Here is a 170,261-nt window from a genome sequence, read left to right on the forward strand (position 1 = left end):
ATCCGCGCAGCACACGGACTCGAAGCCCTCGGCGCCGCCGTCATGGCCCTAATGTTCGCCACCATGACAACATGAACCCCGACGAGACCGGCCGCATCCCGACAATCATGAGGACCGCTGCCCCGCATGGCTCACTTCTCCTTACGTAGGATGCTCACCGAGTGTTCAATCGGCGACGAGAACTCGCGATTCGACTGACGACCTGCTGTAGAAGAACCGCCAGCTCCCAGCGACCTCACATCAGCAGGGGTTGGGTATCGCCCGGTTGGTCCTCAGGAAGTTGGGGATGTCGGGTTGGCACGCGGAACCTCCCGGAGCCCTCTCCACCGTGGTTACGGCGTGATCTTCGGCGCAGTCTTATATGCACCAAAAGATGAACAGTTCTGAGAAATCCTTCATAACACTATGCATAGGAGAAACCATGGAAACCCTCACAGGAACACTGAGCAAGGCCGGATCCATCCACAAGGTCGAAAACGGCTATCTCGGACTGCCTTCGATGAACGAGCCTGGAGTTGAAGCCGCCATCGGTGACTCCCTCCACAACCCGCAGGGCTCGGTCATGAGCGCCGGATTCTTCGAGCTCAAAGCCTCCAATCCCCTGGTGTACACCTACACCTACGACGAAATGAAAGTCGTCATCCAAGGCGAATTCATCCTCACCGACCAGACAACAGGAGAGGTCACGCACGCCAAGGAACGCGATGTCCTGTTCTTCCCCAAGGGAACAACAGTGAAATTCGAAACCCCCGACTACGCACTCGGGTTCTTCACCGGCCACCGCTCCTTCGCACCCTAAATGGCTGGACAGACTGAAAGGAAAAGCTCATGTTTCTTAGGGAAATTATGTTCGAACGGTTCATTTTTACTTGCACAGGTTGTGACCACGCCTGGGTGGCCGACTATGACGTCCAGCATGTTGAGGACGGTCACGGGCACGAACGGGACTATTTCTTTCGCGCCCGGCTGCACTGCCCAGATCCCACCGGTCTAGGCGAAACGACATGCCCGCGCTGCGGTCGCGCGTCCATCCTTGCCCACCGCAGCGCCCCACCGACCAATCCAGCGGTCACGGACAAGGCAGCGGAGGGGCCGATCGGAATACCTGCCCCTGCCCAGGCCCAGGCACCACTGCTCTCGGGCGCACGATAGGCCCCTCGCAAGAGCCTTGGCACTGCCCCCTTTCTGGACATTCGACGCCACCTTGGCACCTCGGTGCCGGGGTGGGGTGTTACCGAGCGAGCTATTTGACGATGGCGGCGTCGCCTTTGGTGGCGATAGGATTGGGGGCGTCGTCATCGTGACATGGTGGTCGGCGCGCTGCCGGGCCGTAAGAGATAGCTATTCGCCTGGTCGTCATGGTGACGCTTTTTCCGGGCATAGCAGGGAAGAGTGTTCTCACATTTTCAGGTGCGCAGCGGCGGGCTCAGCAGGTTACCGCGTGTGAAGAGCCCAACCAGGGTCCAAGGCGGCAGACCGGGGCCAACCCGTTGCCGATAGGCCAGTGCGGCACCGGTCAAAATATTCAAGCTCCAGCCGAGCATGCTCGGCCAGGGTTCAGGAATCTGGATATAGTGATTTATTCTTGGTGTCGGTTGCCCCGTTTTATCATGGCGTATTTGAGGATCAGACCGGTGCCGGGTTGCGGGTTTCGGTGGCGGTGAGGAGGGCGCAGGGTTCAGCGACAGCCTTGGCCTTGGTCGGCAGCAGGCCGAGGGTGATGGTCAGGTAGCCGGCGGGGTGGGGTCAACATCCCCGGACTGGTTGATTACCTGGCGCATCAGGGCGGGGGCTTCCTGCTGGGCGCGCCGGTAGCCGGTGTAAGTGCGGATCTCGCGGGCGATGGTCATCGCGATGTTGTAGGCGACCATGCGGATGCCAGTGCGGATCAGTTTGAGCTCGGTGTCAAGGACCTGCTGGCCCGGGGCCAGGTCCCCGAGGCGGAGCTTGGAGGGGACTTTTTTGTGGGCTTTCTCCGCCGCGCGATCAGGGCGTTTCCTACCTCCCAGAGTGGTGCCATGGCCTGGTTGGGCATGGCACTGGTAGCGGTGACGGTCAGTGCCTCAGTGCCTTCTGGTGGGATTGTCAGCGCCATCAGGTTCATGTCAGTTAAGGCTGCGGCCTCGGTGTGCCGGGTTCTGGCGGCGGCGATTTTTTGGTAGGACTTGGCTTTGGCCGGGCTCGGCACCATCCGGTCCTGGTCTTCATCGACGCTGGCTTAGGAGTCACGGGAGTCTAGTTCGAAGTGCATGCAGGCGTAGCGGAACTGGTTTTCCTGACGTGATGGACACCAGTAACGACAAGGGCGGCCCCGCCATCGCGCCCCACCTCGCCGACATTTTCCTCATCCAAGCCCGTAACAGTCGCGACCGGACGCCGGCCCCGGTCCGAAGCGCGGCAGCGCGCGAGGTACTTTTCGGCGGACGCTTGACGACGTCGTCGGCCCGGCTGGTTACGGAGAGACCACCACCCGGGCAGCCATCCGGGTCGGAAATGGATTTCGCCACCAGGATCGGCCAGTATTGGCGCAACTAGACATGACCGCTCAGGCGACAGATAGAGGGCGGTCACCCCCTACGCTCAGAGATTATCTGGCAGAGTCAGTTTGGAATCTCCACTGATCAGGGCTTAACCTAGAAAAGCTGACGGTGTTAGAGCCGTCACGGGGCTATGGCGCAGTTGGTAGCGCGCCTCGTTCGCATCGAGGAGGTCAGGAGTTCGAATCTCCTTAGCTCCACCCCGGACGGCCCTATGGGCTGCGGTAATCCGCAGCCCATAGGGCCTTTTGTTTGCCCGAAAAGGGGGTGTACCCAACTCTTACTCGATGTCTTGGAAACAAATCAGGGGAAGTTTTGACATCCTGCGTTTTCTTTGGGTGTTGGGCTCGAGTATGGAAGTGTCAAGCCGGGATTGAGCAGTGGGGCGGTTGTGACCTGTTATGTGGATCCTGCGCTCGTGGCGTCTGGAGACGCGTTCGCCGCGGCACCGTGGAAATTTCGATGCCGACTACGTTGCCCGCCTCGGATAACGCGCCACGCCGGTGACCACCAAACACGTCACGCCGAGCTAAATGTTCTCCTCCATGGTTACCGGGCAATCATGCGAACCAGTTCGCTCCTGGCGGCAAACAGTTCGGGGTGGGACGATGCAAGCATGCCCATCAATACCAATTCCATTAACCACATCCGTTTGACCGTGACAAACATCGAACGGTCACGGGCCTTCTACGAAGGCATCTTTGCGTGGCCCGTCGCGATGGAAATACCAGCGGACACTCCGTCCAAGGATCAAGCGCGCTACGCATTCCTGTATGGCGGCGTCATATACGATCTGGGCCAATCCCTGCTGGGGCTCCGGCCCGTCTCCACGGATGGCTTCGACGAGAACCGGACCGGGTTGGACCACCTCAGCCTTGCCGTAACGTCCCACGCCGACCTTGACGCGGCCATCGAACTTCTAGACGGGTTCGGCATTGGCCATGGAGGCATCAAGGACATCGGCAGCGGATTCATCCTGGAGTTCCGCGACCCTGACAATATTGCGCTGGAACTGTTTGCGCCGAAGGCCCCGTAGCTATCTCCGCCCTCGCAGACAGCTACGTGTGCCGCGACTGGAGCCATTCGCTGAATTCAACACGTCCGACGGCGGCTTCCGGGACCAAGTTCCGCCCGGCCCGTAAGTACGTGCCAAAGGCACCCGGCAGCGGCATGGACGTCACCACACCATGCCGTCCCATCGCCGACTTCCACTGCTCCGCCATGGCCTTCATGGGCCACACGGATGGTCCACCTGCAAGTACGGAACGGTGTCGCGCAACGTTTGGGTCCAGGCCGGCAACCGCCTCGTCGACCAGCAACCGCGCCACGTCCGCCGTCGCAATCGGCTGGAACGACACACCTGAGAATGCCGGGATGATGCCGACCTTGGCACCCGTGGAGAAAAGTCCGGCCACGAGATTATGGAACTGCGTGGCATAGACCACCGTGGCAGGCACCCCGGACGACTCGTAGCTGCGCGCCCGCGAAGCCTGGACCTGGTAATAGCCCATGGAGCACTCTGCCGCGTTGACGATGGTCAACAGCACGCACCGGGAAACGCCTGCACGCTGCGCGGCCGCAAGCACGGCAACGGTGGTTGCGGAGAGCGCCTTCAGCAAAGGTCCCGTGCGGGCGTCCAGCGTCTCCACCAGGGCATCGACGCCGGCCAGGGCCTGCGCCACGCCGCCGCCTGTCCGGAAGTCGGCGGCCAGGTAGTCGGCGCCGGCCACGCGCTTTGGATCAGCAGCCGCGGGCACGTGCCTGCTCAGTGCCCGGACGCTGAAGCCCCGGCCGACGGCATCGGCCACCACCGCACATCCTGCGGTACCTGTCCCACCGGCAACAGCAATAAGCACCATGGATTGACACTACCCCGGCCAGTGCAGAACAGAATAGTCGGATCAAGTCCAGGTCTCGGCAATCTGCGTCTCGCTCCCATCCGCTCCCGGTACTCGCAAGTCCCCACCCGCTCCCGGTACTCGCAAGCTCGCAGCGGGCCACTCGCAGGTGTGGGCCCACGCAGCGGGCCCCTCGCAGGTGTGGGCCCATGGGCCCGCGCCCGCGGGGGGCCCGGCCGAGGTACGAGGCTGGGGAGCGGGTGGGGATCGACCGCCGGAGGGTAATTAAGCGCGGCGGCGCTGAAGCACGACGTCGAGGTTGTTCAGTCCGTGGGCGGCGTCCGCCGGCTTGACGGCAGCCGAAGGGGCCGGAGCAGCGGCCGGGGCTTCCTCGGCAGACTTGCCTTCAACGATCACGGGCACGGGTGCGCTGTCGCCCGTTGCGGGAACGCCGATTCCGGCCTGGTCGGCCTTGATGGATGTTCCAGTGGACTTCGGCACTTCGGGAACCGCCAGCGGGGCAACCTGGGCGGCAGCTGCACGCGCGGCCGTCACATAGCCGGGCTTAGGCACCTCCACGGGCTCCCAGGTCTCGGCGTCCAGCTCACCCTCGGCCAGGGTCTGTGTGTGTGCCAGCTTGGCGTCCTCAGTGCCTTTGGCGGCCACCCGCAGGGCGGCGTTGCGCAGTTCATCAGCCGTGAGCGGCTTCTGCACCGGCCCGGGTTCCGCGCCCTCGGCACCGTCGAACAGGACCGTCTCACGCTGTTCCACGGCGGGACCGGACCAGGCCGCGGACGCAGCGTCCGCCGTCGAACGTTCAGCAGCCGCATGTGCGGCCGAACGGCGGGCATTTTGATCCCGAATGGCCAAGGCACGCAGCCCCGCCAACACTGCCAGGAAAATGACCAGCCCAGCCACGGAAAGTGATGCCGAGCCGATGTTGAACACGTTCAACGCGCCGGAAATGCCGGCGGTGAGCAGGGCCAGCAGACCCACTGCCGCCATGGCCGTGCGGCGCCAGCGAATATTCAAGGGTGCAGGGCCGGCAACGGGCGCGACGGATGACGGTTCCGGCTCCACGTGGGCGTGGGCGTCGGAAATGATGCGTTCCATTGACGTCTCCTGCTATTGCTGGTCTGGCGTGCCGGCTGCGGCGTGGCAGTCGTGACAACCACCAAATAGGGGAAGCCCGGCGGGGGCGCTTCCACATTTCAACCCTAGAGGTGAAATATGTCGCAAGTTGCATTACTGCCGGTGTGTCGCGAGGCGGTCCCAGATTTCCTGACCGGCGCCCCTGACAGGTGCGGCCGGTTTGCCCCGCCTGCCGGGCCCTCCAGTCAGGCGCGGCCGGCCAGCCACCGGTTGAGCAGGCCGCCGGGCACTTCCTCGGCGGTCAGCGCAAAGCTGCGGTGGTCCGCCCAATCGCCGTTGATGTGCAGGTACCGCGGACGCAGGCCCTCGTCACGGAAGCCCAGCTTTTCCACCACGCGCAGGCTGGGGCCGTTTTCCGGGCGGATGTTGATTTCCATCCGGTGCAGGCCCAGCGCCCGGAAACAGTGGTCCGTCACCATGGCCACTGCGGTGGGGGCTATGCCGCGGCCCGCCCGGTCCTGGTCCACCCAGTAGCCCAGCGTCGCCATCATCGCCGAGCCCCACATGATCGAGGACACCGTCAACTGCCCGACAATCACGGGCTTGCCCTGCCCGGGCACCCGCTCCGTGATGACAAACGGCAGCGCCGCCGCCGCCCGGGCCTGCTCGTTGAGCGCCCGGACCATCTGGCCGAAACTGGGCAGTTCGCCCTGGCTCGCCGGGTTGCTGGCCTCCCAAGGCTGCAGCCAGTCCGCATTGCGGGCACGCACGCGCGTCCACTCGACCCTGTCCCGCAGCCTGATGGGGCGCAGGACCAGGTCTCCGGATTCCAGCGTCACCGGCCACGTGGCCTGGCCCCACACGTGGGCTACTTGTGCAGCTCGGCTGCGAACTCGCCCAGCCACTCGCGCAGGTCCGGGCCCAGGTCGTCGCTCTCGCAGGCCAGGGTCACCACTGCCTTCAGGTAGCTGAGTTTGTCGCCCGTGTCATAGCGGCGGCCGCGGAACACGACGCCGTACACGCCACCGCCGTCGCCCTCGCGTGTGGCGAGGGTCTGCAATGCGTCGGTGAGCTGGATTTCATCGCCACGCCCCGGAGGGGTGTTTTCCAGCACCCCAAAGACGGCCGGGTGCAGAACGTAGCGGCCAATGACGGCCAGGTTCGACGGCGCGTCCTCCACCGCAGGCTTCTCCACCAGGTGGTTGACGCGCACGTAGTCCTCCCCCTCAATGACGGTCATGTCGGCGCAGCCGTATGCGGAAATCTTGTCCCTGGGCACCTCGATCAGCGCAATGACTGATCCGCCGGTGCGTGCCTGGACGTCGATCATGGTGGTCAGCAGTTCGTCGCGCTCATCAATCAAATCATCGCCGAGCAGCACCGCGAAGGGCTCGTTGCCCACGTGGGTCTTGGCACGCAGCACTGCGTGTCCCAGGCCCTTGGGGTCGCCCTGGCGGACGTAGTGGATCTCGCCCAGGTCGGTGGCGTGCTGGATGGCGGCCAACTTCTCGAAGTCGCCCTTGGCCTCCAGCAGCTGCTCGGTGACGGGCACGCGGTCAAAGTGGTCTTCCAGGGCCCGCTTGTTGCGTCCCGTAATCATCAGCACGTCCACCAGGCCGGCACTGACGGCCTCCTGCACCACATACTGGATGGCGGGCTTGTCGACCACGGGCAGCATTTCCTTCGGCATCGCCTTTGTTGCCGGCAGGAAGCGGGTCCCCAAACCGGCCGCAGGAATGACGGCTTTACGTACGCGCGAAACTTCAGTCATGCTCCTAGGCTAACTGACGTTCCCGCCATTTCCGCGCCGCGCCCTGCTAGCTTGGGCATGTGACCGCCAACGAACAGGAAAGTCCGTGACCCCCGCCACCAAAATCCAATGGCGTTCCCGCCTGCGCTCCGCCCGCCTTTCCATGGACGACGCCGTCCGTCACCGCGCCGCTGCCGGCCTGGCTTCAGCCGGGGTGGGGTGGGTCAGCGAACTGCGCGGCTCCGGGTCCCCGGGAATCGTTTGCGCCTATGTCTCCTCCGGCAGCGAGCCGGGCACCGGCGCGCTGCTGGAGGCCCTGGGCGATGCCGGGCACCTCATCTTTGTTCCCGTGTGCGAACCCGGGCATCAACTGTCCTGGGCACAGTGGAGCCCGGGGGTCACCATGGCACGGAGCACGCTGGCGCCCGTCCTGGAACCAACGGGGCCGCGCCTGCCCTTCGCGGCGCTCGGCGCCGTTGACGGCATCCTGCTGCCGGCGCTGGCGGTGGACACATCCGGCGTGCGGCTGGGCCAGGGCGGCGGCTACTACGACCGTTTCCTCGCCACCCTGGCGTCCCCGGCGGAAGGCGGGGTTCGCGCTGTACCGACGGCCGCCGTCGTCCATGAACGGGAAGTCTTCCCGCCCGGGGTCCTGCCCCACGATGACCTGGACCGCCCGGTGGACTGGGTGTTGACGCCCAGTGGCTGGAACCGGGCCGGCTCCCCGGATTTGTGAAATAAATAACGTGCCCGGGGCGTTGTCGAGAGCGGTGATAGAATTAGCACTCGGGACCCTGGACTGCCAGAGCGTGCAAAGGTCATTGCAACTGCAGCCGCGGTCCTGACGCATGTATCCAGGAGGAAAACCAGTGCCCACTTACGCCTACGCCTGCAAAGACTGCGGCCACGCATTCGACATCCAGCAGTCGTTCAGTGACGATTCCCTGACCGTCTGTCCCGAATGCCGTGGAAATCTGCGCAAGAAGTTCAACTCCGTGGGCGTCGTATTCAAGGGCTCGGGCTTTTACCGCACCGATTCGCGCGCCGGCTCCAGCACCGTCCCGGCCGCCAGCGGCACATCCGGTTCCGCGAGCGACTCCGGCGCCTCCAGCACCGACTCCGGTGCCAAGACACCCGCACCGGCCGGGGTATCCAGTTCCGGCCCGGCTTCGTCCGCTTCCGGCTCTTCGCGGCCTGCTTCAAAGGCCGGCGCCGGCAAGGCCGCCGCCCCCGTCGCAAGCTAGAACCCGACAGTGCTCCCCGGCAGCTTACCCCTGTCCGGGACCTCTCCGGCGTGGCCGCTGCCAGGTTCCGTCCGTTCCCTTGTCTTGACCCGCCGGCGTCTTGACCCGCCGGCGTCTTGACCCGCCGGCGGCCCAGCCATTCACGGTGCCCAAGCCGACGCCCCACGGGCTGTTTATGCCGCCTTCCTCCCTGCACAGGCTTTGCGGCGTACTCCACTGCACACATTGTGAAGCCTGACCCGGATCCAAAGCCCCGACAGATCTAGCGTGGCCTTATGAGGTCTTCCACCAGCAATGCAATGCGCGGGCAAGCCGTGCACCACCTTTCGAACGGTCCGTCCTGGGCTCCCGGGGCACGCCCGGCCACTCCGGCCGAAAGATTCCGGCGCTGGGTTCGCCGCCGCCGCCGGCTGGTGGCGGCATTGTTGCTTTGCGCGGCGGCCGCCGTGGCGGTCCAGCAGCTCACTCCCGCCAGCCCGGACACCACCACGGTGATGGTCGCTGCCCACGACCTCCCGGCCGGCCACACATTGGGTCCGGCCGACCTCACCGCCGCCGCCGTCAGCCCGTCCATGGTTCCCGCTGGCAGCCGTCCGGCCGCGGCAATGGAGGCCGCCCCGGACCAGACGGACAGCGGAAAGCCCGGCAGCGACAGTCAGGATGGCCGTCCGGATGCCCGGCCCGGTGCCACCCTAACCTGGGTGGGCAGGCGCGTTTCGGGACCGGTGCGCCGTGGGGAAGTCATGACAGACGCTGCCCTTCTCAGCGACGGACTCCTCGTCGGCGCTCCGGCAGGCAGCCAAGCTGTCCCGCTGCGGCTCACCGACCCCACCACGGCGCAATTACTGCGCCAAGGCCAATTGGTCGATGTGGTGCTCAGCGCCAGCCAGGGCCTGGATGGACCGCTGCGCAACGAGGTTCTGGCACGCGCAGTGCCCGTGTTGTGGACCCCGGCACTGGCCGCGCCGACTGGCGGGCTGCTGCCGGCCCAGGACACGGAGGGCCTGGTGGTCGTGGCTGCCACTGGCGAGTCGGCGGTATTGCTCGCGGGGGCCTCCGCCAGGGGAAAGGTCTTCCTGGTCCTGGTGAAATGAGGCCATGGCGAATTGAGGCCTGGTCGCAGGGCAGCTTCCTCCGGTTTTGAACGAAAAATGCCGCCTGTCCCGCGGATGCGCCACCGGTAAGCCGGGTGCAGGGAGCGGGATCGGCGGCATTGGGATACGCCGTACTTGGGGGGTCCGGTTCCGGTGCCGTTAGCTCCAGTGCGGCGGCTTGTTTTCGCGCAGCCACTCGTCATGGCCATGGTCACCGAGGTCATCGCCCCAGGTGTGGGCTGCGTCGTGCGGCGCCACCTTGGGCAGCACTTCGGCGTCGTCCGACGTGGCGCCGGGAGCATCAGGCGTGTCAGTACCGTTCCCCGGGGCGGCAACGCCATTCGTGTTCTTGTCCGGCTCGTTCACCGTGGTCACGCTTCCTTCACTTGCAGTTGCCGTCTTACCGGGCGTCGGTTCCGCTGGCGATCCGCCCTCGGCGCCACCGCCCTTTTCACCCGCTTCTTTCGCACCGGTTGCGGAGTTCACGCCGTCCGCTTCTCCGCCATGTTCGGTCGGAGCTGTGGCGTTTTGTTCCGCTTTCGCGGTTTCCGGCCCCGTAGCGCCGGGCCGGTGCACATTGGGGGCCGCGTGCTCCCCCGCAGCCGTGCGGCGTCTTGACCGCGGTGAATCGATGACGGCCGTCATTGAGGTGTCCAGGGCCGTCCCCATCAGGGAGGGCAGCTCCTCTTCACCCGCGGAGGAGACCAGTCCCAGATACCGTCCGATCTGGTCGGCACAGCTGGAGGGGTCGGTGAAGACCTCAATGGTCCACAACGGCACATAGCGCCAGCCGAGCTGCTCCAGCATTTGCGGGCGGAGGCGGCTGCGTTCGCGCACGCTCATGCTTCGGTATTTGGCTGTGCCGTCTGATTCCACCGCCACCGGGACAGGGATCTCATGGTCCTCGCGGCCCAGCAGCGTCACTGGATCCGGGGCCGCAACAATGTCCAAGGCACCGTCATAGTGGTGCCAGACCCTGGCTCCCCGGGCCCGCAGCCGGTCGGCAAGGTCGGCCACCAGCGGGTCCTCGCCGGTTTGCCGTTCGCTGTCCTGTGCCCGTGAAGCGGGTGTCCCCAGCAGGGAGTTTCCGCCCAGTTCGCGGTCCAGGAGTTCAAAAAAGTCGACGGCGCCATGGCTGAGCCGCTTCTCGTCCAGGTCTTCCGGGCGGAAGCAGCTGATGATGTGGTTGTGGTGCCGCGCCCGGGTCATGGCCAGCGCAAACTTGGCGCGGCCGTCGGGTTCGGACAGGGGCCCGAAACCGTGCAGCGCCCTGCCGTGGGGTGTGCGCCCGTAGCCAAGCGAGAAGATCACCCGGTCCCGGACCAGGCCGGCGGCACGGTCCACCGTAACGACGCGGAAGGACTCCGGACCGGATTCAAAGAAGGCGGCCAGCAGCGGGTGGTTGGCCATCTGCAGGCGGATGGCCTGCGCCACGCGGACGGCATGCCGGTCGCTGGCCGTGATGACGGCCAGCGATTCGCGCGGGCGGACCCTGGCGTGTTCAAACACCATATCCACCACCCGGTTGACCTCGGCCACCACTGATTCCACGCCGCTGTCACCCGCCCCGGGCAGGCCCTTGCCATCCGGCAGGTAGTCAACTGTCAGCGAGCGTTCCAGCCCGGTCACGGCCCGGCCGTCGGGAAGGCGCTGCAATTGTGAGTCGTAAAAGCCGCGGCTCAGCTGCAATACCAGGTCCTCGTCAACGGCCCGGTAGGAGACCGTCAGCCGGTGCCGGGCCAAAACCCGGGACAGGGCTCCGAACACGCTTTCCAGCGGGTGCTGGTCCTGCGCCCGGTTTTCCGGATCCCCCACGGCAACGCTGAAGCTGCGGGGACACGCTGTTTGTTCGTCACCAAAGGCAACCACTTGTTCGGCCCGCGCCAACGCCGGCAGGGCGGACTGCAGTGACGTGGATTCAGCATCCAGGATGACTACGGTGTCGAAGCGCAACCCCGCGGGAATCACCGAGGGCACTACCAAGGGGCTTGCGGTGAAGACAGGGACAAGGTTCTTCAGAAGGTCCGGAGCCTGGACTCCCAGTGCTTCCAAGGACACCCGGCCGTCCTTGAGCACATTGCGCAGCATCTCGCCCTGGCGGTTGCGCCCGGCAACCACCTCACGCCACTGCTGTGCCAGTTTCCAACGGATCCGTGCCGGTCCGGCCGCCACGTGGGCCTGGTCGGCCAGGCGGAACTCGGCTTCGAGCCTGCGCAGCTTGTCGCCGTCGGACATGGCCAGGTAGCCGTCGCCGCTGATCATAGCTTCCAGGGCGGACTGCCACCAGGCGAGTTCCAGTTCTGCGCGGGTTTCAGAGGCTGCCACCTCACGGCGGGCAAGGTCGTCAAGAAGCTCCCCCAACCCTTGTTCGCGCATGCTCTCCAACAGCAGGGTGCGCTCCGGCAGTGTCTCCAGCGACTCCCTGTCCTGGACCAGCGCATCCAGCCGGCCCACCAGCTCGCCGGCGTTGGAGTTGGCCAGGTCACCGCCGTCAACGGTGCGTTCCAGCGTCGTGCCCAACGTTTGCAGCTTTTCGCTCAGCTCCCGGTAGCTGCTGTTCAGCTCGGCCAGCCCGGCGGGGACCGTCGGGTGCCGCTTGCTGGTGGCCGCCTCCGACCACAGGGAACTTTGCTCGTTGACCAGCACCAGCGAATCGTGCAGGTCCGCGATGTGCACGCCCGGACGGACAAAATCCTTGGCATTGCGGCGGTACCGCGCGCGTTGCAGCGCGGGCATGTCAATGCCCCGGTCACGGCGCCATGCCGCGGTGGCCGTGGCCGCAATCATCTCGTCGATGGGCCAGTCAAAAACGTCGGATTTGAACTTGTCCAGGCTTTCGCGGATGGCCACCAGCATGTCCAGCTGGCGTCCCCACTCGGCAAAGGTGTTGCCGTGGCGGATTTGTCCGAAATCGGCAACCTCGCGCATTTTCCCGGCAAATGCGGGGACCTGCCTGAACAATGTTTCGGCCAGGGCGTAGGCCGTTTCGGTTTCCTTCCGAGTCACCAGCCGTGCCCCATGCCAGGCGCTGCCCACAGCCACCTTGCTGAACGAGCCAAGTTCGGCCGCCCGGCGGAGGCGCCCGCTCAGTTCACCCCGGTCCTTGATGCTGTCAAGGACGCTGCGCTTGAGCCGGACCGTCGTCGCGGGGGCCGGGTGGATTGACGTCAGTTCCGCCAGCGACTGCATGGCCTGGTACGGCGAGCAGCCCCAGCGTTCGCGCACATTGTGAAGGCTGGACACATGGTCCACCAGCTGGTGGCGGTGGTCCACCAGCGTCTGGAACACGCTGTCCAGCTGGGGTTCGGACGCCTTTTCGTTGCGTGTGATCGAACGGATCAGCTGCGACTTGATTTGCTGCGGACCCGTCTGGGCGCTGAGCTGGAGCAGCAGCGAGTCCAGGTCCATGCTGCGCAGTATTTGTGCCAGCTCGTTCAACGTGCTGCGGCGCTCCCCCACCACCAGCACGCTCTTGCCGTCGTGTACCAGCTGGGCAATGGCGTTGATCGCCGTCTGCGTCTGGCCGGTGCCAGGCGGCGTCGAGACCAGGACGGATTCGCCCTGGCCGATCAGGTCAAGCACATACTGCTGCTGGGGATCGGCATCCCGGACCAGGATTTCATCCTCGGGAAGCCGATCATCCAAGGGTGTAAACCGGGAAAAGTCAGGTTCCAGCTCGACAGGAAGAATGTCGCCCCCGCTGTTGCGCTGCAGCCGGTCCAGCAGTTCCGTTCCGGCAAGCAGTGCGGGGTCGCGGAGGTTGTCGGCCAGGAAGGCAAACGTTGAAACGAGCAGGTCGTTTTCCACGGTGGCGCCGGCAATGGGCGCCAGAAGGGTGCGCAGCTTGTCCAGCACCGGTGCCGGGTCAAAGCGGGCGGTGCTGTAGGCCAGCCGTCCCAGGGCGGGCGCGTCCACCCTGATGTTGGCGTTCTGGGCCAGGTGGGCCACGAGGGCGGGGTTGACCTTCGCCTGTTCCATGAGCTGGAGTTCGTAGTCGTCCTGCCCTGCTCGCACGGTCAGTGCGACGGCGGCCAGCAGAACGGGTGCGCAGACCGCACCGCTGTTTTGGCCGCCCACAACGGACCAGCGGGCCAGCCCGGCGGCGAGGTATCCGACGTCGATCCCGCGGTCGGTGCTCAGTTCAAAGACCTTGGCGCGAAGGGATCCGGCGGCACGTTTGGCGGACGTGTAGTGCTCGGGTTCGCGGATCAGGGTGGACAGGCGCGTTTTCCGGCCCGCCAACAGCTGGGCGAGCCCGGACGGGTGTGCATGGGTGAGGTCGATGCAGCCGGCCGCCGTCTTGGCGAAAGCCAGTGCGGTGTCGGGCCCCGCGTAGCTGTCCAATCCCGCAAGCCATGTTTGGAGCTCGACGGAGCTCCCCTCGGGACTTGCAACTTCGGACACGGGTGCCTTCTTCTCTGCGCTTGCGCGGAACGGTCTTGACCATACTGACATGCAATTCAGGCTATCGCCCCAACCCTGCCAATGCCTGCTCGGCACACTGGAGGGCAGCAAATTAAGCCCTAAGCGGGGCTCAGGGCCGCCCTCCAGTGCCCCGTTGGGGCATTACTCCCACTCGATGGTTCCCGGCGGCTTGGACGTGACGTCCAGGACAACGCGGTTAACGCCGTCCACCTCGTTGGTGATTCGATTGGAGATCCTCGCCAGCAGATCGTACGGCAGGCGCGACCAGTCCGCCGTCATGGCATCTTCGGAGGAGACCGGACGCAGCACGATCGGGTGTCCGTAGGTGCGCCCGTCGCCCATGACACCCACGCTGCGGACATCAGCCAGCAGCACCACGGGCATCTGCCACACTTCGTTGTCCAGGCCGGCCGCGGTCAGCTCGGCACGGGCAATGGCGTCGGCCTTGCGCAACAGCTCAAGGCGTTCGCCAGTGATTTCACCGACGATCCGGATGCCGAGGCCGGGTCCGGGGAACGGCTGGCGGCCAACGATCTCCGCGGGCAGGCCCAGCTGGGCGCCGACGGCACGGACCTCGTCCTTGAACAGCGCGCGCAGCGGCTCCACAAGCTCGAAGCGCAGGTCCTCGGGAAGGCCGCCCACGTTGTGGTGGCTCTTGATGTTGGCCGCACCTTCGCCGCCGCCGGATTCGACGACGTCGGGGTACAGGGTGCCTTGCACCAGGAACTTGATCTCTTCGCCTTCGGAGGCGGCCTCGGCCATGATGGCGCGTTCGGCTTCCTCGAAGGCGCGGATGAATTCGCGGCCAATGATCTTGCGCTTGGTTTCTGGATCGGACACCCCGGACAGGGCGTTCAGGAAGCGGTCCTGCTCGTTGGCGACGTAAAGCTTGGCGCCAGTGGAAGCCACGAAGTCGAGCTCAACCTGCTCGGCCTCACCCTCCCGCAGAAGTCCGTGGTTGACAAAGACGCAGGTCAGCTGGTCGCCAACTGCGCGCTGCACCAGGGCCGCGGCAACGGCCGAGTCGACGCCGCCGGAAAGGCCGCAAATGACCTGGGCGTCGCCAATCTGTTCGCGGATGCGGTCAACCTGCTCGTCCAGGATGTTCCCGGTGGTCCAGTTGCGTTCCAGCTTGGCGCCGTTGAAGAGGAAGTTTTCCAGCACCTTCTGGCCGAACTCGGAGTGCTTGACCTCGGGGTGCCACTGCACCCCGAAGAGGCACTTTTCTTCGTTGGCGAACGCGGCAACGGGGGCCCCGGCGGAGGAGGCCAGCACATCGAAGCCCGCGGGGGCCTCCAGCACGCTGTCGCCGTGGCTCATCCACGTGTTCTGCGATGCCGGGGTGGCGGCGAGGATGGACCGGCTTTCACCCGTCAGGGTCACATGGGTGGCGCCATATTCACGCGCACCTGTTTTGGCTACGGTGCCGCCCAGTGCCGCCGCCATGGCCTGGAAGCCATAGCAGATGCCCAGGACCGGGATGCCGGCTTCAAAAAGGTCTGCACCCACGTTGGGCGCACCCTCTGCGTAGACACTGGACGGTCCGCCGGAGAGGATGATGGCAGCTGGGTTCTTGGCCAGCAACTGCGCAGTTGTATGGGTATGCGGCACGATTTCCGAGTACACATTGGCCTCACGCACACGGCGCGCAATCAACTGGGCGTACTGGGCACCGTAGTCCACAACCAGGACGGGCTTCTGGGAAGTCTGGGCCGTAGCGGGATTAGTCACGGTTCAATCTTAACCCACTCCATCCCCCGGCCAGCCCGTCAGGGCCGTCAAGTGACGGCCGCCTCACACGGAGTCCGCCTCACACGACTGCGGTTAGTACCGCTTGCCGGCTTTGGGGTTGGCTGCCACTTCGGCCAGGACTTCCTTGTGGATGCGGCCCTCGACAATGAAGGACAGAAAAGGGACCACCCCACCGAGGGCAATGAGGACCAGGCGGCCAAACTGCCAGCGCATCAGTGACCACAGGCGGAAGTCGGCGATCAGGTACACCACATACATCCAGCCGTGCACAATGAGCACCAGCATGGAGATGTTCACCCCGCCGGCGATCACGCCGTCGGAACCAACAAAGCCCAAGCCATGGGATTCGCCCGTGATGGAGTTGGTTCCACCTGCCATCAGGACGCTGTTGAAGCCATACCGCACCACGAGTTCGATGCAGAGCAGCAGCAGCATGGTGCCGGTGGAATATGCCAGTACCTTGTAGAACTTCAGGGCGCCGAGGATCTGGGCGGGGGTGCCGCCAAAGCGGCGCTTCGGTGCGGGCTTCGGTACGGCATTTCCGGCCGTCGCCCCTTGGGGCTCGGCCGGGTTGGTGTCAGTCACTTTGTTGACTCTCCTAAGTCTGGTTCCAATGCCTCGTCGTCGTGGTGGACGTCGAAGAGTTCGTCTTGTTCGCGCCGGTAGTCGTCCGCCACCAGGCGCCACCACATGAACACGGCAAAGCCGGCAAACAGCACCCACTCAATGGCGTAAAAGATGTTCAGCCAATTGACCTTGCCGTTTTGGTCGGTGGCCGTCACGGTAATGCGGACCAGGTCCCCCTGGCCGGCCGCAGCGCCGACGGCGGTCCCGCCCACGAGTTCCCGGTAGGACACCACAAATGCCGCGTAAGTGGTGGTCTTCCAAAGGTTTGTCAGTTCCGCCGAGGACAGCGCGCTGACCTGCCCCGCCGGCAGGTTCTTGGACAGGATGGGGCCCTCGGAGTTGAGCAGGCGGCCCTCAAGGGTGACCGTGCCGGCGGGCGGGGCCCGCGCCGCGGACGCTTCGGGAATCCAGCCCCGGGCCACGGGGATCACGGCTCCATCTGTGGCGGCCTTGCCGGTGAGCTTGGCCGCACCGTCGACGACGAAGGCGGTGACCACCCAGAAGCCGACCTTGCCGTCCTGCATGCGGGACTGCACCACCACCTGCTTGGAGGCGTCGAAGTGCCCGGTCGCGGTGACCAGCTGGCCTTCTTCGGTGCCAAGCATCGGCTGGCCGGGTTGCAGGGTTTCCAGCAGCGGCTGGACCTTCTCCGTCACCGAGGGCGGGGCAACGTCCTTTTGCGTGGATCGGGAAAACTGCCACTGGCTCAGCAGGACAAACACGGCAGCGACGGCCAAGGCAAAGACCAGCGCTGCGATCCATTTGGGCTTTACGGCAGTTTTTAACACACTACAACGGTACTTCGTAACCATGTAGAACAACGAATGCGGCCCGGCGTGACGGGGCACCCCGGCGGGCCGGCTGCGGAAGGGAACGTCCCGGCGTCGTACGTCCTAGTGGTCGAAGAAGACCAGCGTGGAGTTGATGAGCTCGGCGATGACCTCTTTGTCGTGGGCCCGGCGCAGGGATTCGCGGAAGTTCTCCTTGAACAGCGAGCGGGCCAGCGTCGCCAGGACCTCCAAATGCGCGGAGAACGAGCTCGCCGGGGTGGCAATGAGCAGGATGACCGTGGCGGGGCCGTCCATGGCACCAAAGTCCAGGCTGTGGCCGAACTTGGTGATGCCGACGGCGATGGAGGTCTGCGTGACGTAGTCGCTGCGCGCATGGGGGACGCCGATTCCGCCGGGGAGACCGGTGGCCATCTGGTGCTCGCGGGCGTTGACATGGCGCAGGAAGCCGGCCAGGTCGCTGACCCTGCCCTGTTCAAAGAGCTTGGCGGCCAGTTGGGCGGCGGCGTCCTCCTTGGAACCGGCCTCCATCTCCAAAATCACAAGGTCGGCGTTCGTCAGCTCGGTCTCATAGCGCTCAAGTGAACCGGTTGTCATCAGTGCCTTTCGTCTCTGTCCTACATCAGCGGCACGATTCCGGGTGCCCCGAGCCTTGCCGCATCCGCGGTGACGTCATCCGGCTGCTGCTGGCTGAGCCGTTCGGCTTCAACCCGGGCCAGGTAGTTGGCCACTTCGTTGTCCGTCTGGGTCTGGCTCCACCCCAAAACTTCCCCCATCAGTCTAGCTGCGACCGGCGCGGCCGACACCCCGCGGTCCCAGGCCTCGATGGAGATGCGGGTGCGGCGCGTCAGCACGTCGTTCAGGTGCAGGGCGCCTTCATGCGTTGTGGCGTACACCACCTCGGCGCCAAGGTAGTCATCGGCGCCCGGCAGCGGTTCGGCCAGTTCGGGGGTCTCCGTCATCAGGTCCAGGACATCCTGCGCCATGGAGCCGTAGCGATTGAGCAGGTGCTCCACCCGGGCCACGTGGACCCCGGATTCCTCGGCCATGAGGTTCCGGCGGTTCCAGGCGGCCTTGTACCCGTTGGCGCCGAGCAGCGGAATGGTTTCCGTGCAGCTCTCCGGCACCTTTTCATCCAGCGCGCGGGCGGCCTCGTCCACGGCATCCTTGCCCATGACCCGGTAGGTGGTGAACTTTCCGCCGGCCACCACCACCAGCCCCGGCACGGGATGGGCGACGACGTGTTCCCGGGACAGCTTGGCCGTCGAGTCGTTCTCGCCCGCCAGCAGGGGACGAAGTCCGGCGTAGACGCCTTCCACGTCCTCCCGGGTCAGGGGGCGCTTGAGGACCTTGTTGACGTGGCCCAGCAGGTAGTCGATGTCCGCGCTGGTGGCGGCCGGGTGGGCCTTGTCGAGCTTCCAGTCGGTGTCCGTGGTGCCAATGATCCAGTGCCGCCCCCACGGAATGACGAACAGCACGGACTTTTCGGTGCGCAGGATCAGGCCCACGGTGGATTGGAACCTGTCGCGGGGAACCACCAGGTGGACGCCCTTGGAGGCACGGACCTTCAACTGCCCGCGGTCCGTGACCATGGCCTGGGTTTCATCCGTCCAGACACCGGTGGCATTGATGACCTGTTTGGCCCGAATCTCAAATTCCTCGCCGTTTTCCCGGTTCTTGACCTTCGCCCCCACCACCCGCTCGCCTTCGCGCAGGAAGTCAATCACCTCGGTCTGGTTCACGGTGTGTGCCCCATAACTGGCAGCCGTGCGGATGACGTTGGCCACCAGCCTCGCGTCGTCGACCTGGGCGTCGTAATAGCGGATGGAGCCGATCATGGCGTCATCCTTCAGGCTCGGGGCCGCCCGGAGCGTGCCGCGCCGGCTCAGGTGCTTGTGCATGGGAACGCCGCGGCTGTTGCCGCTGGTCAGGCCCAGGGTGTCGTAAAGGAGTATGCCGGCACCAATGTAGGGGCGCTCAACAAAGCGTTTGGTCAGCGGGTAAAGGAACGGCACCGGCCGCACCAGGTGCGGGGCGATCCGCTGGATCAGGAGACCGCGCTCCTGCAGGGCCTCCTGCACGAGGGCGAAGTCCAGCATTTCCAGGTAGCGCAGGCCGCCGTGAATAAGTTTTGACGACCTCGACGACGTACCCGCCGCCCAGTCGTTGGCCTCCACCAGCCCCACCGTGAGCCCGCGGGTGACAGCATCCAAGGCCGCCCCTGCACCCACAACCCCGCCACCCACTATGAGGATGTCCAGGTCCTTCCCGGGTTCCGAGGTGTCCTTCAATACCTGGAGATTTGACTCTCGCGTGGCTGGGCCCAAATTACCGTTGGGGTGGGGTGAAACAGGCATTTCGGACCTCCCGGAGATACGACTAGCTGACACCAAAAACCATACGCGGTTGGCGGCAAGAAAGGCAGAGGCACCGATTGCTGTGTCCGCCGGACCGGGTTTCGGCATGGCTGGGCTGTGGATAACATGTGGTCGGGGTCACGTATTTGGGGTAGCTTGTTGTCTAGCTGAAGTGGGGTTCCCTCAGGACGGGTCCCGCCGAAAATATTCCCGCGGGGGCCCGCATGATTACCATCAGTTTGCACTCACAGCCACATCGCACCCCAACGCGTCGGCACCGTCGACGGCGGCAGCACTTGGCCGCGGCCTTCCTCACCCTGGCCCTCGCCACGGCACTGTCCCTGACCGGCTGCACTTCCAAGGGCGCTCCGCCCAGCGCCGGAACCGCCCCGGCCACGGCGACAGCAACGGTACCGGCCACCAGTTCCGCACCAACAACGCCGCCACCCGCACCGGTATACAAACCCGCGACCGCCAACGGGCCCGCCCAAAACGTACCGGTACCCGTCCTGCCCCCCAAAGCCAAGGAATTCTCCAAAACCGGCCTCGAAGAATTCGCCCGCTACTGGTACTCAACGCTCGGCTACGCCTATGAAACCGGTGACACCGATCCGATGATGGCTATCACGGATGCAGGATGCACCACCTGCGCCAACGTGAAGAAGACGGTCGTGCCATGGAACGAAGAAGGAAGGTGGATCGTCGGCGGACAAATGAAAGTGATTTCCTCGGACAGTAAATTCGTCAAGACGCCTGACGACACCTACCAAGCGATCGTAATCATCCAACAAATGCAAGTTTCATTTCATAAGAATCCGGGCACTGCGTTTAAAACTCTGCCCGCTACGATCGCACGCCCCGACATAGTCGTAGCCCGGTATTCCGGGGGCATTTGGACAGCCGACACTGCCGAGCATCTCACCAGCGAATAGCTATGAACTTTCCGAATAGGAGAACGGTCGCCGTTTTTTTGGCGCCGATCCTCATCTCATATACGTTATTGGCGGCAGCCCCAACGCCTGCTGAACCAACGGGCAACGTCGACGAAGTTACCAACAACTGGAATCCCAACGGGCTTACGACCGACGCCTGGAACCCAATGGGTAACGAAAGCGGGTATTGGACCAAGGCGAACTTGCCGTCAGCTGACGGCCCATTCGTATACAAATACGTACTCGCGTGTTCCGAAATTAGCGCAGCCAATGTAAAAAGTTGCACCGTGGGCGAGCATCAATGCACTGCCGCCAAGGGAGGACAGTCTGTCGACTGGTATCGGTCCCTCAAGCCACCAAATCCCCAGGTTTGGACGCTTGCGGCCCGTGCAACCTGCATTTACGCCGAAAAGCCCCGCGACATCCTGGCCGAAATCGCAGCCCAAATCGCCCACGAATTCCAAAAATCACCGATCCAACCAGCCACCGTCGGCAGCCAACCCGGCCCCCACACCCTCCGCGGCCAGGAAACCAACTTCTACGCCGACGCCACAGTACAGGAATTCAACATCACCCTCCTGGGCCAAAAAGTCCACATTACCGCCACCCCCGCCACCTACACCTGGAACTACGGCGACGGCACCCTCTGGGGCCCCACCATCAGCGCCGGCGCACCCCTCCCCGACGAACGAATCGGCGAACAAACCAAAACCAGCCACATCTACACCGCCACCGGCAAATACGCCATCAACCTCACCACCCACTTCAACGGCACCTACACGGTCAACGGCGGACCCAACCTCCCCATCCCCGGCCAAGGCAACATCGCCTCCAACCCCCTGGGCCTGACCGTCTGGCGCGCCGTCACCCACAACTACGCCGACAACTGCAACGAAAACCCCAACGGCGTCGGCTGCTGACAGCTCGGCCGCCATCAGGCACCACGCCGGGCATTAACGGGCCGAGACACTGCAAACTCCACTGCGGGCAGAGTGCGCACTAGGCTTGCACCGTTCGGCGCCTGCCGCCCCGGGCGAATATTGTTCAAGTGGCAGCTCGCGTGACTAGAAGCGCCAAGAGCCGGTCCCGGGAGTACACGTAGGGCGGTTTAGGAAGCTGAATCTCGCCGGAACTGCCCCCAGAGTACGGAAAAGGTCGTTCCCACCCTCGCCAGGGCACCGTATATGTGCCATCAGTTGCCCGCCTCAGCAAGGACGCCATAGCTTTACTACCGGGCCTCTCCGGACCCCTTACGCACGCCAATATCAGTCTCATCCGCACCGTGGCTGCCGTGATCGGTCCAGCAGGACGGGCCGGTAGCCTCGAACAACCCGGACCTCGTGTATCCAGGTCCACAAGCTGAGCTAACCGGATACGCACCATAAGCAAAAAGCACCCCGGTCCGCAGGGAACCGGGGTGCCAACGCCAAACAAGGCTGGGTGAAAAATCTACGGCGAAACCAGCACCTCGACGCGCTGGAACTCCTTCAAATCCGAGTAGCCTGTCGTGGCCATCGAGCGGCGCAGGGCGCCAATCAGGTTGGACGAACCGTCGGCCGTGTGGGCCGGTCCGTGCAGCACCTCGGCCAGGGTCCCCACGGTGCCCATCTTGACGCGGTGGCCGCGCGGCAGTTCCTGGTGGTGCGCCTCAGCACCCCAGTGCCATCCCTGGCCGGGCGCCTCGGCTGCACGGGACAAGGCGGCGCCGAGCATGACGGCGTCGGCACCCATGGCGATCGCCTTGACGATGTCGCCGCTGGAGCCCATGCCGCCGTCGGCAATCACATGCACGTAGCGTCCGCCGGACTCGTCCATATAGTCACGGCGGGCCGCCGCGACATCGGAGATGGCGCTGGCCATGGGGGAACGGATGCCCAAGGCGCGGCGGGTGGTGGTCGACGCGCCGCCCCCGAAGCCGACCAGCACGCCGGCGGCACCGGTGCGCATCAGATGGAGGGCAGGTGTGTAGCCGGCGGCGCCGCCCACAATGACGGGCACGTCAAGTTCGTAGATGAACTGCTTGAGGTTCAGCGGCTCGGTCGATTTCGAGACGTGTTCGGCGGACACCGTGGTTCCGCGGATGACAAAGATGTCCACACCTGCGGCCACCACGGTCTTGTAGAATTCCTGCGTACGTCCGGGCGTCAGCGACCCGGCAACGGTCACGCCCGCGGCACGGATTTCGGCCAGGCGCTGGGTGATTAACCCGGGCTGGATCGGCGCGTTGTACAGCTGCTGCATGCGCAGTGTTGATTCGGGGTCGATGACCGAGCCTTCAAGCTGGGCTATCTCGTCCAGAACCGGCTGCGGGTCCTCATAACGGGTCCACAGGCCCTCGAGGTCCAGGACACCCAGGCCGCCGAGCTTGCCAAGGGCGATGGCAGTTTCCGGCGACATGACCGAGTCCATGGGCGCGCCGATGACGGGCGTCTCAAACTGGTACGCGTCGATCTGCCACTTTACGGAAACGTCCTTGGGGTCACGGGTCCTTCGGGAGGGAACGATCGCAATGTCATCCAGGGAGTAGGCTCGGCGCCCACGCTTGCCACGGCCAATTTCAATCTCATAAGTCACGCCCCCTACCTTATCCCAGCCGGGCCCGCACCCCTTAAATGCCCAGACACCGGGTAGCCTGCCAAGCCTCGACCTCCCGTCCTGCCGTCGGCCGATAGCGCCTGTCAGCCTCCCCCACCTCGCTTCGTCCCCAGCGGCTCCCACCGCTCGCAAGCTCGCCGCGGGGCCCTCGCCGCCGTGGGCCCCCGGTCGGGGCCCCTCGGCCGATAGGCTTAGGACCATGACTGAGACCGAACTGCGCATGACCGACCATGAACTGCTGGCCCTGCTGTCCATGACGCCCACGGAATCAGCGGCCACCACGTTGGCTTTGTTCCGGCTTGGCCAGCATGGGGATAATGAGCTGTTAAAAAACGCGGGCATCACCACGTTGATGGTTCGCGGACTGGCCGAGCTGCAAGGGGACAGAATTGTTCCCGTTGACCGCTGCGCCGTGGTGGGCAAAGTACTGTCGCAGGCACAGGAATGGCTGGAGATCTCCCTCACCACCCCGTCCACCAAGCACGTGCTGTTCACCGCCGGCTCCAATGCGGGCGCCGTGCTGCTGAGCCTGAGCCCCGTCGGCGTGCACGACATCCAACCCATCGAGTCCGGCTCGGCCATGCTCGCACTGGGCCTGCACCTGTGCAGTGAATATCTGGCGGGCGCCGCCGAAGGACTGCCTGCCACCGCCGTCGTCAAGCGCCTTCGCGTAGACCAGGAACCAGTCGTTGCCCAGCTGACGGCCGTCGAATCCGGCGACTGGACCCTGCGGTCCGGGGACGAATCCGAATTCGCCGAAGAGACCGTTTCGCCGGACGTCGCCCTGGACCGCTTCGAGGCCGTACTTAGCGCCTGATTCCTTCGTTGAGGTTCGAGATAACCACCTCAATGAGGTGGTTATCTCGAACCTCAACGAAGCAGGACGTCATCATGTCGAACCTCACCGGGGCTGGCCGACTACTTGTTGAGGTAGTTCGGGGCCTCCACCGTCATCTGGATGTCATGCGGGTGGGATTCCTTCAGGCCGGCGGCTGTGATGCGCACAAACTTGCCACGCGCCTTCAGCTCGGGAATGGTGGGGGCACCGACGTAGAACATGGTCTGGCGCAGGCCGCCCACCAGCTGGTAGGCGACCGAAGACAGCGGCCCGCGGTAGGCCACGCGGCCCTCGATGCCCTCGGGAATGAGCTTGTCGTCGCCGGCGACGTCCGCCTGGAAGTAGCGGTCCTTGGAGTAGGACGTGTTGTTGCCTCGTGACTGCATGGCGCCCAGGGATCCCATGCCGCGATAAGTCTTGTACTGCTTGCCGTTGACGAAGACCAGCTCGCCCGGGGATTCCTCCGTGCCTGCGAGCAGAGAGCCGAGCATGACGGTGTCGGCGCCGGCCACCAGGGCCTTGCCGATGTCGCCGGAATACTGCAGGCCGCCGTCGGCAATCAACGGCACGCCTGCCGGGATGGCGGCCTTGGCGGACTCGTAGATGGCGGTGATCTGCGGCACGCCGACGCCGGCGACAACACGGGTGGTGCAGATGGAGCCTGGACCGACGCCAACCTTGATGCCGTCGGCACCGGAGTCTATCAGTGCCTGCGCGCCTTCGCGGGTGGCGGCCTGACCGCCAATGATGTCCACGTGGGCAGCTGCCGGGTCAGCCTTCAGCTTCGAGATCAGGTCCAGCACCCCTTGGCTGTGGCCGTTGGCCGTGTCAACAAACAGGGCGTCCACACCGGCCTCAACCATGGTCATGGCCCGCTCAAATCCGTCGCCAAAGAAGCCGATGGCCGCACCGACGCGCAGGCGTCCGCCGTCGTCCTTGGTGGCCAGCGGGTACTGCTCGGCCTTGGCAAAGTCCTTGACGGTAATGAGACCGCGAAGGTACCCGGATCCGTCGACGAGGGGAAGCTTTTCGATCTTGTTCTTGCCCAGCAGCTTGGACGCATCCTCTCGGCTGATGCCAACGTGGCCGGTGACCAATGGCATCGGGGTCATGACCTCGCGGACGTGGCGGTGCGGGTAGTCGCTGTCCGGGATGAACACGGTGTCGCGGTTGGTGACGATGCCCATGAGGCGGCCGTCGGGGTCGACCACCGGCAGGCCGGAGACACGGAAGCGGGCGCACAGTTCGTCCAGTTCGGCGAGGGTGGCGTCCGGTCCCACCGTGACGGGGTCGGTGATCATGCCCGATTCGCTGCGCTTGACCAGATCAACTTCCTCGGCCTGGCGTTCGATGGACAGGTTGCGGTGCACCACACCAAGACCGCCCTGCCGGGCCATGGCGATCGCCATGCGGGACTCCGTCACGGTGTCCATGGCCGCTGACAGGAGCGGCGTTGCCACGGTGATCCGCTTGGAAACGTGCGAGCTTGTGTCGGCCTCGGACGGGATCACGTTCGTGTGGCCGGGAAGGAGCAGGACGTCGTCGTACGTGAGGCCAACAAAGGCAAAGGGATCATGGATTTCAGGCTGGGACACGAAGGCTCCTTGGCGGGGGTAGAACCGGTGGGGTGTGCATCCGATGGCCTGCCCCGTGATTACGGGGCTGGTCTGTGCGTTGTTTACAGTCTAAAACGAAACGGCCGGTTGCCCTATTCCCTGCCAGTTGGACGGCTGGGCCACATCTGGGAGGCATTTTGGCGTCCCTCACGAGACTGCCCAGCCCTTTTGCGAGGACAGCCTCTTGGCGAACTCGGCGGCCATCGTGTTCCAATATGTTTGGCTGATGTGGTTCTTGTCGATGTACACATGGACGTTTCCAATGACGGCCTTGCAGACGCCCCGGGGGCACAGCATGTCCGTCATGTCCACGGGGAAAAACTTCGGGTTGCCCTCGGCGAACCCCTTGAGCGGTGACACCGCGGGCATCACCTGGCCAACCGTAAACTCGCATTCGGCGGCATCCGCTCCATTGTTGTTGACGCACCACGGCATATTGATCTTGAAGCGGGGATTGTCGCGAACCCCGACAACGCCGATGCCGGCATCCGTGAACTGCTTGACAGTCTTGTCGAAGCCGGGAACGAGTGCCTCCCCCGGTGTCGACTCAGTGGTGCGCGACGCGATGGTGAAGATCCGCTGAGGCTTGGTTGCCAGGATGTAGTCCGTGGCTTCCTGGTTGAACGTCTTGCAGCGTTCTTCCTGGCCCGAGGCATCAGCGCCAAATACACATCCCAGGCCCAAAATCTTAACGACCTTCCAATTGTTGGCCACAGCCATGCTGCGGACCGCCCCGGAGAGGTGGTCCGCGTGGGAGTTGCCCACAACCACCACCGTCTGCGTTTGCGTTCCGTCCAAGACGCCGTCCTGGGTGCAGTTTTTGGCCAGCGCCTCCGCGGCGGGACGGGATTCCCCTTCGCAGCTTCCGGCAAATGTGGGAAAGTCCTTGATGATGTTGTCCAGGGCCGGCAGGACAACGGCCCCGCTCGAAATCCTGTCAACATATCCGGGCAGCAGCGTCAGTGCGCCGGGGTTGTCGGTGGGCACCTGCCGGCCGGCCGCAGCGGTTTCGGCCTTGACGTGCGCCTGCCAGCCCACCAGCGGCCCGGCCACCAGGGCGATGCAGATGGCCATTGCGGTGACTGCCCGGCGTCGTTTTTGTTCAATCCACTTGTTCCGGCGCAGCGGGGCATCAATCCACTTGGTGGCCAGGATGGCGGCCATGATCGACACTACGACGATGGCCAGACCGGCTTTGGGCCCGGCATGGTCCCGTCCCGTGACCACCAGGAAGATCACCAATGCCGGCCAGTGGAACAGATAGAGGGCGTAGGAGCTATCGCCGAGCTTGACCAGCGGCTTCCAGCTCAGGAAGCGGTCCGCACCGATCCGGCTGTCAGTAAAGCCGGCGACAGTGATACACGCGGTGGCAAGGGTGGGCCACAGCGCCACATAGCCGGGAAACTGCTGCCCGACCTGCAGGATGAGCCCGCAGGAGAGCATGGCGACAACGCCCAGCCAGCCCAGGACAATGCGGGTGGTGCGCGTGAATTTCAGGGCGGGAAGGATCAACGCCAGCAGCGACCCAAGCGCGAATTCCCAGAGCCGGGTGCGGGTGTCAAAGTAGGCAAACGATTGGTTGGTGCGCGTGGTGACCACGGAGAAGATGAAGGAGACTGTGAAGACGGCGCCAAACAAGTAGATCAGCAACGGGCGGATCTTCAGCCGGCCCCTGCGTGCCACCAGGGCAGCCGCCGCAAAAATCAACGGCCACAGTATAAAGATCTGGCCTTGGATGGACAGCGACCAAAAATGCTGCAGTGGACTGGCCATGCTGTGGTCCGAGGCGTAGTAGTCCACGGATTCGGCCGCAAGGAACCAGTTTTGGTAGTACAGCATCGACGCCCAGGTCTGGTCGAAAATGCCCTTCCAGGCGAGGCTAGGCAGGAACAGGTATGTGGCCGCCAAGGTGGCGAGCAAGGTGACCGTGATCAGCGGCAGCAGCCGTTTGAACAGGTGCGCCCAGTACTTTGGAAGTTCCAGGGCCCGGCCGGCCTCCAACTTGCGGGTGAACTGTCCCGTCAACAGGAAGGCGGAGATCAGCAGGAAGATATCGACCCCGCCGGAGATGCGGCCAAACCAGATGTGGTACGCCACCACCATCAGGACGGCCACCGCCCGCAGGCCCTGGACCTCCGGGAGGAACTTGCGCTGCCCGCCGGACGCCGCACCGGTTTGCACCTCGGCTGCGCGCCGTCCCCTCGTCGTGGACGGATCCAGCATTTCAATCGACATACAAAAATAGAACTTTCAGGTGGCGGGCGCCGTCGCGGACGGCCGGAAATTCCTATCCACGCTACCAACCATGGGCCAGCCAGCCCCCTTTGGTGAGCCCGGACACTTAAATATGGCGCGGCTCTCGTAGAATCTATCCAACACCGGCCAGCCAGCAAAAGGATCCCGATGGCCCTGCAAATCCGCATTGTTGTCCCCTCCAGCTTGACCGTGCCAGTCTTGTCGATTGCCCGGGGCCACTCCGGCGTATCGGAAATCTCTCTCATGTTGGGCGCGTCGGTGGTCCCGGACGGCGACGTCATCGTCCTGCAGGCCGTGCGCGAAAGCGTGGAGGAGCTTCTGCAAAAGCTGCACGCTCTCAACATCGCCCATGTCGGCTCCGTCAGCATTACCGCGCCGGAACTCATCGTCTCCGAACGGCTGGACAAGGCCGATGAGCAGGTGGCCGGCGACGGTGCCGATGCCATTATTTGGGACGAGGTGGAGAAGGACACCTCCGACGATTCCAAGCTCACCTGGAGCTATTTGGCGTTTCTTTTCATTGCCGTCCAACTGGCCGGAATTGGGATCGTCACGGATTCCACGATTGCCATCGTCGGGGCCATGGTGGTGGGCCCGGAGTTTGGTCCCCTGGCCGGGCTTGCCCTGGCCGTGGTGGACCGCCGGTGGAAACTGGCGCGGCGTGCCTCAACGGCCCTGTGGGTGGGCTTTCCGTTGGCCATGGTTCTCACGGCACTTGCCACCGCGGCCTCCCTCTGGCTTGGGCTGTTCACGCGTGCGGACGTTCTGGGTGAGAACCGGGCCACGGAGTTCATTTACCACCCCGGCCCGTATTCCTTCATCGTGGCCATCCTGGCCGGGGCAGCGGGCATGTTGTCCCTGATCGGCAAGAAGTCCGCGGCCCTGGTGGGTGTTTTCATCTCGGTCACCACGGTTCCTGCAGCGGGCTACGTTGCCGTGGCCCTGGTGCTGGGAGAGCCGGGACGGGCCGCGGGGTCCGCCCTTCAACTGTTGCTGAACATGGCCGGCATCGTCATCTCTGCGGCGGTGGTGCTGCTGGTCTACCGGAGGGTTCGACGGCGGCGCCCGGTCCCCACGCGCTACTCTGCGGAGCACGCGAAGGTGGCCATCGGCGGCGTGGAGGTCCGCAGCGCGTTCCGGCGCTGACCTGGGCAGAGTTGCCTGGGCAGAACTGACCTGGGCGGATGTATCAGACGGGCCATCATGCGGATGCACTACGCCCGGCGAGCATCGTAGGGCAGAGTATGGGACATGAACTACACCGGACAATCCAGCATGGACATCACCGTGGAACCGCAAGAAGGCCCCCAGCTGGCGCCCACCTCGCCGTGGCGCTCCGTCCGCCCGGCACTTCGCCGGTACCCGGTTCTCGCCGTGACGATCGTCGTCGGCACTGTCGTGACGGTGCTGGTGCTGGCCGGCCAGGGCGCCACGGCCCGCTGGGTGGCCAGCGTTTTCGCCCTTGCGGTGGCGGCCTTCCAATCCGTGGGAATGGTCCGCGACATCATCAAGGGACGTTGGGGAATTGATGTTCTGGCCGTCACAGCCATTGTGTCCACCGTGCTCGTGGGCGAATACATCGCCTCGTTGATCATTGTCCTGATGCTTTCCGGTGGCGCTGCCCTGGAAGATTTTGCGGCTGGCCGGGCCACCAGGGAATTGACGTCGCTGCTGGCCAGGGCGCCAAGGACGGCGCATCGCGAAGATGATGCCGGGACCAGCTCCGATATCGCCATTGCAGCGGTTGAAGTGGGAGACGTCCTGCTGGTACGGCCTTCGGAAGTGGTACCTGTTGATGCGGTGCTGCTCACCGGCCCGGCCATGTTTGACGAGTCTGCGCTCACGGGGGAAAGCCTGCCGGTGGAGCGTGCGACAGGCGATTCTGTGCCCAGCGGCGTCCTCAACGGTCCGGCCGCAGTGCGTGTCCGGGCAACAGCACGCGAAGAGGACTCCCAGTACAGCCGCATCATTGCCCTGGTGCGCGAAGCTGCAGGGAGCCGTGCCCCAGTGGTGAGGCTGGCGGACAGGTATGCCGTGCCCTTCACCGCGGCCGCCCTGGTGCTGGCTGGGGTTGCCTGGTATCTCAGCGGGGACGCTGCCCGCTTCGCCGAAGTTCTTGTTGTCGCAACGCCCTGCCCCCTGCTGATTGCGGCGCCCGTGGCATTCCTGGGCGGCATGAGCCGCGCCGCCAAGACGGGGATCATCGTCAAGGGCGGCGGCATCCTTGAACAACTTTCCCGGGTCAGGACGGCGGCCTTTGACAAGACCGGGACGCTGACCGGGGGGAAACCCACCCTTGAGGCCATCCGCAGCACTTTCCTGGAACCTCAGGAAATGTTGGCATTGGCGGCCTCCGCGGAACAGTATTCCTCCCATGTGTTGGCCGCCGCCGTTGTGGCCGAAGCGCAGGCGCGCGGCCTGGAACTGGACACCACGGACACCGCCACGGAGCATGCCACCAACGGCGTCAGCGCGGTGTTCACCGGACGGCGGGTGTTGGTCGGGAAGGAAGCGTTCGTGGCGGGGAAGGCCGCTGGGGTCGAAACGGCGGTTTTGGCAGCCGGTCAGATGGGCATCTACGTGGCCGTTGACGGAAAATTTGCCGGCACGCTCATCATGCGCGACCCGCTGCGTCCGGAGGCGAAGGAAACCCTCTTGGCGCTACGTGGCCTCGGTGTTGCCGAAACCGTGATGCTCACCGGAGATGCCGGCGCCACGGCGCAGTTCATCGCCACCGAGGCCGGTATCACCGAGGTACAGGCAGGCCTTTTGCCCGAAGACAAGGTGCGCCTGCTGCAGGCCCTGCCCCGGCGCCTGGTCATGATGGTGGGCGACGGCGTCAATGACGCCCCTGTTCTGGCCGCCGCGGACGTGGGCATTGCCATGGGGGCCAGAGGGTCCACCGCCGCCAGTGAGTCCGCCGACATCGTCATCATGGTCGATGATCTTGGCAAGGTCGCCGAGTCGGTCCGGATCGGCCAACGCACGGTGCGGATCGCCGTCGAGAGCATCTGGATCGGCATCACCCTCAGCGTTGCACTCATGGCATTGGCAGCCGCGGGGCACATTCCGGCCGTTGCCGGGGCACTGGCGCAGGAAGCCGTCGACCTGGCGACGATCCTTAACGCCTTGCGGGCCCTCACTCCCGGCCGAAAACGCCGGTAAACGCAAAATGCCGCCGTTTCCGCAAAATGCCGCCGGTATATCGGTGGCATTTTGCGGGAACGGCGGCAATTCTCCAGCCGGTCCCGTCTGAGAGTCGACTAGTGGCTGTGGCCAGCTTCTTCGTCCTCGGCCGGCTTCTCCGTCACGAGCACCTCGGTGGTGAGCACCAGGGCTGCGATGGAGGCCGCGTTGCGCAGTGCCGAGCGGGTGACCTTGACCGGGTCGATGACGCCGGCGCCGACCAGGTTCTCGTACACGCCGGTGGCCGCGTTGAAGCCGAAGCCGTCCTCAAGCTCGCCCACCTTGTGCACCACAACGTAGCCGTCGTGGCCTGCGTTCTGGGCAATCCAGCGCAGCGGCTGGGCCACGGCCTTGCGGACCAGGTCGATGGCGGTCGCGGCGTCGCCGTCCAGGGCGGTAACCGATGCGTCGTCGTCCAGGGCCTTGGCGGCCTGTACCAGTGCGGAACCGCCACCGGCAACAATGCCTTCTTCCAAAGCGGCACGCGTTGCGGACACTGCGTCCTCAATGCGGTGCTTCTTTTCCTTGAGCTCAACCTCGGTGGCTGCGCCAACCTTGATCACGCCGATGCCACCGGCCAGCTTGGCCAGGCGTTCCTGCAGCTTTTCCTTGTCCCAGTCGGAGTCGGTGCGCGTGAGCTCAGCGTGCAGCTGGGCCACGCGGTCGGCAACGTCCTGGGACGTGCCGGCACCGTCAACGATGGTGGTGTTGTCCTTGGTGACCGTGATGCGGCGGGCGGTGCCCAGCACTTCCAGGCCAACCTGGTCCAGGGACAGGCCGATCTCCGGGGAGACAACCTGGGCGCCGGTCAGGATTGCAATGTCCTGCAGCATGGCCTTGCGGCGGTCGCCGAAGCCCGGGGCCTTGACGGCAACCACGTTCAGCGTGCCGCGCAGGCGGTTGACGATCAGCGTGGAGAGTGCCTCGCCGTCAACGTCCTCGGCGATGATGAACAGCGGCTTGCCGGCGGCCAGTGCCTTCTCCAGCAGCGGCAGGAATTCCTGCAGGTTGGAGATCTTGCCCTGGTGGATGAGGATCTGTGCATCTTCCATGACGGCTTCCTGGCGTTCCGCGTCAGTGACGAAGTACGGGGACAGGTAGCCCTTGTCGAACTGCATGCCCTCGGTGAGGACCAGTTCGGTGGTCGTGGTGGAGGACTCCTCGATGGTGATCACACCATCCTTGCCAACCTTCTCGAAGGCCTCGGCGAGCAGGTCGCCGATTTCCTGGCTCTGCGCGGAGATGGCGGCAACTTCTGCCACCTGACCGCCCTCAACCGGGCGGGCATTCTCCAGCAGGCGCTTGGCAATGGCTTCAACGGAAACCTGGATGCCGCGCTTGAGCTCGCCGGGAGCCGCACCTGCGGCAACGTTGCGCAGGCCTTCCTTGACCAGTGCCTGTGCCAAAACGGTGGCAGTGGTGGTGCCGTCGCCGGCAACATCGTTGGTCTTCGTGGCAACTTCCTTGGCCAGCTGTGCGCCAAGGTTCTCGTAAGGGTCTTCCAGCTCCACCTCGCGGGCGATCGTGACGCCGTCGTTGGTGATGGTGGGAGCGCCCCACTTCTTGTCGAGCACCACGTTGCGCCCGCGCGGGCCAAGTGTCACCTTGACGGTGTCGGCCAGCTTGTCGATGCCGGCCTCAAGGGCCTTCCGTGCGCTGTCATTAAATGCAAGCTGCTTTGCCATGCGTTTTGTCCTTTCACGCAAAGGCCCCGCACCCGCATCCCAGGGTTCTCGAGCGTCTCGATGGCCGGGATGGGCAGGCGCGGGGCTTTACTAAAGTGGTTACTTTACGACGATGGCCAGTACGTCGCGGGCCGAAAGCACCAGCAGCTCTTCGCCGCCGGTCTTTACTTCGGTTCCACCGTATTTGGAGTAGATAACAACGTCGCCAACGGCAACATCGATCGGGACGCGGTTGCCGTTGTCATCAACGCGGCCGGGGCCCACTGCCACAACTTCGCCCTCCTGGGGCTTTTCCTTGGCGGTGTCCGGGATAACCAAACCGGAAGCGGTGGTGAGCTCTGCTTCGAGCTGGCGGACAACAATACGATCCTCAAGAGGCTTAATAGAGACCGACACTCGGACCTCCCCTTCACATGCGTAAATTTTATGAATGGCCCAAGGACGCTGGGCCACTGCGGGATCCCAACCGTCGTCGCGGTGCCGGTGATGATCCCATGGCCAAGAGTCCAAGGAGTTGGCACCCTCGGGGTGAGAGTGCTAACCCTGACTCTATTGAATTGGTTAGCACTCGGTCAAGGCGAGTGCCAGCATAAGGCCCAAAAAGTACGACGCCGGAGGGCCGGGTTTCGCTCTGGGCGCACCTGTTGCGGCTCCCCGCGCAGTCGCCCTATTGCCCGCGCGGCCCTGCGATGCAAGCATGGCACCATGACAACCGGTGAGCCGCCCGTGAAAGTCCGTGGGCTGACGAAATCCTATGGCGGTGCCAATGCGGTTGACGGCATCAGCTTTGACATCAACGACGGCGAAACATTTGCGCTGCTGGGACCCAATGGTGCCGGGAAAAGCACCACCATTGAGATCCTGGAGGGCTACCGCGACCGCAGCGGCGGGGAAGTCAGCGTCCTTGGCACCGACCCGCAGCACGGCGGCCTGGCGTGGAAGGCACAGCTGGGGATCGTCCTGCAGTCCAGCGGGGAAAGCGGCAACGTCAGCGTCCTGGAGCAGCTCACCCACTTTGCCGGTTACTACCCCAACCCGCGCAACGTCGGTGAAGTGATTGAAGCCGTGGGCCTGGCCACCAAGGCCAGGACCCGGATCAGCAAGCTGTCCGGCGGGCAGCGGCGCCGCGTCGACGTGGCCCTTGGCATCATCGGCCGGCCCAGGCTGCTGTTCCTGGACGAACCCACCACCGGCTTTGACCCGGAGGCCCGCCACCAGTTTTGGGGACTCATCAACCGGCTCAAGGACGAAGGTGCAACCATCCTGCTCACCACCCACTACCTCGACGAGGCAGCCACCCTGGCGGACCGCGCCGGCGTGATTGTCGGCGGAAAGCTGGTGGACATCGGGCACATTGACGAGATAGGCGGGGCCGCTGCCAAGGTGCCGCTCGTGCGGTGGCAGCGGGACGGCGTCGTGCATTCGGAGCGCACCAGCGAACCGGCGGCACTGGCCGCAAGGCTGTACGCCGAAGCCGGCGGCGAAGTGGCGGCGCTGGAAATCACCCGGCCCAGCCTGGAAGACATTTATCTGGGGCTGGTGGGAAGCCACGCCAACGCGGGGCCCGGCGAGGACGTGGCATGAGAACGCTGGCCCTGGGCACCTCGCGCATCGGCTACGAGCTTCGCCTGTACTTCCGTCAGGGCGACTCGGTGTTCTTCACGTTCCTGTTCCCCATTTTGATGCTGGCCGTTTTCGCCGTGGCCTTCAGCACCAGCCCGAACATTGGCGCAGCTCCGGACGGCAGTGGCGGAATCACGTGGGCCGCATTTTACGTGCCCGGCATGGTGGCCGCCGGCATGCTGCTCAGCGGCGTGCAGAACCTGGGCGTGGACATTGCCGGGGAAAAGGGCGACGGCACGCTCAAGCGGCTGGGCGGCACTCCCCTGCCGGTGTTTTCCTATTTCATGGGCAAGATCGGCATGGTGCTGGTCAGCTCCGTCTTCCAGGTGGTCCTGCTGCTGCTCGTGGCGCGCTTTGCGTTCAACGTGGCCTTGCCGGCCGATCCCGGCAAGTGGTTCACGTTTGCGTGGGTGTTCCTGTTCGGCGTGGTCACCAGCTGCGTGCTGGGCATAGCGCTGTCCGCGCTCCCCCGGACGGGCAAGTCGGCCACGGCGGTGGTCATCCCGATTGTGCTGCTGCTGCAGTTCATCTCCGGCGTGTACCTGAACTTCTCCCAGCTGCCCGGCTGGCTCCAAAACGTTGCCAGCATCTTCCCGCTGAAGTGGATGGCGCAGGGCATGCGGAGCGTGTTCCTGCCGCAGTCGTTTGAGGTGATGGAGCCGAGCGGAGTCTGGGATCTGGGCCTGGTGGCGCTGGTCCTGGGGCTGTGGCTGGTGGTGGGGCTCGTCCTGTGCCGGCTCACGTTCCGCTGGATCCGCAAGGGCACCTGATCCGCCAGGCGGTGCCCGTCACGCCTGCCGCGACCAGTAGGCTGGTTCCATGGCCACCGATGCAATTTCCCCCCTCCTGACGGTTGAAGGCTGGGAACTTTTGTCCTCCCTTGGCCCGTACTCCGAAGCCGGCTCCCTCAAGCTCAACGAGTCACTGCGCAGGGCCGGGCATTCCCCCGAACTCGTTGCCGCGGCCCTCACGCAATCCCGGCTTCGGGCCAAGGCAGAGACGAAGTTTGGCGAATTTGCCCGCCAGATGCTGTTCACCCCGGCAGGCCTGGAACAGGCCACCCGGCTGGGCATCGCGGCCCTCCATGCCCAACGTTTTACGACGGCGGGGATCACCAAGGTGGCCGACCTTGGCTGCGGCATCGGGGCGGACTCCCTGGCCATGGCCAGCCTGGACATCCACGTCACGGCCGTGGAAATGGACGAGCTCACCGCCGCCTGCACCACCGTGAACCTCATGCCGTTCCCGCACGCCACGGTGCTCCATGCCAAGGCCGAGGACGTTGACCTCACCGGCATTGACGGTGTCTGGCTGGATCCGGCCCGCCGCACCACCAGCACCTCCGGCACCACCCGGCTCTTTGACCCGGAGGCCTTTTCCCCGCCGCTGTCCTTTGTGGAAAAGCTGGCCGATTCCGGCAAAGCGGTGGGCGTCAAGATGGGTCCGGGCATTCCTCATGAGGCCGTGCCGGGCCCTGCCGAGGCCCAGTGGGTTTCCGTCAACGGCGATGTCGTGGAGGCGGGCCTGTACTTTAACGCCCTGGCCCGCCCCGGGGTGCGGCGCGCCGCACTGGTCATCGGCGCGCACGGCACCTCGGAGCTGACCAGTCCCGTGCCTTTTGACGCCGCCCGGCAGGATGTGGCGACCGGCCCGGTGGCAGGCTACCTGTACGAACCGGACGGCGCAGTGATCCGTGCGGGGCTGGTGGCCGACCTCGCACGCAGCCTGGGCGCGCACCTGCTGGACGAACACATCGCGTACATGTGCGCCGACGAACTTGTCGAGACCCCCTTTGCCCGCGCGTACAAGGTGCTGGAGGTCAAGCCGTTCAACGTCAAGGCGCTCAAGAGCTGGGTGAAGGCCAACCGGATCGGCGTGCTGGACATCAAGAAACGCGGCGTGTCCACCACCCCGGAAGAGCTGCGCCGGCAGCTGCTGACCGGTTCAGGCAAGGGGCCCAACAAGGCCACGCTGGTCCTGACGCGGATCGGGGACGAGAGGATCGCCATCGTGGTTGAACCATTTGGGCCGGTGGACGGGCCCCGCGCGCTCTAGCCGGTTCCTGCCACGGCTCACGCGTCGTCTGGGGACTGCTCCCGGGAGAACGCCGACGCCGCGCGCACCAGCTCGGGGCTGGGCCGCGCGCCCGTATAGAGCACAAACTGCTCCTCGGCCTGGATGGCAATGACCTCGGCTCCGGTGATCACATCCCTTCCCGCGGTCCGCGCCGCCTTGACGAGGGGCGTCTCGGAGGGAAGCGCGACGACGTCAAACACCACCTGCGCGGCCCGCACCTGGGCGTCGCTGAAGGGCTGGACGTTTTCATCGGCGCCGGCCATGCCCAGGGGCGTGACATTGACCAGCAGCTGCGCCGTTTCAGACTCCGCCTCCGGCAGCCAGTCAAAGCCGTACAGCCCGGCCAGCGTACGCCCCGCCGCTTCGTTCCGGGCCACAATCGTCACCCTTGTCAGGCCGGCGTCGCGCAGGGCGGCTGCCACGGCCTTGGCCATGCCGCCGGAGCCGCGCAGCAGGACCGTGGTGGCCGGCGGGATCTTGTTGGCGGCCAGCAGGCGCGCGATGGCCAGGTAGTCGGTGTTGTACGCGGTGAGGATGCCGCCGTCGTTCACTATGGTGTTGACCGAATCAATGGCGGCGGCGGAGGCATCCATGACGTCGACCAGGGCAATGACGTCTTCCTTGTACGGCATGGACACGGCGGCGCCGCGAATCCCCAGCCCGCGGATGCCGGCAACGGCCTGGCCCAGGTCCGTCGGCGCGAACGCCTTGTACACGAAGTTCAGGCCCAGGGCGTCGTAGAGATAGTTGTGGAAGCGCGTGCCAATGTTGCTGGGCCGGGCCGCGAGTGAAATGCACAACGTCATGTCTTTGTTCAAAATAGGCACACAACCATTGTGCCGCACGCCTGTCCACTAGAATCAAACTGCCTCTGGCGCATTATTCCAGGTGCCATCACAGATGACCCATCAACAAAGGGGGGACCCCCGGTGAAAATTGACTTCGCCAAATCTGAGCAGTCGACCCTTGGCCTGGAGTGGGAAATCGCCCTGGTAGACGGCGAAACAGGGGAATTGGCGGCCCGCGCCAACGAGGTTTTTGACAACATCTCCGCGGCCCATCCCGAGATCATGGCCGACGGCGAACACCCCCACATCAAGGGCGAGATGCTCCAAAACACCGTGGAGTTGGTCACAGGGGTCTGCCGGACCGTGGCCGACGGCACCGAGGACCTGCGCCGCAACCTGAACCTTCTCCGTGATGCTGCCCACCCCCTGGGCCTGGAACTGCTCAGCTCCGGCACCCACCCCTTCAGCAACCCGCGCACCCAGGCAGTCACCGACAAGGAACGCTACGCCAAGCTCGTTGACCGCACCCAGTGGTGGGGCAGCCAGATGCTCATCTACGGCGTCCACGTCCACGTCGGCCTGGACCACGTCGGCAAGGCCATGCCGGTCCTGGACGGGCTGGTCAACCATTTCCCGCACTTCCAGGCGCTGTCCGCCTCCTCCCCGTTCTGGAACGGCGAGGACACCGGTTACGCCTCGCAGCGTGCACTGATGTTCCAGCAGCTGCCCACGGCGGGCCTGCCGTTCCAGTTCCCGGACTGGTCAGCGTACGAATCCTATGTGCAGGACATGTTCACCACCGGGGTCATTGACGCCACCAATGAAATCCGTTGGGACATCCGGCCCGTGGCGAACCTGGGCACCATTGAGATGCGCATCTGCGACGGAATGTCCACCCTGGCGGAGATTGGCTCCATCGCCGCACTCACCCAGTGCCTTGTGGAGGACTTCTCCACCACGCTGGACGACGGCGGCACCATCCCCACCATGCCCCCCTGGCACGTGCAGGAGAACAAGTGGCGCGCCGCCCGCTACGGCATGGACGCCATCATCATCCTCGACGCCGCCGGCAAGGAACAGCTCGTCACCGAACACACCGTCGAACTGCTGAACAAGCTTGAACCCGTGGCCGCCCGCCTGGGGTGCGCCAAGGAACTGGCCGGTGTCGAGGACATCATTGCCAAGGGGGCCAGCTACCAGCGCCAGCGCCGCGTGGCGCAGGCCCACCAGGGTGACCTGCGCGCCGTCGTGCGTGAACTGGTGTCCGAGATGGCCGGTAACTGACGCCACGACGCCGTATCACCCTTGGCGGCAGAATTCACGACGCCGTATCACCGTTGACGGCAGAATCCAACGCCTACTCCGGCAGGACCACCAGCTCGAGGTAGTCGCGCAGGCACCCGGCCATGTCGACGAGCTCCGGCGCCATGAGCCACTGGGTCTGGATGCCGTCCCACAAAGCAACCAGGGTGGCCGCGGCGCGTTCCGGGTCGACACCCGGGCGCAGGCGCCCCTCGTCCGCGAGCGCGGCGAACGCCCGCAGGTAGCTGCTGCGCAGAGCCTCATAACGCTCGGTAAAATAGTCCAGGCCGGGGTGGTTGTCCGTCAGGGATTCGGCGCACAGCACCGTGTAAAGCTCTATGACGCCGGGCACCGTTTCGTTGAAGCTGGCCTGGCGCATTACCGACTCCACCAGCGTCTCCGACAGGTCCCGGGGGCTGCCGTCGGCGGTAATCGAGTCGCGCAGGTGCAGCACGGCCAACAGCAGATCGCTCTTGGCCGGGAAATAGTGCAGCAGGCTTGTCTGGCTCATCCCGACCTTGTCCGCCACATCCTGCAGTGAACCGCCGCGGTAGCCCCGGGCAGCAAACACCTCGTGGGCTGCCGCCACAATGCTTTCGCGGCGCCGCCTTGATTTCGCATAGGGCCCGCGCCTTGCCGGCGGACGGGCTGGATCGGTCGTCATGACAAGCCAGCCTAGTGCACGCTTGGGATCTGGCGGCGTCAAAATCGAGTGCATGCTCGAATTTTGTGGTAGCTTCGTGTCCAATCCACCATCGGCGGGGTGCCTTCATCGATCTCCGGCCCGCATCGCCACCGCCGCACTCCGGCGCATCACCGCAATAGAAGGACGAATCAAGCAATGGCACCACACACCGCCACCTCCGCCGACGTCTCCTACGTGGCCAACCGCGGCCCCGGCTCCGGCCGGCGCGTCCCCGCGCGGTCCTGGCTCCACACCGATGCACCGTCCCTGTCGCTCAACGGGGACTGGCGCTTCCGCCTCCTGGCCGGCGTCCCCGGCACTCCGGGCGGCCCCGTGCTGCCCGGCGGCGAGTCGGCGGAAGGGGTTGCGGCCGAGTCCTTCGACGACGTCGGGTGGGACACCCTTGCCGTGCCGTCGCACTGGGCGCTCCAGGGCGGCGGCGCCTACGGCCGGCCCATCTACACCAATGTGCAGTACCCGTTCCCGGTCGACCCGCCACACGTGCCGGACGAAAACCCCACGGGTGACTACCGACGTCATTTCGACGTCCCCGCCGCATGGCTTCACGGCGCGACGGCGGCGGTCGCCCTGCGCTTTGACGGCGTCGAGTCACGCTACAAGGTGTGGGTGAACGGCACCGAGATCGGCGTGGGCTCCGGCAGCCGTCTCGCCCAGGAGTTTGATGTCACCGACGCCCTCCGCGCGGGGTCAAACCTGGTGGTGGTGCGGGTGCACCAGTGGTCCGCGGGCAGCTACCTGGAGGACCAGGACCAATGGTGGCTGCCCGGCATCTTCCGCGACGTGACCCTGCAGGCCCGCCCGGCCGGCGGCCTTGACGACGTCTGGCTGCGCACCGGCTGGACAGCCAACACGACCGACGCCGGTACGGACACCGGGACCGGGACCATCGCCCCGGAAATCTCGGCTTCCGAGGCCGCCTACCCCGTGACGCTGTCCGTGCCGGAACTGGGCGTCAACGTCACCTGGACCTCACCAGCAGACGTGGCACCCGTGGCCATTGAGCACGTGGCACCGTGGTCCGCGGAAGTCCCGCGGCTGTACGAAGCCACGGTGGCCAGCGCCGCAGAGACCATTTCCCTGCGTCTCGGCTTCCGCACCGTGGAGATCGTGGGTGACCGCTTCCTGGTCAACGGCCGCCGCGTCGTCTTCCACGGCGTGAACCGGCACGAGACCCATCCGGACCGCGGCCGCGTCTTTGACGAGATCGATGCCCGGGCGGACCTGGCCCTGATGAAGCGGTTTAACGTCAACGCCATCCGCACCAGCCACTATCCGCCGCACCCGCGGCTGCTGGACCTCGCCGACGAGCTGGGATTCTGGGTGATCCTGGAGTGCGACCTCGAGACCCACGGCTTCGAATCCGGCGGATGGTTGAACAATCCCAGCGACGATCCCGCCTGGCGTGACGCGTACCTGGACCGGATGGAGCGGACCGTGGAGCGGGACAAGAACCACCCGTCCATCGTCATGTGGTCGCTGGGCAATGAATCCGGCACCGGCGCCAACCTGGCCGCGATGACCGCCTGGACGCACGCCCGGGACGCCTCCCGGCCCGTCCACTACGAAGGCGACTATACGGGCGCGTACACGGACGTCTACTCCCGCATGTACTCCTCCATTCCGGAAACCGACGCCATTGGCCGCGACGATTCCCGCTCGCTGCTGCTCGGCTGCTCCGCCGCGGAATCCGCCCGCCAGCGCAGCAAGCCCTTCATCCTGTGTGAATACGTCCACGCCATGGGCAACGGCCCCGGCGCGATCGACCAGTACGAGGACCTCGTCGACAAATACCCCCGGCTGCATGGCGGCTTCGTCTGGGAGTGGCGGGACCACGGCCTCCGCACGAACACCGCGGACGGCACGGAGTTCTTCGCCTACGGCGGCGACTTTGGTGAGGTGGTCCACGACTCCAACTTCGTCATGGACGGCATGATCCTCGCCGATTCCACCCCAACGCCGGGCCTGTACGAATACAAGCAGATCGTCTCCCCGATCCGCCTCTCACTCACCACGAACGACGGCGGCACCCCCTCCTTGGGCGTCGCCAACCTGCGGCACACGGCCGACGCGTCCGACGTCGTCCTGCGCTGGCGGGTGGAAAACGACGGCCAGCTGACGGCCTCCGGCGAGGTAAACGCCGTCGCTGCCGATGGCGGTCCGCTGCCTGCGGGCGCATCCGCGAACATCGGGCTCCCGCCGGTGGAGGCTGCCCAGCACGGCGAAACGTGGCTGACCGTGGAGGCCGTGCTGCGCGACGCCACCGCTTGGGCTTCCGCAGGGCACGTGCTGTCCGCGGCGCAGCTGGACCGCTCGGCCCCGCGCACGCCGACCCGAACGCCCCGTCCCGCTGTGAAGACGTCCGGCACCGCGGTCGGTCCCCTCACGCTCGGACCGGCCGCGTTCGACGCCGGACGCCTCGTTTCGCTGGCAGGCTCACCCGTGTCCGGTCCCCGGCTGGAGCTGTGGCGGGCGCCCACCGACAACGACAAGGGTGCAGGCTTCGGCTCCTATGACCTGGCCGACCCCTGGCTGAACAGCGGCAGGGGCGTGCCGGCGCCGTCGTCCGCGGCCACCTGGCGCACGGCGGGGCTGGACCGGCTGACAAGGCGGGTTGAGGACGTTGCCACGCTGGATGGCGGCCTCCGCGTGCGCACCCGCTATGCCGCGGCCAACAGCCGGAACACGGTGGCCGTGGAGGAAAACTGGCAGCTGGCCGACGGCGAGCTGTGGCTCCGCGTCGACATGACGCCCAGCTCCGGCTGGGACACGGTGTGGCCGCGCATCGGCGTCCGCCTGGACCTGCCCGACTCCGTGGACGGCGCGTCCTGGTTTGGTTCCGGGCCGGGGGAATCCTATCCGGACAGCATGCACGCTGCGCTGGTGGGGCGTTATGCCGAGTCCCTGGACGGGCTGACGTTCCCCTACGCGCGGCCCCAGGAGAGTGGGCACCGCAGCGGCGTGCGCTCCCTGGAGCTGGGCAGGGACGGGGCTCCGTGGCTGCGCATCGACGCGGAACCGGATGCGGCCGGCAGGCGGCCCGGCTTCACGCTGGCCCGCCACACGGCCCAGGAAGTTGCCGAAGCCGGGCATCCGCACGAGCTCCCGGCGCCCAGCCACAGCTACCTGTACCTGGATGCGGCCCAGCACGGCCTGGGCTCGCGCGCGTGCGGGCCGGACGTCTGGCCGGACTTCGCGCTCCGCCCGGAGGCCAGGACGCTCGTGCTGAGAATCACAGCCGCCTGAGGGCCCATCACCCCCTTTCGGGGGCAAATCTTAGCGAATTCTTAGACCGTGTGCGGAACAGTGGAAGAAAGGCCTTCGGGCCGCTTTCGAAGTCCACGCACGAATCGGAGAATGAATTGTCCCGCTCCCTTCCAGCCCACAAGCACGACGCCGGCCGCCCGGACCGCGCCAACCTTGCGCTGCGCCGTCAAACCCGCCTCGCCATGCTGCCACAGCCGCGGCTTTGGGGGTTGTGGGTGGTACTGCTGTCCGCGGCCGTGCTCTCGCTGGGGTTTATCGCCACCGACACACAAGGTTTCAGCGCCAACGAATTCACCGTTGACCAGGAACTAAGCCGCGGCCACGACGGCATCCTGACGGCCCTGTCCATGACGTTGAACTACCTGTTTTCGCCAGCCGGCGGCATCGCCATCATTGCCCTGTGCTGCCTGTTCCTGCTGATCGTGCGCAAGTCCCCCGTGAACGCCATCGCGTTTGGCGGCACGGCCGCCGCCGGTTACCTCTCCAGCCAGTTCTTCAAGGTCATCGTCGAACGCCAGCGCCCCAACCCGGCCCTGCTCTTTGACCCCCTGGCCCCGGAGACCGGTTCCAACAGCTTCCCCAGCGGGCACGTTGCCCTCGCCGTGGGACTGGCCTGGGCCTTCTGGTTCCTGGCCAGGAACACGCGCTGGTCTCGGCTCGCCGTCATCCTGGGCGTCCTGGTGCCCGTGGTCCTGGCATGGTCACGCCTCTACATCGGCGTGCACTATCCCAGCGACGTCATTGCCTCCTTCCTGGCTTCCACCGCCGCCGTGCTCCTGTTCGCCGGCGTGTGGAACAGGTACCAGGGACGCCTTCTCCCCCGCGTTCCCCTGCTGGACCGCTTTGGCCCCGTTGACTCCGCAGCTGCCGCCGCGGCCCACTCCTGATTGAGGCCGCACCATGCACCTGCTTCCCACCGCGCTTCCCGGCATTCTGTCCGGGGGCGTTCCCACCGGCCTGACCTCGGTACTTGACCCGTCCGCCCTCCTGCAGGGCCTCGGGCCGGCCACGCTCGCTGTCGTCGCACTGCTCGTCTTTATTGAATCCGGGGTGCTGTTCCCGTTCCTGCCCGGCGATTCCCTGCTGTTCACCGCCGGACTGCTGCACCAGCAGCTGAACCTCGCCCTTCCCGTGCTGATCGGCGTCGTGGCGCTCGCTGCGATCGCCGGCGACCAGGTCGGGTACCTGCTGGGACGCAGGTTTGGCCGGCGCTGGTTCAAGGACGATGCCCGCATCCTCAAGACCAAGTACCTGGTGGAAACGGAAGAGTTCTTTGCCAAGCGCGGCGGCTGGGCCATCGTGCTGGCCCGGTTTGTTCCGATCGTGCGGACCTATGCGCCGCTGGTGGCGGGGATCGCCAACTACAACCACAAAAAGTTCACCCTGTGGAACGTGAGCGGGGCTCTCGGCTGGGCCACCGCCGTCGTACTTCTGGGCACCTGGCTGGGGCACTTTGACGTGATTGCCAAGAACATCGACCTGATCGCCGTTGCCATGGTCCTGGTGTCCATCATCCCAGGCATCATCAGCGTGCTGCGCTCGCGGCGCACATCCCGGCGTGACCCCGTGCCCGAGGCATCCGACGCCGCGGCGGGCGAGGCATCGAGGCCCGCGGCGGGCGACAATGGAAGGCATGCACACCAATGAGCGCCCCCGCCTCCTGCTCGTGGAGGACGATCCCGCCCTGGGACCGTTGACCGCTGAACTCCTGGCCGGTGACTACGACGTCGAGCTGGCCACGGACGGGCAAACGGGACTGCACCTGGGCCTGACCGGGAATTGGGCCGTCATGGTGGTGGACCGCGGGCTGCCCGTCATGGACGGCGCGGACATGATCCGCGCCCTGCGCCGGTCCGGAATTTCCACCCCTGCCCTCATCCTGACCGCCTTGGGCAGCACGCCGGAGAAAATTGAAGGGCTCGACGCCGGCGCCAACGACTACATGACCAAGCCGTTCGACGCCGGCGAGCTGCTTGCGCGGCTGCGCGCCATCACCCGGCGTTTTGACTCTGCCCCGGCACAGCTGGCCATTGGCGAGTGGATGCTGGAGCCGGCGGGCCGGATGATGCGCTCAGTTTACGGGGACCACGTTGAGCTCACGGCCAAGGAAACGGAACTGCTGGCCATGCTCGCCAGCGAGCCGGGGCGCATCTTTACCCGGCCCGAGCTCATGGCCGCGCTGTTCCACCCGGACGATTCGCCCGGCGTCATCGACACCTACGTGCACTACCTGCGCAAGAAAGTCTCCAAGTCCGTCATCCGCACCGTGCACGGCGCCGGCTACCAGATTGGGGATGCGTCATGAAAACCGGCCGGGACAACACGGGCGGGACAACCCTGGATGCCGTCCAGCTGCGGCGCGCCGCACTCACGGTGGGCCTGCGCATCGCCGTGGCGTGTGCCGTCATGGTGCTGGCCGTGATTGTCGCGGCGGCCATTTACATGCTGTATCTCTCCCACCACCCGGACCTTTCCGCGCAGGATCCCGGCTCGGCCCGCGTCTACGTCGAATCAAATGACATGCTCAAGGCCATGGCCGTTGCCGGACTGGCCGGCATCCTGGCCGCGGGAGCCATCGGCTGGCTCAGCGCCCGCAGTGCCATCCGGCCGCTGGGCCGTGCACTGGAACTGCAGCGCCGGTTCGTCCAGGACGCCAGCCACGAACTGCGCACGCCGCTGGCCATCCTGGACGCACGGGTCCAGCTGGCCCAGCACAAGGTGGCCGACGGCACCGAGGCGTCCAGTCTGCTGGCCCAGGTCCGCCGCGACACCGCCGGCCTGACCGCCACGGTCCAGGAGCTGCTGCTGGCCGCCACCGGCGATCCCGACTCCCCCGCAGCGGAAGCCGTGGACGTTTCCGCCGTTACCCAAGCCGTCACGGACGATCTCCAGGACATGGCCGCCGCCCGCGGTGTCCGTCTCGAGTTTGTGCATTCGGGCAGCCCCCGGGTGCGCATCCAGCCGAACAGCCTGCGCCGCGCAGTTTTGGGGCTGGTGGACAATGCCCTGACCCACACCCCCGAAGGCGGACTCATCACAGTTACGGCCGCTGCGGACGGCAGGGAGTCGGTGGTTTCCGTGGCTGACACCGGCACCGGCATTTCCGGGATCGACCAGGACCGCGTCTTCGAAAGGTTTGCCCGCACCACCGAGCCCTCCCCCGGCGGCCGGCGCAGCTACGGCTTGGGCCTGGCCCTGGTCCGCGAAATCGCCGCTGCCGCCGGGGGCCGTGTGGAAATCAGCAGCACCGGACCCCGGGGCACCACCATGGAGCTGGCCTTCCCCGCTGCAGGGTAGCCCCTCGTTCAGGCGTTATTCACCTGGAACGGCTAGTCTCACTGGGAGCACGTCCACCCGCCTGCGAAAGGTCGCCCGGCAATGAATAGCCTTCCGCCGCTGGCCCGCCGCCTGGGCGCGGGCGACGCCGTGGTCATCGGCCTCGGATCCATGATCGGAGCCGGCGTATTTGCCGCGTTTACCCCCGCAGCCCAGGCAGCAGGCTCCGGGCTGCTCATCGGGCTGGCGGTTGCCGCCGCGGTGGCCTATTGCAACGCCACGTCCTCGGCGCAGCTGGCCGCGGCCTACCCCGAATCCGGGGGCACCTACGTTTACGGGCGGAAGCAGCTGGGCGAATGGCCGGGATTCCTGGCGGGCTGGGGATTCGTGGTGGGCAAGACGGCCAGCAGCGCCGCCATGGCCAGACATTCGCCGCCTACGCCGCGCCTCCGGGGTGGGAGCGCCCGGTGGCGATTGCCGCCGTCGTGCTTCTGGTCGCCGTCAACTACCGGGGCGTGACACGCACGGCCGGGCTGGCCCGGTTGATTGTCTCGGCCGTCCTCGCAGCGCTGGCCGTGGCTGTGGCTGCGGTGTGGGCGGGCGGGCCGGCCGGAGGGGCGGCGGGAATGTGGGGCGCGGGGGTCCTCTCGCACGGCTGGTACGGCATCCTGCAGTCGGCGGGACTGCTGTTCTTCGCGTTCGCCGGGTATGCACGGATCGCCACCCTGGGCGAAGAAGTCAAGGACCCGCGCCGGACCATTCCGCGCGCCATACTGGTGGCCCTCGCGATTGCCGCGGTGGTCTACGCCGCGGTTGCCGTTACCGTCCTGACCGCCCTGGGGCCCGACGCCGTCGCCTCCACCCCCGCACCCCTCGCCCAGGCTGTGGCCGCCGGCGGGTGGTCCTGGGCCGTGCCGGTGGTCCGGGTGGGCGCCGCACTGGCGTCGCTGGGCGCGCTGCTGGCCCTCATTGCAGGCCTGGGCCGGACATCGCTGGCCATGGCCCGCCAAGGCGATCTACCCCGCTGGCTCGCCGCCGTGCACCCCGTGTACCGCGTACCGCACCGCGCCGAGCTCGCCGTGGGCGCGGCGGTGTGCGTGATCATTGCCTTCGCGGACCTCCGCGGCGCCATCGGGTTTTCCTCCTTCGGCGTGTTGCTCTACTACCTGGTGGCAAATGTTTCGGCGCTGACGCAGCGAGGCGCGGACCGCCGCTACCCGCGTTTCCTGCAGGTCCTGGGGGCGGCGGCCTGCGTGGTGCTGGTAGCGGCCCTGCCGCTCGAGGCGGTGCTCGCGGGGCTGGTCATGTTCGCCGCGGGCACCGCGTACCGGGCCGTCCGGCTGCGCCGCCGCTGACCGTCCGGCAACTACCACCTGTGAATTTGCCGCCAATCCTGCCCTCACCATGGCTAAATGCGCTCGCCGGCGGCAACCCGTTCCTATCCGAAGGCTACGGCCGCTGCAGCCTGGGAATCTTCGAGCTCGTGGACAACGGCATGCAGCTCCCCGCGTGACAGGCTCCCGGACGGGCATTTAACGAGGATGTTGCCGCGCGGCATGTTGCCGCGCGGCACCCTCGTTAAGTGCCCGTTCGGGCGTCAGAGGCTGATGCTGCTCACCGGCATCGAGGAGTCTGGCGCGAAGGCGAGGTCGCTTGGGGCCACGCCTTTCATGACCAGCTGCGCACCCAAGGCTGCCACCATCGCACCATTGTCGGTGCACAGCGACAACTTTGGCACCAGCAGTGTGATCCCGTCCGCGGCCGTACGCTCCCGCGCCAACTCTCGCAGCCTGGAATTTGCTGCCACTCCCCCGCCCAGCAGCAGCGTGGTGATGCCGTTTTCGAGACAGGCCAGCACGGCCTTGGCCGTGATGACGTCCAGCACGGCTTCCTGGAACGACGCCGCAACATCAGCCACGGGAACGGTCTCACCCCGCGCTTCATAGCCTTCGACGCACCGTGCCACGGCGGTTTTCAGGCCTGAGAAGGAAAAGTCGTAGCGGTGCGGTCCCGGGGCGTCGACGGTGCCCATGTATTTGGGCACGGTCAGCCCGCGCGGAAAGCGGATCGCCCTGGCGTTGCCATCCCTGGCGAGCTTGTCGATGGCCGGCCCGCCCGGATAGGCCAGGCCCAGCAGCCGGGCCACCTTGTCAAAGGCCTCCCCGGCGGCGTCGTCGATGGTGGCGCCCAGCAGTTCCACGTCCTGGGCGATGCTGCGCACCCGCAGGATCTCAGTGTGGCCGCCCGAGACCAGCAGCGCGCCAAGGTCTTCCGGCAGCGCCTCCGCATGGGAGGCCGGGGCAATCGATTCCTCCAGAAGCCCCACGCCCACATGCGCCACCAGGTGGTTGATGGCATACAGCGGCTTGCCGGTTGCCAGCGCCAGCGCCTTGGCGGCGCTCACGCCCACCATGAGGGCGCCGGCCAGTCCCGGCCCGCTGGTGACGGCGATGGCGTCGACGTCGTCCAAGTCCACACCGGCGTCGGCGAGCGCCTGTTCCAGTGTGGGCACAAACGCATCCAGATGTGCCCGGGAGGCGATCTCCGGAATGACGCCGCCAAAGCGCACGTGCTCCTCCATGGAGGAGGACACCGTGTTGGCCAGCAGCTCGGTGCCGCGGACCAGCCCCACGCCCGTTTCATCGCAAGACGATTCAATCCCCAAGATCAGCGGGTTGGCCTGGCTCATGAGGGTTCCTTTGTGTCTGCGCTGGCAGTGTCTGAGTTGCCGCGATCTCGCCGGGCCAGGGACAGGCGCATGACCAGCCCGTCCGAGCCGTCCCGGTAGTACCGCCGGCGTGTGTGGATGTGTTCGAAGCCGAAGCGCCGGTACAGATCCTGCGCGCGCGGGTTGGTGGAGCTGACCTCCAGCATGACGTCCCGGGCCCCACGCCGGCGCGCCTCCTCGATGAGCTCCACCATCATGGCCCGCGCAATGCCGCGGCCCTCAAATTCAGGCAGCACGCCGACGGTCTGGATGTCACCTATCGGCGGCACGCACATGAGGCCCGCGTAACCCACGACCCGTGCCGGCCCGGCGCTTCCGCCACCTGGGGCGGCCGCCACCTCTGCAACGATGTAGCGCCGGGTGTCCGGGGCCGCCAGCTCGTTCATGAACAGTTGCCGCGGCCAGCAGTCAATCCCGAACAGCGCGGCGTCCATGGCGGTGACATGGTCGACGTCGGCCGCGGCCATGTCGCGCAGTGTGGCTGGCGCCACGGCCCCTGGGCCGCCGCCGGCCGTACCGTTCACAGGCCCGCCCAGGGCGCCGTTCACAGCGCCCGCTTCCGTGGCCCGGGCACTTTGGCGTCGGACTCGCGCAGGTACAGCGGAGCGGTGTCGCCCACCGTTTGCCCGCGCTGGATTTTGCGGGCCGCCATGATTCCCAGCGACCTGGCTGTGGGCTGCAGCCCGGCCGTGGCGGGGTCCACCGCGCAGCCATTAGCCGCAAGTTCACGGGCATACAAGCCGGCGCCCGCGCCATGGACGGGGATGCCCTGGATCGCGGCCGCAGCCCCCACGACGGGCCCCTCCAACAGTTCGCCAACAGCCGAGTACCGCGCCCAGTAGACCTCATTGCGCCGCGCATCCGTGGCGACCACAAAGTCACCGCCGGCCGACGGCGGAAGGCCGGCTCCGGCGTCGTGCCCGCCCACAATGCGGGGGACGGCACTGGCGGGGCCGGACCCGGTGCCTGCGTCCTGGCATGTCCCAGAGCGCAGGCCTGAGAGCACGTCCCAGGCCAGGGCCTCCAGGCTCATGAGTCCGTGCAGCGGCACCTTCCAGGCAAACGCGAGGGTGCGCGCCATGGCGATGCCGGAGCGCAGGCCGGTGAACGGCCCCGGGCCCACACCCACAACAATGGCGTCCAGCGCCGGGCCTTCCGTGACGGGGTCGGCGAACAGGGACAGCACTCCCGGCGCGAGCACCTCGGCGTGGCTGCGGGTGTCGGCCGTGGCAAATTCCGCTTCCACGAGGGTTGGGGCAGCGGGGTCGTCCGCGTCAAAGGACAGCAGGGCTGCACTTGCCACGGCAGAGGTGTCAATGGTGAGGATTCGCACGTGTCCAGCCTATTCCACGGTGTCTTTGCGTGTGCCCGCGTCACTGGGCGGCGTGGCGGCACCGGGGCCCGCGAGCGCGCTGAAGTCGACGCCTTCCCACCGCGGGCCAACGGCACTCAGGCGCAGGGTGCGCGGCTCGTCACCGTCTTCGTCGCTGAAGTCCGGGACGCTTGACCCAGTGGCGCCGAATCCAGTGGCGCGGACCAGCTCGATCTCCAACCGGCTGGCGGCCAGGTGCTCCACGCGGCCGGCGCCCCACTCCACGACCGTGACGGAGGAATCCATGGTGTTTTCCAGGTCGATGTCGTCAATTTCCGCTTCGGATCCCAGCCGGTAGGCGTCAACGTGGACCAGGTCCGGGCCGCCGGGGTTGGGACCGCCGGGCAGGTTGGGGTGGATGCGGACCAGCACAAAGGTCGGTGAGATGATGCCGTCACGCACCCCCAGGCTGCGCCCAAGTCCCTGCGTAAACGTCGTCTTTCCGGCGCCGAGCCCGCCGCTGAGGACAATCAGGTCGCCGGCCCTGAGCAGTCCGGCGAGATTTTCGGCAAGGCGCTGGGTTTGTTCCGCCGTGGCAGTGGAAAATTCCCAGTCCATCAGGCGCCGCCCTCATCAGCTGCGGGTTCAGAACCGGGCGTGCCGTCAAGGCCGCCGGGCCCGCCCACATATGTCCGGGGGACGCGCTGGCTGATCCGGGTCACCACCTCATAGTTGACCGTCCCGGCAGCGTCGGCCCACTGCTCAACCAGGGGGCCGCCGCCGGACCCGTCGCCAAACAGGACGGCCGTGGCACCGAGCGCGGAGCCGGGCACCTCGGCTGCGCTGAAGCCCTCGCGTCCGTCGGGGCCGAAGTCAATGACCATCTGGTCCATGGCAATCCGGCCGACCACGGGGTACGTCACGCCGTTGACGCGGACGGGTCCGCCGGTGGCAATGCGCGGAATGCCGTCAGCGTAGCCCAGCGGGATCAGTCCCAAGGTGGTGGGGCGCCCGGACACGTAGTTCAACCCGTAGGAAACGCCCTGCCCTGATGGCACGTCCTTGCACAGGGCCACTCGGGTTTGCAGCGTCATCGCCGGGACCAGTCCCAGCTGGGCGGAGGTGCGGTCCTCAAAGGGGGAAAGTCCGTAGATGCCCAGTCCCGTGCGGACCATGTCAAAGTGCGTGTCCGGGCGGGACAGGGTGGCCGGCGTGTTGGCAAGGTGGCGAACTTCCAGGTCCGCTCCTGCGTCCTCGGCGACGGCCACGGCCTCCCGGAAAGCCTGAATCTGGGCGTCAGTCTCGGGGCGGTGGGGCTCGTCGGCAACGGCCAGATGGCTGAAGACACCCACCACCCGTAGCAGGCCCTCGTCCTGGAAGGCGATGGCGTCGGAGACCAGGGCGTCCCACCCGGCCATGGAACTGCCGTTGCGGCCCAGCCCGGTATCTATCTTCAGGTGGATCCGGGCCGGGCGCTCCTCGGCGCGGGCGGCCGCGGCAATGTGCTCCAGCTCCCAACCGGAGCAGCCCAGGTCGATGCCCTGGGAGACGGCTGCGGCAAAGTCGGTGGACGGGGTGTGGAGCCATGCCAGGACCGGTGCGTCGATGCCCGCCTCACGGAGTTTGAGCGCTTCGGCCACGTGGGCCGTGCCCAGCCAATGGGCGCCGGCGGCAAGCGCCGTGCGGGCCACAGGAATCATGCCGTGGCCGTAGGCGTCGGCCTTGACCACTGCCATCAGCTTGGCCGGGGCTGCGATGGAACGCAGCTGGGCAATGTTGTGGGCGATGGCGGAAAGGTTGATGACGGCTTGCCGCTCCGGGACGGTGTCGCGGGCAGGCGGGGGCACAACGGTGGGGTTCACACGTTCATTTTAGGCCTTCCCGGCACCACGTCGGGGACGCCGGCTTTCCCCGTGGCAGCTTTTGGGGCACGGGCAGCGGCGAACTTGTGCCCACAGTGGGAAGATAAGAACCAGGCACATCCGGTTCAGCAGGAAAGGCTGTCAGTGCACCAGGTCCGACGCGTTGCCATGCTCTCCCTCCACACTTCACCCCTGGACCAGCCGGGAGGGGGCGACGCCGGCGGCATGAACGTCTACGTCCATCAGCTCGCCCTGGAACTGGCGGCAGCGGGCATCATCGTAGACATTTACACGCGCCGCACCTCCGCCGGCCAGCCGGACACCGTGGCCATGGCACCGTCCGTGAACGTCCACCACGTGACGGCGGGGCCGTTCGGCAAGGTGTCCAAGGAGTCCCTCCCCGCGCTGATTCCCCAGATGGCCGACGCCGTTGCCACCCACATTGCCTCCCTCACCTCCCAGCCGTCCCCGGCCGACAGTTCCCTGGCCGGCCCCCACGGGAGTGGCCCGCACGGTGCCGGCCCAGGCGCCCACGGGAGTGGCCCCGGCGGGAGCGGCCCCCACGGGAGTGGCCCGCACGGTGCCGGCCCAGGCGCCCCGGACCCCGTACCCGTCGATGTGGTCCATTCCCACTACTGGGTCTCCGGCATGGCCGGCATCATCGTGGCCAAGGAGCTTGACCTGCCGCTGGTTCACACCATGCACACCATGGCCCGGGTCAAGAACAAGCACCTGCAGCCTGGCCAGTCCGCGGAGCCGGGCATCCGGGAGGACGGCGAACAGCAGATTGTGGCGGCGGCGACCCGGCTCATTGCCAACACCACAGCCGAGGCGGCCGAGCTGGAGGGCCACTACGACGGCTGCGAACAGCGCATAGACGTGGTCTCCCCCGGCGTGGACCTGAAAGTCTTCAAGCCCGCGTTCCGGGACCGGTCGCGGAAGATGCACGGCATTGCCCGGGACGACTTCCACGTGGTCTTTGCCGGGCGCCTGCAGCGGCTGAAGGGTCCGCATGTCCTGGTCAAGGCCGCGAAAATCCTGCGCGCCGAACGCCCTGACATCCCCTTGCGGACGACGTTCCTCGGGGCCTGCAGCGGCCACGACAAATACGACCTTCCGCAGATGATCGCCGAGTCCGGGCTGGCCGGCTCCGCCGTCGTGCTTCCCCCTGTGACCGCCGTGGAATTGGCTGACTGGTACCGCAGTGCGGACATTGTGGCAATGCCCTCCTCAAGCGAATCCTTCGGGCTGGTGGCCCTCGAAGCCCAAGCCTGCGGTACCGCCGTCGTTGCCACCAATGTGGGCGGACTGCCGCGGGCCGTCAGCGACGGCCGGACCGGACTGCTCGTGGAGGGCCGCACGCCGAAGCTGTGGGCCGAAGCCATCGCCTCGCTGTACGACTTCCCACAAACGCGCATGGACATGGGGCGGGCCGCTTCCGTCTTCGCCGAGTTCTTTGGCTGGGAAGACACGGCAGCCGGGACCATGGCCAGCTATGACCTTTCACTGACGTATCAATACGTGGTCCCGCCCGGCTGCTGACAAAAGCCGGGCGCAAGAACACGCGCCCGGCTGACGTCCCACGACAGGCTCGCGTGTCCCCTGTCACAAACGCGCCCCAGCCTGTACCGTTTGACGGGTACCCGCAATGAATTGACAAAATTGTCATTTCTGGCGACCAAGATAACCGTCCCGACAACGATGCCGGGACAGTTCCAGTCGAAAGGTTCGCATCACTCATGAAACATCTGGGGAGAGCTCTGCTCAATAGTCCGGGATTCCGGAGGGCCGCGGCAATTTCCGCCGGCCTACCGCTACTCCTGTCCACCGTGGGGGCGCTGCCGGCAACAGCTAGCCCGCTGCCATCGAACGCATCCACTGTCCAAGCCAAAAACATTGACCCGCTAAGCTATCAGGCGGGCCGTTACATTGTGGTGCTGGCCGAAAAGCCCGCCGCCACCTACAACGGCGGCACGGCCGGACTGACGGCGACCAAGCCGTCCGTCGGCCGCAAGCTGGACGCCAAGCGACCGGAGGTCAAAAAGTACCAGGCCCACCTGGAAAGCAGGCAGGCTGCTGTGGCCAAGACGGAAAACGTCACCATCAAGCGCAAGTACACGGCCGCCATCAATGGCTTCTCCGCCAACCTCTCTGCGGACCAGGCCCTCCAGCTGGCCAAGGACCCCGACGTCCTGATGGTTGCCCCCGATACGGAAAACGCCCCGGATTACTCCACCACCGATTACCTGGGCCTCAGCGGCAGCAAAGGTTCCTGGAAAACGGCCTTTGGCGGGGTGAAGAATGCCGGCAAGGGCGTGGTGGTGGGCGTTGTCGACTCCGGCTACACGCCGTCGAACCCGTTCTTTGCGGGCACCAACGTCAAGCCGCTCAAAGGTGAGCCCCAGGTCGGGGTCCCCTACCGGACCGGCGACGGCCAGATCGCCATGCTCAAGGCCGACGGCGACACCTTCACGAGCGAGTGCCAAAAAGGTGTGGGCACCGGCGCCGCGTTTGACGGCACCGCATGCAACTCCAAGGTACTCGGCGCGCACTACTTCGCCGATGATTTCCTGGACAGCGTAGCCCCGGAACACCGGGCCCCGCAGGAACTCCTCTCCCCCGTGGACGTGGGCAGCCACGGCACCCACACGGCCAGCACGGCCGCAGGCAATGCCAACATCCATACCAACATCGGCGCCAAGGACATGGGCATCACCAGCGGCATTGCCCCGGCAGCCAAGCTCTCGATCTACAAGATCTGCTGGGAGGACGATGACCCGAACACGGGTGGCTGCTACACCTCCGCCGCCGTCGCCGCGATCAACCAGGCCATCCTGGACGGCGTTGACGTGCTCAACTACTCCATCTCCGGCAGCACCTCCACCACCACGGACCCCGTGGCCCTGGCGTTCCTGTCGGCTGCCTCGGCAGGCGTCTTTGTTGCCGTCTCTGCCGGCAATTCCGGGCCCACCCCCAGCACCGTCAACCACGGCGCCCCGTGGCTGACCACGGTCGCCGCCACCACCTTCAGCTCAGAGCTGCAAGGCACGGCGGAGTTCGCTGACGGCAGCAAATTCCGCGGCGCCAGCATGATGGACCATGAGGTCCCGGCCAGCCACGTGGCCCTCGCCGCGGATGCAGCCGCAGCCGGCGCAGCCACCCCTGAACTATGCGGCCCGGATTCCCTGGACGCCACCAAGGCCACCGGCAAGATTGTGGTCTGTGACCGCGGAGTCTTTGACCGCGTGGCCAAGAGCGCCGAGGTCAAGCGTGCCGGCGGCATCGGCATGATCCTGGTCAACGTCGTCACCGGCTCCGAGGACCTGGACCTCCACTCGGTGCCCACGGTCCATGTGAACCCGCCGGACAGCCAGCAGATCAAGGACAAGGTCAAGGCCAATCCGGACATTTTGGTCGCCCTGGTCAACAAGGACACCACCGGTCTCCCCGTCGAACCGCAGCCACAGATTGCCGGCTTCTCCTCCCGCGGGCCCCTCACGGCCACGGATTCGGACCTGCTCAAGCCCGACGTCGCCGCACCCGGTGTCAACGTGCTGGCAGGGGTATCGCCCATCGGTTCTGACGGCGCCCAGTTTGGCATGATGTCCGGAACGTCCATGGCGTCCCCGCATGTTGCCGGATTTGGCGCGCTTATCCTCTCCCAGCACCCCACCTGGTCACCCGCAACGATCAAGTCGGCCATGATGACCACGGCGACCGACGTCGTCAACGCCGACGGCACGAAGAACACCGATGTCTTCGCCACCGGCGCGGGCCAGGTGGCCGTCGCCAAGGTGCTCGATCCCGGCCTGGTGTACGACGCCAACGCCGACGACTACCTCAAGTTCATTCAGGGCACCGGACTGGACCTGGGCATTCCGGGCCTGGGCAGCACCAAGGCCCGCGACATGAACCTTGCATCGTTTGCCGTCGGCAGCCTGGCCGGCAAGGTCACCGTCACCCGCACGGTGACGGCACTGAGCCCCGGCATGTACCGTGCCACGGCCAACGTTCCCGGCGTGGACGTCAAGGTCACCCCGTCCGTGCTGAACTTCAGCAGGGCCGGGGAGCAGCGCACCTTCAAGGTCACCTTTGAAAATGCGAAGGCACCCCTGGGCGAGTTTGCCACGGGCAGCCTGGTCTGGCAGGGTGCGGGCAAGAATGTTGCCTCACCCATCGCCGTCCGGCCGCTGCCGGCGCTTGTGGCCCGCGACACGGCTTTCTCCTCCAAGGGCGGCAGCGGCACCGGAGCGATTCCGGTGGTTTCCGGGTCCAACGCGCCCATCAAGGTGGCCCTGGATGGACTGTCCAAGGCCGATTCCTCGGCAGTCTCGCTGGTTCCGGGACCGCTGGCCGTGGCGACGGACAAGTCGAACTTCGTCAAGGCCGTCACCGTCCCGGCGGGGTCCAAGCTGGCAAAGTTCTCCGTCATTTCCTCGGATCCGACGGCCGACTTTGACATGATCGTCTTCAACCCCGACGGATCGTACTCAGACGTGCGGACCGGTTCTTCCAGCGAAACCCTGTCGCTGTCCAACCCCGCCCCGGGGACGTACACCTTGCTCGCCAACCTGTACTCCAGCACCGGCGGGGCCGCTATCAAGGCGACAGTCGATGCGGCAGTGCTCGGCGCCAGCACGGGCAACGCCACCGTAACGCCGAACCCGCTGAAGCTCGCCAACGGCAAGGCAGGCTCCGTGGCGCTCAAGTGGACCGGCTTGGAAACCGGGTCCTACATTGGGCGCGTGTCCTTCGGCGGCACCGATACCGAGACATTCGTTTCGGTCATCGTGACCCCCGCAGGCACCGCCGTGGTGCCGGACAACGGCCATGGCAACAATAAGGTCAAGCCCAAGAAGGACAAGCCGAAGAAGAGCCAGCAGCTGGTGCTGCCCGAGGCACCCGCGCACAGCAAGCTGGGCATTTAGCGACAGGATCCGGCACGTGGGGGCCGGCCTCCGCCGGTCCCCACGTGCCGGATCGATATAACGCTGACGCGATTTTCGCCAACCTGACAAGCATTGTCCCCAGCACGACTGGGCCAAGCACGACGGCGGCACCCACCACGTGGTGGGTGCCGCCGTCGTGCTTGGCCCGGACAGTCGTGCTGCATGCGGACATTTGGGGCGCCGGACGCTATACCGCCCCTGTGCCGCCTGCCACGGCGCCGAACAATGGGGCCAAGGCTTGCCAGCGGGCAATCTGGCAGCTGTCGGTCCGTTTGAAGGTGGCCTTGACCGCGCGCCCCTTGAACACCCCGGCGACCACGGCCACCTCGGGGCCGCCGTAGACATCCTTGCACTGCTGCGGCAGGCCCGGGACCGGGAAGAAGATGCCCTCGCCAAAGCGGTCCAGCGCCGCCAGCGCGGCGCCGGGAGCCGGAACCGTCGATTCCGGTCCCGGCGCACCATTGGCCGCCACCAAACGGTAGGTGTGCGGCTGCGCCCCGACGGACGGCGTCACGGTGATGGAAAGGTCAGTTCCGCTCCCCACCGGGGACGGGTGCACGGACGGTGAGGGGCTTCCCGCTGGGGGTTCCTTGCTGGTCGGCGTCATGGCCGGTCCCTCCTGTGGCGTCGCATGACGGGAGCTGCCGGGACTTGCCGGCGCTTCCGGCCCCGGCGCACACGCCGCCAGTCCGGTGAGCAGGGCTGCGCCGGCAAGCACGGCAGTGCCGAAAACTGCCGGTGTCCACATCCGTCCCAGCTGCACCGCCTCCTTGCATTTCTGCCATGGTAGCCCACCGACATGTGCCCAGTGTTGCGACAGTCGTCCGCGAAGTTGGTAACCTCACGGATAAAGACGAGAGGAACCGCTTACATGACCATCCCCGCAATGCCCTCCACCCACCCCGAGGCCAACTGGTGGCGCCAGGCCGCCGTGTACCAGATCTACCCCCGCAGCTTTTCCGATGCCACGGGCGACGGCATTGGAGACCTGCCCGGCGTCACGTCGCGCATGGGCTACCTGTCTTCGCTGGGCATTGACGCGATCTGGCTCAGCCCGTTCTACCCCTCGGCGCTGGCTGACGGCGGGTACGACGTCGACGACTACCGCAACGTGGACCCCCGCCTGGGCACCCTGGACGACTTTGACGCCATGGTGGCCGCCGCACACGACGCCCGCATCCGGGTCATCGTGGACGTGGTCCCCAACCACAGCTCCAACCGCCACGAGTGGTTCCGGGCCGCGCTGGCTGCCGCGCCGGGATCCCCCGAGCGCGCCCGCTACCACTTTGTGGACGGGCTGGGGGACCACGGCGAGCTGCCGCCGTCGGACTGGCCGTCCCACTTTGGTGGTGGCGCCTGGACGCGGGTGGTGGAGCAGGCGGGCCCCAACGCCGGCAGGCCCGGCCAGTGGTACCTGCACCTGTTCGCTACGGAGCAGCCGGACTTTAACTGGGACCACCCCGAGGTGCGCGAGGACTTCCACACGACGCTGCGCTTCTGGGCGGACCGCGGAGTGGACGGCTTCCGCGTGGACGTGGCGCACGCGCTCGTCAAGGACATGTCCCTGCCGCTGCGCTCCAAGCCTGAGCTGGAGATCCTGGTCGACGACGGCACCGACCCTCTCTTTGACCGCGACGCCGTGCATGAGGTGTTTGCCGGCTGGCGGGACGTGCTCAGCGAATACGATCCCCCGAAGGCAGCCGTGGCCGAGGCGTGGGTGCCGTTCACCAACCGCCGGCTGAACTACGCCCGGCCCACCGAATTGGGCCAAGCGTTCAACTTCGACCTGCTGCAGGCACCGTTCAACGCGGCCGAATTCCGCGCCATCGCCGAGAAGTGCCTCATCGAGGCGGCGGCGTCCGGTGCTTCCTCCACCTGGGTGTTCTCCAACCACGACGTCGTCCGCCATGCCTCCCGCTACGCCCTGCCGGACGGGAGCACCCTGGACGACCTGGCTGCATGGCTGCTGGCCGACGGCGCCACGCCCGCCACCGATCCGGCCCGCGGCCTGCGCCGGGCCCGGGCGGCGACGCTGTTCATGCTGGGCCTGCCCGGCTCGGCCTACCTATACCAGGGCGAGGAACTGGGGCTTTTCGAAGTGGCCGATTTGCCCGTCAGCGCCTTACAGGATCCGACCTGGTTCCGCACGCAGCACCTGGTCAAGGGCCGCGACGGCTGCCGCGTGCCGCTGCCGTGGACTTCGGCGGGGACCAACTTTGGCTTTGGCGGAGCACCGTGGCTGCCGCAGCCGGAGTGGTTTGCCAGCCACGCCGCCGACGCGCAGGACGGCACGGCCGGGTCCACGCTGGAAATGTACCGCGCAGCATTGAGCTGGCGGCGCAAGCTGCAGGCGGAGGAATCCCTGGAGTGGGTCAGCGAGGCCGCCGCCACGGTGGTGCGCTACAGGCGGCCCAACGGCTGGGAGGTGCTGACCAACTTTGGTGGCGCGCCCGCCAAGCTGCCCGCCAACGTCGACCTTTCCAAGGTGGTGCTCAGCTCCGGCGAACCGGCCGGCGGCACCATCCCGGCGGAAACAACCATCTGGCTCGCCCCCTAAAAACGCCGTATCACCATTGGCGCCTTTCCCACCAACGCCGTATCACCATTGGCGCCTTTCCCACCAACGCCGTATCACCATTGGCGCCTTTCCCACCAACGCCGTATCGGCATTGGCTGCGACCGTTCCGGTCGCAGCCAATGGCGTCCGCCTGCCTGTGGATAACTTCCACCGCAAAATCCGAATGTGGGCCAGACTGGATTTATGGTAACGCAAGGAGCACGCGGCATCCCCGAAATCCCCTTCACGACGGCTGAAGCCCAGGCCCGCGGACTGACACGTCCCGAGTTGAGGGGCCGTGGGGTCACGGGTGTCAGCCAGGGTTTGTACCGGCCGGCCGACTGGGACTTCACTCTGCGGGAGGCGGCCCGGGCCCTCTGTGCGGCCACACCGGGCGCCTGGATCTCACATTCGACGGCGGCCCGACTGCACGAACTTGTCCGACCTCCCTGGCTGTCCGATTCAAACGAATTGCACTTCAGCAAGGCCCGAAACCTTCCGCAAATACGCAGGAAAGGCATCACCGCCCACCGCGTGACGGCCTTCGACGACGAAGTGGAAACGGATGGCAACCTACGAATCAGCACAAGGGCGCGGACCTGGCTCGATCTGGCTCGAATACTGCCCCTGACAGACCTGGTGTGCCTGGGTGACCAGCTCATTCGCATCCCGCGGCCCGAATTCGAGGACCGCCAATCGCCTTACGCCACCATGGAATCGCTGCGGGCAATGGTGGGACGGCATCGAAATCTGCAGGGCATCGTCCACGCCAGGGAATCCCTTGACCTCATGCGCGTGGGTGCCGATTCACCGCCCGAAACCCTCCTGCGCCTGGCCATAAACGACGCCGGCCTGCCGGAGCCCGAATTGCAGCTCACCTTGTGGAACGGGCGTGGCACACCGTCGGCCGATGCCGGCTACCGGTCGCGGCGCATCGCGCTCCAGTACGACGGCGCCCATCACCTCGACGAGGTGCAACGGCACAGCGACCGGCGCCGGGACAAGGCCTTTGAGGCTGCCGGCTGGATCGTGCTGATCTTCACTGACGCGGATCTTGCCGACGGCTTTGAATCCGCAGTCCACCGCATCCGGGCAGCCCTTCGACAGGCCTGGACGGATCCTGCCATCGCATCCGGCTTCGCGTCCGGCAGCTGAAACCCACGGAACCGGCCGTTAACGCCGAACGCTCCCTCAACCAATTGAGAGAGCGTTCGGCATTAATCAGCCAAAGGTGATGCGTCGTTCAGGAAAAACGCACCAAAGGTGATACGGCGTTTAGATGTCGCCGCGGATGAAGGCTTCAACCTTCTCGTGGGCGATGTCGTCGGCGAACTGCTCCGGCGGGGACTTCATGAAGTAGCTGGCGGCGGAGAGGATGGGCCCGCCGATGCCACGGTCCAGGGCGATCTTGGCGGCGCGGATGGCGTCGATGATCACGCCGGCGGAGTTCGGGGAGTCCCACACCTCCAGCTTGTATTCCAGGGACACGGGGGCGTCGCCAAAGTTGCGGCCTTCAAGGCGGACGAAGGCCCATTTGCGGTCATCGAGCCAGGCGACGTAGTCGGACGGGCCGATGTGGACGTCGTCCGCGCTGAGCACTGCGGAGGTGTTGGACGTGACGGCCTGGGTCTTGGAAATCTTCTTGGACTCGAGGCGGTCGCGCTCCAGCATGTTCTTGAAGTCCATGTTGCCGCCAACGTTAAGCTGGTAGGTGCGGTCCAGGATGACGCCGCGGTCCTCGAACAGCTTCGCCATGACGCGGTGCGTGATGGTGGCGCCGATCTGGCTCTTGATGTCATCGCCAATGATGGGCACGCCCGCAGCGGTGAACCTGTCTGCCCACTCCTTGGTGCCGGCAATGAAGACGGGCAGCGCGTTGACAAAGGCGACGCCGGCGTCGATGGCGCACTGGGCGTAGAACTTGGCGGCGGCGTCGGAGCCGACCGGCAGGTAGCACACGAGGACGTCGACCTTGGCGGCCTTCAGCGTTGCGACGACGTCCACGGGTTCGGCGTCTGACTCCACGATGGTCTCGCGGTAGTACTTGCCCAGTCCGTCCATGGTGGGTCCGCGCAGGACGGGGACGTCCAGCTTCGGCACATCGGCGAGTTTGATGGTGTTGTTTTCGCTGGCCCCGATCGCGTCGGAGAGGTCCAGCCCCACCTTCTTGCTGTCCACGTCGAAGGCGGCAACGAACGTCACGTCATTGACGTGGTACGGGCCGAACTCAACGTGCATCAGGCCCGGAACCTTCACGGACGGGTCGGCGTCGTGGTAATACTGCACGCCCTGCACCAGGGACGAGGCACAGTTACCCACACCGACAATGGCAACCCGAATAGGATGATTGGACACGGAACTCCTTCTAAAAACTCAAAATCACTCCGGCCCGGCTGCCACCTGCATGGTGGTTGGCCGGCGCCCGCCAGCATGCTTTCGCATCAAGGCAGGGCTGACGGCTCTTGGACCGGACCTGGCGCCCCAACGGCGCCTTAACCATACTAATCAACTTCCCATGCCTCGATTTTGTTCCCCCAGGCAAGGAGTGGTTCGTTGACCGCCCGCTTTCTGGTCCAAAAGCGGCCGTCCGGCCTGCTACTTTTGGACCCACCTGTTGATGTCGGATTCGACGGCGAACTCGTCGATCGCCGTCAGCTCGTCGTCGGTGAAGCCCAGGTTGTTGATGGCGGCCACGTTGTTTTCCAGCTGTTTCACGCTGGAGGCGCCCACCAGCGCGGACGTGACGGGGCTGCCCTTGACCTGATCGCGCAGGATCCATGCGACGGCCATCTGTGCCAGCGACTGCCCCCGCGAGGCTGCAATGTCGTTCAGCGCCCGCACCCGGGCCATCTTGTCCCCGGTGAGGTCATTTTCGTGCAGGAAGCGTTCCTTCGCGGCACGCGAATCGGCCGGCACACCATGGAGGTAGCGGTCGGTGAGCATGCCCTGCGCCAAGGGCGAGAAGGCGATGGAACCGGCACCGACGGCGTCGAGCGCCTCATACAGGTTGGGCTCCCCGTTCTCGGTCCAGCGGTTGAGCATGGAGTAGGACGGCTGATGGATGAGCAGCGGAGTGCCCATCTCCTTGAGGATGCGGGCCGCCTCCAGGGTCTGGGCGGGCGTGTAGGAGGAGATGCCGGCGTATAGGGCCTTGCCGGAGCGCACTGCAGTGTCCAGGGCACCCATGGTTTCCTCCATGGGTGTCTCCGGGTCCGGGCGGTGACTGTAGAAGATGTCCACATAGTCCAGGCCCATGCGGGTCAGCGAGTCATCGAGGCTGGAGAGCAGGTACTTGCGGGAGCCCCACTCTCCGTACGGGCCAGGCCACATGAAGTAGCCCGCCTTGGTGGAGATGACCAGCTCGTTGCGGTGGGTGGCAAAATCGTCCTTGAAATGGCGGCCAAAGTTGGTTTCGGCGCTGCCGTCCGGCGGGCCGTAATTGTTGGCCAGGTCAAAATGGGTGACGCCCAGGTCAAAGGCGCGGCGCAAAATGGCGCGCTGCTCCTCAAACGGTTTGTCATCCCCAAAGTTATGCCACAATCCAAGCGAGATGGCCGGCAGCTTCAGCCCGCTGCGGCCGACGCGGCGGTAGGGCATGGTCTCATAGCGGTTCTCCGCGGCTTGAAAAGTCATGGTACTTATCCTGCCACCGAAAACATGCCGTCCCCGCCGTTTGGGTGGCCCTCCCAGACCTACCCGGCCAAGACCTCCCGGACAGAGCTACGCGGACACGCCCGGGGCGCCTCAGTCCCGGCCCGGAGCACGCAGCACCAGAGTGGAGCGTGGGGCCACCGGCACCACCTGGCCGGCGGCAAATTCCCCGGCGCTGACGCCGTCGGTGTGGACTTCCACCACCCAGGCGTCCGCGTATCCGGCGTCGGGCAACGTGAAGTCCACCGCGTCATCCCCGGCATTGAAAAGCATCAGGAAGCAGTCGTCCGCCACGGCCTGGCCGCGTTCGTCGCAGTCGGGGATGCCGTTACCGTTGAGGAACACGCCAATGCTGCGCCCGAACCCGCTGTCCCAGTCGGCCGCGGTCATGGCGGCGGCGTCGGGGCGCAGCCACACAATGTCCGGCAGGGCGCCGCCGTCCCCGCGGTCCACCGGGCGGCCGTCAAAGAAGCGGCGGCGCCGAAACACCGGGTGCGCCGCCCGCAAGGCTCCCAGGCGGGCGGCAAAGGCGGTCAGCTCCGTGTCGGCGCCATCCCAGTCGATCCAGGTCAAAACCGAGTCCTGGGCGTAGCCGTTGTTGTTACCGTTCTGTGTCCGGCCCAGCTCATCTCCGTGGGAGATCATGGGCACACCCTGGGACAGCAGCAGTGTGGTGAGGAAGTTCCGTTGCTGGCGGGCGCGCAGGGTGGTGACGGCGGGGTCGTCGGTGGGGCCCTCCACGCCGCAGTTCCAGGACCTGTTGTTGCTCTCGCCGTCGCGATTGTCCTCGCCGTTGGCCTGGTTGGCCTTGTCGTTGTAGCTAACCAGGTCCGCCAGCGTGAAGCCGTCGTGAGCCGTGACAAAGTTGATGGAGGCCACGGGCCGGCGCCCGGAATGGCCGTAGAGGTCCGATGACCCTGTCAGGCGGGAGGCGAACTCGCCCAGCGTTGAGGGCTCGCCGCGCCAGAAGTCCCGCACGGTGTCACGGAACTTGCCGTTCCATTCCGTCCATTGCGGCGGGAAGTTGCCCACCTGGTAGCCGCCGGGTCCCAGGTCCCACGGTTCGGCTATCAGCTTGACGCGGGATACCACCGGGTCCTGCTGCACCATTTCAAAGAAGTTGGAGAGCTTGTCCACTTCGTAAAATTCGCGCGCCAGCGTGGCGGCCAGGTCAAAGCGGAAGCCGTCCACGTGCATCTCGGTGACCCAGTAACGCAGCGAATCCATGATCAGCGCCAGGGGGTGCGGCTGCCGGACGTTCAAGGAGTTGCCGGTGCCCGTGTAGTCCAGGTAGTGCTGCTTGTCGCCGTCCATCAGGCGGTAGTAATTGTCATTGTCAATGCCGCGGAACGACAGGGTGGGCCCCAGGTCGCTGCCCTCCGCGGTGTGGTTGTACACAACGTCCAGAATCACCTCGAGCCCGTTGCGGTGCAGTTCCTTGACCATCTCCTTGAATTCGCGCACCTGACCGGACGGGTCCGCGTCCGCGGAGTATTCATTGTGTGGGGCAAAGAACCCGATGGTGTTGTAGCCCCAATAGTTGCGCAGCCCCTTCACCTCCAAAGCATCGTCCTGGACAAATTGGTGGACCGGCATCAGTTCGACGGCGGTGACCCCCAGGTTTTTCAGGTGGGCCACGACGGCGGGATGGGCGGCCCCGGCATATGAGCCGCGTTGGTGTTCGGGCACGTCGGGGTGCCGCTGCGTCAGTCCCTTCACGTGGGCTTCGTAGATGACCGTGCGGTGGTACGGGATGTCCGGGGCCGCCACCTCCCGGCCGTCCCCGCCCGTCCAGTCGAAGTGTTCATCGACCACCACCGAACGGTAGGTGTGCTCGGCGGAGTCCTCGTCGTTGCGTGTCAGCGGCTCGCCAAAGGTGTAGGCATAGACGGGCTGGCCCCAGTTCACCGTCCCGGCGACCGCCCGGGCGTAGGGGTCCAGCAGCAGCTTGTTGACGTTGAAGCGCTGCCCATTGGCCGGATCCCAGGGGCCGTCGACACGGAAGCCGTAGTGTTGGCCGGGGCCCACCCCCGGAACGTGCCCGTGCCAGACGTACGCATCAACTTCGGTGAGCCTGATGCGTTCCTCCCGGCCATCGCCGTCGAACAGGCAGAGGTACACGGATTCGGCGCTGTCGCTGAACAGCGCAAAGTTGGTGCCCTGCGCATCGGAGCGTGCGCCGAGGGGATGCGGTTTACCTGGCCAAAGTTCCACGAAATCTCCCAAGTTGTTAGCGCGTCAGTCCCGCCCAGACAGCCGGAATCCGCCCTGCCAGCATGCCTGCGTTCAGCGGCGCCCCGGCGCCATCCTGCCCCAGTCTGCCATGGAGTGCGGCCGCCAGCGCGGCGGTGGCGGGCAGGTTGTCGCGTGGCTCCCCTCCGATTCCCGGCGGACGCCCGGCACGCATGGCCAGCAGCGCCACCAGGATCCCGCCCAGGGTGTCGCCGCTGCCTGCCGTGGCCAACGACGGCGTGCCGTCCCCTTGGGTGTACGTCGGTCCGCCGGGTGACGCCACCACGGTGGTGGGGCCCTTCAGCAACACGGTGGCACCAGTGAGCCGCGCCGCCTGCCGGGCCGCCTCCACGGGCGCCGCCTCCACGTCCGTCCGGCTCCGCTCCGTTCCCAGCCGGGCCAGGAGGGTGGACAGCTCGCCCGCGTGCGGGGTCAAAACAAGCTGCGACTGCTCCGCCGCGCCCGGCTGGCCGGCACGCCCGACCAGGGTCAGCGCCCCGGCATCCACAACCGTGGGAAGACCCGAGGCCATGGCCAGCCGCGCCCGCCCAAGTTGGGCACTGTCCCCGTCGACGCCTGGGCCGGCAAGCCAGGCCTGCACCCGGACGTCCTCCGGAGACTCGGCGGAGCAGACCGCTTCAGGGTTGCGGACGTGAAGCGCGGCGGACACGGCCGGATCCCCCAGGTACCTGACCATGCCGGGCCCGCAGGCCGACGCCGCGGCCACCGAGAGCAGTGCCGCTCCGGGATACCGCGCCGAGCCTGCCACAATCCCTGCCACGCCCCGCGTGTACTTCTGGTCCGTCGACTCGGGCCGCGGCAACATGGCGGCAAGGTCCGATCCCTCCAGTCGGAGCACGTCCGGCGTGCCCAGATGTCCGGCAATGCCGAGCTCGACGACGGACACCGCGCCGCACAGCTGTTCCCCCGGTGCGGCGACGAGCCCGGTCTTGAGTGCCCCAAACGTGACGGTGAGGTCAGCGGCCAGGACGGGCCCGTACACCTCGCCGCTGGTGGCATCCACACCGCTGGGCAGGTCACACGCCACCACGGCCGGCCCGGAGCCGGCCAGGGCGCCACGCGTTCTTATTTTGCACAACTGCGCCACAACGCCGGCGGCCGGTTCCCGCAAACCCCCGCGGCCCCCGGTGCCCAGCAGCCCGTCCATGATAACGTCCGCCAGTTCCGCTTCACGCAGGAATGCGGCGGTTCCCTGGGTGTCTGGGGTTCCGGCAGTGCTGGCAGATCCGGCAGATCCGGCAGATCCGGCAGATCCGGCAGATCCTAATGTGCCGGCAGGTCCAGGGGCCACCTCCAGCACCCGCCCGCCTGCCCTGGTGAACGCTGCGAGGGCGTCGGCGCGGGTGCGCGCACTGGTGAGCAGCGCCGTCGTTCGGGCACCCTGGGAGGCGAGGTGGGCGCCGGCAAAGAGGGCGTCGGCGCCGTTGTTGCCGGAACCGATGAGCAGCATCACGCGGGCGCCGTAAACGCGGCGGCCACGGCCACGGAGAAGCGAAACCACGCCCAGGGCCAACCCGTGCCCGGCGAGCCGCATGAGCGCCGGTCCTTGGCCGGCATCAAGCAGGGGTTGTTCCGCGGCCCTGACGGCGGCGGCTGTATAGGCGCGAAGCACGTCAGCCTTCGGCGATCACCATGGCGGTGGAGATGCCGCCGTCGTGGCTCATGGACAGGTGCCAGCGCTTGATGCCCTTGGCCTTCGCGACGGCAGCCACCGTGCCTGTGACGTTGATGGTGGGCCCGTGTTCATCCAGGCCGATCCAGCAGTCCTGCCAGTTCATGCCGGCCGGCGCTCCAAGGGTCTTGGCCACGGATTCCTTGGCGGCAAATCGGGCGGCCAGCGACTGGGTGTTCAGCCCGCGTTCAGCGGGCACGAACAGCCTGTCGCGCAGCCCGGGGGTGCGCTCGAGCTGGCGGCCAAAGCGTTCAATGTCCACGACGTCCACACCAATGCCAATAATCATGCCTCCACCCTATTCCCCGCGCGCTCCCAGACGAAAAAAGCCGCCGTTCCCGTTTTTTGCCATCGTTATTGTGGTGGCAAAAAGCGGGAACGGCGGCATTTTTGCCATCCGGCGCTCAGCTACTCGACGGTGACGGACTTCGCCAGGTTGCGGGGCTGGTCGACGTCGTAGCCCTTGGCCGTGGCCAGCTCACAGGCAAAGATCTGCAGCGGCACGGTGGTGAGCAGGGGTGCCAGCAGCGCGGTGGTCTCCGGGATGTAGAACACGTGCTCGGCGTGCGCCCGCACGGATTCGTCGCCTTCCTCGGCAATCACAATGGTCTTGGCGCCGCGGGCACGAACCTCCTGGATGTTGGAAACCACCTTCGCGTGCAGGGAATCGCGGCCGCGCGGCGAGGGGACCACCACGATCACCGGCTGCCCTTCCTCGATCAGCGCGATGGGGCCGTGCTTGAGCTCGCCCGCGGCAAAGCCCTCCGCGTGGATGTAGGCAAGTTCCTTGAGCTTGAGCGCACCCTCCATGGCCACGGGGAAGCCGACGTGGCGGCCCAGGAACAGCACCGAGCGGGTGTCCGCCATGCTTCGGGCCAGTTCCTTGATCTGCCCGTCATTGGCGAGGACCTGTGCGATCTTGGCCGGCACCTTGGCCAGATCGGCCAGGACGTCCTTGATCTGGCCCTGGAACAAGTTCCCGCGCAGCTGTGCCAAATACAGGCCCAGCAGGTACGCCGCAGTGATCTGTGCCAGGAACGCCTTCGTGGAGGCGACGGCGATCTCGGGGCCGGCGTGCGTGTACAGCACGGCGTCCGATTCGCGGGGAATGGTGGAGCCGTTGGTGTTGCAGATGGCGATCGTCTTGGCACCCTGCTCGCGTGCGTAGCGCACGGCCATGAGCGTGTCCATGGTCTCGCCGGACTGGGACAGCGACACAATCAACGTCTTGTCATCGACAATCGGGTCCCGGTAGCGGAACTCATGGGACAGCTCGACCTCCGTGGGGATCCGGCACCAGTGCTCGATCGCGTACTTGGCCACCTGGCCGGCGTACGCGGACGTGCCGCAGGCCAGCACGATGATCTTGTTGATGGTCTTCAGGACGTCGGCATCGATGCGCATCTCGTCCAGGGTCAGCTTGCCCTCCAGGTCCGAACGGCCCAGCAGGGTCGCGGCGACGGCCTCCGGCTGATCGTGAATCTCCTTCTCCATGAAGGACGGGAAGCCGTCCTTCTCGGCGGCGGCCGCATCCCAGTCGACCAGGTATTCCTTGCCTTCGGCCGGCGCACCGAAGAAGTCAGTGATCGCCACCGTGTCGGCGGTGATGGTCACCACCTGGTCCTGGCCAAGTTCGACGGCGCGGCGGGTGTAGTCAATAAAGCCGGAAACGTCGGAGCCGAGGAAGTTCTCGCCGTCGCCCAGGCCCACCACGAGCGGGGAATTTCGTCGTGATGCCACGACGGTGCCCGGGTGGTCGGCATGTGCGGCAAGCAGCGTGAAGGCACCCTCGAGGCGCTGGGCCGCCAGCTGCATGGCACGGGTGAGCCGGGCGCCGTCGGCGGATCCGTCATCGGGAAGTGAGCGGTAGATATCCCCCAAAAGGACGGCGGCCACTTCGGTGTCGGTGTCGGAGACAAAAGTGTGGTCCTGCTGCAACAGCTCGGCCTTCAGCGGCGCATAGTTTTCTATGATGCCGTTGTGGATCACGGCCAGCTTGCCTCCATCCACCACGTGGGGGTGTGCGTTCTTGTCGGTTGGCCCCCCGTGGGTGGCCCAGCGCGTGTGTCCGATTCCCGTCATGGAGTCCGGCAGCGGGCGCTGCGCAAGTTCCGCCGTCAGGTTGGCCAGCTTGCCGGCCTTCTTGCGCATGGCGATCCCGCCTTCGGCCACGACAGCCACTCCGGCCGAGTCATAGCCGCGGTATTCCAGGCGGCGCAGGCCCTCCATGAGCACATCCAGGGCCTGATGGCCGGCCGGCGTTGACGTTCCATTGGCCGGGGCAGTTCCGGCGTAACCCACAATTCCACACATGAAACCAATCATAATCCCTTCTAAATTTGTAGTACGTCCTACGTTGTCAACCGAACGCGCGCCGAAAAGCGGCCGGGAGTCCCCGCCATGCCGCCGTGGACGTATTTCGCGCTGAACGGCAAACAAGGCAGAATCGGGGGGTGACATCGCAAAAATCCGAGTCCGGCAATGGCGACGGCGCCTCCCCCTTTGTGGAACTGGACCGCCAAACATGGTCGCGCCTTGCCAATCAAATCGAGCAACCCCTCAACGAGGAGGACCTCGCGCGCATCCGCGGTCTTGGTGACCAGCTCAACATGCGTGAGATTCGCGACGTTTACCTGCCGCTCTCCCGGCTTCTGAACCTGTATGTGGGCGCGGCCGGGCACCTCCACAGCGCCACCACCACGTTTCTGGGCGAGCGCGGCAGCCGCACCCCCTTTGTGATTGGCGTGGCCGGCTCCGTGGCTGTGGGAAAGTCCACCACGGCCCGCGTGCTGCGGGAGATGCTGCGCCGCTGGCCCGACACCCCCAACGTTGAGCTGGTCACCACCGACGGCTTCCTCTACCCGAACGCGGAACTGAAGCGACGCGGCCTGATGGACCGCAAGGGCTTCCCGGAATCCTACGACCGCCGCGGCCTCCTCCGCTTCGTCAGCGCAGTCAAAAGCGGCGCGGAGGAAGTCCGCGCCCCCATGTACTCACACCTGACGTATGACATCATGCCAGGCAGGGAAGTGGTGGTCCACCGCCCCGACGTGCTCATTGTGGAGGGCCTGAACGTGCTGGCCGCCGCCCGCCCTCGCCAGGACGGCCGCTCCGGGCTGGCCGTCAGCGACTTTTTCGACTTCTCCATCTATGTGGACGCAAAAACCCAGTACATCGAGCAGTGGTACATCGACCGTTTCCGCTCCCTGCGCAGCGGCGCGTTCTCCAATCCCGAGTCGTACTTCCGCCGCTATGCGGACCTGTCCGACGCGGAGGCCGTGGCCACAGCCACCGGCATCTGGAAGAGCATCAACGAACCCAACCTGCTCCAAAACGTGTTGCCTACGCGGGGGCGCGCCCAGCTGGTGCTCACCAAGGACTCCGACCACTCCATCCGCCGGATGCTGCTGCGGAAGGTGTAGATATGCCGGTGGCCGGCTTCCGCCGGGCCCGCCGTCCGCGCCCCACCCCGGCCCAGGTGTCCCTGTACAACAGCCATGTGGTCCAAAAGGGCGTTGCCGCTGCTGACACACCGTCGGGCCGGCCGGGTTTTTCCGAACACCAGACCGGCTCGGGTTTAGACGTATAAACAATTCCTTGGCCTGCACGGTGCACCGGGAAATGAATGAGCGGCCGGCAATCCGTTGGACACGGTCGGAATTCAATTTTTCATATCCAACACACGGCAGCATATTTTGCGGTACTTTGGGGTCATGTTAAAGGGATTCAGAGATTTCATCATGAAGGGCAACGTCGTAGACCTTGCCGTCGCCGTCGTAATCGGTGCCGCGTTCGGGGCCGTGGTCAACTCGCTCGTAAAGAACATCATCATGCCGCTTATTGCTGCCTTGGTAGGGGCTCCCAACTTTGACAGCTTTGGCAAAGTCACCATCAACAACAATGACATCTTGTTCGGCGTGTTCCTCACCGTCCTGGTGAACTTCATCCTGGTTGCCGCAGCCATCTACTTTGTGGTCGTCGTACCCATGAACCACATCATCGCCCGCCGCAACGCAAAGCTGGGCATTGTTGAGGAAGAGCCTCCCGTTGATCCGCAGATTGAACTCCTGACCGAAATCCGTGATTCACTTCAGGCCAGGCAATAAACCCGGCAACGATTGAGGGCGGCAACTCCATTGGAGTTGCCGCCCTCATTTTTTGAGTCTGCTTTAGAGAGACAGCTCCTTGCGCACCACTGCCACCAATTCGTTGCAGATCCGCTGCGCTGTCTCAATGTCGCCAGCCTCCACCATGACCCGGACCAGCTGCTCCGTGCCCGAGGGGCGCAACAGCACCCGGCCCGTGTCGCCCAGTTCGGTCTCGGCCTTGGCCACGGCCGCCTTCACTGCGGGCACGATGGCCGCGCGGGACTTATCAACGTCCTTGACGTTAACCATGACCTGGGGCAGCTTGCTCATCGCCGCGGCCAGGTCCTTCAGGGATTTGCCGGTCTTCGCCACCTGGGCGGCCAGATGCAGACCGGTCAGGAGCCCGTCACCGGTGGTGGCATACTCGGAGAAAATCACGTGGCCGGACTGCTCGCCGCCCAAGGTGTAGCCTCCACGGCGCATTTCTTCCAACACGTAACGGTCACCGACCGCGGTTTCACGAATGGCAATCCCGGCGTCGCGCAGGGCAATCTTCAATCCCAGGTTGCTCATGACGGTCGCCACCAGGACATTGTCCTTAAGCTCGCCGGCTTCCTTTTGCGCCAGTGCCAGCACGGCCATGATTTGGTCGCCGTCAATAATTTGGCCCTCGTGGTCAACGGCCAGGCAGCGGTCGGCGTCGCCGTCGTGGGCGATGCCAAGGTGTGCGCCGGTGGAAAGCACCATTTCCTGGAGCTTCTCCAGGTGGGTCGACCCCACGCCGTCGTTGATGTTCAAACCGTCAGGGTCGGCGCCAATGACGGTCACGGTGGCTCCGGCGTCAGTGAAGACCTGGGGCGAACAGCCGCTGGCGGCACCATTGGCGCAGTCCAGGACGATCTTCAGCCCGTCCAGGCGGTGCGGAAGTGTGCCAAGCAGGTGGACGATGTAGCGGTCCTCCGCGTCGGAGAACCGCTGGATGCGGCCCACATCGACACCGACGGGACGGAAGGCGTCATGTTGGAGCTGCTCCTCGATGGCATCTTCAACCGCGTCGGCGAGCTTTTGACCGCCGCGGGCGAAGAACTTGATGCCGTTGTCCGGGGCGGGATTGTGGGAGGCGGAAATCATCACGCCAAAATCCGCGCCGAGATCGGCGATCAGGAACGCCGTGGCCGGGGTCGGCAGGACGCCGGCGTCATAAACGTCGACACCTGCGCTGGCCAGTCCCGCCGCTACGGCGGCGCCAATGAACTCACCGCTGGCACGCGGATCCCGGGCAAGCACCGCGCGCGGGCGCTTCCCCTCACTCATTTGTTCGTGACCGAGCACCACCGCGGCGGCCTGCGCCAGCGACAATGCGAGTTCTGCCGTCAGGAGGCCATTGGCCAAACCGCGGACACCGTCTGTTCCAAATAATCTAGACATCCTGCTCAGTCTAAATCATGAACCGCGCATTCCCCGCCGCAGCACCGGGCGTCCCTTCAAGCACCGGCGCCAGCTTGGCGTTGATGCAAGGAATTCCCCGGCCACTGAGTGCCGGGGGATTTTTGTGGGAGCTGCCAATCCAGCGATTGCGGAGCTAAGCGCCAAGACAAGCCGAGGGCCCCGTGCCGAGGCACGAGGACCGGGACGGCTCCGATTAACGCGGATGGAGCCAAGCGCTGGAAACCGCACGGGGGACCAACAAAAATCCCCGGTCGCAGAGCGACCAGGGATTTTTGTTGGAGCGCGTGTTTCTAGCGCTTGGAGTACTGCGAAGCCTTGCGGGCCTTCTTGAGACCGGCCTTCTTGCGCTCGATGACGCGTGAGTCACGAGTCAGGAAGCCGGCCTTCTTCAGGGTCGCCCGGTTGTTCTCTTCGTCGATCTGGTTCAAGGAACGAGCGACTCCGAGGCGCAGGGCGCCGGCCTGGCCGGAGGGGCCACCGCCGTGGATGCGGGCAACAACGTCGTAGGCACCGTCGAGGTCGAGGATGCGGAACGGGTCGTTGACTTCCTGCTGGTGCAGCTTGTTCGGGAAGTAGTCGGCCAGCTCGCGGCCGTTCACAACCCACTTGCCGGTGCCGGGAACAACGCGCACACGGGCAATTGCCTGCTTGCGGCGTCCCACGGCTGCGCCGGGAACTGTCAGGGCCGGGCGTTCCTTCTTGGGGGCGGCGTCGGCGGCAGCTGCGCTTTCGCTGGTGTAGCTGGTCAAAACTTCTTCCTCAGCCACAACGGCTTCGGTGTTCAGCTCTTCAGTATTCTGAGCCACGATTCTCCTTGATAAATATTTAGGTGGTGGCCAGGACTACTGGGCGACCTGGGTGATTTCGAACGTCTTGGGCTGCTGGGCGGCGTGCGGGTGCTCGGCACCGCGGTAGACCTTCAGCTTGGTGATCTGCGCTGCTGCCAGCGAAGTCTTCGGGAGCATGCCGCGGACGGCCTTCTCCACTGCACGAACCGGGTTGCTTTCAAGCAGCTCCGCATAGTTCATGCTGGACAGCCCACCCGGGTAGCCGGAGTGGCGGTAGGCGCGCTTTTGCTCGAGCTTGGCGCCGGTCAGGGCCACCTTCTCGGCGTTGATGATGATGACGAAATCGCCCATATCCATATGGGGAGCGAAGGTCGGCTTGTGCTTTCCACGCAGCAGTGTTGCGGTCTGGCTGGCAAGACGGCCCAAGACAACGTCGTTGGCATCGATGATGTGCCACTGACGGTTGATATCGCCGGGCTTCGGGGTATACGTACGCACGGTTTTTGCCTTCGTTTCTTGTTCTTAGGTGGTGTCACAGATGGTTGACACCTGCTATCTATGCGTTTACCGGAACAGAGGTGAGGGCTCTAACACCAGTTATCCATACACTTCCCGATGGCGCCTGTTGGGTGGCAGTCCTGCAACCGGACCTCCAACGGGCGCGTGGTATCGAGATAGGACACGCACAACGACTACCAACGATACCGTTAATGTTGCCCGGCGGTCAAAGCGGGGACGGGGACGCCCTGCGGGCCCGCGTAAGGGTGGCCCGCTCCAGCACATCCGAGTCGTCCGGGTAGTGGACTTGCTCCAAAATCAGGGGATGCGGCGCGGCCAGGACTGAATTGGCATCCCTGACGCCTGCCAGCAGGCGCTGGTGCATCCAGTCGGGCCCCTCGCGCCCATCCCCCACACGCAGGGCTGCACCCATCAAGGCACGCACCATATTGTGGCAGAACGCGTCAGCCTGGACATTGACATTAATCACACCGTCCGGACCGCGTTCATAATCAAGGCGTTGAAGGGTTCGAACAGTCGTCGTACCTTCGCGAGGTTTGGCAAAGGCCTTGAAGTCATGCAGGCCCAACAGGGGGCGCGACGCCTGGTTCATGACGGCGACATCCAAGTCTGACTTATGCCACAGTGTCACAGCACGTTGCAAAGGGTCTCGCCGCGTGGAGGCGTCCGCAATCCGATAGCTGTAGCGCCGCCACAAGGCGGAAAAACGTGCGTCGAAGCCATGCGGCGCCGGGCCAGCCGCCACAACCTCCACGGCACCGTGAAGGTCCTTCAGCACCCATGACAGGGCCCCGTTGAGCCGGCGTTGGAGCGAGTCCCCGGGTACCACGTCGTGCCCGCGTCGGAGCCCGAGCCATTCCCCCTGCGTAACGCCCAGGTGGGCCACCTGCCCCCGGGCGTGGACGCCCGCATCCGTACGCCCGGCCACGGTCAGCCGTACCGGGCGGCGCAAGAGCATCGCGAGCGACTCTTCGAGCACGCCCTGAACTGTCAGCAGTCCGGGTTGGATGCCCCACCCACTGAATGGGCCGCCGTCGTAGGCAAGGTCAAGGCGGACACGCAAGAACCCGCCACCCCCTAAATCGGGGACAGCGGGTTCTTGATCGATCATGGCCACAAGTCTACCGTGGCGCAGAAGACTGCTTATTCAGCTTCAACGGCCTGGGCAGCTTCGCCGCCGGCAGGAACAAAGCCTGCAGCCTGGGCGGACTCGGCAGAGTCAAACCAGACTTCGGCAACCGTGGCGTCGTACCAGCGTGAGCCGGGAACGTGGAACTTCATCGAGTCCTCGTTGCCCTTGACCTCGAAGCCCTCAGGAGCTTCGTTGTCCGCGGAGGCCGGGTGCGAGCCCGCATACTTGGTTTCGGCAGCTTCAGCCGGAGCGGGCGCTTCCTCAACCGGGGCAGCCGTGGCAGCAGCAACGGTGGCTTCCTTCACGACGGCCTGCTTGGCGCTGACCGGCTCAAGAACCAGTTCGATGACGGCCATGGGGGCGTTGTCGCCCTTGCGGTTGCCGATCTTGGTGATGCGGGTGTAGCCGCCTTCGCGGTTCTCCACAGCCTTGGCGATGTCGGTGAACAGCTCATGGACGATGCCCTTGTCGCTGATCAGGCCGAGAACGCGGCGGCGGGAGGCCAGGTCCCCACGCTTGGCGAAGGTGACCAGTCGCTCGGCGTAGGGGCTCAGGCGCTTGGCCTTGGTCAAGGTGGTGGTGATCCGCTTGTGCTCGAAAAGGGCAGCGGACAAGTTCGCGAGCATCAAGCGCTCGTGAGCCGCGCCGCCTCCGAGGCGGGGACCCTTGGCGGGTGTAGGCATGGTGTTTCTCCTCAAGTATTAGCCGCACCGCGGCAGGCACATCGTTTGTGCCTGCCGGGGACGGCCAAAAAATTAGTTGTTCGTCTTTAGAGTTCGTCGTCGCCGTAGGCGTCGTCGTTCTCGTCGATGGCTGCGGCACGGGCGGCCAGGTCAAATCCTGGAGGGGAATCCTTCAGGGAGAGGCCCAGTTCAACCAGCTTTGCCTTTACCTCGTCGATGGACTTCGCACCAAAGTTGCGAATGTCCATCAGGTCAGCCTCGGAGCGAGCAACAAGTTCACCCACGGAGTGGATGCCCTCACGCTTGAGGCAGTTGTAGGAACGGACGGTCAGGTCCAGGTCCTCGATCGGCAGGGCCATGTCGGCGGCGAGGGCGGCATCCGTCGGGGACGGGCCAATCTCGATGCCTTCAGCTGCGGTGTTCAGCTCACGGGCCAGGCCAAAGAGTTCAACCAGCGTGGTTCCGGCGGAGGCGATGGCATCCCGCGGGGAGATGGCCTGCTTCGTCTCCACGTCAACAATCAGCTTGTCGAAGTCGGTGCGCTGTTCGACACGGGTGGCTTCCACACGGAAGGTCACCTTCAGAACCGGCGAGTAGATCGAGTCGACCGGGATGCGGCCGATTTCGGAATCTGCAGACTTGTTCTGGGCTGCCGAAACATAGCCGCGGCCGCGCTCAATGGTCAGTTCGAGTTCGAACTTGCCCTTAGAGTTCAACGTCGCAATGTGCATGTCCGGGTTGTGGAATTCCACACCCGCCGGCGGTGCGATGTCGGCAGCCGTGACGACGCCGGGACCCTGCTTGCGCAGGTAGGCGACGACGGGCTCGTCATGCTCGCTGGACACGGACAGGCCCTTGATGTTCAGGATGATCTCAGTGACATCTTCCTTCACACCGGGAACCGTGGTGAACTCGTGCAGAACGCCATCGAGGCGGATGCTGGTGACAGCAGCGCCGGGGATGGAGGACAACAGGGTCCGACGGAGGGAGTTTCCCAGGGTGTAGCCGAAGCCGGGCTCCAACGGTTCGATGACGAACCGGGACCGGTTTTCGGAGACTACTTCTTCAGAGAGGGTGGGGCGCTGTGCAATGAGCACTGGGGTTTCCTTTCAGCGAGCATCCGCTATATGACGCAACACAGGTAGTGGAAAAGGCGGCTGTCGACTTAACGGCGGCGAAGTTGGCCCTCCCCGGAGGCTTTTCGTCCGGGGACGAAAGCACAAGGGAAAGGCCAACTCACACTGCGTTGGTGTCGTTAGACGCGACGGCGCTTGGGCGGACGGCAGCCGTTGTGGGCGCTGGGGGTGACATCCGAAATGGAGCCAACCTCAAGACCAGCAGCCTGCAGCGAACGGATAGCCGTTTCGCGGCCCGAGCCCGGACCCTTTACAAAAACGTCAACCTTACGCAGTCCGTGCTCCTGTGCGCGCTTGGCAGCTGCTTCAGCAGCCATCTGTGCGGCGTACGGAGTCGACTTGCGCGAGCCCTTGAAGCCAACCTCGCCGGCGGAAGCCCACGAGATGACGTCACCGTTCGGGTCCGTGATGGACACGATGGTGTTGTTAAAGGTGCTCTTGATGTGCGCCTGGCCCAGCGCGATATTCTTTTTATCCTTGCGACGCGGCTTACGAACCGCTCCACGAGTCTTTGGGGGCATTTTATTCTCCTACGAAAGTTTTTTTGAGGGGACGGTACTGACCAATGTCAGCGGCCGGCCTTCTTCTTGCCTGCGACGGTGCGCTTCGGGCCCTTGCGGGTACGAGCGTTGGTCTTCGTGCGCTGGCCGTGCACGGGCATGCCGCGACGGTGGCGGATGCCCTGGTAGCTGCCGATTTCAACCTTGCGGCGGATATCTGCTGCAACCTCGCGGCGAAGGTCACCCTCAACCTTGTAGTTACCCTCGATGTTGTCACGCAACTGAACGAGTTCAGCGTCAGAAAGGTCCTTGACGCGGACATCCGGTGAGATGCCCGTTTCGGTCAGGACGTTCTTTGCACGGGTCTTGCCCACGCCGTAGATGTATGTAAGCGCTACTTCCAACCGCTTTTCGCGGGGAAGGTCTACGCCAGCGAGACGTGCCATAATGGCTGCTCCTTGTGTAAACCGGAGGTCGTAGGCAGTACACCCGCATTATTTCCCAATGCGGCCCCGGCCTCCGACCGGGGGTCCGTTGGCCGGTTGCGGAAGTGGTTCCGCCTTCGTCCAACTTGTGCTGCCTTATTAATTTACTTGCGTGAGCGGCTGCCCGGGGTCTTCCTCGAAGGAGGAAGCTTAGCCCTGGCGCTGCTTGTGGCGCGGGTTCTCGCAGATCACCATGACCCGCCCGTTACGGCGAATCACCTTGCACTTGTCGCAGATCTGCTTGACGCTCGGCTTGACCTTCATGGCATTCCTTTGCGTGATTGCAGTTGTGGTTATTTGTAGCGGTAGACGATGCGACCACGGGTGAGGTCGTAAGGGCTCAGCTCCACCACAACTCGGTCCTCAGGAAGGATACGAATGTAGTGCTGGCGCATTTTTCCTGAGATATGGGCAAGAACGATGTGCTTGTTGGTCAGCTCAACACGAAACATCGCGTTGGGCAGCGCTTCAGTCACAACGCCCTCGATCTCAATGACCCCGTCTTTCTTGGCCATATCCTCCGCTAACTTTGTTGCGCCGGCGCGGTTAGGCCCGGATTGGGCACAACACGACCAGCATTGGGTTTACTACTAATATTTGTTCGTCTGAATTCACGACGGATGACCCCGGCGTGACACCGGGAATCCGCAGCGCACCCCAATGACTAGCGGGCACAGACAACCAACAACCCACTCTACGGCAAAGCGTCAAATATGTTAAATTGCCCAGCGGCTCCGGGTCTGTGATTTTAAGCGTCTGCGGCCGGAAACGGTCGCCACGTGCCGGCAGTCGTTGTCACTTCTTCGGCTGCTGCCACGCCGTCAATAATTGCCAGCCGGACGGCTTCGGCTGCTGCGCTTTGGAGTTCGATCATCGTCGCAACGGCCAGCTGCGGATCATGCGCCAGCGTCACGGCGCCCGTGGCAAGCGCAAAGATGGTGTCGCCGTCGGCGAGCGTGTGGACGGGGTTCAGGGCCCTGGCCATGCCGGCATGCGCGGCGGTTGCCGTGCGCTGCGCCTCCGCCACAGTCATGGTGGCGTTCGTGGCCACCACCACCAGCGTGGTGTTCAACCCTCCCCCGGCCGAGGGCGGCACTGACCCCGGGTGCCAAGGCACCCCGGCCGCGTTCACCACGGCCAGGGCCCCAACCACCATTTGGCTGTTCTTCCCCGCCAACCGGACGGAGGCAGTCCCCAGCCCGCCCTTGAAGACCCCTGCCCCAAGGGCCGCGCCCATCCCGGCTCCGGCGTTCCCACGTTCGACGTCGGCCCCTTCGGCGCTGCGTGCCGCGTCCAGTGCCGCCTCGTACCCCATGGTGGCGTCGGGCCGTGCGGCAAAGTCGCCTCCCCTGCCCAGGTCAAAGATCGCCGCAGCGGGCACGATCGGCACCACCCCGCCGGGCACCGGGAAGCCGCGGCCGTTTTCCTCGCACCAGCGCTGCACTCCCCCGGCTGCGGCCAGCCCATAGGCGCTGCCGCCCGTGAGCACCACGGCATCCACGGTGGGAACCAGCGTGGACGGATCCAGGGCATCGGTTTCGTGCGTGCCGGGCCCTCCGCCGCGGACGTCGACCGATCCGATCGTTCCCGGCGGCGGCAGCACGACGCTGACGCCGGTGAGCCAGCCGCCGCCCCGGCGCTGTGCCTGCCCGACCCTGATGCCGGGCACGTCCGTGATGGAACCGTTCGTCATTGCATGTCCTTCCGGCCGGGTGCGGGTGTTGCTGTCCCCGACCATGGTAGGTCCAAAACATGAAAGATGCGTTCGGTGGCCCGGCGGTCAGCCTGGCCGTGTCCCGGCCGGCGCCACCTCGTCCACATCCGCCCATACTTCGGTCATCTCAGCGATGAGGCCGTTCCGCAGGGTGATGAAGGTGGCCACCTCAAAGTGCTGAAGCTGCTGCCCCGAGCGGCCTGTGACCAACGATCTTCCAGCGGCCCTGTTATCCGTTCCCACGCAGTCTTCAAGCACCAAATGTTCAAAGCCTGGGTATCCGGCGTTGAGCCGCACCCATGCGGGACCGTCAAAGACTTCACCGGTGTGGACGTAGCGGCACACAAAGTCCTCGTGCAGCAGGGACGGTAATTCATCCCAATTGTGTGCATCGATCGTCGCGGCAAGGCGGGCCATCACGGCGGGTGCGTCCATGTCTTCAGCGTTCCACATCCGGACGCCCCGACGCCACCATCAAGCGCGCTCAGCTCTTCAGTTTGGGCTTGACAGTCTTGGTGTAGATCCCTTCCAGCTTTTCCGCCAGTGCGGTCAGCGTCGCCTTGACGTCTGCCTTTTCATTCATGATCTTCGCTGCGGCGTCAGCCATTTCCTGGTCGGCACCGGGCAGGAACACCCGGCCGTAGTCCTGGCTTCGCGTCACCTTCAGCTGGTCCAGCGCCACCTGGATTTGTGGCGTGGTGGCCAGCACCGACGTCATGTCCGCGTCGGTGCGCACCGGCATGTAACCGGTTGCCGCCGAGAACTTGGCGGTGCTTTGGGCGTTCGTCATGAAGGAAACGAACTTGGCGGAGGCGAGCTGGCGCTCGGGGGACGTCTTGGCGGCAATAACGAGCCCGGCGCCGCCGGTGGGGCACACCGGGGAGGCTGAAACGGCACCGCCGGGCAGGAATCCCACACCGATGTTCATGTTGGCTGCCTTGGCGGCCTTGAGCGTGCCGACCAGGTCACCCGTTGAGCTCACGGTTGAACTGACGGCCCCGGCGGTCATGTCGGAGACGGCGTCGTTGGAGGATACTCCGGCCCATCCGTCCTTGACAATGGTGTCCTGCACCCACTGGATGGCCTGGACGGAAGCTTCTGAATTTGCTGTAAGGGTCCACTCCTTGGACCAGCCGCCGCCCTGGCCCCACAAGACGTTTTGCAGGGTCCAGCCGGCATAGCCGGCCAGTGCCGGGTACTGGTAGGCGTGCTGGTAGCCGGCCTTCTTGGCGTTGGCGGCCTGGATCTTGGGCGCCCATTGCGCAAATTCTTCCCAGGTCTTCGGAGCCCGGTCCGGCAGGCCGGCAGCCTTGAAGTGGTCCTTATTGTAGTAAAAGAGCGGAGTGGACCGGGCGTAGGGTACTGCCCAGTGCTTTTGCGCATAGTTGTAGTCGCCGTACAAGGTGGCGTTGAAGCCATCGGTCTTATCGCCCACTGTTGCCAGCAGCTCGTCATTCGCCACCACGGTGTCCGCAATGGCGTACCTGAACCACCAAACATCGGAAGCGACGACGACGTCGGGCACATTGTTGCCCGCCTGCGACGTCTGGAACTTCTGGGCCACTTCCTCGTAGTTGGCTCCGCCGGTGACCAGGTCCACGGTTATCCCGGGGTTGGCTGCCTCAAACTCCTTGATGAGCTGGGCTTCAACGTTAGCCGACTTCCCGGGGTGGCTGGACATGAACGTGATCTTGGCCGCGGGCTTGACCTTGGACCAATCCGTGATGGCAGCACCGGCTGCTCCGGCGCCCGCACCGGTGGTGCTCGGTCCGCCGCAGGCAGCCAGGGCCGCTGCCCCCAGGCCGAGCCCGGCAACACTGAGGAAGTTTCTGCGGTTGAATGCTCGTTTCATGGTGAATTCTTCTTTCTCGTAGGAATTGCAGTCGGAAGGGAAAACAGTGGCGCACTAGCCGGTGACGGAGCCCTGGGTGAGTCCGGCGACGATGAAGCGTTGCAGGGCGGCAAAGATGACCAGGATCGGAATGATGACGATCACGGCCCCGGCCATGAGCACTCCCCACGCCTGTGCAGTGGAGTCGCTGTTGGCCAGCAGCGTCAGGCCTACGGGCAGTGTCATCATCTCCGGTCTGTCGGTGACGATGAGCGGCCAGATGTAGTCGTTCCATTCCCCCACAATGGTCACCAGCGTCACGGTCGCGATGCTGGGGCCCGAGATGGGCACCACCACCTGCCACAGCCTGCGGAAGTGTCCGGCACCGTCAATCTCCGCGGCTTCCAGGATGGAGGCCGGCAACGTCAAAAAATGTTGACGGAGCAGAAACGTGCCAAAGGCGGTGCCAAGCCCGGGCAGGATGATGCCCCAATACGTGTTCAGGCCGTTCAGGCCGGCAATGAAGATGTAGTTGGGCAGCACCGATACCTGCGGCGGCACCATCAGGGCCACGAGGATGGCCAGGAAGATCGCCCGCTTGAAGGGGAACCGGACAAAGACCAGTGCGTAGGCGGTCAGGACCGCCAGGACGCACTTGATGGTTGAACCGACCACGGTGACAATGACGCTGTTGGCGAAGAACCGGGCGAACGGCACCGTCGTGGCGGCCTGGGCATAGTTGTCCAGTGTGGGATTGCGTGGCAGGACCGTGAGGTCGGTGGTGATGATTTCGCCGGGCGACTTCAGCGAGGAGAGCACCATCCAAGCCAAGGGGGCGGCGACCACCACGGTGGCCAGCAGCAGGGGCAGGTATCCGGTGGCGAGGGTGCGGGCCAGATTTGCCCGGGACAGGGGCCGTTCCCGGCGCTCTGGCGCAACTGGTCCCTTGGCGTCCGAAAAGTTCGTGGCATCCGGGGCGTTCCCGGCAATGCCCCGTGCAGGGGATGCGGCGTTCCCGGCAGCGGCGGTGGTTGGGGCGCTCACGCGTAGTGGACCTTTCGTTCGACGAAGCGCAGCTGAAGCCCCGTCATGATGAGCAGGAGCACAAACAGCACCACCGAGATGGCGGCTGAGTAGCCGGCCCTGTTGTACGCGCCGAACGCCTGCAGATATGCCTCAAAGATGAGCGTTCCGGTGCCGTTGCCCGTGGGCGTCATGATCTTGATGATGTCGAATGCCTGCAGCGAGCTCAGCAGGCTGGTGATCAGCAGGAAGAATGTGGTGGGTGAGAGCAGGGGGAAGGAGACGAGGAAAAAGCGCCGCAGCGGGCCTGCACCATCCAGGGCCGCCGCCTCCATGACGTCCTGCGGCAGGGATTGCAGTCCTGCCAGATACACCACGGCGCAGTACCCCAGGTTCTTCCACACGTACACGATGATGACCATCACCAAGGACAGCTTTGGGTCGTTGATCCACTGCGGGCTGGCCATGCCCACGCTGCGCAGCACCCAGGAAAGTGCCCCGTAGACCGGGTCGAAAATGAACAGCCACACCATGCCCACTCCCACTCCCGAGAGGACATAGGGGGCAAACACCGCAGACCTGGCCAGCGTACGCCCGGGCACTTTCTGGTTCAGCGACACTGCCACCAACAGGCCCAGGACCATGGATCCCCCGACGGTGGCCACCGTGAAGATCCCGGTGGCGCCCAGCACGGCCGGGGCGTCCGGCGAGGTGAAGAACTCCACGTAGTTGCCGAACCCCACCACTGTGGCGTCCATGGCGCCGAGCGTCCAGTCCAATGTCGAGTAATACATGTTCACCAGCAGGGGCCGGTAGGTGAAGAACGCAATCAACGCCAGGTTGGGAAGCGCCAGCGCCAGAAACACCCACGCGTCCCGGCGCGCCCTCGAACCGCCAGCCCGTCCGCGGCGCCCGGCCGAATCCAGTGCGCTCATTGTGCTGGCCATTTCAGGCGCCCGCTGTTCCGCACGGTCCCTTACCGCCCCAGGAACGGAGTGGAAAGGGCGTTGCGGATCAGCTCGGGATCGTCCGCGCACAGGGCGTCCACGCCGAATCCTGCCAGCTCGCGGGCACGTCCTTCATCATTGACGGTCCAGGCCCAGGCCGCCAGCCCTTTGGCGTGGATGGTGTCAACGGCTTCCCGGTCCAGGCACCCCTCCCAGACGGACACGCCGGAGCTGCGGTGCATGAGTGCAAAATTGAGGGCTTCGCCCAGGTCGCCGGGACCGCCCGGCCCGATCGAATGGCCCAACGTGAGCGGGTAACAGTCGCTGTCCGGGGCCAGCCGCCGTACTTCTGCCAGGGCGCGCCAGTCGCTGGAGGAGGCAAACCAATCAAGCTCCGCCCGGCCGGCGACGGCCCCGAGCACGGGCCTGACGACGGCGGCGTCTTTGATCTCGATGTTCACTCGCACCTTGCCCGCGGCCAGGTCCAGGACCTGCGCCAACGACGGCACATGTTGGCGGTGTCCGGCGTCGAGCAGGTTCAGCTGCCTTGCGGTGAATTCCGCGACAACACCGGTGCCGTTGGTGGTCCGGTCGACGGTGCCGTCGTGGATGACCACCGGCACGCCGTCCCCGGACAGGTGCACGTCGAGTTCAATGCCTTCAACACCAAGCTCGATCGCGCGGGCAAAGGAGGCCAGCGTGTTTTCCGGGTAGTGTGCCGAAACGCCTCGGTGGGCATAGATGCGCATGTGTCTTGGCACCCCTCCTCGATTGGACCGCGGCGGTCCGGCCCGCCGTGTTGCGGTGCCTGCCACGGCCTCACGCTCCACGCTAGGGTCCCGCGGTCCACCTTTGGTGACGGGCAGGTGGACGGGACGCAACGGGGGGTTAAATAGTTGTGCCACGGTCCCGGCGAATTGTTCGCCGGGACCGTGGCGTGCGTTAGGGGCGCAGCCGGAGTGGTGGTCAGCCCAGCGGAACGGGGGTGACGCCCAACGGCGCCAGTCGCCCCGCTCCGCCGTCGGCCGCTGTCAACACCCAGATGCCCTTGGCATGGACAGCCACGGAATGCTCCCAGTGCGCGGCCCGGGCCCTGTCCTCGGTGACAACTGTCCAATCATCGGCCAGCGTCCTGGTTTCCAGGCCGCCGCGCACCAGCATGGGCTCAATGGCCAGGCACATGCCGGGCTTGAGCTTGGGGCCGCGGTGCTTGGAACTGTAGTTGAGCACGTCGGGGGCCATGTGCATGGCCGAACCAATGCCGTGGCCGACATAGTCCTCGAGGATTCCCAGCGGATTTCCCGGCTGGGAGGTGACATACTCGTCAATCGCGTCACCGATGTCGCCGACGTACTTGGCCGTTGCCATGGCAGCGATGCCGCGCCACATGCCTTCCTCGGTGACGTCGCTCAGGCGGCGGTCCTGGGGGTCTTCAGCCGTGGCGCCGCCCACAATGGTGGTGCGGGCGGAGTCGGAATGCCAGCCTTCCACGATGGCCCCGCCGTCGATGGACAGGACGTCGCCGGCCTTGAGCGCACGCTGGCCGGGGATGCCGTGGACCACTTCCTCGTTGACGGAGGTGCAGATCGACGCCGGGTAGTCGTAATAGCCCAGGAAGTTTGAAGTGGCGCCGGCCTTCTTGATCAGGCGGGCAAAGATGGCGTCCAGTTCACCGGTGGTGGTGCCCGGCGCGGCGGCGGCGATCACCTGGTCCAGCGCGTCATCGAGAATGAGCCCGCTGCGATGCATGATGCGCATCTGGTCGATGGTCTTGTACTCAATCCGCTGCTGGCCAAATGCCATGGCTGGATCCCTTCACTGGAAAAAACGTTGAGGGCTCCTTCCCACTCGCGGGAAAGAGCCCTCCTCTCTTGCATGGCACCCATTTGAGTGCCGGGGAGGGCGTGGTGGGCCCACGCGCCCGAGGGGCCCCGGGTGAGGAACGAGGCCGGGGAGGGCGTGGTGGGCCCACGCGCCCGAGGGGCCCCGGGTGAGGAACGAGGCCGGGGAGGGCGTGGGGACTACGCGCCCCTGATGGCGTCCATGACGCGGGCCGTGACATCGTCGATGTCCCCAAGCCCGTCGACCTTGGCCAGGATGCCGCGCTCCGCATAGCGGGCAACCACAACTTCGGTCTGTTCACGGTAAAGATCCAGCCGGTGGCGGATCACAGCTTCGGTGTCGTCGCTGCGCCCCGTGTCCTGCGCACGGCCATGGAGGCGCTTGACCAGTTCCTCGTCGTCGGCAGTCAGCTGCACCACAACATCAAGGGTGGCGCCCGCCGTGGCCAGGATGTCGTCGAGCTCGTCAACCTGTGCCGTGGTGCGGGGGTAACCGTCCAGGAGAAAGCCGTCAACGACGTCGTCCTGGGCGAGCCGGTCACGGACCATCCGGTTGGTCACGCTGTCTGGAACGAAGTCGCCATTGTCCATGTACTGCTTCGCTTCCAGGCCCAACGGGGTCTCACCCTTGACGTTGGCACGGAAAATGTCGCCCGTGGAGATGGCAACAATGCCCAGCTCCCCACAGATGCGTTCAGCCTGCGTTCCTTTTCCTGACCCGGGGGGTCCAATGATCAGCATTCTTGTCATCGCAATAGCCCTTCGTAGTGGCGCTGTTGGAGTTGTGCATCAATCTGCTTGACCGTCTCCAACCCGACACCGACAATAATCAACAGCGAGGTTCCGCCGAACGGGAAGTTCTGGTTTGCCCCGATCATGACGAGGGCGATCAACGGGATCAGGGCAACGATGCCCAGGTACAACGATCCCGGCAGGGTAACGCGGGAGATTACATACTGCAGGTAGTCCTGCGTCGGCTTACCGGCACGAATGCCGGGGATGAACCCGCCGTACTTCTTCATGTTGTCAGAGACTTCTTCCGGATTGAAAGTAATCGCGACATAGAAGTACGTAAAGCCAATGGTCAGCAGGAAGTACATCAACATGTAGATCGGATGGTCGCCACGTGTGAGGTAGTTGTTGATCCATTCGATCCAGCCCGGAACGTTGGCACCGTTCTTAGGCGTGGCGAACTGCGCCAGCAATGCCGGCAGGTACAGCATCGACGAGGCAAAGATGACGGGGATGACGCCGGCCATGTTGACCTTGATCGGGATGTACGTGCTGGTGCCGCCCATGGTGCGGCGGCCAATCATGCGCTTGGCGTACTGAACCGGCACACGTCGCTGCGACTGTTCCACAAATACAACCAGTGCCACGATGACCAGGCCAAGGACCAGGACGATGAGGAAGGTGCCCCAGCCCTGGGTCTTCAGGATGGCGCCGAGGGAGGTCGGGAACTGGGCCGCGATGGCGACAAAGATCAGCAGGGACATGCCGTTGCCGACGCCCTTTTCGGTGACGAGCTCGCCCATCCACATGATCAGGCCGGAGCCGGCGGTCAGGGTTAGGATCAACAGGCCAATGGTCACCAGGTTGTCGTTGGGGATCAGGGCGCCGGCGCTGCCCGCGGCACCACAGCCGGAGAACAACTGGCCGGAACGGGCCAAGGTCACCAGGGTGGTGGCGTTAAGGAGGCCAAGTGCGATGGTCAGGTAACGCGTGTACTGCGTCAGCTGGCCCTGGCCCTGGGCTCCTTCGAGGTGAAGTTCCTGGAAACGGGGAATGACGACACGCAGCAGCTGGACGATGATGCTCGCGGTGATGTACGGCATAATTCCCAGCGCAAAGATGGAAACCTGCAGCAAGGCGCCGCCGCTGAACAAGTTCACAAGCTGGTAAATGCCCTGGCTTGTGTTAGCGCTGCTCACGCATTGTTGGACATTTCGGTAATCAATTCCGGGCGAGGGGATGAAAGCACCCAGGCGGAAGATGGCGAGGATTCCCAGCGTGAACAACAACTTGCGTCGCAGATCAGGCGTGCGAAAGGCGCGGCCAAATGCGGTAAGCAAGCGTCCTCCTGATGTCTAGTGGTGAAAGTAAGGGCTCTCAAGTGAACCCAAGGAAAGATTCTAGCGGGTGATCTGGCTCGCACTGAAACTGCGGGGGCGGGCTGCCGGGCAAGGCCGGCGGACCGAAGGCTGTCACGGAAGGCTGTCACGGAAGCAAAAGACTCCTGGCGGGCGGAACATAAGCCCCGCCCACCAGGAGTCTAGTCGCTAGATGTGCGCATTTTGAACTGTTTACAGTTCGGTGGCGGTGCCACCTGCAGCAGTGATCTTTTCCGCTGCGCTGGTGGAGAAGGCGTGGGCGGAGACATCAACCTTGACGGTGATGTCGCCGGTGCCCAGCACCTTCACGGGCTGGTTCTTGCGAACGGCACCCTTTTCAACCAGTGTTTCGACGGTGACAACGCCACCTTCGGGGAAGAGCTCGCTCAGCTTGTCCAGGTTTACAACCTGGAACTCGACGCGGAACGGGTTCTTGAAGCCACGCAGCTTCGGCAGGCGCATGTGCAGCGGCAACTGGCCGCCGGCAAAGCCAGCCTTGATCTGGTAGCGGGCCTTAGTACCCTTGGTACCGCGGCCTGCGGTCTTACCCTTGGATCCTTCACCACGGCCAACACGGGTTTTAGCCGTCTTGGCGCCAGGTGCCGGGCGCAGGTGGTGAATCTTCAGTGCATTCTGCTTCTCAGCAGTTTCTACAGTCTTCTTTTCAGCAGCCACTTTTACTTCGCCTCCTCAACCTTTACCAGGTGCGGAACCGTGTTGATCATGCCCGCGGTCACTGCGTCAGCCGTACGGACAACAGAGTCGCCGATGTGCTTCAGGCCCAGTGAGCGAAGGGTATCCTTCTGGTTCTGCTTGCCGCCAATGACGGACCTGGTCTGCGTGATTTTCAGCTTCGCGTCGGAAACCTGAATGTTCTTTGGTGTTGTCATTACAGACCTGCCTTTTGCATATTGCGCAGCAGCACAGCCGGGGCGACCTCATCCAAGGGCAGGCCGCGGCGAGCCGCAACAGCCTTGGGGTCTTCCAGGCGCTTGAGCGCATCAACCGTTGCATGAACAATGTTGATGGCGTTCGAGGATCCGAGGGACTTGGACAGCACATCGTGGATGCCAACGCATTCCAGCACGGCGCGCACCGGACCACCGGCAATAACACCGGTACCGGCAGCAGCCGGACGCAGCAGGACGACGCCGGCAGCGGCTTCGCCCTGGACGCGGTGCGGAACCGTCTTGCCGATCAGCGGGACGCGGAAGAAGGACTTCTTGGCCTCTTCAACACCCTTGGCAATGGCCGCGGGAACTTCCTTGGCCTTGCCGTAGCCGACGCCAACCAGACCGTTGCCGTCGCCGACGATCACCAGGGCGGTGAAGCTGAAGCGACGACCACCCTTGACGACCTTGGCCACACGGTTGATGTTTACAACGCGCTCGATGAACTGGTTCTTCTCGGCCTCGCGGCCGCCGTCGCGCCCACGGCCACGGCCGCCGTCGCGACCGCCTTCGCGGCCGCCACGACCACCTTCGCGACCGCCGCGGCCACGGCCGCCGTCGGTTGCTGCTGCAGTCTCGGTCTTCGCAGCCGCTCCGTCAGTTGCAGTTGCTTCTGACACAGTGTTCTCCTTGTTAATGTTTTCGGTCACAGTGCCAGACCGCCTTCACGTGCGCCGTCAGCAACAGCTGCAACACGGCCGTGGTACCGGTTACCGCCACGGTCGAAGACAACCGCGTCGATTCCGGCAGCCTTGGCGCGCTCGGCAACGAGCTCGCCAATGCGCTTGGCCTTGGCGGTCTTGTCACCGTCGAAGGAGCGCAGGTCTGCTTCGAGGGTCGACGCCGACACCAGGGTCAGGCCCTGGGTGTCATCGATGACCTGCACGAAGATGTGACGGGCAGAGCGGTTGACCACCAGACGCGGTCGAACAGTGGTGCCGCTGACGCGCTTGCGCACGCGCAGGTGGCGACGGCCGCGTGCTGCGGCCTTGGACTTTCCTCTTACGGATAGTGCCATGGTTACTTACCAGCCTTTCCGACCTTGCGGCGGATGATCTCGCCTGCGTAGCGAACGCCCTTGCCCTTATAGGGGTCGGGCTTGCGCAGCTTGCGGATGTTGGCAGCAACTTCGCCCACCTGCTGCTTGTCAATGCCTGCGACGGAGAGCTTTGTGGGGCCCTCAACCGTCAGGGTGATGCCAGCCGGTGCCTCAACGACAACGGGGTGGCTGTAGCCGAGGGCAAACTCAAGGTTTGCGCCCTTGGCGACAACGCGGTAACCGGTACCAACAATTTCCAGCTTCTTCTCGTAGCCCGCGGTGACACCGATGATCAGGTTGTCAATGAGGGTGCGGGTCAGGCCATGGAGTGAGCGTGATGCGCGCTCGTCGTTGGGGCGGCTAACCGAGATGGTGTTCTCTTCGAGAGCGACCGTGATGGGGCTGGGGACAGTGTGCTCCAGCGTTCCCTTCGGGCCCTTGACGGAGACCAGGTTGTCTTCAACCTTGACCTCGACGCCGGCAGGCACGGAGATGGGGAGACGTCCAATACGTGACATTATTCTTTCCCTTCTCTACTACCAGACGTAGGCGAGGACTTCCCCACCCACGCCCTTCTTGGCAGCCTGGCGGTCGGTCAGCAGACCGGACGACGTCGACAGGATGGCGACACCCAAACCACCCAACACGTTGGGGAGGTTGGTGGACTTGGCGTAAACGCGCAGTCCGGGCTTGGAAATGCGGCGCAGGCCAGCGATTGAACGCTCGCGGCTGGGGCCGTACTTGAGGTCGATGGTCAGCTTCTTGCCAACTTCAGCGTCTTCAACCTTCCAGGCAGCAATGTAACCCTGTGCCTTGAGGATGTCGGCGATGTGGCCCTTAAGCTTGCTAAACGGCATGGACACGGTGTCGTGGTGTGCCGAGTTTGCGTTGCGCAGACGCGTAAGCATGTCTGCGACGGGATCTGTCATTGTCATGTGGGCGCTTGCCCTTCCTCGTAACGGTTTCCTTCACGTGAAGCGGCCGCCTCAAGATCAGATCTCGAGCGGTTCATTTCACAGAACGGACCTTTTACGTAGATTAGTTATCTTCGGATTTGAACGGGAAGCCAAGCGCCTTAAGCAGCGAGCGGCCTTCGTCATCGGTCTTTGCTGTGGTCACGACAGTGATGTCCATGCCGCGAACGCGGTCAATGTTGTCCTGGTCGATCTCGTGGAACATAACCTGCTCGGTCAAACCGAAGGTGTAGTTGCCATTGCCGTCGAACTGCTTGCCGCTCAGGCCGCGGAAATCGCGGATACGGGGCAGTGCCAACGTGACCAAGCGGTCAAGGAATTCCCACATGCGGTCTCCACGCAACGTGGCGTGGCAACCGATCGGCATGCCTTCGCGCAGCTTGAACTGTGCGATCGACTTGCGGGCCTTGGAAACCTGGGGCTTCTGGCCGGTGATGGCTGTGAGGTCGCGGACGGCGCCGTCAATGATCTTGGAGTCCTTAGCGGCTTCTCCAACACCCATGTTGACAACGACCTTGACCAGGCGCGGAACCTGGTTCACGTTCGCGTACTTGAATTCCTCCGTCAGCGTCGCCTTGATTTCCGCTGCATAGCGGGTCTTCAGGCGAGGCGCGACCTTGGGCGTGTTCTCTGCAACTGCGGCGCTCATGCCAGATCCTTCCCCGAGGCCTTGGCAACGCGGATGCGTACTTGACGCTGGCGGCCATCGCGCTCTACGGTTTCGATGCGGTAGCCAACGCGGGTCGGCTTCTTGGTGGACGGGTCCACCACGGCAACGTTGGAGATGTGAATGGGTGCCTCGACGATTTCAATGCCACCGGTGTTGGTGCCACGTTCCGTCTGACCGGCCTTGGTGTGCTTGGTGACCCGGTTGACGCCTTCAACCAACACGCGGTTGGATTCTGCGTAAACCTTCAGGACCTTGCCCTGCTTGCCACGGTCGCCGCCACGTTCGGCCTTGCCACCTGTGATGACCTGAACCAGGTCACCCTTCTTGATCTTTGCCATAAGTTACAGCACCTCCGGAGCCAACGAGATGATTTTCATGAACTTCTTGTCCCGAAGTTCACGGCCAACCGGGCCGAAGATACGGGTTCCACGGGGGTCCCCGTCGCTCTTGAGAAGGACTGCGGCGTTCTCGTCGAACTTGATGTAGGAACCGTCTGAACGACGACGTTCCTTCTTTGTGCGAACGATGACAGCCTTGACGACGTCACCCTTCTTTACGTTTCCGCCGGGAATTGCATCCTTGACGGTAGCGACAATGGTGTCGCCAATGCCTGCGTAGCGGCGCCCGGATCCACCGAGAACGCGGATTGTCAAGATTTCCTTGGCACCCGTGTTGTCGGCGACCTTAAGCCGCGACTCCTGCTGAATCACTAGTGTCTCCTGTTCGTCGCGCCGGTTCTTGGCCAAAAAACATCAATGGACAAGCCTTGCGGAACGGATTGATCGGGATGTCTCTCGACGTGCCTGGATTTTGCCAAAACACGCCTAAATGTCTCATGCCAACTGCACTTTCCGCACCGTTTGGTGGATCGCTCCACGATTCGGACGGCAGTTTGTAGTGGCACGAGCATTTACGAGGTAATTGCGCACCCACTGCCACTGCCGAAAAACGGCGGCACAGAAAAGGCGCAGCAATAGACAATCCTAGCACGACGGCGCTACCACACCTTACGCCGTTCGCCCACCCACGGCGTCACCTTGGCCACAAACTTTCGCCCTCTGGTTGCGCCGAGACGGCGGCCGTGGGGCTGCATTTGTGGCGAACAGGTGCTCGGGAGTTCCTTTATGCGCATTGACAGCCAGCCAAGCCTGCGCCAGTGGACAAGCTGCGCAGGCCGAGACGTGGGCAGTGCTCATAAAGTACGGACAGTTCCGCCATGCGCAGGCTTGGCCACGAGCCACCCGCATAAGCAATCAGCGACGCCCCGTCCGCGCCATGCACCGTCGTGGCACCTTCGCAGCGCGACATTTCCTCGGCTTCGGGCGCCGGCGAAACCCAGGCGGCGGGCCTGGTGTTTCCGTAGGCGACGTCAGGGAGGCCGAAGTCCCCGAGCGCTCCCACCGCTCGCAAGCTCGCAGCGGGTCCCTCTCGCTCGTGGGCCCAGCCGATGGAATGCCAGTCCCGACACCGAATGCGGCCGCCGTCGAGCATTAGGGGCGTCAAACGCACGTTGGGCCCGCCACCGAAAACGGTGACGGGCCCAACACGTTGGTAATCAATCAGCACGAAGCTGAAGGCTTACTTGGCCTTTTCGATGATCTCGACGAGGCGGAACCGCTTGGTAGCGGACAGCGGACGAGTCTCGCTGATGAGGACCATGTCGCCGATGCCGGCGGTGTTCTCCTCATCGTGAGCCTTGACCTTCTTGTTGCGGCGCAGAACCTTGCCGTAGAGGGCGTGCTTTACACGGTCCTCAACTTCGACAACGATGGTTTTATCCATCTTGTCGGAGACGACGTAGCCACGCATCTTCTTACGGTCGCCACGGACTACAGTCTCCGCGCCGGCTTCATTGTTATTTACAGAATCGCTCACTTGGCGTCCTCCTCAGATTCTTCAGCCTTCTTGGAGGCCTTCTTGGCTTCCTTGTCAGCCTTCTTGGAGGCCTTCTCCACCGGTGCAGCGGCAACAACGTCCGGGCGAATGCCCAGCTCGCGCTCACGCAGCACTGTGTAGATGCGGGCGATGTCGCGCTTTACAACGCGCAAACGACCGTGGCTTTCCAGCTGACCGGTGGCGGACTGAAAACGCAGGTTGAACAGCTCCTCCTTGGCCTTCCGGAGTTCTTCAACAAGACGCTCGTTGTCGAACCCGTCCAGCTGTGTGGGGGCCAGATCCTTGGATCCAACTGACATCTCTACTCACCACCTTCGCGACGCACGATGCGTGCTTTCAACGGCAGCTTGTGGATTGCCAGGCGCAGGGCCTCGCGAGCTACCTCTTCTGATACACCGGAGAGTTCAAAGAGAACACGGCCGGGCTTGACATTGGCAATCCACCATTCGGGAGAACCCTTACCGGAACCCATGCGGGTTTCGGCCGGCTTCTTCGTCAACGGACGGTCAGGGTAGATGTTGATCCACACCTTTCCGCCACGCTTGATGTGACGCGTCATGGCGATACGAGCGGACTCGATCTGGCGGTTGGTGACGTAGGCGGGCGTCAGGGCCTGAATGCCCCACTCACCAAACGAGACCGTGGTGCCACCAGTAGCCTGCCCGGAACGACCCGGGTGGTGCTGCTTGCGGAACTTTACTCGACGTGGGATAAGCATTTAAGCCTGTCCTCCTTCTGCTACCGGAGCTGCACTCTCGCCAGCTACAGGAGCTTCAACCGCGGCAGCAGCCGGGGCAGCAGCTTCGGGACGGTCGGTGCGACGACGGTCGCCACCGGCGCGGGGGCCGCGGGGTCCGCGGTCATCGCCGTCACGACGGGGGCCACGGCCACGGGCAGGGGCGGCAGCTGCCTGGGCAGCCAGTTCCTTGCTCGTGACGTCGCCCTTGTAGATCCAGACCTTGACACCGATGCGGCCGAACACGGTCTTGGCTTCGAAGAAGCCGTAATCGATGTTGGCGCGCAAGGTGTGCAGGGGCACACGACCTTCGCGGTAGAACTCGGTGCGGGACATTTCAGCGCCACCCAGGCGACCGGCGCAAGCGACACGGATGCCCTTGACACTGCCGGTGCGCTGTGCGGACTGCATGGCCTTCTTCATCGCGCGGCGGAAAGCCACTCGTGAGGTCAGCTGCTCTGCGATGCCCTGGGCAACAAGCTGAGCGTCTGCTTCCGGGTTCTTTACTTCCAGGATGTTCAGCTGAACCTGCTTGCCGGTGAGCTTTTCAAGCTCGCCGCGGATGCGGTCTGCTTCTGCTCCACGGCGGCCGATCACAATTCCGGGACGTGCGGTGTGGATGTCCACACGTACACGGTCACGGGTGCGCTCGATCTCAACCTTGGAAATACCTGCGCGGTCCATGCCCGTGGACATGAGTGCGCGGATCTTGATGTCTTCTTTTACGAAGTCCTTGTAACGCTGTCCGGGCTTGTTGCTGTCCGCGAACCAGTGTGAACGGTGGTCCGTGGTGATCCCGAGACGGAACCCGTGCGGGTTTACTTTCTGTCCCACTTAGCGAGCCTCCTCTTTCTCGGGGGTAGCGACAACCACTGTGACGTGGCTGGTGCGCTTCTTGATCTGGAACGCACGACCCTGGGCACGCGGCTGGAACCGCTTCATGGTCGGGCCGTCATCAACGAAGATTTCGCTGATGTAAAGATCATTTTCATTGAACGCGATGCTGTCGCGATCAGCCAGAACGCGGGCGTTAGCCACTGCGGACTGGACTACCTTGAATACCGGCTCCGAAGCTGCCTGGGGGGCAAACTTCAAAATCGCCAATGCCTCATTCGCCTGCTTGCCACGAATCAGGTTGACGACGCGCCGGGCCTTCATAGGCGTGACGCGCAGATGACGCGCACTTGCCTTGGCTTCCATTGCTATCCTTCTCTCGTCTTAGCCGTAAGTGCCAAACGCCTAGCGGCGCTTGCCCTTACGGTCGTCCTTGACATGGCCGCGGAATGTCCGCGTGGCGGCGAATTCGCCGAGCTTGTGCCCGACCATCGACTCGGTAACAAACACGGGGATGTGCTTGCGACCATCGTGCACGGCGATCGTGTGACCCAGCATGTCCGGGATGATCATCGAGCGGCGGGACCAGGTCTTGATGACGTTCTTGGTGCCCTTATCGTTTTCCCTAGCTACCTTGACAAAGAGGTGCTGGTCTACGAAAGGACCCTTCTTCAGGCTACGTGGCATGTCTCCAGGCTCCTATCGCTTGTTCTTGCCAGTACGACGGCGACGAACAATAAGTTTGTCGCTCTCTTTGTTGGGGCGGCGGGTACGGCCTTCGGCCTTACCGTTCGGGTTGACCGGGTGGCGCCCACCGGAGGTCTTGCCTTCACCACCACCATGGGGGTGGTCGACCGGGTTCATGGCGACACCACGCACGGAGGGGCGGACGCCCTTCCAGCGCATGCGGCCAGCCTTGCCCCAGTTGATGTTGGACTGCTCAGCGTTTCCAACTTCACCGATGGTGGCCCGGCAGCGCGCATCGACGTTGCGGATTTCGCCGGAGGGCAGACGCAGCTGGGCGAACTTGCCTTCCTTGGCGACGAGCTGAACGGAAGCTCCAGCGGAGCGGGCCATCTTGGCTCCTCCACCGGGACGCAGCTCCACGGCGTGGATAACAGTACCCACCGGGATGTTGCGCAGCGGCAGGTTGTTGCCAGGCTTGATGTCGGCTCCGGAGCCGGCTTCAACAAAGTCGCCCTGCTTGAGCTTGTTCGGCGCCACGATGTAGCGCTTGGTGCCGTCCACATAGTGCAGGAGGGCAATGCGCGCGGTGCGGTTGGGATCGTATTCGATCTCAGCCACTCGTGCGTTGACGCCGTCCTTGTCGTGGCGACGGAAGTCAATCAGGCGGTACTGGCGCTTGTGGCCACCACCCTTGTGACGCGTCGTGATACGACCGGTGTTGTTGCGGCCACCCTTTTTGGGCAGGGGACGAACCAGAGACTTCTCCGGCGTCGACCGCGTGATTTCAGTGAAGTCGGCAACGCTCGAGCCACGACGGCCCGGGGTTGTCGGCTTGTATTTACGGATTCCCATAGTATATTTCCTCGTTAAAGTGGTCTCCGCTTATGAAAGCGGACCGCCGAAGATGTCGATTGTGCCTTCTTTGAGGGAGACAATCGCGCGCTTGGTGTTCTTGCGCTGTCCCCATCCGAACTTGGTGCGCTTGCGCTTACCGGCACGGTTGATGGTGTTGATCGAGTCGACCTTGACGGAGAAGATTTTCTCCACGGCCAGCTTGATCTCGGTCTTGTTCGAGCGGGGGTCGACCAGGAAGGTGTACTTACCTTCGTCGATCAAGCCGTAGCTCTTTTCCGAGACGACGGGTGCAAGCACTACGTCGCGCGGATCCTTGATGGTGACGGCGCTCACTTGGCGTCCTCCTCAATCGTCTGGGCAGCTTCGCCGCCGGCGGGGACAAAGCCTGCGGCCTTGGCGTCCTCGACTGTTGCGAACCAAACCTCGGCCACAGTGGCGTCGTACCAGCGTGAACCAGGCACGTGGTACTTCATGGAGTCCTTGTTGCCCTTGATGGTGCCTTCGGCGCCATCAACAACCGCTGCGGATTCCAGGTCTTCAACCAACAGCATGCTGGAAGCAAATGCTTCAGCAGCGGCGCGTCCGGATACGAAAACGTCGTAGGCAGCCTGCGTGAAGACGATGTCATCGGAAACAAGCACGTCGTAGGTGTTGAGCTGGTCAACGTACAGCACGTGGATGTCGGTGATGTTGCGAACGCTCAATGCAGCAACGTCGTTGGCGCGCTCGATAACAACCAAAAGGTTCTTACGATCGGAGACGCCGGCAAGTGCAGCCTTGGCAGCCTTGGTGGACGGCGTGGCGCCGGAAACCAGTTCTGAAAGCACGTGGATGCGTCCGTTGCGTGCCCGGTCAGAGAGGGCGCCGCGCAAAGCCGCTGCCTTCATCTTCTTGGGGGTGCGCTGGCTGTAGTCACGAGGGGTCGGACCGTGGACAACGCCACCGCCGGTCATGTGAGGGGCCCGGATGGAACCCTGACGGGCACGGCCGGTACCCTTCTGTGCGAACGGCTTGCGGCCGGCACCGGATACTTCAGCGCGGGTCTTGGTCTTGTGGGTACCCTGGCGTGCAGCAGCAAGCTGAGCAACGACGACCTGGTGCAACAGCGGCACGTTGGTCTGTACGTCGAAGATCTCTGCAGGCAGATCAACCTTTACAGTAGCCATTTTGTTATGCTCCCTTCACGGCGGTGCGTACCAGGACGACCGAGCCGCGGGCGCCGGGAACGGCACCCTTGATCAGCAGCAGCGACTTCTGCGCGTCAACACCGTGAACCGTGAGGTTCATGGTCGTTACGCGCTCGGCACCCATACGGCCAGCCATACGGACACCCTTGAAAACGCGGCCTGGGGTGGACGCGCCACCGATGGAACCGGGCTTACGGTGGTTCTTGTGGGCACCGTGGGATGCCGGGGCACCCTTGAAGCCGTGGCGTTTCATAACGCCGGCAAAGCCCTTACCCTTTGAAGTGCCGACGACGTCGACCTTCTGGCCAGCTTCGAAGATCTCCACGGAGAGCTCCTGGCCGAGGGCGTAGCTGTCGGCGTCTGCGGTGCGCAGTTCGACGACGTGACGGCGGGGTGTGACGCCCGCCTTGTCAAAGTGGCCGGCCAGCGGCTTGGTCACCTTGCGCGGATCGATCTGGCCGTAGCCGATCTGAACTGCGGTGTAGCCATCAACTTCTGCGTTGCGCAGCTGGGTGACGACATTGGAATCGGCCTGGACGACGGTTACGGGAACAAGCTTGTTGTTCTCGTCCCAGACCTGGGTCATGCCGAGCTTCGTGCCCAGGATGCCCTTAGTGTTTCGGGTCGCGGTCATAGTTTCTCAGCACCTCCCTACAGTTTGATTTCGATGTTCACGTCGGCCGGCAGGTCGAGACGCATAAGCGAATCCACCGCCTTCGGCGTGGGGTCGATGATGTCGATCAGACGCTTGTGCGTGCGCATTTCGAAGTGCTCGCGGCTGTCCTTGTACTTGTGAGGCGAACGAATTACGCAGTAAATGTTCTTCTCGGTGGGCAGCGGCACGGGGCCAACTACCGTCGCACCTGCGCGCGTGACCGTCTCAACGATCTTCCGGGCTGAAACATCAATGACCTCGTGGTCATATGACTTCAGCCGGATGCGGATTTTTTGTCCCGCCATGGCGTCGTGACTCTCTTTCCTGTAACGAAGCATCCTGATGGGAGCGATGCTGTTGACGTAAACGCTGTTTACTTTTACCTGTTCAATGTGGCATTCCCGCCACGCTTCCAACGAACTGAATCCGGATAGTTCCGGGTTCCTCAATCCGCCGAAGCTCCGACCCCCGCGGTCGGGCGTGTCGCGAATAGTTCGCGCACGTACCCGCAAAGTTTTGCGAAGGTGGGTTATGTTTGGGCCTTAGCTTGGACCCTGCATCGAGCATTATCTCGACCGGGACACGAAAAGGCACTTGAACAACTCAATAAGTATGCCGGAATCCGGCGGTAAACGCCAACCGGAGGGGGTACAGCCGCTGCCGGGGGACGAGGGTTCGCCGGCGCCGGGCCCGGCATTGACGGCCATGAGAAGCTACAGACGTGAGCAGAATCACCAAACGCAACTTGGCGAAGGACCATAACGCAGGGGAAGCCATCACCATAGACCACGGCGGCCCTGCCCGTTCCGTGGCAGCCATTCCCACACGGAGGGTCACCGGCGGGTGGATCACGCTCTTTGCGTTGAGCTGGTTTGGCGTGTGGATCGCCCAGTTGACACCGGTGCAACTGTTGCTGCCACTGCAGATTGAACGATTCCTCCACGCTTCCCACTGGGTGGATAATGTGCTGGGTTTCGGCACGATCTCCGGGATCGCCGGAGTCTTTGCCCTTGTTGCCTACCCTTTGACGGGCGCCTTCTCCGACCGCACCACGTCCCGTTTTGGCCGCCGCAGGCCCTGGATCGCCGCGGGCACTGCCGGATTCGCCATCTCCCTGGTGGTGCTGGGCCTGCAAACGTCCCTGCTGGGAATCGGCATCTGCTGGGTGGCCGCCAGCACGTTTTTTTGCGTACTTACCGCTGCCTTGACAGCGGCCATTTCCGACCAGGTCCCCGTCAACCAGCGGGGATATGTTTCGGGTTGGATTTCCGCACCGCAGGCCATCGGCATCATCGCCGGCCTGGTCTTGGTGACGGCCCTGGCCCTGGGCACTTTTGCCGGCTACGCGCTGGTGGCTGCCCTGCTGGTGGTGCTGGGCCTTCCCTTCCTCCTGCTGGTTCCAGACCAGGTGCTGCCGCCGGGGCTGATGGGGCCGTTGACGTTTCGATCCCTGGTGGACAGCCTGTGGATCAGCCCGCGCCGCTTCCCCGACTTTGGCTGGACGCTGCTAAGCCGCGTCCTGGTGAATCTTGGCAACGCCTTCGGCACCAGCCTGCTGCTGTACTTCCTTATGTATGGCCTGCACCTTCCCGACGCCGAAGGTTCGCTGATCATCCTCACCCTGGTCTACATGGTGTTCGTGATCATCGCCTCGCTGTGGCTGGGCAGGCTCTCCGACAAGCTGGGCCGCCGCCGTTCGTTCGTGTTTCTGGCGTCGGTGCTCCAGGCAGTGGCCGCGCTGGTCCTGGCGTTCGTGCCAAGTTTCAGCGCCGCCACGGTTGCCGCCGCGCTGCTGGGCCTGGGCTACGGATGCTTCCTGTCGGTGGACCAGGCGCTGGCCACCGAAGTCCTTCCCGACCAGCTGTCCCGCGGAAAGGACCTGGGCATCATGAACATTGCCTTGACCGTACCGCAGGCGTTCGCTCCCATGCTGGGCGCCCTCTTGGTCAGCGCCACCGGCGGTTTCACGTGGCTGTTCCTGGCCTCCGGCCTCACGGCGCTGGCCGGTGCGGCTGCCGTGGGACAGGTCAAGGGAGTGCGGTGACGGCCGCAGCGACTGCCGCAGGTCAGGACCAGGGGCGTGCGCTGACGGCCGCACATCGATGACGACGCCAGCACGATGGCGCCGCCAGTTGGGCCGGCATCCGTCTTATGGCAGCTACTGCGGCGGCGCCGGCGGGTACTGCGGCGGCGCCGGCGGGTACTGCGGCGGAGCCGACGGGTACTGAGGCGGAGCCGACGGGTACTGCGGGACCGGGACCGGCGGTACCTGCGGGCCTGCCTGTTGATGGCTGGCCTGCCAGTGGGGGCTTGGCGGGTGGTGCCCCGTCAGCAGTGGCGGGGCACCGGCGGCGGCGGGCTTCTTGCGGTTCAGGCGCCAAACCGCGAAGCCAATGAGCGCCAGGGCCAGCAGCGCCAGCAGTACAAAGGTAAAGCCCCGGAGGTACCACAGCACTGCCGTGGCAACACCGATGGCGCCCCAGATGGTCAACCTGCGGTTGTCCGCGGTCAGGCCTACGACCATCAGTGCCGCGAACAACAGCAGCGACACCAGCTGCTGAAGGGACTCACCGCTGAAGAACGTCATCAGGCCCCCAACGCTGGCCAGGATGGCCGCGCCCAGCAGCAGTCCGTTCGCGGCGCGAGGCTGGCCGGCCCCATGGCGGATGGCCGCCAGCACGCCAACCGCCACGGCCAGCCATTGCACCAGCCAGAAGGCGCCAAGGGGAATGTGAACGGAACTGGCCCAGAACCAGGCCAGGGCAGCTGCCACCACCGCAACGTCCGTCACTGCCCGCCGCAAGGGCGCGGGCGCCTCAAGGCGGGCCAGCGCCGCAACCGCCGTGAAGGCAGCGGCGCCAAGGAGTACAAAATCCCTGTCCGCCATGGACATCAGCGCAAAGACCAGGCCGCCGCCCAGGGCAACCACCAACACGCTCCAGTGCTGCACCGGGGCAACCCCTGCCAGGAACGAGAACACCAGCCGGACAAGGTACAGGGCTCCCAGCAGCACTACAAAGCCGGCAAAGGACGAGAATCCGGGCAGCCCGGTTGTCTCCAGCACCTGTGTCCGCATCAGGGCCGCCGCCAGCAACACCATCAGGGCGCCCGGCAAGGTCAGCCACGGAAGCTTTTGCACGTGTGCGCCGGCAACAAATGCCAGGCCTGAGACGAGCCACGTGAGGGCAAAGATCCCGGCCCCGGCGTCGTGGTCCACCACGGCTGCAGTCACCAGGTATACTCCGGTGGCGGCCAGCCAGTACCAGCGCATCTCCCCCGTTTTGGGCGTATGGAGGCACCGCCATGCAATGGCAGCGACGCTTAACGCGGCCAAGACCAGCGCCGTGGCGCCCGGCCATGCGACCGGCGCCATGACGGCAGCCCCGCAGGCCACGGAGAATATGGCCAGATACGACGCCGCCCGTTGGCGGAACGCTGATTGCGCGGCAACCGAGGACACGGCCAGCACGGCAAGCTCAAGTGTCACCACCCACCGGTGGCCCCCACTGTAAAGGCCCAGGCCACCGGCATCAACGATGTATGCCAGCGGCAGGACCGACTGGCCGGCCAGCAGCAGCCACAGGCTGACCCGCAGCACGGCCGGCTCGCCCACCACCGGCACCGCCGCCGGGCGCCGTACCAGCCACTGCACGCCAAGCTGGAGCACCAGCAGGGCGCACAGCACCAGCGACAGAACCGTGGGGCTGGACGTGAACTCCGCAACCAGGGTGCCAATCAATGCCGTGGCGGCAGCGCACCCCAACAGGAAATGCGCGCTCCGCAGCCGGTGGCCGGCAGCCTTGACCGCGCAAACGGCCGCGGAGGCCACGACCACGGCCAGCACCACCTCCAGGGTGTGCCGGTCCCCCGCCCGGAGCCCTGCCACAGCCACCATGGCAATCGGGGCCAGCCACGCCGAGGTTCCCCATCCGCCGGGCCGCACGGCAGCGGCAACACCCAAGAAGGCGATGGCGGCAACACAGAGGCCGACGGCGGCCGTCGCCAACCAGCCCGCCTGATCCGCCTGGTCAAGGACAGTCACGGCGGCGTCAACCGCGGCAATGACCACTACCAGGCCCAATGTCGCTGCGTCATCAGCTTCGAGGCCGGAGTCGCGATGGTTGCGCCACCGGGCAACGGCCAGAACGGCAAGGTGAATGCCCAGCACCAACAGCAGCACCATGCCCAATGTGACAGGGGCCCCGCCGAACAAGTGCGGCAATGCGTGGTCCCGCCAGATCCCATGGAGCGCAGCTGCCAGGAAAAGTGATGCCAGCCGCGCCGCCCGCCAGTAGAGCCAGCGGTGCGCGGGCCGTTCATTGCCCTGCAGGCGCAGTCCCATGCCAATGGAGAAGAGCATGAGGGCACCCCATCCCACGGAGGCACCCGCTTGCCCGTGGACCGCCAATGCGCTGAGTGTTGCCGCGACGCCGACAGCCGGAGCCATGAATTCGGCAACCGCATAGGCGCCATGACGGGGCAGGTTCACGGCGGAGTGGGTCAACGCTGCACCGGCCATGGCCACGGCCGATGCCGTGGCAGCGAATCCAATGGCACCGCGCAGGGCAGATTCGCCGGGTCCGCCAGCCCAGGCATACTCCGCGGCCAGGACGGCAAAAAGCGTTGTCCCCACCACAGCCCACGCCGTTCCGGACCAGGCCGTCACGGGGTTCGGGACCCCAAGGCGAGCCATGGCGGTGTCCGCCAGCAGTTGCCCGGCCGCGATGACAGCCACGGCGGCCATGATGATTTCCGCCTTTCCGTCCTGGGCCGGAACATACGCTGCCAGCGCCGTGGCCACCAGTGCCGTCAGCAGGACGCGGGCAGCAACGAGCATGATCCGCCGCACGGCCACGTTCTTGGACGTGGCAAACCGGGCCACCGAGTAGGCCAGGGCAACAGCGAGCAGGATCATCCAGTCCTGCGCGGCCAGAACCGGCGAACAAAACACGGCCGCCGCAATCGCCGGCAGCGGCAGCCATTCCCCGACCGGCAGAAGGGGAGGCACGGCGGCCATCGCCACGATCATGCCCAACACCAGTGGCAGGGCCGGGCTCCAGACCCACGCGCCGGCGTCGTGCCTGGACGCTGCGACCGAAACGCTCCACACGGCGGAAAGCAGCGCCACCGCGGGGACGCTGATGAACACGTCCAGGCGCGGCCACCCGGGGCGCCGCATCCACGCGCCAAGTCTAGCCTGTGCTTGGGCCATGGCTACCGCTTGTACCGCCAGTACCAAGGCCATGACCCCCACGGCCCAGGCGAACGTCCCTCCCCATAGCCAGCCAACAAACGGCGCCGCCAATGTCAGTGACAGGCGCAGGCCCAGGAAATTCCAGCGGCGCATGGGTGCTGCGTCCAGCCAGGCCATGACGGCGTAGTAGAGTGCTCCGGCCAGCAGAACCATGGCATGGTCGCCGGCGCTGAGCGCCAGGGAAAACACCAGGGAGCCGGCAAGCCCCGCGGGCGCAAACCACGGGCCGAGCTCGGCCAGCGGCTTGGCGTAAAGGCCGGGCTTTCCGTCCGGCCCGGCAGCCTGGCGGCCCAGGAGGTGCCCGGCCAGGTACAACACCGCCGAGAACACGATCAGGGCGGTGAAATACCAGGCCAGGGCGGCTCCAAGGACTGCAACCGACGACCATGCCGTGGACAGCAGGAATGCCATTGACAGGTAACCCACCAGGGGGCTGTTCAGCCTGACGGCCGCCAAAATGTAGGCGGCCGTGCCCACCAGTGACGTCAGCAACCACACTCCGGCGGCATGGGGGAAGCCAAGGTTGTAGGTGGCCAGGCCGGCAAAGGGAATGATGGCCAGCGCGGTTCCGGTGAAGGCGGCTGCCGCCGGCCGCAGCCTGGCCATGGTGCCGTGCAGGGCCAGCCCCGCACCGTAAAACAGTACCGCCGCGGTCCAGACACCGATGAGTCGGGCCGGAACCGGAAGGCTGCTGGCGACAAACAGCGCGGCCGCGGCCACCATGAGCAGGCTGGCAATGTACAGCGTGATGTTGATGTTTTGGGTTTCCCGTTTTGCCTTCCTGGCGGCCAGCGCCACGGGGTCCGGCCGTGCCGCCTGCTCCCATTTTCCTTGCGGGACTGCCGGCGGGCGCGCGGACAACGGCGGGTGGCCGGCCGTATCCCACCCAGCTTCTGCCGAAGGGACTGCAAGCGAAGGGGGCACACCCTGGTTGGCTGGGCCAGCTGGGGCTGACCCGGCTGCGACCGACCCGGGACGCCGTGGCGTCATGCCGGGCACGGGAGGGGAAGTGGGATCCGGCACCGTGGCGGGGTCCGTCGTCGTGCCGCCATTGTGCCCGGAGGCGGCTGCAACAGAGGCGGGACCGCCCACGGCATCGCGCCACCCGGCCAGATGGCCGTCAAGGAAACCCTTGCGATAGGCCTCGTTGAGCTGTGCCGGCCATTGCGGAGCGGCTGCCCCTGCTGGCGGCTTCCGACGGTGGGTCATGGACTTCCCTTACTAACGGCGAATTCCCAGTTTAGGTCAGGGAGCGACCGGCAGGGGCGATAAATCCATCAATTGGGGATAACTTGTCCAGGAAGGTCAGAACCCCATTGGCTGAGGCGGTCCAAACGGAGCCCCTCCGGGGAGTTTAGAGTCTCATTTCAGGACCGGGCCAACTGCCTACTTTTGCGGAAGGAGCGGAACGTGACTGCAGCCGCGCCAAGGAGCGCTGCAATGCCCAGTGCACCGAGCGCAAGTCCAAGATAATTCGCAAAGGTTCGCGGCGCGGCCACCAGCCCCGGCAACTCCCCCACCAACGCCACGGCGGGTTGATCGCCAAGACGGTACTTGACGTGCTGGCCGACCACCTCCTGTTTCGTTGGAAAGTCGGAGGTCCAGCCGGGCTCGGCATTGATGGGCGGGGAGAAGCGTGGAAAGTGGTTCGTGGAAAGGCTGTGGGCGACGCCATCGCTGCCGGTGAACGCCAGCTTCATTTCATAGACGTGCCAGGTGCCGTCCTGCCCGCGCCCGATGTTGGCCCTCGCGTCGTCAACCATGCCGTCCTGCCCGCCGGCCAGCAACTGCTGGGCGGTCTCCCTTCCGGAATCACCTGCGCGAAACATCGCCTGGCCAAAGCCAAGGAGGGCCAGTCCAAACAATGCGACAATGACGGCAGCCACCAGGTTGCCTCCCGCACCCAGCGCAGTGCTGGCCGATTTGCCGGGGCGCTGGAAGGACTGGTTTTGCGTCATGATGCAAGCATATCGGGGCACATTCTTCTGCCCATGGGGACGACTCCCCATCGCAGGGCATGCCGGCGCCGGATACGGTTCAAGGAGAACCCCTGACCTACGGAGGACCGCCGATTCCGCGGCCCCCACCTGCGAATGGACAGCCATGAACGACCAAATGCTTGGGGCGGATCCCGCCCAACTGCGGGAGTTGGCCACACTTTTCAGCACCTCCTCGGATCAGCTGGACCGCACCGTGCAGCTCTTGCATCCGGTGATCCTGCACGCCCGCTGGCAGGGCGCGGACGCCTCACGGTTCCGCGCCGACTGGTCAGGGGGCATGCGCCCACAAATGACCCGGGCACGGGACTTTTTGAGGACCACCGCCAACGCCCTGTTGACACAGGCCGGGGAGCAGGAGAGCGCATCTGCCGTAGACGGTGGAGGGGGCCGGGGCAAACCCCTGCCCGGCGGGACCCCGGACGACCAGTCGGACTTGGAGGTGCAGCTTGACTCGATGCGCGACGCTTCCAAGGAGGATGTCGCAGCCTGGTGGAATTCCCTCTCCGCCGTAGAAAGGAACCTCCTGCTCAACGGGCAGGATGCGAACAAGGTGCCATTGGCTTTGCAGCTTGCCGCCTTGGAAGGGAAACTTCCCGCGGACGCACGGCAGGCCGCCAACGACGTCCTGGTGAAGAACGCCAAGGCATCCATCCCCATGTACTCGAGCAAGGAGAAATTCGGCATTGACGGCCAGCTCGCCTGGGTCCACGGCGGTGCGCACATTGGCACGGACATCACCCAAAACGCAGACGGCTCCGCCATGTTGAAGGTCTCCGGCGACATCGGCGGAGGCGTCAACACTCCGGGGACAAAGGGGGGCGCGAACGCCACGCTGACTGGCGAACTCAGCCGAAGCTACAAGTTCAAGAGCCTCGCCGACGCACAGGCCGCGCTTAACCAAATGACGCAGGACCTCCCACCGGACGACTTGGGCGCGGCCAAGGACGCCATTAGCAGCCCCGTCGGCTATCTGATGGGAACACTCGACCATGCTGCAGGGCAGCACGGCGCCGTGAACCACTTTGACAGTGCCAAGGGAACCATCTCGGCGGGTATTGACGGCAAGCTCAGCGCAGACGTCCACGGATCGGCAAAACTCGAGATGGCCTACGAGCAGAATCTCAGCGACGGTTCCTCCACGGCGACGGCCACCGCAAAGGCCGATGCCAAGCTGGATCTGGGTGACGGGCAAAAGCTCAGCGGCAACGGCGAGGCTGGCATCAAGCTCTCCATGAACGATGACCACAGCATTCAAAAGCTCACCCTGTCGGTCAAGGGCACCCTGGAGAGTTCCGTGGAAGTCCGTGAAGACGCCGCGGGCACACTTGCCGGGCAAAAGGACGGCATGGGTGCCACCGGCGGTGCCGGGGTGCAAGGCTCCGTACAGATGGAAATCTACAACACGCCGGCCAACGAGGAACTCATCAAGAGCTACCTGGCCAACTCCGCATCCGGAGACCCCATGGCGGCAGGGGCGGACCTGGCAAGGATATACCATGCGTCCGGAGTCACGGTCCAGGCAAACGTTGTCTCAAGCGCTGAGGCCAACCTGGTGGACTTCGACTCCGGCGTGGCCAGCCTCAAGGTGGGCTCCACGTCCGAGGTGACCACCAACGCCTCCACGGGGTACAAGGCGCCGCATGGCACGGACTACGAGCCGATCACGATGAAGTAGCGCTAGGCTCTCCCCTGTGGCGGCTGCCGCAGCAACACAGTAACGGAACATTGATCCCCATCGAGAGGCCCAGGAACAGTGACCATCGAGTTTAGTTCAGACATCGGATTCACAACCCAGCTGCCAGACGGGTCCTTTCGAGTGGAGGAATCCAGCGCCGGAGCCGGCACTGAACAATTCAGCCTTCCCGGCGGTGCCTATGTCTCCCTCGTCCGCGATGACGGGCAGGTCCACGACTATGCTCAGGCCATGGAGTGGGCCCAGAAAATGGCCGCCTACTACCAGGACGAATTTGGCGGCAGGGTGCTCACCGAGGGCCGCCTGCAAAGCGCAGGAAAGCAAAGCTATGCTGTCGCCGTAGCGTACAGGGATCCGGATGAGGTTCCGCGCCTGGCCACCATCACCGGTGTCCTCTTCCCCGGATGCGCATTCTTCGGCCTGACGCTGCTGGCGGTGGCACCGGACGGCGATCCCGACGTTACTTTCGTCCAGGGGATCGTGGACGGCATGGCACTGGCGGACGCCGGATAACCCGGCGCCGCGGCCCCGTCTCACAACAGCCCCGGACTCCCGTACGCCGGCAAATAAAAAAGGAAGGCCCCCAGCCTAAGCTGGGGGCCTTCCCTACAGATCCAAGTGACTTACGAAGGTTACTTGATGATCTTGGTAACGCGACCTGAACCAACGGTGCGGCCGCCTTCGCGGATGGCGAAGCCGAGGCCCTCTTCCATGGCGATGGGCTGGATCAGCTCAACGGTCATTTCGGTGTTGTCGCCGGGCATGACCATTTCCGTGCCCTCGGGCAGGGTGATGACGCCGGTAACATCCGTGGTGCGGAAGTAGAACTGCGGGCGGTAGTTGGAGTAGAACGGGTTGTGACGCCCGCCCTCATCCTTGGCAAGGATGTAGACGTTGCCTTCGAAGTTCGTGTGCGGGGTAATGGAACCCGGCTTCACGATGACCTGGCCACGCTCTACGTCTTCGCGCTTGATGCCGCGCAGCAGCAGACCACAGTTCTCGCCGGCCCAAGCCTCGTCGAGCTGCTTGTGGAACATTTCGATACCGGTCACCGTGGTCTTCTGGACCGGACGGATTCCGACAATCTCAATTTCAGAGTTGATCTTGAGGGTTCCACGCTCGGCGCGGCCCGTAACAACGGTGCCACGGCCAGTGATCGTGAAGACATCTTCAACCGGCATCAGGAACGGCTTGTCCTTGTCGCGGATCGGGTCCGGAACGTGGTTGTCCACTGCATCCATCAGGTCCTCAACGGACTTGACCCACTTGGGGTCGCCTTCGAGCGCCTTCAGGCCCGAGACGCGGATAACCGGTGCCTCGTCGCCGTCGAAGCCCTGTGAGGAGAGGAGTTCGCGAACTTCCATTTCGACCAGGTCGAGGAGTTCTTCGTCGTCAACCATGTCGGACTTGTTCAGGGCGACCAACAGGTAGGGAACACCAACCTGGCGGGCCAGCAGAACGTGCTCGCGGGTCTGGGCCATCGGGCCGTCAGTCGCAGCAACCACCAGGATTGCGCCGTCCATCTGGGCAGCACCGGTGATCATGTTCTTGATGTAGTCGGCGTGACCGGGGGCGTCTACGTGTGCGTAGTGGCGCTTCTCGGTCTGGTACTCAACGTGGGAGATGTTGATCGTAATACCGCGCTGCTTCTCCTCGGGGGCCGAGTCGATGGAGCTGAAATCACGCTGCTCGTTGAGTGTGGGGTACTTGTCGTACAGTACCTTGGAAATGGCAGCCGTCAACGTGGTCTTACCATGGTCAACGTGACCGATGGTGCCGATGTTAACATGCGGCTTAGTCCGCTCGAACTTTGCCTTCGCCACGGGTTCCTCCTAGAACGTTTTTTGTTGGCTTGCTCTCGGCGACGCTGTTCGTCACCAAATTCGTAGCAAGTCTACTGGGGGCTTTTGATTTTTAGGAAATTACTGCTTGCTTGGGCCTGTTCAAGCATAAAGTGACAAACAGGCCCAAGCAAAAGTGCGGTTATTCGCCGCGCGCCTTCTGGATGATCTCGTCGGCAACAGCCTTCGGGACCTCAGAGTAGCTGTCGAACTTCATCGAGTACACGGCGCGGCCCTGGGTCTTGGACCGGAGGTCACCGATGTAACCGAACATGCCGGACAGGGGAACAAGAGCCTTGATGACCTTGACACCGCTTGCGTCCTCCATGGACTGCATCTGGCCACGGCGGGAGTTGATGTCACCGATAACTTCACCCATGTATTCCTCAGGGGTGCGGACTTCAACTTCCATCAACGGTTCGAGCAGGATGGGGTTGGCCAGCCGGGCGGCTTCCTTGAATGCCATGCGACCGGCAATCTTGAAGGCCATTTCGGAAGAGTCAACATCGTGGGACGCACCGTCAAGCAGCGAGGCCTTGATGCCAACCATCGGGTAGCCGGCCAGCACGCCGTCAGGCATTGCAGACTGAATGCCCTGGTCAACGCTGGGGATGTATTCACGCGGAACACGGCCACCGGTGACCTTGTTGTTGAACTCGTACATTGCACCTTCGGCAGTATCCAACGGCTCAATGGCAATCTGGATCTTAGCGAACTGGCCTGAACCACCGGTCTGCTTCTTGTGCGTGTAGTCGTACTTGGGGACCGCGCGCTTGATGGTTTCGCGGTACGCAACCTGCGGCTTGCCAACGTTGGCTTCAACGTTGAATTCGCGGCGCATGCGGTCCACCAGGATGTCCAGGTGGAGCTCGCCCATGCCGCCAATTTCGGTCTGGCCGGTGTCTACGTTGAGAGTGACGGTAAACGTCGGGTCCTCAGCGGAGAGTTTCTGGATGGCCGTGGACAGCTTCTCCTGGTCACCCTTGGTCTTCGGCTCAATGGCCACAAAGATCACGGGTTCGGGGAAGGTCATCGACTCAAGAACGATCGGGTTCGCCGGATCGCACAGGGTGTCGCCGGTGGTGGTGTCCTTGAGGCCTATCACTGCATAGATGTGACCTGCGTGGATTTCGTCCACCGGCATTTCCTTGTTGGCGTGCATCTGGAAGAGCTTGCCAATGCGTTCCTTCTTCTGCTTCGTTGAGTTCAGCAGCTGCGTGCCGGAAACCACCCGGCCCGAGTAGACGCGGATGAAGTTCAACTGGCCGAAGAACGGGTGCGTTGCGATCTTGAAGGCCAGAGCCGAGAACGGCTCCGTCTCGCTCGGCTCGCGCTTGATCTCGATGGACTCGTCGCGAGGATCGTGACCGATCATGGCGCCAACGTCCAGCGGGTTCGGCAGGTAGTCGATGACGGCATCAAGCATCGGCTGCACGCCGCGGTTCTTGAAAGCAGATCCACAGAACACCGGGTAGATCTCGGAGTTCACGGTCAGCTTGCGAATGCCGGCCTTCAGTTCCTCGATGGAAGGCTCTTCGCCTTCGAGGTACTTCTCCATGAGCTCTTCGGAGGACTCTGCAGCTGCCTCAATGAGGGCTGCGCGGTACTCTTCAGCCTTTTCCTGCAGATCCGCGGGGATCTCCTTGATTTCGTACGCGGCACCCATGGTGACGTCGCCCTTGGAATCGCCGGCCCAGACGAAGGCCTTCATGGTCAGCAGGTCTACGACGCCGGTGAATTCGCTCTCGACGCCGATCGGCAGCTGCATGACGAGCGGCTTCGCACCGAGGCGGTTGATGATGGTGTCTACCGTGAAGTAGAAATCAGCACCCAGCTTGTCCATCTTGTTGACGAAGCAGATGCGCGGAACGTTGTACTTGTCAGCCTGGCGCCAAACGGTCTCGGACTGCGGCTCAACGCCCTCCTTGCCATCGAAGACAGCAACGGCGCCATCGAGCACACGCAGGGAGCGCTCAACCTCAACCGTGAAGTCAACGTGGCCGGGAGTGTCAATGATGTTGATCTGGTTGTTGTTCCAGAAGCAGGTCACGGCGGCAGACGTGATGGTGATGCCGCGTTCCTTTTCCTGTTCCATCCAGTCAGTCGTCGAAGCACCGTCGTGCGTTTCGCCGATCTTGTGGTTCACACCCGTGTAGAACAAGATGCGCTCAGTAGTGGTGGTCTTGCCGGCATCAATGTGGGCCATGATGCCGATGTTGCGGACCTTGGTAAGGTCTGTAAGCACGTCCTGTGCCACGGTTTCTCCCTTTTCTAGAGATGAGCTTGCGGGTGGTTCGCCCCCTGACGCTGGCGCCTGGGGTAACCACCCTCACGGCTCTAGTTACCAGCGGTAATGGGCGAAGGCCTTGTTGGACTCTGCCATCTTGTGGGTGTCTTCGCGACGCTTGACAGCGGCACCGAGACCGTTGGAGGCATCCAGAACTTCGTTGCGCAGACGCTCGGTCATGGTCTTCTCGCGGCGGGCCTTTGAGTAGCCAACCAGCCAGCGAAGGGCCAAGGCGGTCTGACGGCCGGGCTTGACTTCAACCGGAACCTGGTAGGTGGCTCCACCAACACGGCGGGACTTCACCTCAAGGCTCGGCTTGATGTTTTCCATGGCCTTTTTCAGGGCAGCAACGGGATCGCCGCCCGTCTTTTCGCGAACGCCTTCAAGTGCACCGTAAACGATGCGCTCTGCGGTGGACTTCTTGCCGTCAACCAGGACCTTGTTGATCAGCTGAGTGACCAACGGGGAGCCGTATACGGGATCTACAACTAGCGGCCGCTTGGGGGCCGGACCCTTGCGAGGCATATTACTTCTTCTCCATCTTTGCACCGTAGCGGCTGCGGGCCTGCTTGCGGTTCTTAACGCCCTGGGTATCCAATGCGCCACGGACGATCTTGTAACGAACACCGGGAAGGTCCTTAACACGGCCTCCGCGGACGAGCACAATGGAGTGCTCCTGGAGGTTGTGGCCTACACCGGGGATGTAAGCGGTAACTTCCACGCCGCCGTTGAGGCGCACACGTGCGACCTTACGCAGAGCCGAGTTCGGCTTCTTCGGGGTGGTTGTGTAAACGCGCGTGCAAACGCCGCGACGCATGGGGCTGCCCTTCAATGCGGGAGCCTTGGTCTTCGTGACCTTGGGTGTCCGGCCCTTTCGGACCAGCTGGTTAATCGTAGGCACTTTCGTGTTCTCCGTTGTTTTCTCGAGATGTTTCTCGTGTCGCTTTTCCCGGCCATCGTCCGCCGGGGAAGAGCCTTTTACTGGTAGCCGCAGACTTGGGCGACTTCACAGCGCCTAGGCATGCAAAAATGTGGCATTCGCTGTACAAGAACCGTACAACCCGGACCCGCATCCACCTTCCCGGTCGAAACCTGAGGAAAATGAGCGCTCTTATCCACTGCCACACTAACAATTAGTCTCTACGATACCACGGACGATGCCCCGCCCTGAAATCGGCCGCTCCCCCACCTTATGGGGGCGTGTCCTTGGCTTAAAGCACGACGGCGGTGACTCACCCCGTGAGGGTAAGTCACCGCCGTCGTGCATTATTTGGTGGTCCAGCCAGGCTCGACCACCGGGATGGGCCCACGCGCCCAAACTACGCAGACACGTTGGGCCCACAGCTCCGAGGGGCCCACTATTGGATCGCTAGCGATCCAATAGTGGGCCGAGCAGGGGACTAGCCGCTGAAGTTGGTGCCCAGATCATAGTCATCCAAGGGGATGGCACGGAACTCGGCACCAAGGTCGCCCACGCCGCCCACGTAGTCGAAGTCGCTGAACGCGCTCGGACCCGTGAACAGGTTGGCCTTGGCTTCTTCGGTCGGCTCCACCGTGACGTTGGTGTAGCGCGGCAGACCCGTACCAGCCGGGATCAGCTTACCGATGATGACATTCTCCTTCAGTCCCAGCAGCGGGTCCGACTTGCCTTCCATGGCCGCCTGCGTCAGAACGCGGGTGGTCTCCTGGAACGAAGCGGCGGAGAGCCAGGACTCGGTGGCCAGCGAGGCCTTGGTGATGCCCATGAGCTCGTTACGGCCCGAGGCCGGCTTCTTGCCTTCGGACACGACGCGGCGGTTTTCCGTCTCGAAGCGGCCGCGCTCGGCAAGCTCGCCGGGCAGCAGCTTCGAGTCACCGGACTCGATGACCGTTACTCGACGGAGCATCTGGCGGACAATGACCTCCACGTGCTTGTCGTGGATGCCAACGCCCTGGCTGCGGTACACGCCCTGGACTTCCTCAACGAGGTGCTTCTGTGCGGCACGCGGGCCGAGGATGCGCAGGACCTGCTTCGGGTCGACAGCGCCGACGATCAGCTTCTGGCCAACCACGACGTGCTCGCCGTCTGCAACCAGCAGGCGGGCACGGCGCAGGACCGGGTAGGCGATCTCTTCGGTACCGTCGTCCGGTGTCAGGATCAAACGCATGGTGCGCTCGGACTCATCAATGTTGATGCGACCGGCAGCCTCAGCGATCGGCGCGACACCCTTCGGGGTACGTGCTTCGAAGAGCTCCTGGATACGGGGCAGGCCCTGCGTGATGTCCTCGCCACGGCTGGCCGAAACGGCACCACCGGTGTGGAAGGTACGCATGGTCAGCTGCGTGCCGGGCTCGCCGATGGACTGCGCCGCGATGATGCCAACGGCCTCACCGATGTCCACCGTCTTGCCGGTGGCCAGCGAGCGGCCGTAGCACAGTGCACAGGTACCCACCGTGGACTCACAGGTCAGCACGGAGCGGACCTTGATCTCCTCAATGCCGGCCGCGAACAGCTTGGCAATGAGGACATCCCCGACGTCGTCGCCGGCGGTGGCCAGGACGGTGCCGGAAGAATCCACCACGTCGGCAGCCAAGGTGCGTGCGTACACGCTGTTCTCGACTTCCTCGTGCAGCTGGATTTCACCCAACGAATCAACGACAGCGATCGGCAGGGTCAGTCCGCGCTCGGTGCCACAGTCATCTTCACGAACAATGACATCCTGCGACACGTCAACCAGGCGGCGGGTCAGGTAGCCCGAGTTTGCCGTACGGAGAGCCGTATCGGCCAGGCCCTTGCGGGCACCGTGGGTGGCAATGAAGTATTCCAAGACCGACAGGCCCTCACGGTAGGAGGACTTGATCGGACGGGGAATAATTTCACCCTTCGGGTTGGCCACAAGGCCGCGGATACCGGCAATCTGGCGAACCTGCATCCAGTTGCCTCGGGCACCGGAGGAAACCATGCGGTTGATCGTGTTGGATGTGGGCATCGAGGCCCGCATCGCATCAGCGATCTCGTTGGTTGCCTGGTTCCAGATGTCGATGAGCTCCTGGCGGCGCTCCTCGTCAGCGATCAGGCCCTTGTCGAACTGTGCCTGAACCTTGGCGGCCTTGACCTCGTAACCTTCGAGGATGGCAGGCTTTGCCTTCGGCACCTCAATGTCGGAGATCGCAACGGTGATGCCCGATCGGGTGGCCCAGTAGAAGCCCGCATCCTTCAGGTTGTCCAGCGTTGCCGCCACGACCACCTTCGGGTAGCGCTCCGCAAGGTCATTGACGATCTCGGAGAGCTGGCCCTTGTCGGCAACCTCTTCAACCCACGGGTAGTCGGCGGGCAGGGTCTCGTTGAAGATGACCTGGCCCAGTGACGTGGCCACGATGGCCGGCTGGCCAGCTTCCCAACCTTCGGGAGCCTCCCAGCCTGCATTCGGGACAAAGTCCGACAAGCGGATCTTGACCTGCGAGTTCAAGTGCAGCTGGCCGGCGTCGTGCGCCATGACAGCCTCAGCCGGCGTGGAGAAGATCCGGCCCTCGCCGACAGCACCAATGCGCTTGGTGGTCAGGTGGTACAGGCCGATGATCATATCCTGCGACGGCAGGGTCACGGGGCGTCCGTCGGAAGGCTTCAGGATGTTGTTCGAGGACAGCATCAAGATGCGGGCCTCGGCCTGGGCCTCGGGGCTCAGCGGCAGGTGCACTGCCATCTGGTCACCGTCGAAGTCGGCGTTGAAGGCACCACAAACCAGCGGGTGAAGCTGGATGGCCTTGCCTTCAACAAGCTGCGGCTCGAACGCCTGGATGCCCAAACGGTGCAGGGTTGGTGCACGGTTGAGCAGCACGGGGTGTTCGGTGATGATCTCTTCGAGAACATCCCACACCTGGGGACGGAAACGCTCCACCATGCGCTTGGCGCTCTTGATGTTCTGTGCGTGGTTCAAATCAACCAGGCGCTTCATCACGAACGGCTTGAAGAGCTCCAGCGCCATCTGCTTGGGCAGGCCACACTGGTGCAGCTTCAGCTGCGGACCAACAACAATGACGGAACGGCCCGAGTAGTCGACGCGCTTTCCCAGAAGGTTCTGGCGGAAGCGGCCCTGCTTGCCCTTGAGCATGTCGGAGAGAGACTTCAACGGACGGTTGCCCGGTCCGGTGACCGGACGGCCGCGGCGGCCGTTGTCGAACAGCGAGTCAACGGCTTCCTGCAGCATGCGCTTTTCGTTGTTGACGATGATCTCCGGAGCACCCAGGTCAAGCAGGCGCTTGAGACGGTTGTTGCGGTTGATCACGCGGCGGTAGAGGTCGTTCAGGTCCGAGGTGGCGAAACGGCCACCGTCGAGCTGGACCATGGGTCGCAGTTCCGGCGGGATGACCGGGACGGCGTCCAGGACCATGCCCAGCGGGCTGTTGTTGGTGGTCAGGAATGCATTGACAACCTTCAGGCGCTTGAGGGCGCGGGTCTTGCGCTGGCCCTTGCCGTTCTGGATGATGTCGCGCAGGATCTCCGCTTCACCGGGCATGTCAAAGGTCTCAAGGCGCTTCTTGATGGCCTCGGCACCCATGGAACCTTCGAAGAACATGCCGTAGCGGTCACGAAGTTCGCGGTACAGGGCCTCGTCGCCTTCGAGGTCGGCAACCTTCAGGCCCTTGAAACGGTCCCAAACCTGCTCGAGGCGGTCGATGTCCGCATCGGCGCGCTTGCGCACATTGGCCATCTGGCGGTCCGCGGAGTCGCGGGCCTTTTTCTTGTCGGCTGCCTTGGCACCCTCGCCCTCGAGGCGCGCAATCTCGTTTTCGAGGTCGCGGGCGATCGTGGCGATGTCGGAGTCACGCGTGTCAACCATGCGCTTCTTCTCCAGATCGTGCTCGGTCTGGAGGTTCGGCAGCTCGGCGTGACGTGCTTCGTCGTCGACGCTGGTGATCATGTAGGCAGCGAAGTAGATGACCTTTTCAAGGTCCTTCGGGGCCAGGTCCAGCAGGTAGCCCAAGCGTGACGGGACGCCCTTGAAGTACCAGATGTGGGTGACGGGTGCCGCCAGCTCAATGTGGCCCATGCGCTCACGACGCACCTTGGCGCGGGTGACTTCAACGCCACACCGCTCACAGATGATGCCCTTGAAGCGCACGCGCTTGTACTTGCCGCAGTAGCACTCCCAGTCCCGGGACGGGCCAAAGATCTTCTCGCAGAAGAGGCCGTCCTTTTCAGGCTTGAGCGTGCGGTAGTTGATGGTTTCCGGCTTCTTGACTTCGCCGTGGGACCAGTCGCGAATATCAGTCGCGGTGGCCAGGCCGATCTGCATGAGGCCGAAGGAGGATTCGCTGGACATATGGGTCCTGTTCTCTCTAATTCTCTAAGTCTGAATGTCTAGGCGGGTACGGAAAGAGGTGGGTGACGACGGCGGCACGGCTGGGTGCCGCCGTCGTACTGTTAAACCTCTTCGACAGAGTTCGGCTCGGCCCGTGACAGGTCGATGCCCAGCTCCTCCGCGGCCCGGAAGACTTCTTCATCCGAGTCACGCATCTCAATCGTGGTGCCATCGGTGGAAAGGACTTCCACGTTCAGGCACAGCGACTGCATTTCCTTGATCAGCACCTTGAAGGATTCAGGAATGCCGGGCTCAGGGATGTTCTCGCCCTTGACGATCGCCTCGTAGACCTTCACGCGGCCGTGAATGTCATCGGACTTGATCGTGAGCAGCTCCTGCAGGGTGTAGGCGGCACCGTAAGCCTCCAGCGCCCACACTTCCATCTCACCAAAGCGCTGGCCGCCGAACTGGGCCTTACCGCCCAGCGGCTGCTGGGTGATCATGGAGTACGGCCCGGTGGAGCGGGCATGGATCTTGTCATCCACCAGGTGGTGGAGCTTGAGGATGTACATGTAGCCCACGGAAACCGGGTCCGGGAACGGCTCGCCGGAGCGGCCGTCGAACAGGAGCGTCTTGCCGGAGGAATCGATCAGGCGGTCGCCGTCACGGGTCACGTTCGTCGAGTCGAGCAGGCCGGTAATTTCCTCTTCAAGGGCACCGTCGAACACGGGGGTGGCAACCCTCGTCTGGCCGATTTCACGCGGCAGATTGGGCAGTTTCTGCACCCACTCCGGCTCGCCTTCGATCTTCCAACCGGTCTTGGCAACCCAGCCGAGGTGGGTTTCGAGCACCTGGCCCACGTTCATGCGGCCCGGAACACCCAGCGGGTTCAGGACAATGTCAACGGGGGTTCCGTCGGCAAGGAACGGCATGTCCTCGATCGGCAGGATCTTGGAGATGACACCCTTGTTCCCGTGGCGGCCGGCAAGCTTGTCACCATCGGTGATCTTGCGCTTGTTGGCGACGTACACGCGAACCAGCTGGTTCACGCCGGGGGGAAGGTCGTCGTCGGAGTCGCGGTCAAAGACACGGACGCCAATGACGGTGCCGGACTCGCCGTGGGGCACCTTCAGGGAAGTGTCGCGAACTTCGCGGCTCTTCTCACCGAAGATGGCACGGAGCAGGCGCTCCTCCGGGGTCAGCTCGGTTTCACCCTTGGGGGTGACCTTGCCTACCAGGATGTCGCCGGCCTCAACTTCGGCACCGATGTGGATGATGCCGCGCTCGTCCAGGCCGGCCAGGATTTCCTCGGAAACGTTCGGGATGTCCCGGGTGATTTCCTCGGCACCAAGCTTGGTGTCGCGGGCGTCAATCTCATGCTCTTCGATGTGGATCGAGGAAAGCACATCTTCGGCAACAATGCGCTGCGAAAGGATGATGGCATCCTCGTAGTTGTGGCCTTCCCAGGACATGAAGGCAACCAGGAGGTTCTTGCCCAGGGCAAGCTCGCCCAGGTCCGTTGCCGGACCGTCGGCAATGATGCCGCCTACTTCCAGGCGCTGGCCCTCGGAGGCCAGGACACGCTGGTTGTAGGCGGTGCCCTGGTTGGAACGCTGGTACTTGGCGATCGGGTAGTTGGTCTCGGTGCCGTCGTCGTTCAACATCACGACGATGTCGGCGGAAACCTCGGAAACCACACCGGCCTTCTTGGCGATGACCACGTCACCGGCGTCAACAGCCGTGGCGCGCTCCATGCCGGTGCCCACAAACGGGGCCTCGGACCGGACCAGCGGCACAGCCTGGCGCTGCATGTTCGCACCCATCAGGGCGCGGTTGGCGTCGTCGTGCTCCAGGAACGGGATCAGGGCGGTTGCCACGGACACCATCTGGCGCGGGGACACGTCCATGTACTCGACCTCGCCGGCCGGGATCAGGACAGGCTCGCCGCCACCGCCGCGCTGGCGGACCAGCACCATTTCCTCGGTGAAGTGGTTTTCATCACTCAAGGGCGCGTTAGCCTGGGCGATGACAACGTCCACCTCGTCGTCGGCGGTCAGGTAGTCGACCTCGTCGGAGACGACGCCTTCCTTGACCCGGCGGTACGGGGTTTCGATGAAGCCGAACGGGTTGATGCGGCCGTAGGAAGCCAGGGAACCGATCAGGCCGATGTTCGGGCCTTCAGGGGTTTCAATAGGGCACATGCGGCCGTAGTGCGAGGGGTGGACGTCACGGACTTCCATGCCGGCGCGGTCACGGGACAAACCGCCCGGGCCCAGCGCGGACAGGCGGCGCTTGTGCGTCAGGCCGGCCAGCGGGTTGTTCTGGTCCATGAACTGCGAGAGCTGGGAGGTTCCGAAGAACTCCTTGATCGCAGCCACCACGGGGCGGATGTTGATCAGCGTCTGCGGCGTGATGGCCTCGACGTCCTGAGTGGTCATGCGCTCGCGCACAACACGCTCCATGCGGGACAGGCCGGTGCGGACCTGGTTCTCGATGAGCTCACCAACTGCGCGGATGCGGCGGTTGCCAAAGTGGTCGATGTCGTCCACGTCAACGCGCAGGTCAACCTCGGCGCCATCGCGGATGCCCTTGGTGGTCTTGCCACCGGCGTGGAGGGTGACCAGGTACTTGATCATGGCCACGATGTCATCAACGCTCAGCACCGATGCGTCGGGGCTGCTCAGGGGCATGTCAATGCCCAGCTTGCGGTTGATCTTGTAGCGGCCAACCTTGGCGAGGTCGTAGCGCTTGGAGTTGAAGTACAGGTTGTGCAGCAGCGCGTCGGCGGCGTCAACCGTCGGCGGCTCGCCCGGGCGAAGCTTGCGGTAGATGTCCAGCAACGCGTCTTCGCGACCGGTGGTGGCATCCTTTTCCAGCGTGGCACGGATGGAGTCGAACTCGCCGAACTCCTCCAGGATCTGGCCTTCGGTCCAGCCAAGGGCCTTCAACAGCACAGTGACGGACTGCTTGCGCTTGCGGTCAAGGCGCACGCCGACCTGGTCGCGCTTGTCAATCTCCAGCTCAAACCAGGCTCCCCGGGAGGGGATGATCTTGGCGGTGAAGATTTCCTTGTCACTGGTCTTGTCCGCGGTGCGCTCAAAGTAGGCGCCCGGGGAACGGACCAGCTGGGACACAACAACACGCTCGGTGCCGTTGATGACGAACGTTCCCTTGTTGGTCATGAGCGGAAAATCGCCCATGAACACGGTCTGTTGCTTGATTTCACCCGTGAGGTTGTTCATGAACTCAGCCTTGACGTACAGCGGCGCGGCGTACGTGGCGTCGCGGTCCTTGCACTCGTCAACCGTGAACTTGGGGTCGGCGAACTCCGGTTCCGTGAAGGACAGGGACATGGTGCCCTGGAAGTCTTCAATCGGGGAGATCTCTTCGAAGATATCGGACAGACCGGAGGTGACGGCCACGCTGTCATCGCCGGCATTCACGGCGGTTTCCATGCGGCCCTGCCAGCGCTCGTTGCCGACGAGCCAGTCAAAGCTCTCGGTCTGGAGTGCAAGCAGATTCGGCACGTCAAGCGGCTCGTGAATCTTTGCGAATGAGAGGCGACTCTTTGCACCATCAGTGCTGTTTGAATCGATAGCGGTTGCAGCGTTATTAATATTAGAGGTGCTCGAGGCGACCAAGAGGGATCCTTCCACAGACCTGCAGGCTTGTTCATGTGAACCCTCACCCGATTCGCCAATTGGTCATCAAACCAAGACGAACGCTGGTCAAGAAGTTGCAAAGTCACCCACCCGGGGAGTTGAATCTACCCAAGATGCGTGCTCTTTCAACCCTTGACCGAAACAAAGCCCACCGCTATATGAAGGCTGAAGGTTTAGAGGGATACGCAAAGATCTACTCTACAGGCATTATGGCTCACGTGTCTACCCCACGATGCTCAATTACGCAAGTATGGAAGTTCCGCTGCTCACATTGGCTGGGAAGGGGTGTGCCCGCGGCCGGCCGGACGGAAATTTCCGACCACGTCCAGCTGTTAGATTCTATGAAAGACCCGGCGCAGGTCAAGGGTGACCTGCGCGGACGATGCGTAAGGAGCTGCCGCCATGACGGTACAAGACAATGATGTGGTAATTCTCTCAGGCGCCCGCACCCCGCAGGGACGGCTTAACGGACAGTTGGCGGCCTTCACCGCCGTCGAGCTCGGGACCAAGGCCATTGCCGCCGCCGTGGAGCGTTCGGGCATTGCGGCCGCCGACGTGGACTACGTCATCATGGGGCACGTGCTGCAGGCCGGCGCCGGGCAAAACCCGGCCCGCCAAAGCTCCGTGGGCGCAGGCATCGGCTGGGGTGTCCCCGCCGTGACCATCAACAAAGTGTGCCTCTCCGGCCTGACCGCCGTGATTGACGCCGCCCGCATGATCCGAAGCGGCGATGCCGAGGTCGTGGTGGCCGGCGGCCAGGAATCCATGACCCGCGCCCCCCACATCCTGCCCGGCTCCCGCCAGGGCTGGAGTTACGGGGCAGTGCAGGCGCTGGATGTGGCAGCCCACGACGGCCTGACCGACGCCTTCGACGGCGAGTCCATGGGCCTGTCCACCGAGCGGGGCAACATCCGCCTGAACATCACGCGCACCTCCCAGGACGAGGTGGCCGTCGCTTCCCACCGCCGGGCGGCGGCCGCACAGGAAGCCGGGCTGTTCGACGAGGAGATTGTGCCCGTCAGCGTGCCGCAGCGCAAGGGCGATCCCGTGGTGCTGACAAGCGATGAGGGCGTCCGGGCCAAGACCACCCTTGAGTCGCTGGCCCCCTTGCGCCCGGCGTTCTCCGCTGACGGTGCCATCACGGCCGGCAACTCATCCCCGCTGTCCGACGGCGCCGCCGCCTTGGTGTTGACCAGCCGGGCCTATGCCGACGCGCACGGGCTCCCGTGGCTTGCCGTGGTGGGCGCTCCGGGGCAGGTTGCCGGGCCGGACAACTCACTGCACTCCCAGCCGTCGCACGCCATTTCCAGTGCGCTGAAGAAGGCCGGTTGGACCACCGGCGACCTGGACTTCATCGAGATCAATGAGGCATTTGGCTCCGTGGCCGTGCAGTCCCTGCACGATTTGGACTTCCCCCTGGAGAAGTGCAACATCCACGGCGGTGCCATCGCGTTGGGCCACCCGATCGGGACCTCCGGGGCCCGTTTGGCCCTTCACGCCGCTTTTGAACTGGGCCGCCGGGGTTCCGGCAAGGCGGCAGTGTCGTTGTGTGGCGGCGGCGGCCAGGGCGAGGCCCTGCTGTTGTTCCTGGACGGGGAGTGAGCACGGCGGAAGCTGACAATGAAGGGCTGACCGGCCATGCCAGGGTTGCCGCCGATGCGGCTGCCCGGGGGCTGGACGTGGAGATTTTCCCACGCCCCGCGGCCAGCTCGCTGGCCGAGGCTGCCGCGCTGATCGGCGTTGATCCGTCCGACATCGTCAAGTCGCTGGTGGTCAAACGCAGCGACGGCACCTTCCTGTTTGCCCTGGTTCCCGGCGGCCGATCCATCTCCTGGCCCAAGCTGCGCTCCTTAGTGGGCGTGAACAAGCTGCAGATGCCCCCGCCCGACGTCGCCCTTTCCGCCACCGGCTACGAGCGCGGCACCATCACGCCCCTGGGAAGCACGACGCCGTGGCCCGTGTTCGTGGACTCGACCATCCCCGGGCGTCGGGTCGCCCTTGGCGCCGGCGAACACGGCTTCAGCATGTTCGTCGAGGCTGACGCCCTCATTGCCGCCCTCGCGGCCACCGTGGCGGACATCTCGGTCCTCGAGTAGCCCTCGCTCCTCGGCTGCAGACCGACATTCCCTCGGCCGCTTTCCGAACGACGGCCGCGGGCGGCCTTACGCTCTCCCTGACGCGGCCTACGAGAATGCCGACTCCTCCGCCTATCGCCTTGGTGTCGGGACGGTGTTGCCGGAGGCGACGTCAAGGAGGCCCGGAGGCCGCCCGCGGCCGAGGACCGGGAAGTCGCCGAGGCAATGCCGCCCGGACACCTGCGCCAGCGCCTGCGGCCGTCGCCGGTGATACCGCGTCGTACGCAAAGAAGCCCCGCACCAAACGGTGCGGGGCTTCTTTGTGAAGTGCGTCGGTGATTACTTGACGGTAACCGTGGCGCCGGCAGCTTCGAGAGCGTCCTTGGCCTTCTCTGCAGCTTCCTTGGTGGCGCCTTCGAGGACAGCCTTGGGAGCGGAGTCAACGACGTCCTTGGCTTCCTTCAGTCCGAGGGAGGTCAGGGCGCGCACCTCCTTGATAACTGCAATCTTCTTGTCGCCAGCGGCTTCGAGGATAACGTCGAATTCGGTCTGCTCTTCCTCAGCCTCGGCAGCTCCGCCGCCGGCCGGGCCGGCAACTGCAACAGCAGCAGCGGTAACTTCAAAGACCTCTTCGAACTTCTTCACGAACTCGGAGAGCTCGATGATGGTCAGTTCCTTGAAAGCTTCAATGAGCTCGTCGTTGGTGAGCTTAGCCATGGGTGGCGCTCCTTCTTTTTTCTTGCCCCTTAAGGGCGAATCTTTTAACCTAAGTCCTCATGGAATTAGGGAATTGCATTGGGCCCACGGTTGCCAGGCTCTGGGAAATTACCTCAGCAATTTCCCAGCCGGCAAATGGGGACTAGGCCTCGGTGGTCTCTGCTTCCGCAGCCGGGGCTTCAACAGCCGCAGCTTCTTCAGCGGCGGGTGCTTCCTCAGCGGCCGGAGCCTCTTCGGCGGGCGCACCTTCGGCAAGCTTGAGGCGCAGGGCCTCGATGGTGCGCGCAGCGGCGGCCATCGGAGCCTTGAGGATGCCTGCAACCTTGGCCAGCTGCAGCTCGCGGGACTCGAGGGCTGCCAGTGCGGCAACCTCAGAGGCGTCGAGAGCCTTGCCTTCAAAGAAGCCGGTCTTGATGACCAGCGCCTTGTTGGCCTTTGCAAAATCCGTCAGGCTCTTTGCTGCCGCAACAGCGTCACCCTTGATGAAGGCAATGGCGGTAGGACCGGTCAGGTGACCTTCGAAAGCGTCAACACCGGCTTCCTTGGCCGCAATGGCAGTCAGGGTGTTCTTGACGACCGAGAACTTGTTGTCCTGGCCGAGAGAAACGCGCAGCTCCTTGAGCTGGGCAACGGTGAGCCCACGGTATTCGGTTAGGACTGCTGCAGTGGAATCGCTGAAATCCTGCTTGATTTCTGCAACTGCGGCCACCTTTGTTGGCGTTGCCATAACCCTCCTTCCGGGAAATTAGCGCCGGTCTTTCCCACCCTGCCCCTGCTCTGCCGGTAAGGGAAGCAAGGGAAAAACAAAAACGCCCCGCACAGATGTACGGGGCGTTATGGCAGCGGATTCATGGGCTTTCACCCGGTCAACACTGCCTAAGCTTTGTGCACCTGCGCTGGCCGTCCTGTGTCAGGACTTTCGAATGAAAAACTTCCCTCGTCCACGTTGCACGGCACATGATGCACCAGACACGTGGGGGAGATTTCCATCGACCGACGGTCTTTGGTTCCTCAAGATTACCTGAGGCACGCCGCCGATTCCAAATCGCGCCCAGGGAAGGCTGTGGGAACAAGGACCTCCGGCACCCCGCCGGACGCCAATATCCGCCAAACTATTCCCCTCCAGGGGGTGGTATCTGTAGAATTCGCCCTAGTTACGCATGATCCGGGAAGCTGCATCCGTGCAGGTTACGAGCCGGGGGCAGGGGGATGGTCGGTTTGAACGTGAACATCGCCGCCGAGGAGTACGTCGACGCCGTCGTCGTCGGCTCGGGTTTCGGCGGCTCCGTCGCCGCCCACCGACTGGCCGAAGCCGGCAAGCGGGTAGTTGTCCTGGAGCGCGGAAAGGCCTACCCGCCGGGCAGTTTTGCCCGAACGCCGACCGAATTCGGCGCGGCCTTTTGGGATCCCAGCGCGGGGCTTTACGGCCTCTTTGACACGTGGTCCATGCGCGGCCTGGAGAGCCTGGTCTCCAGCGGCCTGGGCGGTGGATCGCTCATTTACGCCAATGTCCTGCTGCGCAAGGATGAACACTGGTTTGTCCACGAGTCCCCCCTGCCGGGCGGCGGCTATGAGAATTGGCCCTTCAGCCGGGCGGACCTTGACCCGCACTACCAACGGGTCGAAGACATGATCGGTACGGCGACTTATCCGTATTTGGATACGCCCAAAACCGAGGCGGTGGAGGCCGCCGCCCGCAACCTTGGCCTAAGCTGCAACCGACCGCCCCTGGCCGTCACCTTCGCCCGCCCCGGAGAGGAGCCCCAGTCCGGCCGCGAGCTGCCCCTGCCCCGCTATGGCAACATCCACGGCCGCTACCGCCAAACCTGCAACCTGTGCGGTGAATGTGACGTTGGCTGCAATACCGGCGCCAAGAACACCCTCGACCACACCTATCTCTCCGCGGCCGCGGCCGCCACTGTTCCCGCGGAGATCCGCACGCTCCACGAGGTGCGCGGTTTTGAACGGGACGACGACGGCACCTGGCTGGTTCGCTACGTCACCCACGATCCGGGGAACCCGTCCTCCACCAGGAACCTTCCCGAACAGCTGATCCGCTGCAGCAAGCTCATCCTGGGGGCCGGAACCTTTGGCACCACGTATCTATTGCTGCGCAACCGAATCTCGCTTCCGGGCATCAGCGAGGCCCTTGGCACGCGGTTCTGTGGCAACGGCGACCTTCTGGGGCTGATGCTCAACGCCACAGAAATGGTGGCCGGCAAAAAGACGTCCCGGCCCCTGGTGGGCAGCCGCGGGCCCGTGATCACCACCGCCATCAGGGTTGGCGACGAAGTGGACGGCGACGGCAGCACCGGGCGGGGATTCTATCTGGAGGATGCCGGTTTCCCGGGTTTCATGAACTGGATCATGGAGCTGTCGCAGCTGCGCGCCGCCGTGCCGAGAGTGGCCCGGATGGCCGCCCGCATCGTGGAAAACCGGTTGTTCCAACAAAACCGGACCAACATCTCCGGGGACCTGGCGGCAGCCATGGGCACCGCCTCCTTCTCGGACTCATCGGTTCCACTGCTGGGCATGGGCCGGGACGTGCCGGACGGCATGATGACACTGCGTGATGGCCGACTCGCCGTGGACTGGACAGTGGCAACCTCGGAAGAATATTTTGGCCGTGTCCGCGAGACCATGCGGGCCATCGCCACGAACCTCGGTGCCGAGTTCCAGGACAACCCCCTGTGGTGGGCCAAGCGTGTCATTACGGTGCATCCGGTCGGCGGTGCGCCCATTGGCGCCAACCCGCACGAAGGCGTCTGTGATCCGCATTCGGAAGTCTTTGGCTCCCCGGGCCTATATGTCCTGGACGGGTCCGCCATGCCGGGGCCGGTCGGCGCCAACCCGTCCCTGACCATCGCGGCACTGGCCGACCGGGCGTGTGACTACATGCTGGAGTCTCCGTGGCCGGCTGCCCATGGGCACCGGCCGGCGTCGAACGCCGCGCGGGACGTCCGGGCCGCACCCGCGCCGCCGGAAACGGCCCCAAAGCCGGCGCGTCCCGCCACCACGGTTGCCTTCACAGAGCAGATGAAGGGCCACTTCACCCTTGGCGTCGGCGAACCGGCCATGGCCAATGACGTGGCCCTGCTGCGCCACGAACGGATGATGTTTGAGCTGACCATCACCACGGAGGACATTGCGGACTTCACCGCCAACCCGGCCCACCCCGGCACGGCGTCCGGCTATCTTGACGCGGATCTGCTGGGCGGGCGCTGCGACGTCGAACAGGGCTGGTTCAACCTGTTCGTCACGGCGAATCCGCCCGCCGTCAAGCGCAAGCTGATGCTGTACCGGCTCCACGTCAGAAGCCCCGGCGGCAAGCCAATGACTTTCGTGGGCTACAAGGACGTCCACGACGACCCCGGCTTCGACATCTGGGCGGACACCACCACGCTGAAGGTGCAAATGCTGGACGGCCACCAGCCCCAGCTGCCGGATTCCGGGCTTCTCCCCCCAGCCGACCCGCGGGTGCTGGGCGCGGGCGTGCTGTACATCCACCCCCTCGACTTCGCCCGGCAACTCACCACGTTCACCACGCACGGCCCGGACGGTCCGAAAGCCATGGCCCGTTTTGGGGAACTGTTCCTCGGCTCCCTGTGGGACACCTATTCCGGAATTGCCAGGGCCGGGCGATGAAGGCGGAACGGCTCGCCCGGCACGAAGTTGAGCTCGGGTTCAGGCCCCGCCCCGCCGTAAGGTGGCTTTCGCCGCCCGAGTTGCTGCGCAGCGGAATCCGCGTGTTGATTGCCCAAATGTTTGCCGCCTATGACGACCGCCGCGAAATCCAGTCCGTCTTCGCGCAGGCCACCATCAACATCGACCGGTACAAGCACCGGGACGGGCACCTGTGGATCGACTTTGTGGCGGACCTCGGTGACGGCTTCGATGCCACCTTCACCATCGCCTCCCTGCTTGCCCAGGAGTCGCTTACAGTGTTGATGCCCGACGGCGGCACCGCCGCCCTGCCCAAGGCCCACCTTGTCGTGATGGGTGGAGATGAGGTGTACCCCACTGCGTCAAGTAAGGCCTATGAGGACCGCACCTCCGGGCCCTATGGCGCAGCATCGCGGCCCACACCCAACGCCGCACTGCTGGCGCTGCCCGGCAACCATGATTGGTATGACGGGCTGACGGCCTTCATGCGCATGTTCGCCCAGGGAGCCGCCGTGGGCGGGTGGCAGACCTTGCAAACCCGCAGCTACTTTGCCGTGCAGTTGCAGGCTGGCTGGTGGCTGGTGGCGCTGGACAGCCAGTTGGGAGAATACATCGACCAGCCGCAATTGGATTACTTTGAACAGGCCATCTCCACGAAGCTGCGGCCAGGCGACGCGATCATCCTGTGCGCGGCATCCCCCACCTGGGAGACCACGGCGCACGACCCCAACGCGTTCAACACTCTGAACTTCTTTGAAAACGGCTATCTGCTCAACAAGCGCAACCACCTGACGGGGCAGCTGGAACCCACCGGCGCGGCCGTCCGGCTGTGGATCAGCGGCGACCACCACCACTATGCACGCTATTCCGAACAGGCACCGGATCCTGCCGGCCGGGCACCGGATCCGCGCAACACCCAGATGGTTGCCTGCGGCCTGGGCGGGGCCTACCTGATGGGAACGGACCGGCTGGCTCCGGAGCTTGCCCTCCCGCCCGACGGGTCCCGGATGCGCACCAAGAGCCCGCTCCCAACGAATTTCTTCCGGGCCGCGGCCGCCTTCCCTGACCAGGCGATATCCAAGACACTGTACCTGCGGCTGCTCAACCCCTTTTCCCGCTACTGGCTGCCCACCCGGAACCCGTGGTTTGGAGTGGCCTTGGGCGTGGTGCACATGGTGCTTTTCACAGTTCTGGCTGCCATGCTCGCAGCCACGAGCCGGCTCACCGTGACGGAAGCCGTCAGGACCGGCACCGTCCCTGAAGCGCTGGCCATGAGCGGCTGGGCCTTCGGCGTCCCACTGGCGGTCGTTTCGGTGTACCGCCTCTTCGTTGCCCTGACGGAGGGGCGGACGCCGCCCTCCGGCTGGCAGCCGCTGGCCGCCGTCGCGGTTCAGCTGGTGGTGTCCGCCGGGCTGTTTGTCCTGGCGGTCAGCGTTCCGGGCATCGCCGGGCTTCCCGTGGGGCTGGTCCTGCTCATTGCTGCCACGGCCGGGGCGGTGCTGGGCGCGGAGGCCTTTGCCCTGTTTGTCGTGCTCGCCCCGCCGGGGAACATCGGTGACTTCAAGATGACCGGGTTGGCGTACGAGGACGGCAAGGGGTTTGTACGCATGCACCTCACCCCCGACGGTGAGCTGACCCTGTATCCGCTCCTGGTGGACACGGTCGTCCACGACTGGGACATCCAGCAGGAGCCGGACGGCACCGCCCGCCCCCGCCCCCATTCGGCCCTGCCACACATGCGGCTGCTTGAGCCGCCCATCGCCATTGCCCGCAGCGGGCTGCCGCGGGAAGGAAGAATCTGATGCGCGCACCGGGGACCACCCGCAGGGACCACATCACCGAGGTCATCCCGTTCACGGCCGACGACGGGCTGCCGCTGACCCTGGTCCATGTCGGCAACCCCCTCCTCGGCACACCGCCGCGGGGACCGGTGCTGCTGGTCCACGGCGCCGGCGTGCGGGCTGAATTGTTCCGGCCTCCCCTGCCTCGGACGCTCGTTGATGCGCTGCTGGATGACGGTTGGGATGTGTGGATGCTCAACTGGCGGGCGTCAATCGACCTGCAACCCGTGCCGTGGACCCTTGACGATGCCGCCGCCTACGACCATCCGGCGGCCGTCCGGTATGTGCTGGCGGAGACGGGGGCCGAATCCCTGGCGGCCTTCATCCATTGCCAGGGCTCCACCTCCTTCACCATGGCCGCCGTGGCGGGGCTGCTGCCGGGCGTACGCACCATCGTCTCCAACGCCGTCTCCCTGCATGTGAACATTCCCGCGTTTTCCAAGGCCAAGATCACCCGCATGCTGCCGCTGGTCGGCGCGTTCACGCCGTCGCTCTCGCCCCGCTGGGGCTATAAGTCGTACGGGTACTTCTCCCGGGTGGTGCGCGCCACCGTCCGCGCCACGCATTGGGAGTGCCACAACACCGTGTGCCGCATGGTCAGCTTCACGTACGGCAGCGGCAGGCCCGCGCTGTGGTCCCATGAAAACCTCGACGACGCCACGCACCGGTGGATCACCGGCGAATTTGCCGGCGCCCCCCTAACGTTCTTCCGCCAAATGGCGGACTGCGCCCGCGCTGGCTACCTGGTGCCGGCCCGCCACCTGGCCCTGCTGCCGCAAAGCTTTGTGGCGCAGGCTCCCCAGACCGATGCCCGCTTCGTGTTCCTGGCCGGGGAGGACAACCGCTGCTTCCTGCCGGAGGGCCAGCAGCGCAGTTTTGACTTCTTTGCCGGGCACCGGCCGGGGCGCGATGCCGTGCACCTTTTGCCCGGCTACGGCCACCTGGACGTCATTTTTGGCAAGAACGCCTGGCGGGACACGTATCCCCTCATAGTGAAGGAGCTTGGATCATGAACCTGTTTCTCCCGCCGCTCCGTGCGGCAATGAATTTGCTGCCCTCCGCCATACCCGCCCGGCAGCGGCGGATGGCCGGGACCATTGCCACCGTGGACGGGATTGGCTACGTCATGCCGGTGAACTCTGAGCCGTCGCCGGTGCTGATGACGGCGTTCCCCATCGATGCGGGGGCCGCGGCCGCGCTTCTGCCCGGCAAGGAATTGCACCCGTTCCGGCTTCCCGGCGGGAAATCGCTGCTGGTGGTCACTGTCATCAACTATTTGGCCACTGACATTGGCGCGTACATCGAGTATTCGCTGGCGATTGCCGTCACGCACGGGGCCAGGCCCGCGCCGCCGCTGCTGCCGCTCATGCTGCAAAGGACCCTGAACTTCGGCCAGTACGTTGTTGACCTGCCCGTCAGCACGGAAATCTCCGTCAAGGGCGGGAAGGGGATCTGGGGCATGCCCAAACACCAGGCCAGCCTCGATTTTCTGGTGACCGAAAAAACGGTATCGAGCGCGTACGAGCTTGACGGCGAACTTGGCTGCCTGATCGAGATTGACCGTCCCCCGGCCACTTCCCTTCCCCTCAAGGTCGGCGCGGTGAACTACTGCTCATTCCGCGGCCTGCTCTACAAGTCCTCCATCTACTTTGCCGGGACGGCGGACGTGGCGTTCGGCAAGGCGGCGTCCGCTCGGGTGCGCTTTGGCCCCCTGCCCCAGGTAGCCGGGCTTGCGGCCCTGGAGGTGGGCCCGCAGCCGCTGTTCACCATGTACATCCCGGACTCCCACGGTGTCCTTGACGACCATTTTGAGGCGTGGTTCCAATATGGCGATGGCCAGGCGCCCCCCGGCGGCGACGGCCTGGACAGCGTGGCCACGCTGGGCCTGGGCGAGGACTGGCCGCCGCCGCCCACCCGCAGCGGGGTGCGGGCGCCGTGACCGGCGGGCTCGCCTGGCTGGCCCTGGCCAACGCCGGGCTCACGGCGTTTGGGGCCTCCTTGTACATGGGGCTCATGCTGGTGGTGCGCTTTTTTCTGCGCCCTGCCTGGAAATCGCTCACCGTGGACACCCTGGGGACGTTCTTTGGCATCCCCATCGTGGCCGCCACCCGGTTCTTCCGGATCATGTTCATCCCGTACCTGCTCAGCAGCGCCCTGCTGGTATGGACGGCCTGGGGCCACGAGGCCGCCGTCGTGTGCGCCCTAGTTGCGGCGGCCTGCTACCTCACCCTGGCACTGTGGTTTCAGCTGCGGATGCTGCCGGTGAACACCGTGCTGCTCTCCGGGAAGGTGACGGACAACGGCGGGCTGCAGCCGTTGCTTGCGCGCTGGAACGCGCTCAACGAGGTGCGCGTGGTGGTCAGCTGCATCTATTGGCTCGCGGCGCTCGGCTTCCTGGCCAGCGCCCACCACATCTGGGAGGGACTGTCATGATGTGCCCGGCAACGCCACTGTCCCTGGCCAACGAATTGGAGCTGCGGACCCTGTGGGAGGACAAGCTGCGGATCACCGTCCTGGCCATTGGGGCCGTCACCGTGGTCTCCGGCGGGGCGCAGGTGGCCGCGCCGCGCTTCGTGCTCGGCATGATCGGCGCGGACCGGTCCGCCACCTCTGCCCAGCTCTTTGCCACAGTGGGCGCATTCATGGTGGTGGTGGGCGGCGCGCTGACCCACGTGACCATCAAGGGCTCCGAGCTGCAGGTGGTGCTGTTCTGGTCGACGGTCCAAAAGGTCATGGCCGTGGCGGCCGTGTGCCTCGGTGTCGCCGCCGGCGTCTTCGGACCCGCGGCGCTCGGCGTTGCCGCGTTTGACCTCATATCCGCCGGGTTCATCGCGGCCTTCGCCCTGCGCGTCCATCGCCAGGGCATCATCGTGACCGGTGCCCGGCCATGAAGCGGTCGCTGGTGCTGGCCGGGGGCGGCATGCGCGTGGCCTGGCAGGCCGGCGTCGTTAAGGCACTGGCGGACGAGGGACTGGAGTTCGACCACGTGGACGGCACCAGCGGCGGCATCCTGACGACCGCCATGCTGCTCTCCGGTGTGGCGCCCGACGAGATGATCCGGCGCTGGCGGGACGTCAATGTGCGCAACTTTTCCTCGGCGCTGCCACTGCGCGACTACCTCAAGGGGCCCTGGAACCTGCCGGCCCTCAGCGACGCGGACGGGATCGTGAACAAACTGTTCCCGGCGCTGGGCATTGACGCCGCCCGCATCCGGGCCGGCAGCCTGGAAGGCTCATTCAACGTCGCCAACTTCACGGACAAGCGCAGCATCGCCCTCGATGCCCGCGACGTCGACGCCGAACTGCTGGCCGCCGGCATGAGCCTGCCCTTGTTCATGACGCCGCTGAAGCGCGACGGCGTGACGTGGACTGACGCCGCCTGGATCCGCGACGCGAACGTCACCGAGGCGCTTCGGCGCGGCGCCGAGGAGGTGTGGCTGGTGTGGTGCGTCGGCAACAGCCCTTACTGGGGCGACGGTCCGCTGGAGCAATATGTGCACATGATCGAGATGAGCGCATCCGGCGGGTTGCTGTTCGACTTTGCCATCGCGGAGGCGGCGGGCCGGGAGTTTGTGCTGCACGTCGTCAAACCCGCCCATCCGCTGCCGCTTGATCCCGACTTTTACCTCGGCAGGATTGACGCGCTGACCTTGATTGGCATGGGGTACCGTGATGCCGTTGCCTATCTGTCCGGCCGGGCACCGGCCGGGGTGCCGGCCGACTACACATGTACGAAGATGACGGATCCGCCTCCCGGGGTGCGGTGGACGGAGAAGCTGTCCTCCGGCGCAGTCCGGGCGCTTTTGACAGTGTGGCTGCCCTCCGAAAAGGGGCTGTCCGCTTCCGTCACGGGATTCATTGAGAATCCGCAATGGGCCCATCCGGCGCCGTTGGCGGACGGACGCCTGGTGGTCTCCGACGCCGGGGACTCCTGGACGTACGCGGGCCGGATCCGGGTCGACGGTGAGTGGGTGGACGTTGCTGTGGAACGCCACTTTGGCTCCGGCGGATCGCCGTGGCACGAACGCATGAACGCTTCACTTCAGGTGGGTGCCGACCGGCTTGACGTTCGGCTGGGCGTGCCCGAGGCCGCCTCCCTGCTGGCCTCCATTGAGCCGTTCGGTGCGCACGGCGTTTTCCAGCGCGTGAACGCCGTGGCATCGGTGGTGCAAAAAAGCGTCCGGGGTCTCCGGCACTAGGACGCGGTCCCCGGGAGTGCTGCGCTACTCGCCACTGTCAAAAGACTTCCGCCATTGCCCAGTCACGCCTGCGTTTGCAAAGCCCATGCGGGCATTGATATTGATCATGGACGTGTTCTCCGCCGCATTCCAGGTATAGATGGTGTGTGACTGCGGGAATTCCCGAGTCAGCAGCTCCAGGTTGGCAAGCTTCATTTTCAGCCCCAGTTCCCGGCCGCGATGCTCATCTTCCATGACGGTGTCGTCCTGAAACACCACGTCGTCGCGGTGGCCCAACACGGAAATCGAGGTGTACCCCACCAGGTGCCCCGAAGTCACGTACTCGGCGGCGGTCACCAGTGTGTGCCGGCCGGTTGTCTGGGACAGCTCCTCGGCCTCCCGCAGACGCGCCACGTCCCATTGGCCTTCCCCGGCCGGCGCTCCCATGCCCTGTTCCAGGCGGGCGACGTCCCCGGCCCATTCCTCAGGGCAGTGGTCCGTCCACTGGTGCAGGGCGTAGTCGCTGCCGTGCGCTGCAGCAGCGGACTCTTTCAGTTCCGCGGCGCGGTCCCCTGGGAATGGCAGCCGGCATGAACTGAACTGCTCCACCCGTTCCAGCCCATAGCCGGCATTGTGCGCAAACCGCGCCTGCCGGTTCTCCACGGGCAGCGCACCTGTCCCGTTGGCGGCATGCAGCAGCCCGCCGTCGCCGGCAGGTTTTCCCTGCACCGGCAGATCATGCGCCGAATGGTTGGTCTCGACCACCACAACACGGCGGTTTTCCCCGCGCACAAATGATTCCGCCGCCTCAAGCAGCCGCCGCCCCAGCCCGTGCCCCTCCACAGCAGGCAGCACGTCCAGGGTGACGTGTGCCAGTTCCGTGTGATCATCCAGCGGCATGGCAATGCCGGCACGGCCCACGATCTCGCCGTCAAGCCGAGCCACCAGCACCACGTACCACTCGTAGGGGTCGTGGCACAGCGCCAGCATTTCCTCCCCCGTGTACGCCAGGTCGTCATTGCCCCATGTGCCCGCGCGCACCTGCCGGGAAACTTCAACTGCGCGCAGGAAGTCCACGGCGCCGTCGCCCTGGAGCGTTTCAGGCACGCGCAACTGTTCAATCCGCATATCGGTCATTGTCTGCTGCTCCTGAAGCTAGGCTTATGCCGGCCGCACCATGACAAAGTCATGTTCAACCCGCTTCCCCAATTGAAAATTCTTATTCCCCGCCACGGTGAAACCATGTTTCTCGTAAAATCGCCTGGCCCGCATGTTCGCGCTGTTGACGCCGAGCCACACCTGCCGTGCACCCCGGGCCTCCGCCCAGTCCAGGCTGGCCGCCATGATCCGGGCCGTTGTACCGCCACCGTGGCAGTCCGGGCGGGCATAGCACTTGCTCAGCTCCACTGCGGCCGTCTCCCCCACCACGGCCGCCACGTCCGCGTCCGACGGCGGGACGTCCACCAGCAGGGTGTACGCCAGCAGGCGCGTCCCTCCCTGGGGAAATGCCCCGCCGGCCCCGTCGGCCTCACCGGCTGGAACTTCCGCGACAAAAAGAGCCATGGCAGGGTTGTTGAGATAGCTGGCAAAGGCGTTGACACTGAGCTTGGCGGCAGTAAAGGCCGCGATGTCCTCCGGTGTGCTGCCGGGCGGGCACGCCAGCGGGAAGGTCACGGCCGCAAGTTCCGCCAGTGCGGGCGCGTCAGCGGTGTTTGCCTGCCGGATGATAATGCCCATTCGATGCTCCCAAGGATCCGCCGGTGACCTGCCCGTCCCCTCCACCTTATAAAAGTAAAGGGCCCGGCACGGCGAATCGCCATGTCGGGCCCTTTACTCAGTCAGTCTTCAACCGAAGGCCTAAGCCTCGATGACGACCTTCGTCACAGCCGGGTCAACCGTGATGCCGGGGCCAAACGTCGTCGCGACAGTGGCCTTCTGCAGGTAGCGGCCCTTGGAAGCGGAGGGCTTGAGGCGAAGCACCTCTTCCAGTGCTGCCGCATAATTCTCCGCCAGCTTGACCTCGTCGAAGGAGACCTTGCCAATGATGAAGTGCAGGTTGGAGTGCTTATCGACTCGGAAGTCGATCTTTCCGCCCTTGATGTCATTGACAGCCTTGGCGACGTCGTTCGTGACCGTACCGGTCTTCGGGTTGGGCATGAGGTTGCGCGGGCCAAGAACCTTACCCAGGCGGCCAACCTTACCCATGAGGTCCGGGGTTGCAACGGCCGCGTCGAAGTCGGTCCAGCCGCCCTGGATCTTTTCGATCAGGTCGTCGGTGCCAACGAATTCAGCGCCGGCTGCGATAGCGGCCTCGGCGCGCTCACCCGTTGCGAAAACGAGGACACGGGCGGTCTTGCCCGTGCCGTGCGGCAGGTTGACGGTGCCGCGGATCATCTGGTCGGCCTTGCGGGGGTCCACGCCCAGACGGAAGGCGACCTCCACGGTGGCGTCGAACTTGGACGGGTTGGTGTCCTTGGCGAGCTTGATGGCCTCGAACGGTGCGTAAACCTTTTCCGCATCGATCTTGGCTACGGCTGCCTCATATGCTTTGCTGCGCTTTGCCATGCTGCTTGTTTCTCCTTGTGCAGTTGTGGTCGTTTGGACCGCGCGGGCCCTGCCACTACGCCGCCGGCAGGCACCCAGGGTGCGTGTCGACGTCGTTCCTTATGATTTTGGTGGTGCTGCGGTGACTGCGGTTGGCGCGGCCACGACAGTGGTGAGGTAAAAGTCCGTTAAGGACCTAGGCTTCGACGGTGATGCCCATGGAGCGGGCGGTGCCGGCGATGATCTTCTCGGCGCCTTCGATGCTCGTGGCGTTGAGGTCAACGAGCTTCTGGGTCGCAATCTCGGTGACCTGGGCCTTGGTCAGCTGCGCAACCTTGACGGTGTGCGGGGTAGCTGAACCCTTGGCGACGCCTGCAGCCTTTTTGATGAGCTCTGCAGCCGGCGGGGTCTTGGTGATGAAGGTGAAGGAACGGTCTTCGTAAACCGTGATTTCAACCGGGATGACGTTTCCGCGCTGGGATTCCGTCGCAGCGTTGTACGCCTTGCAGAATTCCATGATGTTGACACCGTGCTGGCCAAGCGCGGGTCCGATGGGCGGGGCCGGGTTGGCGGCACCTGCCTGGATCTGCAGCTTGATAAGGCCGGTGACCTTTTTCTTGGGAGCCAATGTAGGGTCCTTCTCTCAATAACTTTCCTGAACGACGGAGCGCGTCCAAGGTGGGTGGCCGGATGGCGTCCGGCCGGACGCTGCCCGGCAACAAAGCTAAGTTGCCGTTCAGCGAAATCGGTGGATCAACTAGATCTTGGTGACCTGGTTGAAGGCGAGCGTAACCGGGGTTTCGCGCTCGAAGATGGAAACCAGCACCACAAGCTGCTGGGACTCGGGCTTGATCTCGGAGATCGTGGCGGAGAGGGTCTCGAAGGGGCCGTCCCTGACAATGACAGCCTCGCCGACCTCGAAGTCGATTTCGGCGTCAATGGGATCGTGGCGCAGCGGAACGCCGCTCTCTTCGGCCTGCTGCTCCTCGAAGATCGGGGCAAGCATGGAGAAGACCTCGTCCAGGCGCAGCGGAACCGGGTTGTGGGCATTGCCAACAAATCCGGTGACGCCGGGGGTGTGGCGGACGACGCCCCAGGAGGCATCCGTCAGGTCCATGCGGACCAGGACGTAGCCGGGGATGCGAACACGGTTCACAACCTTGCGCTGGGCGTTCTTGATCTCCACGACTTCTTCCATGGGGACCTGGACTTCGAAGATGTAATCTTCCATGTTCAGCGACAGGCTGCGGGACTCAAGGTTGACCTTGACGCGGTTTTCGTAGCCGGCGTAGGAGTGGATGACGTACCAGTCGCCTTCCTGGCGGCGCAGCTTGGCCTTGAACTCCTCGGCCGGGTCGACCTCCGGCTCGGCAGTCGCGGCGTCCTCGCCGGCGTCGATATCGGCGTTCTCATCAGCGTCAGCGGATTCGGCCACCTCTTCGCCAACCGCAGTGTCGGTGCCTGCTTCGGCGTCGTCCGCGGGTGCATCAAGGTCAGCACTGATGGCAGCATCAGCAACCACAGTGTCCTGGTCCTGCTCACTGTAAGTAGCCTCGGGCTCCTGCTCAGACACGAATTTCCTGCTTTCCTGGTGCGTTTCTTAAATGGCTCAAACCGTCCCCTTGTCAAATATCACTTTCCGGGGCCGGCCAAAGTTGAGCGTTTACTGCTCGATGTTTACGTTGCCGCCAAAGACCCAGAGCACGAGCTTGCCGAATCCCAGATCCAGGACGGTGACGATACCCATCACGATGACAACGAATACCAGCACAACTGCGGTGTAGTTGACCAGCTCCTTGCGAGTGGGGGTGACAACCTTCTTCATCTCACCAATGACTTGGCGCAGGAAGATGGCTATGCGTGCAAAGAAGCCGGGACCGCGGGGCTTGGCGTTCTTTTTGGCAGGGCGGCCCTTGGAGCGGCTTGCCGCAGTTTCGGTCACCAGTGCCTCACTCATCATTAGTTGGAAAACACACAAGCCCGCAAAACGGACCGTGTCATGTGCTGATATTCGCCAGATTCAGCGGGCTTCGGTCCACCCGGCACCCCATGACTGGAGTAACCGTGAACCTCACCCGCTGCGCCTATGCGCAGGGCAGACAGGACTCGAACCTGCAACCTGCGGTTTTGGAGACCGCTGCGCTACCAATTGCGCCACTACCCTATGAAACTTGCTTGCTGCGGACCTCTACGGTCCCGTCGGCGCCGATTGCCATGAAATAACTTACAGTCCGAGACTGCGGATTTCCAAACCCGCGCCAAGGCGTGCACCATCATGGTGTTTCAACACCGGTTGTCCATTCTACGCATTGTTCTCCACTACGTCGAACCGGGGGCAGGATGCGCCTAAAGTAGATGTAGGGACGTAAGTGAATCGTCGTTTCCCAGCAGGGTCCGCCCCTTCCACAGAGAGTAAAGAAGATGTCTGCCGAATTGACAGCCGACCAGACGGCCGGACGCCGAGTGTCCGCCCGCATCGCCGCCATTGCCGAATCTGCCACGCTGGCCGTTGATGCCAAGGCCAAGGCCCTGAAGGCGGCGGGCCGGCCGGTTATCGGCTTTGGCGCCGGTGAGCCGGACTTCCCCACCCCGGGCTACATTGTCGAGGCCGCCATTGCCGCAGCCCGCCAGCCGAAGTTCCACCGCTACTCTCCTGCAGCGGGCCTGCCGGAACTGAAGGCGGCCATCGCGGCCAAGACCTTGCGTGATTCCGGCTATTCTGTGGAGCCCTCCCAGGTGGTTGTCACCAATGGCGGCAAGCAGGCCGTGTACGAATCCTTCGCCACACTCCTCGATCCCGGGGACGAAGTCATCATCCCCACCCCCTACTGGACCACTTACCCGGAGGCCATCCGGCTGGCCGGCGGTGTCCCGGTTGAGGTCTTTGCCGGCCCCGAACAGGGCTACCTGGTCACCGTTGACCAGCTTGAGGCGGCCCTGACTCTGCGCACGAAGATCCTCTTGTTCGTATCCCCGTCCAACCCGACCGGTGCGGTGTATTCCCCGGAGCAGACCCGCGAGATTGGCCTGTGGGCCGCCTCCAAGGGCTTGTGGGTCATTACGGACGAGATCTACGAGCACCTGACCTACGACGGCGTGCCGTTCACCTCCATTGCCACGGCAGTCCCGGAACTGGGCGACCGCGTGGTGGTTCTCAACGGCGTGGCCAAAACCTATGCCATGACGGGCTGGCGCGTGGGCTGGATGATCGCCCCCGCCGATGTGGCAAAGGCTGCCACCAACATGCAGTCCCATGCCACGTCCAATGTGGCCAACGTGTCCCAGATGGCGGCCCTGGCCGCCGTTTCCGGCCCGTTGACGGCGGTGGAGGAAATGAAGGTGGCCTTCGACCGGCGCCGGAAGGCCATGGTTTCGGCCCTGAACGCGATCGACGGCGTGGCGTGCCCCACGCCGCACGGCGCGTTTTACGCCTACGCCGACGTTCGTGGCCTGCTGGGCCGCGACATTGGCGGCATCCGCCCGGCCACCTCCGCCGAACTGGCGGCCCTAATCCTGGACAAGGCGGAAGTTGCCGTTGTTCCTGGTGAGGCGTTTGGCCCCAGCGGCTACCTGCGCCTGTCCTACGCCCTCGGTGACGACGACCTCGCCGTCGGAGTGGCCCGCCTGCAGGAGTTCCTCGGCACCGCCACGGCGTAACTTCGCCGATTCGTACCCTGACTCCGCCTCTTATGCGCACGACTCGCCGGGAGTTTTGCGCACGTTGGTCACTGGCGCACAACCCAGCCCCAGTTCAGCGCATAAAATATCGGCACAATGCGCGCAGTGCTACATCTGCCATGCGCAACAGCCGGTGGGGTACCCCGCTTGCCGAACCCCGCTTGCCGAACCCCGCATGCCGGCGAAGCGGGCACGCAAGGGCGGGTGCCGCCGTCGTCCATGCTCAACACTGCGCTTGGTCCCCGCACATAGGGCAAGTCCATTTCCGCCATGCGCAGAACCCGGGCGTGGTTCCCCGCACGTGACCAAGCTGCGCACGGTTCCGGGCGGCCCCCGCGCAGAATGCAGGTCGACTTCCGCGATGCGCAACACCCGGGCGGGGTGCTGCGCAGTATGCAGCCTGCACCGAACTGACCCTGGGCAAGGCGGAAGTTGCGGTTGTTCCGGGTGAGGCGTTTGGCCCCAGCGGCTGCCTCCGCCTGTCCTACGCCCTCGGTGACGACGACCTCGCCGTCGGCGTGGCCCGGCTCCAGGACTTCCTCGGCACCGCCACGGTAACCCCGGTCGCAAGTGCCGTCGGACACTGCATTTCCATAGGCAGCGTAAAGGAGACCGCAAGGCCGCCTGCGATCCCCTTGCTCGCACGCTCGCACTGGGCCCCACATGCGGGAGGGACCCAGTGCGAGCGCGCAAGCAAAGGGAGGGGCGCTTGGGGAATAGGGGCCGAGGGAATGCCGGTCCGCTGCCGGGTTAGAGCAGGCGGCGGTCGGCAGCCCAACGGGTGAGCTCGTGGCGGGAGGACAGCTGGAGTTTGCGCAGCACAGCGGAGACATGGGATTCCACGGTCTTGATGGAAATGAACAGCGCCTTCGCCACCTCCTTGTAGGAATACCCGCGGGCGATCAGGCGCATGACTTCCAGTTCGCGGGCGGAGAGCCTGTCCAGCTCGTCCTCCACGGCGACTTCGGCCGTGCCAAAGGCGTCCAGCACAAAACCTGCCAGCCGCGGGGAAAACACTGCATCGCCCCCGGCGACCCGGCGGACGGCGTCCGAGATCTCTGCCCCGGAAATCGATTTGGTCACGTAGCCCCGGGCGCCGGCACGGATTACCGAGACCACGTCCTCGGCGGAGTCTGAAACGCTCAGTGCCAGGAACTTCACCTGGGCCAGCAGCCCGGCGCACCCGGCGATCACTTCCCGCCCGCCCTGTCCGCGGCCTCCGGGCAGGTGGACGTCCAGCAGCACCACGTCCGGGCTGTGTGCGGCAACCGCGGCAATGGCCTCCTCCACCGTGGCGGCCTCTGCCAGCACGTGGATGTCCGCGGCGAGATCGGCCTTGAGCCCCGAGCGGAAGATGGCGTGGTCATCCACCACAACCACCCGGATGGGCCGTGCTGCCTCTGTCATTTCGTCTCCTCTGCAGTCGGGGTCCCGCTGCGCGGTCCTGGGCTGTGCGTGGCCAGAGCCGGCAGGTGCAGGCGCACCTCGGTGCCTTCCTGGGAACTAATGATCTCAGCCGAGCCGCCATTGCGCTGCATGCGTCCGACGACGGACTCCCGGACTCCCAGCCGGTCCGCCGGCACTGCGGCCGGATCAAAGCCGGCACCCCTGTCCTTGACAAACACGTCAACGCCGGACGGGGACGCCTCCACGTAGACGGACACCGCGGTTCCACCATGGCGGACCCCGTTCAGCACGGCCTCGCGCGTGGCCTGGACCAGGGCCCGCATCGCTTCGCCCAGCTCGGCGTCCCCCACAGTCACCAGTTCCACGGGCTGGCCGTGGAGGTCCTCGACCTCGGCGCACACCGCCTTGATGCCGGCTACGAGCTTTCCGGGATCCTGCCCCGCATCCTGATAGATCCAGCTGCGCAGTTCGCGTTCCTGGGCGCGGGCCAGCCGGCTGACATCCTGCGGGGAATCGGCCCGTTTTTGGATCAGGGCCAGGGTCTGCAGGACCGAGTCGTGCAGGTGGGCTGCAATTTCCGCCCGCTGCGTTTCGCGGATGCGCCCCGCACGCTCGCCCTGGAAGTCGCGCCAGAACTTCAGCGCCCAGGGGGCCAGCACCAGACCGACGCCGGCCAATACGGCCAGCGACGCCACGACGGAGGCCCACACCAACGCCCACGACCCCGAGCCCGTCACGATGATGAGCACGCCAGCTGCCACCAAGACGATTCCGGCGGCAAATCTGACGATGGACCAGGGCGTGTCCATCTTGGCTGCGTTGAGCAGGCCCACGCGCCGGGTGGCGTCCAGCTGCATCCAGGCCAGGACAGCACCGGCGGCAATGACAGCCAGGGGAATGACCGTGCCAAGGTTGAGATTCACCCCGGCCCGGGCGCTGAACAACAGAAACGCCACAACCACCAGCGCGCCACCGATCAGGATTTCCTTCAGTCCCACCGATGCGCCCCGCCGTCGGGAAGCAGCATGGCGTGTTGGGGGAATCCCTCCCGTGCCGGCGTCCCCGGTGGGCGCCGGACGGAACAGCTTGAGGCGGGGGTTGCCGTCGTCGTCCAGGCGGCGGGTACCTGTTGCGGCATCATCGCCGGCCAGCGGCACCAAAATCCACAGCCAAGCATAGAAAACCAGCCCGGCACCGAAAATGAAGCAGGCACCGGCCATGATGGCGCGGACAGTGCCCACCCTCATGCCGAGGTGATCGGCCAGGCCCGCGCACACGCCTGCCACCATGCGGTCCGCTGACCGGTACATCTTTGCGCTCATGGTTCAATCCAAGCACGCCCGGAGCAGGCCCGCAGTGTTTCCAAGGGTTGCATCAGGGTTCTTTCAGGGTCACCCCCGATGGTGGGGCGGCGGCCCGGCAGGACACCATTGAACCATGAACGACACCCATGGAAGCCAGCAGCCGGAACCCGGCGACGCGCCACAGCCCAACGATCAGGACCAACCCCAGCAGCCGCCACACCAGGGACCAGCCGCACCCCCGGGTCCGGCGCCGCAGGAAAGCGCCCGGTTCTTCACCTGGCTGCGCTCCCTCGGTGTGCAGCGCGGGAGCAGCCGCTGGGTGGGCGGCGTGTGCAGCGGCCTCGCCGACCGCTGGGGCATCGACCCCGTGATCGTCCGCGGCCTCACAGTGGTTCTAACCATCTTCTTTGGCATTGGCCTGCTCGCCTATGGGGTGGCCTGGGCCCTTCTGCCCGAACCCGACGGCCGCATCCATGTCGAGCAGGTGGGCCGCGGACACTGGTCCACCGGCATGACCGGGGCCGCAGTGGCCACATTCCTTGGCCTCGCCGGCCCGGGGCAGGGCGTGGTCTGGGACGGCCACGGCGGCTGGTTCCCGTGGCCGGTGCTGTGGGTTGCCGGCATCGTCGCCGTCATCGTCTGGGCCGTGAACCGCGGTAAGGGTGGGCGTACACGCCCGGCGCCCGGCCAGCAGCAGCACTTTGCCGCCCCCGGGCGGGCCCCCGGCTATGATCCTGTGCAGGTTCCCGGTCCGGTTCCCGGTCAGCCTGCTGGGCAGGCTCACGGGCAGGCTCCCGGCCCGATTCCGGGTCCCTATTCCGCGGAACGGCTGACCCGCAGCGTCAACAGCTGGACCGAGCGCAATCTCGGCGCATCCGGCCCCCTCGGCACCAACGGCCCGCTCGGCGCAGCTGGCCCACTCGGCACCAACGGCCTGCTGGGCCCCCACGGCCCGCTGGCCCTCAAACAGCGGACACCCCGGCTCGGCGCCGCCGCTAGCCTGCTGTCCCTGGGCCTGGCCGTCATGGCGGGCGCCCTGCTGCTCATTCTGGACGCGTCCGGCGTCCTGGACCTGCATGGCTACCAGGCGGCCGCGGCGGCCGCTGTCGCAGCCATCACGGCAGGGCTGGCCATCATCATCTCGGGAATTCGGGGCCGCACAGCGGGCGGTGTGGGCACCTTTGCCATCATCGCCCTGGTGGTCGCCGGGCTGCTGAGCATGATCCCCCAACACGGTCAGTGGACGCCCCTGGTCCACCAGTCCTGGGCACCCACCAGCGTCAGTGCCGCCCAGGACGGACTCACCGTGGTGCTCGGCAACGCCACCGTTGACCTGACAAAGCTCGACGCCGGCACCCCCTTGGAGGCGGACGTCCTGATCCCCATCGACCTAGCGGCCTCACAGGTGGTCATCAAGGTGCCCACCAGCATTCCGGTCACCATCAAGAGCGACCTGGCCGCCGCTGCCCTGAGGGTGCAGGGCAGGGACGGCAACGACGGCAACGCACTCGTGCAAAGCTCCACCACACGCATCAATCCCGATGCGACAGGAAACGGGCTGGTGGTCACCCTTGACGGGGCCGCCGGCAACGTCACCATCGTCCCCGTAGCCGGAAAATGAACCGGCAGCCGGAAAACAGGAACTTGGAGAAGGCAATGAACAACCCCACTGAACCCCTCAACATCCCCGACAAGCCCCAGGGCCCCGCCGCCGGTGCCGAAAACGTCACCCTGGGCACGGACACCACCAAGCACGCGGCGCCCGCCGAACCCACACATCCGGTGCGGGCCGGCACCATGGTTTGGGGCGCCGTCGTGGTGGTGATTGGTGTCCTGGTGATCATCACGCGGCAGTCCGGCCTGCAACTCGACACCGGACAGGCGTCCATGTGGCTGCTCTTTGGCGCGGGCCTGGCCATGGTGGCGGGCGGCGCCGTGAACGTGCTGCGGCGCAAGTAGGCACTGGACCGCCCGGGGAAGTCCAAGGACCGGCGGGAAGTTGCCCCCGTCACACGACCGTCTAGAATGTCCTAGAGAGGAGCTCAATGGTGCGCTCGGCCCACATTGACCCCATCCCCTCGAAGGACCTTATTCCCCATGAAGATTGGTATTCTCACCAGCGGCGGCGACTGCCCCGGCCTCAATGCCGTGATCCGCGGCATCGTGTTGAAGGGCATCAAGAGCTACGGCCACGAATTTGTTGGCTTCCGCGACGGCTGGCGGGGTGTGGTGGAGGGCGACATCATGGACCTGCCCCGCCAGATGGTCAGGGGCATTTCCAAGCAGGGCGGAACCATTTTGGGCACCTCCCGCACCAATCCCTTTGAAGGCAACGGCGGCCCGGAGGTCATCAAGGCCCACATGGACCGCCTGGGAATTGACGCCATGATCGCCATCGGCGGCGAAGGCACACTGGCTGCGGCGCGCCGCCTCACGGACGCAGGGCTGAGGATTGTGGGCGTGCCCAAGACCGTCGACAACGACCTCGACGCCACCGACTACACCTTCGGCTTTGACACGGCAGTGCAAATTGCCACCGAGGCGATCGACCGCCTGCGGACCACGGGCGAATCGCACCACCGCTGCATGATTGCCGAGGTCATGGGGCGCCACGTTGGCTGGATCGCCCTCCATGCGGGCATGTCCACCGGCGCGCACGCCATTTTGATTCCCGAGCAAAAGACCAGCATGGACCAGATTGTCGAATGGGTGCAGGAAGCCCACGACCGCGGTCGCGCACCCCTCGTGGTGGTGGCCGAGGGGTTCGTGCCCGACCACCAGGACTCCGCGCATTCCGAGCGCGGCCTGGACACCTTCGGGCGCCCGCGGCTGGGCGGCATCAGCGAACAGCTAGCCCCGGAGATTGAGGCCCGCACCGGCATTGAAACCCGCGCCACCATCCTGGGCCACATCCAGCGCGGCGGAGTCCCCTCCAGCTTTGACCGCGTCCTGGCCACCCGCCTGGGCATGGCCGCCGTGGACTCGGTCGTCGAGGAACGCTGGGGCACCATGGTGGCGCTCAAGGGCACCGAGATTGAGCACGTGCCGTTTGAAGCGGCGCTGGGCAACCTAAAAACGGTCCCGCAGCACCGCTACGACGAGGCCGCGATCCTTTTCGGCTGACACTGCCCACTTGCCGTCCCGAACAATTGCTGGCACGGTTCGTCGGCCACCTGGCAAGCGTGGGCCCCACCCTGCCCTGCCCAGATACACAAACGCCCACCCCGCAGCGATGATTTGCTGCGGGGTGGGGCCACACGCCCGCGGGACCCCGGCTGACGCGCCGGCGCCAGCCGGGGAGGGCGTGTGGACTAGCCTTTAAGAATGACTTTCGATGTAAGTTCCGCCGCGATCGTCCGGCTCGCCTGGGAGCGCGGGCTGGGCCTGCCCGCCGATTCCCTGGTGAACAGCTCTTCCGCCGGCCGCATCACACACGTTGAGGACTCCGGATCACTGACGTTTCTGCGCCTCTGGGACCAGGCCGTCCTGACCGGCCCCGCCGAGCTGCTTCACGCCGCGCAGGCCTACAGCGACGACGAGCTCAGCGACCACGCCAACATGCTCCGCCTCACCCGGGATTTTGGCGGCCGCGGCCACGGCACCCAGACGCTGTATTACGCCGATGACCTGCCGTTGCACCAGCCGCCCGGCACCGTCATGGTCTCGCACGGCCATCCGGATGCCGAGGCGCTGGCGGCGCTGTGCCCACCCGACGACGTGAACGACGTCGGGCTGGCAGGGCTGCCGCACAAATTCACGGTCATGGAATCCCCCGAGCCCGACGCCGGCCCGCTCGCCTGTGCTGCCTACGCCGAGTTTGCGGGGCTGCTGGCACAGTTGGGAACCCTGGTGGCACCGAAGTTCAGGCGCCGCGGGCTGGGCGGGCTGGCGACCGAAATCGCCGCGCACGAGGCGCTGGCGGCCGGCTTGATTGTCCAGTGGCGGGCGGACGTCAACAATGCACCCGCCCACGCACTGGCCATGTCAACCGGTTTTAGTGTCGCGGGACTTCAGACTTCGGTTGCCCTTGTGCCCCGTTAAACTCCGCATAAATAGCGTCCACGGCACGCGGCTTGGCGAAGAGCAGCGCCATCACCCCGCCCACCAGCACCACCATGGCCGGCAGGATCATGGACTGGCCCATCGCCGTGGCGAAGCCGGCCCGCAGGAACTCGGGCAGCTGGCCGCTGGCGCCGCTGGCACCCTGGCTGGCGCCGGCGGGCATTTCGGCCGCCAGCCGGGCTCCGATCAGTGCCGCGATGGCAGCGGAGCCCAGGACCGAGCCGATCTGCCGGGTCGTGTTGTAGATCCCGGCACCGGCTCCGGCCTCGCGCGGACCCAGGTTGCGGGTGGCCGTGGTCGAGAGCGGGGCCCAAATGCCGGAGCTGGCAATGCCGAGAAGGCCGCTGGGGAGCAGGAACAGCCAAATTGCCGTGTCCGCGTTCATTAGCGAGGAGGTCCACAGCAGCGAAACCGCCATAAGGACGAAGCCGGTAAACGCCACGTAGCGCGGGTTGACGATGTCAACGAGCTTGCCCACAAACGGCGCCAGCACGCCGGAGAACAACGCCATGGGGACCATCATGAGGGCCGACTGTGTCGGTGACATGCCACGGACCAGCTGGTAGTAGAAGAACAGCGGCAGGCTCATGGCGGTGACGGTGAAGCCCATGGTGGTGATGGCGGCATTCGCCAGCGAAAAGTTGCGCACCTTGAACAGGTGCAACGGCACCAGCGGTTCGCCCTTATTGACGGCCTGCCAGACGATAAACAGGGCAAGGAAGACGATTCCGGCAATGATCAGACCCCAGACGGAAATCGGACCGGCGATGGTGCCCCAGTTGTACTTTTCACCTTCCTGGATGCCAAAGACGAGCATGAACAGGCCGATGGAGCTCAGCGCGACGCCAAGAAGGTCAAACTTGTGGTCGTGCGTCTTGAGGGACGGCACCAGGCGCACGGCCAGGATGAAGGCCACGATGCCCACCGGTACGTTGACGAAGAAGATCCATTCCCAGCCCAGGCCATCCACCAGGACACCGCCCAGGATGGGGCCCACCAGCATGGCCACGCCAGCGGTGGCGCCCCACAGGCCCATGGCCGGACCGCGCTTGTCGGGCGCAAAGATGCGGGTGATCACGGCCATGGTCTGCGGCGTCATCAGGGCCGCCCCGAGGCCCTGGACCGCACGGGCCAAGATCAGCATGCCGATGCTGCCGGAAAGCCCGCACCACAGGGACGCCAGCGTGAACACGCTCAAGCCGATGAGGTACAGGTTCTTGGGACCATATTTGTCACCCAGCCGCCCCGTGACCAGCAGGGGGACAGCGTAGGCCAGCAGGTAGGCGCTGGTGACCCAAATGACGGAGTTGATGTCCGTGTTCAGGCCCTCCATGATCTTTGGGTTGGCCACCGAGACGATGGTGGAGTCGACCAGAATCATGAAGAAGCCCAACACGAGCGCCCATAACGCGGGCCACGGTTTTGCCACGGTTTCCATGCATTGTTCCTTAAAGTTTCGTTCGTGCCAAATGGTCGAAAAATTCGGGCTGCTGCCACGGCAGCGCGCCGGAGGTGATGTCTGAGCACAGCTGGCGAATCCAGGCCAGCTCCGCGCGGATGATGGCCTGTTGGTACAACACTTCGATCCAGAACCTTTGTTCCACGTCCCTGGCCCGGGCCATGTGCGCGTCTAACTCCAGCTCGGCCAGGTGCGCTTCGAGGGCACCCAACCGTTCGCCCAACAGGTCAAGCACGACGCCGGACGGAAGGTTATGTGCCTCGGCAATCCCCTGCGGGAAACTGGGGTATTCGGTGGCGGGCCGGGCCAGGAGCTCCTTAAGCCGACGCTCCAGCGCGTCCCGGCCGGCCGGCAGAATGGCATACGTGGTGCGTTCGGGCCTGTTGCCGTCCCTGTCGGTGCCAACCGTTTTCACCAGATCGGCCTCCGCGAGCCTGCCCACGGTGTGATACAGGGTGCCTGGCTTGACCTTGACAAGCCTGTCCTCATGCCTCTGGATGAGGAGCTGGTACATCTCATAGGGGTGCATGGGGCGTTCCGCCAGCAGTCCAAGGGCGGCAACGCCCAAGGGGGTGAGTTGTTTCTCTGCCGCCATGTCCGCGTACCACCTTTCAATCGCTAGTCCAGCAGAATTATTCCGCGTGGACTATTAGCGTAACAGCGTCCCAGCCACGTTTGTTCCAGACTTAACTTCCTTTATTTACCCCGACCACGCCAGGGGCGTCACACCCTGCGGGAATGCCGCCCCCGCAGGGCATCCAAGCTGCCCGCGATGGCCGCTGCAGGCGAAGGCTGCGGCCCTAGCGCGGCGTCCGCAGGAAGCCGGTGGCCCGGCCCACCACCTGGCCGGCGTCGGTGGCCACGATGAGTTCCTGGGCCGCCACGTACGATTCACCGGCGTCGTCCACGGTAAGCTCCGCGTCGGGGTCCACCGTGCGCTTGACCAGTGCCAGGGCGATGGGACCCATCTCACAGTGTTGCGCCACGCTGGTCACCACGCCCACCTTGCGGTCGCCGGCGAACACGTCGCTGCCGGGTGCCGGAATGGTGTGCTGCGAACCGTCCAACTGCAGGAAGACCAGTCTCCGCGGCGGGTGGCCCAGGTTGTGGACGCGGGCCACGGTTTCCTGCCCCTTGTAGCAGCCCTTCGCCATGTGCACTGCCGTCCGCAGCAGGTCCAGTTCGTGCGGAATCGTCTTGTCGTCGGTTTCGGCTCCGCGGCGCGGTCGCCATGCGGCAATCCGGAGGGCCTCGGCCGCCCAGGCGCCGGCCAGCGGCCGATCCCCCACCGTGGCGGTCAATTCCGCGGACGGGACCAGGTACTCGTGCCATGGACGCTCCAGGCCGGGGTGCCTGTCCTCTTCAACGGCCGCGTAGCTCCAGCCGCCGGCGCCGATGTGCGGCCAGGGGTCGGTCCACACGAGCAGGGAATCCCACTCGGGAACCTCGGCCACCGAGCCCAGCACGGCCCAGTCGGCCGAGACATCGGCAATTTCCACGCGCAGCATGAACTTCATGGAGTTCAACCAGGCGGCCAGCGGTTCCGCCTCGTCCGTCTCCACGATCAGCCAGGTGCTGGTGCCGTCATCCACGACCCTCGCATCGAATTCAATGCGGCCCTGAACGCTCAGCAGCAGCAGCTCCGTGCCAACATTGGGTGCAAGGTTCGTCAGGCTTTGCGAGGACAACGTGTTCAGCCAGCTCAGCCGGTCCGGGCCGGTCACCGTGACCACGCCGCGATGTGAAAGGTCCACGACGGCGGTCGCCGGCTTCCCCAGATATCCGGCCAGCAGGCGCTGTTCGCGGTTGGGATCGCCATAATGGGCGGCGACGCCGGCATCAAGCCCGCCGGCCTGTACGGCTCCGTGGCGGTTTAGCAAGGGACTCAAATAGCTCATAACGGGTGCAACGCCTTCCCTGGTTGGCCTATTCCGGCCTTATCTCGAGCCTATCTCTGGTTGAGCGTGCCTCAACCCGGGCCCATGGAGACACGCATCAGCATGCGCAAATCCCATAACGTGATTCTGCGCATGGACTCCTGGCAGTTCACGCGTGCGCGCGGTCTCCGCTGCGCACGACCGTTCCCGGGTCCTGAGCATGCCGATGTGGAGTGTGGAGTGGAGCCACATTATGCGCGCCAGATAAGTCGGACCTCGCGTCCGGCCGAAGTCGAGCCACATTATGCGCGGCCGGCACCTCGGCCACTGCGCATAGCGGAAGCGGAATTTCTTTATGCGCAGGGCGGGCCCCTCGACAATGCGCAGCTCGGCCACATGCGCACTGCCGCTGGCCTTGGCTGCGCATACCGGAAGTGGCAGCACATTATGCGCGGCACTCGACCTTCAGTGCACCGCATAATAAAAGTTCGTCCCGCACATGCCCCAGACTGCGTCCGAGTTGGGCAGCTTTAGCACCCCTGGCGAGTGTGAACAAGCTCGAAAACCGCTGCCTGGACCAGATAGACGAGGCAGCGGTCCGGTGTTTCCGTAGGCGGCGTCAGGGAGGCCGAAGGCCGCCCGCGGCCAAAGGCCGGAAAGCCGCCGGGGGAACGCCGGACTGCCGCGGGGGTCTAGATGCCGTGGTCTGACAAGCTCGACCACCGCGGGACCTGCCGACAAGCCGGGCCTGACAAGCTCGACCACCGGCCGGGTTCGCCTATTGCACCTTGCGGAGGGCCGCGGAGGCGTGGGCTTCCAGGGACTTGCCTTGGGCGGCAACGTCCCAGCGCCAGTAAAGGTCGCCGTCGACCAGGCCGAAGATGCGGGTGGCCGCGTTGTAGTCCTTGGCCCCGGAGCCGCGCATGACGGCGTCGGTGGAAAGCTGGATCTGCGGGCCCTTGATGCTGCCGTAGTACAGCTCGGAGATGCCGCCGGGGTGGACGATGTTGGCAATGATGTCGAAGCCGCCGTCGGCGTTGCGCAGGGCTTCGACGTCGTCGGCCGTCCGCAAGGCCGGCACAATGTCGGCGGGAATCAGGCCCGGACCGCCGTCGGCGTCGTTCAAGGGACGGTCAAGCTGCCAAAATCCGGTCTCCACGGACAGCGGGCGCAGGACGGTTCCTTCGTCGTCGGTAAGCCACGATTCGGCGGTGTACTGCAGGTATGGGAGTCCGTTGGCACTGAAGGTGGCCGTCTGGGTGAAGTGCTCATCATCGCCAACACCCGTGCCAAGCCGGCCACGGCCGGACCAGGTGCCAAGCAGCCAGGACAGCGGGACCAATTCGGGCGTTAAATCCGTGGGGATCTCAATGGCCATGGCAGGCTACTGCTGGCCCTTGAAGAGACGCCACACCACCAGCCCGGCGAACCAGGCCATGGTGACACCGGCAAGGACCAGAAGGCAAATGAAGAAGATTTCCAAGGCAAGTACGCTCATGGTGCCATCCTATCGTGATCTTTTGGGGACCTAGGTCAACAGCAGCTTGTCGATGAAATACACCAATGCGCCCAGAGAAAGGAGGGGGGCGGCCGCCGCGGCAAAGCCGCCCGGGACGTTGGGCACGGGCCCCGTGAGGGTGCGCAGCCGGTGGAAGCTGGCGATCACGGCGGCCACCAGCGCCCCGAGGACCGCGGCGGGAAAGATCCGGACGTCGGAAAACAGGAGCGCCGCCAGCGGCCCGGCCAGTGCCGACAGCACGATGGCCAGCGGCGCGGAGACGCGGTCGGGCCAAGGCAGCATGCCGATGGCCAGTGCGACGGCCGCGCTGATGGCGGTGATCAGGGTCATGCCGGGCTCCCCCAGGAAGCGGTAGGAGGCCACCCAGCCGGCGGCGAAACCTGCGATGGCCACCCCGGCCCCCGCCCCCAGTGTCGATTCAAGCCGGTGCGACTGGCCCGTGCCACGGATCAGCTGCACCACCATGACGGCACCGAAGCCGACAGCAATAAAGATGGGAGTCCACACCAGGAAGTTTGCGTCGGCCGTCATGCCGCTGGTCACGGCCGCACCGGCCCCGGTAAGTGCAATGACGGTGCCCAGCGTCTTCTTCGCAGGAATCCCCAGGTAGTGGGGCCAGCCGAACCCGAACGCCGCCGACAGCACCACCATGACTCCCACAATGTAGCCAAGTCCGAAAACGTGCCCGGCGACGATGACTGCGAGCGCGATGATGGCCATAAGTCCGGCTATTGATGACTTCACACATCAATCCTGCCCTATTCTGGCGGTACACTGTGGAACAACCCTCGCTCCGGTGCGTTTTCCCATGGTCCACTGCACCTGCTCCATGGCCCCGCGTTTCCGCCAGTAGGGGTGCCCAGTGGTTCGTCGCTCAAAGATGCGCATTCCGCATTTTGGAGGAAGTCTTGTCGCAGATCTTATTGCTGACCAACAACCACGGCAGTTCCGTGGATGTTTTGCCTGCGCTGGAACTGCTCAGCCACTCCGTCCACATCCTTCCCGCCGTGCCCACGGCCCTGTTGGAGGCCAACCCGTCCGACGTCATCATCGTTGACGCCCGCAAGGACCTGGCCGGCTCCCGCTCCCTGACCCAATTGCTGCGCGCCACGGGCATCAGCGTGCCGCTGCTGCTGGTGCTCACCGAAGGCGGCATGGCGGCCGTGACCGCTTCCTGGGCCGCCGACGACGTCATTGTCGACACCGCGGGCCCGGCCGAAGTGGAGGCCCGCATCCGCCTGGCCCTGACACGTTCCACCGATGCGGGGGACGCCGTGCACCAGGAGATCCAGGCGGCCGGCGTGGTCATTGACGAGGACAGCTACACCGCCCGCGTCCACGGCAAGGTGCTGAACCTGACCTACAAGGAGTTTGAACTCCTGAAATACCTGGCCCAGCATCCGGGGCGCGTCTTCACCCGCGCCCAGCTCCTGAACGAGGTATGGGGCTACGACTACTTCGGCGGCACGCGCACCGTCGATGTCCATGTGCGGCGCCTGCGCGCCAAGCTGGGTTCAGACCACGAGAGCCTGATCAGCACCGTCCGCAACGTCGGCTACCGCCTGACCATTGCCAAGATGGCCGACGACGAGCTCGCCGAGGCCTAAGGAACAACATTGATCTGTTGACACGACGCACGCATTCCGGGCCGCCCCGGCGATTAAGCGCAAAAGGCCCGCTCCGAAACGGAGCGGGCCTTTTGGCTGTTGTGGAGGACATACGGGTCGAACGTATCGAGGACACCCCACTGGTGCATCCCCCCGGGTTGCTGCCTTCAAACTCTAGGCCAGCGGCTCCTCCCAGCGCAAACCGGGCGGTTCGGGACGGGCCGGAGTCGCCACAATGGACCCTGCGGACTTCCATGTCTCGCGTTCGGCGGCACGGTGGGCCCATGCGCGAGAGGGACCCGGGTGGCGCGCCAGCGTCACCCGGGGAGGGCGTGGGGACTAGGCTGTGGTCATGAGCCCCGCAAAGACTGGCAGCTGGCCCGTGACGGTGATCCCGGGCATCCCCGAGCCCGAAGCCCTCCGCGACATCCTCGACTTGGTCGGGGACGCCGAGGATGCCGACGGCAATCCGCCGTTTTCCGAGCAAACCCTGTTTGAGTTGAAGTCCCCTCACGCCGGCCCACACTCCGTTTTGACGCTGCTGACCCATGCCCCGGAGGAGAACTCGCCGACGGAGGGCGAAGATCTGGCCGGGGTGGCCGTCGTCGTGCTTGACGGAGGAGAAGGCGTCCTGGAGATCGCCGTGCACCCCAACTACCGCAATGAGGGCGTCGGCTCCATGCTGGTGGACAAGTTGCTGGCGGTGCGGGGGCTCAAGGGCATCAAGGCGTGGTCGCACGGTGACCACGAGGCCGCCGCCGACCTGGCCGCCAGCTACGGCTACCGGGCCATCCGCGAGCTGTGGAGAATGCGCCTGGTCCGGCAAATGCCGGAAACGCCGGCGGCGCCCGTCAGCCATGCAGCACCCGACGGCGTGACCTTGCGGACCTTTGTCCCGCACCAGGACGAGGCCGCCTGGCTGGCAGCCAACGCCGCGGCCTTCGCACACCACCCCGAACAGGGCGCGCTGACGCTTGCGGACCTGCAGTCCCGCATGAAGGAGCCCTGGTTTGACCCGGAGGGCTTCTTCCTGGCCGTGGACGGCTCCGGCGAAATCCTGGGCTTCCACTGGACCAAGGTGCACCCGGGCAGGGCCGGACAGTCCGCCATGGGCGAGGTGTACGTGGTGGGGGTGACGCCCGCTGCGCAGGGCATGGGCCTGGGAAAGACGCTGACCGCGCAGGGGATTGAGTACCTGCAGGCACAGGGGCTGAGTGCCATCATGCTGTATGTGGACGCCGACAACGAACCGGCCGTGGCGCTTTACCGCAAGCTCGGCTTCACCAAATGGGACGCGGATGTCATGTACGGCCCTGTTTCTGCGTCCTGAACGACGCAAAAATCAGGCTGTCTGGGTCCCCCACCGCCCGCCGCGGCTTGTAATGTTGAAACATCGCAGCCCCAACTTTGAGGATTTATCGATGAAACGCGAATACAAGGGACCGGTGCAAACGGCGGCGTCGCTCAACGGGGACCGCTTCGGAACCGGTGAGGTACAGTCCGCCCGCGCCACGCAGGACCGGATCGACATCCCCGAATTTGAGCCGAACCTCATGCCGGAGGGCGACATCAGCCCGGACCGTTTCCTGGACCGCGAGCTTAGCTGGCTGGCGTTCAACGCCCGGGTCCTGGAACTGGCCGAGGACCCGGACTTGTTTTTGTTGGAGCGGGTGAACTTCCTGTCCATTTTCGCCTCCAACCTCGATGAATTCTTCATGGTCCGCGTGGCCGGGCTGAAGCGCCGGATCGCCGCAGGCCTGGCCCTGCCCTCTCCCGCCGGGCTGAGCCCCATTGAGGTCCTGGAGCAGATCAGCGACGCCGCCCATGAGCTGCAGGCCCGGCACGCGCATGTTTTTGCCAGCCAGATCCGCCCCGCCCTGGCCTACGAACACATCCACCTGGTGCACTGGGACGAGCTGGACGACGGCGCCAAGGACCAGCTGGACAAGATGTTTGCCGAGAAGATGTTCCCCATCCTCACCCCGCTGGCAGTGGACCCGGCCCATCCCTTCCCGTACATTTCCGGGCTGTCGCTGAACCTGGCCGTGGTGGTCCGAAACCCTGTCAGCGACAAGGAACTTTTCGCCCGCCTGAAGGTGCCGGACCTGCTGCCCCGGCTGGTTTCCGTGGACGGCCCGCGGGCCGGGACCGTGCCCGGGCGCGTGGCCCGGTTCATTCCGCTGGAGGAAGTCATCGCCCAGCACCTGGACCAGCTGTTCCCGGGCATGGAGGTGCTGGAGCACCACACCTTCCGTGTCACCCGCAATGAGGACCTCGAGGTCGAAGAGGACGACGCCGAGAACCTCCTGCAGGCGCTCGAGAAGGAACTGCTGCGCCGCCGGTTCGGCCCGCCCGTCCGCCTGGAAGTGGCTACGGACATCAACCCGAACGTCCTGGCGCTGCTGGTGCGGGAGCTCGACGTCGAGGACGCCGAGGTTTACCGGCTGCCGGCCCCGCTGGACCTGCGCGGGCTGTCCGTCATTGGCCAGATTGACCGCAGCGACCTGCGGTACCCCAAGCACCTGGCCCACACCTCGCGGGACTTGAATGAGTCGGAGACGTCCAAGGCCGCCAACGTGTTTGCCGCCATGCGCCGCCGCGACATCCTGCTCCACCACCCCTACGACTCCTTCTCCACCTCGGTGCAGGCATTCCTGGAGCAGGCGGCCTCGGACCCCAAGGTGCACGCCATCAAGCAGACGCTCTACCGCACCTCCGGCGACTCGCCGATTGTCGACGCCCTGGTGGATGCCGCCGAGGCCGGTAAGCAGGTGCTGGCGCTGGTGGAAATCAAGGCCCGCTTCGATGAACAGGCGAACATATCCTGGGCCCGGAAGCTGGAGCAGGCCGGCGTCCACGTGGTGTACGGCATTGTGGGGCTCAAAACCCACTGCAAACTTTCCCTGGTGGTGCGCCAGGAGCAGGACGGGCTGCGCCGCTACTGCCACATCGGCACCGGCAACTACCATCCGCGCACAGCCCGCTACTACGAGGACCTCGGCCTGCTCACGGCCGACAACCAGGTGGGTGAGGACCTGTCCAGGCTGTTCAACCAACTCTCCGGCTACGCGCCAAAGTCCACCTTTGAGCGGCTGCTGGTTGCCCCGCGTTCCGTGCGTTCAGGCTTGATCGAGCGCATCGATGCGGAAATCGCCAACAAGCGCGCGGGGCGGCCGGCGCAGGTGCGCTTCAAGGTCAACTCGATCGTGGATGAGGCCATTATCGATTCGCTGTACCGCGCGTCCCAGGCCGGGGTGGAGGTCGGCATCATTGTGCGCGGCATCTGTTCACTGCGCCCGGGCGTTCCGGGGCTGAGCGAGAACATCACCGTCCGATCCATGCTGGGCCGGTTCCTGGAACATTCACGCGTGTTCACCTTTGCCAACGGCGGGGACCCGGTGGTCTACATCGGCTCCGCCGACATGATGCACCGCAACCTTGACCGCCGCGTGGAGGCCCTGGTCCAGCTGTCCAACAAGGAGGACATTGCCGAAATTGACAACCTCCTGGACCGCTACCTCGACGAAGGCACCTCCAGCTGGCATTTGGGCAACGACGGCGAATGGACACGGCACCACCTCGACGCCGAAGGAAACCCGCTCAGCGACGTCCAGTCCTGGCTGCTCGCCAACCGTTCCCGGCAGCGCTCCACCCTCCGCCGGTAATGCGCAGCACCGAGCATTTGGAAGACGTGCCCGGCGACGCCACGGAGATTTCCGTGTACGCCGCCGGTGCGCTGTGCTGGCGTGTGAAAAAGAAGAAGCTCGAGCTTCTGCTCATCCACCGCCAGCGCTACGACGACTGGTCCTGGCCCAAGGGAAAGCTTGACCAGGGCGAAACCCTGGCCGAGTGCGCCGTGCGCGAGGTATTTGAGGAGGTTGGGCTGCCCATCACCCTCGGCATTCCGCTGCCGTTCATCCGCTATGCCGTGAAGCCGGGCCTGAAGGAAGTGCACTATTGGGCGGCCGAGGTGGACGACATGCCGCCCCTGCCTGACGGGAAGGAAGTGGACACGGCTGTCTGGTGCAGCCCGACCAAGGCGCGCGGACTGCTGTCCAACCCCTCCGACGTCGAACCCCTGGATGCCCTGATCGCCGCGCATGAGGCGGGAACGCTGGAAACCTGGCCCCTGCTGGTGGTCCGGCATGCCAAGGCCAAGCCACGCTCGGCCTGGACCCGCGCCGAAGGTGAGCGGCCGCTGGCCGCCACGGGAAAGCGGCAGGCCCTGTCCCTGCAGCGGCTGCTCATGGCCTGGCATCCGGGCAAGATTCTCACCAGTGGCTGGATGCGCTGCATCGCCACCATCTCCCCCTATGCCCAGGCCACGAAGGCCAAGGTCAAGGTGGTGCAGTCGCTGACCGAGGCGGACCACAAGCGCAACCCCGCCAAGGCCTCCGCCGTCATTGACAAGCTGCTGGCCAAGTCCAAGTCCAGCGCCGTGGCCGTATGCACCCACCGCCCCGTCCTGCCCACCCTGTTGGAGGCCCTGGCCGCGCACATGGCCCCCTCACTGGCCGCAACGCTGCCGCTGGGCGATCCGCACCTGGCCCCGGGCGAAATCCTGGTGGCGCACGTGTCCGTCAACGATCCCGGCCGGATCGTGGCTGTGGAGCAGCACAGGCCCTACGAGGACTGAAGGACGCTCCCTCAGCACCGAGTCATTTTCTCCGGACGCTCCCTCAGCATCGGGTCATTTTCTCCGGACGCTCTCTCAGCACCGGTGGCCGGGGAGCCGCGAAATGAGGGAGCGTCCGGTGGTGGCGGGTTGATCGCAGTGGCTGGCAGTCTTCCCCTGAAATCCTTTGTACTGTATGTTTGATACAAAGATTGTTCGTGGCATGGGGGAAATGGTGCTGGCACCAAACTGGTTTCAAGTAATCGTCATGTTGGCGCCAGTCCTGGCGGTGGGCAGCGTCGTGCTCTACCTGTTCCTGCGGTTCATTGCGTGGACGCCCCGGCACGGGAAGTCCCTGGCAAACCTTCGCCAGCACGCGCTGTGGACAGGATTCATCGCCTGGGCCGTCAGCAGCCTCGCCTCCGCCAGCCAGGCCGGGACCTTTCCGCTTGGCCAGCTGCAGGTTTCCAACAATCCGTGGGCGGCTGTGCCGTTTTCCTCGCTCATTGGCCCCGTCGCCGCCGTCCTGATGGTCCACCTGATCGGCCAGCTTTCCTGGCCGGCACCAAAATCACCCAAACGGGTGGCCGTCCTGGAGTTTCGCCGGGTTCGGGACTTCGTCCAGCCCGCGCTGGGCTGGACCGTTCTGGGTGTCTTCCTGCTAAGTGCCGGCGTGCTGGTGTGGCTGGTGTTCGCACCCGGTTTCCCCGCCAGTGCCGCCGGGTCACCCATGGAAGGAAGCGGGTACGGCCCCCAGAACGGCCGCGTTCCCGGCTGGACCCTGGCCACGGCGCTGGGGACTGCATTGGCCGTCTTGGCGCTGGGAACGCATGGCATCATGCGGCTCATCGCCGCGCGACGGTCCCTGGAGGGCCTGGACAGCGTGCAGAACAAGACGCTGCGCACCATTGGCATGAATCGACTGCTGCGGGTGTCCGCCACGGTGGCCTCGGGCTTGGCCGCGATTGCCGGAAATTACCTGGTGCAGCCCGCGCCTAACTCGGACACCACGGCCTGGGTCAACTGGCTGGTATTTGCCAACGTGGCCGTGCTGTTCGCCATGCTCGTGTGGAAGCCGCCGTTCCTTGACCCTGCCTCCGGCGCTGGCGCGGCCACTGCCGACACCGGGTACAACAGCTTGTTTGCCAGCGGGCCTTCTGCGGATCCGGCCTCCGGCGACGGGCCAGCCGCGGCCCACCTGGCGGATTCAGCCATGGCCGCGGCGATTCCGGCCGCAATCGTGGGCGGGTTTGTCGGCGCCCTCCTCATGACCTGGCTGGGTTGGATGGGCCCGGTGGTCGTGGGAATCACCTTGATGCTGCTGGGCTACGCCGCGATGGAAGTACTGCTGCGCCGCAACTACGCGACACCGGGCAAGCCCCGGACACGCTTACGCAAGCCCGTCCCCTGGCCGCTGCACGCCGCACTCGTCATTGCCGCAGTTGGCCTGGCACTTGCCCTGATTCAGGCATGGCGCACCGTGACCCTGGGTCCTGGCACCGCGGAGGGCTGGAACGGGACCGGCGGCCCCCATTCGTTCATTCTGGTTCCCATAATTTCCGCCACGGCCATCCTGGCAACGGGCACACTGGCCGGCTGGCAGGTTTTCCGCCGCCCGGCCCTGGACAAGGCGCCGCTTCTGCTTGACCGCTCGTTGCGCAGACGGGCACTGGTGCGGATCACCCGCACCGTGACATCCGGCTGGTTTGCCATCCTTGGCGCGATCCTGCTGGAGGTGCGGTACGAGGCGGATGCCAACCCGCTGGCGCCGCAGCCGGACCTGGCAGCCCTTGGTGCGGCGGCCATCGTGCTGGCAGCGTTGCTCCTGCTTTATCCAGCCCGCAAATTCACGCGCGCGGACTTCGTGCCGCCGGCTGTCGGCGCACTTCCCGGAAATATACATCCCGGCCACGCCGGCTTGAACAAGTAGCCGACCGTGGAAGCACGCATTGCCATCGACGTGGGGACGGCCACTCCCCCGTATGAACAGATCCATACCCAGATCTCCTCGCTCATTGTCGTGGGCGAGCTGGCCGCCGGCACCCGCCTGCCCACCGTCCGCAGCCTGGCCGGCGACCTTGGCGTCGCGGCTGGTACCGTGGCCCGCGCCTACAAGGACCTCGAGGCTGCCGGGCTTGTCACCACCAACCGCCGGCAGGGCACCGTCGTGGCAGCGGCTCCCCTGCCAGTCTCCCAGCCCGGCACGAAAGGCCCCGATTGGGCCCACGGCCGTGAGGGCCCCGCTGCGTGGGCCCACAGCCGCAAGGGCCCCGCTGCGAGCTTGCGAGCAGGGGGAGCGGCTGGGGACTTGCGAGCAGGGGGAGCAGCTGGGGAGGTGATGGCCGCCGTCGAACATCTAATGGCCGAGGGCACGCGGGCCGGCCTGGACGACAAAACCCTCGTCTCACTTCTTCAGGGTCGGCTGAACCAGCGGGCGGCCAAGTAGACTGTGGGGCGTGACTATTGTGACCCCGTATGAGGACATGCTGCGCGACGTGCTGGCGAACGGCACCCAAAAATCGGACCGCACCGGCACCGGCACGAGCAGCGTTTTTGGCCGCCAGCTGCGCTTTGACCTGGGCGCCGGCTTCCCGCTGGTCACCACCAAGCGCGTGCACTTCAAGTCCGTGGCCCTGGAGCTGCTCTGGTTCCTGCGCGGGGACTCCAACGTGCGCTGGCTGCAGGACAACGGCGTGAAGATCTGGAATGAATGGGCGGACGACGCCGGCGAGCTGGGTCCCGTCTATGGCGTCCAGTGGCGCTCGTGGCCAACGCCGGATGGCGGGCACATCGACCAGATCACCCAGGTCATGGAGTCCCTGCGCACAAATCCCGACTCGCGCCGGCACATTGTGTCCGCGTGGAATGTGGGCGAGCTGAAGGACATGGCGCTACCACCGTGCCACGCGTTCTTCCAGTTTTACGTCCAGCCCACGGAGGACGGCCGGGGCAGGCTCAGCTGCCAGCTGTACCAGCGCTCCGCGGACACGTTCCTGGGCGTGCCATTCAACATCGCCTCCTACGCGCTGCTCACCATGATGATGGCGCAGCAGCTGGACATGGACCCGGGCGAGTTTATTTGGACAGGCGGGGACGTGCACATCTACGACGACCATCTCGCACAGGTCGCCGAACAGCTGACCCGCGAGCCGTATCCCTCCCCGAAGCTGCGCTTCGCCCGTAGGCCGGACTCCATTTTCGACTACACGTTTGAAGACTTCGAGCTGGTCAACTACCAGCACCACCCCACGATTAAGGCCCCGATCGCCGTATGAGCCCCGAGGCCACCTCCCCCGATCTGCCCATTTTTTACCGCTTCACCGAGCCCATCGTGGGCATGATCTGGGCCCAGACCACTCAGGGCATCATTGGGTCCGACGGCGGCATGCCCTGGCACCTGCCTGAGGACATGGCCCACTTCAAGCGTGTTACCGCGGGGCACCCAGTGGTCATGGGCCGCAAGACGTGGGAATCGTTCCCGGAAAAGTACCGTCCCCTGCCGGGCCGCACCAACATCGTGGTGACCCGGCAGGAAACTTGGGGTTCGACGCCGGACGCGGGCGGCGCCGTCGTGCTTTCCAATGTCGAGGAGGCCCTGGTGGAGGCGCAGTTCTCCCCCGGCGGCAACGAGGTGTGGGTCATTGGCGGGGCGCAGCTCTTTGGACAGGTGCTTGAAGACTGCAACGTTGCCGTCGTCACCGTTATTAACACGGACGTGCCAGGTGACACGCAGGCGCCCGCGTTGGGCCCTGAGTGGACGTTCCGGGGGGCCACGCCCAAGGAAGGCTGGCACACCTCGAAGAACGGCACCGAATATCGCTTCACGCTGTGGGCCAAGGGCGAGTCGGAGTTTGAGGCGCCGGAATAGGGGCACCGCGGGCGTTCACCCAGTGAAACGGAATTCTTCCGAGTGGTGCGCCCGTCCTAAACTGGATTCATGACCTCTCACAGTGTTCCCTCCACCGCCGTCCCCTCAGTAGGGCTTGTCGGCTGGCGCGGCATGGTCGGTTCCGTCCTGATGCAGCGCATGCAGGACGAGGGCGACTTCGCAAGCATCAACCCCGTCTTCTTCTCCACCTCCAACGCCGGCGGCAATGCCCCCGCGATTGCGGGCGCCGGCGATTCCGGCAAGCTCGAAGACGCCTTTGACATCGACACGCTGGCCAAGCTTCCCATTATTGTCACTGCCCAAGGCGGCGACTACACCAAGCGCGTCCACACCGAGCTGCGCGGCCGGGGCTGGGACGGGCTGTGGCTCGACGCCGCGTCCACCCTGCGCATGAACGATGACTCGATCATTGTCCTGGACCCGATCAACCGCGACGTCATCGACAAGGGCCTGGCCAACGGCACCCGCGACTTCATCGGCGGCAACTGCACCGTCTCCTGCATGCTCATGGGCCTGGGCGGGCTGTTCAAGAACAACCTGGTCGAGTGGGGCACGGCCATGACGTACCAGGCCGCGTCCGGCGGCGGCGCCCGCCACATGCGCGAGCTTCTGAACCAGTTCGGCACGCTCAACTCCGAGGTCTCCAGCGAACTCGACAACCCGGCGTCGGCCATCCTGGACATTGACCGCAAGGTCCTCGCCCACCAGCGGCAGGGCATTGACTCCAGCCAGTTCGGCGTACCGCTGGCTGGTTCTCTGATCCCCTGGATCGATGCGGACCTGGGCAACGGGCAGTCCAAGGAAGAGTGGAAGGCCGGGGTTGAAACCAACAAGATCCTGGGCACCTCCGGCGAGGACCGCATCATCATGGACGGACTGTGTGTGCGCATCGGCGCCATGCGCTCGCACTCCCAGGCGCTCACCCTCAAGCTGCGCGAAGACCTCGCCGTTGCGGAGATCGAATCGCTGCTCGCCAACGACAATGAGTGGGCCAAGGTGGTGCCCAACACGAAGGAGGCCTCTATGGCGTTCCTCACCCCCGTGGCCGCCTCCGGCACCCTGGACGTCCCGGTGGGCCGCATCCGCAAGATGGAGATGGGCCCGGAATACATCAGCGCCTTCACCGTCGGCGACCAGCTCCTCTGGGGCGCCGCCGAACCGCTGCGCCGCATGCTGAACATCGCCACCGGCACGCTCTAACCCGCGCGTCTGTGTTGCACTTGTTGGACCGGATAACGCTTACCAAGACCGATTTCGTCCAATAAGTGCAACACAGAACCTTAACGGGCGAGGAATTTCGCGTAGGCCTTCGCTGATCTTTCCAGCACCTTCGTTTGGTTTGGGGTGAGCTCGCCAAAGAGATCGGGAAGCACGACGCCGGCCACCTCCCTTTGTTTTTCCGCTGAACCTTGGGCCTTGCGCCACGTCCCGGCCACCCGGCCGCCGGCCACCACCGTCGCCTTGAACATGCCGTTGCCCCCGGGAACTGTCAGCGGAGCGTGATGGGGGGCCAGTGCCGCGCTCCTGTCGGTGTAACCCAGCAGGTATTCGTCAAAGCCGGGCAGCAGCACGACAGAGCGCGCCCCGGGGGCAGCGCCGGCCAACAGCCCGGCCGTTTCCGGGGCCAGCCAGTAGGTGTCGCCGTGGCACTCAATGCTCTCCAGCTGGTCCATCACGTGCTCCATGCCCGTCCGGATGTCCTTGAGCGGCAGCTTTGACCACCATTGAAAATCCTTCACGGTGGCGGGCCCGTGGCTGCGGAAGTACCGCAGCGCCAGTTCCGCCAGCGCCTGCTCCCTCGCCAGGACCCGGGGGTTCTTGATCCATTCTTCCGCGCGCACAAAAAACTGTGTGTTGCCGTTTCCGGCCACGGCGTTGATGGGCCCCTGGACCAATGTGCCTCCCTGGCACAGCAGCCACAGCAGGTGGATGCCGCGCTGCCCCTTCACGGGCTGCCCGGCCGCCTCAAAGGCAGCAAACAGTTCGTCGCGGGTGGCCCGGCCGCACCCGGCGGTGCTGCTGCCCGAGGCCCGGACGTCCCCACCCTCGGCGCTTTCGGCGGCAAGTTCTCCGGCGTCTGCGGACGGTTCCAGCAGCGCAACGGCCACGTCGCGCACCTGGCCTACGTCCGCCGTCGTGATGCCCAGCTGGCGGTGCCGGGATGCCGCGCCGGAGACCATCCGCCCGGCGGTCAGGCCGAGGATCCAGCCCAGGTCCTCTGCTGCGGTGACGTGCAGTGTGCCGCGCAGGGGCCAGGATCGGACGATCTCACCGCGGTTGAACGCCCCCTCAACGTCGGCCCGTGTGGTACCCGGGGCGCGCAGGCCGATGGACCACAGTGCTCCCGGGAAGTCCTGGCCCTGCAGGGCCGTCAGCCAACGCACAACGTCCGCCGGCCCCGGTGCGGGACTGGCGGACGTTGACGGCAAAATCCATTGGGCGCAAAGTCGCAGCCAGGCAAGGGTGGCGGGGGTGAGTTTGGCGCTCATGCCCCCAATCTAGCCCAAGCGATACTGCGGTGGGCCCGCGCGCCCGAGAGGCACCGGCCGAGAGACCCCGGCCGAGGGACAAGGTGGGGAGGGTCCGCCCAAAACGCCCCTTTACTGCGGGAGGGTTTTAGCGGGCCGAGCGGAGCTGCGCGGTGATGGGGCACTCGAAGGGGTCGCGCTGGCCCAGGCCCACGCGGTTCAGGTAGCGCATCACGATCATGTAGGACTTGCCCAGCGTGGTTTCCGTATACGTGATGTCGCGTTCGGCGCAGTAGGCCCGGACCATCGGCTGGACGGCCTTGAGGTTTTTGGAGGACATGGTGGGGAACAGGTGGTGTTCGATCTGGTAGTTCAGCCCGCCCATGCCGGCGTCGACCCACCAGCCGCCAGAGATGTTGCGGCTCATGAGGGTCTGGCGGCGCATGAAGTCGATCTTGACGTCCTTGGGGACCAGCGGCATGCCCTTGTGGTTCGGGGCGAAGGAGCCGCCCATGTACAGGCCCAGTGCCATGACCTGCGCGGCGATGAATGCCAAGCCGATGGCCCAGCCCAGGAACCAGACGGTGAAGGCCGGAAGGATGACAAGGCGGACCACCAGCATGGCGATCTCGGCCTTGCGTTGCGGCACAACCTGCTTGCGGTCCAGCACGCGGCCGACGGCGGAGATGTGCAGGTCCAGCGCGGCAAGAGTCAGCAACGGGAAGAAGAACGCACCCTGGCGCCGGGCAAACCACTTGGCGAAGCCCGTGCGCTTGGCTGCGTTTTCCGGGTCGAAGACCAGCGCGCCGGGATCGATGTCGCCGTCCACGCCGATCTTGTTCGGGTTCAGGTGGTGCTTGCCGTGCTTGTTCATCCACCAGCCGTAGCTCAGGCCAACGAAGAGGTTTCCGGCAACGCGGGCCAGCCATGCGTTCTTCTTGGCCGAGGCAAAGACCTGGCGGTGGGCCGCGTCGTGGGAGAGGAACGCGGTGTGAGTGCACATGAACGCCAGCAGCACGGCGGTGACCAACTGCCACCAGCTTTGCCCCAGGGTGAGGAACAGGGCCAGGACGGCAAGGTAGCCGATGCTCTGGCGGACCATCCGGGTCAAGTACCACTTGATGTCGCGCTCCATGAGGCCGGCATCGCGGACCTGCTCGCATAGCTGGATGAAGTCGGTGACGTGGCGGTCCCGGGCGGGGCGCTTGCGTGCCGGTTTGGTGGCGGGCGCCTCGTCCAACAGGTCGGTGCTGTCCAATGTTGCGGATGACATGGTGTTCCTCCAGTACTTCACGGAATTGGCTAACACCGCGTTAATAGAAAGGTTTGAATCTTGCACTAACGCTACGGAGCAGCGGGCCAATGCACATCACACCATGGAGCCGTCTTGGCCCCCTACCGCGGTAGGGGTTGCATGGCCACAAGGGAGCGTCTGTGGTCAGAGCTGGCAGCCCACCAGGACGGGTTCGGGGTGGAGGGTGATGCCGAATTGGCGCACGACGCCGGCACGCACCTCCCGCGCGACCGCCAGTACGTCTTCTGCCGACGCGCCGCCACGGTTCGTGACGGCGAGGGTGTGCTTGGTGGACAGGGCCGCGCGCCCTGACGCCACGCCGTCGTCCGAGTGCCCCTCCGCAGTCTGCCCCTCCACCGCCAGTCCGTAGCCCTTGGAAAAGCCGGCGTGCTCAATGAGCCAGGCGGCGCTGAGCTTAGTTTGGCCGCCCGACGCGGGAAAGCGCGGCGCGCCCGCGGGCAGCGCGTCCGCCTCGGCCGCTGTGACGATCGGGTTGGTGAAGAAGGAGCCGGTGGACCAGGTGTCCCGGTCGCAGGGATCCAGCACCATGCCCTTGGAGGCGCGCAGCTCCAGGACGGTGCGGCGCAGCTCCAGCGAGTTGGCGCGCATTCCCACGTCCACGCCCAGGCGGCGGGCCAGCTCGGCGTACTTCACCGGTGCACTCATGCGGCCCAGCGGCAGCTGGAACTCCACGGTCAGGACCACGTAGCGGGGCGAGCCGTTGACGGTGGTTTGCTTGATGAGCGAGTCACGGTAGCCAAAGTTCAGCTCGGAATTGGTGAAGGTTTGCACGGCGTTCTTCGCCCGGTCCCAGGTCCGGACGGCGGCGATGGTTTGCGCGACGTCCGTGCCGTACGCGCCGACGTTTTGCACGGGGGTGGCTCCGGTGCGGCCGGGAATCCCGGACAGTGCCTCGAGCCCGCTCCAGGCGTGCAGTACTGACTGGTGGACAAAGTCGTCCCAGTCGTGGCCGGCCTGGACAACGACCGAAGCCCCGCCGCAGGAATCTTCGGCGTTGACGGCAAAGCCCTGGCTGGCGATCTTCAGGACGGTGCCGTCAAAGCCGTCGTCCGAGATGACCAGGTTGGAGCCGCCGCCCACAATCAAAAGGGGTTCACCGGCGTCGTCCGCGGCACGGACGGCGGCAACGATCTCCGCTTCCGCAGCCGCCTCCACATAGTTGCGGGCGGGGCCGCCCACGCCAAGGGTGGTCAGGGAACTCAGCAGCACGTTTTCACTCACGCTTCAACAGTAGCGTCTTCCCTGGTGCCGGTTGCGGCCGGCTTGCGCACCACGGGGGTCAGGAGGAACGCGACCACCAGCATGACCAGGACGGCGAGCAGGGAATGAAGCACACCGATGTGTTCGGCCAGCAGGCCCAGTAGCGGCGGCCCGCCCAGGAACGCGCCGTAGCCGATGGTCGAGACCACCGAAACGCGGGCCGCGGCATGGTCGGGGTCGTCCGAGGCGGCGGACATGCCCACCGGGAATCCAAGCGCGGAGCCCAGGCCCCAGAACAGGAGCGCGGCCAGGGCGATTTCCTGGTTCGGGGCGAAGACAAAAACGGCCAGCCCGACGACGGCGAGGGCGGCACTGGCACGCAGTGCGGCCACGCGGCCGTAACGGTCCAGGACCATGGTGCCGGCGAACCGTCCGATGGTCATGGCGGAGACGAAAATGCCGTAGCCCAGGGCGCCGACCGCATTGGAGGAGCCGTAACCGTCGGCCAGGGCCAGCGCCACCCAGTCCCCCGCCGCCCCTTCGGCCAGGGCGAGTCCCAGGACCAGCACGCCGATCAGCAGGGTGCGCGGATCCCGCCAGGCTGCGGCGATCTTTGCCCTGCCGTCGAGCTTGGCCTGGGCCAGCCTGCGGGATTCCGCGGCCAGCGCGGCGGCCGCGTCGTTAGCGGACGGCTCGCTGGACGCAAGGCCGGCGGCCGGTGAGGCCGCCCCCTTTGTTGGGGGACGCGCCGTCGTACCTGGTTTGATGACGGGTACCGGGCCGGTGCCCGGCACAGAATCCAATTCACCCACGTGGACCGCACCCTGCCCACGCCCCGCGTCCGCCGCACGCCGGTCGGCCTGGTAGTGTCGGGTGGCCACCCAGATGGCTGCCCAGACAATCACGGCCATGGCGGAAACGTGGATGGCCACGGGCAGGTGCACGGAAGCGGCGAGTGCACCGAGCCCGGCGCCCACCACGGTGCCAATGCTGAACGAGCCGTGCAGCCGCGGCATGATGTGCCGCCCCAGGGCCCGCTCCACGGCAGCGCCCTCAATGTTGGAGGCGGTGTTGAAACTCGCGGTGCCCAGGCCCACGATCACCAGTCCGGCGCCCACCACCAGCGGGTTGGTGTACACGCTGGCCCCCACGCCCATGACGACAAGGCCCGCAGCCTGGATGGTGGTGCAAACGCGGGTGGTCAGCCTCGATCCGAGCCGCAGCACCACCAGGCCGGAGGCGGCCACGGACACGAAGGAACCCAGCGACATGCAGAGCAGGATCAGCCCCACGGTGCCCGGGGTCAGGCCCAGGCCGTCGCGGATCGCCGGAATGCGGGACACCCACGTGGAAAAGACCAGCCCGGACCCGGCATACGCGGTGACCACGCCGTTGCGCCAGGCCCTGACACTGCCTGGGCTGGCACTGTTTGGCTTGGTGCGGCTCACGCCACGCGGACCGTGGCCTGCGCCTTGACCAGCACCTTTTGCCCGTCGAGGGTGACAGCCAGGTCAATTCGGGCCGTTCCGGCGTTGGCGTCGAGCGCACCAATGGTGCCGGAAACCTCGACGACGGCGCCCGGCTCCCCGTCCAGGTCCGCCACCGGCACCGGCTTGGTGAAGCGCGTGCCGTAGCTGACGACGGCGGCGGGGTCGCCGGCCCAGTCGGTCACCAATTGCACCGCCGCCCCCATCGTGAACATGCCGTGGGCGATGACGCCGGGCAGTTCCACGCCGCGGGCGAAGCGCTCGTTCCAGTGGATCGGGTTGAAGTCCCCGGAGGCACCGGCGTACTTCACCAGGTCGGCGCGGGAAATTTCAAGCGTTCGGCTGCCGATTTGCTGGCCAACTTCAAGTTCCGCAAAGTTCATTAATGTCCCTCCCCGCGCACCAGGATGGCGGAAACAGTGGTGGCGACGGCGTCCCCGGCCACGGAAAAAATCTCGGCGCGGGTGGTGATCATGGCGCCGCCGCCCATGGCCCGGACGGTGTCGACATGGAGTTCGGCCACGAGCTCGTCGCCGGCCACAATGGCGCGGTGGTGCGTGAATTTTTGTTCCGCATGCACCACGCGGGAAAAGTCGATCCCGGACTCGGGATCGTTGATCAGCCGGGCGTCGGCACGCTGCGCGACGATGATCGCGTAGGTGGGCGGAGCCACCAGGTCGGCATGGCCCAGTTCCTGGGCGGCGGCGACATCAAAATGGGCGGGGTGGGCGGCTTTGACGGCACGCGCGAACTCGCGGATTGACTCGCGACCCACGCTGTAAACGTCGGCCGCGGGGTAGCTGCGGCCCTGCAGTTGGGGGTTGATGGTCATGGCCCAAGCCTACCGGCCGAGGGGCCCCGGGCGAGCGCAGCGAGGTCGGGGAGGCCGGTGCGCGCTATCGTTTGGGACGGGCGCGCGGCAGGCTAGGCGCGCGCGCCGGACGCCATCCGATCGACGACGCCCAGCAGCGACTGGACATCGACGCTGCCGTCAGGACCGGCGTCGTTCCCCGCATGGGCGGGCAGGCCAAAGAGTGCCGCGTTGTAGTAGAGCCCATCACCCAGCAGCATGACGGCGCGGGCGACTGAGGGGTCTTTAATGTCGCCGAGGATCAGCCGGTACCAGCTGGCATGGATTTCGGAAAAGGCGGCCCGCACAGTGCTGTCATCGCCTTGGGCCAGACGCATGGCAGCTACGATCGTCCGGTCAAAGGTCGTGCCGCCAAAGACGCTGGTGCGCACGTAGTATTTGGCGCAACCATCGGGGTCCTTGGCCATGAGGGCAAAGTCCAGTTCGGCCATTTCCCGCATTTTGTCCACGAGGCCGGCAGTCAGGGCTTCCTTGCTCTTGAAATGGTACAAAAGCCCGCCCTTGGAGACCCCGGCGGCCGCCGCGACGGCATCCAAGGTAGCCGCGCGGGGACCGTCATTGATCAGCAAATCCTCGTAGGCCTGCAGGACCCGCTCTCGCGCGGACGGCTGTGTAGTCATCTTTACAGCCTACAAGAAGTGAGGAAGTACACCGTCCGGACGGTGTACTGTACCGACTAGACGGTTTAGACTAGACGACATGGCCTTCATTCTTGACACCCCTACGCCCGGCACTACTGCCGCCCGGGCAGGCGCACGCGCCTGGATTGCCCTTGCCGTGCTGATGCTGCCGGTGCTGCTGATTTCCGTGGACAACACGGTGCTGAGTTTTGCGGTCCCCTCCATCTCGCTGGCGCTGGTCCCATCCGCCGCTGAGCTGCTGTGGATCATTGACGTGTACCCGCTGGTGCTGGCCGCACTGCTGGTTCCCATGGGCAGTTTGGCCGATCGCTTCGGCCGCCGCCGCCTGCTCCTGCTCGGCAGCACCGGCTTTGCGCTGGTATCCGTTGCGGCCGCCTTTGCGCCGTCGGCGGGCGCGCTCATCGGCTACCGCGCCCTGTTGGGCGTGTTTGGTGCCATGCTGATGCCTTCCACGCTTTCGCTGATCCGCAATTTGTTTGCGCATCAGGACCAACGCCGCACGGCCATCGCCATTTGGGCTGCCTGCTTTTCCGGCGGCGCCGCACTGGGACCCATTGTTGGCGGATTTCTGCTGGAGCACTTCTGGTGGGGCGCCGTGTTCCTGCTTTCCGTTCCCGTCCTTGTCCCGCTGCTGGTCCTTGCACCGATCTTCGTGCCGGCGTCCAAGGACCCGGCGCCTGGGAAGATTGACCCCTTGAGCATTGTGCTGTCGTTCGGTGCCATGGTTCCTGTCATTTATGGCATCAAGGAAATCGCGCAGACCGGGATGACGTTTGCGAACGTGGCCTGCCTGATTGTGGGCGTGTCGCTTGGAGCCTTGTTTGTGCGGCGCCAGCTTCAACGTGCGGAACCCATGCTGGATGTCCGGTTGTTCCACAATCCCGTCTTCACCGGCGGCGTGCTGGCGAACCTGCTGAGCATCTTCTCACTGGTGGGTTTCCTGTACTTCATCACCCAGCACCTGCAACTGGTGGTAGGTCTCTCCCCCACCACGGCGGCGTATGTGCTGGTGCCGGGGCTGGTCATCTCCATCGTGACGGGGCTACTGGCCGCGTCCCTGGCGAAGTACCTCAGGCCCTCCCGGCTGGTGGCCGGAGGCTTGCTGCTCAATGCAGTGGGATTCCTGATTGTCTGGCTTAACAACGACGGCTCCGTGGCCGGCATCATCATTGCCTTTGCAGTGCTGGGTGCGGGCGTGGGCATCGCGGAGACCATTTCCAATGACCTGATCCTCAGCGCTGCCCCGCCCGCCAAGGCCGGTGCAGCGTCGGCCATTTCCGAAACCGCCTACGAGGTTGGTTCCGTGTTGGGGACAGCCCTGCTGGGCAGCGTTCTGGCGGCTGCCTACCGGATGAATGTCGTCATTCCCGGCGGCCTTTCCGGTGCGGACCGGCACACGGCGGGCCAAACGTTGGGCGGGGCCATCGACATGGCCGGCAAGCTGCCGGCCGCACAGGGTTCCGCACTGCTGGACTCCGCCAAACACGCCTTCGATTCCGGTTCGGGCGTGGTGGCCATGGTGGGAGTGGTATTGATGCTCGGCGCAGCCGCCATGTGCCTGTGGACGCTGCGCAGCGCCGAATCCGGCACTGGGGCCGCTGGACACTGACCGTTAATTCGCCGGCAGCGCGGCTGGCTGACGGGGACGTATAAGACTGAACAGTCTTTTCCAGCAAGCCGCACCGTCAGGAAGCAGCGCCTTCAGGGCAAGCAGCGTTTCACCGACGCGGCTTGCGCCCCTGGTCGCGAAGTTCCGCTTCCTTGAGCGCCTTACGGACGGCGCGACCGCGGAGCATAAGGGAAGTCATGTGGGCAATGAGCCCCACGCCAATGACCGGCAGGCCGACAAACGTCAGGCCCGGCGTGGACGTCGCGGCACCAATGACGATGATAATGATGCCAAGGGCGGTCAGTCCCATGCCGCCAAAGACAGCATATTTGTAGGCAGACGGCGCGGTTTCCCAAAAGTCGTTAAGCACGCCCCAAGTCTAGTTGAGTAATTTCCGTGGGGCAGTTCCGCGGGTTTCCCCTTGTTTTGGTGTTGTTTCCTCCACAGGGGGTTCTGTTCTAGAGGTATTCCACATTACCGAATATAGCTCCGAGAATGTCAGTGCCATCTCCTAAAATTAGGACTATGAAGGCAAGGGCAGGGACGCCGGGAACAACCGGCACCCACACAGGGACAGGGGCAGCTGGTGGACACATCCACCAGCTGATCAACCTCGCCGCCGCCCTCACCACAGCCGCCACCAACGCCGCGGCTGCGAACACTGCTGCCGGTTCTCCCGCGGCCGCTTCCTCCACTGCCGCGTCCGCTTCCGGCGGTTCCGGTGCCGGCAGTTCCGGCGCAGGCGCCGATCCTGTGGTCCCGGCCCCGCTGGGAGTGAACCTGGATTCCCTCGGCGATGCCGAAGTGATCGAGTGGGCACGGACCGTGGAACACCTCAGCCGCTACATCCAGGCCC

General features: G+C 65.0%; 155 protein-coding genes, 2 tRNA genes and 2 pseudogenes. 58 read left to right on the forward strand and 101 right to left on the reverse strand.

Annotation, left to right across the window (positions count from 1 at the left end; genetic code table 11):
• The first annotated feature begins 421 nt into the window (after positions 1-421).
• On the forward strand, positions 422-799 hold the full coding sequence (locus CVV68_RS10560; protein ID WP_110500980.1) for a cupin domain-containing protein: 378 nt from the start codon (positions 422-424) through the stop codon (positions 797-799).
• A 925-nt stretch (positions 800-1,724) separates the two neighbouring features.
• Here the strand turns inward: CVV68_RS10560 and CVV68_RS23470 are convergent.
• Entirely contained in the window at positions 1,725-1,871 is a 147-nt protein-coding gene (locus CVV68_RS23470) for a hypothetical protein (RefSeq protein WP_170133150.1), read from the reverse strand.
• A 793-nt stretch (positions 1,872-2,664) separates the two neighbouring features.
• On the opposite strand from CVV68_RS23470, the gene CVV68_RS10575 reads away from it, so the two are divergent.
• A tRNA-Ala gene (locus CVV68_RS10575) sits at positions 2,665-2,737 on the forward strand.
• Positions 2,738-3,153: 416 nt separating this feature from the next.
• A complete protein-coding gene (locus tag CVV68_RS10580; protein WP_110500983.1) occupies positions 3,154-3,573 on the forward strand; it encodes a VOC family protein in 420 nt (139 codons plus the stop codon).
• Positions 3,574-3,595: 22 nt separating this feature from the next.
• Here CVV68_RS10580 and CVV68_RS10585 read toward each other — a convergent pair whose 3' ends face one another.
• From CVV68_RS10585 to galU, 4 genes are all read right to left on the reverse strand, one after another.
• Positions 3,596-4,396 (reverse strand): SDR family oxidoreductase, encoded by an 801-nt coding sequence (locus CVV68_RS10585; protein WP_110500984.1) that lies wholly within the window; start codon positions 4,394-4,396, stop codon positions 3,596-3,598.
• Between the two features lie 264 nt (positions 4,397-4,660).
• A complete protein-coding gene (locus tag CVV68_RS10590) occupies positions 4,661-5,488 on the reverse strand; it encodes a hypothetical protein (protein ID WP_110500985.1) in 828 nt (275 codons plus the stop codon).
• Positions 5,489-5,712: 224 nt separating this feature from the next.
• Positions 5,713-6,330, reverse strand: coding sequence for a GNAT family N-acetyltransferase (locus CVV68_RS10595; RefSeq protein WP_110500986.1), 618 nt, complete (start codon positions 6,328-6,330; stop codon positions 5,713-5,715).
• Between the two features lie 5 nt (positions 6,331-6,335).
• On the reverse strand, positions 6,336-7,238 hold the full coding sequence (gene galU / locus CVV68_RS10600; RefSeq protein WP_110500987.1) for a UTP--glucose-1-phosphate uridylyltransferase GalU: 903 nt from the start codon (positions 7,236-7,238) through the stop codon (positions 6,336-6,338).
• Between the two features lie 85 nt (positions 7,239-7,323).
• Between galU and CVV68_RS10605 the strand changes: the two genes are divergently transcribed.
• The 3 genes from CVV68_RS10605 (at position 7,324) to CVV68_RS10615 (ending at position 9,555) form a co-directional block, all read left to right on the forward strand.
• On the forward strand, positions 7,324-7,953 hold the full coding sequence (locus CVV68_RS10605; protein ID WP_245933471.1) for a 5-formyltetrahydrofolate cyclo-ligase: 630 nt from the start codon (positions 7,324-7,326) through the stop codon (positions 7,951-7,953).
• Positions 7,954-8,086: 133 nt separating this feature from the next.
• On the forward strand, positions 8,087-8,461 hold the full coding sequence (locus CVV68_RS10610) for an FmdB family zinc ribbon protein (protein ID WP_110500988.1): 375 nt from the start codon (positions 8,087-8,089) through the stop codon (positions 8,459-8,461).
• Positions 8,462-8,736: 275 nt separating this feature from the next.
• Entirely contained in the window at positions 8,737-9,555 is an 819-nt protein-coding gene (locus CVV68_RS10615; RefSeq protein ID WP_245933472.1) for an SAF domain-containing protein, read from the forward strand.
• Positions 9,556-9,714: 159 nt separating this feature from the next.
• Here the strand turns inward: CVV68_RS10615 and CVV68_RS10620 are convergent, their stop codons facing one another.
• From CVV68_RS10620 to CVV68_RS10645, 6 genes are all read right to left on the reverse strand, one after another.
• Entirely contained in the window at positions 9,715-14,010 is a 4,296-nt protein-coding gene (locus tag CVV68_RS10620) for an AAA family ATPase (protein WP_110500990.1), read from the reverse strand.
• A 111-nt stretch (positions 14,011-14,121) separates the two neighbouring features.
• On the reverse strand, positions 14,122-15,711 hold the full coding sequence (guaA, locus tag CVV68_RS10625) for a glutamine-hydrolyzing GMP synthase (protein ID WP_110500991.1): 1,590 nt from the start codon (positions 15,709-15,711) through the stop codon (positions 14,122-14,124).
• Between the two features lie 93 nt (positions 15,712-15,804).
• Positions 15,805-16,317 (reverse strand): DUF3817 domain-containing protein, encoded by a 513-nt coding sequence (locus tag CVV68_RS10630; protein WP_110500992.1) that lies wholly within the window; start codon positions 16,315-16,317, stop codon positions 15,805-15,807.
• Positions 16,314-17,147, reverse strand: coding sequence for an SURF1 family protein (locus CVV68_RS10635; protein WP_110500993.1), 834 nt, complete (start codon positions 17,145-17,147; stop codon positions 16,314-16,316). The genes CVV68_RS10630 and CVV68_RS10635 overlap by 4 nt, the downstream gene beginning before the upstream one ends.
• 105 nt (positions 17,148-17,252) lie before the next feature.
• Entirely contained in the window at positions 17,253-17,744 is a 492-nt protein-coding gene (locus CVV68_RS10640) for a PTS sugar transporter subunit IIA (RefSeq protein WP_110500994.1), read from the reverse strand.
• A 20-nt stretch (positions 17,745-17,764) separates the two neighbouring features.
• Positions 17,765-19,504, reverse strand: a complete 1,740-nt coding sequence (locus CVV68_RS10645; protein WP_110500995.1) for a glycerol-3-phosphate dehydrogenase/oxidase — start codon at positions 19,502-19,504, stop codon at positions 17,765-17,767.
• Between the two features lie 296 nt (positions 19,505-19,800).
• Here CVV68_RS10645 and CVV68_RS10650 point away from each other — a divergent pair, with 296 nt between their 5' ends.
• On the forward strand, positions 19,801-20,436 hold the full coding sequence (locus CVV68_RS10650; RefSeq protein ID WP_110500996.1) for a DUF6318 family protein: 636 nt from the start codon (positions 19,801-19,803) through the stop codon (positions 20,434-20,436).
• Between the two features lie 287 nt (positions 20,437-20,723).
• Positions 20,724-21,356 (forward strand): PKD domain-containing protein, encoded by a 633-nt coding sequence (locus tag CVV68_RS10660; RefSeq protein WP_245933473.1) that lies wholly within the window; start codon positions 20,724-20,726, stop codon positions 21,354-21,356.
• A gap of 529 nt (positions 21,357-21,885) precedes the next feature.
• Here the strand turns inward: CVV68_RS10660 and CVV68_RS10665 are convergent.
• Positions 21,886-23,010, reverse strand: a complete 1,125-nt coding sequence (locus CVV68_RS10665) for a GuaB3 family IMP dehydrogenase-related protein (RefSeq protein WP_110500998.1) — start codon at positions 23,008-23,010, stop codon at positions 21,886-21,888.
• Between the two features lie 220 nt (positions 23,011-23,230).
• Between CVV68_RS10665 and CVV68_RS10670 the strand changes: the two genes are divergently transcribed.
• Positions 23,231-23,848 carry a hypothetical protein gene (locus tag CVV68_RS10670; protein ID WP_110500999.1) on the forward strand — a complete coding sequence of 206 codons (618 nt, stop codon included), beginning with the start codon at positions 23,231-23,233 and terminating at the stop codon, positions 23,846-23,848.
• Between the two features lie 101 nt (positions 23,849-23,949).
• Here CVV68_RS10670 and guaB read toward each other — a convergent pair whose 3' ends face one another.
• Positions 23,950-25,464 carry an IMP dehydrogenase gene (guaB, locus tag CVV68_RS10675; RefSeq protein WP_110501000.1) on the reverse strand — a complete coding sequence of 505 codons (1,515 nt, stop codon included), beginning with the start codon at positions 25,462-25,464 and terminating at the stop codon, positions 23,950-23,952.
• A 168-nt stretch (positions 25,465-25,632) separates the two neighbouring features.
• The gene (locus tag CVV68_RS10680) at positions 25,633-27,720 is read right to left on the reverse strand and encodes an acyltransferase family protein (RefSeq protein WP_245933474.1); all 2,088 of its coding nucleotides are present in this window, start codon (positions 27,718-27,720) and stop codon (positions 25,633-25,635) included.
• A 168-nt stretch (positions 27,721-27,888) separates the two neighbouring features.
• Between CVV68_RS10680 and CVV68_RS10685 the strand changes: the two genes are divergently transcribed.
• Together CVV68_RS10685 and CVV68_RS10690 are read left to right on the forward strand one after the other, a co-directional pair.
• A complete protein-coding gene (locus CVV68_RS10685; RefSeq protein WP_110501002.1) occupies positions 27,889-28,887 on the forward strand; it encodes a DUF389 domain-containing protein in 999 nt (332 codons plus the stop codon).
• Positions 28,888-28,992: 105 nt separating this feature from the next.
• Positions 28,993-30,906: a heavy metal translocating P-type ATPase gene (locus tag CVV68_RS10690; RefSeq protein WP_245933475.1), complete on the forward strand. Its 1,914-nt coding sequence runs from the start codon at positions 28,993-28,995 to the stop codon at positions 30,904-30,906.
• Between the two features lie 98 nt (positions 30,907-31,004).
• Here the strand turns inward: CVV68_RS10690 and groL are convergent, their stop codons facing one another.
• Together groL and groES are read right to left on the reverse strand one after the other, a co-directional pair.
• A complete protein-coding gene (gene groL, locus CVV68_RS10695) occupies positions 31,005-32,612 on the reverse strand; it encodes a chaperonin GroEL (RefSeq protein WP_110501003.1) in 1,608 nt (535 codons plus the stop codon).
• A gap of 99 nt (positions 32,613-32,711) precedes the next feature.
• Positions 32,712-33,008 carry a co-chaperone GroES gene (gene groES / locus CVV68_RS10700; protein WP_038464523.1) on the reverse strand — a complete coding sequence of 99 codons (297 nt, stop codon included), beginning with the start codon at positions 33,006-33,008 and terminating at the stop codon, positions 32,712-32,714.
• Positions 33,009-33,317: 309 nt separating this feature from the next.
• Here groES and CVV68_RS10705 point away from each other — a divergent pair, with 309 nt between their 5' ends.
• Genes CVV68_RS10705 through CVV68_RS10715 form a run of 3 tightly spaced genes read left to right on the forward strand, consistent with a single transcriptional unit; the run spans position 33,318 to position 36,290 of the window.
• The gene (locus CVV68_RS10705) at positions 33,318-34,196 is read left to right on the forward strand and encodes an ABC transporter ATP-binding protein (RefSeq protein ID WP_110501004.1); all 879 of its coding nucleotides are present in this window, start codon (positions 33,318-33,320) and stop codon (positions 34,194-34,196) included.
• A complete protein-coding gene (locus tag CVV68_RS10710; RefSeq protein ID WP_110501005.1) occupies positions 34,193-35,005 on the forward strand; it encodes an ABC transporter permease in 813 nt (270 codons plus the stop codon). Before CVV68_RS10705 ends, CVV68_RS10710 begins: the two co-directional genes overlap by 4 nt.
• Positions 35,006-35,054: 49 nt before the next feature.
• Positions 35,055-36,290: a class I SAM-dependent methyltransferase gene (locus CVV68_RS10715; protein WP_110501006.1), complete on the forward strand. Its 1,236-nt coding sequence runs from the start codon at positions 35,055-35,057 to the stop codon at positions 36,288-36,290.
• A gap of 17 nt (positions 36,291-36,307) precedes the next feature.
• Here the strand turns inward: CVV68_RS10715 and CVV68_RS10720 are convergent, their stop codons facing one another.
• Positions 36,308-37,138: a shikimate 5-dehydrogenase gene (locus CVV68_RS10720; protein WP_245933476.1), complete on the reverse strand. Its 831-nt coding sequence runs from the start codon at positions 37,136-37,138 to the stop codon at positions 36,308-36,310.
• A gap of 102 nt (positions 37,139-37,240) precedes the next feature.
• Between CVV68_RS10720 and CVV68_RS10725 the strand changes: the two genes are divergently transcribed.
• The gene (locus CVV68_RS10725; RefSeq protein ID WP_110501008.1) at positions 37,241-38,383 is read left to right on the forward strand and encodes a glutamate--cysteine ligase; all 1,143 of its coding nucleotides are present in this window, start codon (positions 37,241-37,243) and stop codon (positions 38,381-38,383) included.
• Between the two features lie 73 nt (positions 38,384-38,456).
• Here CVV68_RS10725 and CVV68_RS10730 read toward each other — a convergent pair whose 3' ends face one another.
• Positions 38,457-39,065: a TetR/AcrR family transcriptional regulator gene (locus CVV68_RS10730; protein ID WP_110501009.1), complete on the reverse strand. Its 609-nt coding sequence runs from the start codon at positions 39,063-39,065 to the stop codon at positions 38,457-38,459.
• Positions 39,066-39,242: 177 nt separating this feature from the next.
• Between CVV68_RS10730 and CVV68_RS10735 the strand changes: the two genes are divergently transcribed.
• The 7 genes and pseudogenes from CVV68_RS10735 (at position 39,243) to CVV68_RS23870 (ending at position 47,160) form a co-directional block, all read left to right on the forward strand.
• Positions 39,243-42,350 (forward strand): glycoside hydrolase family 2 TIM barrel-domain containing protein, encoded by a 3,108-nt coding sequence (locus tag CVV68_RS10735; RefSeq protein ID WP_110501010.1) that lies wholly within the window; start codon positions 39,243-39,245, stop codon positions 42,348-42,350.
• Between the two features lie 116 nt (positions 42,351-42,466).
• Complete coding sequence (locus tag CVV68_RS10740; protein ID WP_110501011.1) at positions 42,467-43,258, forward strand: phosphatase PAP2 family protein; 792 nt, start codon at positions 42,467-42,469, stop codon at positions 43,256-43,258.
• A gap of 13 nt (positions 43,259-43,271) precedes the next feature.
• A complete protein-coding gene (locus CVV68_RS10745) occupies positions 43,272-44,018 on the forward strand; it encodes a DedA family protein (protein WP_110501012.1) in 747 nt (248 codons plus the stop codon).
• Positions 44,005-44,676 carry a response regulator transcription factor gene (locus tag CVV68_RS10750; RefSeq protein WP_110501013.1) on the forward strand — a complete coding sequence of 224 codons (672 nt, stop codon included), beginning with the start codon at positions 44,005-44,007 and terminating at the stop codon, positions 44,674-44,676. Before CVV68_RS10745 ends, CVV68_RS10750 begins: the two co-directional genes overlap by 14 nt.
• A complete protein-coding gene (locus CVV68_RS10755) occupies positions 44,673-45,668 on the forward strand; it encodes a sensor histidine kinase (protein WP_110501014.1) in 996 nt (331 codons plus the stop codon). The genes CVV68_RS10750 and CVV68_RS10755 overlap by 4 nt, the downstream gene beginning before the upstream one ends.
• Before the next feature lie 81 nt (positions 45,669-45,749).
• Positions 45,750-47,002: pseudogene (locus CVV68_RS10760) on the forward strand (APC family permease).
• Positions 47,003-47,022: 20 nt separating this feature from the next.
• Positions 47,023-47,160 (forward strand): hypothetical protein, encoded by a 138-nt coding sequence (locus tag CVV68_RS23870; RefSeq protein ID WP_211320795.1) that lies wholly within the window; start codon positions 47,023-47,025, stop codon positions 47,158-47,160.
• A gap of 84 nt (positions 47,161-47,244) precedes the next feature.
• Here the strand turns inward: CVV68_RS23870 and tsaD are convergent, their stop codons facing one another.
• Genes tsaD through alr form a run of 5 tightly spaced genes read right to left on the reverse strand, consistent with a single transcriptional unit; the run spans position 47,245 to position 51,549 of the window.
• Positions 47,245-48,336: a tRNA (adenosine(37)-N6)-threonylcarbamoyltransferase complex transferase subunit TsaD gene (gene tsaD, locus CVV68_RS10765; protein ID WP_110501015.1), complete on the reverse strand. Its 1,092-nt coding sequence runs from the start codon at positions 48,334-48,336 to the stop codon at positions 47,245-47,247.
• Positions 48,333-48,866, reverse strand: a complete 534-nt coding sequence (gene rimI / locus CVV68_RS10770; protein WP_438502631.1) for a ribosomal protein S18-alanine N-acetyltransferase — start codon at positions 48,864-48,866, stop codon at positions 48,333-48,335. The genes tsaD and rimI overlap by 4 nt, the downstream gene beginning before the upstream one ends.
• A gap of 53 nt (positions 48,867-48,919) precedes the next feature.
• Entirely contained in the window at positions 48,920-49,708 is a 789-nt protein-coding gene (gene tsaB / locus CVV68_RS10775; protein WP_110501016.1) for a tRNA (adenosine(37)-N6)-threonylcarbamoyltransferase complex dimerization subunit type 1 TsaB, read from the reverse strand.
• A 9-nt stretch (positions 49,709-49,717) separates the two neighbouring features.
• Positions 49,718-50,305 (reverse strand): tRNA (adenosine(37)-N6)-threonylcarbamoyltransferase complex ATPase subunit type 1 TsaE, encoded by a 588-nt coding sequence (gene tsaE, locus CVV68_RS10780; protein ID WP_110501017.1) that lies wholly within the window; start codon positions 50,303-50,305, stop codon positions 49,718-49,720.
• Entirely contained in the window at positions 50,305-51,549 is a 1,245-nt protein-coding gene (gene alr, locus CVV68_RS10785) for an alanine racemase (protein WP_110501018.1), read from the reverse strand. Before alr ends, tsaE begins: the two co-directional genes overlap by 1 nt.
• A gap of 144 nt (positions 51,550-51,693) precedes the next feature.
• Here alr and CVV68_RS10790 point away from each other — a divergent pair, with 144 nt between their 5' ends.
• Both CVV68_RS10790 and CVV68_RS10795 read left to right on the forward strand, forming a co-directional pair.
• Positions 51,694-53,091 (forward strand): glycosyltransferase, encoded by a 1,398-nt coding sequence (locus CVV68_RS10790; RefSeq protein ID WP_146238868.1) that lies wholly within the window; start codon positions 51,694-51,696, stop codon positions 53,089-53,091.
• Between the two features lie 197 nt (positions 53,092-53,288).
• Complete coding sequence (locus CVV68_RS10795; protein WP_110501020.1) at positions 53,289-56,477, forward strand: S8 family serine peptidase; 3,189 nt, start codon at positions 53,289-53,291, stop codon at positions 56,475-56,477.
• Positions 56,478-56,685: 208 nt separating this feature from the next.
• On the opposite strand, the gene CVV68_RS24760 is transcribed toward CVV68_RS10795, so the two are convergent.
• The gene (locus tag CVV68_RS24760; RefSeq protein ID WP_306415690.1) at positions 56,686-57,261 is read right to left on the reverse strand and encodes a hypothetical protein; all 576 of its coding nucleotides are present in this window, start codon (positions 57,259-57,261) and stop codon (positions 56,686-56,688) included.
• A gap of 108 nt (positions 57,262-57,369) precedes the next feature.
• Between CVV68_RS24760 and CVV68_RS10805 the strand changes: the two genes are divergently transcribed.
• Both CVV68_RS10805 and CVV68_RS10810 read left to right on the forward strand, forming a co-directional pair.
• On the forward strand, positions 57,370-59,055 hold the full coding sequence (locus CVV68_RS10805) for a glycoside hydrolase family 13 protein (RefSeq protein ID WP_110501021.1): 1,686 nt from the start codon (positions 57,370-57,372) through the stop codon (positions 59,053-59,055).
• A gap of 204 nt (positions 59,056-59,259) precedes the next feature.
• A complete protein-coding gene (locus tag CVV68_RS10810) occupies positions 59,260-60,210 on the forward strand; it encodes a DUF559 domain-containing protein (RefSeq protein WP_110501022.1) in 951 nt (316 codons plus the stop codon).
• A gap of 120 nt (positions 60,211-60,330) precedes the next feature.
• Here CVV68_RS10810 and CVV68_RS10815 read toward each other — a convergent pair whose 3' ends face one another.
• The 6 genes from CVV68_RS10815 to glmS all read right to left on the reverse strand — a co-directional run bounded on the left by CVV68_RS10815 (position 60,331) and on the right by glmS (position 68,944).
• Positions 60,331-61,410: an inositol-3-phosphate synthase gene (locus tag CVV68_RS10815; RefSeq protein WP_110501023.1), complete on the reverse strand. Its 1,080-nt coding sequence runs from the start codon at positions 61,408-61,410 to the stop codon at positions 60,331-60,333.
• A 240-nt stretch (positions 61,411-61,650) separates the two neighbouring features.
• The gene (gene mgrA / locus CVV68_RS10820) at positions 61,651-62,688 is read right to left on the reverse strand and encodes an L-glyceraldehyde 3-phosphate reductase (RefSeq protein ID WP_110501024.1); all 1,038 of its coding nucleotides are present in this window, start codon (positions 62,686-62,688) and stop codon (positions 61,651-61,653) included.
• Positions 62,689-62,799: 111 nt separating this feature from the next.
• A complete protein-coding gene (gene glgX / locus CVV68_RS10825) occupies positions 62,800-64,920 on the reverse strand; it encodes a glycogen debranching protein GlgX (RefSeq protein WP_110501025.1) in 2,121 nt (706 codons plus the stop codon).
• 16 nt (positions 64,921-64,936) lie between these two features.
• Positions 64,937-66,571 carry a bifunctional ADP-dependent NAD(P)H-hydrate dehydratase/NAD(P)H-hydrate epimerase gene (locus CVV68_RS10830; RefSeq protein ID WP_110501026.1) on the reverse strand — a complete coding sequence of 545 codons (1,635 nt, stop codon included), beginning with the start codon at positions 66,569-66,571 and terminating at the stop codon, positions 64,937-64,939.
• A 1-nt stretch (position 66,572) separates the two neighbouring features.
• A complete protein-coding gene (locus CVV68_RS10835; protein WP_110501027.1) occupies positions 66,573-66,920 on the reverse strand; it encodes a holo-ACP synthase in 348 nt (115 codons plus the stop codon).
• Positions 66,921-67,039: 119 nt separating this feature from the next.
• Positions 67,040-68,944: a glutamine--fructose-6-phosphate transaminase (isomerizing) gene (gene glmS / locus CVV68_RS10840; RefSeq protein ID WP_110501110.1), complete on the reverse strand. Its 1,905-nt coding sequence runs from the start codon at positions 68,942-68,944 to the stop codon at positions 67,040-67,042.
• A gap of 140 nt (positions 68,945-69,084) precedes the next feature.
• On the opposite strand from glmS, the gene coaA reads away from it, so the two are divergent.
• The 3 genes from coaA to mscL all read left to right on the forward strand — a co-directional run bounded on the left by coaA (position 69,085) and on the right by mscL (position 70,737).
• Positions 69,085-70,053, forward strand: coding sequence for a type I pantothenate kinase (coaA, locus tag CVV68_RS10845; protein WP_110501028.1), 969 nt, complete (start codon positions 69,085-69,087; stop codon positions 70,051-70,053).
• A 2-nt stretch (positions 70,054-70,055) separates the two neighbouring features.
• The gene (locus CVV68_RS25135; protein ID WP_110501029.1) at positions 70,056-70,220 is read left to right on the forward strand and encodes a D-alanyl-D-alanine carboxypeptidase family protein; all 165 of its coding nucleotides are present in this window, start codon (positions 70,056-70,058) and stop codon (positions 70,218-70,220) included.
• A gap of 124 nt (positions 70,221-70,344) precedes the next feature.
• Positions 70,345-70,737, forward strand: a complete 393-nt coding sequence (gene mscL, locus CVV68_RS10855; RefSeq protein WP_110501111.1) for a large conductance mechanosensitive channel protein MscL — start codon at positions 70,345-70,347, stop codon at positions 70,735-70,737.
• Positions 70,738-70,800: 63 nt separating this feature from the next.
• Here mscL and glmM read toward each other — a convergent pair whose 3' ends face one another.
• From glmM to rpsJ, 39 genes are all read right to left on the reverse strand, one after another.
• On the reverse strand, positions 70,801-72,147 hold the full coding sequence (glmM, locus tag CVV68_RS10860; protein WP_110501030.1) for a phosphoglucosamine mutase: 1,347 nt from the start codon (positions 72,145-72,147) through the stop codon (positions 70,801-70,803).
• Positions 72,148-72,458: 311 nt separating this feature from the next.
• Positions 72,459-72,974 (reverse strand): 30S ribosomal protein S9, encoded by a 516-nt coding sequence (gene rpsI / locus CVV68_RS10865; RefSeq protein ID WP_110501031.1) that lies wholly within the window; start codon positions 72,972-72,974, stop codon positions 72,459-72,461.
• 36 nt (positions 72,975-73,010) lie between these two features.
• Entirely contained in the window at positions 73,011-73,454 is a 444-nt protein-coding gene (gene rplM / locus CVV68_RS10870) for a 50S ribosomal protein L13 (protein WP_110501032.1), read from the reverse strand.
• Between the two features lie 226 nt (positions 73,455-73,680).
• On the reverse strand, positions 73,681-74,586 hold the full coding sequence (locus tag CVV68_RS10875) for a tRNA pseudouridine synthase A (protein ID WP_110501112.1): 906 nt from the start codon (positions 74,584-74,586) through the stop codon (positions 73,681-73,683).
• 32 nt (positions 74,587-74,618) lie between these two features.
• Positions 74,619-75,290 (reverse strand): 50S ribosomal protein L17, sunset domain variant, encoded by a 672-nt coding sequence (gene rplQ / locus CVV68_RS10880; protein WP_110501033.1) that lies wholly within the window; start codon positions 75,288-75,290, stop codon positions 74,619-74,621.
• 86 nt (positions 75,291-75,376) lie between these two features.
• On the reverse strand, positions 75,377-76,387 hold the full coding sequence (locus tag CVV68_RS10885) for a DNA-directed RNA polymerase subunit alpha (RefSeq protein WP_054012278.1): 1,011 nt from the start codon (positions 76,385-76,387) through the stop codon (positions 75,377-75,379).
• Between the two features lie 158 nt (positions 76,388-76,545).
• Positions 76,546-76,947: a 30S ribosomal protein S11 gene (gene rpsK / locus CVV68_RS10890; RefSeq protein WP_110501034.1), complete on the reverse strand. Its 402-nt coding sequence runs from the start codon at positions 76,945-76,947 to the stop codon at positions 76,546-76,548.
• Positions 76,948-76,994: 47 nt separating this feature from the next.
• On the reverse strand, positions 76,995-77,372 hold the full coding sequence (gene rpsM, locus CVV68_RS10895; protein ID WP_110501035.1) for a 30S ribosomal protein S13: 378 nt from the start codon (positions 77,370-77,372) through the stop codon (positions 76,995-76,997).
• 189 nt (positions 77,373-77,561) lie between these two features.
• Complete coding sequence (gene rpmJ, locus CVV68_RS10900) at positions 77,562-77,675, reverse strand: 50S ribosomal protein L36 (RefSeq protein WP_011775570.1); 114 nt, start codon at positions 77,673-77,675, stop codon at positions 77,562-77,564.
• A gap of 29 nt (positions 77,676-77,704) precedes the next feature.
• A complete protein-coding gene (infA, locus tag CVV68_RS10905; protein ID WP_009358723.1) occupies positions 77,705-77,926 on the reverse strand; it encodes a translation initiation factor IF-1 in 222 nt (73 codons plus the stop codon).
• A gap of 233 nt (positions 77,927-78,159) precedes the next feature.
• Positions 78,160-79,104, reverse strand: a complete 945-nt coding sequence (locus tag CVV68_RS10910; RefSeq protein WP_110501113.1) for a P1 family peptidase — start codon at positions 79,102-79,104, stop codon at positions 78,160-78,162.
• An 87-nt stretch (positions 79,105-79,191) separates the two neighbouring features.
• The gene (locus CVV68_RS10915; RefSeq protein ID WP_170133151.1) at positions 79,192-79,560 is read right to left on the reverse strand and encodes a nuclear transport factor 2 family protein; all 369 of its coding nucleotides are present in this window, start codon (positions 79,558-79,560) and stop codon (positions 79,192-79,194) included.
• A gap of 49 nt (positions 79,561-79,609) precedes the next feature.
• Positions 79,610-80,977, reverse strand: coding sequence for an ABC transporter substrate-binding protein (locus tag CVV68_RS10920; protein ID WP_110501037.1), 1,368 nt, complete (start codon positions 80,975-80,977; stop codon positions 79,610-79,612).
• Positions 80,978-81,031: 54 nt separating this feature from the next.
• Complete coding sequence (locus tag CVV68_RS10925; protein WP_245933481.1) at positions 81,032-81,868, reverse strand: carbohydrate ABC transporter permease; 837 nt, start codon at positions 81,866-81,868, stop codon at positions 81,032-81,034.
• 128 nt (positions 81,869-81,996) lie between these two features.
• Positions 81,997-82,914 carry a carbohydrate ABC transporter permease gene (locus CVV68_RS10930; protein WP_211320796.1) on the reverse strand — a complete coding sequence of 306 codons (918 nt, stop codon included), beginning with the start codon at positions 82,912-82,914 and terminating at the stop codon, positions 81,997-81,999.
• Positions 82,915-82,955: 41 nt separating this feature from the next.
• Positions 82,956-83,675, reverse strand: a complete 720-nt coding sequence (locus tag CVV68_RS10935; protein ID WP_110501038.1) for a glycerophosphodiester phosphodiesterase — start codon at positions 83,673-83,675, stop codon at positions 82,956-82,958.
• Between the two features lie 217 nt (positions 83,676-83,892).
• On the reverse strand, positions 83,893-84,729 hold the full coding sequence (gene map, locus CVV68_RS10940) for a type I methionyl aminopeptidase (protein ID WP_110501039.1): 837 nt from the start codon (positions 84,727-84,729) through the stop codon (positions 83,893-83,895).
• Between the two features lie 218 nt (positions 84,730-84,947).
• The gene (locus tag CVV68_RS10945; protein ID WP_110501040.1) at positions 84,948-85,517 is read right to left on the reverse strand and encodes an adenylate kinase; all 570 of its coding nucleotides are present in this window, start codon (positions 85,515-85,517) and stop codon (positions 84,948-84,950) included.
• Positions 85,514-86,839, reverse strand: coding sequence for a preprotein translocase subunit SecY (secY, locus tag CVV68_RS10950; protein ID WP_110501041.1), 1,326 nt, complete (start codon positions 86,837-86,839; stop codon positions 85,514-85,516). The genes CVV68_RS10945 and secY overlap by 4 nt, the downstream gene beginning before the upstream one ends.
• Before the next feature lie 231 nt (positions 86,840-87,070).
• A complete protein-coding gene (rplO, locus tag CVV68_RS10955; protein WP_110501042.1) occupies positions 87,071-87,553 on the reverse strand; it encodes a 50S ribosomal protein L15 in 483 nt (160 codons plus the stop codon).
• A 2-nt stretch (positions 87,554-87,555) separates the two neighbouring features.
• Positions 87,556-87,768 carry a 50S ribosomal protein L30 gene (gene rpmD / locus CVV68_RS10960; RefSeq protein WP_110501043.1) on the reverse strand — a complete coding sequence of 71 codons (213 nt, stop codon included), beginning with the start codon at positions 87,766-87,768 and terminating at the stop codon, positions 87,556-87,558.
• Positions 87,768-88,478 (reverse strand): 30S ribosomal protein S5, encoded by a 711-nt coding sequence (gene rpsE, locus CVV68_RS10965; protein WP_110501044.1) that lies wholly within the window; start codon positions 88,476-88,478, stop codon positions 87,768-87,770. The genes rpmD and rpsE overlap by 1 nt, the downstream gene beginning before the upstream one ends.
• Positions 88,475-88,846 carry a 50S ribosomal protein L18 gene (rplR, locus tag CVV68_RS10970; RefSeq protein ID WP_110501045.1) on the reverse strand — a complete coding sequence of 124 codons (372 nt, stop codon included), beginning with the start codon at positions 88,844-88,846 and terminating at the stop codon, positions 88,475-88,477. Before rplR ends, rpsE begins: the two co-directional genes overlap by 4 nt.
• Positions 88,847-88,848: 2 nt before the next feature.
• Positions 88,849-89,385, reverse strand: coding sequence for a 50S ribosomal protein L6 (rplF, locus tag CVV68_RS10975; protein ID WP_110501046.1), 537 nt, complete (start codon positions 89,383-89,385; stop codon positions 88,849-88,851).
• Between the two features lie 18 nt (positions 89,386-89,403).
• The gene (rpsH, locus tag CVV68_RS10980) at positions 89,404-89,802 is read right to left on the reverse strand and encodes a 30S ribosomal protein S8 (protein WP_110501047.1); all 399 of its coding nucleotides are present in this window, start codon (positions 89,800-89,802) and stop codon (positions 89,404-89,406) included.
• Positions 89,803-89,905: 103 nt separating this feature from the next.
• The gene (rplE, locus tag CVV68_RS10985) at positions 89,906-90,490 is read right to left on the reverse strand and encodes a 50S ribosomal protein L5 (RefSeq protein WP_110501048.1); all 585 of its coding nucleotides are present in this window, start codon (positions 90,488-90,490) and stop codon (positions 89,906-89,908) included.
• On the reverse strand, positions 90,487-90,849 hold the full coding sequence (gene rplX / locus CVV68_RS10990; protein ID WP_110501049.1) for a 50S ribosomal protein L24: 363 nt from the start codon (positions 90,847-90,849) through the stop codon (positions 90,487-90,489). Before rplX ends, rplE begins: the two co-directional genes overlap by 4 nt.
• A gap of 3 nt (positions 90,850-90,852) precedes the next feature.
• Positions 90,853-91,221, reverse strand: a complete 369-nt coding sequence (gene rplN, locus CVV68_RS10995; RefSeq protein WP_062009772.1) for a 50S ribosomal protein L14 — start codon at positions 91,219-91,221, stop codon at positions 90,853-90,855.
• 868 nt (positions 91,222-92,089) lie between these two features.
• Positions 92,090-92,320: a 30S ribosomal protein S17 gene (gene rpsQ / locus CVV68_RS11000; protein WP_110501116.1), complete on the reverse strand. Its 231-nt coding sequence runs from the start codon at positions 92,318-92,320 to the stop codon at positions 92,090-92,092.
• 62 nt (positions 92,321-92,382) lie between these two features.
• Entirely contained in the window at positions 92,383-92,706 is a 324-nt protein-coding gene (gene rpmC / locus CVV68_RS11005) for a 50S ribosomal protein L29 (protein WP_110501050.1), read from the reverse strand.
• Positions 92,707-92,708: 2 nt separating this feature from the next.
• Entirely contained in the window at positions 92,709-93,125 is a 417-nt protein-coding gene (gene rplP, locus CVV68_RS11010; protein WP_104086646.1) for a 50S ribosomal protein L16, read from the reverse strand.
• Entirely contained in the window at positions 93,126-93,977 is an 852-nt protein-coding gene (rpsC, locus tag CVV68_RS11015; RefSeq protein WP_110501051.1) for a 30S ribosomal protein S3, read from the reverse strand.
• Positions 93,978-94,343 (reverse strand): 50S ribosomal protein L22, encoded by a 366-nt coding sequence (gene rplV, locus CVV68_RS11020; RefSeq protein WP_062007555.1) that lies wholly within the window; start codon positions 94,341-94,343, stop codon positions 93,978-93,980.
• 39 nt (positions 94,344-94,382) lie between these two features.
• Positions 94,383-94,664 carry a 30S ribosomal protein S19 gene (gene rpsS / locus CVV68_RS11025; protein ID WP_019481497.1) on the reverse strand — a complete coding sequence of 94 codons (282 nt, stop codon included), beginning with the start codon at positions 94,662-94,664 and terminating at the stop codon, positions 94,383-94,385.
• Positions 94,665-94,676: 12 nt separating this feature from the next.
• Complete coding sequence (rplB, locus tag CVV68_RS11030) at positions 94,677-95,516, reverse strand: 50S ribosomal protein L2 (protein ID WP_110501052.1); 840 nt, start codon at positions 95,514-95,516, stop codon at positions 94,677-94,679.
• A 30-nt stretch (positions 95,517-95,546) separates the two neighbouring features.
• Positions 95,547-95,852, reverse strand: coding sequence for a 50S ribosomal protein L23 (rplW, locus tag CVV68_RS11035; protein WP_110501053.1), 306 nt, complete (start codon positions 95,850-95,852; stop codon positions 95,547-95,549).
• On the reverse strand, positions 95,849-96,685 hold the full coding sequence (rplD, locus tag CVV68_RS11040; protein WP_110501054.1) for a 50S ribosomal protein L4, sunset domain variant: 837 nt from the start codon (positions 96,683-96,685) through the stop codon (positions 95,849-95,851). The genes rplW and rplD overlap by 4 nt, the downstream gene beginning before the upstream one ends.
• Before the next feature lie 4 nt (positions 96,686-96,689).
• Entirely contained in the window at positions 96,690-97,340 is a 651-nt protein-coding gene (gene rplC, locus CVV68_RS11045) for a 50S ribosomal protein L3 (RefSeq protein WP_110501055.1), read from the reverse strand.
• Positions 97,341-97,357: 17 nt separating this feature from the next.
• The gene (gene rpsJ / locus CVV68_RS11050; RefSeq protein WP_038464699.1) at positions 97,358-97,666 is read right to left on the reverse strand and encodes a 30S ribosomal protein S10; all 309 of its coding nucleotides are present in this window, start codon (positions 97,664-97,666) and stop codon (positions 97,358-97,360) included.
• A 416-nt stretch (positions 97,667-98,082) separates the two neighbouring features.
• Between rpsJ and CVV68_RS11055 the strand changes: the two genes are divergently transcribed.
• Positions 98,083-99,405, forward strand: a complete 1,323-nt coding sequence (locus CVV68_RS11055) for an MFS transporter (RefSeq protein ID WP_245933477.1) — start codon at positions 98,083-98,085, stop codon at positions 99,403-99,405.
• 114 nt (positions 99,406-99,519) lie between these two features.
• On the opposite strand, the gene CVV68_RS11060 is transcribed toward CVV68_RS11055, so the two are convergent.
• A complete protein-coding gene (locus CVV68_RS11060; RefSeq protein ID WP_146238869.1) occupies positions 99,520-103,824 on the reverse strand; it encodes a hypothetical protein in 4,305 nt (1,434 codons plus the stop codon).
• A 158-nt stretch (positions 103,825-103,982) separates the two neighbouring features.
• On the reverse strand, positions 103,983-104,573 hold the full coding sequence (locus tag CVV68_RS11065; RefSeq protein WP_110501057.1) for a hypothetical protein: 591 nt from the start codon (positions 104,571-104,573) through the stop codon (positions 103,983-103,985).
• Positions 104,574-104,718: 145 nt separating this feature from the next.
• Here CVV68_RS11065 and CVV68_RS11070 point away from each other — a divergent pair, with 145 nt between their 5' ends.
• Complete coding sequence (locus CVV68_RS11070; RefSeq protein WP_110501058.1) at positions 104,719-106,290, forward strand: WXG100 family type VII secretion target; 1,572 nt, start codon at positions 104,719-104,721, stop codon at positions 106,288-106,290.
• A gap of 78 nt (positions 106,291-106,368) precedes the next feature.
• On the forward strand, positions 106,369-106,821 hold the full coding sequence (locus CVV68_RS11075; RefSeq protein WP_110501059.1) for a hypothetical protein: 453 nt from the start codon (positions 106,369-106,371) through the stop codon (positions 106,819-106,821).
• 119 nt (positions 106,822-106,940) lie between these two features.
• On the opposite strand, the gene tuf is transcribed toward CVV68_RS11075, so the two are convergent.
• From tuf to rpoB, 6 genes are all read right to left on the reverse strand, one after another.
• Positions 106,941-108,131, reverse strand: a complete 1,191-nt coding sequence (gene tuf, locus CVV68_RS11080) for an elongation factor Tu (RefSeq protein WP_110501060.1) — start codon at positions 108,129-108,131, stop codon at positions 106,941-106,943.
• Positions 108,132-108,291: 160 nt separating this feature from the next.
• Positions 108,292-110,406: an elongation factor G gene (fusA, locus tag CVV68_RS11085; protein WP_110501061.1), complete on the reverse strand. Its 2,115-nt coding sequence runs from the start codon at positions 110,404-110,406 to the stop codon at positions 108,292-108,294.
• An 84-nt stretch (positions 110,407-110,490) separates the two neighbouring features.
• Positions 110,491-110,961, reverse strand: a complete 471-nt coding sequence (gene rpsG, locus CVV68_RS11090) for a 30S ribosomal protein S7 (RefSeq protein WP_054012305.1) — start codon at positions 110,959-110,961, stop codon at positions 110,491-110,493.
• A 1-nt stretch (position 110,962) separates the two neighbouring features.
• Positions 110,963-111,337, reverse strand: coding sequence for a 30S ribosomal protein S12 (gene rpsL, locus CVV68_RS11095; protein WP_038464715.1), 375 nt, complete (start codon positions 111,335-111,337; stop codon positions 110,963-110,965).
• 499 nt (positions 111,338-111,836) lie between these two features.
• Entirely contained in the window at positions 111,837-115,739 is a 3,903-nt protein-coding gene (locus CVV68_RS11100; RefSeq protein ID WP_110501062.1) for a DNA-directed RNA polymerase subunit beta', read from the reverse strand.
• A gap of 101 nt (positions 115,740-115,840) precedes the next feature.
• Positions 115,841-119,359 carry a DNA-directed RNA polymerase subunit beta gene (gene rpoB, locus CVV68_RS11105; RefSeq protein ID WP_110501063.1) on the reverse strand — a complete coding sequence of 1,173 codons (3,519 nt, stop codon included), beginning with the start codon at positions 119,357-119,359 and terminating at the stop codon, positions 115,841-115,843.
• Between the two features lie 423 nt (positions 119,360-119,782).
• Between rpoB and CVV68_RS11110 the strand changes: the two genes are divergently transcribed.
• Complete coding sequence (locus tag CVV68_RS11110; protein WP_110501064.1) at positions 119,783-120,982, forward strand: acetyl-CoA C-acetyltransferase; 1,200 nt, start codon at positions 119,783-119,785, stop codon at positions 120,980-120,982.
• Entirely contained in the window at positions 120,979-121,476 is a 498-nt protein-coding gene (locus CVV68_RS11115; RefSeq protein WP_211320798.1) for an aminoacyl-tRNA deacylase, read from the forward strand. Before CVV68_RS11110 ends, CVV68_RS11115 begins: the two co-directional genes overlap by 4 nt.
• A 318-nt stretch (positions 121,477-121,794) precedes the next feature.
• Here CVV68_RS11115 and rplL read toward each other — a convergent pair whose 3' ends face one another.
• Together rplL and rplJ are read right to left on the reverse strand one after the other, a co-directional pair.
• Positions 121,795-122,172, reverse strand: coding sequence for a 50S ribosomal protein L7/L12 (gene rplL, locus CVV68_RS11120; RefSeq protein ID WP_110501065.1), 378 nt, complete (start codon positions 122,170-122,172; stop codon positions 121,795-121,797).
• A gap of 142 nt (positions 122,173-122,314) precedes the next feature.
• The gene (gene rplJ, locus CVV68_RS11125) at positions 122,315-122,899 is read right to left on the reverse strand and encodes a 50S ribosomal protein L10 (RefSeq protein ID WP_110501066.1); all 585 of its coding nucleotides are present in this window, start codon (positions 122,897-122,899) and stop codon (positions 122,315-122,317) included.
• A 482-nt stretch (positions 122,900-123,381) separates the two neighbouring features.
• On the opposite strand from rplJ, the gene CVV68_RS11130 reads away from it, so the two are divergent.
• From CVV68_RS11130 to CVV68_RS11160, 7 genes are read left to right on the forward strand one after another with little or no spacing between them, the layout of a single operon-like run.
• The gene (locus tag CVV68_RS11130) at positions 123,382-125,817 is read left to right on the forward strand and encodes a GMC oxidoreductase (RefSeq protein WP_211320799.1); all 2,436 of its coding nucleotides are present in this window, start codon (positions 123,382-123,384) and stop codon (positions 125,815-125,817) included.
• Positions 125,814-127,637, forward strand: a complete 1,824-nt coding sequence (locus CVV68_RS11135; RefSeq protein WP_110501067.1) for a metallophosphoesterase — start codon at positions 125,814-125,816, stop codon at positions 127,635-127,637. The genes CVV68_RS11130 and CVV68_RS11135 overlap by 4 nt, the downstream gene beginning before the upstream one ends.
• The gene (locus CVV68_RS11140; RefSeq protein WP_110501068.1) at positions 127,637-128,689 is read left to right on the forward strand and encodes an alpha/beta fold hydrolase; all 1,053 of its coding nucleotides are present in this window, start codon (positions 127,637-127,639) and stop codon (positions 128,687-128,689) included. Before CVV68_RS11135 ends, CVV68_RS11140 begins: the two co-directional genes overlap by 1 nt.
• Positions 128,686-129,615: an acetoacetate decarboxylase family protein gene (locus tag CVV68_RS11145; RefSeq protein ID WP_211320800.1), complete on the forward strand. Its 930-nt coding sequence runs from the start codon at positions 128,686-128,688 to the stop codon at positions 129,613-129,615. Before CVV68_RS11140 ends, CVV68_RS11145 begins: the two co-directional genes overlap by 4 nt.
• The gene (locus CVV68_RS11150; RefSeq protein WP_110501069.1) at positions 129,612-130,109 is read left to right on the forward strand and encodes a DUF1772 domain-containing protein; all 498 of its coding nucleotides are present in this window, start codon (positions 129,612-129,614) and stop codon (positions 130,107-130,109) included. The genes CVV68_RS11145 and CVV68_RS11150 overlap by 4 nt, the downstream gene beginning before the upstream one ends.
• Positions 130,106-130,567 carry a hypothetical protein gene (locus CVV68_RS11155; protein WP_245933478.1) on the forward strand — a complete coding sequence of 154 codons (462 nt, stop codon included), beginning with the start codon at positions 130,106-130,108 and terminating at the stop codon, positions 130,565-130,567. Before CVV68_RS11150 ends, CVV68_RS11155 begins: the two co-directional genes overlap by 4 nt.
• Positions 130,564-131,874: a patatin-like phospholipase family protein gene (locus CVV68_RS11160; protein WP_110501070.1), complete on the forward strand. Its 1,311-nt coding sequence runs from the start codon at positions 130,564-130,566 to the stop codon at positions 131,872-131,874. The genes CVV68_RS11155 and CVV68_RS11160 overlap by 4 nt, the downstream gene beginning before the upstream one ends.
• A 24-nt stretch (positions 131,875-131,898) precedes the next feature.
• Here the strand turns inward: CVV68_RS11160 and CVV68_RS11165 are convergent, their stop codons facing one another.
• The 7 genes from CVV68_RS11165 to CVV68_RS11195 all read right to left on the reverse strand — a co-directional run bounded on the left by CVV68_RS11165 (position 131,899) and on the right by CVV68_RS11195 (position 136,561).
• Positions 131,899-132,990, reverse strand: coding sequence for a GNAT family N-acetyltransferase (locus CVV68_RS11165; protein ID WP_110501071.1), 1,092 nt, complete (start codon positions 132,988-132,990; stop codon positions 131,899-131,901).
• Positions 132,991-133,014: 24 nt separating this feature from the next.
• Entirely contained in the window at positions 133,015-133,590 is a 576-nt protein-coding gene (locus CVV68_RS11170) for a GNAT family N-acetyltransferase (RefSeq protein ID WP_110501072.1), read from the reverse strand.
• 120 nt (positions 133,591-133,710) lie between these two features.
• Positions 133,711-134,418, reverse strand: coding sequence for a 50S ribosomal protein L1 (gene rplA / locus CVV68_RS11175; RefSeq protein ID WP_110501073.1), 708 nt, complete (start codon positions 134,416-134,418; stop codon positions 133,711-133,713).
• Positions 134,419-134,593: 175 nt separating this feature from the next.
• Positions 134,594-135,025 (reverse strand): 50S ribosomal protein L11, encoded by a 432-nt coding sequence (rplK, locus tag CVV68_RS11180; protein ID WP_026555792.1) that lies wholly within the window; start codon positions 135,023-135,025, stop codon positions 134,594-134,596.
• Positions 135,026-135,154: 129 nt separating this feature from the next.
• A complete protein-coding gene (nusG, locus tag CVV68_RS11185) occupies positions 135,155-135,970 on the reverse strand; it encodes a transcription termination/antitermination protein NusG (RefSeq protein ID WP_110501074.1) in 816 nt (271 codons plus the stop codon).
• A gap of 90 nt (positions 135,971-136,060) precedes the next feature.
• Entirely contained in the window at positions 136,061-136,354 is a 294-nt protein-coding gene (gene secE / locus CVV68_RS11190; protein ID WP_110501075.1) for a preprotein translocase subunit SecE, read from the reverse strand.
• Between the two features lie 134 nt (positions 136,355-136,488).
• Positions 136,489-136,561 (reverse strand) — tRNA-Trp (locus tag CVV68_RS11195).
• Positions 136,562-136,818: 257 nt separating this feature from the next.
• Here CVV68_RS11195 and CVV68_RS11200 point away from each other — a divergent pair.
• The gene (locus tag CVV68_RS11200) at positions 136,819-138,054 is read left to right on the forward strand and encodes a pyridoxal phosphate-dependent aminotransferase (protein ID WP_110501076.1); all 1,236 of its coding nucleotides are present in this window, start codon (positions 136,819-136,821) and stop codon (positions 138,052-138,054) included.
• 437 nt (positions 138,055-138,491) lie between these two features.
• A pseudogene (locus CVV68_RS24220) lies at positions 138,492-138,626 on the forward strand (aspartate aminotransferase); the annotation flags it as partial.
• A gap of 199 nt (positions 138,627-138,825) precedes the next feature.
• On the opposite strand, the gene CVV68_RS11210 reads toward CVV68_RS24220, so the two are convergent.
• Both CVV68_RS11210 and CVV68_RS11215 read right to left on the reverse strand, forming a co-directional pair.
• On the reverse strand, positions 138,826-139,482 hold the full coding sequence (locus CVV68_RS11210; protein ID WP_110501077.1) for a LuxR C-terminal-related transcriptional regulator: 657 nt from the start codon (positions 139,480-139,482) through the stop codon (positions 138,826-138,828).
• Complete coding sequence (locus tag CVV68_RS11215; protein ID WP_110501078.1) at positions 139,479-140,804, reverse strand: ATP-binding protein; 1,326 nt, start codon at positions 140,802-140,804, stop codon at positions 139,479-139,481. The genes CVV68_RS11210 and CVV68_RS11215 overlap by 4 nt, the downstream gene beginning before the upstream one ends.
• A gap of 115 nt (positions 140,805-140,919) precedes the next feature.
• On the opposite strand from CVV68_RS11215, the gene CVV68_RS11220 reads away from it, so the two are divergent.
• The 4 genes from CVV68_RS11220 (at position 140,920) to CVV68_RS11235 (ending at position 144,827) form a co-directional block, all read left to right on the forward strand.
• Positions 140,920-142,407 (forward strand): PspC domain-containing protein, encoded by a 1,488-nt coding sequence (locus CVV68_RS11220; protein WP_110501079.1) that lies wholly within the window; start codon positions 140,920-140,922, stop codon positions 142,405-142,407.
• Positions 142,408-142,442: 35 nt separating this feature from the next.
• Positions 142,443-142,745: a hypothetical protein gene (locus tag CVV68_RS11225; RefSeq protein ID WP_146238870.1), complete on the forward strand. Its 303-nt coding sequence runs from the start codon at positions 142,443-142,445 to the stop codon at positions 142,743-142,745.
• Positions 142,746-142,883: 138 nt separating this feature from the next.
• Entirely contained in the window at positions 142,884-143,909 is a 1,026-nt protein-coding gene (locus tag CVV68_RS11230) for a 6-phosphofructokinase (RefSeq protein ID WP_110501081.1), read from the forward strand.
• A gap of 201 nt (positions 143,910-144,110) precedes the next feature.
• Positions 144,111-144,827, forward strand: a complete 717-nt coding sequence (locus CVV68_RS11235) for a GNAT family N-acetyltransferase (protein ID WP_110501082.1) — start codon at positions 144,111-144,113, stop codon at positions 144,825-144,827.
• Here CVV68_RS11235 and CVV68_RS11240 read toward each other — a convergent pair.
• From CVV68_RS11240 to CVV68_RS11260, 5 genes are all read right to left on the reverse strand, one after another.
• Entirely contained in the window at positions 144,781-146,286 is a 1,506-nt protein-coding gene (locus CVV68_RS11240) for a DHA2 family efflux MFS transporter permease subunit (protein WP_110501083.1), read from the reverse strand. The genes CVV68_RS11235 and CVV68_RS11240 overlap by 47 nt on opposite strands.
• A gap of 10 nt (positions 146,287-146,296) precedes the next feature.
• A complete protein-coding gene (locus tag CVV68_RS11245; protein WP_110501084.1) occupies positions 146,297-146,902 on the reverse strand; it encodes a PadR family transcriptional regulator in 606 nt (201 codons plus the stop codon).
• A gap of 205 nt (positions 146,903-147,107) precedes the next feature.
• The gene (ygfZ, locus tag CVV68_RS11250) at positions 147,108-148,205 is read right to left on the reverse strand and encodes a CAF17-like 4Fe-4S cluster assembly/insertion protein YgfZ (RefSeq protein ID WP_110501085.1); all 1,098 of its coding nucleotides are present in this window, start codon (positions 148,203-148,205) and stop codon (positions 147,108-147,110) included.
• 757 nt (positions 148,206-148,962) lie between these two features.
• Positions 148,963-149,562 carry a nitrobindin family protein gene (locus CVV68_RS11255; RefSeq protein WP_110501086.1) on the reverse strand — a complete coding sequence of 200 codons (600 nt, stop codon included), beginning with the start codon at positions 149,560-149,562 and terminating at the stop codon, positions 148,963-148,965.
• 150 nt (positions 149,563-149,712) lie between these two features.
• Complete coding sequence (locus CVV68_RS11260) at positions 149,713-150,447, reverse strand: permease (protein ID WP_170133153.1); 735 nt, start codon at positions 150,445-150,447, stop codon at positions 149,713-149,715.
• Between the two features lie 164 nt (positions 150,448-150,611).
• Between CVV68_RS11260 and CVV68_RS11265 the strand changes: the two genes are divergently transcribed.
• The 9 genes from CVV68_RS11265 (at position 150,612) to asd (ending at position 161,014) form a co-directional block, all read left to right on the forward strand.
• Complete coding sequence (locus CVV68_RS11265) at positions 150,612-151,310, forward strand: winged helix-turn-helix transcriptional regulator (protein ID WP_110501088.1); 699 nt, start codon at positions 150,612-150,614, stop codon at positions 151,308-151,310.
• Between the two features lie 352 nt (positions 151,311-151,662).
• Positions 151,663-152,640: a mycothiol synthase gene (mshD, locus tag CVV68_RS11270; protein ID WP_110501089.1), complete on the forward strand. Its 978-nt coding sequence runs from the start codon at positions 151,663-151,665 to the stop codon at positions 152,638-152,640.
• Positions 152,641-152,731: 91 nt separating this feature from the next.
• Positions 152,732-154,975, forward strand: coding sequence for an RNA degradosome polyphosphate kinase (locus CVV68_RS11275; protein WP_110501090.1), 2,244 nt, complete (start codon positions 152,732-152,734; stop codon positions 154,973-154,975).
• Entirely contained in the window at positions 154,975-155,946 is a 972-nt protein-coding gene (locus CVV68_RS11280; RefSeq protein WP_110501091.1) for an NUDIX hydrolase, read from the forward strand. Before CVV68_RS11275 ends, CVV68_RS11280 begins: the two co-directional genes overlap by 1 nt.
• A gap of 175 nt (positions 155,947-156,121) precedes the next feature.
• Positions 156,122-157,855: a hypothetical protein gene (locus CVV68_RS11285; RefSeq protein WP_211320801.1), complete on the forward strand. Its 1,734-nt coding sequence runs from the start codon at positions 156,122-156,124 to the stop codon at positions 157,853-157,855.
• Between the two features lie 6 nt (positions 157,856-157,861).
• Positions 157,862-158,371, forward strand: a complete 510-nt coding sequence (locus CVV68_RS24765) for a GntR family transcriptional regulator (RefSeq protein WP_110501093.1) — start codon at positions 157,862-157,864, stop codon at positions 158,369-158,371.
• Between the two features lie 10 nt (positions 158,372-158,381).
• Positions 158,382-159,200: a thymidylate synthase gene (locus tag CVV68_RS11295; RefSeq protein ID WP_110501094.1), complete on the forward strand. Its 819-nt coding sequence runs from the start codon at positions 158,382-158,384 to the stop codon at positions 159,198-159,200.
• The gene (locus tag CVV68_RS11300; RefSeq protein WP_110501095.1) at positions 159,197-159,793 is read left to right on the forward strand and encodes a dihydrofolate reductase; all 597 of its coding nucleotides are present in this window, start codon (positions 159,197-159,199) and stop codon (positions 159,791-159,793) included. The genes CVV68_RS11295 and CVV68_RS11300 overlap by 4 nt, the downstream gene beginning before the upstream one ends.
• Positions 159,794-159,862: 69 nt before the next feature.
• Entirely contained in the window at positions 159,863-161,014 is a 1,152-nt protein-coding gene (asd, locus tag CVV68_RS11305; protein ID WP_110501096.1) for an aspartate-semialdehyde dehydrogenase, read from the forward strand.
• An 80-nt stretch (positions 161,015-161,094) separates the two neighbouring features.
• On the opposite strand, the gene CVV68_RS11310 is transcribed toward asd, so the two are convergent.
• The 7 genes from CVV68_RS11310 to CVV68_RS11340 form a co-directional block, all read right to left on the reverse strand.
• A complete protein-coding gene (locus tag CVV68_RS11310) occupies positions 161,095-162,303 on the reverse strand; it encodes a winged helix DNA-binding domain-containing protein (RefSeq protein ID WP_110501097.1) in 1,209 nt (402 codons plus the stop codon).
• Positions 162,304-162,430: 127 nt separating this feature from the next.
• Positions 162,431-163,555: a fatty acid desaturase family protein gene (locus tag CVV68_RS11315; protein ID WP_110501098.1), complete on the reverse strand. Its 1,125-nt coding sequence runs from the start codon at positions 163,553-163,555 to the stop codon at positions 162,431-162,433.
• 165 nt (positions 163,556-163,720) lie between these two features.
• Positions 163,721-164,818 carry a UDP-N-acetylmuramate dehydrogenase gene (locus CVV68_RS11320; protein WP_245933479.1) on the reverse strand — a complete coding sequence of 366 codons (1,098 nt, stop codon included), beginning with the start codon at positions 164,816-164,818 and terminating at the stop codon, positions 163,721-163,723.
• Positions 164,815-166,245, reverse strand: coding sequence for an MFS transporter (locus tag CVV68_RS11325; RefSeq protein ID WP_110501099.1), 1,431 nt, complete (start codon positions 166,243-166,245; stop codon positions 164,815-164,817). Before CVV68_RS11325 ends, CVV68_RS11320 begins: the two co-directional genes overlap by 4 nt.
• Positions 166,242-166,667 (reverse strand): MaoC family dehydratase, encoded by a 426-nt coding sequence (locus tag CVV68_RS11330; protein ID WP_110501100.1) that lies wholly within the window; start codon positions 166,665-166,667, stop codon positions 166,242-166,244. Before CVV68_RS11330 ends, CVV68_RS11325 begins: the two co-directional genes overlap by 4 nt.
• A complete protein-coding gene (locus CVV68_RS11335) occupies positions 166,667-167,116 on the reverse strand; it encodes an FAS1-like dehydratase domain-containing protein (protein WP_110501101.1) in 450 nt (149 codons plus the stop codon). The genes CVV68_RS11330 and CVV68_RS11335 overlap by 1 nt, the downstream gene beginning before the upstream one ends.
• Positions 167,117-167,208: 92 nt before the next feature.
• Entirely contained in the window at positions 167,209-167,775 is a 567-nt protein-coding gene (locus CVV68_RS11340; RefSeq protein WP_110501102.1) for a TetR/AcrR family transcriptional regulator, read from the reverse strand.
• Positions 167,776-167,854: 79 nt separating this feature from the next.
• On the opposite strand from CVV68_RS11340, the gene CVV68_RS11345 reads away from it, so the two are divergent.
• Complete coding sequence (locus tag CVV68_RS11345; RefSeq protein WP_110501103.1) at positions 167,855-169,405, forward strand: MFS transporter; 1,551 nt, start codon at positions 167,855-167,857, stop codon at positions 169,403-169,405.
• Positions 169,406-169,514: 109 nt separating this feature from the next.
• On the opposite strand, the gene CVV68_RS11350 is transcribed toward CVV68_RS11345, so the two are convergent.
• Complete coding sequence (locus CVV68_RS11350) at positions 169,515-169,775, reverse strand: DUF3188 domain-containing protein (RefSeq protein WP_110501104.1); 261 nt, start codon at positions 169,773-169,775, stop codon at positions 169,515-169,517.
• Between the two features lie 155 nt (positions 169,776-169,930).
• Here CVV68_RS11350 and CVV68_RS11355 point away from each other — a divergent pair.
• Positions 169,931-170,261 (forward strand): hypothetical protein (locus tag CVV68_RS11355; RefSeq protein ID WP_211320802.1); only part of this gene is annotated, 331 nt, incomplete at its 3' end.

Origin of the sequence: Arthrobacter livingstonensis (assembly GCF_003219815.1) — a bacterium.
Lineage (GTDB): Bacteria > Actinomycetota > Actinomycetes > Actinomycetales > Micrococcaceae > Specibacter > Specibacter livingstonensis.

Coding starts and splice junctions, on each gene's coding strand:
- CVV68_RS10560 (WP_110500980.1), top strand. CDS start 422: ATGGAAACCCTCACAGGAACACTGAGCAAGGCCGGATCCATCCACAAG.
- CVV68_RS23470 (WP_170133150.1), bottom strand. CDS start 1,871: ATGGTCGCCTACAACATCGCGATGACCATCGCCCGCGAGATCCGCACT.
- CVV68_RS10580 (WP_110500983.1), top strand. CDS start 3,154: ATGCCCATCAATACCAATTCCATTAACCACATCCGTTTGACCGTGACA.
- CVV68_RS10585 (WP_110500984.1), bottom strand. CDS start 4,396: ATGGTGCTTATTGCTGTTGCCGGTGGGACAGGTACCGCAGGATGTGCG.
- CVV68_RS10590 (WP_110500985.1), bottom strand. CDS start 5,488: ATGGAACGCATCATTTCCGACGCCCACGCCCACGTGGAGCCGGAACCG.
- galU (WP_110500987.1), bottom strand. CDS start 7,238: ATGACTGAAGTTTCGCGCGTACGTAAAGCCGTCATTCCTGCGGCCGGT.
- CVV68_RS10615 (WP_245933472.1), top strand. CDS start 8,737: ATGAGGTCTTCCACCAGCAATGCAATGCGCGGGCAAGCCGTGCACCAC.
- CVV68_RS10620 (WP_110500990.1), bottom strand. CDS start 14,010: ATGTCAGTATGGTCAAGACCGTTCCGCGCAAGCGCAGAGAAGAAGGCA.
- CVV68_RS10640 (WP_110500994.1), bottom strand. CDS start 17,744: ATGACAACCGGTTCACTTGAGCGCTATGAGACCGAGCTGACGAACGCC.
- CVV68_RS10645 (WP_110500995.1), bottom strand. CDS start 19,504: ATGCCTGTTTCACCCCACCCCAACGGTAATTTGGGCCCAGCCACGCGA.
- CVV68_RS10670 (WP_110500999.1), top strand. CDS start 23,231: ATGACTGAGACCGAACTGCGCATGACCGACCATGAACTGCTGGCCCTG.
- CVV68_RS10680 (WP_245933474.1), bottom strand. CDS start 27,720: ATGTCGATTGAAATGCTGGATCCGTCCACGACGAGGGGACGGCGCGCA.
- CVV68_RS10685 (WP_110501002.1), top strand. CDS start 27,889: ATGGCCCTGCAAATCCGCATTGTTGTCCCCTCCAGCTTGACCGTGCCA.
- CVV68_RS10690 (WP_245933475.1), top strand. CDS start 28,993: ATGAACTACACCGGACAATCCAGCATGGACATCACCGTGGAACCGCAA.
- groL (WP_110501003.1), bottom strand. CDS start 32,612: ATGGCAAAGCAGCTTGCATTTAATGACAGCGCACGGAAGGCCCTTGAG.
- CVV68_RS10705 (WP_110501004.1), top strand. CDS start 33,318: ATGACAACCGGTGAGCCGCCCGTGAAAGTCCGTGGGCTGACGAAATCC.
- CVV68_RS10710 (WP_110501005.1), top strand. CDS start 34,193: ATGAGAACGCTGGCCCTGGGCACCTCGCGCATCGGCTACGAGCTTCGC.
- CVV68_RS10715 (WP_110501006.1), top strand. CDS start 35,055: ATGGCCACCGATGCAATTTCCCCCCTCCTGACGGTTGAAGGCTGGGAA.
- CVV68_RS10730 (WP_110501009.1), bottom strand. CDS start 39,065: ATGACGACCGATCCAGCCCGTCCGCCGGCAAGGCGCGGGCCCTATGCG.
- CVV68_RS10735 (WP_110501010.1), top strand. CDS start 39,243: ATGGCACCACACACCGCCACCTCCGCCGACGTCTCCTACGTGGCCAAC.
- CVV68_RS10745 (WP_110501012.1), top strand. CDS start 43,272: ATGCACCTGCTTCCCACCGCGCTTCCCGGCATTCTGTCCGGGGGCGTT.
- CVV68_RS10750 (WP_110501013.1), top strand. CDS start 44,005: ATGCACACCAATGAGCGCCCCCGCCTCCTGCTCGTGGAGGACGATCCC.
- CVV68_RS10755 (WP_110501014.1), top strand. CDS start 44,673: ATGAAAACCGGCCGGGACAACACGGGCGGGACAACCCTGGATGCCGTC.
- tsaD (WP_110501015.1), bottom strand. CDS start 48,336: ATGAGCCAGGCCAACCCGCTGATCTTGGGGATTGAATCGTCTTGCGAT.
- tsaE (WP_110501017.1), bottom strand. CDS start 50,305: ATGGACTGGGAATTTTCCACTGCCACGGCGGAACAAACCCAGCGCCTT.
- CVV68_RS10795 (WP_110501020.1), top strand. CDS start 53,289: ATGAAACATCTGGGGAGAGCTCTGCTCAATAGTCCGGGATTCCGGAGG.
- CVV68_RS10805 (WP_110501021.1), top strand. CDS start 57,370: ATGACCATCCCCGCAATGCCCTCCACCCACCCCGAGGCCAACTGGTGG.
- CVV68_RS10810 (WP_110501022.1), top strand. CDS start 59,260: ATGGTAACGCAAGGAGCACGCGGCATCCCCGAAATCCCCTTCACGACG.
- mgrA (WP_110501024.1), bottom strand. CDS start 62,688: ATGACTTTTCAAGCCGCGGAGAACCGCTATGAGACCATGCCCTACCGC.
- CVV68_RS10835 (WP_110501027.1), bottom strand. CDS start 66,920: ATGATTATTGGCATTGGTGTGGACGTCGTGGACATTGAACGCTTTGGC.
- glmS (WP_110501110.1), bottom strand. CDS start 68,944: ATGTGTGGAATTGTGGGTTACGCCGGAACTGCCCCGGCCAATGGAACG.
- CVV68_RS25135 (WP_110501029.1), top strand. CDS start 70,056: ATGCCGGTGGCCGGCTTCCGCCGGGCCCGCCGTCCGCGCCCCACCCCG.
- mscL (WP_110501111.1), top strand. CDS start 70,345: ATGTTAAAGGGATTCAGAGATTTCATCATGAAGGGCAACGTCGTAGAC.
- glmM (WP_110501030.1), bottom strand. CDS start 72,147: ATGTCTAGATTATTTGGAACAGACGGTGTCCGCGGTTTGGCCAATGGC.
- CVV68_RS10875 (WP_110501112.1), bottom strand. CDS start 74,586: ATGATCGATCAAGAACCCGCTGTCCCCGATTTAGGGGGTGGCGGGTTC.
- rplQ (WP_110501033.1), bottom strand. CDS start 75,290: ATGCCTACACCCGCCAAGGGTCCCCGCCTCGGAGGCGGCGCGGCTCAC.
- rpsK (WP_110501034.1), bottom strand. CDS start 76,947: ATGCCCCCAAAGACTCGTGGAGCGGTTCGTAAGCCGCGTCGCAAGGAT.
- rpsM (WP_110501035.1), bottom strand. CDS start 77,372: ATGGCACGTCTCGCTGGCGTAGACCTTCCCCGCGAAAAGCGGTTGGAA.
- rpmJ (WP_011775570.1), bottom strand. CDS start 77,675: ATGAAGGTCAAGCCGAGCGTCAAGCAGATCTGCGACAAGTGCAAGGTG.
- infA (WP_009358723.1), bottom strand. CDS start 77,926: ATGGCCAAGAAAGACGGGGTCATTGAGATCGAGGGCGTTGTGACTGAA.
- CVV68_RS10910 (WP_110501113.1), bottom strand. CDS start 79,104: ATGACGAACGGTTCCATCACGGACGTGCCCGGCATCAGGGTCGGGCAG.
- CVV68_RS10915 (WP_170133151.1), bottom strand. CDS start 79,560: ATGGACGCACCCGCCGTGATGGCCCGCCTTGCCGCGACGATCGATGCA.
- CVV68_RS10920 (WP_110501037.1), bottom strand. CDS start 80,977: ATGAAACGAGCATTCAACCGCAGAAACTTCCTCAGTGTTGCCGGGCTC.
- CVV68_RS10930 (WP_211320796.1), bottom strand. CDS start 82,914: ATGAGCGCACTGGATTCGGCCGGGCGCCGCGGACGGGCTGGCGGTTCG.
- CVV68_RS10935 (WP_110501038.1), bottom strand. CDS start 83,675: ATGCGCATCTATGCCCACCGAGGCGTTTCGGCACACTACCCGGAAAAC.
- map (WP_110501039.1), bottom strand. CDS start 84,729: ATGGCATTTGGCCAGCAGCGGATTGAGTACAAGACCATCGACCAGATG.
- CVV68_RS10945 (WP_110501040.1), bottom strand. CDS start 85,517: ATGACAAGAATGCTGATCATTGGACCCCCCGGGTCAGGAAAAGGAACG.
- rpmD (WP_110501043.1), bottom strand. CDS start 87,768: ATGACAACACCAAAGAACATTCAGGTTTCCGACGCGAAGCTGAAAATC.
- rplR (WP_110501045.1), bottom strand. CDS start 88,846: ATGGCACTATCCGTAAGAGGAAAGTCCAAGGCCGCAGCACGCGGCCGT.
- rplF (WP_110501046.1), bottom strand. CDS start 89,385: ATGTCACGTATTGGACGTCTCCCCATCTCCGTGCCTGCCGGCGTCGAG.
- rpsH (WP_110501047.1), bottom strand. CDS start 89,802: ATGACAATGACAGATCCCGTCGCAGACATGCTTACGCGTCTGCGCAAC.
- rplE (WP_110501048.1), bottom strand. CDS start 90,490: ATGAGCGCCGCAGTTGCAGAGAACACGCCCAAGGTCGCGCCTCGCCTG.
- rplX (WP_110501049.1), bottom strand. CDS start 90,849: ATGGCAAAGATCAAGAAGGGTGACCTGGTTCAGGTCATCACAGGTGGC.
- rpsQ (WP_110501116.1), bottom strand. CDS start 92,320: ATGCGTGGCTACGTCGTCTCCGACAAGATGGATAAAACCATCGTTGTC.
- rpmC (WP_110501050.1), bottom strand. CDS start 92,706: ATGTCAGTTGGATCCAAGGATCTGGCCCCCACACAGCTGGACGGGTTC.
- rplP (WP_104086646.1), bottom strand. CDS start 93,125: ATGCTTATCCCACGTCGAGTAAAGTTCCGCAAGCAGCACCACCCGGGT.
- rplV (WP_062007555.1), bottom strand. CDS start 94,343: ATGGAAGCCAAGGCAAGTGCGCGTCATCTGCGCGTCACGCCTATGAAG.
- rpsS (WP_019481497.1), bottom strand. CDS start 94,664: ATGCCACGTAGCCTGAAGAAGGGTCCTTTCGTAGACCAGCACCTCTTT.
- rplB (WP_110501052.1), bottom strand. CDS start 95,516: ATGGGAATCCGTAAATACAAGCCGACAACCCCGGGCCGTCGTGGCTCG.
- rplD (WP_110501054.1), bottom strand. CDS start 96,685: ATGGCTACTGTAAAGGTTGATCTGCCTGCAGAGATCTTCGACGTACAG.
- rplC (WP_110501055.1), bottom strand. CDS start 97,340: ATGACCGCGACCCGAAACACTAAGGGCATCCTGGGCACGAAGCTCGGC.
- rpsJ (WP_038464699.1), bottom strand. CDS start 97,666: ATGGCGGGACAAAAAATCCGCATCCGGCTGAAGTCATATGACCACGAG.
- CVV68_RS11060 (WP_146238869.1), bottom strand. CDS start 103,824: ATGACCCACCGTCGGAAGCCGCCAGCAGGGGCAGCCGCTCCGCAATGG.
- CVV68_RS11065 (WP_110501057.1), bottom strand. CDS start 104,573: ATGACGCAAAACCAGTCCTTCCAGCGCCCCGGCAAATCGGCCAGCACT.
- CVV68_RS11070 (WP_110501058.1), top strand. CDS start 104,719: ATGAACGACCAAATGCTTGGGGCGGATCCCGCCCAACTGCGGGAGTTG.
- rpsG (WP_054012305.1), bottom strand. CDS start 110,961: ATGCCTCGCAAGGGTCCGGCCCCCAAGCGGCCGCTAGTTGTAGATCCC.
- CVV68_RS11100 (WP_110501062.1), bottom strand. CDS start 115,739: ATGTCCAGCGAATCCTCCTTCGGCCTCATGCAGATCGGCCTGGCCACC.
- CVV68_RS11110 (WP_110501064.1), top strand. CDS start 119,783: ATGACGGTACAAGACAATGATGTGGTAATTCTCTCAGGCGCCCGCACC.
- rplL (WP_110501065.1), bottom strand. CDS start 122,172: ATGGCTAAGCTCACCAACGACGAGCTCATTGAAGCTTTCAAGGAACTG.
- rplJ (WP_110501066.1), bottom strand. CDS start 122,899: ATGGCAACGCCAACAAAGGTGGCCGCAGTTGCAGAAATCAAGCAGGAT.
- CVV68_RS11130 (WP_211320799.1), top strand. CDS start 123,382: ATGGTCGGTTTGAACGTGAACATCGCCGCCGAGGAGTACGTCGACGCC.
- CVV68_RS11135 (WP_110501067.1), top strand. CDS start 125,814: ATGAAGGCGGAACGGCTCGCCCGGCACGAAGTTGAGCTCGGGTTCAGG.
- CVV68_RS11140 (WP_110501068.1), top strand. CDS start 127,637: ATGCGCGCACCGGGGACCACCCGCAGGGACCACATCACCGAGGTCATC.
- CVV68_RS11145 (WP_211320800.1), top strand. CDS start 128,686: ATGAACCTGTTTCTCCCGCCGCTCCGTGCGGCAATGAATTTGCTGCCC.
- CVV68_RS11155 (WP_245933478.1), top strand. CDS start 130,106: ATGATGTGCCCGGCAACGCCACTGTCCCTGGCCAACGAATTGGAGCTG.
- CVV68_RS11160 (WP_110501070.1), top strand. CDS start 130,564: ATGAAGCGGTCGCTGGTGCTGGCCGGGGGCGGCATGCGCGTGGCCTGG.
- CVV68_RS11165 (WP_110501071.1), bottom strand. CDS start 132,990: ATGACCGATATGCGGATTGAACAGTTGCGCGTGCCTGAAACGCTCCAG.
- CVV68_RS11170 (WP_110501072.1), bottom strand. CDS start 133,590: ATGGGCATTATCATCCGGCAGGCAAACACCGCTGACGCGCCCGCACTG.
- rplA (WP_110501073.1), bottom strand. CDS start 134,418: ATGGCAAAGCGCAGCAAAGCATATGAGGCAGCCGTAGCCAAGATCGAT.
- secE (WP_110501075.1), bottom strand. CDS start 136,354: ATGAGTGAGGCACTGGTGACCGAAACTGCGGCAAGCCGCTCCAAGGGC.
- CVV68_RS11200 (WP_110501076.1), top strand. CDS start 136,819: ATGTCTGCCGAATTGACAGCCGACCAGACGGCCGGACGCCGAGTGTCC.
- CVV68_RS11210 (WP_110501077.1), bottom strand. CDS start 139,482: ATGACAGAGGCAGCACGGCCCATCCGGGTGGTTGTGGTGGATGACCAC.
- CVV68_RS11215 (WP_110501078.1), bottom strand. CDS start 140,804: ATGAGCGCAAAGATGTACCGGTCAGCGGACCGCATGGTGGCAGGCGTG.
- CVV68_RS11220 (WP_110501079.1), top strand. CDS start 140,920: ATGAACGACACCCATGGAAGCCAGCAGCCGGAACCCGGCGACGCGCCA.
- CVV68_RS11225 (WP_146238870.1), top strand. CDS start 142,443: ATGAACAACCCCACTGAACCCCTCAACATCCCCGACAAGCCCCAGGGC.
- CVV68_RS11230 (WP_110501081.1), top strand. CDS start 142,884: ATGAAGATTGGTATTCTCACCAGCGGCGGCGACTGCCCCGGCCTCAAT.
- CVV68_RS11235 (WP_110501082.1), top strand. CDS start 144,111: ATGACTTTCGATGTAAGTTCCGCCGCGATCGTCCGGCTCGCCTGGGAG.
- CVV68_RS11240 (WP_110501083.1), bottom strand. CDS start 146,286: ATGGAAACCGTGGCAAAACCGTGGCCCGCGTTATGGGCGCTCGTGTTG.
- CVV68_RS11245 (WP_110501084.1), bottom strand. CDS start 146,902: ATGGCGGCAGAGAAACAACTCACCCCCTTGGGCGTTGCCGCCCTTGGA.
- ygfZ (WP_110501085.1), bottom strand. CDS start 148,205: ATGAGCTATTTGAGTCCCTTGCTAAACCGCCACGGAGCCGTACAGGCC.
- CVV68_RS11255 (WP_110501086.1), bottom strand. CDS start 149,562: ATGGCCATTGAGATCCCCACGGATTTAACGCCCGAATTGGTCCCGCTG.
- mshD (WP_110501089.1), top strand. CDS start 151,663: ATGAGCCCCGCAAAGACTGGCAGCTGGCCCGTGACGGTGATCCCGGGC.
- CVV68_RS11275 (WP_110501090.1), top strand. CDS start 152,732: ATGAAACGCGAATACAAGGGACCGGTGCAAACGGCGGCGTCGCTCAAC.
- CVV68_RS11280 (WP_110501091.1), top strand. CDS start 154,975: ATGCGCAGCACCGAGCATTTGGAAGACGTGCCCGGCGACGCCACGGAG.
- CVV68_RS11285 (WP_211320801.1), top strand. CDS start 156,122: ATGTTTGATACAAAGATTGTTCGTGGCATGGGGGAAATGGTGCTGGCA.
- CVV68_RS11300 (WP_110501095.1), top strand. CDS start 159,197: ATGAGCCCCGAGGCCACCTCCCCCGATCTGCCCATTTTTTACCGCTTC.
- asd (WP_110501096.1), top strand. CDS start 159,863: ATGACCTCTCACAGTGTTCCCTCCACCGCCGTCCCCTCAGTAGGGCTT.
- CVV68_RS11310 (WP_110501097.1), bottom strand. CDS start 162,303: ATGAGCGCCAAACTCACCCCCGCCACCCTTGCCTGGCTGCGACTTTGC.
- CVV68_RS11315 (WP_110501098.1), bottom strand. CDS start 163,555: ATGTCATCCGCAACATTGGACAGCACCGACCTGTTGGACGAGGCGCCC.
- CVV68_RS11330 (WP_110501100.1), bottom strand. CDS start 166,667: ATGAACTTTGCGGAACTTGAAGTTGGCCAGCAAATCGGCAGCCGAACG.
- CVV68_RS11335 (WP_110501101.1), bottom strand. CDS start 167,116: ATGACCATCAACCCCCAACTGCAGGGCCGCAGCTACCCCGCGGCCGAC.
- CVV68_RS11340 (WP_110501102.1), bottom strand. CDS start 167,775: ATGACTACACAGCCGTCCGCGCGAGAGCGGGTCCTGCAGGCCTACGAG.
- CVV68_RS11345 (WP_110501103.1), top strand. CDS start 167,855: ATGGCCTTCATTCTTGACACCCCTACGCCCGGCACTACTGCCGCCCGG.